This is a genomic window from Isoalcanivorax pacificus W11-5 (genome assembly GCF_000299335.2).
Taxonomy (GTDB): Bacteria; Pseudomonadota; Gammaproteobacteria; order Pseudomonadales; family Alcanivoracaceae; genus Isoalcanivorax; species Isoalcanivorax pacificus.
This window is the reverse complement of sequence record NZ_CP004387.1, coordinates 2063028-2293713: the sequence shown is the minus strand read 5'-3', so window position 1 is coordinate 2293713 and position 230686 is coordinate 2063028. Positions and strand designations below refer to the sequence as shown.

212 protein-coding genes, 7 tRNA genes and 1 pseudogene (1 of these 220 running past the window's edge) are annotated in these 230686 nt (G+C 62.0%); 131 read left to right on the top strand and 89 right to left on the bottom strand.

All coding sequences use genetic code 11. From position 1 onward, the window contains the following. The 7 genes from S7S_RS10390 to S7S_RS10360 all read right to left on the bottom strand — a co-directional run. Nucleotides 1–1429 carry the 5' portion of a long-chain-acyl-CoA synthetase gene (locus tag S7S_RS10390; protein WP_008735204.1) on the bottom strand. Its footprint begins 404 nt before the window's first position, so the window shows 1429 of its 1833 coding nt (coding positions 1–1429); the start codon lies at nucleotides 1427–1429; its stop codon lies off the left edge, out of view. A 278-nt stretch (nucleotides 1430–1707) separates the two neighbouring features. Beyond that, nucleotides 1708–3699, bottom strand: a complete 1992-nt coding sequence (locus S7S_RS10385) for an acetyl/propionyl/methylcrotonyl-CoA carboxylase subunit alpha (protein ID WP_008735206.1) — start codon at nucleotides 3697–3699, stop codon at nucleotides 1708–1710. Nucleotides 3700–3713: 14 nt separating this feature from the next. After that, the gene (locus S7S_RS10380) at nucleotides 3714–4517 is read right to left on the bottom strand and encodes an enoyl-CoA hydratase/isomerase family protein (protein ID WP_008735209.1); all 804 of its coding nucleotides are present in this window, start codon (nucleotides 4515–4517) and stop codon (nucleotides 3714–3716) included. Nucleotides 4518–4560: 43 nt separating this feature from the next. Further along, nucleotides 4561–5721 carry an acyl-CoA dehydrogenase family protein gene (locus tag S7S_RS10375; protein ID WP_008735211.1) on the bottom strand — a complete coding sequence of 387 codons (1161 nt, stop codon included), beginning with the start codon at nucleotides 5719–5721 and terminating at the stop codon, nucleotides 4561–4563. Between the two features lie 17 nt (nucleotides 5722–5738). Beyond that, nucleotides 5739–7355, bottom strand: coding sequence for an acyl-CoA carboxylase subunit beta (locus S7S_RS10370; protein ID WP_008735213.1), 1617 nt, complete (start codon nucleotides 7353–7355; stop codon nucleotides 5739–5741). Then, on the bottom strand, nucleotides 7342–8229 hold the full coding sequence (locus S7S_RS10365) for an SDR family oxidoreductase (protein ID WP_008735215.1): 888 nt from the start codon (nucleotides 8227–8229) through the stop codon (nucleotides 7342–7344). The genes S7S_RS10370 and S7S_RS10365 overlap by 14 nt, the downstream gene beginning before the upstream one ends. Nucleotides 8230–8247: 18 nt before the next feature. Beyond that, nucleotides 8248–10041, bottom strand: coding sequence for an acyclic terpene utilization AtuA family protein (locus tag S7S_RS10360; protein WP_008735217.1), 1794 nt, complete (start codon nucleotides 10039–10041; stop codon nucleotides 8248–8250). A 188-nt stretch (nucleotides 10042–10229) separates the two neighbouring features. Between S7S_RS10360 and S7S_RS10355 the strand changes: the two genes are divergently transcribed. From S7S_RS10355 to S7S_RS10290, 14 genes are all read left to right on the top strand, one after another. Continuing rightward, entirely contained in the window at nucleotides 10230–10898 is a 669-nt protein-coding gene (locus S7S_RS10355; RefSeq protein WP_008735219.1) for a TetR/AcrR family transcriptional regulator, read from the top strand. Next, nucleotides 10888–11091 (top strand): hypothetical protein, encoded by a 204-nt coding sequence (locus tag S7S_RS10350; RefSeq protein ID WP_008735221.1) that lies wholly within the window; start codon nucleotides 10888–10890, stop codon nucleotides 11089–11091. Before S7S_RS10355 ends, S7S_RS10350 begins: the two co-directional genes overlap by 11 nt. Nucleotides 11092–11272: 181 nt before the next feature. Next, a tRNA-Val gene (locus S7S_RS10345) sits at nucleotides 11273–11348 on the top strand. A 52-nt stretch (nucleotides 11349–11400) separates the two neighbouring features. Further along, nucleotides 11401–11477 (top strand) — tRNA-Asp (locus tag S7S_RS10340). A 600-nt stretch (nucleotides 11478–12077) separates the two neighbouring features. Further along, nucleotides 12078–13460 (top strand): hypothetical protein, encoded by a 1383-nt coding sequence (locus tag S7S_RS10335; RefSeq protein ID WP_238582888.1) that lies wholly within the window; start codon nucleotides 12078–12080, stop codon nucleotides 13458–13460. Between the two features lie 180 nt (nucleotides 13461–13640). Then, on the top strand, nucleotides 13641–14711 hold the full coding sequence (locus S7S_RS10330; protein ID WP_035204013.1) for a cyclic nucleotide-binding domain-containing protein: 1071 nt from the start codon (nucleotides 13641–13643) through the stop codon (nucleotides 14709–14711). 198 nt (nucleotides 14712–14909) lie between these two features. After that, the gene (locus S7S_RS10325) at nucleotides 14910–15785 is read left to right on the top strand and encodes an NAD(+) kinase (protein WP_035204015.1); all 876 of its coding nucleotides are present in this window, start codon (nucleotides 14910–14912) and stop codon (nucleotides 15783–15785) included. A 30-nt stretch (nucleotides 15786–15815) separates the two neighbouring features. Further along, complete coding sequence (locus tag S7S_RS10320; protein ID WP_008735233.1) at nucleotides 15816–16106, top strand: YeaC family protein; 291 nt, start codon at nucleotides 15816–15818, stop codon at nucleotides 16104–16106. Next, on the top strand, nucleotides 16099–18723 hold the full coding sequence (gene pepN / locus S7S_RS10315) for an aminopeptidase N (protein WP_008735234.1): 2625 nt from the start codon (nucleotides 16099–16101) through the stop codon (nucleotides 18721–18723). Before S7S_RS10320 ends, pepN begins: the two co-directional genes overlap by 8 nt. A 328-nt stretch (nucleotides 18724–19051) precedes the next feature. Then, complete coding sequence (locus S7S_RS10310) at nucleotides 19052–21058, top strand: DUF1302 domain-containing protein (protein WP_008735235.1); 2007 nt, start codon at nucleotides 19052–19054, stop codon at nucleotides 21056–21058. A 61-nt stretch (nucleotides 21059–21119) separates the two neighbouring features. Then, a complete protein-coding gene (locus S7S_RS10305; RefSeq protein ID WP_008735236.1) occupies nucleotides 21120–22523 on the top strand; it encodes a DUF1329 domain-containing protein in 1404 nt (467 codons plus the stop codon). A 160-nt stretch (nucleotides 22524–22683) separates the two neighbouring features. Further along, nucleotides 22684–23754, top strand: a complete 1071-nt coding sequence (locus S7S_RS10300; protein ID WP_008735237.1) for a WD40/YVTN/BNR-like repeat-containing protein — start codon at nucleotides 22684–22686, stop codon at nucleotides 23752–23754. A gap of 17 nt (nucleotides 23755–23771) precedes the next feature. Continuing rightward, on the top strand, nucleotides 23772–26144 hold the full coding sequence (locus S7S_RS10295; protein WP_008735239.1) for an efflux RND transporter permease subunit: 2373 nt from the start codon (nucleotides 23772–23774) through the stop codon (nucleotides 26142–26144). 140 nt (nucleotides 26145–26284) lie between these two features. Continuing rightward, nucleotides 26285–27295, top strand: a complete 1011-nt coding sequence (locus S7S_RS10290; RefSeq protein WP_008735246.1) for a quinone-dependent dihydroorotate dehydrogenase — start codon at nucleotides 26285–26287, stop codon at nucleotides 27293–27295. 115 nt (nucleotides 27296–27410) lie between these two features. Here the strand turns inward: S7S_RS10290 and rmf are convergent, their stop codons facing one another. Continuing rightward, the gene (gene rmf, locus S7S_RS10285) at nucleotides 27411–27617 is read right to left on the bottom strand and encodes a ribosome modulation factor (protein ID WP_035203893.1); all 207 of its coding nucleotides are present in this window, start codon (nucleotides 27615–27617) and stop codon (nucleotides 27411–27413) included. A 242-nt stretch (nucleotides 27618–27859) separates the two neighbouring features. Between rmf and rlmKL the strand changes: the two genes are divergently transcribed. Together rlmKL and S7S_RS10275 are read left to right on the top strand one after the other, a co-directional pair. After that, nucleotides 27860–29974: a bifunctional 23S rRNA (guanine(2069)-N(7))-methyltransferase RlmK/23S rRNA (guanine(2445)-N(2))-methyltransferase RlmL gene (gene rlmKL / locus S7S_RS10280; protein WP_008735250.1), complete on the top strand. Its 2115-nt coding sequence runs from the start codon at nucleotides 27860–27862 to the stop codon at nucleotides 29972–29974. Continuing rightward, entirely contained in the window at nucleotides 29964–30191 is a 228-nt protein-coding gene (locus S7S_RS10275) for a glutaredoxin family protein (RefSeq protein WP_008735251.1), read from the top strand. The genes rlmKL and S7S_RS10275 overlap by 11 nt, the downstream gene beginning before the upstream one ends. A 28-nt stretch (nucleotides 30192–30219) precedes the next feature. On the opposite strand, the gene S7S_RS10270 is transcribed toward S7S_RS10275, so the two are convergent. From S7S_RS10270 to lexA, 3 genes are read right to left on the bottom strand one after another with little or no spacing between them, the layout of a single operon-like run. Then, nucleotides 30220–31017, bottom strand: a complete 798-nt coding sequence (locus S7S_RS10270) for a TatD family hydrolase (protein ID WP_008735252.1) — start codon at nucleotides 31015–31017, stop codon at nucleotides 30220–30222. Further along, a complete protein-coding gene (locus tag S7S_RS10265; protein WP_052269322.1) occupies nucleotides 31014–31427 on the bottom strand; it encodes a DUF1499 domain-containing protein in 414 nt (137 codons plus the stop codon). The genes S7S_RS10270 and S7S_RS10265 overlap by 4 nt, the downstream gene beginning before the upstream one ends. Before the next feature lie 49 nt (nucleotides 31428–31476). Next, a complete protein-coding gene (gene lexA, locus S7S_RS10260) occupies nucleotides 31477–32085 on the bottom strand; it encodes a transcriptional repressor LexA (RefSeq protein WP_008735255.1) in 609 nt (202 codons plus the stop codon). A gap of 447 nt (nucleotides 32086–32532) precedes the next feature. On the opposite strand from lexA, the gene S7S_RS10255 reads away from it, so the two are divergent. Further along, on the top strand, nucleotides 32533–33195 hold the full coding sequence (locus S7S_RS10255) for a cyclic nucleotide-binding domain-containing protein (protein WP_008735257.1): 663 nt from the start codon (nucleotides 32533–32535) through the stop codon (nucleotides 33193–33195). 31 nt (nucleotides 33196–33226) lie between these two features. On the opposite strand, the gene S7S_RS10250 is transcribed toward S7S_RS10255, so the two are convergent. Beyond that, nucleotides 33227–33667, bottom strand: a complete 441-nt coding sequence (locus S7S_RS10250; protein ID WP_008735259.1) for a universal stress protein — start codon at nucleotides 33665–33667, stop codon at nucleotides 33227–33229. 342 nt (nucleotides 33668–34009) lie between these two features. Here S7S_RS10250 and topA point away from each other — a divergent pair, with 342 nt between their 5' ends. The 11 genes from topA (at nucleotide 34010) to S7S_RS10195 (ending at nucleotide 44367) form a co-directional block, all read left to right on the top strand. Next, nucleotides 34010–36760 carry a type I DNA topoisomerase gene (gene topA, locus S7S_RS10245; protein ID WP_008735261.1) on the top strand — a complete coding sequence of 917 codons (2751 nt, stop codon included), beginning with the start codon at nucleotides 34010–34012 and terminating at the stop codon, nucleotides 36758–36760. 3 nt (nucleotides 36761–36763) lie between these two features. Further along, entirely contained in the window at nucleotides 36764–37297 is a 534-nt protein-coding gene (locus tag S7S_RS10240) for a hypothetical protein (RefSeq protein ID WP_008735263.1), read from the top strand. Nucleotides 37298–37343: 46 nt separating this feature from the next. Beyond that, nucleotides 37344–38015: a TIGR00730 family Rossman fold protein gene (locus S7S_RS10235; RefSeq protein WP_052269238.1), complete on the top strand. Its 672-nt coding sequence runs from the start codon at nucleotides 37344–37346 to the stop codon at nucleotides 38013–38015. 97 nt (nucleotides 38016–38112) lie between these two features. Continuing rightward, nucleotides 38113–38757 (top strand): TetR/AcrR family transcriptional regulator, encoded by a 645-nt coding sequence (locus S7S_RS10230; RefSeq protein ID WP_008735267.1) that lies wholly within the window; start codon nucleotides 38113–38115, stop codon nucleotides 38755–38757. Nucleotides 38758–38789: 32 nt separating this feature from the next. Then, a complete protein-coding gene (locus S7S_RS10225) occupies nucleotides 38790–39263 on the top strand; it encodes a L,D-transpeptidase (protein WP_008735269.1) in 474 nt (157 codons plus the stop codon). Nucleotides 39264–39308: 45 nt separating this feature from the next. Further along, nucleotides 39309–40328, top strand: coding sequence for a beta-N-acetylhexosaminidase (nagZ, locus tag S7S_RS10220; RefSeq protein ID WP_008735271.1), 1020 nt, complete (start codon nucleotides 39309–39311; stop codon nucleotides 40326–40328). Further along, the gene (locus tag S7S_RS10215) at nucleotides 40328–41455 is read left to right on the top strand and encodes a mechanosensitive ion channel family protein (protein ID WP_008735273.1); all 1128 of its coding nucleotides are present in this window, start codon (nucleotides 40328–40330) and stop codon (nucleotides 41453–41455) included. The genes nagZ and S7S_RS10215 overlap by 1 nt, the downstream gene beginning before the upstream one ends. Next, on the top strand, nucleotides 41452–42009 hold the full coding sequence (locus tag S7S_RS10210; RefSeq protein WP_008735275.1) for a hypoxanthine-guanine phosphoribosyltransferase: 558 nt from the start codon (nucleotides 41452–41454) through the stop codon (nucleotides 42007–42009). The genes S7S_RS10215 and S7S_RS10210 overlap by 4 nt, the downstream gene beginning before the upstream one ends. Before the next feature lies 1 nt (nucleotide 42010). Further along, on the top strand, nucleotides 42011–42748 hold the full coding sequence (locus S7S_RS10205) for an S-methyl-5'-thioinosine phosphorylase (protein ID WP_008735277.1): 738 nt from the start codon (nucleotides 42011–42013) through the stop codon (nucleotides 42746–42748). Between the two features lie 9 nt (nucleotides 42749–42757). Continuing rightward, nucleotides 42758–43192 carry a hypothetical protein gene (locus tag S7S_RS10200; RefSeq protein WP_008735278.1) on the top strand — a complete coding sequence of 145 codons (435 nt, stop codon included), beginning with the start codon at nucleotides 42758–42760 and terminating at the stop codon, nucleotides 43190–43192. Beyond that, complete coding sequence (locus S7S_RS10195; RefSeq protein ID WP_041025981.1) at nucleotides 43189–44367, top strand: BaiN/RdsA family NAD(P)/FAD-dependent oxidoreductase; 1179 nt, start codon at nucleotides 43189–43191, stop codon at nucleotides 44365–44367. The genes S7S_RS10200 and S7S_RS10195 overlap by 4 nt, the downstream gene beginning before the upstream one ends. Nucleotides 44368–44401: 34 nt before the next feature. On the opposite strand, the gene S7S_RS10190 is transcribed toward S7S_RS10195, so the two are convergent. Then, nucleotides 44402–45073, bottom strand: a complete 672-nt coding sequence (locus tag S7S_RS10190) for a CsiV family protein (RefSeq protein ID WP_008735280.1) — start codon at nucleotides 45071–45073, stop codon at nucleotides 44402–44404. A 26-nt stretch (nucleotides 45074–45099) separates the two neighbouring features. Then, the gene (gene mfd / locus S7S_RS10185) at nucleotides 45100–48561 is read right to left on the bottom strand and encodes a transcription-repair coupling factor (RefSeq protein WP_008735281.1); all 3462 of its coding nucleotides are present in this window, start codon (nucleotides 48559–48561) and stop codon (nucleotides 45100–45102) included. 138 nt (nucleotides 48562–48699) lie between these two features. Here mfd and tesB point away from each other — a divergent pair, with 138 nt between their 5' ends. From tesB to S7S_RS10125, 12 genes are all read left to right on the top strand, one after another. Further along, on the top strand, nucleotides 48700–49575 hold the full coding sequence (tesB, locus tag S7S_RS10180; protein ID WP_008735282.1) for an acyl-CoA thioesterase II: 876 nt from the start codon (nucleotides 48700–48702) through the stop codon (nucleotides 49573–49575). A 4-nt stretch (nucleotides 49576–49579) separates the two neighbouring features. Next, nucleotides 49580–50188: a uracil-DNA glycosylase family protein gene (locus S7S_RS10175; protein WP_008735283.1), complete on the top strand. Its 609-nt coding sequence runs from the start codon at nucleotides 49580–49582 to the stop codon at nucleotides 50186–50188. Nucleotides 50189–50310: 122 nt separating this feature from the next. Continuing rightward, nucleotides 50311–51750 carry a glyceraldehyde-3-phosphate dehydrogenase gene (locus S7S_RS10170; RefSeq protein ID WP_082027686.1) on the top strand — a complete coding sequence of 480 codons (1440 nt, stop codon included), beginning with the start codon at nucleotides 50311–50313 and terminating at the stop codon, nucleotides 51748–51750. A 224-nt stretch (nucleotides 51751–51974) separates the two neighbouring features. Next, nucleotides 51975–53321 (top strand): Na(+)-translocating NADH-quinone reductase subunit A, encoded by a 1347-nt coding sequence (locus tag S7S_RS10165; RefSeq protein WP_008735291.1) that lies wholly within the window; start codon nucleotides 51975–51977, stop codon nucleotides 53319–53321. A gap of 2 nt (nucleotides 53322–53323) precedes the next feature. Further along, complete coding sequence (locus S7S_RS10160; protein ID WP_008735294.1) at nucleotides 53324–54574, top strand: NADH:ubiquinone reductase (Na(+)-transporting) subunit B; 1251 nt, start codon at nucleotides 53324–53326, stop codon at nucleotides 54572–54574. Beyond that, complete coding sequence (locus S7S_RS10155) at nucleotides 54574–55356, top strand: Na(+)-translocating NADH-quinone reductase subunit C (RefSeq protein WP_008735296.1); 783 nt, start codon at nucleotides 54574–54576, stop codon at nucleotides 55354–55356. The genes S7S_RS10160 and S7S_RS10155 overlap by 1 nt, the downstream gene beginning before the upstream one ends. A gap of 10 nt (nucleotides 55357–55366) precedes the next feature. Beyond that, nucleotides 55367–56038 carry an NADH:ubiquinone reductase (Na(+)-transporting) subunit D gene (locus tag S7S_RS10150; protein ID WP_008735303.1) on the top strand — a complete coding sequence of 224 codons (672 nt, stop codon included), beginning with the start codon at nucleotides 55367–55369 and terminating at the stop codon, nucleotides 56036–56038. Between the two features lie 15 nt (nucleotides 56039–56053). After that, nucleotides 56054–56674, top strand: a complete 621-nt coding sequence (nqrE, locus tag S7S_RS10145; RefSeq protein ID WP_008735305.1) for an NADH:ubiquinone reductase (Na(+)-transporting) subunit E — start codon at nucleotides 56054–56056, stop codon at nucleotides 56672–56674. A gap of 27 nt (nucleotides 56675–56701) precedes the next feature. Continuing rightward, nucleotides 56702–57931, top strand: a complete 1230-nt coding sequence (gene nqrF, locus S7S_RS10140; RefSeq protein WP_008735308.1) for an NADH:ubiquinone reductase (Na(+)-transporting) subunit F — start codon at nucleotides 56702–56704, stop codon at nucleotides 57929–57931. A 4-nt stretch (nucleotides 57932–57935) separates the two neighbouring features. Further along, nucleotides 57936–58982 (top strand): FAD:protein FMN transferase, encoded by a 1047-nt coding sequence (locus S7S_RS10135; protein ID WP_052269320.1) that lies wholly within the window; start codon nucleotides 57936–57938, stop codon nucleotides 58980–58982. Further along, the gene (gene nqrM / locus S7S_RS10130; protein WP_008735313.1) at nucleotides 58982–59221 is read left to right on the top strand and encodes a (Na+)-NQR maturation NqrM; all 240 of its coding nucleotides are present in this window, start codon (nucleotides 58982–58984) and stop codon (nucleotides 59219–59221) included. The genes S7S_RS10135 and nqrM overlap by 1 nt, the downstream gene beginning before the upstream one ends. Nucleotides 59222–59251: 30 nt before the next feature. Beyond that, nucleotides 59252–60430: a patatin-like phospholipase family protein gene (locus S7S_RS10125; RefSeq protein ID WP_008735314.1), complete on the top strand. Its 1179-nt coding sequence runs from the start codon at nucleotides 59252–59254 to the stop codon at nucleotides 60428–60430. Between the two features lie 9 nt (nucleotides 60431–60439). On the opposite strand, the gene S7S_RS10120 is transcribed toward S7S_RS10125, so the two are convergent. From S7S_RS10120 to S7S_RS10110, 3 genes are all read right to left on the bottom strand, one after another. After that, nucleotides 60440–61222, bottom strand: coding sequence for a glycerophosphodiester phosphodiesterase (locus S7S_RS10120; protein WP_052269237.1), 783 nt, complete (start codon nucleotides 61220–61222; stop codon nucleotides 60440–60442). 1130 nt (nucleotides 61223–62352) lie between these two features. Beyond that, nucleotides 62353–63243, bottom strand: a complete 891-nt coding sequence (locus S7S_RS10115) for a LysR family transcriptional regulator (RefSeq protein WP_082027685.1) — start codon at nucleotides 63241–63243, stop codon at nucleotides 62353–62355. Between the two features lie 682 nt (nucleotides 63244–63925). Continuing rightward, nucleotides 63926–64279, bottom strand: coding sequence for a helix-turn-helix domain-containing protein (locus S7S_RS10110; protein WP_008735334.1), 354 nt, complete (start codon nucleotides 64277–64279; stop codon nucleotides 63926–63928). Between the two features lie 233 nt (nucleotides 64280–64512). Here S7S_RS10110 and S7S_RS10105 point away from each other — a divergent pair, with 233 nt between their 5' ends. Beyond that, nucleotides 64513–65106: an exopolysaccharide biosynthesis protein gene (locus tag S7S_RS10105; protein WP_035203902.1), complete on the top strand. Its 594-nt coding sequence runs from the start codon at nucleotides 64513–64515 to the stop codon at nucleotides 65104–65106. 17 nt (nucleotides 65107–65123) lie between these two features. Here S7S_RS10105 and S7S_RS10100 read toward each other — a convergent pair whose 3' ends face one another. From S7S_RS10100 to S7S_RS19600, 3 genes are all read right to left on the bottom strand, one after another. Next, the gene (locus tag S7S_RS10100) at nucleotides 65124–66020 is read right to left on the bottom strand and encodes a carbon-nitrogen hydrolase (protein ID WP_008735342.1); all 897 of its coding nucleotides are present in this window, start codon (nucleotides 66018–66020) and stop codon (nucleotides 65124–65126) included. 20 nt (nucleotides 66021–66040) lie between these two features. Next, nucleotides 66041–67057 carry an agmatine deiminase family protein gene (locus S7S_RS10095; protein WP_008735344.1) on the bottom strand — a complete coding sequence of 339 codons (1017 nt, stop codon included), beginning with the start codon at nucleotides 67055–67057 and terminating at the stop codon, nucleotides 66041–66043. Between the two features lie 195 nt (nucleotides 67058–67252). Continuing rightward, on the bottom strand, nucleotides 67253–68068 hold the full coding sequence (locus S7S_RS19600) for a hypothetical protein (RefSeq protein WP_144401640.1): 816 nt from the start codon (nucleotides 68066–68068) through the stop codon (nucleotides 67253–67255). Nucleotides 68069–68315: 247 nt separating this feature from the next. Here S7S_RS19600 and S7S_RS10085 point away from each other — a divergent pair, with 247 nt between their 5' ends. Next, nucleotides 68316–69551: a lipoprotein-releasing ABC transporter permease subunit gene (locus S7S_RS10085; protein ID WP_008735348.1), complete on the top strand. Its 1236-nt coding sequence runs from the start codon at nucleotides 68316–68318 to the stop codon at nucleotides 69549–69551. After that, entirely contained in the window at nucleotides 69544–70260 is a 717-nt protein-coding gene (gene lolD / locus S7S_RS10080; protein ID WP_008735350.1) for a lipoprotein-releasing ABC transporter ATP-binding protein LolD, read from the top strand. Before S7S_RS10085 ends, lolD begins: the two co-directional genes overlap by 8 nt. On the opposite strand, the gene S7S_RS10075 is transcribed toward lolD, so the two are convergent. Then, on the bottom strand, nucleotides 70250–70777 hold the full coding sequence (locus S7S_RS10075; RefSeq protein ID WP_008735351.1) for a DUF2062 domain-containing protein: 528 nt from the start codon (nucleotides 70775–70777) through the stop codon (nucleotides 70250–70252). The two genes, lolD and S7S_RS10075, sit on opposite strands and share 11 nt — an antisense overlap. A 95-nt stretch (nucleotides 70778–70872) precedes the next feature. After that, complete coding sequence (locus S7S_RS10070) at nucleotides 70873–71382, bottom strand: DUF2062 domain-containing protein (protein WP_008735352.1); 510 nt, start codon at nucleotides 71380–71382, stop codon at nucleotides 70873–70875. A 134-nt stretch (nucleotides 71383–71516) separates the two neighbouring features. Between S7S_RS10070 and S7S_RS10065 the strand changes: the two genes are divergently transcribed. Genes S7S_RS10065 through murB form a run of 8 tightly spaced genes read left to right on the top strand, consistent with a single transcriptional unit; the run spans nucleotide 71517 to nucleotide 79965 of the window. Then, nucleotides 71517–73766, top strand: coding sequence for a DNA internalization-related competence protein ComEC/Rec2 (locus S7S_RS10065; RefSeq protein ID WP_082027684.1), 2250 nt, complete (start codon nucleotides 71517–71519; stop codon nucleotides 73764–73766). 39 nt (nucleotides 73767–73805) lie between these two features. Then, complete coding sequence (locus tag S7S_RS10060) at nucleotides 73806–74441, top strand: MotA/TolQ/ExbB proton channel family protein (protein ID WP_008735354.1); 636 nt, start codon at nucleotides 73806–73808, stop codon at nucleotides 74439–74441. Next, complete coding sequence (locus S7S_RS10055) at nucleotides 74438–74857, top strand: ExbD/TolR family protein (RefSeq protein ID WP_008735355.1); 420 nt, start codon at nucleotides 74438–74440, stop codon at nucleotides 74855–74857. Before S7S_RS10060 ends, S7S_RS10055 begins: the two co-directional genes overlap by 4 nt. A gap of 42 nt (nucleotides 74858–74899) precedes the next feature. Continuing rightward, on the top strand, nucleotides 74900–76639 hold the full coding sequence (gene msbA / locus S7S_RS10050) for a lipid A export permease/ATP-binding protein MsbA (RefSeq protein ID WP_008735357.1): 1740 nt from the start codon (nucleotides 74900–74902) through the stop codon (nucleotides 76637–76639). A gap of 4 nt (nucleotides 76640–76643) precedes the next feature. Next, complete coding sequence (gene lpxK / locus S7S_RS10045; RefSeq protein WP_008735359.1) at nucleotides 76644–77654, top strand: tetraacyldisaccharide 4'-kinase; 1011 nt, start codon at nucleotides 76644–76646, stop codon at nucleotides 77652–77654. A gap of 36 nt (nucleotides 77655–77690) precedes the next feature. Next, nucleotides 77691–78458: a 3-deoxy-manno-octulosonate cytidylyltransferase gene (gene kdsB, locus S7S_RS10040; RefSeq protein WP_008735361.1), complete on the top strand. Its 768-nt coding sequence runs from the start codon at nucleotides 77691–77693 to the stop codon at nucleotides 78456–78458. Then, nucleotides 78455–78937, top strand: a complete 483-nt coding sequence (locus tag S7S_RS10035; protein ID WP_008735363.1) for a low molecular weight protein-tyrosine-phosphatase — start codon at nucleotides 78455–78457, stop codon at nucleotides 78935–78937. Before kdsB ends, S7S_RS10035 begins: the two co-directional genes overlap by 4 nt. Next, complete coding sequence (gene murB, locus S7S_RS10030; RefSeq protein ID WP_008735365.1) at nucleotides 78937–79965, top strand: UDP-N-acetylmuramate dehydrogenase; 1029 nt, start codon at nucleotides 78937–78939, stop codon at nucleotides 79963–79965. Before S7S_RS10035 ends, murB begins: the two co-directional genes overlap by 1 nt. Here murB and S7S_RS10025 read toward each other — a convergent pair. The 3 genes from S7S_RS10025 to S7S_RS10015 all read right to left on the bottom strand — a co-directional run bounded on the left by S7S_RS10025 (nucleotide 79949) and on the right by S7S_RS10015 (nucleotide 81981). After that, on the bottom strand, nucleotides 79949–80890 hold the full coding sequence (locus S7S_RS10025) for a DMT family transporter (RefSeq protein ID WP_008735367.1): 942 nt from the start codon (nucleotides 80888–80890) through the stop codon (nucleotides 79949–79951). The genes murB and S7S_RS10025 overlap by 17 nt on opposite strands. Nucleotides 80891–80968: 78 nt before the next feature. Continuing rightward, a complete protein-coding gene (locus tag S7S_RS10020) occupies nucleotides 80969–81505 on the bottom strand; it encodes an isochorismatase family protein (RefSeq protein WP_008735369.1) in 537 nt (178 codons plus the stop codon). Nucleotides 81506–81513: 8 nt separating this feature from the next. Continuing rightward, a complete protein-coding gene (locus tag S7S_RS10015) occupies nucleotides 81514–81981 on the bottom strand; it encodes a YchJ family protein (RefSeq protein WP_035203909.1) in 468 nt (155 codons plus the stop codon). 237 nt (nucleotides 81982–82218) lie between these two features. On the opposite strand from S7S_RS10015, the gene S7S_RS10010 reads away from it, so the two are divergent. Then, on the top strand, nucleotides 82219–83358 hold the full coding sequence (locus tag S7S_RS10010; protein ID WP_008735384.1) for an aminotransferase class V-fold PLP-dependent enzyme: 1140 nt from the start codon (nucleotides 82219–82221) through the stop codon (nucleotides 83356–83358). Nucleotides 83359–83444: 86 nt separating this feature from the next. Here S7S_RS10010 and acnB read toward each other — a convergent pair whose 3' ends face one another. Together acnB and S7S_RS10000 are read right to left on the bottom strand one after the other, a co-directional pair. Then, nucleotides 83445–86051 carry a bifunctional aconitate hydratase 2/2-methylisocitrate dehydratase gene (gene acnB, locus S7S_RS10005; RefSeq protein WP_008735386.1) on the bottom strand — a complete coding sequence of 869 codons (2607 nt, stop codon included), beginning with the start codon at nucleotides 86049–86051 and terminating at the stop codon, nucleotides 83445–83447. A 136-nt stretch (nucleotides 86052–86187) separates the two neighbouring features. Next, nucleotides 86188–87099 (bottom strand): lysophospholipid acyltransferase family protein, encoded by a 912-nt coding sequence (locus S7S_RS10000; protein WP_008735388.1) that lies wholly within the window; start codon nucleotides 87097–87099, stop codon nucleotides 86188–86190. Between the two features lie 136 nt (nucleotides 87100–87235). On the opposite strand from S7S_RS10000, the gene S7S_RS09995 reads away from it, so the two are divergent. Together S7S_RS09995 and S7S_RS09990 are read left to right on the top strand one after the other, a co-directional pair. Continuing rightward, nucleotides 87236–87847 carry a MiaE family protein gene (locus tag S7S_RS09995; RefSeq protein WP_008735389.1) on the top strand — a complete coding sequence of 204 codons (612 nt, stop codon included), beginning with the start codon at nucleotides 87236–87238 and terminating at the stop codon, nucleotides 87845–87847. A gap of 180 nt (nucleotides 87848–88027) precedes the next feature. Beyond that, entirely contained in the window at nucleotides 88028–90394 is a 2367-nt protein-coding gene (locus tag S7S_RS09990) for a hypothetical protein (RefSeq protein WP_008735395.1), read from the top strand. A 96-nt stretch (nucleotides 90395–90490) separates the two neighbouring features. Here the strand turns inward: S7S_RS09990 and S7S_RS09985 are convergent, their stop codons facing one another. From S7S_RS09985 to S7S_RS09975, 3 genes are all read right to left on the bottom strand, one after another. Further along, nucleotides 90491–91219 carry a UDP-2,3-diacylglucosamine diphosphatase gene (locus S7S_RS09985; RefSeq protein ID WP_008735397.1) on the bottom strand — a complete coding sequence of 243 codons (729 nt, stop codon included), beginning with the start codon at nucleotides 91217–91219 and terminating at the stop codon, nucleotides 90491–90493. Beyond that, entirely contained in the window at nucleotides 91216–91833 is a 618-nt protein-coding gene (locus S7S_RS09980) for a peptidylprolyl isomerase (RefSeq protein WP_008735398.1), read from the bottom strand. Before S7S_RS09980 ends, S7S_RS09985 begins: the two co-directional genes overlap by 4 nt. A gap of 65 nt (nucleotides 91834–91898) precedes the next feature. Then, nucleotides 91899–92396 (bottom strand): peptidylprolyl isomerase, encoded by a 498-nt coding sequence (locus tag S7S_RS09975; RefSeq protein ID WP_008735399.1) that lies wholly within the window; start codon nucleotides 92394–92396, stop codon nucleotides 91899–91901. A gap of 131 nt (nucleotides 92397–92527) precedes the next feature. Between S7S_RS09975 and S7S_RS09970 the strand changes: the two genes are divergently transcribed. After that, complete coding sequence (locus S7S_RS09970) at nucleotides 92528–94207, top strand: glutamine--tRNA ligase/YqeY domain fusion protein (protein ID WP_008735400.1); 1680 nt, start codon at nucleotides 92528–92530, stop codon at nucleotides 94205–94207. Nucleotides 94208–94246: 39 nt separating this feature from the next. Here the strand turns inward: S7S_RS09970 and folD are convergent, their stop codons facing one another. After that, on the bottom strand, nucleotides 94247–95092 hold the full coding sequence (gene folD / locus S7S_RS09965) for a bifunctional methylenetetrahydrofolate dehydrogenase/methenyltetrahydrofolate cyclohydrolase FolD (protein WP_008735406.1): 846 nt from the start codon (nucleotides 95090–95092) through the stop codon (nucleotides 94247–94249). 204 nt (nucleotides 95093–95296) lie between these two features. On the opposite strand from folD, the gene S7S_RS09960 reads away from it, so the two are divergent. From S7S_RS09960 to S7S_RS09915, 10 genes are all read left to right on the top strand, one after another. Then, nucleotides 95297–95373, top strand: a tRNA-Pro gene (locus S7S_RS09960). Nucleotides 95374–95406: 33 nt separating this feature from the next. Beyond that, nucleotides 95407–95483: transfer RNA gene (locus tag S7S_RS09955), tRNA-Arg, on the top strand. Nucleotides 95484–95548: 65 nt separating this feature from the next. Further along, nucleotides 95549–95624, top strand: a tRNA-His gene (locus S7S_RS09950). Between the two features lie 173 nt (nucleotides 95625–95797). Next, entirely contained in the window at nucleotides 95798–97114 is a 1317-nt protein-coding gene (gene tig / locus S7S_RS09945) for a trigger factor (RefSeq protein WP_008735408.1), read from the top strand. A 174-nt stretch (nucleotides 97115–97288) separates the two neighbouring features. Then, nucleotides 97289–97936, top strand: a complete 648-nt coding sequence (clpP, locus tag S7S_RS09940) for an ATP-dependent Clp endopeptidase proteolytic subunit ClpP (protein WP_008735409.1) — start codon at nucleotides 97289–97291, stop codon at nucleotides 97934–97936. A 132-nt stretch (nucleotides 97937–98068) separates the two neighbouring features. Continuing rightward, the gene (gene clpX / locus S7S_RS09935) at nucleotides 98069–99376 is read left to right on the top strand and encodes an ATP-dependent Clp protease ATP-binding subunit ClpX (protein ID WP_008735410.1); all 1308 of its coding nucleotides are present in this window, start codon (nucleotides 98069–98071) and stop codon (nucleotides 99374–99376) included. 39 nt (nucleotides 99377–99415) lie between these two features. Further along, complete coding sequence (lon, locus tag S7S_RS09930; protein WP_008735411.1) at nucleotides 99416–101812, top strand: endopeptidase La; 2397 nt, start codon at nucleotides 99416–99418, stop codon at nucleotides 101810–101812. A gap of 197 nt (nucleotides 101813–102009) precedes the next feature. Continuing rightward, nucleotides 102010–102282, top strand: coding sequence for an HU family DNA-binding protein (locus tag S7S_RS09925; RefSeq protein ID WP_008735412.1), 273 nt, complete (start codon nucleotides 102010–102012; stop codon nucleotides 102280–102282). Between the two features lie 10 nt (nucleotides 102283–102292). Next, nucleotides 102293–102369, top strand: a tRNA-Asp gene (locus S7S_RS09920). Between the two features lie 305 nt (nucleotides 102370–102674). Then, nucleotides 102675–104606 (top strand): SurA N-terminal domain-containing protein, encoded by a 1932-nt coding sequence (locus tag S7S_RS09915; protein ID WP_008735413.1) that lies wholly within the window; start codon nucleotides 102675–102677, stop codon nucleotides 104604–104606. Between the two features lie 116 nt (nucleotides 104607–104722). Here the strand turns inward: S7S_RS09915 and S7S_RS09910 are convergent, their stop codons facing one another. From S7S_RS09910 to gloB, 8 genes are all read right to left on the bottom strand, one after another. Next, nucleotides 104723–105523 (bottom strand): enoyl-ACP reductase FabI, encoded by an 801-nt coding sequence (locus S7S_RS09910; protein ID WP_008735414.1) that lies wholly within the window; start codon nucleotides 105521–105523, stop codon nucleotides 104723–104725. Nucleotides 105524–105686: 163 nt separating this feature from the next. Next, complete coding sequence (locus tag S7S_RS09905; protein ID WP_008735415.1) at nucleotides 105687–107297, bottom strand: ABC transporter ATP-binding protein; 1611 nt, start codon at nucleotides 107295–107297, stop codon at nucleotides 105687–105689. Further along, nucleotides 107294–108322: an ABC transporter permease gene (locus S7S_RS09900; protein ID WP_008735416.1), complete on the bottom strand. Its 1029-nt coding sequence runs from the start codon at nucleotides 108320–108322 to the stop codon at nucleotides 107294–107296. The genes S7S_RS09905 and S7S_RS09900 overlap by 4 nt, the downstream gene beginning before the upstream one ends. After that, nucleotides 108322–109410 carry a microcin C ABC transporter permease YejB gene (locus S7S_RS09895; protein ID WP_008735417.1) on the bottom strand — a complete coding sequence of 363 codons (1089 nt, stop codon included), beginning with the start codon at nucleotides 109408–109410 and terminating at the stop codon, nucleotides 108322–108324. The genes S7S_RS09900 and S7S_RS09895 overlap by 1 nt, the downstream gene beginning before the upstream one ends. Next, a complete protein-coding gene (locus tag S7S_RS09890) occupies nucleotides 109407–111197 on the bottom strand; it encodes an extracellular solute-binding protein (RefSeq protein WP_008735422.1) in 1791 nt (596 codons plus the stop codon). Before S7S_RS09890 ends, S7S_RS09895 begins: the two co-directional genes overlap by 4 nt. A gap of 69 nt (nucleotides 111198–111266) precedes the next feature. Further along, nucleotides 111267–113192: an extracellular solute-binding protein gene (locus S7S_RS09885; protein ID WP_008735425.1), complete on the bottom strand. Its 1926-nt coding sequence runs from the start codon at nucleotides 113190–113192 to the stop codon at nucleotides 111267–111269. Continuing rightward, on the bottom strand, nucleotides 113167–114753 hold the full coding sequence (locus tag S7S_RS09880) for a LysM peptidoglycan-binding domain-containing protein (RefSeq protein ID WP_035203916.1): 1587 nt from the start codon (nucleotides 114751–114753) through the stop codon (nucleotides 113167–113169). The genes S7S_RS09885 and S7S_RS09880 overlap by 26 nt, the downstream gene beginning before the upstream one ends. Nucleotides 114754–114921: 168 nt before the next feature. Then, nucleotides 114922–115698 (bottom strand): hydroxyacylglutathione hydrolase, encoded by a 777-nt coding sequence (gene gloB / locus S7S_RS09875; RefSeq protein WP_008735428.1) that lies wholly within the window; start codon nucleotides 115696–115698, stop codon nucleotides 114922–114924. 162 nt (nucleotides 115699–115860) lie between these two features. Here gloB and S7S_RS09870 point away from each other — a divergent pair, with 162 nt between their 5' ends. From S7S_RS09870 to S7S_RS09830, 9 genes are all read left to right on the top strand, one after another. Beyond that, nucleotides 115861–116646: a class I SAM-dependent methyltransferase gene (locus S7S_RS09870; RefSeq protein ID WP_008735431.1), complete on the top strand. Its 786-nt coding sequence runs from the start codon at nucleotides 115861–115863 to the stop codon at nucleotides 116644–116646. Between the two features lie 16 nt (nucleotides 116647–116662). Then, nucleotides 116663–117121 (top strand): ribonuclease HI, encoded by a 459-nt coding sequence (rnhA, locus tag S7S_RS09865; protein ID WP_008735441.1) that lies wholly within the window; start codon nucleotides 116663–116665, stop codon nucleotides 117119–117121. Beyond that, the gene (gene dnaQ / locus S7S_RS09860) at nucleotides 117118–117858 is read left to right on the top strand and encodes a DNA polymerase III subunit epsilon (protein WP_008735442.1); all 741 of its coding nucleotides are present in this window, start codon (nucleotides 117118–117120) and stop codon (nucleotides 117856–117858) included. The genes rnhA and dnaQ overlap by 4 nt, the downstream gene beginning before the upstream one ends. A gap of 295 nt (nucleotides 117859–118153) precedes the next feature. Further along, the gene (locus S7S_RS09855) at nucleotides 118154–119845 is read left to right on the top strand and encodes a FimL-related protein (RefSeq protein WP_008735444.1); all 1692 of its coding nucleotides are present in this window, start codon (nucleotides 118154–118156) and stop codon (nucleotides 119843–119845) included. Nucleotides 119846–119872: 27 nt separating this feature from the next. Further along, the gene (gene nudC / locus S7S_RS09850) at nucleotides 119873–120718 is read left to right on the top strand and encodes an NAD(+) diphosphatase (protein WP_008735447.1); all 846 of its coding nucleotides are present in this window, start codon (nucleotides 119873–119875) and stop codon (nucleotides 120716–120718) included. After that, a complete protein-coding gene (locus S7S_RS09845; RefSeq protein WP_008735448.1) occupies nucleotides 120715–121347 on the top strand; it encodes a hypothetical protein in 633 nt (210 codons plus the stop codon). Before nudC ends, S7S_RS09845 begins: the two co-directional genes overlap by 4 nt. 48 nt (nucleotides 121348–121395) lie before the next feature. Further along, complete coding sequence (sohB, locus tag S7S_RS09840) at nucleotides 121396–122460, top strand: protease SohB (protein WP_052269236.1); 1065 nt, start codon at nucleotides 121396–121398, stop codon at nucleotides 122458–122460. A 64-nt stretch (nucleotides 122461–122524) separates the two neighbouring features. Further along, the gene (locus tag S7S_RS09835; protein WP_008735450.1) at nucleotides 122525–123520 is read left to right on the top strand and encodes a YhdH/YhfP family quinone oxidoreductase; all 996 of its coding nucleotides are present in this window, start codon (nucleotides 122525–122527) and stop codon (nucleotides 123518–123520) included. 26 nt (nucleotides 123521–123546) lie between these two features. Further along, nucleotides 123547–124509 (top strand): zinc transporter ZntB, encoded by a 963-nt coding sequence (locus tag S7S_RS09830; protein WP_008735451.1) that lies wholly within the window; start codon nucleotides 123547–123549, stop codon nucleotides 124507–124509. A 73-nt stretch (nucleotides 124510–124582) separates the two neighbouring features. On the opposite strand, the gene S7S_RS09825 is transcribed toward S7S_RS09830, so the two are convergent. The 4 genes from S7S_RS09825 to S7S_RS09810 form a co-directional block, all read right to left on the bottom strand. Beyond that, a complete protein-coding gene (locus S7S_RS09825; protein WP_008735452.1) occupies nucleotides 124583–125080 on the bottom strand; it encodes a DUF934 domain-containing protein in 498 nt (165 codons plus the stop codon). Then, nucleotides 125064–126725, bottom strand: coding sequence for a nitrite/sulfite reductase (locus tag S7S_RS09820; protein ID WP_008735453.1), 1662 nt, complete (start codon nucleotides 126723–126725; stop codon nucleotides 125064–125066). Before S7S_RS09820 ends, S7S_RS09825 begins: the two co-directional genes overlap by 17 nt. Before the next feature lie 127 nt (nucleotides 126726–126852). Then, nucleotides 126853–127095 (bottom strand): DUF2970 domain-containing protein, encoded by a 243-nt coding sequence (locus S7S_RS09815; protein WP_008735454.1) that lies wholly within the window; start codon nucleotides 127093–127095, stop codon nucleotides 126853–126855. Between the two features lie 34 nt (nucleotides 127096–127129). Then, nucleotides 127130–128455: an MATE family efflux transporter gene (locus S7S_RS09810; RefSeq protein WP_008735456.1), complete on the bottom strand. Its 1326-nt coding sequence runs from the start codon at nucleotides 128453–128455 to the stop codon at nucleotides 127130–127132. 124 nt (nucleotides 128456–128579) lie between these two features. Here S7S_RS09810 and nfuA point away from each other — a divergent pair, with 124 nt between their 5' ends. After that, a complete protein-coding gene (nfuA, locus tag S7S_RS09805) occupies nucleotides 128580–129173 on the top strand; it encodes a Fe-S biogenesis protein NfuA (RefSeq protein ID WP_008735458.1) in 594 nt (197 codons plus the stop codon). A gap of 61 nt (nucleotides 129174–129234) precedes the next feature. Here nfuA and S7S_RS09800 read toward each other — a convergent pair whose 3' ends face one another. Together S7S_RS09800 and S7S_RS09795 are read right to left on the bottom strand one after the other, a co-directional pair. Beyond that, on the bottom strand, nucleotides 129235–130038 hold the full coding sequence (locus S7S_RS09800) for a M48 family metallopeptidase (RefSeq protein WP_041025980.1): 804 nt from the start codon (nucleotides 130036–130038) through the stop codon (nucleotides 129235–129237). A gap of 65 nt (nucleotides 130039–130103) precedes the next feature. Further along, nucleotides 130104–131798, bottom strand: coding sequence for an ABC1 kinase family protein (locus S7S_RS09795; RefSeq protein ID WP_238582887.1), 1695 nt, complete (start codon nucleotides 131796–131798; stop codon nucleotides 130104–130106). Between the two features lie 162 nt (nucleotides 131799–131960). Here S7S_RS09795 and msrA point away from each other — a divergent pair, with 162 nt between their 5' ends. Continuing rightward, a complete protein-coding gene (gene msrA / locus S7S_RS09790; protein WP_008735464.1) occupies nucleotides 131961–132611 on the top strand; it encodes a peptide-methionine (S)-S-oxide reductase MsrA in 651 nt (216 codons plus the stop codon). A 19-nt stretch (nucleotides 132612–132630) separates the two neighbouring features. Beyond that, the gene (locus S7S_RS09785; protein ID WP_008735466.1) at nucleotides 132631–132951 is read left to right on the top strand and encodes an SET domain-containing protein; all 321 of its coding nucleotides are present in this window, start codon (nucleotides 132631–132633) and stop codon (nucleotides 132949–132951) included. A 2-nt stretch (nucleotides 132952–132953) separates the two neighbouring features. Here S7S_RS09785 and S7S_RS09780 read toward each other — a convergent pair whose 3' ends face one another. From S7S_RS09780 to S7S_RS09770, 3 genes are all read right to left on the bottom strand, one after another. Then, nucleotides 132954–133637: a pseudouridine synthase gene (locus S7S_RS09780; protein ID WP_008735469.1), complete on the bottom strand. Its 684-nt coding sequence runs from the start codon at nucleotides 133635–133637 to the stop codon at nucleotides 132954–132956. Nucleotides 133638–133650: 13 nt separating this feature from the next. Then, nucleotides 133651–136011 (bottom strand): endopeptidase La, encoded by a 2361-nt coding sequence (lon, locus tag S7S_RS09775; protein WP_008735472.1) that lies wholly within the window; start codon nucleotides 136009–136011, stop codon nucleotides 133651–133653. A 94-nt stretch (nucleotides 136012–136105) separates the two neighbouring features. Beyond that, nucleotides 136106–136747 (bottom strand): class I SAM-dependent methyltransferase, encoded by a 642-nt coding sequence (locus S7S_RS09770; protein WP_238582886.1) that lies wholly within the window; start codon nucleotides 136745–136747, stop codon nucleotides 136106–136108. Between the two features lie 240 nt (nucleotides 136748–136987). On the opposite strand from S7S_RS09770, the gene S7S_RS09765 reads away from it, so the two are divergent. Next, a complete protein-coding gene (locus S7S_RS09765) occupies nucleotides 136988–138253 on the top strand; it encodes an ABC1 kinase family protein (RefSeq protein ID WP_008735476.1) in 1266 nt (421 codons plus the stop codon). Here the strand turns inward: S7S_RS09765 and S7S_RS09760 are convergent. Together S7S_RS09760 and rimO are read right to left on the bottom strand one after the other, a co-directional pair. Next, a complete protein-coding gene (locus S7S_RS09760; RefSeq protein WP_008735478.1) occupies nucleotides 138177–139103 on the bottom strand; it encodes a DMT family transporter in 927 nt (308 codons plus the stop codon). The genes S7S_RS09765 and S7S_RS09760 overlap by 77 nt on opposite strands. Next, nucleotides 139104–140426: a 30S ribosomal protein S12 methylthiotransferase RimO gene (gene rimO / locus S7S_RS09755; protein WP_008735480.1), complete on the bottom strand. Its 1323-nt coding sequence runs from the start codon at nucleotides 140424–140426 to the stop codon at nucleotides 139104–139106. It lies immediately after the preceding gene. Nucleotides 140427–140509: 83 nt separating this feature from the next. Between rimO and thpR the strand changes: the two genes are divergently transcribed. Beyond that, nucleotides 140510–141046, top strand: coding sequence for an RNA 2',3'-cyclic phosphodiesterase (gene thpR / locus S7S_RS09750; protein WP_008735482.1), 537 nt, complete (start codon nucleotides 140510–140512; stop codon nucleotides 141044–141046). A 66-nt stretch (nucleotides 141047–141112) separates the two neighbouring features. Here thpR and S7S_RS09745 read toward each other — a convergent pair whose 3' ends face one another. After that, nucleotides 141113–144166 carry an efflux RND transporter permease subunit gene (locus S7S_RS09745; RefSeq protein WP_008735484.1) on the bottom strand — a complete coding sequence of 1018 codons (3054 nt, stop codon included), beginning with the start codon at nucleotides 144164–144166 and terminating at the stop codon, nucleotides 141113–141115. Beyond that, nucleotides 144166–145335, bottom strand: a complete 1170-nt coding sequence (locus S7S_RS09740) for an efflux RND transporter periplasmic adaptor subunit (protein ID WP_144401638.1) — start codon at nucleotides 145333–145335, stop codon at nucleotides 144166–144168. The genes S7S_RS09745 and S7S_RS09740 overlap by 1 nt, the downstream gene beginning before the upstream one ends. Nucleotides 145336–145546: 211 nt before the next feature. Between S7S_RS09740 and S7S_RS18860 the strand changes: the two genes are divergently transcribed. Further along, nucleotides 145547–146176: a TetR/AcrR family transcriptional regulator gene (locus tag S7S_RS18860; protein ID WP_008735488.1), complete on the top strand. Its 630-nt coding sequence runs from the start codon at nucleotides 145547–145549 to the stop codon at nucleotides 146174–146176. Between the two features lie 109 nt (nucleotides 146177–146285). Here the strand turns inward: S7S_RS18860 and S7S_RS09730 are convergent. Then, nucleotides 146286–146362 (bottom strand) — tRNA-Pro (locus S7S_RS09730). 116 nt (nucleotides 146363–146478) lie between these two features. Between S7S_RS09730 and S7S_RS09725 the strand changes: the two genes are divergently transcribed. Further along, nucleotides 146479–147615, top strand: a complete 1137-nt coding sequence (locus S7S_RS09725; protein WP_052269235.1) for a methyltransferase — start codon at nucleotides 146479–146481, stop codon at nucleotides 147613–147615. Between the two features lie 20 nt (nucleotides 147616–147635). On the opposite strand, the gene mtnC is transcribed toward S7S_RS09725, so the two are convergent. From mtnC to S7S_RS09700, 5 genes are all read right to left on the bottom strand, one after another. Then, a complete protein-coding gene (mtnC, locus tag S7S_RS09720) occupies nucleotides 147636–148103 on the bottom strand; it encodes an acireductone synthase (RefSeq protein WP_338010692.1) in 468 nt (155 codons plus the stop codon). A 219-nt stretch (nucleotides 148104–148322) separates the two neighbouring features. Then, nucleotides 148323–148868 (bottom strand): 1,2-dihydroxy-3-keto-5-methylthiopentene dioxygenase, encoded by a 546-nt coding sequence (locus S7S_RS09715; RefSeq protein WP_008735497.1) that lies wholly within the window; start codon nucleotides 148866–148868, stop codon nucleotides 148323–148325. Between the two features lie 4 nt (nucleotides 148869–148872). Beyond that, a complete protein-coding gene (locus tag S7S_RS09710; protein WP_008735500.1) occupies nucleotides 148873–149517 on the bottom strand; it encodes a methylthioribulose 1-phosphate dehydratase in 645 nt (214 codons plus the stop codon). Nucleotides 149518–149535: 18 nt separating this feature from the next. Further along, on the bottom strand, nucleotides 149536–150573 hold the full coding sequence (gene mtnA / locus S7S_RS09705; RefSeq protein WP_008735502.1) for an S-methyl-5-thioribose-1-phosphate isomerase: 1038 nt from the start codon (nucleotides 150571–150573) through the stop codon (nucleotides 149536–149538). Between the two features lie 33 nt (nucleotides 150574–150606). Continuing rightward, the gene (locus S7S_RS09700) at nucleotides 150607–151044 is read right to left on the bottom strand and encodes a PGPGW domain-containing protein (protein WP_008735504.1); all 438 of its coding nucleotides are present in this window, start codon (nucleotides 151042–151044) and stop codon (nucleotides 150607–150609) included. Nucleotides 151045–151246: 202 nt separating this feature from the next. Between S7S_RS09700 and S7S_RS19850 the strand changes: the two genes are divergently transcribed. After that, complete coding sequence (locus S7S_RS19850) at nucleotides 151247–151684, top strand: DUF2489 domain-containing protein (protein ID WP_008735507.1); 438 nt, start codon at nucleotides 151247–151249, stop codon at nucleotides 151682–151684. Nucleotides 151685–151793: 109 nt separating this feature from the next. Next, complete coding sequence (locus tag S7S_RS09690) at nucleotides 151794–152468, top strand: hypothetical protein (RefSeq protein WP_144401636.1); 675 nt, start codon at nucleotides 151794–151796, stop codon at nucleotides 152466–152468. Nucleotides 152469–152540: 72 nt separating this feature from the next. Here S7S_RS09690 and S7S_RS19845 read toward each other — a convergent pair whose 3' ends face one another. Next, nucleotides 152541–153218, bottom strand: coding sequence for a hypothetical protein (locus tag S7S_RS19845; protein WP_008735511.1), 678 nt, complete (start codon nucleotides 153216–153218; stop codon nucleotides 152541–152543). Nucleotides 153219–153493: 275 nt separating this feature from the next. Here S7S_RS19845 and S7S_RS09680 point away from each other — a divergent pair, with 275 nt between their 5' ends. Beyond that, nucleotides 153494–154414 (top strand): 5'-nucleotidase, encoded by a 921-nt coding sequence (locus S7S_RS09680; protein ID WP_008735513.1) that lies wholly within the window; start codon nucleotides 153494–153496, stop codon nucleotides 154412–154414. 64 nt (nucleotides 154415–154478) lie between these two features. Then, nucleotides 154479–155453, top strand: coding sequence for an HTH-type transcriptional regulator CysB (gene cysB / locus S7S_RS09675; RefSeq protein WP_008735516.1), 975 nt, complete (start codon nucleotides 154479–154481; stop codon nucleotides 155451–155453). 57 nt (nucleotides 155454–155510) lie between these two features. Here cysB and S7S_RS09670 read toward each other — a convergent pair whose 3' ends face one another. Next, on the bottom strand, nucleotides 155511–156236 hold the full coding sequence (locus S7S_RS09670; protein WP_008735517.1) for a phosphoadenylyl-sulfate reductase: 726 nt from the start codon (nucleotides 156234–156236) through the stop codon (nucleotides 155511–155513). Between the two features lie 181 nt (nucleotides 156237–156417). Here S7S_RS09670 and thrH point away from each other — a divergent pair, with 181 nt between their 5' ends. Beyond that, on the top strand, nucleotides 156418–157035 hold the full coding sequence (gene thrH / locus S7S_RS09665; RefSeq protein WP_008735519.1) for a bifunctional phosphoserine phosphatase/homoserine phosphotransferase ThrH: 618 nt from the start codon (nucleotides 156418–156420) through the stop codon (nucleotides 157033–157035). A gap of 35 nt (nucleotides 157036–157070) precedes the next feature. On the opposite strand, the gene S7S_RS09660 is transcribed toward thrH, so the two are convergent. Beyond that, on the bottom strand, nucleotides 157071–158219 hold the full coding sequence (locus tag S7S_RS09660) for an anthranilate synthase component I family protein (RefSeq protein ID WP_008735521.1): 1149 nt from the start codon (nucleotides 158217–158219) through the stop codon (nucleotides 157071–157073). Between the two features lie 354 nt (nucleotides 158220–158573). Between S7S_RS09660 and S7S_RS09655 the strand changes: the two genes are divergently transcribed. From S7S_RS09655 to S7S_RS09580, 17 genes are all read left to right on the top strand, one after another. Further along, on the top strand, nucleotides 158574–159404 hold the full coding sequence (locus tag S7S_RS09655; RefSeq protein WP_008735523.1) for a DUF6160 family protein: 831 nt from the start codon (nucleotides 158574–158576) through the stop codon (nucleotides 159402–159404). Between the two features lie 229 nt (nucleotides 159405–159633). Beyond that, nucleotides 159634–160446, top strand: coding sequence for a C39 family peptidase (locus S7S_RS09650; protein WP_008735525.1), 813 nt, complete (start codon nucleotides 159634–159636; stop codon nucleotides 160444–160446). A gap of 94 nt (nucleotides 160447–160540) precedes the next feature. Continuing rightward, complete coding sequence (locus S7S_RS09645; RefSeq protein WP_008735528.1) at nucleotides 160541–161545, top strand: hypothetical protein; 1005 nt, start codon at nucleotides 160541–160543, stop codon at nucleotides 161543–161545. A 30-nt stretch (nucleotides 161546–161575) separates the two neighbouring features. Then, the gene (locus tag S7S_RS09640) at nucleotides 161576–163243 is read left to right on the top strand and encodes an OmpP1/FadL family transporter (protein WP_035204061.1); all 1668 of its coding nucleotides are present in this window, start codon (nucleotides 161576–161578) and stop codon (nucleotides 163241–163243) included. Then, nucleotides 163243–164136, top strand: coding sequence for a hypothetical protein (locus S7S_RS09635; protein WP_008735532.1), 894 nt, complete (start codon nucleotides 163243–163245; stop codon nucleotides 164134–164136). The genes S7S_RS09640 and S7S_RS09635 overlap by 1 nt, the downstream gene beginning before the upstream one ends. A 147-nt stretch (nucleotides 164137–164283) precedes the next feature. Next, on the top strand, nucleotides 164284–166230 hold the full coding sequence (locus tag S7S_RS09630; RefSeq protein ID WP_008735534.1) for a hypothetical protein: 1947 nt from the start codon (nucleotides 164284–164286) through the stop codon (nucleotides 166228–166230). 96 nt (nucleotides 166231–166326) lie between these two features. Continuing rightward, a complete protein-coding gene (locus tag S7S_RS09625; RefSeq protein ID WP_008735537.1) occupies nucleotides 166327–167046 on the top strand; it encodes a GntR family transcriptional regulator in 720 nt (239 codons plus the stop codon). Between the two features lie 64 nt (nucleotides 167047–167110). Beyond that, a complete protein-coding gene (gene prpB / locus S7S_RS09620; protein WP_008735538.1) occupies nucleotides 167111–167998 on the top strand; it encodes a methylisocitrate lyase in 888 nt (295 codons plus the stop codon). A gap of 70 nt (nucleotides 167999–168068) precedes the next feature. After that, a complete protein-coding gene (gene prpC / locus S7S_RS09615) occupies nucleotides 168069–169196 on the top strand; it encodes a bifunctional 2-methylcitrate synthase/citrate synthase (protein ID WP_008735539.1) in 1128 nt (375 codons plus the stop codon). 87 nt (nucleotides 169197–169283) lie between these two features. Continuing rightward, nucleotides 169284–171875, top strand: a complete 2592-nt coding sequence (gene acnD, locus S7S_RS09610) for a Fe/S-dependent 2-methylisocitrate dehydratase AcnD (protein WP_008735540.1) — start codon at nucleotides 169284–169286, stop codon at nucleotides 171873–171875. 2 nt (nucleotides 171876–171877) lie between these two features. Then, a complete protein-coding gene (gene prpF / locus S7S_RS09605) occupies nucleotides 171878–173071 on the top strand; it encodes a 2-methylaconitate cis-trans isomerase PrpF (protein ID WP_008735541.1) in 1194 nt (397 codons plus the stop codon). Nucleotides 173072–173164: 93 nt separating this feature from the next. Then, on the top strand, nucleotides 173165–174670 hold the full coding sequence (locus S7S_RS09600; protein ID WP_008735542.1) for a bifunctional 2-methylcitrate dehydratase/aconitate hydratase: 1506 nt from the start codon (nucleotides 173165–173167) through the stop codon (nucleotides 174668–174670). A gap of 214 nt (nucleotides 174671–174884) precedes the next feature. Next, a complete protein-coding gene (locus S7S_RS09595) occupies nucleotides 174885–175211 on the top strand; it encodes a GIY-YIG nuclease family protein (RefSeq protein WP_008735543.1) in 327 nt (108 codons plus the stop codon). Nucleotides 175212–175575: 364 nt separating this feature from the next. Next, a complete protein-coding gene (locus S7S_RS09590) occupies nucleotides 175576–176880 on the top strand; it encodes a hypothetical protein (protein ID WP_144401635.1) in 1305 nt (434 codons plus the stop codon). Beyond that, on the top strand, nucleotides 176877–177605 hold the full coding sequence (locus tag S7S_RS19590) for a DUF6160 family protein (protein WP_338010691.1): 729 nt from the start codon (nucleotides 176877–176879) through the stop codon (nucleotides 177603–177605). The genes S7S_RS09590 and S7S_RS19590 overlap by 4 nt, the downstream gene beginning before the upstream one ends. Then, nucleotides 177589–178872, top strand: coding sequence for a hypothetical protein (locus S7S_RS19585; RefSeq protein ID WP_169745560.1), 1284 nt, complete (start codon nucleotides 177589–177591; stop codon nucleotides 178870–178872). The genes S7S_RS19590 and S7S_RS19585 overlap by 17 nt, the downstream gene beginning before the upstream one ends. A gap of 24 nt (nucleotides 178873–178896) precedes the next feature. Then, a complete protein-coding gene (locus S7S_RS09580; protein ID WP_144401632.1) occupies nucleotides 178897–181020 on the top strand; it encodes a hypothetical protein in 2124 nt (707 codons plus the stop codon). A gap of 115 nt (nucleotides 181021–181135) precedes the next feature. Here S7S_RS09580 and ppsR (S7S_RS09575) read toward each other — a convergent pair whose 3' ends face one another. Both ppsR (S7S_RS09575) and ppsR (S7S_RS09570) read right to left on the bottom strand, forming a co-directional pair. Further along, nucleotides 181136–181957, bottom strand: a complete 822-nt coding sequence (gene ppsR / locus S7S_RS09575; protein WP_008735546.1) for a posphoenolpyruvate synthetase regulatory kinase/phosphorylase PpsR — start codon at nucleotides 181955–181957, stop codon at nucleotides 181136–181138. 77 nt (nucleotides 181958–182034) lie between these two features. After that, complete coding sequence (gene ppsR, locus S7S_RS09570) at nucleotides 182035–182853, bottom strand: posphoenolpyruvate synthetase regulatory kinase/phosphorylase PpsR (RefSeq protein ID WP_008735547.1); 819 nt, start codon at nucleotides 182851–182853, stop codon at nucleotides 182035–182037. A 269-nt stretch (nucleotides 182854–183122) separates the two neighbouring features. Here ppsR (S7S_RS09570) and ppsA point away from each other — a divergent pair, with 269 nt between their 5' ends. Both ppsA and S7S_RS19840 read left to right on the top strand, forming a co-directional pair. Next, nucleotides 183123–185495: a phosphoenolpyruvate synthase gene (gene ppsA, locus S7S_RS09565; RefSeq protein ID WP_008735548.1), complete on the top strand. Its 2373-nt coding sequence runs from the start codon at nucleotides 183123–183125 to the stop codon at nucleotides 185493–185495. An 86-nt stretch (nucleotides 185496–185581) separates the two neighbouring features. Continuing rightward, nucleotides 185582–185869 carry a Rieske (2Fe-2S) protein gene (locus tag S7S_RS19840; protein WP_008735549.1) on the top strand — a complete coding sequence of 96 codons (288 nt, stop codon included), beginning with the start codon at nucleotides 185582–185584 and terminating at the stop codon, nucleotides 185867–185869. A 12-nt stretch (nucleotides 185870–185881) separates the two neighbouring features. On the opposite strand, the gene S7S_RS09555 is transcribed toward S7S_RS19840, so the two are convergent. Next, nucleotides 185882–186508, bottom strand: coding sequence for a lytic transglycosylase domain-containing protein (locus S7S_RS09555; protein WP_008735550.1), 627 nt, complete (start codon nucleotides 186506–186508; stop codon nucleotides 185882–185884). A gap of 395 nt (nucleotides 186509–186903) precedes the next feature. Between S7S_RS09555 and S7S_RS09550 the strand changes: the two genes are divergently transcribed. Together S7S_RS09550 and gorA are read left to right on the top strand one after the other, a co-directional pair. Beyond that, nucleotides 186904–188493 (top strand): FMN-binding glutamate synthase family protein, encoded by a 1590-nt coding sequence (locus tag S7S_RS09550; RefSeq protein ID WP_008735551.1) that lies wholly within the window; start codon nucleotides 186904–186906, stop codon nucleotides 188491–188493. Between the two features lie 107 nt (nucleotides 188494–188600). Continuing rightward, a complete protein-coding gene (gene gorA, locus S7S_RS09545) occupies nucleotides 188601–189950 on the top strand; it encodes a glutathione-disulfide reductase (protein ID WP_008735552.1) in 1350 nt (449 codons plus the stop codon). Nucleotides 189951–189971: 21 nt separating this feature from the next. Here the strand turns inward: gorA and S7S_RS09540 are convergent, their stop codons facing one another. Beyond that, nucleotides 189972–191324 carry a cytochrome P450 gene (locus S7S_RS09540; RefSeq protein WP_008735553.1) on the bottom strand — a complete coding sequence of 451 codons (1353 nt, stop codon included), beginning with the start codon at nucleotides 191322–191324 and terminating at the stop codon, nucleotides 189972–189974. A 382-nt stretch (nucleotides 191325–191706) separates the two neighbouring features. Between S7S_RS09540 and S7S_RS09535 the strand changes: the two genes are divergently transcribed. Beyond that, nucleotides 191707–192489 carry a ParA family protein gene (locus S7S_RS09535; protein ID WP_008735554.1) on the top strand — a complete coding sequence of 261 codons (783 nt, stop codon included), beginning with the start codon at nucleotides 191707–191709 and terminating at the stop codon, nucleotides 192487–192489. 99 nt (nucleotides 192490–192588) lie between these two features. After that, entirely contained in the window at nucleotides 192589–193401 is an 813-nt protein-coding gene (locus tag S7S_RS09530) for a hypothetical protein (RefSeq protein WP_008735555.1), read from the top strand. On the opposite strand, the gene S7S_RS09525 is transcribed toward S7S_RS09530, so the two are convergent. Then, nucleotides 193386–194543, bottom strand: coding sequence for an alpha/beta fold hydrolase (locus S7S_RS09525; protein WP_008735556.1), 1158 nt, complete (start codon nucleotides 194541–194543; stop codon nucleotides 193386–193388). The genes S7S_RS09530 and S7S_RS09525 overlap by 16 nt on opposite strands. Nucleotides 194544–194640: 97 nt before the next feature. On the opposite strand from S7S_RS09525, the gene S7S_RS09520 reads away from it, so the two are divergent. From S7S_RS09520 to S7S_RS09510, 3 genes are all read left to right on the top strand, one after another. Next, nucleotides 194641–195126: a PaaI family thioesterase gene (locus tag S7S_RS09520; protein ID WP_008735557.1), complete on the top strand. Its 486-nt coding sequence runs from the start codon at nucleotides 194641–194643 to the stop codon at nucleotides 195124–195126. Continuing rightward, nucleotides 195126–195581 (top strand): PaaI family thioesterase, encoded by a 456-nt coding sequence (locus tag S7S_RS09515; protein ID WP_008735558.1) that lies wholly within the window; start codon nucleotides 195126–195128, stop codon nucleotides 195579–195581. The genes S7S_RS09520 and S7S_RS09515 overlap by 1 nt, the downstream gene beginning before the upstream one ends. A gap of 194 nt (nucleotides 195582–195775) precedes the next feature. Continuing rightward, the gene (locus S7S_RS09510) at nucleotides 195776–196888 is read left to right on the top strand and encodes a ferritin-like domain-containing protein (RefSeq protein ID WP_008735559.1); all 1113 of its coding nucleotides are present in this window, start codon (nucleotides 195776–195778) and stop codon (nucleotides 196886–196888) included. 114 nt (nucleotides 196889–197002) lie between these two features. Here S7S_RS09510 and S7S_RS09505 read toward each other — a convergent pair whose 3' ends face one another. Beyond that, nucleotides 197003–197668: a YiaD family glycine zipper/OmpA-like lipoprotein gene (locus S7S_RS09505; protein WP_035203945.1), complete on the bottom strand. Its 666-nt coding sequence runs from the start codon at nucleotides 197666–197668 to the stop codon at nucleotides 197003–197005. A gap of 119 nt (nucleotides 197669–197787) precedes the next feature. Between S7S_RS09505 and S7S_RS09500 the strand changes: the two genes are divergently transcribed. After that, the gene (locus S7S_RS09500; protein ID WP_008735561.1) at nucleotides 197788–198636 is read left to right on the top strand and encodes a lysophospholipid acyltransferase family protein; all 849 of its coding nucleotides are present in this window, start codon (nucleotides 197788–197790) and stop codon (nucleotides 198634–198636) included. On the opposite strand, the gene S7S_RS09495 is transcribed toward S7S_RS09500, so the two are convergent. Further along, complete coding sequence (locus tag S7S_RS09495; RefSeq protein WP_008735562.1) at nucleotides 198630–199313, bottom strand: GNAT family N-acetyltransferase; 684 nt, start codon at nucleotides 199311–199313, stop codon at nucleotides 198630–198632. The genes S7S_RS09500 and S7S_RS09495 overlap by 7 nt on opposite strands. 120 nt (nucleotides 199314–199433) lie before the next feature. Between S7S_RS09495 and S7S_RS09490 the strand changes: the two genes are divergently transcribed. The 12 genes from S7S_RS09490 (at nucleotide 199434) to S7S_RS09440 (ending at nucleotide 213307) form a co-directional block, all read left to right on the top strand. Then, nucleotides 199434–201029, top strand: a complete 1596-nt coding sequence (locus tag S7S_RS09490; RefSeq protein WP_008735563.1) for an FAD-binding oxidoreductase — start codon at nucleotides 199434–199436, stop codon at nucleotides 201027–201029. A gap of 4 nt (nucleotides 201030–201033) precedes the next feature. Beyond that, nucleotides 201034–202533 (top strand): glycerol-3-phosphate dehydrogenase/oxidase, encoded by a 1500-nt coding sequence (locus S7S_RS09485; RefSeq protein ID WP_008735564.1) that lies wholly within the window; start codon nucleotides 201034–201036, stop codon nucleotides 202531–202533. Next, complete coding sequence (locus S7S_RS09480) at nucleotides 202530–204107, top strand: FGGY-family carbohydrate kinase (RefSeq protein WP_008735565.1); 1578 nt, start codon at nucleotides 202530–202532, stop codon at nucleotides 204105–204107. Before S7S_RS09485 ends, S7S_RS09480 begins: the two co-directional genes overlap by 4 nt. Before the next feature lie 233 nt (nucleotides 204108–204340). Next, on the top strand, nucleotides 204341–204478 hold the full coding sequence (locus S7S_RS19835; protein WP_169745559.1) for a hypothetical protein: 138 nt from the start codon (nucleotides 204341–204343) through the stop codon (nucleotides 204476–204478). Nucleotides 204479–204570: 92 nt separating this feature from the next. Next, nucleotides 204571–205401, top strand: coding sequence for a 23S rRNA (adenine(2030)-N(6))-methyltransferase RlmJ (locus S7S_RS09475; protein WP_008735566.1), 831 nt, complete (start codon nucleotides 204571–204573; stop codon nucleotides 205399–205401). 262 nt (nucleotides 205402–205663) lie between these two features. Next, nucleotides 205664–206299: a TetR family transcriptional regulator gene (locus tag S7S_RS09470; RefSeq protein WP_008735567.1), complete on the top strand. Its 636-nt coding sequence runs from the start codon at nucleotides 205664–205666 to the stop codon at nucleotides 206297–206299. Beyond that, entirely contained in the window at nucleotides 206266–207273 is a 1008-nt protein-coding gene (locus S7S_RS09465; RefSeq protein WP_144401631.1) for a hypothetical protein, read from the top strand. The genes S7S_RS09470 and S7S_RS09465 overlap by 34 nt, the downstream gene beginning before the upstream one ends. A 215-nt stretch (nucleotides 207274–207488) precedes the next feature. Then, nucleotides 207489–208937 carry a GMC family oxidoreductase N-terminal domain-containing protein gene (locus tag S7S_RS09460; RefSeq protein ID WP_008735569.1) on the top strand — a complete coding sequence of 483 codons (1449 nt, stop codon included), beginning with the start codon at nucleotides 207489–207491 and terminating at the stop codon, nucleotides 208935–208937. Beyond that, on the top strand, nucleotides 208934–209335 hold the full coding sequence (locus tag S7S_RS09455; RefSeq protein ID WP_035203948.1) for a hypothetical protein: 402 nt from the start codon (nucleotides 208934–208936) through the stop codon (nucleotides 209333–209335). Before S7S_RS09460 ends, S7S_RS09455 begins: the two co-directional genes overlap by 4 nt. Further along, on the top strand, nucleotides 209335–210828 hold the full coding sequence (locus S7S_RS09450) for an aldehyde dehydrogenase family protein (protein ID WP_008735572.1): 1494 nt from the start codon (nucleotides 209335–209337) through the stop codon (nucleotides 210826–210828). Before S7S_RS09455 ends, S7S_RS09450 begins: the two co-directional genes overlap by 1 nt. 12 nt (nucleotides 210829–210840) lie before the next feature. Then, on the top strand, nucleotides 210841–212025 hold the full coding sequence (locus tag S7S_RS09445; protein ID WP_008735573.1) for an amino acid deaminase/aldolase: 1185 nt from the start codon (nucleotides 210841–210843) through the stop codon (nucleotides 212023–212025). A gap of 91 nt (nucleotides 212026–212116) precedes the next feature. Next, nucleotides 212117–213307, top strand: coding sequence for a multidrug effflux MFS transporter (locus S7S_RS09440; protein WP_008735574.1), 1191 nt, complete (start codon nucleotides 212117–212119; stop codon nucleotides 213305–213307). 1 nt (nucleotide 213308) lies between these two features. Here S7S_RS09440 and S7S_RS09435 read toward each other — a convergent pair whose 3' ends face one another. Further along, a complete protein-coding gene (locus tag S7S_RS09435) occupies nucleotides 213309–213863 on the bottom strand; it encodes a hypothetical protein (RefSeq protein WP_008735578.1) in 555 nt (184 codons plus the stop codon). A gap of 339 nt (nucleotides 213864–214202) precedes the next feature. Here S7S_RS09435 and S7S_RS20010 point away from each other — a divergent pair. From S7S_RS20010 to S7S_RS09415, 5 genes and pseudogenes are all read left to right on the top strand, one after another. Next, nucleotides 214203–217241 (top strand): annotated as a pseudogene (locus tag S7S_RS20010) (DUF4132 domain-containing protein); the annotation flags it as partial. 73 nt (nucleotides 217242–217314) lie between these two features. Beyond that, the gene (locus S7S_RS20005) at nucleotides 217315–217608 is read left to right on the top strand and encodes a transposase (protein ID WP_041025832.1); all 294 of its coding nucleotides are present in this window, start codon (nucleotides 217315–217317) and stop codon (nucleotides 217606–217608) included. Next, nucleotides 217605–218471 (top strand): IS3 family transposase, encoded by an 867-nt coding sequence (locus S7S_RS09425; protein WP_041025831.1) that lies wholly within the window; start codon nucleotides 217605–217607, stop codon nucleotides 218469–218471. The genes S7S_RS20005 and S7S_RS09425 overlap by 4 nt, the downstream gene beginning before the upstream one ends. Nucleotides 218472–218570: 99 nt before the next feature. Then, on the top strand, nucleotides 218571–218948 hold the full coding sequence (locus S7S_RS09420; protein ID WP_008737809.1) for a hypothetical protein: 378 nt from the start codon (nucleotides 218571–218573) through the stop codon (nucleotides 218946–218948). A gap of 160 nt (nucleotides 218949–219108) precedes the next feature. Then, nucleotides 219109–219639 (top strand): hypothetical protein, encoded by a 531-nt coding sequence (locus tag S7S_RS09415; protein ID WP_144401630.1) that lies wholly within the window; start codon nucleotides 219109–219111, stop codon nucleotides 219637–219639. Nucleotides 219640–219649: 10 nt separating this feature from the next. On the opposite strand, the gene S7S_RS19825 is transcribed toward S7S_RS09415, so the two are convergent. The 19 genes from S7S_RS19825 to S7S_RS09325 all read right to left on the bottom strand — a co-directional run bounded on the left by S7S_RS19825 (nucleotide 219650) and on the right by S7S_RS09325 (nucleotide 229856). Beyond that, the gene (locus S7S_RS19825; protein ID WP_169745558.1) at nucleotides 219650–219814 is read right to left on the bottom strand and encodes a hypothetical protein; all 165 of its coding nucleotides are present in this window, start codon (nucleotides 219812–219814) and stop codon (nucleotides 219650–219652) included. Between the two features lie 105 nt (nucleotides 219815–219919). Further along, nucleotides 219920–220105, bottom strand: coding sequence for a hypothetical protein (locus tag S7S_RS09410; protein ID WP_008737805.1), 186 nt, complete (start codon nucleotides 220103–220105; stop codon nucleotides 219920–219922). Continuing rightward, entirely contained in the window at nucleotides 220102–220401 is a 300-nt protein-coding gene (locus tag S7S_RS09405) for a hypothetical protein (RefSeq protein WP_008737803.1), read from the bottom strand. Before S7S_RS09405 ends, S7S_RS09410 begins: the two co-directional genes overlap by 4 nt. Then, entirely contained in the window at nucleotides 220401–220949 is a 549-nt protein-coding gene (locus S7S_RS09400; RefSeq protein WP_008737802.1) for a hypothetical protein, read from the bottom strand. Before S7S_RS09400 ends, S7S_RS09405 begins: the two co-directional genes overlap by 1 nt. 14 nt (nucleotides 220950–220963) lie before the next feature. Continuing rightward, on the bottom strand, nucleotides 220964–221827 hold the full coding sequence (locus S7S_RS09395; RefSeq protein WP_008737800.1) for a hypothetical protein: 864 nt from the start codon (nucleotides 221825–221827) through the stop codon (nucleotides 220964–220966). Nucleotides 221828–221829: 2 nt separating this feature from the next. Then, nucleotides 221830–222012 (bottom strand): hypothetical protein, encoded by a 183-nt coding sequence (locus tag S7S_RS09390; protein WP_008737798.1) that lies wholly within the window; start codon nucleotides 222010–222012, stop codon nucleotides 221830–221832. Further along, nucleotides 222009–222668, bottom strand: coding sequence for a hypothetical protein (locus tag S7S_RS09385; RefSeq protein ID WP_008737795.1), 660 nt, complete (start codon nucleotides 222666–222668; stop codon nucleotides 222009–222011). The genes S7S_RS09390 and S7S_RS09385 overlap by 4 nt, the downstream gene beginning before the upstream one ends. Further along, the gene (locus S7S_RS09380) at nucleotides 222669–223160 is read right to left on the bottom strand and encodes a hypothetical protein (RefSeq protein ID WP_008737793.1); all 492 of its coding nucleotides are present in this window, start codon (nucleotides 223158–223160) and stop codon (nucleotides 222669–222671) included. Between the two features lie 217 nt (nucleotides 223161–223377). After that, nucleotides 223378–223701: a hypothetical protein gene (locus S7S_RS09375; protein ID WP_008737791.1), complete on the bottom strand. Its 324-nt coding sequence runs from the start codon at nucleotides 223699–223701 to the stop codon at nucleotides 223378–223380. A gap of 61 nt (nucleotides 223702–223762) precedes the next feature. Beyond that, complete coding sequence (locus S7S_RS09370) at nucleotides 223763–224581, bottom strand: major capsid protein P2 (protein ID WP_008737788.1); 819 nt, start codon at nucleotides 224579–224581, stop codon at nucleotides 223763–223765. Nucleotides 224582–224938: 357 nt separating this feature from the next. Continuing rightward, a complete protein-coding gene (locus tag S7S_RS09365; protein WP_008737786.1) occupies nucleotides 224939–225331 on the bottom strand; it encodes a type II toxin-antitoxin system VapC family toxin in 393 nt (130 codons plus the stop codon). Further along, nucleotides 225328–225606, bottom strand: coding sequence for an AbrB/MazE/SpoVT family DNA-binding domain-containing protein (locus S7S_RS09360; protein WP_008737785.1), 279 nt, complete (start codon nucleotides 225604–225606; stop codon nucleotides 225328–225330). Before S7S_RS09360 ends, S7S_RS09365 begins: the two co-directional genes overlap by 4 nt. A 77-nt stretch (nucleotides 225607–225683) precedes the next feature. Then, nucleotides 225684–226364 carry a hypothetical protein gene (locus S7S_RS09355; RefSeq protein WP_008737784.1) on the bottom strand — a complete coding sequence of 227 codons (681 nt, stop codon included), beginning with the start codon at nucleotides 226362–226364 and terminating at the stop codon, nucleotides 225684–225686. Between the two features lie 2 nt (nucleotides 226365–226366). Beyond that, nucleotides 226367–226939, bottom strand: coding sequence for a hypothetical protein (locus S7S_RS09350; RefSeq protein ID WP_008737783.1), 573 nt, complete (start codon nucleotides 226937–226939; stop codon nucleotides 226367–226369). Beyond that, complete coding sequence (locus tag S7S_RS09345) at nucleotides 226936–227343, bottom strand: hypothetical protein (RefSeq protein WP_144401628.1); 408 nt, start codon at nucleotides 227341–227343, stop codon at nucleotides 226936–226938. Before S7S_RS09345 ends, S7S_RS09350 begins: the two co-directional genes overlap by 4 nt. Nucleotides 227344–227376: 33 nt before the next feature. After that, complete coding sequence (locus tag S7S_RS20110) at nucleotides 227377–228186, bottom strand: replication endonuclease (protein ID WP_052269234.1); 810 nt, start codon at nucleotides 228184–228186, stop codon at nucleotides 227377–227379. Further along, nucleotides 228165–229274 carry a replication endonuclease gene (locus S7S_RS20105; RefSeq protein ID WP_035204876.1) on the bottom strand — a complete coding sequence of 370 codons (1110 nt, stop codon included), beginning with the start codon at nucleotides 229272–229274 and terminating at the stop codon, nucleotides 228165–228167. Before S7S_RS20105 ends, S7S_RS20110 begins: the two co-directional genes overlap by 22 nt. A 91-nt stretch (nucleotides 229275–229365) precedes the next feature. Continuing rightward, nucleotides 229366–229551 (bottom strand): hypothetical protein, encoded by a 186-nt coding sequence (locus S7S_RS09330; RefSeq protein WP_008737781.1) that lies wholly within the window; start codon nucleotides 229549–229551, stop codon nucleotides 229366–229368. After that, nucleotides 229548–229856 (bottom strand): hypothetical protein, encoded by a 309-nt coding sequence (locus S7S_RS09325; protein WP_008737780.1) that lies wholly within the window; start codon nucleotides 229854–229856, stop codon nucleotides 229548–229550. The genes S7S_RS09330 and S7S_RS09325 overlap by 4 nt, the downstream gene beginning before the upstream one ends. Nucleotides 229857–230056: 200 nt before the next feature. Here S7S_RS09325 and S7S_RS09320 point away from each other — a divergent pair, with 200 nt between their 5' ends. After that, complete coding sequence (locus S7S_RS09320) at nucleotides 230057–230371, top strand: hypothetical protein (protein ID WP_008737779.1); 315 nt, start codon at nucleotides 230057–230059, stop codon at nucleotides 230369–230371. Nucleotides 230372–230478: 107 nt separating this feature from the next. Here the strand turns inward: S7S_RS09320 and S7S_RS19820 are convergent, their stop codons facing one another. Beyond that, nucleotides 230479–230646 (bottom strand): hypothetical protein, encoded by a 168-nt coding sequence (locus S7S_RS19820; protein WP_169745557.1) that lies wholly within the window; start codon nucleotides 230644–230646, stop codon nucleotides 230479–230481. Nucleotides 230647–230686 lie beyond the last annotated feature (40 nt).

Genomic DNA, 230686 nt, shown 5'->3' with positions numbered 1-230686 from the left:
CTTTCCAGCGGAAGGTGTCGCCGAGACGATCAACGAACTGGGCGTGCTTGAAGCCGATGTCACGCATCATGTCGCCGGTGTCGAAATAGGCATCGCCCTTGACGAACACGTTGCGCAGGATCGATTTCTCTGTCTTTTCCTTGTCGGTGTAGCCGTCAAACGGCGTCTTGTCGGTGATTTCGCCGATCAGCAGGCCGGCTTCACCTTTGCCGACCTTGATCAGGAAGCCATCGTTGCCGCGAATGGGCTCTTCGCGTTCCTTGTCGTACTTCACGATGGCATAGCTGACCGGGGAGAAACCCACCGTGTTGTCGAAGTTGAACACGTTGGTGAAGGCGACGTTGCCTTCAGAGGAGGCGTACAGTTCGACGACACGCTCGATACCGAAGCGGTCCTTGAACTGTTTCCAGATGCTTGGCCGCAGGCCGTTGCCGACGATCACATGGACACGGTTGTCACGGTCATTCGGTTTGCCCGGCTGCTCGTTCAGGTAGCGGCACAGCTCGCCTACGTAGGCGAACGCGGTGCAGTCGTATTTGCGCACGTCTTCCCAGAAGCGGCTGGCCGAGAATTTGCGCGCCAGCACCAGGCCAGCGCCTGCGGCGATGGCCGAGGCCCAGCTGATCACCATGCCGGTAGCATGATAGAACGGCAGGGTGGAGTACATGCGGTCATGCTTGTTCAGGCGCACTGCGGCGAAGCCGAATGCACCGTAGGCTTTCTGCCAGCGGCCGTGGTTGAACACAACCGCTTTCGGCAGGCCGGTGGTGCCTGAGGTATAGATGTAGAACAACGGATCTTTCAGGAAGATATGGCTGGCCTGTTCCGGGTTTTCCGAAGAGCAGTCGCGGATCGCCTCGGCGATGTTGCGGTAGCCTTCCGGTACGCTGCCGGCATCTTCCAGGGTGTCCTGGTCGGCCCAGCAGTAGAAGCGGTCAGCGGCCAGTTCAAGCTGGTCGCGCACTTCATCAATAGCGTCGGTGAGTTCGGCACCGATCAGGGCTGCTTTCGGCTGTACCAGGTTGAAGCTGTGAACCAGCACCTTGCCGCGCTGGGAAGTATTGATCAGCGCCGAGCAGACACCGATCTTGGCAGCGCCGACGACCGTGGCCAGAAGCTCCGGGCGGTTCTCGATATCCACCGCGATGGAGTCGCCTTTTTTCAGGCCGATGGAGGACAGATAGTCTGCAATCCGGTTGGCCCAGGCATTGAACTGGCGGTAGGTCAGTTGGGTGTCCTGGTAGATCACGGCAACGCCGTTGGGGTTCATCTCGGTGGCCCGCTGGATGGCCAGGCCCAGGCCGATAGGTTTGTCCGGGTCGGAAAACTTGCCCATCTTGGACCCTTTGACGAGGCCGGGCAGGTTTGCAAACACCATGGGCAAGCGGGCAAGCAGCTTGGGCAACGTAATGACGTCGGCGTTGCTCATAGGATCTCCGTTATTCTAGGTACTGAAATCGTGCACGCCCGGAGAGGTGACTTCCATTTCTCCGGGCACCAGAAAAGAGACAAAACCGGGCAGTCACTGACTTGCCCGTGCCACGGCGCCGGAGTGCCGTGGCAGGCTCCACCGGTCTGCCGGTGGATGCCCTGGCCACCATTGCCAACGATTGCCGGCAAGGGTGGGAGAAGAATCCCGCCAGGAATTCTCCAGTGCCTGATTGTGTGGGCTGCTAACCTTAACTGCACGGCTCAGCCGGAGCAAGTTCAGGCCTGTGTTTCGGCTTCTTCTGTCGCTATCGAAAGCAGTATCTGTTTACTTTTTACCTGATCGCCAGCGCTGACACTGACCGTCGCGACAGTGCCGTCGGTATCGGCCTTGAGGCTGTGTTCGATTTTCATGGCCTCGAGCAACACCAGCACCTGGCCTTTGCGCACAAGGTCACCTTCCGCGCAGCGCACTTCCAGCACGGCGCCGTCCATGGGCGCACGGATCTTGCCGCTGCCGGCGCCGCCGGCGGATTCCGGCAATGCATGCGTGCGATCGGTGAAACACCAGAGCTGACCGTGACTGGCCAGCCACATTGTTTCACCGTCGTGATGTGCGACAAGCGGATAGCGCACACCGTCCACATCGATACGCCCGTCCCTGGCCGGGTAGATGATCTGATGGGTGTGCTCGCCGACCTGGACGGCCAGCTGGTGGCCATGGCGTGCGCCCAGCAGTACGTCCTGCTTTTGTTCGCCTTGCTGCAACAGCAGGCGCTGCTGCGCCGGACCGGCACTGCGCCAGCCGGGTGCGGTATGCGTGCCGCTATAGGCGTGACTGATCAGTGTTGCTGCGACTGCCCAGTCGCGACTTGTCGGATGGGCGGTTTGCAGGCTGTTGTCCGCCGCGAACTCGTCACCGATAAAGGCGGTGGTGGCGTCGCCAGCGGCAAAAGCCGGGTGGCGCAATATGGCGGCCAGAAAGCGGCGGTTGTCCTGTACACCAAGCAGGCAGGTGTCCTCCACCGCGCGGATCAGGCGGCGACGCGCGTCCTCGCGGGTGGGGCCCCAGGCGATGATCTTGGCCAGCATGGGGTCGTAGTGGCTGCCGACACGGTAGCCTTCGCGCAGGCCATGGTCGATCCGTACACCCTCGCCAGTGGCCGGTGCCCAGCGCAATACCGGACCGGTTTGCGGCAGAAAGCCGGCGGCCGGGTCTTCGGCGTACAGGCGCACCTCCATGGCATGGCCATCGAGCGTGACCTGCTCCTGTGTCAGCGGCAGGGTTTCACCGCGCGCGACGCGAAGCTGCCAGGCGACCAGATCCTGCCCGGTGATCAGTTCGGTGACCGGATGCTCTACCTGCAGGCGGGTATTCATTTCCAGGAAAAAGAAATCGCCGTTGTCGGCGAGCAGGAACTCCACCGTGCCGGCACCGACGTACCGGCAGGCTTTTGCTGCCTGTACGGCGGCCGCCCCCATGCGTTCGCGCAGGGCGGCATCGACGGCGGGCGAGGGTGCCTCCTCGACCACTTTCTGGTGGCGGCGCTGCACGGAACAGTCACGTTCGCCGAGGTGAATGACATTGCCGTGATGATCACCGAAGACCTGAATTTCAACATGGCGTGGACGCATCACCGCGCGCTCGAGAATCAGCTCGTCGCTGCCGAAGGCGTTGCGCGCCTCCGAGCGTGCACTGCGCAGTTGCTCGGGAAGGTCGGCCGCATCGGTGACCACGCGCATGCCGCGGCCGCCGCCGCCGGCGGAGGCTTTGACCATCAACGGCAGGCCGATGCGTTCCGCTTCGCGCAGCAGTGTGGCGTCATCCTGCTCAGCGCCTTCGTAACCCGGAATGCAGGGCACGCCAGCGTCCTGCATGGCGATTTTTGACAGGCGTTTGGAGCCCATCAGGTGAATGGCGTCCACCGGCGGGCCGATAAAGACAATGTCCGCCGCCGCGCAGGTGCGGGCGAAGTCGGCATTTTCGGACAGGAATCCGTAACCGGGATGCACGGCGTTGGCGCCGGTCTTGCGCGCGGCGTCGAGAATCGCGTCGATGTTCAGATACGACTGGCTGACGGTGGCGGGGCCGATACAAACCGCTTCGTCAGCCAGCTGTACATGCAGGGCGTCGCGGTCCGCGTCGGAAAAAACCGCCACGGTACGGTAACCCATGGCGCGCGCGGTACGGATCACGCGGCAGGCAATCTCGCCGCGATTGGCGATCAGGATCTTTTCAAAAGCAACGGTGACGGAAGTGCTGTCGGCCATGTGTGTGCCCACTGTTATTCAGCCCATTGGGGGAGTCGTTTCTGTACAAACGCCATGGTGCCTTCGGCACCTTCGGCGCTGGCCACGGCGCTGGCGAAGTCGTGTGCGGCCTGGTCCAGTACGTCACTCAGTGGTTGGCTCAGGGTGTTGAGCACCAGCTGTTTGGTGACGCGGTTGGCATGCGGTGCGCAGCGGCGGATCTGCTTGAGCGTGTCCGCCAGGCGGGTGTCGATGTCGGTGGCGGGTACGGCTTCATGGGCGATGCCGAGACGGGCGGCTTCGACGCCGTTGAAGCGCGCGCCGGTCAGCGCCAGCCGGCGCGCCTGGGTGAGCCCGATGCGCTGCACCACGAACGGCGCAATCTGCGCGGGAATCACGCCGAGGCCGGTTTCCGGCAGGCCGAACTGCGCATCGTCGGCGGCGATGGCTACATCCGATACACAGGCCAGGCCGAAGCCGCCACCGAGCACGGCACCTTCCAGCACAGCGACGATGACCTGTGGCTGCACGTTGGCGCGGGTAATCATCTCGCCGAAGCGGCGGTTCAATGCATAAAAGGCATCGGCATCGCCGCCGGCCGCGCGAGCGCGGGCGCCGGCCATGTCCTTGATGTCACCGCCGGCACAGAAATGCCCGCCGGTGCCGCGCAATACTATGGCGCGTACCGTGTCATCGTCCGCGACGGCATCGAACACTGCCATCAGTTCGTTGACCATGCCCAGGCTCATTGCGTTGCGGCTTTCCGGACGATTCAGCGTCACATGCAACACTGGCCCGTCCTGCTCCAGCAACAATGTTTCGGTCTCTGGCAATGCCATTTTTCTCTCCTCGTGTCCCGGAGCTTGCCGCTCGCCGCTGCCCTTATTTCTTTTTCTTGCCCGGCAGGATATCCATGGTCTTGCAGATAATGCCGAGCATGATTTCGTCGGCACCGCCGCCGATGGAACCCAGGCGGCAGTCACGGTAGCCACGGGCCACCATGGAATCCCACATGAAGCCCTGGCCGCCCCAGTATTGCAGGCAGCTATCGTAGACTTCGCGCGCCAGCCGGCCGGCCTTGAGTTTGGCAATGGAGGCTTTTTGCAGCACGTCCTTGCCGTTGACGTATTCTTCGCTGGCCTGGTAGATCAGTGCGCGCAGCAGTTCGACTTCGGATTTCAGCTCGGCCAGACGGAAGTGCACCACCTGGTTGTCGATCAGGGGCATGTCGAACACCTGGCGGGTGCGGCAGTAGTCGATCGTTTCGGCAATCGCCACGTCCATGCCGCGCAGGCTGTTGGCGGCAGCGAACAGGCGCTCTTCCTGGAACTGCATCATCTGCATCATGAAGCCCATGCCTTCCTGGCCAATGCAGTAGCGTTGCGGTACGCGCACGTCGTCAAAAAATACCTGTGCGGTATCCGAGGAGCGCATGCCCAGCTTGTTCAGCGGTTCGGAGACTGAAATGCCCGGCGTTTTCTTCGGTACGACGATCAGCGATTTGTTCATGTGTTTCGGACCGTCGCCGGTATTCGCCAGCAAACAGAAGAAATCGTTCTGGGTCGAGTTGGTGATCCACATCTTGGTGCCGTTGATGACGTAGTCATCGCCGTCCTTGCGGGCGGTGGTCTTGATGTTGGCCACGTCGGAGCCGGCGTGGGGTTCGCTCACGGCAATGGAGGCCACCATGTCGCCGGCGATGGCCGGGGCCAGGAACTCGCGGCGCAGTTCGTCTGAGCCGAAGCGTGCCAGCGCCGGGGTGGCCATGTCGGTCTGCACGCCGATGGCCATCGGCACACCGCCGCAGCGGATGCCACCGAATTCTTCCGAGGCCACGATGGAATAGGTGTAATCCAGGCCCATGCCGCCGTATTCCACCGGCTTGCTGATGCCGAGCAGGCCCAGGTTGCCGAGTTTCTTGAACAGCTCATGGGCAGGGAAGGGCGGGCTGTTTTCCCACTCGTCCACATACGGATTGATTTCTTTCTCGACGAAGTTGCGGACCGTACGGCGCAGTTCTTCATGTTCTTGTGTAAACAGCATGACGATTCTCCTGAGAGTCAGAGGCGGGCGACGCCGAAGGTATTGGTATTGAGCGGGCGGCGTTGCGCCTCGCGGCAGATATCGAGCACGAATGCCACGACCTTGCGCGTATCGCGCGGGTCGATGATGCCGTCGTCCCACATGTGGGCGGTGCCGTACAGTGCAGTGGACTGGCTGTCGAGCTTTTGCGCGGTGCTCTGCTGCAGCAGCTCAAGTACTTTTTCATCCGGCTCCATGCCCATGGCGCGCTGTTTCTGCTCGGCCACGATGCGCAGCACCATGCCGGCCTGCTGGCCGCCCATCACCGCCACCTTGCTGTTCGGCCAGGCAAAGATGAAGCGCGGGTCCAGGCCCCGGCCGCACATGGCGTAGTTGCCGGCGCCGTAGGAGCCGCCGATGACAATGCTGATCTTCGGTACGCGGGCATTGGCCACCGCCTGGATCATCTTGGAGCCATGCTTGATGATGCCGCCCTGTTCCGGCTCGGTGCCGACCAGGAAGCCGGTGGTGTTATGCAGGAACAGCAGCGGGCGATTGGTCTGGTCGCACAACTGGATGAACTGCGCAGCCTTGGCGGCGCCCTGGTGGGTGATGGGGCCGTTGTTGCCGATCACGCCCACCGGATAGCCTTCCATGTGAATCCAGCCACACACGGTGGCGCCGTCCCAGTCGTTCTTGAAGTCCAGGAAGTCGGAGTTGTCGGCGATGCGGGCAATGATCTCGCGTACATCGTAGGGCTTGCGCGGGTCCGCTGGCACCACGCCGGGCAGTTCTTCTGCATCGTACCGCGGGGGCAGGAAGTCCTTTTTCGGCGCCGGCGTGATCTGGTCCTGCCAGCCCAGGCTGGCCATGATTTCCCGGGCAATACGAATGCCGTCGGCGTCGTTTTCCGCCACATATTCCGCCGTGCCCGCGACCGTGGCGTGCATCTCTGCACCACCCAGCTCTTCATCGGTGGCGACCTCGCCGGTGGCGGCTTTCAGCAGCGGCGGGCCGGCCAGAAACATCTTCGCCTGGCCGCGCACCATGATGCAGTAATCGGACAGACCGGGCTGGTAGGCCCCCCCTGCGGTGGCATTGCCGTGCACCACGGTGATTTGTGGAATGCCCATGGCGGAAAGCCGTGCCTGGTTGGCGAAAGTACGTGCGCCCTCGACAAAAATCTCAGCGGCATAGTTCAGGTTGGCGCCGCCGGATTCTGACAGGGAAATGATCGGCAGTTTGTTCTCACGCGCGATCTCCTGCAGCCGCAGGCTTTTGCGCAGGCCGGCCGGGGTGATGGTGCCGCCCTTGATGGCCGAGTTGCTGGCCGCCAGCAGCACACGTGCACCGGATACATAGCCGATGCCGGCGATGCTGGCGCCGCCGGCCTCGGTGCCGTCGCGGTCGTCATGCATCATGTAGCCGGCCAGCGGTTGCAGGGCCAGGAAGGGGGAGCCGGGGTCCAGCAGGCGGGCCACGCGCTCATGGGGCAGCAGCTTGCCTCTTTTCTCGAATTTCTCCCGCTGGCTTTCGGATTTCTCCACTACTTTGTTTTCAATGGCACGGCATTCCGCGACGGCCTCCAGCACGGCCGCATGGTTCTGGCGGAATTCCTCGCTCTGGGTATCGAGCTGGGACTCAATGACTGGCATCGTCGCTGTCCTCGTTGAACAGGGCCGGCTTCACCGCGCGGTGGAAGCCGTCGAAGGGTTTGCTGTGCTGGTGATCCGGCAGCGGGAAGATGGCGATATTGCCCTGGGAGGCCGCGCCGTCGATACGCAGGGTGTCGCCGCTGATAAAGGCCGCTGCATCGGACAACAGAAAACAGATCGCGGCGGATACCTCGGCTTCCTCGCCCATGCGTTTCAGCGGGACGGCGGCGCGCAGGGTGCGGATGGTGGATTTGAAGCTTTCCGGGTAGGTGTCCATGCCGCTGGAGGCAATCCAGCCTGGCGCTACCGCGTTGACGCGTACGCCGGTGCAGCCCCACTCAAACGCAGCGGTCTTGGTGAAGTTGTCCATGCCGGCCCGTGCCGCGCCGGAGTGCCCCATGCCGGGCATGCCGCCCCACATGTCGGCAATGATATTGACGATGCTGCCGCCATTCCGGTTCATGCCCTGCATGAACACTTCGCGCGCCATCAGAAAGCCGCCCGTCAGGTTGGTGCGTACCACGGTTTCCCAGCCCTTCTGGCTGATCAGCGCGAGCGGGGAGGGGAACTGCCCGCCGGCATTATTGACCAGGCCGTGTACCACTTCGACCGCCTTGTAGACGTCCGCGACGGTATTTTTTACGGCTTCTTCTTCGCGGATATCACAGGTGAACCAGATGGCCTGGCCCCCGTCTTCGGTTATTTCTGCCGCGACGTTTTTCAGTTTGTCTTCCTTGCGGCCAATCAGCACGACGCGTGCACCGAGGCTGGCGAGTTCGTGCGCGGTGCAACGGCCGATGCCACTGCCGCCGCCGGTCACGATGATGTTGCGTCCGGCAAACAGGTCAGGACGAAATACGGAGCGATAACCCATCGGTAACTGGCCTCTTCTTTATTTGTTCAGAGTGTTGTACAGGGTGTCGGATACCGGCACCGGAAAATCCAGCAGCTGCTGGGCGAAGGCTTTGCCCTGTGGATCAATGCGCACGGAAGCGATGCCGCCACCGCCGAGGGCATTCTTCAGCAGGAAATTGAATGCGTTGAAGCCGGGCATGAACCAGCGCTGCACGCTGCCATGTTCCGGGTCCAGCGTGTGGCGCATATAGTCGGCCACAGCGTTTTCAGTCAATGCGGCGCTGAGATAAGGCAGGTAGGCCGGGTCGCGGGCGATCACGCCAATATTGGCGTGGTTGCCCTTGTCGCCGCTGCGGGCCCAGGCGAGACGGATCAGTGGCACTGTGTGGGTACCGGCATCCTGCGCCGGTGCAGGCGGGTGGTCCACCGGCAGGCGAGTGCTGTCGAACGGTTCGCCGGACGGGATCGGCACCTCTGTTTTTTCACCCCCCATATCCACCTGACAGGTGAGAGCCTGCTTGCTCACCAGCGTGGAGAACAGGCGGATACGCGGCATCGGCTTGGGCCGGCCGCCAACGATGCCGGTCAGACCGGGCGCCATGCCGGTCGCTGCCTGGGCAATTTCGCGGCCAAAAATGCCAAGTGCCTTTTTGTCGTTGTGGACGGCACCGATTTTGACCACCACTTCGCGAGTGTCGCCGCGCCGCGCCTGGGCGCCATAGGTGGCTTCGGTGCCGAGCAGTTCCACCGAGACTTCGCGGAAGTCCTCCATCTTTAATTGCTGGAAAATGCCGCGTACTTTCTTCAGGATGGCATCCGCCACAGCCTGGCCTTTGCGGGCCGCGTCGATACCACCGATCAAAAAACTGGCGGTGATGCGCTGGCCGTCTGGCCAGGTGGCGGAGACCTTGTACTGGTCGGTGGGTGGCAGGCCGCGAGCGCCGGTGACGCGGACACGGTTGTCGCCGACCTGCTCCAGTTGTACGCCGGTGAAATCACAGACGACATCCGGCAACAGATAGGCGCGCGGGTCACCGATTTCATAGACGATCTGTTCGCCGACCGTGGCGGTCGTCACCAGCCCGCCGGTGTGCTCGGGCTTGCTGATAACGAAACTGCCGTCGGGTTCGCACTCGGCAACCGGGAAGCCCATGTTGAAGTAATCGGGCACCTGTTCCCAGTCGGTGAAATTGCCACCGGTGCACTGCGCGCCGCATTCGATCACGTGGCCGGCCAGCGAGCCTTGTGCCAGTTTGTCGTAGTCGGTTTCCGACCAGTTGAATTCGTGCATCAGCGGGCCGAGCGCCAGCGCCGAGTCGGCAATGCGGCCGGTCAGCACGATGTCGGCACCGGCATCCAGCGCGGCCTTGATTGGCAGCGCGCCGAGGTAGGCATTCATGGTCACGGTAAAGGGCGGTAGCGGGGCGCCGGTTTCCATTTCACGGGCGTCCTGGAACTCACCGCGCCGGCTGTTGAGGTCGTCGCCTTCCACCAGCGCGATCTTCATGTCCACGCCTGCGGCGGCAAATGCCTCTTCCAGTGCCTTGCGGCATGCCTGCGGATTGACGCCGCCGGCATTGCTGATCACACGGATGCCCTGTTGCTTGATCTCTTTTGCCAGCGGGGCCATTACCTGGGTGACGAAATCGTGGGCGTAGCCCATGCCCGGGTCTTTCATGCGTGCGCCGGCCATGATGGACAGGGTGACTTCGGCGAGATAATCGAACACGAGGTAATCAAGGCGGGCCTGGCGCACCAGCTGGAAGGCGGCGGTATTGGTGTCGCCCCAGAACCCGGCGGCGCAGCCGATACGAATGGGTGCGGATGTCATAGCCTGCTCCTGTCGGCGGATCTGCGGAGCCTCGGCTTGTGCCGGCTCCTGATGCTTCGGTAAGCTACCAAGCAAGCGCTTGGTCTGTAAAGAGGTCGCCAGGGCGTCACACTGACCGGAAACACCGTGCTGAGCGAAACGGTCAGGTGCGCCAGACGATACTTGCAGCCAGCCAGGTGGCGCCGATAATGGCGCCTGCATTCGACGGCTTTACCAGGGTGGCGGGCATGACCCAGGCACAACGCATCAACGGGATGGACGATTCGCCACGCGGCAAGCTGCTCTCCGCGGCTGCACGTCTGTTTCGCGATAAGGGGTTTGACCGTACCACGGTGCGTGACATTGCCCGTGAGGTGGGCATTCAGAGTGGCAGCATCTTCCACCATTTCCCGACCAAGGAAGACATTCTGTTTGCCGTGATGGCAGAGGTGATCCGCTTCAATACAGAGCGCTTGCAGCGGGCGGTCGATGGGGTTGAGGCGCCGGTGGATCGCCTGCTGGCGCTGGTTCGGGGCGAGTTGCAGTCCATCATCGGTGATACCCGGGAAGCCATGAGCGTGCTGGTCTACGAGTGGCGCTGCCTGTCGCCGGCGAAGCAGGCCCAGGCGCTCGCGCTGCGTGACATTTACGAAGGGCTGTGGCTGGATGTGCTCAGGGACCTGCGTGCAGCGGGTTATTTCCACGACGACGAGTTCCTGATGCGGCGCCTGATCACCGGGATGGCGAGCTGGACCAATACCTGGTTTGACCAGCAGGGCAGCTTGCAACTGGAAGACCTGGCCCGGCTGATTGCACGCCGGGTAGTCGGTGAGGAAGCGGTGGCACTGGCCGGACAGGGAGCGCGCGGTGATCGGTAACGTATTCCCCTGGGGCAAGACCGGCTACACCATCCTGGAGGAGGGGGAGCTGGACCCGACCTCCCACAGCCTGCGCATACGGCACTATCTGGTGGCTGACAGACAGGGGGAGACGCTGCCGCAGCGGTTCCCCAGCCTGGACGTGGCCCGTGCCTATATAGAGGAACTGGAAGCCAGCGCAGCGCGCACCTGAAGGGCCTGATACAGGCCTTGATAGCGTGTCGTGGAAGCACAAAAAACAGGCAATTTGTTCATGTTTTGCGCGGACTTAGCGGCGTTGATGATTTAACAGGCAGTCCTCGCGGATTTTTTTTATTTTGGTCATAAAAAGCGTTGACAGCCCGGCCGAATTCCCTAGAATGGCGGCCTCTTTCGGGTGGTTAGCTCAGCTGGGAGAGCATCTGCCTTACAAGCAGAGGGTCGGCGGTTCGATCCCGTCACCACCCACCAGTTTTAACTGGCAGCCTGTTTCCCAACAGTCCGTCAGGAAAGGTTCAAGAGTGGAGCGGTAGTTCAGTTGGTTAGAATACCGGCCTGTCACGCCGGGGGTCGCGGGTTCGAGTCCCGTCCGCTCCGCCACTCTTGAAACTTTCATCCTCATCTTCCCGTGTTACCCCTGATACTTCCCGTTACACCCTTCCGCTTTACCTGTGCGGCGGAACTTCTGTATTCATTCTCCTGTCACAAAACGCAGTGCATGATGCAGGCGTACCGGTACCTGTGCCGGTCTGAACCCGAAACAACCTACAACAAGGAGAACACCAATGGACGAACTGATCGACGAGCGCCTCGAAGAGCGCCTGTGGCTGGAAAGCCTGGACGACCAGGACGACGACGGTGAAGACGACGGCTTCGAGCTGTAGTCTGCCCGTCTGCGTCCCGCAAGCCTCAGCTTCCTTCCGCATCACCCCGATTTCCCTTTCCGCAATACCGACTGTTCCCAACCGCTTTTCCGGCCAGGCCTGGTGCCTCCCGGGGCGGGTGAGGGCAGAGTGCCGTTACTCTCTGGTCTAACTTTTCTTTATCTGCAATCCAAGTCACACTCTTCAAAAAGTGGCCGACTATAATCGGCAGCCAGTGACAGGTCGTGTTGTGCCACCTGCCGTATGCGGTGGTGCAGGGTGCAGTGGGGAACGCAGTCGCCTCGCCTGGCCAATAATAAAGGACTCCATGATGAGCATGTCGTCAGTGACCTCCGAGGCCGTGTTGTTCTTTGATGAACGCGGCATCACCAAGAGTATGCTCTATTCCGATTTCGAGGCGATTCTCGACGGCATGGTCGGGGTGCCCGAATTCACCGATACGGAAGTGCGGGGTGCCTACGCGCTGGTGGACGCCCGCCTGCAGGTGATGGGCATCGTGCTGTTCCTGATCGATTTCGATGAAGACGGCATGGCCGATACCTCCTGGAACATTCCGCTGCGCCATCTGGTTGAGCACGCAGGCCCCGGGCCTGATATGGGCGCCGGGCCAATCCGCCTTGCCTGCCGCAGCCAGTGCCCGGTGGCCTGGCACCAGGAACAGCTCTGGGACCCGGGCATGAAGCCGGGTGCCAACGATTTCGTCTTTATCCGCGACACATTGCGCGAACGCGGCCGCAAGATGGGGCTGTTCGTGGACGAGTCTGCGCCGCCACCGGTGGTTGCGCCGGTACCCGCCGCCCCTGTGCCTGTCGTCGGTGAGCGCATTCCCACCGTCTCGGAAACCGCTGCTGCGGCATCCTCTGCACGTCATTCCGAGCAGGAGCGCATGCGCCTGGCGCGCGCCATCAAGGAACTGCGCCTGCGGGTGCAGACGATGGAAAGCAAGCACCGTGACGAAGTGGCGCAATTGCGTTATGCACACCAGCAGAAGGAAGAAATCCTCAGTACCCAGCTTGAAAAGGTGCTGATGCAGTTCAAGACGCTGAAATCACAGAACGCGGCGTTGAAAGAGCAGAATGTCTCGCTCAAGGAGCAGGTGGATTCACTGCACAGCAGCCTGGAAGACCAGGCTCGCCAGCATGCTTCCCAGGGCGGCGAAATCGAAATCCTCACCGAGCAGTACCGGCGCGCGCTGGCGCAACGCCTGGAAGAGGAGCGCGCCCGCCTGACCGAGCAGATGCACAGCAAGGAACTGGAAGTGCTGGACCGCGAGGAAAAGATCGCGACGCTGGAAGATGCACTGCAGGAAGCCCGGCGCGAGCAGATCAAGATGGCCAACAGTGGTGCGCAGAAACTGCTGGAGAAACTGCAGGCGCTGGGCCTGAACTTTATCGCTTTCCATCCGGGGGCGGGGCACGTCTCCATCAGTGCCCAGGAAATTTCCGATTACATGCAGAATCCCATCGCGTTCGCCGCGCGCAAGTGCCTGGTCACCGAAGAGCACTACCGCGCCTGGCTGCGTCACTACGAAAACCCGGTCTGCCAGGTGTCCACCGGCGAAGGTGCATCCTGCGGCAAGCGGGTCATCCGGGTCGATGTGCCGAACCAGTTCAAGCCCGGTGTCTCTGACCGCAACTCGAACCGGTGCCCGCACTGCCGTTCGGACGCCGCCATCGATAATGTGCTGAAGTTCAAATAATCGGACCAGGCCGGTGGCCAGGGCTGCCGGTTGGTACGTTTTCTGCTTTATACCTGTTCATAACGAGTTTGCTGGCCGGTAAATGCGGGGCGGGCGATGGCGCGCCTTGGGGAAAAGATGTGATGTATGGCCCGCCCCGCACCGGCCGAAGTAACGGACTGCAAGAAGGAGAACAACCGCATGTCCCAGGGCCAGTCGATAGATAAGCGCCTTTTACAGACGTTTGTGCCCGTGAATGCGCTCAGCAGCGAACACCTGGACCGCTTGCTCGATCTGCAGGAAGTGCGCAGTTATGCGCCGGGGGAACTGATTTTCGAGGCAGGGGAGCGTGACACTACCACCATTTACCTGCTCAGCGGCGAAGTGGCGCTGACCGGAAGTGACGGAGAATGTCAGTTGGTGGGTGCAGGAGGTGTCGAATCCTGGCACCCCCTGGACCATTTTCAACCCCGCCGCAGCCAGGCGCGGGCGGTGGGGGACGTGTCGGTAGTGTGTTTCGACAGCAGCCGGCTGGATGCCTTGCTGGCCTGGGACCAGTCCGTCAACTACGTCATGCTGGACATCAATGCCAACCCCGCCTACGAGAGTGATCGGGAATGGATGCTGCGGTTGCTGCGATCAAAGCTGTTCTATCGTGTGCCGCCGGGCAATATTTTCGAGATCTTCCGGCGCCTCAAGCAGCGCAAGCACAAGGCCGGGGATGTGATCATCCGCCAGGGGGATGACGCCGATTGCTGCTTCATCATCAAGGAAGGCATGTGCGAGGTGTCGGTCCAGGTGGCCGGTGCCTTTGAAAGCACGCCGGTGGCAATCCTGGAGACCGGCCAGTGGTTCGGCGAAGAGGCACTGTTGTCCGGGGCGCCGCGAAATGCCACCGTCAGCATGGCTACCGACGGTGTGCTGATGCGGCTGGACCGCCCGGATTTCGACCAGTTGCTGCGTGAGCCTTTGGTGGACCAGATCGACGTCAACGACGCGGTGCAGCGCGTCGCGTCCGGGGCCCGCTGGCTGGACGTGCGCACGCCGGACGAATATGAGCAGCAGCACCTGCCGGGGGCGCTGAACATGCCATTGAGTGTATTGCGCCTGAAAAGCCGGTTGCTGGACCCGTCGCGGCCCTATATTGCCTACTGTGATACCGGCCGCCGCAGTGTGTCGGCAGTGTTTCTGCTGCGCAATGCCGGCATTGAAGTGCAGGTCGTGGAGGGCGGCCTCCACGGCAACCCGGCATTGCTTGCCCACGCATCCTGAGCTTCATCCTGCCCGGGGCCGTCCTCGGCCCCCGGAGCATTGCTCCCCGAGGCATCGGCTCCCGGAGCATCGGCTCCCGGTACATTCACCCCTGTTCACTGGTATCATCTGGCGGCGAACGCCCGTTGCCCGGCCTGTGGCCGGCGTGGTGTCGTGTCTGCGCAAACCACATACAGAGGTACCCGGGTGGCACGCGAGATGTTTCGTAATATTGGTCTGGTGGCGCGTGCCGGCAGCGAGCAGGCCCTGTACTCCCTGCGGCAACTGGTGCATTTCCTGCAGCAGCGTGGTTGCCACATCATTGTCGAGAAGGCGCTGCTCAATGAGCTGGGCGATATGGGGCTGCAGGGCGGCACCCGCAAGCAGCTCGGCCAGTCCTGTGATCTGGTGATCGTGGTCGGCGGCGACGGGTCGCTGCTGGGTGCGGCGCGCACCTTTGCCGGATTCGACGTGCCACTGCTGGGCATCAACCGTGGCCGGCTCGGTTTTCTGACCGATATCCTGCCCTCCGAACTGGAAACCCGTGTCGGGCAGGTGCTCGACGGTGAATTCACCACCGAGTACCGCTTCCTGATGGATATGGAGGTACGGCGCGGTGGCGCGGCGATCGGGCATGGCAGCGCCCTCAATGACGTGGTGCTGCTGTCTGGTGACAGCGTGCACATGATCGAATTCGAGCTGTTCATCGACGGGCTGTTTGTCTACAAACAACGCTCCGATGGCCTGATCATTTCCACGCCGACCGGCTCCACCGCCTACGCGCTTTCCGGCGGCGGGCCGATCATGCACCCGCGTCTGGATGCCATTGTGCTGGTGCCGATGAATCCCCATACCCTGACCAGCCGTCCTCTGGTGGTGGATGGCAACAGCGATATCCGCATACGTGTCACCACCCACAAGCTGCATCCCCTGGTGAGTTGTGACGGCCAGGATGGCGTGCGTGTGCAGCTGGACGACGAAATACGCATCAGCAAGAAACCCCAGCGGCTGAAACTGCTGCACCCGCCGGGCCATGATTTCTACGAGGCCTGCCGTTCGAAACTGGGCTGGAGCAACCGCCTGGGTGACGGCTGACCGACGCATTCTGTCTGCGAGATGCCATTGATGACGCAAGAACATTCCCCGCAAAGTTTCGCTGCCATGATCGACGGCATGAGTATGGAGGTCTGGCACAACATGCGCCGGGCCGTGGAAACCGGCCGCTGGCCCGATGGCCGCCGGCTGACCCCGGAGCAGCGTGAACTGAGCCTTCAGGCGGTGCTGGCCTGGGAAATCCGCAACAATGTCCCCGAGCATGAGCGCACCGGCCATGTGCCGCAGCCGGATTGCGACAGCCATGACCACCCGGAACAGCCGGTCAGCCTGCGCCCGGCGAAAGGAGACGACCATGCGTGATGGACAACCGGGCACCCCGATCCGGCTGGTGGATTATCAGGTGCCGGCTTATCTGGTGGGCCAGGTGCACCTGGACGTGGACCTGTTTGATGAGCACACCCGGGTCAATGCCACGCTGGCGCTGCGCCGGCACCCGGATGCGCCGGCCGGTGCCGACTGCGTGCTCGACGGTGTCGGCCTGACGCTGGAAGCCCTGTCGGTGGACGGTGAGCCGCTGGCGGAAGAGGCCTGGCGCTATGACGGCGAGCAGCTGGTGCTGCGGGGCATGCCGGATACCTTCACGCTGGCCACGCAGGTCATCATCGAGCCGCAGCGCAACACAGCGCTGGAAGGGCTCTACGTGTCGCGTGGCATGTTCTGTACCCAGTGCGAAGCGGAAGGGTTTCGACGCATCACGTTCTTCCCGGATCGCCCGGACGTGCTGAGCCGCTTCAGTACCACCGTGCGTGCCGACAAGGTGCGTTTCCCGGTGCTGCTGTCGAATGGCAACCCGGTGGCGCGGGGCGAGGAGGGCGCCCGCCACTGGGTGACCTGGGAAGACCCGTTCCCGAAACCCTGTTACCTGTTTGCCCTGGTGGCCGGCGACCTGGCCTGCCTGGAAGAGCGTTACCGGACCGGCTCCGGCCGCGAGATTACCCTGCAGATCTATGCCGAAGAGCGCGATCTGGACAAGCTCGACCATGCCATGGCGTCGCTGAAGGCGGCGATGGCCTGGGATGAGCAGACCTACGGGCTGGAATACGACCTCGGCATCTACATGATCGTCGCCGTCAGCCACTTCAACATGGGCGCCATGGAAAACAAGGGCCTGAACATCTTCAACACCGCGTGCGTGCTGGCGCACCCGAAGACCACCACCGATGCCGGCTTCCAGCGCGTCGAGGCGGTGGTGGCACACGAATACTTCCACAACTGGTCCGGCAACCGGGTGACCTGCCGCGACTGGTTCCAGCTCAGCCTGAAAGAAGGCTTCACGGTGTTCCGCGACCAGAGTTTCTCTGCCGACATGAACTCCATCGCCGTGAAACGGGTGGAAGACGTGGACATGCTGCGCACGGTGCAGTTTCCTGAGGACCAGGGACCGATGGCGCACCCGGTGCGCCCGGCGGAATATCAGAAGATCGACAACTTCTACACCGTCACCATCTACGAGAAGGGCGCAGAACTGGTGCGCATGCAGCATGGCCTGCTGGGGCCGGAGCGCTTCCGTGCCGGGACCGACCTGTATTTCAGCCGCTTCGATGGCCAGGCGGTGACCACCGATGACTTTGTCGATTGCATGGCTGAAGCCGGCGGTATCGACCTGACGCAGTTCCGCCGCTGGTACAGCCAGGCCGGTACGCCCCGGCTGGAAGCCAGCGATACGTTTGCCGATGGCGAGTACCGGCTGACGCTGCGCCAGTCCACGCCACCGACGCCGGGCCAGCCGGACAAGCTGCCGCTGATGATTCCGGTCAAGCTGGCGCTGCTGGGCGCGGACGGCGCCGCCTTGCCGCTGGACGCCGACGGCAACACGGAAACCGTGCTGGTGCTGACCGAGGCCGAACAGACCTTCGCGTTCGCCGTGCCGGGCACGCAGGCGCCAGTGCCCTCCCTGCTGCGTGGATTCTCCGCGCCGGTGGAACTGCGCTACGACTTCTCGCCGGCACAGCTGCACTTCCTGCTGGCCCACGACAGCGACGGGTACTGCCGCTGGGATGCCGCGCAGCGGCTGTATCACGCTGCTGTGACGCGGCTGCTGGCCGATCCGTCCGCCGCAGAGGCGGAAGCGGCGGCGCTGCGGCCGGCGCTGGAGCAGGTGCTGGCGCGTGCCATGGATGACCCGGCCGAAGCGGCGCTGTTATTGACGCTGCCAGGCGAGGTTGCCATCGGTGACCGCCTGGATGTGCTGGAACCGGACCGGATACACGCTGCACGCGGTGCCTTGCAGGCTGAGCTGGGTCGGCAACTGGCAAGGCAGTGGTGGCAGGCAGGCCAGGCCTGCCTGACCCCCGGGCCATACCGGCCGAGCGCCGCCGATATTGGCAAGCGCAGCCTGCGACACCGGGCGCTGGCCTATCTGGCCGCTGCCGCCGATGAGCGGGTCGCCTCGCACCTGGAGGCGTTGTGCCGCGATGCGGACAACATGACCGATCAACTTGGCGCACTGCGGCTGCTGGTGCATTACCGCCTGCCGGGCGCCGCACAGGCGCTGGCTGACTTTGCTGCCCGGTGGCACGACGAGGCACTGGTGATGGACCAGTGGTTCGCGGTACAGGCCACTGTGCCCGGCGAACAGACCCTGGCACAGGTGCGTGCGCTGCTCGCGCACGCGGACTTTGACTGGCGTGTGCCGAACCGGGTGCGCGGGTTGCTGGGCAGTTTCGCCAACGGCAACCCGACGGCGTTCCATGCTGCCTCCGGCGAAGGTTACCGCCTGTATGCCGAGGCGCTGGCGCGCCTGGATGAGGTCAACCCGCAGATCGCCGCCCGCATGGCGGGGGCCTGCGCACGCCTGCCGCGCCTGCCGGATGCACGTCGCGAGGCCCTGGCCGCTGCGCTGCGGGATGTGCTGTCCCGTTCACGCTCGGCCAATCTGCGCGAGATGCTTGAGCGCATCCTCGCCAGCGCTGGCTGAAACGCTGCCTGCCCCGCATGGTCGCTGCCATGCGGGGCAGGGCGGTGCCGGCCATTCTCCTTGTTCCCCGGTGATGAACTCACCTGCCTGATCGGGGATCTCTTTTGCCCCCAGGCCGACCCGTCGACGCCATCCCTCAGCAAGCCAGACCCGAAGGTCACGTTTTACGGTGGCGTATCCGGCTGATTTGGTTTTGAATATACGAAAATACGCCTAGACAACCCCTGTGGTCAGTCTGGTACAAAGGGAGAGCTGCCTGGTGCCCACCGCCAGGTTGCAACAATAACAAAGCGCTAGCGCTACAAATTCGCAATCACGGAGTTGCGCAATGAAAAACAAGACCATGCTGAAGAAACGTCTGGCGGTGGCAGTCGCCAGTGCGTCGCTCGCCAGTGCACTGGGTTTACCGGCCCATGCCTTCGAACTGCAATTCGATAACCCCAATATCTCCGGTCGTCTCGATACCACGTTATCCGCAGGTGCGCTGTGGCGTACTGAAGGCCGTGATCGCATGCTGGCTGCGACCGACGACATCGTCTACATGTCCACGCGCGGCTACAGCACACAGATCAACAAGAACGACGCCAACAACAATTATGACACCGGTCTGGCGTCGCTGGTGGGCAAGGCGACGACGGAACTCGCGCTTGATTTCGGCAGCAGCTATGGCGTGTTCATGCGCGGCACGACCTTCTATGACCATGTCATCATGGACGAGGGCCATGATGGCGGTGCGCTGGTCAGCAGCGCGCCGTATCCGAGTGTCGGCGGCAGCAACCGTTACGCTTTGTATTCCGACTATGCCAACAATGGCACCGGCGACCGCTTCTCCCGTGCGGCACGACGCAACGCGGGGCAGCGCTCGCGGATGCTTGATGCTTATGTATGGGGCGAGTTCTTCGTCGCTGATCGCCCGCTGCTGGTACGCGCCGGCCGCCAGGTGATCAACTGGGGTGAAGCGCTGTTCATCCAGAACGGCATCAACTCTGCCAACTACATTGATCTGGCCGCGCTGCGTCAGCCGGGTGCGGAAATCAAGGAAGCACTGCTGCCGCTCGGCTCGGTGTATTTCTCCTACGGCCTGACCAATAACCTCACAACGGAAGCCTTCTACCAGTACGAGTGGAAGAACACCGAAGATGCGCCGGTGGGCACCTTTTACTCGACCCACGATGCGTTCCCGGGCAAAGGGGCCAACAACGTGATCGTGGATGGCCGCCTGATCGCCGCCTCCGCCGCTGTGCCGGCGATTGCCGATGGCTTCGCAGCCTACACCAATGCCACCTATGGCCCGGGCTATGAATACGAAGCCACCCAGGTAACGGTGAGCCGTGGCCGTGACATGGAAGCCGATGACCAGGGCCAGTTCGGTCTGGCGGCACGATACTTCGCGGATTCTCTCAACGGCACTGAGTTCGGTGTGTACTACACCCGCACGCATGCCAAGCTGCCGACCGTGGGTGCTCGCCTGAACATGCTGAGCGTGGGCGGCGGTGCAGTGGCTGCCGCAGCCATGATCGACAACACCGAGTACAACATGGTGTATGGCGAAGATATCGACATGTTCGGCCTGAGCTTCTCCTCGAACATCGGCACCATGGCGCTGTCCGGTGAAATTGCCTACCGGCCGAAGCAGCCGATCATCAACGAAGTGGGCGACAACCTGATCCAGAACCTGGCCGGCATTGCTGCGCAGGCGGGGCTCTCGGGTGTGGCGCCGACCGTCGGTGACTTCACCAATCACTGTGTACGAGCCAAGGTGGGAGGCAGCTGCCTGGACCCCAACAGTTCGGTGAATCCGGGCCAGTACTACTACTTCTATGACGAAGCGAAAATGACCAACGCCTCGCTGGTCAGCATTTTCAGCTTCGGCCCGATGTGGGGCACCGACGGCATGCTGTTCCTGCTGGAACTGGGTGCTGAACATGCCGGTGGCCTGAAAAGCCGCGACGCGAACGGCAACAAGCTGTACTACAACTCTACGGCGGCGATCCAGTATGGCGAGGCCGCTATCCAGAGCCCGGGTGATGTCTACAAAACCTATCTGGATGAATTCTCCTGGGGTTATCGTGCAGCCGTCCGTGCCAACTATAACGACATTTTTGCCGGGGTATCCTTTAACCCCAGCCTGACCATCGCCCACGATGTTGAAGGTAACTCCGTGATCGGTGGCAACTTCATGGAAGACCGCAAGGCGGCGACGCTGGGTCTGAACTTTGTCTACCAGAACAACCTGGAACTCGGCCTGCAGGCCACCAGTTTCTGGGGCGCGGGCTACAGCAACAAGCTGAACGACCGTGACAACGCTTCTGTATCCGTGAAGTACTCATTCTAAAAAGAATAAGCCGGGGGCAGCACTGCGCCCCGGCGACAGAATCCTGACGGAGAGTAAAAACATGCTGAAAAAACTCACTTTCATGGGAAGCGCTCTGGCTCTGACGCTGGCGGCGGCTTCGGTTTCCCATGCCTCTGTGTCGGCCCAGGAGGCCGCACAGCTGGGAAACAGCCTGACGCCTTTCGGGGCCGTCAAGCAGGGTAATGGCAAGGATCCGTCTTCGCCGGAAGGCATTCCCGCCTGGACCGGTTTCGACAAGAGCGACGTTCCTTCTTCCTACACCCGTCCCGGCCAGCATCACCCGGACCCGTTCGCCAGTGACAACGTGCTGCTGACCATCGATGCCAACAATGTCGGTCAGTACGCGGCCAAGCTGCCGACCGGTGTGAAGGCGATGATGGAAACCTATCCGGATACCTTCAAGGTCAATGTCTACCCGAGCCGCCGTACCACTTCTGCGCCGCAATGGGTGTATGACAACACCAAGAAGAACGCCACCAACGCCAACCTCGGCGCGACGGGCGTCACCGGTGCCTTCGGTGGCATTCCGTTCCCGATCCTCAGCGGCAACAACGAACAGAAGGCGATGCAGGCGATCTGGAACCACATCCTGCGCTGGCGCGGTATCTACGTGGTGCGTCGTGCTTCTGAAGTGGCGGTGCAGCGTAACGGCTCCTACTCGCTGGTGACGTCGCAGCAGGAAGTGTATTTCCGTTACTACGATCCGCAGCTGTCGGAAGAAAAGCTCGACAACATCATCTTCTACTATCTGTCCTTTACCATGGCGCCGGCACGTCTGGCCGGTGGCGCGGTGCTGGTCCACGAGACGCTTGACCAGCAGAAACTGCCGCGTCAGGCCTGGGGCTACAACGCCGGTACCCGTCGCGTACAGCGGTCGCCGAACCTGGCTTATGACACACCGATCGCCGCTTCGGACGGTCTGCGTACTGCCGATGATACCGACATGTACAACGGCTCGCCGGATCGCTACAACTGGCGCATGGTGAACGAGCAGCCGGTGGAAATGTACATTCCGTACAACAACTACCGTCTGGCCGACCCGAGCGTGAAATACAGCGACCTGCTGCTGCCGGGCCACCTCAACCCCGAGTACACCCGGTGGGAACTGCACCGCGTCTGGGTTGTGGAAGCCACATTGAAAGAAGGCCAGCGTCACATCTATGCGCGCCGTACCTTCTACATTGATGCGGACTCCTGGCAGATCGCGGCCATCGACCAGTACGACAGCCGTGGCGACCTGTGGCGTGTCAGCCTGGCGTACATCAAGAACTACTACGAGGTGCCGACTCAGTGGACCGCGCTGGATACATTCCACGACCTGCGCGCCCGTCGTTACCACGTGCAGTTGCTGTCTAACGAAGAGCCGTCCAGCCTCGATTTCACTCAGCCGGCACCGGGGGACCAGTATTTCCACCCCGCCGCGCTGCGACGTCGCGGCCGGTAATTGTCCCGACACGGATCGCGGGCACGTGTGAGCGTGCCCGTTTTGACAAGCCCCTGTTGTTTTCCTGTCCCGTTGCCGTAGCAGCTTCGGCTCAAGGAAGCAGCGGGGGTTTTCATTAAGGGTGAATTCAGGACTGGCAGCTTTAGCCGAGTAGGTTCCAATGAAAAAAACAGTTGCGCTTGGCCTGTTGGCCATCTCTGCAGTCGTGCAGGCAAACGGGGTGGTCCCCGCCACCGATCCGCTGCTGCGTGGCAGTATCTATGTGGATCTGGCCCGGGCAGGGGACAGGGTGGTTGCGGTCGGTGACCGTGGACACATTATTTATTCTGATGACGAAGGCCAGCACTGGCGGCAGGCGGAAACGCCCACCAGCGTGTTGCTGACCGCGGTCTGCTTCGCCGATGCGGAGCATGGCTGGGCAGTAGGGCATGATGCCGTTGTGCTGGGCACGCGCGATGGCGGCACCACCTGGACGCTCCAGTACAGCGACGCGCTGGATGACGGTGCCGAGGCGCTGGACGATGAAGCGCTCTCCGACGAAGAGCTGTACAACGACGATATCTACAGCGACGACCTCTACAGCGATGATCCGTACGCCGATGAAGGTGCTGCCATGGTCGATACCTCCGGTGCACCACTGCTCGATGTCTGGTGTGATTCCACCCGCCATGCCATCGCGGTCGGTGGTTACGGTTACATGGTCGAAACCCGTGATGGTGGCGATAGCTGGCAACAGGCGAACCGCGACATGGACAATGCCGACGGCTGGCATTTCTACTCCATCGCGCCGCTCAATGGCGAGCCGGACACGCTGTTCATTTCCGGAGAAAAAGGCACGCTGTATCGCTCCCGCGACCGGGGGGAGACCTGGACAAAACTGGATAGCCCTTACCACGGTACTTTCTTCGGTACGGTCAGTTCGGACGTGCGCACATTGCTGGCGCACGGCCTGCAGGGCAATGTCTGGCTCAGCCGTGACCGGGGTGAAACCTGGCAAAAAGTCAGCAGTGGCCTGCGCAGTGGTGTCAATGCCGGTACCGTCCTCAGCGATGGCACCCTGGTGATGGTGGGTAACGCTGGCGCGGTGCTGACCAGCCATGATCAGGGCAGCATGCTGTCGGTACAGTTCGTGCAGGGTCGGCAGACCATCTCGTCGGTATTGCCGCGCAAGGGCGGCGGTGTACTCACCGCAGGCGCCAGCGGCGTGCGTATTTTCGATAACATCCGATAACGGCGGGAGCGATCATCATGACAGGTAAATTTTCATCCGCCGTGGCCCGGGTCGTGTTTGGCGCGCGGCCAGTGCTGCTGCTGGTTTTCGTGGCGCTGACCGTGTTTCTGGGCATGCAGGCGCTCAATATCAAGCTCAATACCGATGTGCGCAAGATGGTGCCGATCAGCCATCCGTACATTCAGAACTTCCTGGAACACCGCAACGATGTCTCGCTTGGCAATGATGTGCGGGTGATCGTGGCCGATGTCACCCACGATGACATCTTCAACGAGACCTACATGCAGGCGCTCAGCGAGATCACGGATGAAGTGTTCTCCCTGGATGGCGTGGATCCGTCCAAGATCAGTTCGCTGTGGACGCCGAACGTCCGCTGGGCCGAGGTGACCGAGGACGGTTTCGAAGGTGGTGAGATCATTCCGCCGGCCTACGATGGTTCCGCCGAGAGCCTGGAAGACCTGCGCACCAACGTGCTGCGTTCCCGGCATGTTGGCAGCCTGGTGGCGGATGATTTCCGTTCTTCCATCGTGCACGCCAATCTGCTGGATGTGCTTTCGGAAGGGTCGACTGTCGATATCCCGCAGTTGTCCGCTGCGCTGGATGACATCCGTAGCCGCTACCAGGAAAAGTACCCGGACCTGCGTATCCATATTGTCGGCGCCGCCAAGATGGCCGGCGATGTGATGGCGGCGGCAGCCGAAGTCGCGATGTTCTTCTTCGTGACGCTGGGCCTGACAGCGCTGCTGCTGTTGATTGACACCCGCAGCCTGCGCAGTTCGCTGGTGGTGACGCTGTGTTCATTTGTCGCAGTGATCTGGCAACTGGGCGTTGTTTCCATGCTCGGTTTCACCATCGACCCTTATTCGATGCTGGTGCCGTTCCTGGTCTTCGCCATCGCGGTGAGCCATGGCGTCCAGATGGTCAATGCGCTGGCCAACAACGCCGCCGACGGGCTCGACAAGCTCAGCGCGGCAATGAAGACCTTCTCCGTGCTGGCAGTGCCCGGCGTCGTGGCGCTGGTCAGTGATGGGATTGGTTTCGTTACGCTGTACATCATCGATGTGGGCGTGATTCGTGAGCTGGCGATTGCTGCCAGTGTGGGCGTGGCGGTGATCATCCTCACCAACCTGGTGATCGTGCCGGTGCTGCTGTCATACACCGGCGTAGGCGAGTCTGCGATAGCGAAGATCCGCAAGAAGCGCGGCGGCTCGCATCCACTGGCGTCATTCTTCTCGCGCTTTGCCCGGCCGGGCTGGGCGGCTGCGTCGATCGTGGTGGCAGCGCTGGGCTACGCCGGCGGGCTGTGGGTCGCCAAGGATATCCAGGTCGGGGATCTGGACCGTGGTGCGCCTGAGCTGTGGCCAGACCCGTGTCAGGAGCAGGAGTGTCCGCGCGGTTATATTCCGGAGCGTCGTTATCAGTACAACCACGACATCAACATGCTGGTATCGAACTACAGCGTCAGTGCCGACGTGCTGGTGGTGATCGGCAAGACACCGCTGGAAGCCTGCAACAGCTATGACGCGATGCAGCAGATCGACAGCCTGTCGTGGGCACTGCTGAACGTGCCGGGCGTGCAGGACGTGGCATCCATCGCGTCCACTGCGAAACTGATCAGTGCCAATACCAACGAAGGCAACCTGAAGTGGGCGACCATATCCCGCGATCAGTACGCGCTGAACAACGCGATGATGTTCATGCCGGATTCGCTCTATAACCTGGACTGTTCAGTGACGCCGATCTATGTGTTCCTGGACGACCATCGCGCAGCGACGCTGAACAATGTCACAGACGCTGTGGCGAAGTACGCGCAAGCGCACAATAACCCGGACGTGATCGAATTCAAGCTGGCTTCCGGCAACGCCGGTATCGAAGCAGCGACCAACCAGACCATCAATGCCAGTCAGTACCCGATGCTGGCGCTGGTGTACGCCGTGGTGGCGGTGCTGTGTCTGATTGCCTTCCGCTCGATCCGGGCGGTGCTCTGTATCCTGATCCCGCTGGGCCTGACGTCAGTGCTGTGCCAGGCGCTGATGACCTGGATGGGCATCGGCGTGAAAGTCGCGACATTGCCGGTCATCGCGCTGGGTGTCGGCATTGGTGTGGATTACGGCATCTATATCTACAGCAAGCTGGAAGAGTATCTGAAGGCGGGTCTGCCGCTGGAAGAAGCCTATTCCGAAACGCTGAAAACCACCGGCAAGGCCGTTGCATTCACTGGCCTGGCATTGGCGGTGGGTGTGGTGTTCTGGGTGTTCTCGTCGATCAAGTTCCAGGCCGACATGGGCATTCTGCTCACCTTCATGTTCCTCTGGAACATGATCGGTGCGCTCTGGCTGCTGCCGGCACTGGCCCGCTTCCTGCTCAAACACGAGCAAAAGGCCAGCTAACCGCTCCGCACCCCACAGAAGGGCCGGCTCATGCCGGCCCTTCTGCTTTCTCCTGCCCGCAATGCCTCGCCACCCGCAGCTACGGCGCCCCGGCGCGCCGTTGTATATAATGCGCGCCATTCGCCACCACGGAGCCTCTCATGCTGTACCAGATCGCCCGCCCGTTGCTGTTTTCCCTGCCCGAAGAGACTGTGCACGAACTGACGCTGGCGATGCTGCGCAAGGGGCTGGGCCGATTATACCCGGTCAGCGTGCCGGCGATGCCGGTGGAGGTGATGGGGCTGCGGTTTCCGAATCCGGTGGGGCTTGCGGCGGGCCTGGACAAGAACGGTGACTGCGTGGACGGCCTGGCCAGCCTGGGCTTCGGGTTTGTCGAAGTGGGCACGGTGACGCCGCGTCCGCAACCGGGCAATCCCAAACCACGCATGTTCCGGCTGCCGGCGGCCTCGGCCCTGATCAACCGCATGGGGTTCAACAACCGGGGTGTGGACTATCTGGTCAAGGCCGTCGCCACGCGCCGCTTCGAGGGTGTCCTGGGTATCAATATCGGCAAGAACGCCAGCACGCCGGTAGAACAGGCGGTGGATGACTACCTGTACTGCCTGGACCGGGTGCATACCGAGGCCAGCTATGTGGTGGTGAACGTGTCCTCGCCGAACACGCCGGGCCTGCGTACGCTGCAGCACGGTGACGCGCTGGAGTCGTTGCTGGGCACCCTGCGTGAACGCCAGACCGCACTGGACCAGCGTGCCGGCCGCCGGGTGCCGCTGGTGATCAAGATCGCACCGGACAACGATGCCGAGGCGATGGGCGTGATGGCGGAAGCCCTGGTACGCCATGGCATTGATGGCGTCACGGTGGGCAATACCACGATCACGCGCCCGCACGTGGAAGCGCTGCCGCACGGCACCGAACAGGGCGGCCTCAGCGGGCAGCCGCTGAAGCCCCTGGCGGATCAGGCGCTGTCGAGCATGGTGAAGGCACTGGACGGGCGCATGCCGGTCATCGGGGTGGGTGGCATCCTGACCGGCGAGGACGCGGCAGACAAACAGCGTCTGGGTGCCCCGCTGGTACAGGTCTACACCGGCCTGATCTACCGTGGGCCGGCGCTGGTGGCGGAATCGGTCCGGGCGATGCAGAAGGTGGCTTGAAGAGGTTCGTTTTTCAGCATCGCATTAAAAAGGGCCCTGGAGGGGCCCTGGAGAGCGCTTGACGCGCGTCGTGGTGAACAGGTTGTGGAGCCAAAAAATCGTACCGGGCGGGGAATCAGCCCAGGTTCTTCAGATTCTGCACGCTGGCCACACCCACGTAGCCGTTGATATGGTCGGTACGGCCTTCGCGCCAGCCGTTGATCCAGCTTGAGCGGGACATGAGGGCATCGAATGGGCAGAGATCCTGGGATTTGCCATGTAAGCCGGCATGGTAGCCTCGAGAATAAGCGCGGTTGGTCCGATCGCGTTTCTGTCTTTTCATCTACTGTTCCCCTTTCCTGGTAGCAGTAATCCAAGTGAAAGCTGAGGCGCATGAAGGCTTGCCCGGAGAGGCCGGGCGGGAGGCCGTCATGGCGATGTGTGCGATTCCAGTATGGGAACGCAGCACGGGCAGGTCGAATATCGAGTTGTCATATGCCGGTGCGTGGTTAGGCATATGCTGAATAACCGGTGTTCACTCAAGATTGATTGAAGCGCTATTCAACTACTTGCAGCGGATTTGTTATGGAATTTGTCATTACCTGCATGCCTGGCCTGGCGCCATTGCTGCAACGCGAACTGACCGGCCTCGGCCTGGCGACGACGGAGCAGGGCGGCGCTGCGGTACGGCTGGAGGGCGGGGTACAGGCCGCGATGCGTGTATGCCTCTGGTCCCGCGTGGCCGAGCGTGTACTGCTGCCCGTGGCGCGGCACGAGGGGGCTCCGGAGCAGGCCGCTGATGTACTGGCGCAGGTGTTTGACTGGGCCACGCATACGCGGGATGTACGGCGTCTCCATGTACGGGTGGACCACGAACGTGGTGTGCGTGGGGATAACCGTGTCACCCGCAGCCGTTTTTTGCGTCAGGCACCGACCGCCATGGCGCCGTCGGACCAGGCTGCCGGTGCGCTCTGCCTGCGCATGAGCGTGGGCGAGACGCACAGCGAGCTGTTCGTGGATTTCAGTGGCGAATCCCTGCAGCGGCGCGGCTACCGTCTTGAGGGAGGCCTGGCGCCGCTGCGCGAGACGCTGGCAGCGGCGATGCTGATCGCTGCAGGCTGGCCCGGTGACGGTACCCCGGTACTGCTGGACCCTTTCTGTGGCAGCGGCACGCTGCTGGTGGAAGCGGCCGGCATGCTGTTACAGCATGCCCCCGGATTGCTGCGGGATGAATATGGCTTGCTGCACTGGCCGGGCACCGACCTCAGCGTGTGGCGAGAACTGCGCGATGAAGCACAGGCGGCCAGGCGTGAACCGCCGCCGGGCCTGTCGTTGAAGGGTTTTGATGCTGACGCATCCGTCCTGCATCAGGCGCGTGCCAATGCCGAGCGCGCTGGCGTCGGCGCGCTGATTCATCTGGAACGTCGAGAACTCGGTGCGCTGCGTGCACGGGATTTTGCCGGTGATAAAGGCCTGGTCGTGACCAATCCGCCCTGGGGCGAGCGGCTGGAGGAACAGCAGCGTGCCGGCTGGCTGTATTATGCGCTCGGCCAGGTGCTGGGACGTCTGGCGCCGCACTGGCACGCGCTGGTGGTGGCGAGCCAGGTCGAAGCGCTGGACCGCAGCGGGATGCAGATGCTGGAAAGCTGGCGCGTGCGCAACGGCCCGATGCAGGTCTACCTGCGGCGCATGACGCCGCAGCGCAAAGTGCCGCCACCGCCATTGCAGGTAGTTGGCGAAGCGGCCTTTGATGTGCCGGAACCGGCCCAGGCGCTGGTGAACCGGCTGCGCAAGAACAGCAGGCAGTTGCGGCGCTGGCTGGACCAGTCCGGCGTACAGGCCTATCGGCTGTATGACCGTGATCTGCCGGAGTTCAATTTCTCCATTGATATTTACGGCGACAAGGCACTGGTGCAGGAATACGCGCCGCCGAAGACCATCGACGAACAGGCCGCCGCACAGCGGCGCACGCTGGCGGTGAGCGCGGTACGCGCGGCGTTGGGGGTACACCGCGAACAGGTATTCCTGCGCACCCGCAGCCAGCAGAAAGGCAAGGGCCAGTACCAGAAGCTGGATCAGGGTAGTGACTATCATGTGGTCACGGAAGGCGAAGCACGGCTGCTGATCAACCTGCGCGATTACCTCGACAGCGGGTTGTTCCTGGACCATCGCCCGATGCGCCTGCGGCTGGGTGAGGAAGCGCGCGGCAAACGGTTTCTCAACCTGTTCGGCTACACCGGTGCGGCGTCTGTGCATGCGGCACTGGGAGGCGCCTCGCGCACAGTGACTGTGGATGCATCACGTCGCTACCTGGACTGGGCCGGCTGCAATCTGGCCGCGAACGGGTTTGGCATGCGGCAGCATGAACTGGTGCGTGCCGATGTCCGGCAGTGGGTGGAGGACACGCCGCAGCAATTTGACCTGATTTTTTGTGACCCGCCGACGTTCTCGAACAACAAGAGCCGGGATGATTTTGTCGTCCAGCGCGACCACGGTGATCTGATCCGTGCCTTGATGAAGCGGCTGGAGCCCGGCGGCACGCTCTATTTTTCCTGTAATTTCCGTCGCTTTGAGCTGGAGGAAAATATTCGCCGCTGGTATGTGGTGGAAGATATTACGCGCTGGAGCATTCCGCCGGATTTCAGTCGCAACGAGCGCATTCACCATTGCTACAGGATTACCCACGGCCATGAAGATTGAGCTGCTGACCACGCTCGGTTGCCATCTGTGCGAGCAGGCAGAAGCCCTGCTGCGGCAGGCACTGCCGATGGCGCAGATCGAGAAGATTGATATTGCCGAGGAGGATGCGCTGATCGAAGCGTACGGTGAACGCATCCCGGTGGTGCGCTATGCCGGGCGTGAACTGGACTGGCCGTTCGGATTGCTGGATGTGAGGGAGCGGTTGGTGCGCGAGTAATGCACCGGCGTGATGGAGCGGGATCCACCTACAATGCAACCCCGAACATCCGGCAGCTGTTCCGGTAAGTGGCGTCGGCCACCTGCTGCACGTCCTCTCCCCGGCATTCGGCGAGCCGCTTCACAATCCACGGTAGCAGCGACGGTTCATTGCGTCCTTTGACGGGCGGTTTTTCCGGCAGGTCACGGGGCAACAGATACGGGCCGTCGGTTTCCACCAGCAGGCGATCTGCGGGGATGTTATGCACCAGCGCCTGCAGCGTACCGCCGCGCCGTTCATCGCATAACCAGCCGGTGATGCCGATGTGGCAATCCATGTCCAGATAATCGAACAGTTCCCGTTGCGTGCCGGTAAAACAGTGCACCACGGCATCGGGGAGCTGATCGCGCTGTTCACGCAGAATAGGCAGAAAGCGCGCATGCGCATCGCGCTGGTGCAGAAAAACCGGCTTCTGTTGTGTGACGGCGAGTGCCAGTTGCGCGGCGAAGGCCTTTTCCTGCATGGCGCGGGGAGAAAAATCGCGATTGAAATCGAGCCCGGTTTCGCCAATGGCCCGTACCTGTTCAGCGCGGGTGAGGGCGTCGAGTTCACTGAGCAGGGCCGGCGTGAACGCGCTGGCCTGATGAGGGTGCAGGCCAGCGGTGCAGAACAGCGTGTCATGTTGCCGTGCCAGTTCCAGCGCCTGCCGGCTGCTGTCCGCGTCGGTCCCTGTGATCAGTTGCCAGCGCACACCCACCGCGCGGGCGCGTTCAAGCACGTCATCCAGATCAGGGCGAAAGCGTTTGTCGGTGAGGTTGATACCGATATCGGCGAGCGGGTGTGTCATGGGGCGTGTGTGGGTCCGGTCTGTGTGTGCAGGGCGTCGTGCAGGGCGTCACGCAGGGTATCACGCAGGGTGTCACGCAGAGTATCGACCCGGCGTCGATTGGTGCCGAAGTCGTAATATCCCACACGCGAGGCCGAGCGTACCTCAACCCGGCCATCGTCGTGCAGATAAAAGTCCACGTCATCGGTAAAGCGCAGCAGGCGGGTCGTGAATGTCGCGTGCAGCCTGCGTTCATCCGGCTGTGTCCAGGTGACGCGGGGCAGGTTGTCCAGCATGGTGACCAGTGCTGTTCTGGCGCTTTCCATGGTGTCGCCGGCCTGCAGGGCAGGCACAGCATGCCGCGCATTGTCGGCGAGGCTGGACACACAATTGGGGGACTCAGGGCAGGGTGGGAGCAGCGGCTCTGCCACGGCCTTCGCTAACGAGGCCGTGCAGAGCAGAAGGACAGCCAGCCGTGCCTTACACCGCATCGCGGATCAGGCCGACGAACACGCCCTCGATGACCAGTTGATCCGGTGACACACGAATCGGCGTGTAGTCCTCGTTGGCGGGCATCAGGGTGGCGCCCTGCGGGCTCAGCTTGAGGGTTTTCACGGTCACGTCGTCGTCCAGCCGGGCGACCACGATCTGGCCAGACCGGGCGACGCTGGTCTTGCGCACGGCAATCAGGTCACCGTCAAAAATGCCGGCATCCTTCATGCTGTCGCCCTGGACGCGCAGCAGATAGGTGGGGCGCTGCCGGAACAGGCCCTGCGGTACCGGCACGCTGCGTTCGACGTTTTCCACTGCCTCGATCGGCACCCCGGCGGCGACGCGGCCGATCACCGGCAGTTCATCATCCGGCCACAGGGCGGCGTTCAGCAGCTGGATGCCGCGCGAGCGATCATTGTGCAGCCGGACACAGCCCTTGCGCTCCAGTGCACGCAGGTGGTCCGATGCGGCGTTCTTGGACTGGAACCCCATCAGCTCGGCCAGCTCGGCCCGGGTCGGTGCCATGCCGGTGTCGTTCTGGAACTGACGGATGCAGTCGAGTACCTGTTGCTGACGAACTGTAAGCTTCTCGCTCATAAGCCTGTCCTCATGCGTTGACTGGATGCTAGCACAGCCACTGTCGAAATGAACAGTGCCTTTTGATCAGCCCCGAGGCGGAACGCACCGGTCATCAGGAGAGGATGGATGGCGTTGAACAGGCCTGCCGCAGGTCATAGGATTTGCCCCCGGATCAGTGGCAGACTTGTCGGGTGTGCACGCGTGTACGAATGTCTCGCTGTGATTCCGGCCGGCTCCGATATAAGTAATCCTAATCAACGGGTTAGCTTATAAAGATTGCGCCGGGCCACGCCACGTGGGGCGGGGCAGTGTGATCCGGTTCGCAGAGTGATCTGTGATGTACGCAGCATGCCGGCTGTGCGACGCATTGGGGTTGTGGCGGAACAGCGTGGTGTGCCAGCGGTGATTGCCGTCACTTGGTCAGGTGGCGGTCCTGAAAACCCGGGGGGGTTGAACACAGTGGTAATGAAAGCAGTGGAACGTGCCATCTACACGCCGGATCGCATCCGGCGTCTGGTGTCTGGCGTGCCGTTCTTCAATGAAATACTGCGGCAGGATGCGGCCCAGTTCGATGTGCTGCTGGAACGTTGCGAATTGCTCGAGGCGGGCAGCGGCGATGTGGTGATTCGCCAGGGGGGCAGCGACAGCGGCCTGTACTTTCTGTTGCGTGGCCAGCTTGCGGTGCTCGCCGACGCATCGCCCGGGCCGGGCACAGCGCCGAAAGTGCTCAATCATATTTCTCCCGGCGAAGTGTTCGGCACCTTGTCGATGCTGCGTGATACGCCGCGCACTGCAACGATCTGTGTCGATGCGGCGACACGCGAAGCGGTGCTGGCGCGGATCGATTTTGTCTTCTTCAGCAACATCACGGATTTTTCCGTGTTCACGCTGCCGACCAAGCTGGCCTTCTATCACATGGTGGTGCACAACATCCGCTGGACGCTGGAAGTGAACCGCATGCAGGAGCCTCACCACGAGGTGGTGTCGCTGCTGCGCAAGGTGCCGGTCTTCAGCGGCGAACGGGGATCGCAGGCGGAACTGGTGGCGCTGCATCAGCAGGCGCACATACTGGCCGATCTGCTGTGCCGCTGGAACGGTACGCCGGCATCGACCGGCGCGCTGGGGTAGGCCGGGCCGGACGCGCTGCAACAGGCTGGCCTCAGCTGCGCCGGATTTTCACCGCCAGGACATCACAGTGCGCACCGGGCACCACGCCTCGGGCGGTGGAGCCGAGCAGCAGGGCCAGGCCGCTGCGGGTGTGGCTGCCGATCACGATCAGGTCGGCGCACAGCACATCGGCCTTTTCCTGAATGGTCTTTTCGATGGACCCGAGTTCCACATGGACCCTGTCCGGGGGAATGGAGAATTCGGTCGCATAGCGGTTCACGTTCTCCCGTGCCTGGTCCATCAGGCTGCTTTGCAGTTCGGTGACGTCCATCGGCACGTCGGCGCCATACGCCAGCGCCAGCGGCTCGATCACGTGCAGCAGGTGCAGACGGCCGCCGCCGGTGCAGGCGATGGAGAGTGCGCGGGTCAGGATATGCCGCGATTCCTCGCTGCCATCGATGGCGACCAGTACATCCCGGTAACTCTCACTCATCTGATGTCTCCCGCCGGCCTTTGCCCGGCATCAGGCCTGTCTCCACGACGTTTTCATCGGCTCCGCCATCATCTCAGTGAACGATTCCGCCTGTCCACATCCACGGAAGCTTGCCGTCCGGGGTGGCTGCGGTGGTATAAAGCAGCCGCGAGAGCACGCGGCATCGGCCGTGGCGGGGCCGCAAAGGCTGCCCGGCAGGTGCTGGCGAGGTGGTGCCTGGACAGGCTCGCCTTGACCTCGGCGGTGGCCGCTTGCGTAAATAGGCGGCCGCCGGACAGGAGCCGGCGGGTCGCGCCAGGGCAAATACCGGGCGCATAACCGAGAGCTGAGTGCAGAAAACTGATGGCCAAATCGCTTGTGATTGTTGAGTCGCCGGCCAAGGCGAAGACCATTAACCGCTATCTGGGCGACGATTTCATCGTCAAGTCCAGCGTGGGCCACGTGCGTGACCTGCCGGTGAGTGGCGGCGCCAAGAGCAGCCCCAGTGAGCGGGCCAAAGAGGCGGCCTACACCCGCTCGCTGCCGCCAGAGGAGCGCGAGCGCTACAAGAAAAAGAAGGCCCGTGACCAGTTGATCAACCGTATGGGTGTCGACCCGGAGCGGCAATGGGCGGCGCAGTACGAGATCCTGCCTGGCAAGGAAAAGGTGATCGACGAGCTCAAGCGTCTGGCGGCAAAAGCCGACCGCATCTATCTCGCCACCGACTTGGATCGGGAGGGGGAAGCCATTGCCTGGCACCTGCGCGAGGTGATCGGTGGTGACGACACGCGGTTTGATCGCGTGGTGTTCAACGAAATTACCCGCAAGGCCATTCAGGAAGCCTTCAAGCAACCCGGCAAGCTGGACATGCCGCGCGTGGAAGCACAGCAGGCGCGCCGCTTCCTCGACCGGGTGGTGGGCTTCATGGTGTCACCGCTGCTGTGGGACAAGATTGCCCGGGGCCTGTCCGCCGGCCGGGTGCAGTCGGTGGCCGTGGAGCTGGTGGTCGAGCGCGAGCGTGAAATCCGCGCCTTCCAGCCGGAAGAATACTGGGAACTGCATACCGACACGAAAGCACCGAAAGGCGAGCAGGTGCGACTGGAGCTGGCGCGTTACGCCGGCGAGCATTTCCGCCCGAACAACGAAACCGATGCGCGGCGTCACGAAAAGGCACTGCGCGATGCCGGCAAGCTGGAAGTGGTGGCGCGCGAAGACCGCCCGACCCGTTCCAAACCGTCGGCGCCGTTTATTACCTCCACACTGCAACAGGCGGCCAGTACGCGCCTGGGCTTCAGTGTGAAGAAAACCATGACCATGGCGCAGCGTCTGTACGAAGCCGGTCATATCTCCTATATGCGGACCGATTCCACCAACCTCTCTGCCGATGCCGTGGCGGCGTGCCGTGACTGGATCAAGGCCGAGCTGGGTGAGCGCTACCTGCCGGAAGCGCCGATCAGCTACTCCAGCCGTGATGGCGCGCAGGAAGCGCACGAGGCGATCCGCCCGTCGGAAGTGGGCCGCACGCCGGATTCACTCAGCGACATGGAGCGCGATGCGCGGCGCCTGTACGAACTGATCCGCAACCAGTTCATCGCCTGCCAGATGCCGCCGGCGGAATACCTCAGCAGCACCATCACGGCCACGCACGGCGATTACGAGCTGAAAGCCAAGGGCCGTATCCTCAAGTTCGATGGCTGGACCCGCATGCTGCCGCCGATGGCGCGCAACAAGGGCCAGGAAGACGTGGTCCTGCCGGCGCTGGAACGTGGCGATCTGCTGAACATTACCCGCATCGACACCACCCAGCACTTCACCAAGCCGCCGGCACGCTATACCGAGGCCAGCCTGGTGAAAGAACTGGAGAAGCGCGGCATCGGCCGGCCGTCCACGTACGCGGCGATCATTTCGACCATTCAGGAACGCGGTTATGTGCGGCAGCAGAACCGCCGCTTCTACGCAGAAAAAATGGGCGATATCGTCACCGACCGTCTGGTGGAGAATTTCCCCAATCTGCTGGACTACGGCTTCACCGCACGCATGGAGGAAACGCTCGACCGCATCGCCTCCGGTGACCTGAAATGGCGCGACGTGCTGGATGAGTTCTATGCCGATTTCAGTGCCAAACTGGAAGCGGCCCAGGGCGACGGTGCCGGCAAGCAGGCGCAGGGTGGCATGCGTGCCAACCTGCCCACGGACACCGACATTGCCTGTCCGACCTGCGGCCGGCCGATGCAGATTCGCACCGGCTCCACCGGCGTGTTCCTCGGTTGCTCCGGCTACAGCCTGCCGCCGAAGGAGCGCTGCACCGCGACGCTGAATCTGCTGCCGGGCGAGGAAGCCGTCAGCGCCGATGACGACGAAGCCGAGGCGCTGGAGCAGCGGCGCAAGAAGCGTTGCCCGATCTGTGGCACGGCCATGGACAGTTATCTGCTGGACGAAAAACGCAAGCTGCACATCTGTGGCAACAATCCTGACTGCGCCGGTTACCTGGTGGAGCAGGGCGAGTTCCGCATCAAGGGCTACGACGGCCCGGTGCTGGAGTGCGAAAAGTGCGGCAGTGAAATGCAACTGCGCACGGGCCGCTTCGGAAAGTTCTTCAAGTGCACCAACGAGGCATGCGGTAACACCCGCAAACTGCTGCGTAACGGGGAGCCGGCGCCACCGCGTGCTGACCCGATCCCGATGAAGCACCTGAAGTGCGAAAAAGTGGACGACTATTACCTGCTGCGCGATGGGGCGTCCGGTTTGTTCCTGGCAGCCAGCCAGTTCCCGCGCAACCGCGAGACGCGTGCACCGCTGGTGGAGGAAGTCCAGTCGGTGAAAGAACAGCTTGATCCGAAGCATCGTTATCTCGCCGATGCGCCGGCCACCGACAGCCAGGGCAACAAGGCGGTGCTGCGTTTCAGCCGCAAGACCCGCGAGCAGTACGTGATGACCGAGGTGGATGGCAAGCCCACTGGCTGGTCGGCGTTCTATCGCGATGGCGCCTGGGTGATCGACGAAAAAGCCGCCGCGGCGAAAAAACCGGCGGCGAAGAAAAAGGCGGCAGCCAAAAAGTCGACGGTGAAGAAAAAGGCCCCGGCGAAAAAGAAAGCTGCGGCGAAGAAGGACTGACGCATGTCGCGCATGGTACGGGACAGTGAAACCAGCGGACTGCGCGAGCGGCTGTTCTTCGCGCAGGACATGCTGCGGCTGCTGCAACAGCAGCGCGAGCTGGGCGCCGCACGCGGCCGCCTGCTGGCGCTGCGCGGTGCGGTAGTCAGTCACGGTTACAGTGTCCTGGTGGGGCTGGTGCGCCAGGCCGCGAAAAGTTATCAGGTGCCCGATTACGCCAGCCGGGTGTCACTGGCGACGCTGGAGCAGGCCTTTGCCGACGCGGGTGTCGAGGCGCCGGAGATGGCGCTGGTGGCGCGCGCACGGCGTGATCGGGCGGACCTGATCTGCTGGCTGGACCAGGAAATGATGGCGTTGTTTGGTGCCGCTGGCCTGGCGCGCCGACCGTCGCCGCGTAACGAGACCAATCTGCTGGCCGTGGCGGCGGAAGACCCTTATGCAGTGCTGGAAGATGGCGATCTGCAGCGTCTCACGGCCATGCTCGATCGTGTCGGCACCCTGCTGGAAGACTGCGCCCCCTATGCGCAGGAGTGGTGACACGACAGCGGTATTCCGGCGAGGCCCGCCGTGTTGAGGACAGGACATGGATGCAGTACGGATAAGGGAAGCCTGGCGCATATTGCGTATCCAGGCGGAGCTGGTGGACGGCATCGACAAGCTGGCCACGATTGGCCCGTCGGTGACGATCTTCGGCAGCGCGCGGCTGGGTGAGCAATCGGACTACTACAAGAAAGCAGAAGAGCTGGCCGCGAAATTTTCCGAGGCCGGCCTGAATGTGCTGACCGGCGGTGGCCCCGGCATCATGGAGGGCGCCAACCGGGGTGCGCATGGCAAGGGTGCCTGTTCCATCGGTCTGAACATCAGCCTGCCGTTTGAGGAAAGCGCCAACCGCTACCAGGACCTGAGCATCAATTTCCGCTACTTCTTCGTGCGCAAGCTGATGTTCGTCAAGCATGCCGTGGGTTTCGTGGTATTCCCCGGCGGTTTCGGCACCATGGACGAGTTGTTCGAGGCGTTGACGCTGGTGCAGACTGGCAAGATTGCTTCGTTCCCCATTGTCCTGTTCGGTGAGTCCTACTGGTCCGGTCTGGTGGACTGGCTCGGCCAGCGGATGCTGGAGGAGGGCTGTATCGGCCCGGCTGACATGAAGCTGATCCAGGTCACTGATTCCGTCGATCAGGCGTTCCGCACTGTAGTGCGCTCCTACCGCAAGCAGCCGGACGACCGGCGCGACAACCTGCCCGACAACGACTGACCGGGCTGCCACGGCGGCACTCGCCTTGACAGTGTGGCCACGCAAACATATGTTTCAAACGTGTGTTTTGTTGGCAGGACCGGCGGAGATTTCCTTCATGGCAGTGCAGGCGGGTACGGTTGAACGCATCCTCGATACGGCCGAGGTGCTGTTCGCACAGAAAGGGTTTGCCGAAACCAGCCTGCGGGCCATTACCAGCAAGGCCGGCGTCAATCTGGCGGCGGTCAACTATCACTTCGGTTCCAAGGAAGCGCTGATACAGGCCGTGTTCGAACGTTTCCTGGCACCATTCTGCACCGCACTGGGCGCGGAGCTGGACCGGCTGGGTGATGCGGACGATACGCCGCTGACGCTGGATCAACTGCTGATGCTGGTGTCGGGCATCGCCCTCACGTCCCAGGCGCAAAACCCGCACCGGGTGGCGCTGTTCTTCCGCCTGTGCGGCCTCGCCTACACCCAGGCCCAGGGGCATCTGCGCAAATACCTGCGCGAACATTACGGCGCGGTCTTCAAACGCTTCCTGCGCCTGCTCAACGCGGCCGCGCCGGATGTGCCGCCGATGGAGCTGTTCTGGCGGGTACACTTCGGGCTGGGCGCCACCGTGTTTGCGATGTCGGGTATGGATTCGCTGCGCGCGATCTGCAAGAGCGATTTCGGCGAGGAGCTGTCCGTGGCAGATGTAAACCAGCGCCTGCTGCCGTTTATCGTGGGTGGCATTCGCGCTGACAATGCCGCATCCTGATCAGCGCCGCAGGCTGTCTACTTGATACCGGTATGCTGATCCACATTTCCTTTGCCGAGCAATTGCTGACGTTCCGGGACACCCGCGGGCGCGTGCACGAGTATCCGGTGTCGACGGCAGCCAACGGGCCGGGCGAACAGCAGGGTAGCGGATGCACTCCGCGTGGCCGACATATCGTGCGTGCCCGCATTGGCGACGGCGCGCCGCTGAACGCGGTGTTTATCGGCCGCCGGCCGACGGGCGAGATCTGGACGCCGGCACTTGCTGCGGAACATCCGCAACGCGACTGGATTCTCACCCGTATCCTGTGGCTGTCCGGCTGTGAGCCGGGCGTCAACCGGCTGGGCCGCGTGGATTCCATGCGGCGCTTCATTTATATTCACGGCACGCCGGATACCGAGCCGATGGGCTTGCCGCGTTCGCACGGCTGTGTGCGCATGCGTAACCAGGATGTGCTGGATCTGTTTGACCGGGTGCCTGCAGGCTGCCCGGTTGTACTTGAGTGACCGCGTGCCGGTCGTCCTTTCCCGTGTCAACGTTCAGGAAGCCCCATGACCGCTCCCGTTGTGATGCTTGATATTGCCGGTACCGCGCTGGATGCCTCGGATCGCGAGTGGCTGGCGCACCCGGCAGTGGGCGGGCTGATCCTGTTTGCACGCAATTTTGAAGACCGCGAGCAGTTGCGTGCGCTGACGGCGTCGATTCGCGCCGTGCGGCCGGACATACTGATCGCGGTGGATCAGGAGGGCGGCCGGGTGCAGCGCTTCCGGCGTGATTTTGTCCGCCTGCCGCCAATGGCGGCGCTGGGCCGTCGCTATGAAACAGCCCCGGACGCGGCGCTGGCCGAGGCACGCTTGCTGGGCCGGCTGATGGCGGATGAACTGGTGTGCTGCGACGTGGACATCAGTTTCGCGCCGGTGCTGGATCTGGATTACGGCGTCAGCAGCGTGATCGGTGACCGGAGTTTCCATTCGGATGCCGGCACCCTGACCACACTGGCCACCGCCTGGATCGACGGCATGGCCGAGGCGGGCATGGCGGCCACCGGCAAGCATTTTCCCGGCCATGGCTTTGTGACGGCCGATTCACACCTGGAACTGCCGCGCGATGAGCGTGACCTGGACACGATCCGCGCTGCCGACCTGAAACCGTTCGCCGCACTGGCACCCAGGCTGGCCGGTATCATGCCGGCGCATGTGGTGTATCCGGCGGTGGCGCCGGAGCCGGCCGGCTTTTCGCCGTTCTGGCTGCAACAGGTGCTGCGCGGGGAACTGGGCTTCCGTGGTGTGATTTTCAGTGACGACCTCACCATGCAGGGGGCTGCCGCCACCGGCGATTATGCTGCGCGGACCCATGCGGCACTCTCTGCCGGCTGCGATATGGTGCTGGTCTGCAACGACCGACATGCTGCCGCTCAGGTGGTGGAGGCGGTCACCGCCTACGCAGAAGACCGCGTGCGCGTGCCTGCCAGCGGGCTGCGTGCCCGGCCCACTGCCCCGATGCCGGCGGCACTCAAGGCACAGGCCGCGACGGTGGCGGCGTCCCTGTGCCGTGATGCAGAGGAGCTTTGATGAACGGCGATGAACTGGCGCTGCTGCTGGAACCCTCCACGGAAACACGTATCTGGCTGACGCAGGTCTTTCTGGTGGTGCTGGCCACCGTCACGGTGAATTTCATCCTGATGCGGATCATTGACCTGATCGAGCGTCTGGCAGGCAAGACGGAAAACCTCTGGGACGACGCGCTGCTGGAAGCCGCGCGCGTACCGATCAGGCTGGTGCTCTGGGTGGTGGGTGTTTCCATCGCCATCGAGATCATGGAAGCCGCTGCGCCATCGGCGATCTTCGAGTATCTGCCGGAGGCGCGGCGCGTGGCGTTTGTGTTTATCCTGGCGCTGTTGTGTACACGCATTATTCGCAACGTCGAACATAATGTGGTGGACCCGTCGCGCATGCGCAAGCCGATGGACCAGACCACCGCAAGGGCTATCGGCAAGCTGCTGCGGCTGTCGGTGATCATCACCGCCACGCTGGTACTGATGCAGACGCTGGGTTATTCCGTCTCCGGCGTGCTGGCGTTCGGCGGGGTGGGCGGTATCGCCATCGGTTTTGCTGCCAAGGACCTGCTGGCCAATTTCTTTGGCGGCATGATGATCTATCTCGACAAGCCGTTCGTCGTGGGAGACTGGGTCCGCTCGCCGGACCGCCAGATCGAAGGCACAGTAGAGGACATCGGCTGGCGCCTGACGCGCATCCGTACCTTCGACAAGCGGCCGCTGTATATTCCCAATTCGATGTTTGCCTCGATTGTGGTGGAGAACCCGTCGCGCATGCTCAATCGCCGTATCAACGAGACGCTCGGCATTCGCTATGACGACTGGGACAAGATGGAGGCCATCTGCCGTGACGTGCGCGAGATGCTCGAACAGCACGAGGAGATCGACACCCGGCAGACGCTGATGGTGAACTTCGACAGCTACGGCGATTCCGCGCTGCAATTCTTTATCTACACGTTCACCAAGACCACCGAGTGGGTGCGTTATCACCAGATCAAGCAGGATGTGCTGCTGAAGATCATGGCCATCGTGGATGGGCATGGGGCCGAGTTCGCATTCCCGACGCGGACGCTGCACCTGCAATCGGCGGTGGCACAGATGACCCCCGAACAGCATGCCGCACCGGAGGAACGCCCCGCATGAGCCTGGACCGAGAGCACCTGCTGCGGGTGCGTGACAGCGCCCGGCAACTGTACGACATGGCACAGATCGACGCTGCCGTGACCCGCGTCGCCGACGCCATGACAGCGCGCTACAACGACAGCAACCCGTTGCTGCTGACAGTGATGAACGGTGGCGTGGTGTTTGCCGGCCGGCTGCTGACCGAGCTGTCCTTTCCACTGGAAATCGATTACCTGCACGCCACACGCTATACCGGCGAGACATCGGGCAACGACGAGATCCAGTGGATTGTCACACCGGGCATCAATCTGGCCGGTCGCGACGTGGTGATCCTCGACGATATTCTCGACGTCGGCACCACGCTGCTGGCAATCGTTGAAGCCTGCAAGGCCCAGGGCGCGGCATCGGTTGCCACTGCCGTGCTGGTGGACAAGGTGCACGATCGCAAGGCACAGCCGGGCCTGAAGGCCGACTTTACCGGCGTCGAGGCAGAAGACGCCTACCTGTTCGGGTGTGGCATGGATTACAAGGGCTTCTGGCGCAACGCGCCGGGCATCTACGCGGTGGAAGGCTGACATGACCCTGGCGTTTATCGGTGGCACCGGCCTGACCCGGATGGACAATCTGGACATCACCGGACGGCAGGCGATCAGCACGCGCTGGGGCGAGCCGTCGGCGCCGGTGGTGAGCGGCCGCCTGGCCGGGCAACCGGTGCTGTTCCTCGCACGCCACGGCGACCCGCATGTGTTGCTGCCACACCAGGTGAACTACCGCGCCAATCTGGCCGCGCTGAAACAGGCAGGGGCCAGCGCGGTAATCGCGGTCAATGCCGTGGGTGGCATCACGTCCGCCGCGCAGAGTGGGGTGATCGTATGTCCCGACCAGATCATCGACTATACCCATGGCCGTGAAACCACCTATTTCGATGAGCGCGACGGGCCGGTAACACATGTGGATTTTTCCTGGCCGTTCGATGCTGTGCTGCGTGAAAGACTCTGCCGTGCACTGGCGGCCTGTGACGCCAGCCGGGTCGACAGTGGCTGCTACGGCGCCACCCAGGGACCCCGCCTGGAAACCGCTGCGGAGATCGCGCGCATGGAGCGTGATGGTTGCGACATCGTCGGCATGACCGGCATGCCGGAGGCGGTGCTCGCACGGGAGTTGCAATTGCCCTACGCGATGCTGTCACTGGTGGTGAACCCGGCGGCAGGCAAGAGCGACACGGAGATCACCATGGCCGAGATCGAGGCGGTCATCCACGCGGGCATGGGCAAGGTCTGTGAGGTGCTCTCGGCGCTGGTGGCTGACGGCTGAGGCCGCACCATGTTGCAGATGCTGGTCGCGGTGGTGCTGTTCACGCTGCTGGCGCTGGTGGTGGCGCCGCTGTGGTGGCGCAGTCGTCGTATCTCCGGCCTGCCCGGTGCGCATTATCTTGAACAAAAATGCCAGAGCCTCGCCGAAGAGGCCTGGCGTGACTTCCGCATCCGCGACGAACACTATGCCGCCCGCCGTACCGACCCGGATTACCTGGGGCGGCGGCTGGCGGAATTCACCCGGGTCTTCCGCCACATGATCGACAACGGCTACGACAACGAAGTGCGCCTGTGGCTCGCCGATCTGTGCGAGCGCGAAGGCCGCGAAGCGGCCGACCGTGCCATTCTCGCCCCGGTGCTGGCCTGTGAATGCGCGCCGGGACGGCGCCCGCCGCCCGGGCTGGCAGCGCAGGCGCTGCTCAATGCGCTGAGACAACTGGCATGATCGCTACCGTCGATGTGGTGGTGATCGGCGCGGGGGCCGCCGGGCTGATGTGTGCCGCGACGGCAGGTTACCGGGGGCGCAGCGTGCGGGTGATCGATCACGCCAATATGCCGGGCAAGAAAATTCTCATGTCCGGTGGCGGGCGCTGCAATTTCACCAATCTGAACACCACGCCACAGCATTTTCTGTCCGCCAACCCCGCGTTCTGCATTTCCGCACTGAAGCGTTATACCGCCCATGATTTTTTCGAGCTGGTGGAACGTCACGGCGTTGACTGGTGTGAAAAAGCGCCGGGGCAGTTGTTCTGCACCGACAGCAGCCGGCCGATACTGGACCTGCTGCTGACCGAGTGCGAGTGGGCCGGTGTTGATATCCATCTCAAGACCGCAGTGCAGCGCATCAGCCGGCGGGGCGATGGCTTTGAGCTGGAGACCAGCGGCGGGCGCGTCCAGTGTGCCTCGGTGGTGATCGCCTCGGGCGGCCTGTCAATTCCGACCCTGGGCGCGAGCGGTTTCGGTTATCGCATTGCCGAACAGTTCGGCCTGCCGGTGTTGCCGACGCGCGCGGGGCTGGTGCCCTTTACCTTGCAGCCGGATCTCAAGACCCGGCTGGCCCCCTTGTCGGGGATCAGTTGTCCGGTCAGTGTGCGTTGCGGTGATCAGCGTTTCAGTGAACCCATGCTGATCACCCATCGTGGCCTGAGCGGGCCGGCGATGTTGCAGATTTCCAGTTACTGGCAGCCTGGGGACACGCTGCATGTGGACCTGCTGCCGCAGCAGACCGCGTCGCCCTGGCGCCCATTGCGTGAGCGCAGGCCGTCCAGCACCGTGGAGCAGCACCTGAATGACCTGTTGCCACGCCGGTTGGCGCAAACCCTCAGCGAGTGGCACGGCTGGCAGCAGCCGCTGCAATCCTTCAGCAATGCGGCGCTGGACGAACTGGATGCGCAGCTGCGCGACTGGCAGGTGAAACCCGGCGGGACGGAAGGCTACCGTACGGCGGAAGTCACCCTGGGCGGGGTGGATACGCGGGCCATTTCCTCGCGGACTTTCGCCGCCAACGAAGTGCCGGGATTGTTCTTCATCGGAGAGGTGCTGGACATGACCGGGCAGCTTGGCGGGCACAATTTCCAGTGGGCCTGGTCATCGGGCTACTGCGCCGGTCAGGTTGTTTAAGCGCCGCTGTGAGCGGCGAGCTTCGGGCTGCGAGTCATGGGGTGACGCGGATCAGTACGCCGAGACGGGGGCTGTCCAGGTAATGCAGTTCCCCTTCACCCAGCCGCCGGCTCTCGCGCATCGGGCTGAAATAGCGCATGCCTTCGCTGTTGGTGCCGGCCAGCCACAGGTCGGTATCCACTTGCAGCGAGCGTGACAGGCTCAGTTGCAGCGTGCCCTGCAATTCCGGTTCGGTAGCGGGGTGTGGAGCGTCATCAGGCAGCAGGTCGCCGTTCAGCACCACAGGGACGGGCGTCGGCTCGCCGCCTTCCAGGTACACCGGGACGGCCATCGCGCCGTCATCCACCGGCTGCCGCCAGCGCTGGTGGAACAGCACGCGGTACTTGCTGCTCTCCGTCATGCGCCGGCCCATCTCGGTCAGTGTCAGGGCGTCCGTGCCGGCCTGCCAGCCGCCGTTGGCGACGGCGTCCTGCAGGGCGGTGCTGGCCTGCTCGGGCAGATGGGGTGCCTCGGCGATGCCCAGCAATACGGCGTCGGCGGGATAGTCAGGGTAGGGCAGCTCGCGGCTGGATTCGCCGGTGGCGGTGCTGTTGTGAGCGATGATCATCACTTCGACCTGGTACCAGCCGGCGAATGCCTGTGCACTGAGGCCCAGTGCAAGCACGGCCAGCGCCAGCCGCCGCAGCGGTGTAGCGCGGAAATTCATGGTATTCCCCCAAAAAAGTCTGCGGTTCAGGCCAGCTTGTCGAGCAGGGCTTCCACTTCTGCGAACCGTTCTTCGCCGGTTTCGGCATCCACGCTGAAGCGCAGGGCGCTGGCACCTTGTAATTTATAACGATTAGGCCCGGATTGGACCAGCTTGACCAGCCTCAGTGGATCAATGGCGGTGCGTTCTGAGAACTCGAGCCGGCCCTGCTCGGCCCCTGCATCGATGCGGCTGACACCCAGCGCCTGGGCGCGCTGGCGCAGGGCGGTGACGCGGAACAGGTTCTTCACCTGCGGTGGCAGCAGGCCGAAGCGGTCGATCATCTCCACTTTCAGCTCGTCCAGTTGCTCGCCGGTGTCGCAACTGGCAATGCGCTTGTACAGCGTCAGGCGGCTGAACACATCGGGCAGGTAATCATCAGGGATCAGTGCCGGTACGCGCAGATTGATCTCCGGACCACCGGACAGCGGCTTGCGGGTGTCCGGCTGTTCGCCACGCTTGAGGGCTTCTACCGCCTGTTCGAGCATTTCCATGTACAGCGAGAAGCCGATCGATTCGATATGGCCGTGCTGTTCTTCGCCGAGCAGTTCGCCGGCACCGCGAATTTCCAGATCGTGGCTGGCGAGCATGAAGCCGGCGCCGAGGTCAGAGGCCTGCTCGATGGCTTCCAGCCGTTTCACCGCATCCTTGGTCATGGCTTTCGGGGGAGGGGTGAGCAGGAACGCATAGGCCTGGTGGTGCGAACGGCCGACGCGGCCGCGCAACTGGTGCAACTGCGCCAGACCGAACTTGTCGGCGCGCTCGATGATGATGGTGTTGGCCGACGGCACGTCGATGCCGGTTTCAATAATGGTGGTGCACAGCAGCACGTTGAAACGGCGGTGGTAGAAATCCGACATCACCTGTTCCAGGTCACGCTCGCGCATCTGGCCATGGGCAATGCCGATGCGTGCATCCGGCACCAGCTCACGCAGGGTCTCGGCGGTGCGCGCCATGCTGTCGATGTCGTTGTGCAGGTAGTAGAGCTGGCCGCCGCGCAGCAGCTCGCGCAGGATCGCTTCCTTGATGGCCGTGTCGTTCTTCTGCTGCACGAAGGTTTTCACCGACAGCCGTTTTTCCGGCGGCGTGGCGATGATGGAGATATCGCGCATGCCGGACATGGCCATGTTCAGCGTGCGCGGGATCGGCGTGGCGGTGAGCGTGAGGATATCGGCTTCTGCCCGCATTTCTTTCAGGCGTTCCTTGTGGCGCACACCGAAGCGGTGTTCCTCGTCCACCACCACCAGACCCAGGTCACGAAACTGCACGCTTTCCTGCAGCAGCTGATGTGTGCCGACAACGATATCTACCTTGCCAGCCTTGAGGCGCGCCAGCACATCGGTTTTTTCCTTCTGGCTGCGGAAGCGGCTCAGCACTTCGATGGTCACGGGCCAGTCGGCGAAACGGTCGGAAAAGGATTCGAAATGCTGCTGGGCGAGCAGGGTGGTCGGCACCAGCACCGCCACCTGGGTATTGTTCTGCACTGCCACAAAGGTGGCGCGCATGGCCACCTCGGTCTTGCCAAAGCCGACATCACCGCAGACCAGCCGGTCCATGGGCCGGTTGGCCTGCAAGTCCCGCAACACCGCAGCGATGGCGGCCTGCTGGTCGGCCGTTTCCTCGAACGGAAATGCGCTGGCGAAGCGCGCATAGTCGTCTTCCGGCAACTGGAAGGCGCGGCCCTGCCGGGCTTCGCGGCGGGCATAGGTGTTGAGCAGTTCGGCGGCGACGTCGTGGATCTTTTCTGCGGCTTTTTGCCGCGCACGTTGCCACTGGTCCGAGCCCAGGCGGGTCAATGGCGCATGTTCCGGATCACCGCCGCCGTAACGGCTGATCAGGTGCAATGACGACACCGGCAGATAGATCTTGTCGCCGCCGGCATATTCCAGCAGCAGGAATTCATGCTGCTGGCCATCGACGGTCATGTGCGTCAGGCCCTGGTAGCGGCCGACGCCGTGATCGATATGCACCACCGGCGAGCCGGGCACCAGTTCGCCCAGCGAGCGGAACGCCTGGTCGGCGGAGGTTTCCTGGCCGGTCTTGCGGCGCCGGCGCTGCATGATGCGCTCGCCGTAGAGCTGGCTTTCGGCTACCACCAGCAAACCGTGCTGCGGCGCCCAGAACCCCTGTTCCAGTTCACCCACGGTAAGTTGCCAGTCGCCCTGGCCGGCCAGGAACGCCTGCCAGCCATCGACCAGCGTCGGCTGGATGCCCTGTTTCTGCATCAGTTCCAGCAAGGCTTCGCGGCGGCCGGCGGTCTCCGCGCACACCAGCACACGCAACGGCGCATGCTCCATCACCAGCGTCTGCAGGGGCGCGAACGGATTGCCGCTGCGTTGTGGCGCGGCAGGGGGCAGGGCGCGGAAATCGAACGGCACACCCTTGTCACTCTTTTCATTACTCTCCCGCATGCCGGGCTGCACGCGCGCGCGCGGGTGCTGGCGCAGATGACGGTTCAGTTCTTCCACCGGCAGGAATAATTCTGCCGGGGACAGGATCGGGCGGCGGATGTCGTGGCGGCGGTCCTCGAAACGTTCGCCGACGTCATGCCAGAAATGGCTGGCCGCGTCCTCGGTGCCGGCCAGTTGCACCAGATGCACGTCGTCGGGCAGATAGTCGAACAGGCTGGCGAGCTGGTCGAAGAACAGCGGCAGATAATATTCCAGCCCGGGGCTGGCCATGCCATCGGAGACATCGGTGTACAGGCTGCACTGGCGATGATCGACATCGAAGCGTTCGCGGAAACGGTTGCGGAAGCTGCTGATGCCGTCGCTGCTGAGGGAAAATTCTGCCGCCGGCAGCAGGGCGATTTCCTGGACCTGGCCGGTGGAGCGCTGTGTGTCCGGGTCGAACAGCCGCAGGGAGTCGATGTCTTCATCGAACAGCTCAATGCGGAAGGGCTGTTCGGCGCCCATCGGGAAGATATCCATGATGGCGCCCCGCACGGCGAATTCGCCGTGTTCATACACGTTGTCGCGCTGGCGGTAGCCGCTGGCCACCAGCTGCCGCCGGGTGGTTTCCATGTCGAAGCGTTCGCCGACGCGAAGCTGGAAACTGTTGCCGTTGATGTGCGACAGCGGCGCCAGCCGCTGCATCAGGGTGTTCACCGGCGCAATGAGAATGCCGCGCCGGGTGTGCGGCAGCCGGTGCAGGACTTCGATGCGCTCGCTGATGATGTCCTGATGCGGGGAGAACAGGTCGTAGGGCAGGGTCTCCCAGTCCGGGAACAGCAGCACCGGGGTGTCGTCCTGGCTGGCCAGGTAGAACGTCAGGCTGTCGGCCAGTTGCTGTGCCTGGCTGGAATTCGGCGTGACCACCAGCAACAGGTGCGGCGTGCGAGCCGCCACTTCGGCCAGCACCACGGCGAGGCTGCCGGCGTCCAGCCCGCTCCAGTCGCGGAAATGTTCCGCGCCGGTGGGAAACAGCGAGTTCGCGGGCAGTAACGTCATGGCGTGGTCGCCTTCGGCTTTTCGGGCGCAGCATTGTAGCGGTGCACTGGCTGGTCTGCGAGCAGCAAACCCTTGATTGGCGGCTGGCGCCGGGGCGCTGCTATCATCGCCGCATCCTACACCCCGGGACCTGACATGATGAAAGAAGTTGTCAACGATCTGCTTGAGGTGATTCGCCTTGAGCAACTGGAACAGAACCTGTTTCGTGGCGCCAGCCGCAACACCCGCCAGCGGGGCATCTTTGGTGGCCTGGTGGCCGGCCAGGCGCTGATGGCAGCGGGACGCACGGTGGATGCCGAGCGCCCCGCGCATTCCCTGCATGCCTACTTCCTGCGTCCTGGCGACTACAGTGTGCCGATCATCTACGACGTTGATCGCATCCGCGACGGCAACAGTTTCGCGACCCGCCGGGTCACCGCGATCCAGCACGGGCGGCCGATCTTCTGCCTGGAGGCCTCGTTCCAGGTCGAGGAGGAGGGGATCGAGCACCAGACCGATCTGCCCGACGTGCCGATGCCGGACGAACTGGAGGATGACGAGACGCTGCGCGAGCGTCTCGTTGGCAAGGTGCCCGAGAGCGTGCGTGAAGCCTTCATGCAGCCGCGTCCGGTGGAGTTCCGGCCAGTGAACCCGTCCAATCCCTTCGACACCTCGCCGCAAGCGCCGATCCGGCGCACCTGGTTCCGCATCCCCGGGGACTTCGACGTGGATGTGGCGACGCACCGGGCACTGCTGGCCTATTGTTCGGATTACGGCCTGCTCGGCACAGCGATGCTGCCGCACGGGGTCAGCTTCTTCCAGCCGAACGTGATGTCGGCCAGCATCGACCACGCCATGTGGTTCCACCGGCCATTCAAGGTCAATGAATGGCTGCTGTACGACATGGACAGCCCGTCCGCCTCTGGCGCCCGGGGCTTCAACCGGGGCTCGATCTACCGCGCCGACGGCGTGCTGGTGGCCAGTGTGGCGCAGGAAGGGCTGATCCGCGTCAACCCGCCTGCTGCGCCGATCTGAGACGATGGCCCGGCCGCGCCTGATCCGTCTGCTGGAGGAGGTCCGCGCCTGCCGGCTGTGCGAGGACGTGCTGCCGCTGGGCCCGCGTCCGGTGATCCGGGCGGCGCGCAGCGCGCGGATACTGATTATTGGCCAGGCACCCGGCACGCGGGTGCACGCCACCGGCATCCCCTGGAATGACCCCTCCGGCGACCGCCTGCGGGAGTGGCTGGCGATGGATGCGGAGACGTTCTATGACGAACGTCGTATTGCGATCATGCCGATGGGATTGTGTTATCCCGGCCGCGGCCGCAGCGGTGATCTGCCGCCCAGGCCGGAATGCGCGCCGACGTGGCATGAGCGGGTGAGGGCGGAACTGCCCGCGCTGCGCCTGACGTTGCTGATCGGGCAGTACGCCCAGCGTTACTATCTGGCGCCCTCCGGTGCCTGGCGTGGCTCGCTGACGGAGAACGTGCGGCACTATGCCGCAGTGCTGCCGGGCTACTTTCCGCTGCCGCATCCGAGCCCGCGTAACCGGCTCTGGCTGCGCCAGCGGCCCTGGTTCGAGGCCGAGGTGGTGCCGGCCCTGCGGGAGGCAGTGCGCGAGGCGTTGTCGGCGGCGCCAAGTGCCTGAGTCAAAAGCCGGAAAAGGGGCCGAAAGACCCTGGTCAGCCGGTGGATAAACGGGCATTTAAGCGCTAGAATGCGCGCCCGAAACACCTGCCATCACCAAGCCACCCCAGAGGGCCTTACCCCGTGAACAAACAGGAAGACCACTTCGGACGCTGGAAAAACCGCGAAGAGATTGCCGAGTCGATGATCCCGATGCTCGGCAAGCTGTACCGTGAGAAGAATGTCACTACCACGGTCTACAGCCGCTCGCTGGTCAACAAGTCTGTAATCCAGATTCTCAAGACCCACCGCTTCGTCAAGCAGGTGGAGGATGCTGAGCTGTCTGTGGTGGATACTTTCCCGATCCTGCAGGAAGTGGTGAAGCTGGATCTCGGCCCCTGCCGCGTGGATATCGGCAAGCTGGCGGTCAACTACAAGAAGGACAGCCGCGGCCAGTCCATTGAAGAATACGTCCGTGACGAGCTGGCCGGGGCCATCTCCGACAAGGACATCCAGCCGCAGCCCACCGATGTGGTGCTGTACGGCTTTGGCCGTATCGGCCGCATCCTGGCCCGCCTGCTGATCGAGAAGGCCGGCAGTGGCAACGGCCTGCGCCTGCGGGCCGTGGTGGTACGTGAATCGGGCAAGGGCGACCTGCAGAAGCGCGCCAGCCTGCTGCGCCGTGATTCGGTACACGGCCCGTTCTCCGGCACCATTGCGGTGGACGAGGAAGAAAGCGCCATCATCGCCAACGGCAACTATATCCGTGTGATCTACTCCGGCGATCCCGCGAGCGTGGATTACACCCAGTACGGCATCAAGGATGCGGTACTGATCGACAACACCGGCAAGTGGCGTGACCGTGAAGGTCTCGGCCAGCACCTCAAGTGCCCGGGTATCAAGCGGGTGATCCTGACTGCACCGGGCAAGGGTGACCTCAAGAATATCGTGCACGGGGTGAACAACGCCCTGATCGAAGACAGCGACACCATCATCTCTGCGGCCAGCTGCACCACCAATGCGATCGTGCCGCCGCTGAAGGCGCTGAACGACAAGTTCGGCATTGCCGTCGGTCACGTGGAAACAGTGCACTCCTACACCAACGACCAGAACCTGCTGGACAACTTCCACAAGGGCCCGCGCCGTGGCCGTGCCGCCCCGCTGAACATGGTGATTACCGAAACCGGCGCCGCCACCGCAGCCGCCAAGGCGCTGCCGGAACTGGCCGGCAAGCTGACCGGTAATTCCATTCGCGTGCCGACACCGAACGTGTCGCTGGCGATCCTGAATATCACGCTGGAAAAAGACACCACGCTGGATGAACTCAACAGCTACCTGCGTTGGGTTTCCCTGCATTCACCGCTGCAACGTCAGATCGACTTCATCAGCTCACCGGACGCGGTGTCCACCGACTTTGTCGGCTCGCGCCATGCCTCGGTGATTGATGCGGAAGCCACCATCGTCAACGGCAAGCATTGCGTGCTCTATGTCTGGTACGACAACGAGTTCGGCTATAGCTGCCAGGTGTTGCGCATCCTGCAGCAGATTTCCGGTGTGGAATTCCCGGCCTATCCGAAGGATTGATCATCAGGCCCGCTCTGCGGGCCTTTTGTTGCGTGAAGGGGCCGCAGGGGTGCGGCTGGTACGGGTTCCGGGTGGTCTTTATAATGGCGCGCGCCAGCAGACCGTCCGGCCTTTATTTGCGCAAGTGCCGGTTTTCAAGGTGTCGGCTGGAGCGATTCCAGTCTCCCGGACGCAGCGGTCGCCCGGGAGCACCTTCCAGAGTTTCTGAACGTGGGCGAGAGACTATGATCAAAATCAAACGGGGACTCGACCTGCCGATCACCGGCGCACCGCGCCAGTCGATCGAGGATGGGCCGCGCGTACGCACCGTCGCCATACTCGGCGGTGACTATGTGGGCATGAAGCCCACCATGGAAATCAAAGAAGGGGATCAGGTCCGCAAGGGCCAGTTGATATTCTCCGACAAGAAGACCGAAGGGGTGAAATACACCGCACCGGCTTCCGGGGTGATCAAGGCGATCAACCGGGGTAACAAGCGGGTGCTGCAATCAGTGGTCATCGAGCTCAGTGGCGATGATGACCAACTGACCTTCGCTGCCCACAACGAAGGCAGCCTCGGCGGCCTGTCCCGCGCAGCGGTACAGGAGCAGCTGGTGGAATCCGGCGTCTGGACGGTGCTGCGCACGCGCCCGTTCGGCAAGGTGCCGGCGCCGGGCTCGACACCGAACTCGATCTTCGTCACCGCGATCGACACCAACCCGCTGGCGGCCAACCCTGACCTGATCATCAAGGAGCAGGAGCAGGCGTTCCGCAACGGCCTGACCGTGCTGACCCGTCTCACCGACGGCCCGGTCTGGGTGTGCAGGGCGGCCGACGCCGGGCAGCCGTCCTTCGCGGGTGGCCAGGTGCGCGAGGAGCAGTTCGCCGGCCCGCATCCGGCCGGTAACGCCGGGACCCACATTCATCATCTGGACCCGGTCAGCATGAACAAGACCGTCTGGAGTGTGAATTACCAGGACGTGATCGCCATCGGCCATCTGTTCACCAGCGGCAAGATCTACACGGACCGCGTGATCGCTCTGTCCGGCCCGCAAGTGGAAAACCCGCGCCTGCTGCGTACCCGTGTGGGTGCCTGCACCGATGACCTGGTGGAAGGCCAGCTCAAGGCGGGCGACAACCGCGTCATTTCCGGTTCCGTGTTCAATGGCCACATCGCCCGTGGTCCGCTGGGCTATCTGGGCCGTACAACGAACCAGATCACGGTGCTGCTTGAAGGCCGTGAACGCCAGCTGCTGGGGTATATCTCGCCGGGCATCAACAAGCACTCGGTGATGAACATCTATCTGTCGAAGCTGATGCCGGGCAAGAAATTCAGTTTCACCACCACCACCAACGGCAGTGAGCGCGCCATGGTGCCGATCGGCAATTACGAGACCGTGATGCCGCTCGACATTCTGCCGACGCAACTGCTGCGTGCGCTGGTCGTCGGCGACACCGACACGGCCCAGGCGCTGGGTGCGCTGGAACTGGTGGAAGAGGACCTGGCGCTGTGCTCCTACGTCTGCGTAGGCAAGTACGAGTACGGCCCCATCCTGCGTGACAACCTCACCCGCATTGAGCTGGAGGGCTGACCATGGGCCTGAGACATTATCTGGACAGCAAGGTCGCCCCGCATTTTCACGAGGGTGGCAAACTCGAAAAGTACTACGTCTTCTACGAGATGTTCGACACCATGCTGTACTCGCCGCCGGATACCACCCGGACGGCCTCGCACGTGCGTGACGGCATCGACCTGAAGCGGGTGATGATGACGGTCTGGTTCGCGACGTTCCCGGCGATCCTGTTCGGTCTGTACAACACCGGCTACCAGGCCAACCTGCAGATCACCGAATTCGGCTACAGCCCGATCGAAGGCTGGCGTACCGACCTGGTGGCACTGTTGGCCGGCTTCGACTACACCAGCCTGTGGGCGAACATGCTGCACGGTGCGGTGTACTACATTCCGATCATGATCACCGTGTATGTCGGCGGTTTTATCTGGGAAGGGTTGTTCGCCTGGAAACGCGGCCATGAAGTGAACGAAGGTTTCTTCGTCACCGGTATCCTGTTCACCCTGATCCTGCCGCCGGCGATTCCGCTGTGGCAGGTGTTCCTGGGTATTTCCTTCGGTGTCGTGATCGGCAAGGAAGTGTTCGGTGGCACCGGCAAGAACTTCCTCAACCCGGCGCTGGTCGGCCGTGCCTTCCTGTTCTTTGCCTACCCGGCACAGATGTCCGGTGATGCGGTCTGGACGGCGGTAGACAACTTCAGTGGCGCCACGCCGCTGTCACTGGCGGCCTCCGGTGACCTGGACTTTGCCGCTGGCCTGACCGGCAATGCGCTGGCAGGGCAGGGCATGGACCTGAGCTGGATGCAGACTTTCCTGGGCGGCATCCAGGGCTCCATTGGCGAGACCTCAACCCTGGCGATCCTGTTCGGTGCCGCACTGCTGCTGATTACCCGCATTGCGTCCTGGCGCATCATGGCCGGTGTGGTGGTCGGCGTGGTCGCACTGGCGAGCCTGCTGAACAGCGTTGGCAGCGACACCAACCCGATGTTCGCCATGCCGTGGTACTGGCACCTGACCCTGGGTGGCCTGGCGTTCGGTCTGGTATTCATGGCCACTGACCCGGTGTCTGCCGCCATGACCGACACGGGTAAATGGATCTTCGGCATCGTCATCGGCCTGATGGTGGTGATGATCCGGGTGCTGAACCCGGCCTTCCCGGAAGGCGTGATGCTGGCGATCCTGTTCGGCAACCTGTGCGCACCGTTGATTGATTTCTTTGTAGTCCAGGCGAACATTCGCCGGCGCCAGCGGCGCACGGCAGGAGGGGCGGCATAATGGCAGCGAACAAAGACAGTGTAACCAGAACCCTGCTCGTCGCGCTGATCCTGTGTCTGGTGTGCGCCGTGGTGGTGTCCACTGCGGCGGTGCAACTGCGTCCCAAGCAGCAGGCCAACCAGGTGCTCGACCGCCAGGTGAATATCCTGCGCGCCGCCGGCATGTACGAACCGGGCATGGACGTGCAGGCCGAGTTCGAGAAGATGGAGCGTCGCTTTGTCGAGCTGTCCACCGGCGAATACGTGGACATGCCGGCCAGCTATGACCAGCGTGCCGCATCGCGTGATCCGGAGCAGAGCATTCGCCTTGACGGCGAGACCGACATCGCCAGCATTCGCCGTCAGGCGAAAGTGGCCGAGGTGTACCTGTCGCGGGATGACAGCGGCGACCTGACCAGCATCATCCTGCCGGTGCACGGTTACGGCCTGTGGTCGACCCTGTACGGCTTCCTGTCGCTGGAGCCGGACGCCGAAACCGTGAAAGGGCTGGTGTTCTACGAGCACGCCGAGACCCCGGGCCTGGGCGGCGAAGTGGATAACCCGCGCTGGCGCGGCATCTGGGAAGGCAAGCAACTGTTCGATGAGCAGGGCAATGTCACCATCCAGGTCATCAAGGGCAGTGTTGACGGCAGTACGCCGGATGCCGAACACAAGGTGGATGGCCTGTCCGGCGCTACACTGACCAGCAAAGGGGTCAGCAATCTGGTGCGTTTCTGGGTCGGCGAGAACGGTTTCGGCCCGTACCTGGAACGTGTGCGTCGCGGCGACGCAGCGCAGAACTGAGGAGACAGTCATGGCCGAATTGAAGAAAAAGGACATCCTGTTCCAGCCGATCTTCGACAACAACCCGATCGCGCTGCAGATTCTGGGCATCTGTTCCGCCCTGGCGGTGACCACCCAGCTCTCCACCACGTTGACCATGTGCGTGGCGCTGACGCTGGTGACCGCCTTCTCGAGCTTCTTCGTGAGCGCGATCCGGAACCAGATTCCCTCCAGCATCCGCATCATCGTGCAGATGACCATCATCGCCTCCCTGGTGATTGTGGTAGACCAGTTCCTGCGTGCCTACGCCTATGACATCAGCCGTCAGATGTCCGTGTTTGTCGGCCTGATCATCACCAACTGTATCGTGATGGGGCGCGCCGAAGCGTTCGCCATGAAGAACCCGCCGGTGGTGTCCTGGGTGGACGGCTTCGCCAATGGCCTGGGCTACAGCGTCGTGCTGCTGAGTGTGGGTGTGGTGCGTGAGCTGCTGGGCTCCGGCAGCCTGTTCGGTTTTGAAATCCTGCCGCTGGTCACCAACGGTGGCTGGTACGTCAGCAACGGCCTGTTGCTGCTGCCGCCGAGTGCTTTCTTCCTGATCGGTTTGTTCATCTGGGCGCTGCGCAGCTGGAAACCGGAACAGGTGGAAGAAGACCAGTTCAAGATCGCACCTAACTCGCGCCGCGTCAGCGACGCGTTCTAAAGGGGAGAGATAGCCGTGTTTGAACATTATCTGAGCCTCTTTGTCCGGGCTGTATTCGTCGAGAATATGGCGCTGGCGTTCTTCCTGGGCATGTGCACCTTCATCGCCGTATCGAAGAAGGTGCAGACCGCCATTGGTCTTGGTGTGGCCGTGGTCGTGGTGCTGGCCATCACGGTGCCGGTGAACAACCTGCTGCTGAACTACCTGCTCGCCGAAGGCGCGCTGGAGTGGACCGGCATCCCTGAACTGGCGGCGCTGGACCTGCGCTTCCTCGGCCTGCTGAGCTACATCGGTGTAATCGCGGCACTGGTGCAGGTGCTGGAGATGCTGCTGGATAAATACGTGCCGGCGCTCTACAACGCACTGGGCATTTTCCTGCCACTGATCACCGTAAACTGTGCCATTCTCGGCGCCAGCCTGTTCATGGTGGAGCGTGACTACGCCTTTGGTGAAAGCGCGGTCTATGGTCTGGGTGCAGGGGTGGGCTGGGCACTGGCCATCACGCTGCTCGCGGCGATCCGTGAAAAGCTGAAGTACAGCGACGTGCCGAACGGCCTCAAGGGCCTGGGCATCACCTTTATCACCGTAGGGCTGATGTCGCTTGGCTTCATGTCCTTCTCCGGCGTTCAGCTGTAACCGACACAGGGCGAGAGAGGCGTACTGATGAATATCGAAATCCTGTTCGGGGTCACCATGTTCACCGCCATCGTGCTGGTGCTGGTGGCATTCATTCTGGCGGCACGCTCACGGCTGGTGTCCAGTGGTGACGTGCACATCAATATCAATGGCGATGAGTCAAAGAGCATCGACGTGCCGGCGGGCGGCAAGCTGCTGAATACGCTGGCTGACAAGGGCATTTTCCTGTCGTCCGCCTGTGGCGGCGGCGGTACCTGCGCGCAGTGCAAGTGCGTGGTGCTGGAAGGTGGTGGTGACATCCTGCCGACCGAGGAAGGCCACTTCACCAAGTCGCAGATTCGCGAAGGCTATCGTCTGTCCTGCCAGGTCAACGTCAAGCAGGACATGAAGATTGAAGTGCCGGAAGAATTCTTCGGTGTGAAGAAGTGGGAGTGCGAAGTCATCTCCAATGACAACGTGGCCACCTTCATCAAGGAACTGGTGCTGAAGCTGCCGGAAGGCGAGGAAGTGGATTTCCGCGCTGGTGGTTATGTGCAGCTCGAATGCCCGCCTTACGAGATCAAGTTCTCCGACTTTGATATCGCTGACGAATATCGCGGTGACTGGGAGCGCTTCAAATTCTTCGACCTGACGGCGAAGAATGATGAAGACGTGATCCGTGCCTATTCGATGGCGAACTATCCGGACGAGCGTGGCATTCTGAAATTCAACATCCGCATTGCCACACCGCCGCCGGGCAGCAAGGACATCCAGCCGGGCAAGATGTCCAGCTTCGTGTTCAATCTCAAGCCGGGTGACAAGATCACGGTGTTCGGTCCGTTCGGGGAATTCTTTGCCAAGGACACCGATGCCGAGATGGTGTTCATCGGCGGTGGTGCCGGCATGGCGCCGATGCGGTCGCACATCTTTGACCAGCTCAAGCGCCTGGGCTCCAAGCGCAAGATCAGCTTCTGGTACGGTGCGCGCTCCATGCGCGAGGCGTTCTATACCGAGGAATATGATCAGCTTGCCGAAGAGAACGACAACTTCAAATGGCATCTGGCGCTGTCTGATCCGCAACCGGAAGACAACTGGACCGGCCTGACCGGCTTCATTCACCAGGTGCTGTTTGACAACTACCTGAAAGACCACCCGGCGCCGGAGGACTGCGAGTTCTACATGTGCGGCCCGCCGATGATGAACGCTGCGGTGATCAAGATGCTGGAAGACCTGGGCGTAGAGCGGGACAACATCCTGCTGGACGACTTCGGTGGCTGAGGCCATGCACCTTCCGCATACCGGTAAACCAGGACAGGGCCTCAGGGCCCTGTTCCTGTTGGTGCTGAGCCTGTGGCTGGCGAGCTGCTCACAGAGTGCGCAAGTGTATTCCTTTGGTGGTCCGACCATGGGCACCACCTGGGAAGTGACACTCGCGGAATTGCCCGCCGGCGTACGTGTGAAACAGCTGCGCACCGATATCGAGGTGCTGCTGACGACCATCAATCAGCAGATGAGCACCTACATCGAAGACTCCGACATCTCCCGTTTCAATCAGGCCGATGCCGGCACCTGGCATGAGGTGCCACCGGATTTTGCCCGCGTACTGGAGGCGGCCCTGGCATTGTCGCAGCGCAGCGATGGCGCGTTCGACCCGACCATCGGTCCGCTGGTCAATCTGTGGGGGTTCGGCCCCACTGGGCATCGTGATCAGGCGCCAGCCACAGAAGAGCGTGACGCGGCCCGGAGCCGGGTAGGCTGGCAGCGATTGCAGTGGGACGCGGCGAACCGGCGTCTGTGGCAGCCAGGCGGCATCTACCTGGACTTTTCCGCGATCGCCAAAGGCTACGCCGTGGACCGGGTCGGGGAATATCTGAGCGGGCAGGGCATTGAGGCCTGGCTGGTGGACATCGGCGGTGAAGTCCGGACCCGCGGCAACAAAGCGGATGGCCAGCCGTGGCGCATCGCCGTGGAACGGCCCGTGGCCGGTACGCGTGAAATCAACACCGTGGTGCGGCCTGGCGACATGGCGATGGCTACATCCGGTGATTACCGCAATTTCTTTGAAGACAACGGCCACAGCTTTTCCCACACCATCGACCCGCGCACTGCCGAGCCGGTGAACCATCGCCTGGCGTCGGTCACCGTGCTGCACCCGAGCTGCATGCAGGCCGACGGGCTGGCTACGCTGCTTACGGTACTCGGGCCGGAGGAAGGGATGGCATTTGCGAGCCGCCACGACCTGGCGGTACTCTTGATCGTGCGTGAGGAAGACGGTTTCCGTGAACTGATGACGGACAGCTTCCGCCGCTATATGGAGGAGACAGACTGATGCTGATGACCCTGATTGCCGCCATCGTACTGATCGGCCTGCTGTTCACCGGCATGGCGATTGGCGTGATCGTGGCCAACAAGCCGGTAAAAGGCTCCTGTGGCGGCCTCAGTGCAGTGGGCCTGGACGGTGAATGCGAGATCTGCGGGCGCAATCCGTCCGACTGCGACAATCCTGATACGCGTGTTCAGGCAGAACGTGCTGCCGCACTGGCCGTCGACGCCAATCGTCGCGATTGATCTGAGCCATTCTTGAACCTGGGGGCGGGTATGATCGGCGCGTTACGGCGCAAGGAAGAACCCGTGGCCCGTACCGGCCTGATCCTCTCCGGTGGTGGCGCCCGCGCCGCCTACCAGGTGGGTGTGCTGATGGCGCTGGCCGAACTGGTGCCACGTGGCAGCCCCAACCCTTTCCCGATCATCTGTGGGACTTCTGCCGGCGCCATCAATGCTGCGGCGCTGGCGGTGCATGCCAGCAACTTCCGCATGGCGGTGCGTGGCCTGGAGCGGGTCTGGAGCAATCTGACCGCCGAGCAGGTCTACCGCACGGAAGTCTGGTCCTTCGTCAAATCATTATTGCGCTGGGCGTTGCCGGCTTATCTGACTGGCGCCACACCGGTGAACAGCGCGTTGCTGGACAGCCGGCCGCTGGAGCGGCTGTTGTCGCTGGTGATCAATTTCCAGCGCATTGAGCAATCCATCCGGCGCGGTGAACTGGACGCGCTGTCGATCACTGCGTCGTCCTACGCCAACGGTGAGTCGGTCGCTTTCTTCCAGGGGCGGGATGACCTGGAGGAATGGACGCGCGCACGTCGCAAAGGCAAGCGTACCCGGATTGCCTTACCGCACCTGCTGGCGTCCTCGGCGATCCCGATCCTGTTTCCCGCACAAAAAGTCGAGGACCACTATTACGGTGACGGCGCCGTGCGGCAACTGGCGCCGATCAGCCCGGCGCTGCACCTCGGGGCAACCCGGGTGCTGGTGATCGGTGTATCCGGCAATACCTCGGCCGGGCACCAGCGCCAGTTACAGGCCTATCCTTCGATGGCGCAGGTGCTGGGCCATGTACTCAACAGTGTGTTCGTGGACACGCTGGAAGGGGATGTGGAGCGGCTTGAGCGCATCAACGGTACTGTGGCGGCGATTCCGGAAGCCGTGCGCCAGCGCGAAGGCATCGGGCTGAAGCAGGTGGAGGTGCTGAAAATCTATCCGTCGGAGCCGATTGACGAGATCGCCGCTGCGCACCTGCACGAACTGCCGCGCGCGCTGCGCTTCATGCTGCGTGGGTCCGGCGGCACCCGGTCGCCGGGCGCAGCGGCGGTCAGTTACCTGCTGTTCCAGCCAGGATTCTGCCGGCGGCTGATCGAGCTGGGTTACCGCGATGCCACGGCCCGCGAGGCCGAGATTCGTGCCTTTCTGGCGCTGTCAAAGCAGGAACAACAGGCCTGATCCGGCGGTTCATTGCCGGGCGCGCCGGGCTTCGCGGCTGCTGAAATGGGCCATGAAACTGGTCGGGAAATCCGTGATGATGCTGTCCACGCCCAGTGAGGCCAGGCGTTCCGCTTCGTTCAGATCGTTCACCGTCCACACCGAGACATGCAGGCCGCGCCGGCGCGCACGCTCCATCAGCCGGGGGGTGACCAGGCTGTAGTGGGCGATCAGCCAGCGGCAACCCAGCGCCGCAGTGCGCCGGGTCGGTTGCAGGTAGCGGTACTCGCACACGTAGCCGCGCATCACGTCTGGCGCCTGGGTGCCCATCATGCGCAAAAAGCCGGTGTCACTGGACGTGACCACGACCCGGTCATGCATGCCCCGCTCGTGGATCAGCCGCCGCAGATTGTGGGCCAGGCGATTCTGATAGCGTCGGTCATCCCCACCTTTTACTTCGAACTGGAAACCCATCCAGTCCGGGCAATGGTCCACCACCTCGGCCAGCGTCGGGATGCCCACAGGGCTATGCCAGCCCGGCGTGTTGCGGCGCGCGTCCAGCAGGCCCAGCTCCGACTGGGTAAACTGCCGTGCCTTGCCGGAGTGCCAGGTGGTGCGGTCCACATGGGAATCATGCAGCACGATCAACTGACCGTCAGCAGACATGCGTACATCAAGTTCGATGGCCTTGACGCCGGCCTCGACGGCCAGCAGGAAGCCGGCCAGGGTGTTTTCAGGGGCCTCACCGCGAGCGCCGCGGTGGCCGACCATGGCCGGGACAGCAGAGGTAACAGAGGGCATAGGGATCGTCATCAGGGACAGTGTCAGGCGCTACTATGACGAGGGTGTGACATTCCGTCCAGAGGGCGCGTGGCGGCGTTACAAGCTACAAGCTACGAGAAGAAGAGAGTTGGGGCGGGTGTTTCAGGGAGAGGAGGTGGCCTTTTCGCCAGACGGCGCATTTTCCTGCTCCCAAAAAAAAGCCCGCCGGGGGGCGGGTCTGATGCAATGTAACATCAAATATCAGGAAAAGAGCAGCTTAGGCAGAAGTTGCAAAGCTATTCGGTGAAAACAGCCACCGGATGCCAGCCTTTAGGTCGCTTTGTATTGGACCGGTCGACAATGGCCATTTTGTAAATGCTATTTATTCTCAAATAATTCATCGTGTTCTTGTGCGTTGCTGCTGAATGCTTCTGTTATGTTGCCATTGTTCGCCATGTACCAGCGATGTTATCGGTAACGCATCAGGGCATTCACATTCATATTCAGAGCGCACTTTCATGAAGACATCATGGGGATGAATTTGCCGGAACAGGGTTCCGCATCCTGGATGTGCTTCTAATATGGCGCACCATTTTATCTGGCTATTTATCTCGCCATTTATCGCGCTATCCGGCTTTTTCCCGCTTTTTTGCCTTCACAGGCAAGTCGGGCGGGCTGCCTCTTGATCATCTCCGGGCCATTCTTCAGGCATGGTTTCCGATGTTGTGTGCTAGCGTCACCGGACGTTCCGCGATTGTTGTAGCGCAGTAAACCATACCGCAAATTTGTTTTGGCTTGTCATGTCCCGTGAACAAGTGCGCGCTAGATTAGCCAATCAGTGAACACATGAAAACAGAAATTCAAGAAAAGCTGTCTTTCGTCTCATGCCAAAAGATTAGCGTTTCATTGAATAAAAGCAATGGGCAACCGATGAAATAAAACGGGAGAAATTGTTTCATTTTGCCAGGTTGAGAACGAGGTCCCTGTTGCCGGATGAAAACAGATGCGCCGTTTTTGTTTTCCATTAATGTGTCATTCGCCGATGGCACATTAGCCAATAACAGCTCATGATGCGATGGGTGAGCCTGCAGGGAGGCCGGCGAAGGGTGGCAGATACACAGAAGGTCGGGCGGGGCCCGGAGGAAAGAGCGGCCTGTGTTGCGTGGCAGCGGCCACGCCACTCAGGCCTGATGAATACGTTCTTCGATGAACTTGACGAAGTTGCGGGTCTTGGCCGGGAGATTTTTGCGGCTGCCGTAGATGATGTAGAAATCCATGTTGGGTACGGTATAGCCCTCGAGCAACGTCACCAGCTTGCCGGTGCGCAGTTCGTTCTTGACGTCCCATTCGCTCTTGATGGCAATGCCGTAGCCGGACAGGACCCAGTTGCGCAGCGTCTCGCTGTTGTCCGTGATCAGGCTGCCCGTGACGCGCACCATTTCCCGGTGGTTCGGGCCGCACAGTGGCCAGAGATCACGAAACGAGCCATAGGAATCCAGGATCAGACACTCGTGCTTTTTCAGGTCGGACGGCTTGCGGATCGGCGAGCGGCCTTCCAGGTACTCTGGGGACGCGCAGACAAAGCAACGATTCTTCAGCAGCCGCTTGGCGATCATGGTGGAATCCGAGGGCTGGCCAATGGCGATGGCCACATCAAAGCCTTCACGGATGAAATCGATCTGCTTGTCGCCGAGATAGAGCTGCACCACCAGCTCAGGATTGTTGCGCGAAAATTCGGCGATCAGGGAAGCGATACGGCTTTTGCCCAGGCCAACGGTGGAGGCGACCTTCAATGTGCCTTTGGCGTTGTCACCGGCGCGCGAGACGGAGGAGGTGGCTTCTTCAAGATCGTCCAGAATCACCAGCAGCTTGTGATAGAGGATCTTGCCTTCTTCGGTCAGGCTCATCGCACGCGAACTGCGATTGAGCAGCCGTACCCCGATCTCTTCTTCGAGGCGGGCCAGGCGCTTGCTGATCGATGCCGGCGACAGTCCCAGGCGACGTCCCGCGCCGGAGATCGTGCCCGCTTTGACCACGCCCACAAATATGCTCAGGTCTGTAATTGAGTTCATGCGACCATGACCCTTATTTTGAAATGTAGCTTTTATTTATTCTGTGTTTTCAATTGTTCACTGACTCACCTGTTTTTACGCTGAACCGGACTGCACGTCCGTTATTCTGTTTTGACATCAGGTTCAGGGATGCGAGGTGAACACGCTGTTACCTTGAGTAATTATATAAACAGGCATTCATCAACTGTATAGCGGTACAGGTACTGCCGTCACGGACCGGCTGTCAGTAATACCCGTCCGTGGCAGTCTTGCCAAGGCAGGCAGACTGCCATCGGACCATGGCATATTGCCATTACATCTTGTTTTTGCACAGATATTTTTGGCGTATCTGGAACGTAAAAGGGGCCGCTGAGTATGTGTGAAACCGTTTTCAAAATAAAGGAAAAGCTACTTTTCCCATAATTTGCATAAACAACTCAGCCTGATTTCTGTTGCCTGATTGCGAGATGTTATTTGCGTCATGCGCCATCAGAAGTAAATGGGTTAAAACGGTCTTTTTGTGAAAAGCTGCTTTTCATATAACGAATGAATATGCCCTGGCTCGGCAAGCTGCAGTAATTTTACGCATGTTATTGCTATCGGCCAGCGGAGTCAGCTGTCAGCAAGCGATAAAATGATATCAATATGATATTTGGCGGAGAGGCACCCGGCATGCCAGGAAGGGTGGCATGCCGGTGGGGTTTTACTGGGAGGTCTGCTGCTTCGAGCGCCGCTTGATCATCTGGGTGAACTCAAGCACCAGCACACGGTCAGCCGGTTTGAGGTGTCGGAAGTGGCGTTGCATCTTGGCCAGATCGGCGGCCAGCGGTTCGTCGAGTTCCAGGATCCGGCTGCCGGCTTCCAGTTCTCGATAGATTTCGGACACGGAGGTGCCGAGTGCCTTGGCCAGGTTCTGCAGCAGCAGAACGGAGGGTTGTTGCATGCCCCGTTCGATACGGGAGAGATTGCTGGCGTCTGTATCCGCGCGATAGGCGACTTCTTCCAGTGTGTCACCGCGTGCTTCGCGTCGGCGCTTCAGGGCTTGACCGATATTCATGGAGATCCGTCTGTGTTATGTGCTGTGGCATTTGCGAATTGTCGCCATGCGTTATTGCTGCATTGGCGGATATAAAATGGCGCATGGCTCATGTGGATGCAAGTACGCCGGGATGGACGGTCGCTCCTTCGGGGTGTCGTCATGCGTTTTTCTGATGGCGTCTGTCCCGACGTTATACCAGTGTCGTAACAGCATTTCGCCAGTTGGCAAAAAACATCAAAAAGGAAGAAAAAATGACAAGTGCGGATGACGCCCTCAGCACACTGCATCAGGTGATGGAGCGCGTCCGGTCCGCAGGCGAGGGGGACAAGGTATCCGTGCAGGATATGCTGGATGCAGTCGGCACGCGTTCGTTCGGGCCGGTATTGCTGGTGCCGGCGATGATTATTCTTTCACCGGTCAGCGGTATTCCGACGGTGCCGACCATTGGCGCGATCATCATTTGCCTGATCGCGCTGCAATTGTTGTGCGGGCGTCGCAGCATCTGGTTGCCGCGCTGGCTGTTGAGGCTGAATCTGCGGCGTACAACGCTGGACCGTGCGGTACGATTTATCAGCCCGCTGGCGCGTGCCGTTGACCGGTTGCTCAAGCCACGCTGGTCGCTTTTTGTTCGCCGGCCCTTTTCCCAGGTGATTGCATTGCTCTGTATCCTGGTGGCGGCCACCATGCCGCTGCTGGAGCCGCTGCCCTTTATGGCGACGACCGCAGCGGCGGTGATCTGTGTCTACGCGCTGGCGCTGGTTGCGCATGATGGATTGCTGGCGCTGATTGCGTTGTTGCTGACCGGCGTTCTGGCCGGGCTGGGGGTGACATCAGTGGGCGGCTGAACGCCGCCCATGTTCCGTCAGTCGCGATAACGCTTGGTGAGATCGCCATAGGCGTCGATGCGGCGGTCACGCAGGTAGGGCCAGATGCGGCGTACCGTTTCGCTGCGCTGCAGGTCCACGTCGGCGATCAGGACAGTGTCATTGTCGGCGTCCGCCCGGGCGAGGAATTCACCCTGGGGGCCGGCGACGAAGCTGTTGCCCCAGAAGCGGATACCCTGGCCAGTGTTGTCGGGTGCCGCCTCGAAGCCGGTGCGGTTGGCGACCAGCACAGGCAGGCCGTTGGCGATGGCGTGCGCGCGCTGCACCGTGATCCAGGCATCGCATTGCCGTTGTTTCTCGGCGTCGTCATCAGCGGGGTCCCAGCCGATGGCTGTCGGGTAAAGCAGCAGGTCGGCACCGGCCAGCGCCATCAGACGCGCCGCTTCCGGATACCACTGATCCCAGCACACCAGCAGGCCGAGATTTCCCACCGAGGTGCGGATCGGTGAAAAGCCGCTGCGGCCGTCATTGAACTGTGCGTCACCCGGGGTAAAGAAAAATTTCTCGTAGAAGCCGGGGTCATCAGGAATGTGCATCTTGCGGTACACACCAGCCAGGCTGCCGTCCCGCTCGAGAACAACGGCCGTGTTGTGGTACAGGCCGGTGGCGCGTTTTTCAAACAGGCTGCCGACCAGCACGATGCCAAGTTCCTTGGCCAGTGCACCGAGCCGCTCTGTAGACGGGCCGGGAATGCTCTCGGCCAGATCGAAACACCGGGTGTCTTCGGTCTGGCAGAAATACAGGCTGCGATGCAACTCCTGCAACAGCACCAGTTCGGCTCCCTGGCGGGCGGCATCGCGTACCAGTGCCACGGAGTGTTCCAGGTTGGCTTGCAGATCGTCACTGTTGGTTTGCTGAATCACGGCAACGCGCATGGTCAGTCTCCGGTGAGCAGTCAGCGGACGCCTTCGGGCAACTGCATGGTGACACAATGCAGGCTGCCATGCTGGGCGATCAGGGGGCGGCAGTCGATGCCGATGATGTCGCGATCGGGGAAGGCGTCGGCCAATTGGTCCAGCGCCGAAGCGTCGGTGTCGCAGTCGTACACCGGCACCAGTACGGCACCGTTGATAATCAGAAAATTGGCATAGGTGGCCGGCAGGCGTTCGCCTGCTTCATCAAACTGTGCCGGCGGCATCGGCAGTGGCACCAGATCAATCTGCTCACGGCCGGCCAGGGCAAACAGTTCCTGCTCCATCGCATGCAGCGCCTCATAGTGGCTGTCACTGGCGTCGGTGCACTGTACATAGGCGATGGTGCGCGCGTTGCAGAAGCGTGCCAGGGTGTCGACGTGGGCGTCGGTGTCGTCACCTTCCAGGTGGCCGTTCTCCAGCCACCAGATATGCTTGACGCCGAGCAGTTCACGCAGCCGTGTTTCGATGGCGGCCTGGTCCAGCGACGGATTACGGTTCGGGTTCAGCAGGCAATGCCGTGTCGTCAGCAGATTGCCGTGACCATCCGTGTCAATGGAGCCGCCTTCCAGGACCAGGTCCACGGGCACTCGCGGTACCTGCCAGTCGAGCCGGCCATTGGCGGCGTTGTCGTCGTCTGCGGCGAACTTGCCCCCCCAGCCATTGAAGGTGAAGTCCAGCAGGTGGGTCGTGCCGGCACGGCTGATGGCGATGGGGCCGAAATCACGAGCCCAGGTGTCGTTGTAGGGCAGGGCACGCAGGTGCAGGCGCGCGACATTGGCGCCCTGTTCCACAAGGTGCTGCTTTATAGAGTCGCCATGCGCGGCATCCTTGCACAGCACCAGCAGGTGTTCACGGTCCAGTACCGCTTCGGCGATAGCGGTGTAGGTCGCCTCGGCTGCCGGCAGAATCCCTGCCCAGTCGGTATCGGCATGGGGCCAGGCGATCATCACGCCCCATTGCGGATGCCATTCGGGAAGCAGGTGCGGCTGTGCGGACATGATCAAACCTCAGTGTGACAGGGAGTTCGGGGCGAAAGGATAAGGCAAGCAGCCTGCTTGGCAAGCACGATTTTGACTCGTGCGTGGATTGCCTGCCGGCGTGTAAGCCGGGGCGGAGAATGGTGTAGGAAAAGGCTTAAAATCCGGTGCGTGAATGCGCACAGGGAAAAGGCCCGCCGACGGCGGGCCCGGTGATTACCACTGCATGCGGAAGCCGCCTGCGCTGTTGTCGTCAGCGGGTGCCTCCTGCGGTGCCGACGGGGTGTTCTCCTGCCCGTCCGTGGGTTCCACGGCTGTTTCGGCGGGCGGCGCTGCCGTGTCCGGGGTGGCAGCCGGCTCCGATTGTGCAGGCTCGGACGCTGCCGCTGGCGCGCCACCGGGGTTGGCGGTGGCTGGTGGCTGGCCGTCGTCCATGATGATGCGGCCGGAGGCCGGATCAAAACGGAAGCGGGCCGGGCGTTTGCCTTCGTCCTGCTCTGCCGGCCTGTCCGCATGCTCTTCCGGCGCCTCGGGTGCAGCCGGCGCAGGTTCTGCGGGGGCTGTCTGCGCGGGTGCGACGTCGGCGGGTTCGCTGACTGGTGCAGCCTGGGGCGCCGGCGGTGCTGCATCATCGCCCAGCGGGATGATCTGGCCGGTGGCCGGATCAAAGCGATATTCGGACCGGCTTTCGGCTGGCGATGCCTGTTCGGCTGGCGTGTCGGCTGAAGGGCCGCTGACGACCTCCGGTACGGCGGCCGGTGTTGGTGGCGGCTGGTGCGATACAGCGTGCAGCGTGTAGTCGCCTTCAAAATAGACAGTGAAATCGGGGTAGACCCAGCGGCTGATGGGGGGCTGGCCCACCGGTGCGCGTTTCTCTCCGGGAGCACCGAAAGCGCGCTCGACGGCGGACTTTGTCATGCCGCGTTCGGGCAGGTCGCCGCCATGGGCAGTGGTGGTGCAGGCAATCAAAACGAGGCCGGCTAGGCGGCGCAACACAGACAGCGCCGTGGCACGGCTTGTTCTTATAGGCATCCCGGTTCCCCCATGGGAGCTGTAAACTTTCGTGATATTAGAAAGTTAGATGTTGTTATTCAATCACTTTGGCAGTTCGGGAATAAGGACTTTCATCACAAAGCGACAGCCGGAACCCACGACGGCCATTCCGGTCACAGTGCCTGTTGTGGTGGTGCGGCCCGTGCGGCGGGTGGCTGTACCAATGTGGGTGGCAATCGACCGACCTGATTGCCGGGGCAGGATCAATAGTGATTAAATGCGCGCCATGTTCAGACCTTTCTCTCTTTTTGTTGGCGTGCGGTACACCGGTGCCCGGACGCGCAACAGCTTTATTTCCGTGATCACGCTGATTTCCGCGCTGGGGCTGATGCTCGGCGTGGCGGTGCTGATTACCGTCCTGTCGGTAATGAACGGCTTCGAGCGTGAATTGCAGACCCGCATTCTCGGTATGGTCACGCACCTGTCGGTGCACGGCCGCGAGCCGGTCGAGGACTGGCGTGCGCTGGCCGACCGTGTACTGCGCGAGCCAGGCGTCAAGGGCGCCGCGCCGTTCGTGGAATTGCAGGGCATGCTCACACACCGCGGCACGGTGGCCGGCCTGATGGTGAACGGGATCGAACCGGAGGCCGAGCGCAATGTCTCGATCGTTGGCGATTTCATGTGGGAAGGCGAACTCGACAGCCTCGTGCCCGGTGAATACAACATGGTGCTGGGCTATGGCCTGGCACGAAAACTCGGCGTGGAACTGGGCGACAAGGTCGTGCTGGTGCTGCCGGAGGCGAGCCTGTCGCCGGCCGGCGTGACACCGCGCTTTCGACGTTTCACCGTGACCGGTATTTTCCGCGTGCGGGCCGAGGTGGATTCCCTGCTGGCCTACGTGAGTGTCAGCGACGCTGCACGCATGGCCCGGCAGACCGACACCGTGGAAGGCGTACGGCTGCGGCTGGATGACCTGTTCCAGGCACCGCGTGTCGGCTGGACGCTGCAGCAAACGCTTGGCAACGGCTACTACACCACCGACTGGACACGCAGCCACGGCAATCTGTTTCAGGCCATCCGCATGGAAAAGACCATGATGACGCTGCTGCTGTCGTTCATTGTCGCCGTGGCGGCATTCAACATCATTTCCAGCCAGGTCATGCTGGTGACCGAGAAGCGCGCGAATATTGCCGTGTTGCGCACACTGGGGGCCACCCCGGGCATGATCATGCGGATTTTCATGGTGCAGGGGACGCTGATCGGCCTGGCCGGCACCGGGTTCGGTGTGCTGCTGGGCATATTGCTCGCGACCAATGTTTCCGATATCGGCCAATGGATTGAAAGCACCTTCAATGCGCACATGTTTGACGCTTATTTCGTCAATTATCTGCCTTCGGAGCTGCAATGGGGGGATGTCGGTGTGATCGCTGCCATCGCCATGCTGATCAGTTTCTCGGCCACGCTGTATCCGTCCTGGCGGGCCAGCCGCGTGCAACCGGCGGAGGCGCTGCGTTATGAATGATGTATCGGCGCCGGTGATCCAGGCGAGTGCTCTGGTCAAACGCTATGACGAGGGCGGCGGCAATGTGGAAGTGTTGCGCGGGCTTGATCTGCGCATGGAAGCGGGCGAGACCCTTTCGATTGTCGGCACTTCCGGTTCCGGCAAGTCCACGCTGTTGAATCTGCTGGGCGGCCTGGACCGGCCCACGGAAGGTGTGGTGTCCGTCTGTGGCCAGGACCTGGCCGGGATGACGGAAGCCCAGCGCGGTGTGCTGCGTAATCGCCGCATGGGGTTCATCTACCAGTTCCATCATCTGTTGCCGGAATTTACGGCGCTGGAAAACGTTGCCATGCCGTTGCTGATCCGTCAGGCAAGCCCGTCGGATGCGACGACCGCCGCGACGGACATGCTCAAGGCAGTGGGGCTGTCGCATCGGCTGCAGCACAAGCCGGCCGCGCTCAGTGGTGGCGAACGCCAGCGGGTGGCGATCGCGCGGGCGCTGGTGACCCGGCCTGCCATCGTGCTGGCCGATGAGCCCACCGGTAATCTGGACGAACGCACGGCGGTACAGGTGCAGGATCTGATGCTGGCGCTGAACCGCCAGTTCCAGACGGCACTGTTGATCGTCACGCATGACACCGGCTTTGCGACGCGCTGCGCACACCAGCTTGAACTGCATGACGGGCGCCTGCAGCCTTTCAGTGGTGCGCCGGTATCGGCTATTTCCTGACGTTCTGTTTTCTGATTTTCAGGCGGAGCTGGCGACGCTGTTTCCAGCTCCGTACCACCGCCAGCCGCCACAGCAGCCGTGTGATCACCATGCCGGCCAGTCCGAACAGTACACCACACAGCAACGACCCCACCCACAGCGGAATCATCTGCTCGGCCAGCCAGGCAAAGCTGACCGGGTGTGGTGGCGTGACCGGCATGTCCAGCAGACGCGCGCCGACACGGTAGGTGAAATAGAACACCGGCACATAGGTAAAGGGATTGGTCAGCCACACGATCGCCAGTGACAGCGGCAGATTGCACTTGAAATAGATCGCCAGCAGGGTCGCCGGCAGCATCTGGAAAGGCATCGGCAACAGCGCAGCCACCGTGCCGATGAAGACTGCACCGGACAACGAACGCCGGTTCAGATGCCAGAGCCCGGGATCGCCCAGTATCTCCCCGAACAGCCCCAGCGATTTGCTTTGCCGTATCCGGTCTGCAGAGGGCAGGTGTTTTCGGAACAGGTGCTTGGGCATGCCGGCGGGAGGGCTGTGAGTGTGGCGCGCATTATGCCCTGATCGGCGGCCAATGACATGCTCAAAGGGATTAGACGTTGGCCTGACGCATGCGTTTAGCCGTCACGGGCGCGTCGCCGGCGGCGTGCCTGCCAGCTGCGCACGATGGCCAGCCGCCACAGCAGCCGGATCGATATGAAGCCGGCCAGTCCGAACGCCAGTCCACACAGCAGTGATCCGAGCCAGAGCGGCAGTAATTGCTCGACGAACCAGGCCACCGTGACCTGCTCCGGCATGTGCCGGGGCATGTCCAGCAGCCAGGCACCGACCCGGTAGCTGAAATAGAACACCGGGACATAGGTGACCGGGTTGCTGATCCACACCAGCACCATCGACAACGGCAGGTTGCACTTGAAGCGCAGCGCCAGCAGGGCGGCCAGCACCATCTGCATGGGAATCGGCAGGAATGCACAGAATATGCCGACAAAGGCGGCGCCGGACAGCGAGCGCCGGTTCAGGTGCCACAGGTTCGGGTCGGCCAGTAATCCACTGCGACGTCCGAGTGCGCTGAAGCGGGTCAGGCGCTCAGGGCTGGGCAGGTATTTTCTGAACAGGCGTCTGGGCATGCATCCGGGGTACTGGCTGGGGGCGGCGGGCGCCATTATGCCTGTCGACCCGGGCTGATTGCACGCCGATACCGTACAACGCGACGCAAGCCTGTGATCCTGTGCTGCCTGGAGTGGCTGTGCGGGAGGGAAGCATGTCAGGGATGACGGCACTGGCAATCGGTATCGTGCTGGGCGTGTTTGTGGCACCTGGGCTGTGGTGGTGCGGCGGGGCTGTTCTGTTGATGAGGGCGCTCCTGTGGCGCTGGCCGTCGTGGCGGCTGCTGGCCCTGTGCCTGCTGGCCGGCGTGGCCTGGGGCAGTGTCGCTGTACAACAGGGCCTGGCCGGCTGGCTGCCTCCGGAACTGGCCGGCGCGGATATCACTGTCACGGGGACCATTCGTGACCTGCCCGAGCGCCAGGTGCTGGGGCCGGGGCGGGAGCGATGGCGGTTCGTGCTGAGGGTCGAGGCTTCGCCACACTGGCCCGGGCGGCATCTGGTGCGGCTCAACTGGTATGACGCACCACAGCCCCTGGCTGCCGGGGACCATTTGCAGCTGCGCGTGCGGTTGCAGGCACCGCGCGGGCGTGTGAATGAAGGATCGGCGGATGGCGCCCGGCTGGATATGGCGCGCGGGATAGATGCCTCCGGTACGGTCCGGGCACTGATCGCGCATCAGCCTGCCCGCGCCGGCGTGGCGCCCCTGCGCGAAGCGATCGGACAGGTGGTGGCCGGGACGCTGGGGCAGGCGCGACCGGCCGGCCGTGTGCTGCCCGCCTTGATCGCCGCTGACCGACGTGCGCTGACCGACGCCGACTGGCAGCTTTTGCAGCAGACAGGCACGGCGCACCTGATGGCCATTTCCGGGCTGCACATCACGCTGGTGGCGGGCATGATCTGGTGGCTGGTGCGGGCAGCGCTGACGCCGTGGGCGCGCGGCTGGCGGCTCACCCCGGCGCAATGGGCTGTCTGGCCGGCACTGCTGTCTGCCCTGGGTTATGCCGCGCTGGCCGGTTTTGCGCTGCCGACCCAGCGGGCCTGCCTGATGTCGCTGGTCGCACTGCTGGCGATCCGGTGGCGGCTGCGCTGGCGCACGGGAACGGCCCTGTTGTGTGCCGCGCTGGCGGTCCTGCTGCCGGACCCGCTGGCGGCGCTGGATAACGGCTTCTGGCTGTCGTTTGGTGCCGTTGCACTGTTGGTCTGGCTGGCGCGTGGTGGCGATACCTCACTGTGGCGGGTGCAGTGGCTGCTGTCCTTCGGGCTCGGTGCCTTTTCCGCCTGGCTGTTCAGTGCCTGGGGGCTGGCTGCGCCGCTGGCCAACCTGGTCGCCGTGCCGGTGTTCACGCTGGTCATCGTGCCGCTGGCGCTGGTTGGCGCGCTGCTCCCCGGCGCGCAGGGGGTGTGGTGGCTCGCGGCGCTGCTGGTGGATCTCTGCTGGCAGGGGTTGGAGCATCTGGCCGCCTGGCAGCCGCTGTTGCCGCCACCCGCGTCGCTGGCAGCCGCGCTGGCAGTATTGCTGGCCTGCCTGCTGGTGTGTCGCCCGCCGGGGCCGTGGCCACGCTGGTGGGTGCCGCTGCTGTTGCTGCCCTGGTGCTGGCCAGCCGGAGCGCCGCTGGCGGAAGGTGATTTCGACCTGGTGGTGTTTGATGTGGGGCAGGGGCAGGCGCTGGCGATCCGTACCCGCCGGCACCTGGTGCTGTACGATCTGGGGCCGGGCTGGGCCGGCGGTAACGCTGGCGAGCAGGTGCTGCGCCCCTGGCTGCTGAAACAGCGACGGCCGGTGACGCTGGCGTTCATCAGCCACGGCGACAGCGATCACGCGGGCGGGTTGCCCGGCCTTGACGGGCTGTTGCCGGCGCAGGGCCTTTACAGCAGCGATGAGCGTCCACCGTCCGGGACCCGCCGCTGCCTGCGCGGGCAGTACTGGTCGCTGGATGGTGTCAGCCTGGAGGTGCTCTGGCCGACGCCAGCGCTGCCGCTGGTGCAGCGCAACAACCGCAGCTGCGTCGTGCGTGTCCGGGGGCGAGGCGGGACAGTGCTGCTGACCGGCGACATTACCCGGCCCGTGGAATACAGGCTGGCGGCCTGGGGGGACCTGTCGCCCGTGACGGTGCTGCAGGTGCCGCATCATGGCAGTGCGACCAGTTCGTCCTATGCACTGTTGCGCGCGACGCAGCCGCGCTGGGCATTCGCCAGTGCAGGCCATGCGAACCGCTTCGGTCATCCGGCGCAGAACGTGCGCGCACGTTACGCCGCCCTGGGTGTCCCGCTGCTGGTCAGTTCTGAGACCGGCATGATTGTATTCAGCCTGCATGGCTCCCATAATCCGGCGCCATTGTTGTGGCGCGCGCGGTATCCGCGCCCGTGGCGGCCGCAGGCCGCGGCCACACAGCACACGCCGTGAGGCAAGCTGAATGAGCGTGACCGCAGAAGGGGAAAAGGCATGCTGGAGATAGTGCTGGCGGGGGGCTGGATGATGGTCCCGATTCTGTTGTGTTCTGCGGTGGCGCTGGCCATCGTGGTGGAGCGTTTCTGGAGCCTGCGCCCGTCGCGGCTGGCGCCGGCGGAGTTGCTCGGCCAGGTACGCGGCAGCTGGCAGAAGAACAAGGTCGACCGCAATTACCTGCAGGCGCTGCGCGGTAATTCTCCCCTGGGCCGCATCCTGGCTGCGGGGCTGGCCAGCGGGGCAGCCAGCCGTGATGTCAGCAAGGAGCGGATTGAAGAAGCCGCCAGCCAGGAAGTGCACGACATGGAGCGCTTCCTGAACACCCTGGGCACCATCGCGGCCATTGCGCCGTTGCTGGGCCTGCTGGGCACCGTGATCGGTATGATCGATGTGTTCTCGGTGATCATGGTGCAGGGCAGTGGTGATGCCGGCCGGCTGGCCGGAGGTATTTCCACGGCACTTATTACCACCGCTGCCGGTCTGAGCGTGGCGATCCCGGCATTGTTCTTCCATCGCTTCTTTGTTCGTCGGGTGGATGAAATCACCGTCGGTATGGAGCAGGCAGCGGTGCAGCTGCTCGACTGGATGCACGGCGCCGAGCAGGCACCGCGTGAAGGGAAGGCCGCATCGTGAAGTTCCGTCGCCAACGCCTGGATGAGGTGTCGGTGAACCTGACGCCGCTGATTGATGTGGTGTTTCTGCTGCTGATCTTCTTTATGGTGTCCACCACCTTCACCCGCGAAACGCGGCTGGGTGTGGTGCTGCCGGAAGCCAGCGGCCTGCCGCAGGCGGAGATGACGGATCAGGTCGAGGTCGTGATCAGCGCTGCCGGCGAGTATCGTATCAACGGCGAGCAACTGGTGCGTGCCGATGCAGACACACTGCGTTCGGCGCTGCTGGCGCTGTCCCGCGAGGGCACGGACCGGCCGCTGATGATTACCGCCGACGCCGACAGCTCCCACCAGTCGGTGGTGCGGGTGATGGACGTGGCCGGGCAGCTTGGTTTCGTCAATATCACCATCACGACGCAGGAACCCGCCGCCGACTGAACACGATGGGCGATATCTGAGTATGAGGAGTAACCCCCACCCATGAGCCAACCGCCGGATACCACCTGGCAAACCTACAAGCGGCTGTTGCAATACACCCGCCGTCACTGGTGGGTGCTCTCCGGGAGTGTGCTCGGATACCTGATCTATTCCGGCATGCAGCCGCTGATCGCGGAGATGATGCGCGTTATCACCGAAACGATCGAGAACCCGACACCGCACATGGTGCTGGTTATCTGCGTGGCACCCTTTGTGATCAATCTGGTCCAGGGCATTGGCCAGTTTCTCGGCGCCTATTGCATTACCTGGGTGGGCCAGCGCATCGTCTACGAACTGCGCAATGAAACCTTTACCCATGTGTTGCGCCTGCCTACGCGGGAATACCAGCAGAGCTCCTCCGGGCACCTGATGTCCAAGATCATCTACGACGCGCAACAGGTCACGGCGGCGGGCACCGATGCCGTGACGGTAATCCTGCGCGAGGGCCTTACTGTCGTCGGCCTGCTCGGGTACCTGCTGTACAGCAACTGGAAACTGACCATGATCCTGTTCACTGTCGGGCCGATCATTGCCCTGATGGTGAACTACATGAGCAAGCGCTTTCGCGTCATTAGCCGCCGTATCCAGGGCAGCATGGGCAGCATCACGCAATTCCTCGGTGAGGCCATCGAAGGCAACCAGCCGGTGAAGATTTTCTCCGGGCAGCAACTGGAAGAAGAACGCTTTGAAAAGGCCAGCCGCCGTTTCCAGAAACAGCATGTGAAAATGGAAGTGAGCAAGGTCACCAGCACGGTGACGGTGCAACTGGTGGTCGCCATCGGCGTCGGCGTCATTACCTATCTGTATATCCAGATCATGGGCGAGGCGATCACCGTGGGTGAATTCCTGGCCTTCATCGCCGCCGTGGGCCTGATCCAGAAGCCGATCAAGCAACTCACTGATGTGAACGTAAAAGTGCAGCGCGGTGTCACCGGTGCGGCGTCATTGTTTGAACTGATGGACCGTCCGCCGGAGCCCGACCACGGCACCGTGCCGCTGACCCGTGCCCGGGGCGAGCTGGAATTCCGTGATGTCAGCTTCGGCTATGTGCCGGATGCGCCGGTCGTGAAGCAGTTGTCGTTCCGCGTGAGTCCGGGCGAAACCGTGGCGCTGGTCGGTCGTTCCGGGGCAGGCAAGAGCACCATCGCCGCACTGGTGCCACGCTTCTACGAACCGGACCAGGGCAGCATCCTGCTTGATGGCAGGGTGATCACCGACTACCCGATGCTGGACCTGCGGCGCCAGATTGCCATGGTGACGCAGAAAGTCGTGCTGTTTAACGATTCCATACGCAACAACATTGCCTACGGCGAACTGCGTGACTGCACCGACGACGAGATCATCCGCGCGGCGAAGGACGCCTATGCCTGGGATTTCATCAGCAAACTGGAACGTGGCCTGGACACCGAAGTGGGCCAGGACGGTGTGCAGCTTTCCGGCGGGCAGCGACAGCGGCTGGCGATTGCCCGGGCACTGCTCAAGGACGCGCCGATCCTGATCCTCGACGAGGCGACGTCGGCACTGGACAACGAGTCTGAACATTTTATCCAGCAGGCACTGGAGCGTGTGATGAAGGGACGCACCACCATCGTGATTGCCCACCGGCTCTCTACCATCGAAAAAGCCGACCGTATTCTGGTGCTTGACCAGGGCCGGCTGATGGAAAGCGGCAGCCATGCGGAACTGATTGCGCAGAATGGCCTGTACAGCCAGCTGCACCAGATGAACTTCGCGGACAGCTGATCGCGTGAAGCGCTATCTGAGTGCGCTGGTCAATGCCGCCTGGTACGACAATGCACCGTGGCTGGCACCGCTGTGGCCGCTGGGGCGCCTGACAGGCTGGGTGTCCTCGCGCCGGCTGCGGCGTTTCCGGGAACGTCCCCCGGTTGCGCCAGTGCCGGTACTGGTCGTGGGCAACGTCACCGTTGGCGGCACCGGCAAGACACCGCTGGTGGCGGCGCTGTGCCAGGCGGCGGCGGACCTGGAGCTGTCAGTGGTGGTAATTTCACGCGGTTACGGCGCGCGGCCGCCTGCTTTCCCCTGGCGGGTGACGGCTGACCAGAGCGCCTCCTTGTGTGGCGACGAGCCGCTGCTGCTGGCGCGCCTGACGGGGGTGCCGGTCATCATTGATCCCCGCCGCCGCCGGGCGCTGGAGGCAGCGTTGGCACTGAAGCCTGACCTGGTGATCAGCGATGACGGCCTGCAACATTACGCGTTGCCGCGTACCGCTGAACTGGCGGTGCTGGATGGTGCACGCGGCCTCGGCAATGGCCGCTGCCTGCCGGCGGGCCCGATGCGCGAACCGGCCACGCGCTTGCGGCAGGTGGATTATGTGGTCATCAATGGCGAGCCGGCCCAGGCAGAAAACTGGCCTGGTGCGGTCAGCATGCAACTGGCGCCCGGGGCACTGGTCAATGCGGCGACAGGCCGGCAGTTGTCGCTGGAATCCTTCACCCGGCAATATGTGGCTGCGCACGCGGTGGCCGGCATCGGTCATCCCGAACGGTTCTTCAACACACTCACCCAGGCCGGCTTGCAGGTATCACCGCATGCCTTTCCCGATCACCACCAGTATCGTGCCGGCGACCTGGATTTCCCCGGGGACCTGCCGGTGGTCATGACGGAAAAGGACCTGGTGAAATGCAACGACCTGCTCAGCGAACGCCTGTGGGTGTTGCCGGTACGCGCGATACTGCCGCCGGGGTTTGCCGGCGAGGTGCTGCGCACTGCGATCGAGCGTCATACGACGCCGGACTGACTGTTTTTCGACGATCATTTCTCGACGAGTGCTGACATGAGTTTTCGCATCGTGATTCCCGCCCGCTTCGGCGCCAGCCGGTTGCCGGGCAAGCCACTGGCAGACATCGGCGGCAAGCCGATGGTGCTGCATGTGCGCGAGCGCTGCCTGGACAGCGGCGCGGATGAAGTCTGGGTGGCGACCGACGACGAGCGTGTCGCTGAAGCCGTGCGCGCGCAGGGTGGCGATGTGCTGATGACGCGGGCAGATCATCCCTCCGGCACAGACCGGCTGCAGGAAGTGGCGGCGCAATTGCGCCTGACCGATGATGACATCCTGGTCAATGTGCAGGGCGACGAGCCGCTGATTCCGCCGGCGGTGATTGACCAGGTGGCGGCGAATCTTGCCGCACATCCCGGTTTCGGTATTGCCACATTGTGCGAGCCGATCACCACCAGCGAAGACCTGTTCAATCCGAATATCGTCAAGACGGTGTTCGACGTACATGGCCGCGCGCTGTATTTCAGCCGGGCGCCAATGCCCTGGCACCGCGACGGTTTCGCTGGCGGTGACCAGCCCGACCCGCTGCCGGCCGGGCAGTGGTGGCGGCATATCGGTATCTACGCCTACCGTGTCAGTCTGCTGAACCGTTACGTGGGCTGGGAGCCGGCACCACTGGAACGTATCGAGTCGCTGGAACAGCTGCGCGCGATGTATCACGGTGTGCCGGTTCACGTGCAGCCCGCCTGCGAAGACGTGCCGGGAGGGGTCGATACACAGGCCGACCTGGAGCGGATGCGTGCGCTGCTGGGCGGTGCGGCATGACGGTATCGATCCTGTTTGTCTGCCTCGGCAATATCTGCCGTTCGCCCACGGCGGAAGCGGTGTTCCGGCAGCGCGCCGCAGCCGCCGGATTGCTCGAGCAGTTGCGCATCGACAGCGCCGGCACCGGTGACTGGCATATCGGCAAGGCGCCGGACCCGCGTTCAGGCGAGGCGGCTGGCCAGCGTGGTTATGACCTGTCCGCGCTGCGCGCGCGCCAGGTGGCGACGACGGACTTCCACCATTTCGACTACGTGCTGGCGATGGACCATGCCAACCTGCACGACCTGCAGGCCATGCGCCCGGACGGTTTCAGTGGTCACCTCGGCCTGTTCATGGCGTTTCATCCCGGCCCGGCCCCGACCGAAGTGCCGGATCCATACTATGGTGGCCGCGACGGGTTCAATACCGTGCTGGACCTGATCGAAGGTGCCTGCGATGGCCTGCTGGCGCACCTGCGTCGCGAACACGGGCTGGGCTGATGCAGGTCCGCCCCGGTTGCTCCCTCGATACCTTCAATACGCTACGGCTGCCGGCGCGCGCCGAATGGCTGGCGGAGCCGGCATCAGACGCGGCGCTGGTCGCCTTGCTGTGTGACACGCGGTGGGCCGGGTTGCCGCGCACTGTCATCGGGGGGGGCAGCAATCTGGTGCTGCGCGGCGATATCGATGGCCTGGTCATCCGGCCATGCCTGCGTGGCCTGGCGACGCTGTCCGATGACGGCCTGGTGGAAGTGGGTGCTGGTGAAGAGTGGGACAGTGTGGTGGCGCGCACGCTGGCCGCGGGCTGGCAGGGGCTGGAAAACCTGTCACTGATTCCCGGCAGCTGTGGCGCCGCGCCGGTGCAGAATATCGGCGCCTATGGCGTTGAACTGGGCGACGTGCTGGTGTCGCTGGATGCGGTGTCGCTGCGTGATGGCGAGGCCCGTCGTTTTACTGCGGCAGAGTGTGGCTTCGCTTATCGCGACAGTCGCTTCAAGAGTGCCGAAGCCGGGCAATGGCTGATCACCCGGCTACGTCTGCAGTTGCGGCGCGAGCCTGAACTGACGCTGGGCTATGCCGACCTCGCCGAACGCTTCGCCGCGTTGCCCGAAGCCGCGCGCAACGCGCAGGGGCTGCGCGAGATCGTCTGTGCATTGCGCCGCAGCAAGCTGCCTGATCCGGCCGAACTGCCAAACGCCGGCAGCTTTTTCAAGAACCCGGTGGTGGATGCCGCTACGTTGGCACGTTTGCGTTCCACTTGGCCTGACATCGTTGCCTACCCGCAACCGGATGGTCGCGCCAAGCTTGCAGCTGGCTGGCTGATTGAGCGGGCGGGCTGGAAAGGGCGCCGCGAGGGCGCCCTGGGCATGCACGCACAACAGGCGCTGGTGCTAGTGAATTACGGCGGGGCCACTGGTGCAGATGTGCTGGCTTTTGCGCAAGCTGTGCGGGACAGCGTGCAGGCGCTGTTCGGGGTTACGCTGGAACAGGAGCCGGTCATCCTCGGCCGGGCTACAGCCACTGCTTGAGCAGCTTGCTGATCGCGCTCCAGCGATTGATCAGCAGCGACAGAAAAATCATCCCGCAGCCGGCCAGCTGTGTGCCGGACATACTCTCGTCAAACCACAGCGCGGCAAACAGCGCTACCCAGATCGGTTCCAGCACCAGGATCACCACGCCGTGGCTGTGGCTGGACAGGCTCTGGGCATAGGTCTGCACGAAGAACCGCGCCGCCGTGGCAACCAGGGCGCTGGCCAGCAGCCAGCCGGCCAGGGCGCCGTGCAGATGCGTCAGGGTGGGGCGCCAGGGTTCGCGGACCAGCAGCGACAACAGCCCGGTCACCAGGCCGACGGTGATCAGCGCCAGGGCGGTGAGGCCGAGCACCGGGATTTTTTCCCGTTGCAGCACCCCGCGTGCGGTGGTGACGGTGTGCGAATTGGCGGCTCGCGTATTGAGTGTGAAATACAGCGCGAAGATCATCGCGGCTGCCAGGAAGAACAACTGCCCGGCTTCCGGCTGGAACTGCCCGCCATTGAGCGACAGCAACGCCAGCCCGCCGACCGCCACCGGCAGTGCCAGCCAGGTGGTCGGCGGCGGCACCTCGCCGAACACAACGCGGGCAATGATCGGCACCATCACCACGGCCAGGCTGGCCAGGAATGCGCCTTCGCCCAGATGCTTGCCGAAGTGCAGGCCCATCACCCAGCAACTCATGCCGAGCCCGAACACCAGCCCCACTCGCAGACTGCGCACTACCTGCTCGCCACTCATGCGGCGCAACTGGCGATGGCCGGCCAGCGCCAGCAGGCTGCCGGCCACCAGAAAACGCAGGCTCATAAACAGTAGCGGCGGCATCAGGCGCACCGCTTCCTGGGAGAACACCCAGCCGGCTGCCGCCAGCAGTGTCACCAGGACCAGCAGCAGATCGGATTTCGTGGCGTTGGACAGCGGCAAGACGCGTCTCGGTCTGGTCAGTGCGGACCGGGTGGTCCAGGGGATTCGGCATGGTAGCACAGAGGCCGGGGGGACGCGCTAAAGTGGCCGGATCAGTGACAGCGCATCGCGAAACGCGGGGTGTTCGCCGTGGCGTAGCCATTCGAAGCCGGCCATCTCGGTGCTGATCACGCGTGCGCCGTTGTCACGCAGGCGGGCCAGGGCCAGCTGATGGTCGCTGTCGCGGCGTGAGGCGCAGGCGTCGGCCACCACCCAGACCCCGTAGCCACGGGCGAGCAGGCCGCAGGCTGTCTGCAACAGGCAGACATGGGTTTCACACCCGGCCAGCACGATCTCGCTGCGGTGCGCGGGGAGGGTATCGACCAGACCGTCGGCACAGGCATCGAAATGCTGTTTGCTGAGCGTCCGTCCCGTCAATGCGGTGAGCGCGGCGGGATTGTCGCCCAGCTTGTGCGGGTATTGCGCGGTGGCAACGGCTGGCACGCCTGCCAGGCGCGCCAGCTGCGCCAGCCGCAGCGCCTGGTCGAGTGCCCGCTGGCCATGGTGCAGGGCCGGCAACAGCCGGGCCTGATAATCCACCAGCACCAGTGATGAGGTTTCGGCGTGCAGCAGCATGAGCCCCCCTATCCACAGCAGTGTTTGAATTTGCGCCCGCGGCCGCAGGGGCAGGGGCTATTGCGGCCGGGATCGAGCCGGCGCATTCCGGCATCGCCGTCACGATACAGCCAGTGCTGTCCGATGCGGGTGAAGCGTGACAGTTCGGTGAGCTGGTGCCATTGATTGCCCTGTTGCTGTGTGGCGACGAAACGCACCGTCCCTTCTGTCGCGGCCGCGCCAGCGGCAGGGGCGCCGAGAATCTCCAGCCGGCGCCAGCGTACCCCCGCGTCCAGCGTGAGCGTCTCCGGGCGGGTGTCGGGATGCCAGCTTTGCAGCAGATAGGCATTGTCGCCCAGCACAAAGGCACTGTAGCGCGAACGCATCAGTGCTTCCGGCGACGAGGCAGGCTGGCCGGCATGCAGTGGCGCGCAGCAGTTGCCGTACGACGTGCCGGAACAGCAGGGGCAGGGTGCAGCGTGAAGTGGGTCAGTCATGCGTCGCATTGTAACGGCAAGCTGTGATGGGCCGGCAACTGTTCGCGGCCTGCCATCAATTCGCCACGAGGTTTCCTGTGTTGCGTGAATGCTCTATAACAGGTCGTTGAACAACAGCCTGGGCAGACGGCTCACTGTTTGGGCCTGCGTCGCAAAGAGGGTTTGAAAAGGCCTCTTTGGGGCTTTTTCAACACCTGTAAAGGGTGTTCCCTGATGAACTGGAAACGGAGACAAGCTGTGTCGACCCTGTTACCCGCCGTCGATCCCGATGGCCTGCTGGAATACTCGGTGGTGTTCACCGACCGTGCGCTGAACCATATGTCGCAGTTGTTTCAACAGGTGATGCGGGACATTTCCTCGACACTGAAACAGGTCTACCAGGCGGAGGCTGTGGTAGTCGTGCCCGGTGGCGGCACCTTTGCCATGGAAGCGGTGGCGCGGCAATTCGCCACGGATCGCAAGTGCCTGGTGATACGCAACGGCTGGTTCAGTTTCCGCTGGAGCCAGATTTTCGAAATGGGTGATATCCCCGCCGAGGAAGTGGTGCTCAAGGCACGCCGTCTTGGCGACGCCGACGATGCTCCGTACGCGCCTGCACCCATTGATGAAGTGGTGGCCGCGATCCATGCCGGCAAGCCGGACCTGGTGTTTGCGCCGCATGTGGAAACGGCGTCAGGCATTCTGCTACCAGACGATTACCTGCAGCAGATGGCCGAGGCCGTGCACGCGCATGGTGGCATGCTGGTGCTGGATTGTGTCGCATCCGGCGCCTTGTGGGTGGACATGCGCAGGCTTGGTGTCGATGTGCTGATCAGTGCGCCGCAAAAAGGCTGGAGTGCGTCGCCCTGCAGTGGCCTGGTGATGCTGGGTGAGCGTGCGCTGGCGCGTATCGGTGAGACACAAAGCACCAGCTTTGCCTGCGACCTGCACAAGTGGCTGCAGATCATGCAGGCCTATGAAAACGGCGGCCATGCCTACCACGCAACGTTGCCGACCGACGCGCTGATGCGTTTTCGCGATGCCATGCGTGACACCGAAGCGTTTGGTTTTGAACGTGCGCGCGAGGCGCAGCTGGAACTGGGGCGGCGCGTGCGCGCCATGCTGGCCGGCCATGGCATGAAAAGCGTGGCGGCGGAAGGGTTCGAAGCACCGGGTGTGGTGGTCAGTTATACACAGGACGGCGGCATCCAGAACGGCAGCCGGTTTGTGGCGCAGGGTTTGCAGACGGCGGCCGGGGTGCCGTTGCAGTGTGACGAGCCGCCGTCGTTCAAGACGTTTCGTGTCGGGCTGTTCGGGCTGGACAAGCTGGAGGATATTGACCGCACGGTGGCACAGCTGGAGCAGGGACTGGAGCGTGTGCTGGCTGAGCTGGCGTGAACGTCGCTTGCCACCCTGTGGCATTCTGACGAAATAAAAAAACCCGGCGCGAAGCCGGGTTTTTTTATTGGCGTGACGGGTAAGACTCAGCTGGCTTGCGCCACCGGAATCTTCACACCGTCGGCCACTTTCTGGTACTCGGCGATCTGATCGAAATTCAGGTAGCGGTAGATTTCCGCTGACATGGAATCGATGTCCGCCGCGTAGACCATGTACTCCTCGACCGTCGGCAGTTTGCCGATCACAGCCGCCACGGCTGCCAGTTCGGCAGACGCCAGATACACATTGGCGCCCTGGCCCAGACGGTTCGGGAAGTTACGGGTGGAGGTGGATACAACCGTCGTGTTCGGCGCCACACGTGCCTGGTTGCCCATGCACAGCGAACAGCCCGGCATCTCGGTGCGCGCACCGGCGCGGCCGTAGATGTTGTAGTAGCCTTCGTCGGACAGCTGGTGCTGGTCCATCTTGGTCGGCGGGGCGATCCAGAGACGGGTGGTCAGCGAGCCGCTGGGGATTTTCTCCAGCAGTTTGCCGGCCGCACGGAAGTGGCCGATGTTGGTCATGCAGGAACCAATGAACACTTCGTCGATCTTGTCGCCGGCGACGTCGGACAGGGTCTTGGCATCGTCCGGGTCGTTCGGGCAGCACAGGATCGGCTCTTTGATCTGGTCCATGTCGATCTCGATCACCTGAGCATACTCGGCGTCTTTATCCGCACGCATCAGGCTCGGGTTGGCCAGCCATTCTTCCATCTTGGTGATGCGGCGCTCGATGGTGCGCGCATCGCCGTAGCCGTTGGCGATCATCCACTTCAGCAGGGTGATGTTCGACTTCAGGTACTCGGCCACGCTGTCTTCCGACAGCGTAATGGTGCAGCCGGCGGCAGACCGTTCAGCGGACGCATCGGACAGTTCAAATGCCTGCTCGACAGTCAGGTCTTCCAGGCCTTCGATTTCGAGAATGCGGCCGTTGAAGACGTTCTTCTTGCCTTTCTTCTCGACGGTCAGCAGGCCTTCTTTAATGGCCTGCAGCGGAATCGCATGCACCAGATCACGCAGGGTGATGCCGGGCTGGCGGTTGCCCTTGAAGCGCACCAGCACCGATTCCGGCATGTCCAGCGGCATGACGCCGGTGGCGGCGGCAAACGCCACCAGACCGGAGCCGGCCGGGAACGAAATACCCAGCGGGAAGCGGGTGTGGGAGTCACCGCCGGTGCCGACGGTGTCCGGCAGCAGCATGCGGTTCAGCCAGCTGTGGATGATGCCGTCGCCCGGGCGCAGCGAGACGCCGCCACGGTTCATGATGAAGTCGGGCAGGGTGTGGTGGGTTTCCACGTCGACCGGCTTCGGATAGGCCGCAGTGTGACAGAACGACTGCATCGTCAGGTCAGCGGAGAAGCCCAGACAGGCCAGGTCTTTCAGTTCGTCACGGGTCATCGGGCCGGTGGTGTCCTGGGAACCGACGGTGGTCATCTTCGGTTCGCAGTACATGCCCGGGCGCACGCCGTCGAGGCCACAGGCCTTGCCGACCATTTTCTGCGCCAGCGTGTAACCCTTGCCGGTATCAGCCGGTTGCTGCGGTGCACGGAACAGTTGCGTGGCGCCCAGGCCCAGTGCTTCGCGTGCCTTGGTGGTCAGGCCACGGCCGATGATCAGGTTGATCCGGCCGCCCGCGCGGACTTCGTCCAGCAGCACCTGGGATTTCAGTTCAAACGTGCTCAGTACCTTGTCGGTGCCGTGCGCGGTGATCTTGCCTTCGTACGGGTAGATGTCGATCACATCGCCCATGTTCAGGCCGGACACGTCGGCCTCGAACGGCAGCGCGCCGGAATCTTCCATGGTGTTGAAGAAGATCGGGGCAATCTTGCTGCCGATGCAGACGCCGCCCTGGCGCTTGTTCGGGACGAACGGAATGTCTTCGCCGGTGAACCACAGCACCGAGTTGGTGGCGGATTTACGGCTGGAACCGGTACCGACCACGTCACCCACATAGGCGACGGTGTGGCCTTTGGCTTTCAGGTCGTTGAGCTGGCCGATCGGGCCCAGCTCGCCGGGTTTTTCCGGCTTGATGCCGTCACGCTCGTTCTTGAGCATGGCGTTGGCGTGCAGCGGGATGTCCGGGCGGCTCCAGGCATCCTGGGCCGGGGACAGGTCGTCGGTGTTGGTTTCGCCGGTCACCTTGAACACGGTGACGGTCAGCTTGGCCGGGACTTCCGGCTTGCTGGTGAACCACTCGCCCTCGGCCCAGGAATTGAGCACGGCTTTAGCGTAGTCGTTGCCGGCCTTGGCTTTCTCTTCCACATCGTGGAAGGCATCGAATACCAGCAGGGTGTGCTTGAGGGCCTCGGCGGCAATCTCGGCCGTTTCGGCATCGTCGAGCTGGTCGATCAGCGGCTGCACGTTGTAACCGCCCTGCATGGTGCCAAGCAGTTTGGTGGCCAGTTTGCGGTCGATCAGCGGGGACTGGGCTGCGCCCTTGGCCAGGGCGGCCAGGAAGGCGGCCTTCACGTACGCGGCCTGGTCAACGCCCGGCGGTACGCGGTTGCTGAACAGGTCCAGCAGGAATTCTTCTTCGCCCTTGGGCGGGTTTTTCAGCAGTTCCACCAGTTCGGCGACCTGCTGTTCGTTCAGTGGTTTCGGCGGTACGCCTTCGGCGGCGCGTTCTTCCACGTGTTGGCGGTAGGCTTCAAGCACAGCGCATCCCTCGTTTCGTGATTGCCCGATTTCTTTTGGAAATCAAACGCTTGGGGTGTGTTTCGGGGTTGGTACGGCGCGCGGATTATATACTTTTGCGGGTCTGACCGGAAGAGGGGTGCCGACGCGCTCGTTTTCAGTACAGCTCCGGAGTGCCCTCCGGACGCCGGCGGAAGCGTTTGTAGCTCCACAGATACTGCTCCGGCATTTCAAGTATCAGCGATTCGATACTGCGGTTCAGTGCGGGCAGGGAAGCATCGAGATCGCTGTCATACAGCGCCGGGTCCGGTTCGCGCAGCACGATGCGATAGCCTTCGCTGTCGGGCAGCCGGCGCGCGCAGGCGACAAATACCCTGGCGCCGGTCTGCTGGATCAGTTTCGGGCTCAGCGTGGCGGTGTAGGCCGGCTCGCCGAAGAAGGGCGCAAAGCGGCCGCTGCGACGGTCCGGTACCTGGTCGGGCAGGATCGCGGTCAGCACGGCTTCCTTCTTCAGTGTCCGTACCAGGCTGGCGACACCGCGCGCGGTGGCGGGATACATCACGGTGCCGAAATGCTCGCGGCTGTCGCGCACCAGTTGATCCACCGCAGGCAGCCCGGATGGGTTGTACATGGCATGCAGGGAAAAGTGGTGGCTGAGCCAGAAGTTCAGCACTTCCCAGCAGCCCAGGTGCGGTACCAGCAGCAGCACTGGCCGGCCGCCGGCCAGCGTCTCGCGGAGCAGCGCGTCGCCCTCGGCACCCCGGATCAGGCTCAGGGCATAGTCCGGACGATGCCAGACCAGACCGATCTCGGTGCTGCCCTTGGCCGTCTCGATGAGTGAGGCGCGGACCAGTTGCCGTTGCTGGGCGGCCGGCATGGCCGGAAAGCAGCGGGCGATATTGACCTCACTGATGCGCCGCGCGTCGCTGCGCAACCACCAGAGCAGGCGGCCGATCAGGCTGCCCAGGGCGCGGTTCAGCGGCAACGGCAACCAGCTCATAAGGCGCAGGGCGCCAGTGGCCAGCCGGCCCTTGCGGGCCTGTGTTCGGGGACTGCTTTTTCTGCCCATTGAGACGGGATCACTTCTGCCGGGTCACGGGGAGCGCATTATGGCCACAAAGCATGACGGAAGTCAGGCGGCTGGCTGGCAGGGTGGGGTGTGGCTGCTATACTGCCGGCCCGTTCACCCCACAGACTGCCGCGCCATGCACGATATCACTGCCATCCGGGAATTCCTGGGCTGCCCGACTCCCGAGGCCTGGATCGGCTGGGCCCTGGAACACCCGGACGTCCTGCTGCTGGACCATGCCCACTGCGAGAAAAAGGCCGCTGCCACGGCGCTGAACCTGATGTTCCGCTACGTGGACCGGCCGGAACTGCTGGATGCCCTGAGCCGGCTGGCCCGTGAGGAATTACTGCATTTCGAGCAGGTGCTGGGCATGCTGCGCCAGCGCGGCCTGACCTACGGCCATCTGACCCCGTCCCGCTACGCCAGCGGCCTGCGCAGCCATGTGCGCACCAGCGAGCCGGGCCGGCTGGTGGACATTCTGGTGGTCGGTGCCTATATAGAAGCCCGCTCGTGCGAGCGTTTCGCCGCGCTGGCACCGCATGTGGACCAGGAACTGGGGCGCTACTACCGCTTTCTGCTGAAAAGCGAATCACGGCATTTCGAGGACTATCTGCGGCTGGCCCGGTTGTATGCCGGTGAGGATATCCAGGCCCGGATCGACACCTTCCGTACGCTCGAAGCCGGGCTGATCACCACTGAAGACGACTGCTTCCGCTTTCACTCCGGGGTTCCGGCGCAGGCCGCCTGAGAGATCGTTTCCCCGGCCGGCAAACCGGCATATTCCGTGACCTGACGGTCGGGCTGCATGGCTTGTTCGCCCGTACTGGCTGGGCTATTCTGCGGCAAATGGATGCGACTACAACTTTCTTACGATAACAATCCATTAAAAACCACGACAACAAAATCGATGCTCCCGGGAGAGTACATAATGAGAAAGGTAACCAAGGCTCTGGCAGTGCTGCCTTTGCTGCCGTTGGCGCTGGCCCTGCAGGGTTGTGGCAGCGACTCCAAGGTCCGCGTGACCCCACCCTCGAACGATCATTTGTTTTACGAGCCGGGCACTTACCCGCGCTTCGATCCCGGCGCCTCCGACCTGCCGTTCAACAACGACCTGATTTTCCTGACAGCGGCCAGCACGCTGGGCAGTGCCTTTGATGGCACCGCCAATATCGGTGCCGCCACAGATCCGGTGCGCGCGGCGCTGAATTCGCTGGACGGCTTCTCCACCAATGCACCGTTTGACATCCTGATCCAGGGCAGCCTTGATCCGGCCACCGTCATGGCCAACGTGAACGTGTTTCTGGTGCGCCTGCAGACCGCGCCAGGCGGTGAGCAACTGGATCCCGGCGATCTGGATCCTGCCAACCCTATTGCTGGCGCATTGGATCAGCCCTCTTTTAGCGCGCGGGTGATTTCTCTGGATGGCGGCACCAATAACGCCATTCGCATTACACCGCTGGCGCCGTTGGCGCCAAAGACCAAATACCTGGTGTTCCTGAACAACGCGATCAGCCCGATTCTCGATTCAGCTGGTGAGCCAGTCACGCGGTCCTGGGCCTACAATGCCCTGACGGGTACTTCCTTTAATGCAACAGGTTCCCTGGCTACCGTGCGCCAGCTGATCAATGGCTGGGAGCAACTGGCTGCCGGCTTCCTGCAAGTGGCCTCCATGGGGGCGGTGACGCCGGAAGCGGCGGACCAGAACATGACCGTCTCGTATTCGTTCACTACCACGGACCCGACGGCGCCACTGTTGGCGATGGCGGCGCCGCGCGCGGCACTGGTGCAGGCCATGGTGGGATTTGGTATCTCTCCGGGTGATGCAGTGGGCAACGTCACATTCCTGCAGTCGCAGGGCTATCTGAGCACGCCGATAGCACGTGACCTTGGCATTTCCGCTGCGACTGCCGCGGACCTGGGCGCGTTGACCGGCGGGCAACTGCCGGCGGGCGTGGGCAATCTCTATACGGGCTATATCAAACTCCCGTATTACCTGCGGGCCCCCCAGCAACCGGGCGACAATTCTTACACGCAAAGCGCCTGGCAGGCTGACCCGACGTTGGGTTCACTGCTGAGTGCCCAGCTGCCGGAGGGAACGGTATTGCCGCCCGTGGATGTGGATGGCATGACCTACAACGTGACTTACCGTTATCCGTTTGCGGGCAAACAGGGTGTTGAGTCCGTGCCGCTGCAGGTGACGCTGCCCGAGGCGGACCATGTGCCGGGCTACGCTGGCGCAGCTGACTGCGGGCAGATTTATGCGGCATCAGGTTATCCTGTCGCCGTGTACGTGCACGGTATTACCAGTGATCGCAGTTCAGTGATTGCCCTCGGTCACACGTTGGCCAGCAACTGCGTGGCCACCGTGGCAATCGATCTGCCGTTGCACGGTGTTGACGCGGACAGCGTGTTTTACAGCGGGCTGAACGTAGAGGCCAACCCGGCCTTCGCCGCACTCTATGGCGTTGATGCGCCGCGTGAGCGTTTCTTCAATGACGCCGGTGGTTCCGGTGCGCAGTTCATTAACCTGGCTGTGCTGACGAATACGCGGGACAACCTGCGGCAAGGCGTGATGGATCTGCTGAACCTGAATGCCAGCCTGCCCTCCCTCAGTGCGGAACTGAGTGGCCAGGGTCTGGGGGAGCTGGATACCTCACGCGTTTATATGGTGGGTGCTTCACTTGGCAGTATGGTGGGTTCGGTGGCTGCGACGGTGGGCAATTTGGCCATCGGTGCTGAGACGGCTATCGGCCAGGTCTCCAATATCACCCCTTACAGTGGCGTGGTGTTGTCGGTGGGCGGCACCCAGCTGACCCAGATATTGCTGAACTCGAACACGTTCGGCCCGGTTATTATCGGTGGTCTGGCGGCAGCAGGGGTGGAGCAGGGTACGACCAACTTTGAGCGCTTTATTTATGCCGCGCAAAGCACTGTGGATTCCGGTGACCCGGTTAGCTTCGCTGCGCAACTGGGCGAAATGGGCGTGCCGGTATTACTCCAGCAGGTGAACGGTGATGCCGTAGTACCCAATGCTGCCACCGATCTGCCGCTGGCAGGCACTGCGGGCCTGGCGACACTGACAGGGGCTGCCCAGATTGGAGCAGGTTCGAATGACCTGACCGCACAGCCGGGTATCGTGAAGCTGGAAGCGGGCTCCCACAGTTCGCTGCTGACACCGGATGCCAGTGCGCCACAGGTGACAGCGGAAATGCAGGCTCAAGTGGTGACCTTTATCCTGAACAACGGCACAGTGGCTGTCGGCTCTCAGGCTCCGGGGGACATTGAAGCGCCCTGACTTTCCGATCGTTACTGACAAAACAATAACCCCGCCATTTGGCGGGGTTATTGTTTTAGCGCTGAAAGAAGTTTTTTGTGAGAGATGAATTGGAACTCAGAGAGTAAAACTCTCAAGCCTCAGGCCTTTTTCCTGATCCGCAACAATCTGCCAGCCCAGCGCACCCCAGTCGCCCAATACCCAGCGTTTCCCCGAACCACCTTGCAACGACACATCATGCACGGCAGGGCGATGCGTATGACCGTGAATCAGATCCTTCACGCCCGCTTCGTCCATGACACGAATGACTTCATCCGGCGTCACATCCATGATGTTCTGCGCCTTGTTCTCATTGTTCTGTTTGCTTTGCAGGCGCAGCATCTGCGCGATCATGCGCCGCTGTGCCAGCGGCTTGGCGAGCATGTCCGCCTGCCAGGCCGGGTTGCGGACCTGGGCACGGAACGCCATGTATTTCTCGTCGCGGGTGCACAGGCTGTCGCCATGCATCAGCAGGGCGGGGGTGCCATACAGGTCGACGACCGTGCCTTCGTCCAGCAGGGTGCCGCCAGTGGCGGTGGTAAAGGCGTGACCGAGCAGGAAGTCGCGGTTGCCGTGCATAAAGAACAGGGCGCTGCCGGCGTCGCTGAATGAGCGAAATGCAGCGATGGCGTCCAGGTTGAACGGGCTGTCGTCGTCATCGCCAATCCAGGTTTCGAACAGATCGCCGAGCACGTACAGCGCATCACACTGGCCCGCATGGCGGGCCAGCAGTTGTTTCAGGGCATCGAGATGTTGCGGACGTTCGGCGTCCAGATGCAGGTCGGAAATGAACAGCGTATAGCTCATTGCGTGGTGTCTTTTTCCCTGGCCGTTTCGGGTGCGGCCTGCTCAGTGACGCGCCGTGCGCTGCGCATTTCCACCGGGCGGTTTGGCACATCGCCAGCCGGCATGCCGTTCAGGGTGCCACGGCCTGTGGGCAGGGCGCTGATGCGGTCGACCACATCCATGCCTTCGACGACTTTGCCGAACACGGCATAACCCCATCCGGCCGGATTCTTGCCGCGATGGTTCAGGTTGGTGTTGTTGACGGTGTTGATAAAGAACTGTGCGGTGGCGGAATGCGGATCGCTGGTGCGTGCCATGGCGAGGGTGCCGCGCTCATTGCGCAGGCCGTTGTCGGCTTCATTGGCTACCGGCGTGCGGGTTTCCTTCTGCCGGTACTCGCGGGTGAAGCCGCCGCCCTGGATCATGAAGCGCGGGATCACGCGATGAAAGACGGTGCCGTCATAGAAGCCGTCGTCGACATATTGCAGGAAGTTGGCCACCGTGGCCGGCGCCTTGTCCGGGTACAGTTCGATGACGATGGTGCCTTCCGTGGTGTCCAGTGCCACGCGCGGAGCGGTGTCGGCACTGGCGGCCAGCGGCAGCATCAGGGCCAGGGTCAGTAACAGGCGACGCATGCGGTGTTCTCCCTTGCAGAATTGTAAGCCGCGCGGGTCGCTGCGGGCGCCCGCGCGGCGGCGTGTTATTCTTCGATCAGCTCGGCACTTTCGATCAGCACCGTCTCGGTGGGCACGTCCTGGTGGAAACCCCGGTTGCCGGTGGTGACCGCCTTGATGCGGTTGATCACTTCCATGCCTTCCTCAACCTTGCCGAATACGCAGTAACCCCAGCCGTCCTGGGAACGTGACTTGTCCAGGAAATGGTTGTCTACCACGTTGATGAAGAACTGGGCTGTGGCAGAATGGGGGTCGGAGGTACGGGCCATGGCAACGGTGCCGGTCTCGTTGGAGAGGCCATTGGCGGATTCGTTGCGGATCGTTTCACGTGTGGGCTTCTGCTGCATGTCTTCGGTGAAGCCACCGCCCTGGATCATGAAATTGCCGATCACACGGTGAAAGATGGTCCCGTTGTAGAAGCCGTCCCTGACATACTGGGCGAAATTGGCCGCGGTTTCGGGGGCACGCTCGGTGTCGAGACTGATCACAATGGTGCCGTAGGTGGTGTTCAGTGCGGCTTTCATCAAACCGTCCTCCATGCTTTGACTGACAGGGGGCGCACTGTACACTAGCGCCCCCGTTGACCGGAACTGTCCGGGCCGCTGGCGGACCCGTTTTCCGTATGTGCATCCTGCCACAGGACTCCTGAGATCGCATGACAGATCGTGCCGAAATCCCGACCAATTTCATCCGTCAGATCATCGACCGCGACCTGGCCGAGGGCAAGAACGGCGGCAAGGTGGTGACCCGTTTCCCGCCGGAGCCGAACGGCTACCTGCACATCGGCCATGCAAAATCGATCTGCCTCAACTTCGGTATCGCCGAAAGCTATGGCGGGGCCTGCAACCTGCGTTTCGATGACACCAACCCGGAGAAAGAATCCGACGAGTACGTCGAGTCCATCAAGCGGGACCTGGAATGGCTGGGCTGGGCCTGGGATGGCGAGGTGCGTTTTGCCTCGGATTACTTCGAGCTGATCCACGATTGCGCCGTCGCCCTGATCAAGGCCGGCGTGGCCTACGTGGACACCCAGTCCCCGGAGGATATTGCCCGCCAGCGTGGCGATTTTACCCATCCGGGGCAGAACAGCCCGCACCGTGACCGTGCCGTGGATGAAAACCTGGCGCTGTTCGCGCGCATGCGTGCCGGCGATTTCAATGAAGGTGAGGCGGTGCTGCGCGCCCGTATCGACATGGCCTCTCCGAACATGAACCTGCGCGACCCGGTGCTCTACCGCATCCGCAAGGTCAGCCACCATCAGACCGGCGATACCTGGTGTATCTACCCGATGTACGACTTCACGCATCCGATTTCCGATGCCATCGAGGGGGTGACCCACAGCCTGTGCACGCTGGAATTCGAGGCACACCGGCCGCTGTACGACTGGACGCTGGACAACCTGGAAGGCTTCCTGGCAAGTCGTGACAGTCTGCCGGCACGCCCGCGCCAGTACGAGTTTGCCCGCCTGAACCTCAACTACACGGTGATGAGCAAGCGCAAGCTCAAGCAACTGGTCGACGAAGGCCACGTGAACGGCTGGCATGACCCGCGCATGCCGACCCTGTCCGGCCTGCGCCGGCGCGGCTACACGCCGGCAGCCATTCGCCGCTTCAGCGATATGGTCGGCGTGGCCCGGGCGGATTCCACGGTTGATACAGGCATGCTCGAAGCGGCCATCCGCGATGACCTGAACGTGAATGCGCCCCGTGCCATGTGTGTGCTGCGGCCATTGAAGCTGGTGATCGAGAACTGGCCGGCGGGGCAGGTGGAGCAACTCACGGCACCGCTGCATCCGCAGGACGAGGGCATGGGGACGCGCGAAGTGCCGATGACCCGCGAAGTGCTGATCGACCGGGAAGACTTCCTGGAAGAGGCCAACAAGAAGTTCAAGCGGCTGGTGCTGGGTGATGAAGTGCGTCTGCGTTACGGCTACGTGATCCGCGCCAACGAAGTGATCCGCGACGCCGCCGGCGACATCACTGAAATCCGCTGCACCTATGACCCGGACACCCTGGGCAAGAACCCGGAAGGCCGCAAGGTGCGGGGCGTGATCCACTGGGTTTCCGCAGAGCAGAGCGTGCCGTGCCAGGTGCGCCTGTACGACCGCCTGTTCACCGAAGCCAACCCGGATCGTGCCGAACAGGGTTTCCTGTCCGTGCTGAACCCGGCCTCGCTGACGGTGCTGGAAGGGTGCCGTGTGGAACCTGCTCTGGCTGGCGCGGCACCGGAAACCCGCTTCCAGTTCGAGCGTGAAGGCTACTTCTGCGTTGATGAGGACAGCAGGGCAGGGGAGCTGGTCTTTAACCTGACGGTGGGGCTGCGGGAATCTTTCTGAGATGCGCCGGGCGCGGCCTGCGGGCCGCGCCCGGTCTGATCAGGCGAGCGCTTTTTCGCCAGCTTCAAGTGTCTGAAAAATAAGCGTATTGATGGTCATCGGGCCCACGCCACCGGGCACCGGGGTCCAGGCGCTGACGCGCTCCTTCAGCGGTTCCAGCTCGATATCGCCGACACCACCCGGGTGATACCCGGCATCCACCACCACCGCGCCGTCCTTGATCCAGTCCGCCTTGATGAACTCCGGCCTGCCCACGGCGCCGACCACCAGGTCCGCGCGGCGGATATGCCCTTCAAGGTCCTGCGTGCGGGAGTGGCAGATGGTCACGGTGGCGTTGGCGCCCAGCAGCATCATCGCCATCGGCTTGCCCAGGATCGGGCTGCGGCCAACGACCACCGCGTGCTTGCCGGCCAGGGCAATACCATAGTGCTCCAGCAGGCGCATGATGCCCTTCGGGGTGGCGCAGCCGTAGGCGTGCTCGCCCATGCTCATGCGGCCGAAGCCCAGGCAGGTGACACCATCCACATCCTTCTCCAGGGCGATGGCATCAAAGCAGGCGCGTTCATCAATCTGGGGAGGGACGGGATGCTGCAGCAGGATGCCATGCACATCCGGGTTTTCATTCAGGGCCTGGATCTGTGCCAGCAGTTCGTCAGTGGTGGTGCTTTCCGGCAGCTCCACCTTCAGGGATTCCATGCCGACGCGCTCGCAGGCGTTGCCCTTCATCTTTACGTAAGTCGCCGAAGCAGGGTCGGCACCGACCAGGATGGTGGCGAGAATCGGCGTGCTGCCCTGCGCGCGTTCGCGCAGCCGTGCAACGCGCTCGCGCATTTCCGCTTCGAATTTCTGGGCCAGGGCCTTGCCATCGAGAACCAGGGCGCTCATCGGGTATCTATCTCCGGACAGGTCTGCGTAGGTCGCATGAATAAAGGTGGCAGGGTGCCAGTGTTGGGGCGCTTGCGCGGCGTGATTCTCGCATGTCCGGGCGATTGTGTGCAAAATGCGTTCAGGAGCGAGGCGCTTCGGGCATTTCGCGTTGACGCTCCCGGAGGCCGCGAGTATTATGCCGCCTCGCTCGAGCTGTACGTTCGGGGTGTAGCGCAGCCTGGTAGCGCGCCTGCTTTGGGAGCAGGATGTCGGGGGTTCAAATCCCTCCTCCCCGACCACTCTTTCCTTGGGGAAGTGGTGGCTCGCATGATGCGCCTGTAGCTCAATTGGATAGAGCAACGGCCTTCTAAGCCGTCGGTTGCAGGTTCGAGCCCTGCCAGGCGTACCACCTTCAGCGCCGGGCAGTGACAGATTCCGGTTCCGGGCCATGCCCGCAACTGAACAAGGTAAATGGTGGCTGTAGCTCAGTTGGTAGAGCCCTGGATTGTGACTCCAGTGGTCGCGGGTTCAAGTCCCGTCAGCCACCCCATCATCCCGACGAACCCGCCTCCAGGCGGGTTTTGTTTTTTGCGGCGGCCCCATGCCGGGTTCATCTGGCCCCTGCGCACCCCATCCGCTATAATCCGGCCCCTTTCCGGGGGCGCAGGCCGGTTATGGCGCGCTGTCCGTCACTGAATTGCCATACTTGTACAAGAGGAAGTTATGCAGGTTTCTGTTGAAGCGACGTCTGGTCTGGAACGACGCCTGACCACCGGTGTACCCGCCGAAAAACTGGAATCCGCCGTGGCGGCGCGCCTCCAGGATGCCAGCAAGAACCTGCGTCTGGACGGTTTCCGTCCCGGCAAGGTACCAATGGCCGAGATCAAGCGCCGTTTCGGCAAGGCCGTGCGCGCCGAGGTGCTGGATGAGCTGATGCGCGACAGCTTCATCAAGGCTGTCCAGGAGGAAAACATCGAGCCGGCGGGCATGCCCACCTTCGAGCCCACCGTCAACGAAAAGGGCAAGGACCTGGAGTTCGTCGCCACGTTTGAAGTGTACCCGGAAGTCAGCCTGGCGGCGTTCGACGCCATCGAAGTGGACAAGCCGGAAGCAGACATCACCGATGCCGACGTCGACAAGATGATCGAGAGCCTGCGCGAGCAGCGCTCCACCTGGGAAGACAGCGATGCCGCAGCAACCGAAGGCGACCGCGTGAACATCGATTTCGCTGGCACCCTTGACGGCGAAGCCTTCGACGGCGGTACCGCGCAGGGCCAGAATCTGGTGCTGGGCTCAGGCCAGATGATTCCGGGTTTTGAAGACGGTATTGCGGGCATGAAAGCCGGTGAAGCAAAAACCATCGACGTGACGTTCCCGGAAGACTATCAGGCCGAAAACCTGAAAGGGAAAGCCGCACAGTTTGCCATTACCGTAAACAAGGTAGAGCGCCGCAAACTGCCGGAAGTGAATGATGAATTCATGGCGTTGTTCGGTGTGAAAGACGGTGGTGTTGATGCGTTCCGCGCAGAAGTACGCAAGAACATGGAACGCGAACTGAAAAATGCAGTGAAAGGCAAAGTCAAAGAACAGGTCATGAGTGGCCTGGTCAAGCTGCACGAGTTTGACGTGCCGAAAGCGCTGGTGAACGGTGAAGTACAACGCATGCGTCAGCAGATGATGCAGCAGTTTGGTGGTGGCCAGCAGTTCGACGCCAGCATGTTGCCGGCGGAGCTGTTCAGCGAGCAGGCCGAGCGCAGCGTGCGCCTGGGGCTGGTGGTGCGCCAGATTCTCGAACAGCATGAACTGAAGGCCGATGCCGACCGTGTGCGCGCCCAGGTGGAAGAGATTGCCTCCCAGTACGAGCAACCGGAAGAAGTGATCAACTGGGTCTACGGCAACAAACAGCAGCTGCAGCAGATCGAAGGCGCAGTGCTGGAAGAGCAAGTGGTCGAACTGGTGCTTGGCAGCGCCAAGGTCAGCAGCAAGAAAGTGGGCTATGAGGAAGCGGTACGTCCGGCCCAGCAAGGTCAGGAAGACTGAGCGCAGTGCGCTGACAGGCCAAAAGACCTTACGAAAAACGGGGCCATTGGCCCCGTTTTTCGTTCTCTGTGCAAGTTTTGTGCAACCAGGCGGCGATTCACGTCCGGTTTATGGACGCGCTTCAGGTGCCGTCATAAGATGCAGAGAAGCATCTTTTTATGCAGGAACCCGCGAATGATCGATATGAGCGCTATTACATCCATGACCGGCACCCCCGCGCAGAACACCTCGGCGCTGGGTCTGGTCCCGATGGTGATCGAGCAGACCGCCCGTGGCGAGCGGTCTTTTGACATCTATTCCCGTCTGCTCAAGGAACGGGTGATTTTCCTGGTCGGCCAGGTGGAAGACCACATGGCCAACCTGATCGTGGCGCAGATGCTGTTCCTGGAATCGGAAAACCCGGACAAGGACATCCACCTGTATATCAATAGCCCGGGCGGTTCCGTGACTGCCGGGATGTCGATTTATGACACCATGCAGTTCATCAAGCCGGCAGTCTCGACCATGTGCATCGGCCAGGCGGCCAGCATGGGGGCCTTTTTGCTGGCAGCAGGCGAGCAGGGCAAGCGCTTTGCGCTGCCGAACTCGCGCATCATGATTCACCAGCCGCTGGGCGGTTTCCAGGGTCAGGCCTCGGATATCGAGATTCACGCCCGGGAGATCCTCAAGATCAAATCGCGGCTGAACGAGCTGTTGTCCCACCACACCGGCATGGATCTGGAGCGCGTGGAGCGTGATACGGACCGTGACAACTTCATGGACGCCGAGGCTGCCAAGGCCTATGGGCTTGTAGATCAGGTACTTACCAAACGGGCAGCCTGAACAGGGCCGGGATGTTCACTCAAAATGGTTGAAATTTAACCATTTGTCGTCCCGGTCGCAGGGGCAGCGGGCCTTGAAAATGCCCGCTGTTGCCTGCATCTTCAGTAACAAGCGCAGTGAGAGGCTATCCTGATGACCGACCATACCGGCGGAAAGAGCGAAGACGGCAAGCTGCTGTACTGCTCATTTTGCGGCAAAAGCCAGCATGAAGTGCGCAAGTTGATTGCCGGTCCTTCGGTGTTTATTTGTGATGAGTGTGTGGACCTGTGCAACGACATCATCCGTGAGGAAGTCAGCGAAGACACCGCGGAGGATGACGCGCAGCGTCTGCCGAAACCCCACGAGATCAAAGATACCCTCGACGATTACGTCATCGGTCAGGAACGGGCCAAGAAAGTGCTTTCCGTTGCGGTGTACAACCACTACAAGCGGTTGCGCAGCGGTGACAGCAAGACCGTCAAGGGCGGTGGCAAGAAAGGCGAGGAAATCGAGCTTGGCAAGAGCAACATCCTGCTGATCGGCCCGACCGGCAGTGGCAAGACGTTGCTGGCTGAAACGCTGGCGCGGCTGCTGAACGTGCCGTTCACCATTGCCGATGCCACCACGCTGACCGAAGCCGGTTATGTGGGCGAGGATGTCGAGAACATCATCCAGAAACTGCTGCAGAAGTGCGACTACGATGTCGAACGCGCGCAGATGGGCATCGTCTACATTGACGAGATCGACAAGATCTCGCGCAAGTCCGACAACCCGTCGATTACCCGTGACGTGTCCGGCGAAGGCGTCCAGCAGGCATTGCTGAAGCTGATCGAAGGCACGGTTGCTTCCGTGCCGCCGCAGGGCGGGCGCAAGCATCCGCAGCAGGAATTCCTGCAGGTGGACACCTCCAACATCCTGTTCATCTGTGGCGGCGCTTTTGCCGGCCTGGAGAAAATCATCCGTGACCGTTCCGAAAAGGGCGGTATCGGTTTCTCCGCAGAAGTGAAGAGCAAGGACAAAACCGTCAACGTTGGCCAGACCCTGGCCGATGTGGAGCCGGAGGACCTGATCAAGTTTGGTCTGATCCCCGAGTTCATTGGCCGTTTGCCGGTGATCGCGACGCTGGAAGAGCTCTCGGAAGAGGCGCTGATCCAGATCCTGACCGAGCCGCGCAATGCGCTGACCAAACAGTACGGACGCCTGTTTGACATGGAAGGGGTGGAACTGGACTTCCGCGAGGACGCACTGCGCGCCGTGGCCCACAAGGCCATGGAACGCAAGACCGGTGCGCGCGGGCTGCGTTCGATCCTTGAGAATGTGTTGCTGGACACCATGTACCAGGTGCCGTCCCAGGAAGGGGTGGCCAAGGTGGTGATCGATGCCGCAACCATCAAGGGCGAATCGGAGCCGCTGCTGATCTACGAGCGCAGCGAGCAGCCCTCCAAGGTGGCCCCGGATTAATCCCCGGGGCATTTCCGACACTTGGCTACGAGGCCTGTCGTGCTGAAAGATATTCCCCTGTTACCGCTGCGTGATGTAGTGGTGTATCCGCATATGGTGATCCCGCTGTTCGTGGGCCGCGCCAAATCCATTCGTGCGCTGGAAGTGGCCATGGCCGGCGACAAGCAGGTCCTGCTGGTCGCCCAGCGCAATGCGTCCGATGACGATCCGAACGAAACCGATCTGCATCGCGTCGGCACCGTATCCACCATTCTGCAAATGCTCCGTCTGCCCGACGGTACCGTGAAGGTGCTGGTGGAGGGCAGTGGCCGTGCGCATGTGGTGCGCGTCGAGTTCAACGAAGAGTGTGCGCTGGCCGACGCCCGCGAGCTGGGCGAGCGCCTGCCGCCGGAAAATGAATCCGAAGCGCTGGGCAAGAGCCTGATGGCGCAGTTCGAACAGTACGTCAAGCTGTCGAAAAAGGTGGCCCCGGAAATCGTCAGTTCGGTGTCGTCCATTGACGAGTTGAGCCGCCTGGCCGACACCATTGCCGCACACCTGCAACTGAAGCTGGAAGAAAAGCAGGAAGTGCTGGAAATGGCGGACACCCGCGAGCGGGTGGAACATCTGATTGCGCTGATGGAATCCGAAATCGACATCTTCAATGTCGAGAAGCGGATTCGCGGTCGTGTGAAGAAACAGATGGAAAAAAGCCAGCGCGAGTACTACCTGAATGAGCAGATGAAAGCCATTCAGAAAGAACTCGACGAGATGGATGAAGGCGGCAACGAGCTGGAAGAGCTGGAGAAGAAGATCCACGCAGCCGGCATGCCGAAGGATGCCCGTGACAAGGCTCTGGCGGAGCTGAGCAAGCTGCGCATGATGTCGCCGATGTCTGCAGAAGCCACTGTGGTACGCAGCTATCTGGACTGGATGGTCAGCGTGCCGTGGAAAAAACGCAGCAAGGTGCGCAATGATCTGAAGGCAGCGCAGGAAATTCTCGACCAGGATCATTACGGTCTGGAAGAAGTGAAAGACCGCATCCTTGAATTTCTCGCAGTGCAGAGTCGCGTCGGCAAGGTAAAAGGGCCTGTGCTGTGTCTGGTCGGCCCGCCGGGTGTCGGCAAGACCTCGCTGGGGCAGTCGATCGCCAAGGCCACCAACCGCAAGTTCGTGCGCATGGCGCTGGGCGGTGTGCGTGACGAGGCGGAAATTCGTGGTCACCGCCGTACCTACATCGGCTCACTGCCGGGCAAGGTGATGCAGAAGCTGTCCAAGGTCGGTGTACGCAATCCGCTGTTCCTGCTCGATGAAGTGGACAAGATGGGCATGGACATGCGTGGCGACCCGTCGTCCGCACTGCTGGAGGTGCTCGATCCGGAGCAGAACAATTCCTTCAATGATCATTATCTTGAAGTGGACTACGACCTGTCCGAGACCCTGTTCATCTGTACCTCGAACTCGATGAACATCCCGGCGCCGCTGCTGGACCGGATGGAAGTGATCCGCATCCCGGGCTACACCGAGGATGAGAAAATCAATATCGCGCGCCAGTATCTGGTGCCGAAACAGGCTGAAGCGAACGGCCTGAAGAAAGGCGAGCTCACTCTCGATGAAGACGCGTTGCAGCATATCGTGCGGCATTACACCCGCGAAGCGGGCGTGCGGGGGCTGGAGCGCGAGATCAGCAAGGTCTGCCGGAAGGTCGTGAAGGAGCATCTGCTGGCCTCCAGCACCGAGCCGGTGAAAGTCGGTGTGGATGATGTCGAGCATTACCTGGGTGTACGCAAGTACAGCTTCGGCCGTGCTGAAGAACAGGACCAGATCGGCCAGGTGACCGGGCTGGCCTGGACCTCGGTGGGCGGGGAGCTGCTGACCATCGAAGGCGTCTCCACGCCAGGCAAGGGCGTGGTCACCATGACCGGCTCGCTGGGTGATGTGATGCAGGAATCGATTCGCGCTGCCTATACGGTGGTGAAGAGCCGCGCCCGCACTCTCGGTATCCGTCGCAAGCAGCTTGAGCGCAATGACTTCCACATCCACGTACCGGAAGGGGCAACGCCGAAGGATGGTCCGAGCGCGGGTGTCGCCATGTGTACTTCGCTGGTGTCCGTCCTGACCGGTATTCCGGTGCGTGCGGAAGTGGCGATGACCGGCGAAATCACGTTGCGTGGCCAGGTGCTGCCGATTGGTGGTCTGAAGGAAAAACTGCTGGCCGCACACCGTGGCGGTATCAAGACCGTGCTGATTCCACAGGAAAACGAGCGGGATCTGAAAGAGATTCCGGAGAATATCAAGGCCGCGCTGGAGATCAGGCCGGTCAAGTGGATCGACCAGGTACTCGAGGTTGCGTTGCAGCATATGCCCACGCCGCTGAGTGAGGCGGAAGTGGAAGAGGAACTCGCCACCGCAGAGGATGGTAAAAAGTCGGATGCGGATCGGGTCAGTACCCATTGATAAACGCACATTTGTGCAGAAAGTCAGTGGGATGTGTTGCTGATTTGAAAAAGCTTGATCAGCAAATGTAAACGCTCGGCGGCGCTGCAGGTCGCTTCCTTGACGGGTTTCAGGCTCGTTGGTATAAAGGCGGCTTCCGTTGCAGGGACGCACCGAGCGCTCCAGTGGAAAACCGGAAATCAAAAAAGGGGATTTTTGTGAACAAATCAGAACTGATTGATGCTATTGCAGCTACAGCTGATATTTCCAAGGCTGATGCCGGTCGTGCACTGGATGCCACCATTGAAGCCGTTACCAAGGCTCTCAAGAGCGGTGACAGTGTCTCTCTGGTGGGTTTTGGCACCTTTACTGTGAAACAGCGCGCTGAGCGCGAAGGTCGCAACCCGCAAACCGGCCAGACCATCAAGATCGCTGCTGCCAATGTCCCGGGCTTCAAAGCCGGCAAGGCACTGAAAGACGCAGTGAACTGAGGCGTGTACCGGAGCGGTAGTTCAGTCGGTTAGAATACCGGCCTGTCACGCCGGGGGTCGCGGGTTCGAGTCCCGTCCGCTCCGCCATCAGGAAAGCGTATCCATCCGGATGCGCTTTTTTGTTTTGGGGCGTCAGGTATCGGGGGAACCTGCCGGATCAGCGTGGTCAGAGTGGGCAAAGGTGGTTTTCGACCGTCTTTTCCGGGGTCGGCTGTTGTCAGTCAGCCTCAGGTAGCCTATATATACGGACTTGCTTAAAACCCCGGCCCTTGCCGGGACAGTCAATCGAGAGGGGACTCCCACCAGACAGCCGCTGTGCGGCGCCTCGGGCAACCAGGGCGGGCCGTCGTGGTCGCATGAGCCGGTCGGGTGTTCCGTATACGGAGATAATAATGCAGGGGTTCAGAAACTTCTTGCGCGGGCCAGGGGGCAAGATTCTTCTGGCATTGATCATTCTGCCTTTCGTGATTTCCGCGTTCTACGGCTATTTCACCGGCGGTAGCGGCGGTGATGTGGTGGCTGAGGTCGAGGGCACCAGCATTTATCGCAATGTGGTGGAGCAACGGGTCCAGCAGACGCGGATGAACCTGCGCCAGCAATCACCGGATATCGATCCGCAATTGCTGGACAACTTCATCAACCCTGGCATGGTCCTGCAGGGGCTGGTCAATAACGCGCTGATCCTTCATGCCGCCAATGACGCCGGCATGAAAGTGTCCGAGGAACAGGCCGCTCGCTCGCTGATGCGCTTTGAGGAATTCCAGGACCAGAACGGTCGTTTTTCCCAGCAGATCTTTGACCGTCAGGTGCGCAACATGGGGTATACCCCGACCTCGTTCCTGGGGGTGCTGCGCGATGACATGCTCATGAACCAGATGCGCTCCGGTTTCGAGGACACCGACTTCGGCTTGCCCTATGAGCTGGCCGATCTGCGTCGCCTGGGCGAGCAGCGTCGCGACATCAGCTACATCCGTGTCAGCGCCGAGAGCCTGCTGAGTGATTTCGATATCAGCGATGAACAGGTGCAGGCGTTCTACGAAGACAACCAGCGTGAGTTCATGCGTCCGCAGGAGTTCCGCCTGCAGTACATCGAACTCGACCGTGGCGCGTACCTGGACGATATCCAGGTGACCGAGGCGCAGGTGCGCGAGGAATACCAGGCGCGTGAGGAAATGTTCAAGACGGTGGCCGCGCAACAGGAGCGCCGTCGTGTGTCGCACATCCTGGTCGCCGAGAAAGAGGGTGTCTCCGAAGCGGACGCGCTGGCCCGTGCTGCGGAACTGCGTGAACAGATCGAGGCCGGTGCCGATTTCGCTGACGTGGCGCAGGCAAGCTCCGATGACTCTGCCAGCGCCAGTGCCGGCGGTGCGCTGGGTGTGATTGGCCGTGGTGACCTGCCGGAAGCCATGGAAGCTGCCGTGTTTGCACTGGCCGAGGGCGAGGTGTCTGCGCCGGTGGTCAGTGATGCCGGGGTGCATCTGCTGACCGTCACGCAGATCAACCAGCGTTCGCTGCCATCCTTTGACGAACTGCGCGAGAGCATTGTCGATGAGCTGAAAACGGCCCAGGCAGAAAACCGCCTGGCCGATGACGTGGCCCGGCTGGAAGAGATGGCGTTTGAACATCCGGACCTGCAGGTGCCGGCCGAAACGCTCGGCGTGAGCTTGCAGCAGACCGGGTTTTTCCCGCTGAGCGCACCGGAAGGTATCGCGCAGGAGCAGGTTGTCATGCGGGAGCTGAACAATCAGGCCGTACGCGAGCAGGGCCAGAACAGCCCGCTGGTGGAACTGGCCGAAGGCCGCTATGTGGTGTTCCGCGTAGCGGAAACGCAGCCGGAAGAGCAGATTTCACTGGCCGAGGTGCGCGACACCATCGTTCGCCGTCTGCAATTGGCAGCTGCCCAGGAGCGTCTGGAAAGCATGGCCGCAGAAGGCGAGGCTGCCCTGGCTGACGGCCAGGATCTGGCGGCGCTGTCGGGGCTCTGGAGCCGCGATGTCAGCACGGCGGATGATCTGGAGCGTGGTGCCACACAACCGGATGCGGAACTGATCGAGCGGGCATTCCGCCTGCCGCGCCCTGCAGAAGGTGAGGCCGGCGCCGCACAAGTGATGCGTCTGGGCAATGGCGATCTGGTTGCCGTGATGCTGGACGCTGTCCGCGACGGCGACCCGGAAGGCCTCACCGAGACGCAGCAGCGCGCGGCCCTGGCACAGTTGGGTGAGCTTGAGGGTGCTGGCAGCTTCCGCAAGGTGGTGAGCTGGCTGCGTGAGAACGGCAAGGTGAAAATCTACAACGATCGTCTGGCGGGCACCGTGGAAGAATGATCTGTGCCGGCGCACTGCGAAAGCAGGGCGCCGGGCCCGACAGGCGCGCAACAGCGCCAACAAAAAACACCGCTGATCAGGCGGTGTTTTTTGTTGGGCTGGAGAAACCGGGGTGGTTATTCGCCGGCGCTGTCCATGGACATCGCGGATGTATTGGCGCCGGCGTCCACATACATGATTTCTGCGGTGATGCCGGAGGCCAGATCGGAACACAGGAACGCAGCGGCGTTGCCCACTTCCTCGATGGTCACGTTGCGACGCAGGGGCGCCTTGGACGCGTTCTGGTCCAGCATGCTGCGGAATTTCTTGATACCGGAAGCTGCCAGGGTACGGATCGGGCCAGCGGAGATTGCATTCACGCGAATGCCTTCCGGCCCCATGCTGGCCGCCAGGTAACGCACGCTGGCTTCCAGGCTGGCCTTGGCCATGCCCATGACGTTGTAGTTCGGCACGGTCTGTTGCGAGGCGTGGTACGTCAGCGTCAGCAGTGAACCGTTGCGGCCCTTCATCATGGCGTGCCCGGCCTTGGCCAGGGCAACGAAACTGTAGCTGGAGATTTCGTGCGCGATGCGGAAACCCTCACGGGTAGCGACGTCGACGAAGTTGCCATCCAGCTCATGGGCGGGCGCAAAACCGACCGCGTGGACAATACCATCCAGCCCGTCCCAGTGTTTGCCCAGGCTGCTGAAGACGGCGTCGATCTCGGTGTCGTTGGCCACATCGCAGGGGAAGCACAGTTCCTTGCGGCTGCCGAATTCCTCGGCGGCGCCTTCGACGCGGGATTTCAGTTTGTCGTTCTGATAAGTGAAGGCGAGTTCGGCGCCTTCGCGATGCATGGCTTCGGCAATACCCCAGGCGATGGAGCGTTGACTGGCGATACCCACGATCAGATAGCGTTTGCCGGCAAGAAAGCCCATGTGTAGTCCTCTCGATGCGAATCCGTAGTGTCCGGGATGTCAGGCGTGGTGCGTGACATCGGGTGGCGGCAAGTATAGCAGGCCGCCGGGAAAGCGCTTGCGAACTGACCGGGCAGTCGCGTGCTGCCTGCACGGTAGCGGAAAACCGCCCCGTGCCACACCGCTAAAATGCAACCTGGTATTTCCGTTCGGTGCTGAACGCAGCGTCGATCAGGCTGCGGGTGTAGTCGTGCTGCGGGGCGCGGAAGATGGCCTCGGTGGGGCCGCTTTCCAGCGCCTTGCCGTGACGCATCACGATCAGTTCGTGGCTGATGGCGCGTACCAGTTTCAGATCATGGCTGATAAACACATAGGACAGCGCATGGCGCGCCTGCAGGTCACGCAGCAGCTCCAGCACCTGATGCTGTACGCTGCGGTCCAGAGCCGAGGTGGGTTCATCCAGCACCAGCAGCGCCGGACGCAGGATCAGGGCCCGGGCAATGGCGATGCGCTGGCGCTGGCCGCCGGAAAATTCATGCGGGTAGCGATGCCGACATTCTGCCGGCAGGCCCACTTCGGTGAGCATGGTGGCCACGTTCTGTTCGCGTTGCGCCTGCGGCATCTGGCGCTGGTGTACCTTGAGGCCTTCCTCGATGATCTGGCCCACGGTCATGCGTGGGTTGAGGGTGCTCCAGGGGTCCTGGAAGACCACCTGCATGCGTGCCCGCCAGGGGCGCAACTGGCGGTTGCCACGCAGCGCGTCGAGCCGGGTGTCTTCCAGCCATATCTCGCCCCGGCTTTCCAGCAGCCGCAGGATCGCCAGCGCCAGCGTTGATTTGCCGCTGCCGCTTTCGCCGACCACGCCGAGCGTTTCGCCGCGCCGCAGTGTCAGGTCGACGCCGTCCACCGCGTGGAAATACTGTTTGCGCGCCAGCAGGCCGCTGCTGTTCTGCACGAAACGCACTTGCAGATCGCGGGTCTGCAGGTGCACGGGACGCCCCGGGTCCGGCACCGGCGGCTCGCCGCCGGGTTCGGCCGCCAGCAGGTGCCGCGTGTAGTCGTCCTGCGGTGCGGCCAGTACCTGTTCGGTGGCGCCGGTTTCCACGATGCGGCCATGGTGCATGACCGCGATATCCTCGGCGTAGCGGGCGACCACGCCGAGATCGTGGGTAATCAGCAGTACCGCCAGTCCCAGCTCCGCCTGCAATTGCTTGAGCAGGTCCAGAATGCCGGCCTGTACCGTCACATCCAGAGCAGTGGTGGGCTCGTCGGCGATCAGCACGCTGGGATTGTTGGCCAGTGCCAGGGCAATCATGACCCGCTGGCGCTGGCCGCCGGACAACTGATGCGGATAGCGCCCGAGCATGGTGTCCGGCTCCGGCAGGTGCACCTGCTCCAGCAATTCCAGCGTGCGCTGACGGGCGGCGTTGCGGGACAGCCCCTGGTGAATGGCCAGGCTTTCGTTGATCTGTTTTTCCACGGTGTGCAGTGGATTGAGTGCGCTCAGTGGTTCCTGGAACACCATGCCGATACGGCCGCCGCGCAGACCGCGCAGCGCGTTTTCCGGCAGATGCAGGATGTCTTCGTCGTTGAGGGTCATGGCCATGGCCTGGACGCTGGCCTGCGGGGGCAGCAGCCGCAAAATCGACAGCGCGGTGACGGATTTGCCGGAACCGGATTCACCGACCAGGGCCAGCATGCGGCCGGCCGTGAGACTCAGTGACACATCATCCACCACCGGTGGCTGGTCGGTGCCGAATCGGACACTCAGGTTGCGGATTTCCAGCCGGCTCATTGCAGGTACTTCCTCGGGTCGAAGGCATCGCGTACCGCTTCGCCAATGAAGATCAGCAGCGACAGGATCAGCGCCAGCGAGACAAAGGCGCTGATGCCGAGCCAGGGTGCATGCAGGTTGGCCTTGCCCTGGCCGAGCAGTTCGCCCAGCGAGGGGGAGCCCGGCGGCAGGCCAAAGCCGATGAAATCCAGCGTGGTCAGGGTGACGATGGCGCCGTTGAGGATGAAGGGCAGGAACGTCAGGGTGGCGACCATGGCATTGGGCAGCATGTGCCGGAACATGATCACCGGCGCCGAGACACCGAGCGCCCGTGCGGCCCGCACGTAATCCAGGTTCCGGCAGCGCAGGAATTCCGCCCGCACCAGATCCACCAGGGTCATCCAGGAAAACAGCAGCATGATCAACAGCAGCCACCAGAAATTCGGCACCACGAAGCTGGACAGGATGATGATCAGGTAGAGGATCGGCATGCTCGACCAGATTTCGATAAAGCGCTGCCCGGCCAGATCGGTCCAGCCGCCGTAGTAACCCTGCATGGCGCCGACGGCGATGCCGATGACACTGCTCGCCAGTGCCAGGATCAGGCCAAACAGTACCGAAATGCGAAAACCATAGAGAATGCGTGCCAGTACATCGCGGCCCTGATCGTCGGTACCCAGCCAGTTGTCAGAGGAGGGCGGGGCGGGCGAGGGGACGGTCAGATCGTAGTTGATGGTGTCATGGCTGAACGGAATGACCGGCCAGACGATCCAGCCGTCTTGCTCGATCAGTTCCTTCACGAACGGGTCGCGGTAATTGGCTTCGGTTTCGAACATGCCGCCAAAGGTGGTTTCCGGATAGACCTTGAGCACCGGGAAGTACAGTTCGCTCTGGTAGCTGAGCACCAGCGGCCTGTCGTTGGCAATCAGCTCGGCGCCCAGGCAGAGCACGAACAGGATGCTGAACAGCCACAGCGACCAGTAGCCGCGGCGGTTGCTGCGAAAGGTGTTCCACTGGCGCTGGAAGACGGGATTGCTGAACCGCATTACAGGTCTCTCCGGCCGAAATCGATGCGCGGATCGACCAGCATGTAGGTCAGGTCGCTGACCAGTTTCAGCAGCAGTCCGATCAGGGTGAAGATAAACAGCGTGCCGAACACCACCGGGTAGTCGCGGTTGATCACCGATTCAAAACCGAGCAGGCCCAGGCCATCCAACGAGAAAATGTACTCGATCAGCAGCACGCCGCTGAAGAACATGCTGATAAACGCCGCCGGAAAACCGGCAATGATGATCAGCATGGCATTGCGGAATACGTGCCGGTAGAGCACCTGATTTTCAGTCAGGCCCTTGGCGCGGGCGGTCTGCACATAGAGCTTGCTGATTTCATCGAGAAATGAGTTTTTGGTGAGCATGGTCAGGGTGGCGAAGTTGCCGATCACGATGGCGATGGTTGGCAGGGCGATATGCCAGAAATAGTCGACGACTTTGCCGGGCAGGCTGAGTTGGGCCCAGTTGTCGGAGGTCAGCCCGCGCAGCGGAAACCAGTCCAGGTAACTGCCGCCGGCAAACAGGACGATCAGCAGGATGGCGAACAGGAAGCTGGGTATGGCATAGCCGACAATCACCAGGCTGCTGCTCCAGACATCGAACGGTGTGCCGTGGCGCACTGCCTTGCGGATACCGAGGGGGATCGACACCAGATAGGTGATCAGCGTGCTCCACAGTCCGAGGGAAATGGACACCGGCAAGCGCTCGACGATCAGTTCGGTGACACTGCGGTCGCGGTAATAGGATTCACCGAAATCAAAGCTGAGGTAGTTACGTACCATCAGCCAGAAACGCTCATGGGCCGGTTTGTCGAAGCCGTACAGCTTTTCGATGCGTTCCAGCAGTTCCGGCGGCAGGCCCTGGGAGCCGCGATAGCTGCTGCCACCTCCGGTGTCGGTGGCGACAAAATCCGCCCGGCTCCCCGCGAACTGGCCACCGGCGCCTGCATCCATGCCACGCAACTGCGCGATCATGCGTTCGACCGGGCCACCGGGTGCGGCCTGCACGATGACAAAGTTCAACAGCAGGATGCCGAACAGCGTGGGAATGATCAGCAGCAGGCGCCGGAGAAAATAACCGCTCATTCAGCGTCCCGGGTTGAGCGCTTGTCCCACCAGGCATCCAGTGGCAGGCCGTAAGGCGCGTTCCGTGCCGGGTGTGCCAGATGCTTGCTGTAGGCGACGCGGAAATAATCCAGGTTCCAGTTCGGGATCACGTAGTAACCCCATTGCAGCGCACGGTCCAGTGCCCGCGTGCTGGTGATCAATGCCTCGCGGCTGCGGGCGCTGATTACTGCGTCCACCAGTGTGTCGATGGCCGGGTCCTGCAGGCCGATGATATTGCGCGAATCGGGGCGCCCGGCGGCGCTGGAATGCCAGAAATCGCGCTGCTCGTTGCCCGGTGAGTTGGATTGCGGGAACACGTTGACGACCATGTCGAAATCAAAATTGCGCATGCGCTCGACATATTGTGGCTGGTCAACGCGGCGTACTTCCGTGTGTACACCGATGGCGCGCAGATTGCGCGCAAACGGCATCGCGATACGCTCCCAGGTCGGGTTGTCGATCAGGATTTCAAAGCGCACGGGCTGGTTGTCCGGGGTGTAGAGCTGGTTGTCGCGGACGGTATAGCCAGCCTCCTGGAGCAGCTTCTGCGCGGTCAGCAGGTTCTGCCGGGGACGGCCGGAGCCATCGCTGCTGGGGGGCGCATAGGCTTGCGTGAACACTTCCGGCGGCAGCTTGTCACGCAGTGGTGTCAGCAGCTTCAGTTCGTCCTCGGATGGCAGGCCGGTGGCGGCCAGTTCGGAGTTCTGGAAGTAGCTGCGGGTGCGGCGGTACTGGCCGTGGAAGATGTTCTGGTTGGTCCACTCGAAATCCAGTGCGTAGGCCAGTGCCTTGCGCAGGGTGCGGTCCTGGAACAACGGCCGGCGCAGGTTATAGACAAAGCCCTGCATGCCGGTGGGCAGGCTGTGCTGAAACGTTTCCAGCACGTAGTCGCCGCGGTTGAGCGCCGGGCCCTGGTAGCCGGTGGCCCAGTTGGCGGCGATGTTTTCCAGCCGCATGTCATAGCGACCGGCCTTGAAGGCTTCCAGCGCCACGGTGTCATCGAGGAAATATTCCAGCGTGATGCGATCAAAATTGTACTGGCCGCGGTTCACCGGCAGGTTCTTGCCCCAGTAGTCGGCGCGGCGCTCATAGACCACGCGCTTGCCGGGTTCGGCGCTGCTGATGCGATAGGGGCCGCTGCCCAGCGGCGCTTCCAGGGAGCCACGGGAGAAGTCGCGGTCTTTCCAGTAATGTGCCGGCAGCACCTGCAACTGGCCGACGATCAGTGCCAGTTCGCGGTTGTCGCCCGGCTTGAAGGTGAATTTCACACGCTGCCTGTCCAGGGCTTCCACCTTCTCGACGTCGCCGTAATAAAAGCTGTAGAAAGGCGAGCCTTTCTCGACCAGCGTATTGAAGGAAAACACCACGTCGTCGGCGGTCACCGGCTCACCATCAGCGAAACGGGCCTCTTTGCGCAGGTGATAGATGACCCAGCTGCGGTCCTCCGGCATCTCGATGAATTCTGCCAGCAGGCCGTACTGGGTAAAGGGTTCGTCCTGGCTGGCCGTGGTGAGCGTGTCGTACAGGTACGCAATGCCGCCGGCCGGGGTGCCGCGTGGAATAAAAGGGTTGAGGCTGTCGAAGGTGCCGATGACGTGGCGGCGCAGGGTGCCGCCTTTGGGCGCGTCGGCGTTGACGTAATCGAAATGCGGGAACTCCGCCGGGTATTTGGGCGTGCCGTACATGGCAATGGCGTGGTATTTGGGGGCGGCCTGGGCGCTCACCGCAAACAGGCACAGCGCAATGCTGTAAAGCAGGGTTCTCATATCGTTCCTCGATATTGTTGTGTTGTCGCCGCCGGCGAGGGCTTCCTGTTCAGAGACAGCGTCTGTCGCTCAGGGTTTCCCTTTTGCCCACCAGGTCTCGGTGCCGAGGATATACGGCATCGGCGCGTCCGGCCGACCGAATTTATCCCACCAGGCCAGACGGTGATGGTCAATATACCAGTGCGGGACGCTGTAGTGTTGCCACAAGAGCACCCGGTCCAGCGCCTTGATGGCGGCATGATAGTCTGCTTCGGTGCTGGCGTTCATGCTGGCATCGACCAGCGCGTCGACCACCGGATCGCTGACGCGGGAATAATTGCGGCTGCCGGGTACGTCGGCGCTGCGGGAATGCAGGTAATCGACCAGCTCGGCGCCAGGGTAGGCGCGCTGCGGCAGCACGAAAATGGTGATGTCGTAGTCAAAGCGGTCGAGCCGCTCTTTGTAGGTGGCCAGGTCCACGGCACGGTAGCTGGCCTGGATGCCGATGCGCTCCAGGTTGCGCAGCCAGGGCTCCACCACGCGGGTCATGCCGGGAGTCTGGTAGTTGAGAATTTCCAGTTTCAGCGGTGCATCGGTGTCCTTGTGCCGCAAATACCGGCCGCGGGGTGCCCAGCCGGCCTCGTCCAGCAGCGCCAGCGCCTGCCGCATGCGGGCGCGGATATTGCCGCTGCCGTCGCTGACCGGGTGACGAAAGGGCTGGGTAAACAGCGCCGGTGGCAATTGTTCACGCCAGGGTTCGAGCAAGGCCAGTTCGCGCTCTGTGGGCAGCCCCTCGGCATGGTTGAGACTGTTCGGAAACCAGCTCTCGCTGCGCACATAGGCACCATTGAAAATGGTCTGGTTGGTCCACTCGAAATCGAACAGCAGATTCAGTGCCTCCCGGACGCGGCGGTCATCCAGGGGCGCACGGCGCTGGTTGATGAAGAAAGCCTGTGTCGGTTTCGGAATGCGGTGTGGAATTTCGGCCCGCAGGATGCGGCCATCACGTACAGCAGGCACGTCGTAGGCCGTGGCCCAGTGCTTGGCAACATAGTCCAGGTGCAGATCATAGCCGCCGCTCTTGAACGCCTCGAAGCCGACCTGCGCATCGCGGTAATAATCGATCACCACCCGATCGAAGTTGTAGCGCCCCCGGTTCACCGGCAGGTCACGGGCCCAGTAGTTATCGACACGCTCGAACACAATCTGGCGGCCGGGCCGCACCCGGCTGATGCGGTACGGGCTGCTGATCACGGGGGGCTCCAGGGTGCCGGCGAAGGCACGTTCGCGCCAGTAGTGGGCAGGTAGCACGGGCAGGTCGCCGATCACCAGTGGCAGGTCGCGCCGGCTGTCGCCGGTGAGGTGATAGCGCACGCTGTGCGCATCCAGCATCTCTGCGCTTTCCACATCTCGCAGCATCAGCTGATAGCGTGGATGGCCCTGTTCTCGCAGCAGGTTGAAGGAGAACACGGCATCCTCGGCAGTAATCGGGGTGCCGTCGCTGAAGCGGGCTTCGGGGCGTAGCCGGAAGATCACCCAGTCGAGGCTGGCCGGATATTCCACTGTCTTGGCGATCAGGCCGTAGGCGCTGCCGGGCTCGTCCCCGACGCGGTTGTGACTGCCGCTGCCCATGAGCAGCGTGTCGGTGGTTTCCAGAAAACCGAACACTGATGCGCCAGGCGTGCCCGCCGGGCTGGTGCCGCTGATGACATACGGGTTCAGGCTGTCGAAGCTGCCGAAGCCGAACAGGCGCAGGGTGCCGCCTTTGGGCGCGTCCGGGTTGACGTAATCGAAGTGGTGAAAATCCGCCGGGTATTTCAGCTCGCCGAACGGGCTGTAGCCATGGCTGATGATGATCTGTTCGGCGGCGGGTTGCGGCGTCGTGGTGTCGTCACCGCTGCCGGCGTCACCGGCGCGGACCAGTCCGGTGACGAGGCAGAGAAAGCTGGCCAGCAGCCAGCCGGGGCGGCGTCCTGCCGGGTTCGGGCGCTCAGGGTGCGTCGCGAATGTCCACATAGAGGGTCAGTTGCTGCCCGGGCTGGAGATAGCGCTGGCCATTGATCTTGTTCCAGGCACTGATCTGGTTGACTGACACATTGAAGCGGTTGGCAATGGCATACAGCGAATCCCCTCGTCGCACGGAATAATGGACCCGGCGCACCATGTCCGGCCTGCTGGCCGGGGCGGCAGTGGCCGATTGCTCGGTCCAGACCGCCAGTTGCTGGCCGACGCGCAACGTGTCGCCCGGCGCCATCTGGTTCCATGCTGCCAGTTCACGCACCCCGACGCGATAGCGGCGTGCGATTTCCCACAGGGTTTCGCCGCTGGCCACCTGATGGGCAAGCTGCCGGCGGCCGGAGATGGCGCGATTCTGGCGTGCGTCCAGGCGGGCGTCCGCGCTCAGGCTGTAGCTGCCGGGATCACGCGACGGCTGCGGGATCAGCAGCGTGCGGCCGGCGACAATGGTGTTGCCGCGCAGATGGTTGATCTCGCGCAGCACGGCCGGTGTGGTGTCGTGTGCACGGGCGATGGCAATCAGGTTGTCGCCGGGGCGGATGCTGTAGCGCTGCCAGCGCATGCGCTGCTCTGGTGGCAGTGCGCTGATGCGCTCGGCGAACCTGTCCGCATGGCTGACCGGGATCAGCAGGCGGTGTGGTCCGTTGGGCGAGGTGGCCCAGCGATTGAACGCGGGGTTGAGCAGGTACAGCTCTTCCAGAGAGATATCCGCCATCTCGGCCGCCTGGGCCAGGTCAATCTGGCCGCCGACGTCAATACTGGTGAAATACGGTTCGTCGGCAATGGCCGGGATGTCCAGGCCAAACTGCTCCGGGTCGCGCACGATCTGCGCCAGCGCCAGCAGTTTCGGCACGTAGGCCATGGTTTCCCGGGGCAGTTGCAGGCTCCAGTAATCGGTCGGCTTGCCGGCGTTGCGGTTGCGGGTGATCGCGCGCGACACATTGCCCGCGCCCGCATTGTACGAGGCCAGCGCCAGCAGCCAGTCGCCATCGAAGCGATTGGCCAGTTGCTGCAGATAGGTCAGGGCGGCTTCGGTGGAGGCGACGATGTCGCGGCGCTGATCCGCCCACCAGTCCTGTTCCAGGCCGAAATGCTTGCCGGTGGAGGGGATGAACTGCCAGGGGCCCGAGGCCCGGCCATGGGAGTAGGCGAACGGGTCGAAGGCGCTTTCCACGACCGGCAGCAGCACCAGCTCCAGTGGCATGCCGCGCGCTTCGGCCTGCTCGACGATATGGTGCAGATAGCGCTCGGCGCGCGAGGAAATACGAGTGAGGTAAGCCGGATGGCGGCTGTACCAGTTGCGCTGGGCAACGATGCGCGCGTTCTCCACCTCCAGGTCCAGCGCGAAGCCGTTGCGGACCCGGCCCCAGAGGTCCACATCGCTGACCGGGGGGGCTTCGGGTACCGATTCCGGATAACCGCTGATGATGATGGGGTCCGGTGTCAGCTCCGTCGCCGCCGGCATGGGGTCGAGGTCGTCGACCGCCGGTTTCAGTGCACAACCGCCCAATATTCCCGCTGTGAGAAGCCCCAGCAGGCCAACCCGAAAAATAGTGCTCATTGTTTCAACCAACTCCGTTGATCCCGTGCGGCCGCCTTGCCCGGCAATGGCGGCTCTTGTCTTGGGTATTGAGATGTATCTTCCCGGGCACACGGGATTGCCCCGGAAGAGTGCAATGACAACCGCTGCCGGGCTGTCATGGTGCCCGGCAGCGGCCGGGCAGTGTGTTCAGAACTGGTCTTTCCAGCGCCGGAGCGCGGCAAAAATCTCGGTGCGGTCTGTCAGTGCGGCCTGCTCGTGGGCGTTGACGGCCTCACGCAGGTTCTGGTCATCGACCCGCAGGAATGGATTGCTCTGACGTTCCTCGGCAAGGACCACCGGCACGGTGGGCTGCCCTGATGCGCGAGTATGCATCATTTGCGCCAGACGTTGATTCACCGAAGTGTCATCCGGTGTGACGGCTTGCGCAAAACGCAGATTATTCAGCGTGTATTCATGGGCGCAGCAGACCAGAGTCTGGTCCGGCAGCGCGCTGAGGCGGTCCAGCGACGTCAGCATCTGCGCGGGTGTGCCCTCGAACAGCCGGCCACAGCCGGCGGCGAACAGGGTGTCGCCGCAGAACAGCAGTGGCGGTGTGTGGTCACGGGTGAAAAAGGCGATATGACCGAGTGTGTGGCCGGGCACATGCAGCACCTCGAAACGCAGCGCGGGGGCCTCGATCTGCACGCTGTCACCGTCCGCCAGTGCATGGGTGCGGCCGGGAATCTGCTCACCGGCCGGGCCGTACACCGGCACATCATGCTCAGCCAGCAGGCGGGTCACGCCGCCCACATGGTCGGGATGATGATGGGTGATCAGGATGGCACGCAGCGTCAGCCGGCGTTCGGCCAGACAGGCGCTGACCGGTGCTGCGTCACCGGGGTCGACCACCAGCGCATTGCCGTTGTCGTCGGCCAGCAGCCAGATATAGTTGTCGCTGAAGGCCGGTATCGGGTGCAGAAGCATGGGAGCACCTTCGCTGTCTCGGGAATGAAAAAATGACCACCGTCATCCGGGCAGGTTCCGCGCCGGTGGCGATGACAGGCGTGTTGCCAGGCCCTAGACTCATCCAGAGCAGCAAGGCCCGTACCGTGTGCGGGCAGAACCTTACCACAGGGGGCGTTTGCCATGGCAATTCCGAGACTGATCCGGGCCCCGTTCCGCCGCCAGCCGCCGGATACCGGAGCGGCCTTTGCCGCCTGGCTGAAGACCCCGGCCGGCGAGCAGTTGCTGGCCGAAGAGCGCCGCGTGCTGGCGGAGGCCCTTCCGCGCCTGCCGGGCCTGCGTGCGTTGCAATGCTGCGCCGGGACACCGGAGTCCCTGCTTGAGTCCAGCGTGATGCCGTTGAAATGGACGCTGGGGACCCAGCCCGGTGTCGATATCATTGCCCGGCCGTCTCAATTGCCATTGCCACGGCAGTGTCTGGATCTGGTGCTGCTGCACCACAGCCTGGATTTCGAGGATGATCCGCACCTGGTGCTGGGGCAACTGGCACGTGCGCTGCAGCCGGGCGGCGCGCTGGTGGTGGTCGGCTTCCAGCCGCTGGGCCTGTGGGGGCTTTGGCGGCTGTTCCGGCTGCATTCCTCGAAAGTCCCCTGGATTGGCCGGTTTATCCGGCCGCATCGCGTCAGCGACTGGCTGCAGGTGCTGGCCTGTGAAGTGGAAGGCTTTGACTCCGGCTTGTACAACCTGCCGCTGGCAGGCAGCATGCGCCGGCGTTTTCGCTGGCTGGATACCCTGGGTGCCAGGTTCTGGTCCCAGCATGGCGCTTTCTATGTGCTGGTGGCGCGCAAGCGCGCCGCCGTAATGCGCCCGAGCAGGCCGCGTTTCTCGCTGCCGCAGGCCGCGCCGAATGTGGTGCCGGTCTCGATGGCCCGCTGGCGGCAGCGGCATGAACCGGACGCGACAGAATGACACGGGGAATCAGTGTTTGAAGCAGGTTGAGATGTATACCGACGGCGCCTGCCGGGGTAATCCGGGACCCGGCGGCTGGGGAGTGCTGCTGCGGTATGGCACGGTGCAGAAAACCCTGCACGGCGGCGAGCCACAGACCACCAATAACCAGATGGAACTGACGGCGGTGATCAAGGGGCTGGAAGCCCTGAAGCAACCCTGCCAGGTGGTGCTGTACACGGATTCGAAGTACGTGCTCGAAGGCATTACCAAATGGATTCACGGCTGGAAGCGCAACGGCTGGCGTACCGCCAGCAAGAGCCCGGTCAAGAACGGCGAATTGTGGCAGCGGCTGGATCAGGCGGCAGCCCGGCACAGCATTGAATGGCGCTGGGTCAAGGGCCACAGCGGCGATGCCGGCAATGAACGCGCCGACCAGCTCGCCAATCAGGGCATTGATGAATTGCAGCGCAGCACAGGAGCCACGACGTCATGAGCAGGCAGATCGTACTGGATACCGAGACCACCGGCCTGGAGCCGTCGGAAGGGCACCGGGTGATCGAGATCGGTTGCGTCGAGATGGTCGGCCGCCGGCTTACCGGCAACAACCTGCACCTGTACCTGAATCCGGAGCGGGATATTGACGAGGGCGCCTTGCAGGTGCACGGCATTACCCGTGAATTCCTGGCCGACAAGCCGGTGTTCAGTGCCGTGGCGGAGGATTTCCTGCGGTTTATCGATGGCGCGGAACTGGTCATTCACAACGCCGCCTTCGACGTCGGCTTCCTGAACCACGAACTGCGGCGGCTGGGGCAGGACAAGCCGATCGAACAGCGCTGCAAGATCCTGGACACCCTGCAACTGGCCCGCGCCAAGCATCCGGGGCAGAAGAACAACCTGGATGCGCTGTGTCGTCGCTATGGCATCGACAACTTCAACCGCGAATTGCACGGCGCGCTGCTGGATGCCCAGATTCTGGCCGAGGTCTATCTGATCATGACCGGCGGCCAGGCGCGCCTGTCGCTGGGTGGCCAGGACAGCAATAACAGCAGCGGGGAGGCCAGCGCCGAGCCGATCCGGCGGCTGGCACCGGATCGCCCGGCATTGAAGGTAATTCGCGCCAGCGGTGACGAACTGGCGGCACACGAGGCGAAGCTCGGCGGCATTGCCAGGGCGTCGGAACAGGGCGCACTGTGGCTCCAGCTGGAGCAGGACAGCGCAGCTGAACACTGATCCGGCGCTGTGTCATGGTTAACAAAATATCGTTAATTCAGTTGTTTAGGGTATAAAGTTGACGCATTGTTGAGGCGCGCGTGCGGCCGGGGACGGCCTTACAACGATTCTGCTACGGTTGTCGTGTGTCATGGCAGGTAAGGTTCCCGTTGCAGTGTTCTGAGCGCAGCCGGCAGGCTGCGGGGTAGACGGGACGGCCCGCCAGGGCCGGCCGCCGGTTGGGGGATGTGGTCCGGCGCGACAGGCGCCGGCGCAGCATGACCGGCCATAACAAACAAAGGTGTGTGGAGAGTCCATGGTCGCCATTACCAATACCACCTCTCTGACGTTCCTCAAGGACGAACTCGACGCCACGCTCAGCCAGGCCGAGAGCGCGCTGGAAGTGTTCTCCGAGGATACGTCTCGCAGCGGCGAGCTGAAGGTGTGCGCCGAGGCGTTTCACCAGGTGCGCGGCATCTGCCAGATACTGGAATTGCCGGCAGCGGCGCTGATGGCGGAGGAAATGGAACTGGTGGCCGAGGCCATTGGTCGCAGCGTCACGCCCGAGCGGATGGTGGGCACGCTGGGCAACGCCATCGTGCTGCTGGGCCGCTATCTCGAATATGTGCAGCTCAAGAACGCCGCCATGCCGGAACTGCTGGTGGGCGGGATCAATGAACTGCGACGCTCGGCGGGCAAACCGCTGATCGCCGAAAGTCACTTCTTCCGTGTCGATGTCACCCGTGAACGCCAGCCACCGGCCGCGCCTGCCAGTACTCCGCGCACCGACGTGACGCGTCTGTGCCGGCGCATGCGGCACATGTACCAGGTCGGGCTGCTGGGGGTGCTGCGCGGTGAGAGCCGTACCAGCCTGAAGCTGGTCAGCCGCGCGCTGGCGCGTATCGACCGGCTGTGTGGCGATGCGCCGATGGGACGCCTCTGGTGGGTGGCCCGTGCGGCGGTAGAGGCCCTGCTGGCGGATGAGATGCGCCTGACGCCGGCGCGCAAGCAACTGTTGTCGCAGTTCGACCGGCAGATCAAGCGGCTGGTCTACGAAGGTGAGCGGGCGCTGGAAAGCGACGCGCCCCTGTTGCTGGTAAAAGAGAGCGTCTATCTGGTGTCGCTGGCCACCCAGGACCAGGGGCTGATCGGGGAGGTGAAACGTGCCTTCTCGGTACGGCCGCGCTTCACCGACGGCGCCTTGCAGGAAGAGCTGTCGCTGATGAGCGGTGCCGGCGGCTCGGTGATCCGGACCGTGGCGACCGCGCTGAAAGAAGAACTGAACGACATCAAGTCCACGCTGGACATGGCGGCGCAGGGGGCGGCCGATACCGACTACGGCGATCTGGCGGATACGCTGGTGCGGCTTGCCGGCACGCTGGTGATGATCGGGCAGAGTCGCGAAGCCGCGCAGATTCGCGGCCGGGCGGACCAGGTGCGGCAGTGGCGCAATGGTGAAGTGGACCCCGAGGGCATGGACTTCCATGCGCTGGTGGATGACCTGCTGATGGTCGAGAATGCTGTCGCCACGCTGGAGCGCCGCTTTGCACCGGCGGACGATATCAACCGCGAGGTGCGCAACACCCGCATTTCCCTGTACCAGCTCGATGAAGCACGGATGACGGTGGTGGGGGAGTGCCGCGCAGGTATTTCCCTGACCAAACGCTCGCTGACGTCCTTTATCGACAGCCAGGGCGACCGCATGCACCTGAGCAACGTGCCGTCTGTGCTGGTGGGTGTGTCCGGCGGCCTGATGTTCCTGGAACTGGACCGCGCGCGGGCCATTCTTGAAGGCTGTCGCCAGTACATCGAACAATCGATGCTGACCGGCAGTGGTGCGCCGGTACGTGAGCAGATGGAAACCCTTGCCGACGCCATCACGAGCATTGATTACTATCTGGAAAGTATGGAAGAACATAAGCCCATTGGTGACGCAGTACTGGAAGTGGCGGAGGAAAGCCTGGCCGAACTGGGCTATCCGGTGATGCGCGCGCCGCAGCCTGCCTGAGGGCCGATGGGGAAGCGAGGTTGATGCGTGCATAGTGATCTGGAATTCCTGGCCAGCATGCCGGCGGCCCTGAATGGCCGCGCCCTGTGGTTCGTCTTCCACGACGGCCGGCTGATGGTCAGTGAGGACCCGTCGTTGCCGTTGCTGCCGGAAGGCGAAACGGTGGAAGAGATCGGCCTGCCGGGCGCCGAGCCGCTGTATCTGGGCCGGCTGCGCCAGCAGGACTGTTTTGCGGTGCCCCTGGACGACCCGGCGCAGGTGCCGCCCGGTTTCTATCTGTCGGAACTGCGCCGGTTGCTGGGTGAGCTGGACGAGCTGACCTTCGCCATGGCCGGCCGCGCCTCCCAGGTGGCCACCTGGTACTGCAATCACCAGTTCTGTTCCCGCTGCGGCACCCGTGCGGAAAGCCACCGCCATGACCGTGCCATGGCCTGCCCGAATTGCGGTTACACCCAGTACCCGCGCATTTCGCCCTGCGTGATCGCGCTGGTGACGCGCGGGGACGAGGTGTTGCTGGCGCGTGCGGCGCGGTTTCCGGCGCGGTTTTTCAGCTGCCTGGCCGGCTTTATCGAGGCGGGCGAGAGCGCCGAGCAGGCGGTGCACCGTGAAGTGTTCGAAGAGACCGGACTCAAGCTCGGCACATTGCACTACTACGCCAGCCAGTCCTGGCCGTTCCCCCACGCGCTGATGCTTGGTTTCCATGCCGACTACGCGGAAGGGGACATTAACGTGGACGGAGAGGAAATCGTCGAGGCGCACTGGTGGCACTACAGTGACCTGCCGCCGATTCCGCCCACCGGCAGCATTGCGCGGGCATTGATCGAGGACTGGGTCCAGCGCCGCAAGGCACTGGCGGAAGGGGGTAATGAATGAATTTCAGTGGCGTGCCGATCGTGCTGATCGGCCTGAGTCTGGTGCTGGTCGGTCTGGGCGCCTGGGTGCTGCTGCGTCAGCAATGGCTGCTGCAATGGCTCAAGGGCAGCGCCGGCCTGTTGCTGGTCGGGCTGGCGGTGTACAGCGCGTTGTATGCGATGAACCTGTACAGCTACAGCGAACTGAAGCCGGAAACACCGGTGGCGACGGTCAGCTTTCGCGAGTTGGGGCCCCAGAATTTTGTTGCCACGGTGGCGTTGCCGGACGGGCAAAGCCATGATTACGCCCTGCGCGGCGATCTCTGGCAGCTGGATGTGCGGGTGGTGTCCTGGAAAGGGCTGTTTGCCCTGTTCGGCGCCCGCCCGGGCTATCAGCTGGACAGTATCCAGGGGCGTTATCTGGCGCTGGAACACGAGCGTTCCCGCGAGCGTACCCGGCACAGCATCCATCGGGCGCCGGTAGTATTTGATATCCATGACGGCGAGGGCGGTCTGTTGCTGAATACCTCGGTCATGGGTGTGGCCTATCTGCCGATGGCAGATGGTGCTATTTTCCAGGTCGTTCCGTCGGCGGGCCAACTGGAAGGCCGGCCGCTGAACGGGGTCGCCGAAGCGGCGATGCTGGAGTGAATTCCCCGCGTGGCGCGGGGCAGGCGTGAAACGAGTCAGGAGCAGTGAGTGATAGCGTTTTTGAGTGAATACGGGTTGTTTCTCGCCAAGGTCGCTACCCTCGTGGTAGCGATTCTGTTTGTGGTGGGCGGTATCGTGTCCACCGCTGCGCGGCAGCGTGGGCAGGGCGGTGACCAGCACGGGGATATCCGGGTGCGGCACCTGAACGAAGAGTTCAATGAACTGCGCGACGGCATCCGCGAGGCGGTGCTGCCGGAGGGCGAGCGCAAGCAGGCCCGCAAACAGCAGCGTAAAGAGGAGAAGGCCAGGGCCAAGGCCGACAAGAAGGCCAATGCCGTACCCGGTGGCGCGCCCAGCAAGCCACGGGTCTTCGTGCTCGATTTTGACGGTGATGTGCAGGCCAGTGGAGTCGATGCATTGTCCAGAGAAATCAGTGCCTTGCTACAGGTTGCTGATAAACAGGATGAAGTCATGGTGCGGCTGGAAAGCCCGGGTGGCCTGGTGCATTCCTACGGCCTGGCGGCCTCTCAGCTCAAGCGCATCCGTAGCCAGGGCGTGCGGCTCACCGTGTGTGTGGACCGCGTTGCGGCCAGCGGTGGTTACATGATGGCCTGCATCGCCGATCGCATTGTCGCAGCGCCGTTTGCGGTGCTGGGCTCCATCGGTGTGGTGGCACAGATCCCCAATTTCCATCGCTTGCTGCGCAAGAACGAGATCGACGTCGAGCTGATGACTGCCGGCGAATACAAGCGCACCCTGACCATGTTTGGCGAGAACACCGAGCATGGCCGGCAGAAATTCCAGGAAGAACTGGAAGACACCCATGTGCTATTCAAGGACTTCGTGCGCGAACACCGCCGAGGCCTGGATATCGACAAGGTGGCGACCGGTGAGCACTGGTTTGGCAGTCGGGCGAAGGAGCTGGGGCTGGTGGACGAGATCCAGACCAGTGACGAATACCTGCTGGGACGCTGCCGCGACGCGGAAGTGTATGAGGTGACCTGGCACACTCGCCAGAAGCTGGCGGAGCGCCTGGGCCTGTCGTTCGAGGCAGCGGTGATGCGCGTTACCGAGCGCTGGTTCCATCGCGGCGCGCAGCGCTGGTGGCAGTGAACCGAAGAGAACACGGAAGAGAGCACCGAAGAGAGCACCGAAGAGAGCATCGAGGAGAGCACCGATGACGGACACCTTCAATGCGTTGCAGACGGCCGAGGAAGGCGATGGCTTCGCCACCCGTCTGGTGCAGCGCTCTCTGGATGACCTGCCACCCGGTGATGTGCTGATCCGGGTGCAGTGGTCTTCGCTGAACTACAAGGATGCGCTGTCGGCCAGCGGCAACCGGGGCGTGACGCGCAATTACCCGCATACACCGGGCATTGATGCCGCCGGGGTCGTGGTCACCGACAGCACTGATACCTTCGCCGAAGGCACGCCGGTACTGGTGACCGGCTATGACCTGGGCATGAATACCGCCGGAGGCTATGGCGAATACATCCGTGTCCCGGCGGGCTGGGTGCTGAAACTGCCCGGCGGGCTGGATGCGCGTGTCGCCATGCTGCACGGCACTGCCGGCCTGACGGCCGGGCTGTGCGTGCAGGCGCTGCTGGATGCCGGTGTCACGCCGGCCGATGGTGAAGTGCTGGTCACTGGTGCCACCGGCGGTGTGGGCTCTTTTGCCGTGGCATTGCTGGCGCACCTGGGTTTCCAGGTGGTGGCAGGCAGCGGCAAGGCCGAGGCAGCGGACTGGCTGACACAACTTGGCGCCACGGCGCTGATTGACCGTGAGGCAATGCTGGCCGGGGCCAGCAAGCCGGTTCTGAAACCGCGCTGGGCCGGGGTAGTGGATACCCTGGGCGGCGAGCCACTGGCGAACGCCGTGAAAAGCACCAGCTATGGCGGCGCGGTGGCCTGCTGTGGCCTGGCTGCGTCCACTGACCTGCCGCTGACCGTGTTCCCCTTTATCCTGCGCAACGTGCGTCTGCTTGGTGTGGACAGTGTGGAGCAACCGCTGGCGACCAAGGCGGCGGTGTGGGAGCGGCTGGCGACGGACTGGCGCATTCCCGTGCTGGAATCACTGTGCGCTGCGGAAACCGACCTGGCCGGCCTGGTGCCCTGGTTTGATACGATCCTTCAGGGCGGTGTGCGGGGCCGTGTGCTGGTGAACCTCGCCTGACGTCGATAAAAGCCAAGGAGAGCGCCATGGAAGGACTCGTGCATGCCGTGCTGCTGGATGGCCGGGGCGGCGCCCGTACGCTCGACTGGGAGGGTGTCTGCCAGTGGGAGCCATCACAGGGGCTGCTGTGGGTGCATCTGGACTACACCGCAGACGCCTCGTCTGTCTGGTTGTATGAGCAGAAAGATGTGCCGGCACTGGTTTCCGATGCCCTGCTGGCGCAGGAAACCCGGCCGCGTGTGACCATGATGCAGGAGGGCCTGCTGGTCTACCTGCGTGGCGTCAATCTCAATCCCGGTGCCGAGCCGGAAGACATGATCGCGATTCGCCTGTGGGTGACACCGGGCCGCGTAATCAGCACCCAGCGGCGGCAACTGCGTGCGGTCAGCAGCCTGCTGGCCCGGGCTGACCAGGGCGATGCGCCTGGCACCAGCTATGGCCTGCTGGTGGAACTGGTCGATGACCTCACCTGGAACATGGAAGACGTGGTCGATCAGGTGGAAGAGCAGGTCGGTGAGTACGAGGAAGCCGCGATGCAGCGCCAGAGCCGTGCCATGCTCGGCGAGATGTCGCTGGTGCGGCGCCGGGTGACGGTGTTGCGCCGTTTTCTGGCGCCGCAGCGTGATGCGCTGGCCCGGTTGGTGGACCCCGCCAGCCCGCTGTCGGACCGTGAGCGCGGCCAGTTGCGCGAAGTGGCGGACCGGCTGCAACGTCTGCTGGAAGATCTTGATGCCGCGCGGGAGCATGCCCTGATTGCCCAGGAAGACCTCAGCAATCGTCTTGCGGATGCGCTCAACCAGCGCATGTATGTGCTGGCGATTGTCTCGATCATCTTCCTGCCGATGGGGTTTCTTACCGGCCTGATGGGCGTCAACCTTGGGGGCATGCCGGGGGCTGAATCACACAACGGTTTCATGGTCTTCGCGACAGGGCTGCTGATCATCGGGCTGGTGATGGCGGTGGTCCTCAAGCGCTGGAAGTGGCTTTAGCTGTAGACCCGGGCCTGCTTTCCCCGGGCAATAAAAAACCGCGCATTTGCGCGGTTTTTTATTGCCGTCGGCCTCAGCGGCGACGGTAGATCGGACGCGGATCGTTCACATCGCCCTGATAGGTGACGGAGAAATCCTTCAGGCCGTTGAGCGCATCTTCAATGTCGCGGTCCGCACGAATCTGGAAGGCATTGAAGCCGACGCGGTGCATGTAGAACAGCTGATCGCGCAGCACATCGCCCACTGCGCGGACTTCACCTGTGTACTGGTAGCGGGTGCGCAGCTCGCGTGCGTAGGAATAGCCGCGACCATCCTTGAAAGCCGGGAAATCGATGGCCACCAGCGGCAGGCGATCCAGGTCGGCTGCGATTTCGGAGGGCTCCTCGCCTGGCTCCAGGCACACGGCGGTGCGACCCGCCCGTGCGGCGATGGCATCGCGCTGCGCCTGCCACACCGGCAGCGGCACGATCAGGTCGCCTTCGGCCGGCAGGCCTTGCTGTTCAATCTGTTCGGCAGTCAGGCGCTGCCAGGAATCATCGACGATGGTACCGTCTTTAATGATGGCTGGCATAAGCGCGCTCCTTGAAGGGGTCGATACCCAGGCGTTCGTAGGTGTCGATGAACAGCTCGTCCGGCTGGCGCTGTTCCACGTACAGGTCGACCAGCCTGGCGATTACCGGCACCACTTCGTCGGCCTCGAACGAGGGGCCGAGTTTTTCGCCGATACGCGAGGTCTTGTCACCACGACCTCCCAGGGTGATCTGGTAGTACTCCCGGCCTTTCTTGTCCACGCCAAGAATGCCGATGTGGCCAATGTGGTGATGGCCACAGGCGTTCATGCAGCCGGAAATGTTCAGGTCGATCGGGCCGAGATCGTGCAGGTAGTCCATGTCTTCGAAATGACGCTGGATGGCTTCCGCAATCGGGATCGACTTGGCATTGGCCAGCGAACAGAAATCACCGCCGGGGCAGGCGATGATATCGGTCAGCAGTTTCAGGTTCGGTGTCGCAAAGCCGAGCACTTCCAGTGCTTCCCACAGGGCAAACAGCTGGTCCTGGCGCACATCGCCGAGCACGATGTTCTGCTGGTGGGTGGTGCGCAATTCGCCAAAGCTGTATTGATCGGCAAGGTCAGCGACGGCATCGAATTCGGTATCGGTGATGTCGCCGGGCGCGCGGCCGGTCTTTTTCAGTGTCAGCGTCACCGCCGCGTAGCCCGGCTGGCGATGGGCGTGCACGTTGGTGTGGTACCAGCGATTGAACGCCTTGCTTGATGCCAGCGCCTCGGTCAGCGCGGCCGGCTGGTCAGTGGCACTGCCGTCATAGGCCGGTTCGCTGAAATGACCGCGCATGCGATCGACTTCGTCGGCGGTCAGGGTGATCGGGCCGTCTTTCAGCTCGGCGAATTCGGCTTCGGTCAGCTCGCGGAATTTTTCTGCGCCGAGCGCCTTTACCAGGATCTTGATGCGCGCCTTGTACTTGTTGTCGCGATTGCCGTACTTGTTGTATACGCGCAGGATCGCTTCCAGGTACGACAGCAGGTGCTGCCACGGCACGAACTCACCGATCACTTCGCCGGTCATCGGTGTGCGGCCCAGGCCGCCACCCGCCAGCACGGTAAAGCCGGTTTCGCCATCACGGTGAACGATCTGCACACCGATGTCATGCACGCCGATCAATGCCGGGTCTTCGTTCGGCACCGCGTTCACGGCAATCTTGAATTTGCGTGGCAGGTAGGCGAATTCGGGGTTGAAGGTGGCCCACTGGCGGATGATTTCGCACCAGGGACGGGGGTCCTCGACTTCTGCGGCATTGATGCCGGCGAATTCGTCAGTGGTGACGTTGCGGATGCAGTTGCCGCTGGTCTGGATGGCGTGCATCTCCACCTTGGCCAGTTCGGCGAGGATGTCCGGTACGTTTTCCAGCTCCGGCCAGTTGTACTGAATGTTCTGGCGGGTCGAGACGTGGGCATAGCCCTTGTCCCAGGTGCGGGCAATATGGCCCAGCGTGCGCAACTGGGTGCTGTTGAGCATGCCGTAGGGCACCGAAACACGCAGCATCGGTGCATAGCGCTGGATATACAGGCCGTTCTGCAGACGCAGCGGCAGAAACTCGTCATCGCTGAGCTGCCCGTCCAGATAGCGGCGGGTCTGGTCGCGGAACTGTGCCACGCGCTCGTTCAGCAGCTGGCGGTCATAATCCTGGTATACGTACATGGCGTCGGGACATCACCCTAAGTCATTCATTAATCAGGCCCTCACGCCTTTACGTGAGGGCCGCGCACTCTAGCAAATCGGTTCTGGAGCGAAAAGGACTATATCGCTATATGGTTATGGACGGCGGTTATTTACTGGCCGCGTCGAGCACCATGTTCACGGTGACCACCATGCCCAGCACCATCGCCACCACCAGCACCACATAGACCAGAATATAGTCGCCGGCCTTGCCTTGCTTGAAGTCCCGCTCGCGGTTCTTGCCGCTTTGTACACCGAACAGCGCGGCGATCACGCTCCAGATCACCTGAAACAGATTCGGTTTGCCTGGTTCGGGATTGTCCTGGATGGGAACAGGCTGGTTATCTTGCATGGGGTTTCTCCCGGGCAGCGGCCATGAAGGCCGCTCAAAGTTCAATACTGGCCCAGCGTCGACGGACCCAGAGCCAGCCCAGCAGGGTGGAGGTCAATAATCGTTGCCCGGCCTGGAGTATCCAGACGCCCAGCAGACCTGCGCCCAGCACGGGGCCGATGATATAGGCAAGCGGCAGAAAGAAAAACCACTGTACACACAGTGTCACCAGCATCACCGAGCGGGCGGCGCCGGCCCCCAGCAGGGCCTGTGTAAACACAATGGCGATGCCGTCCAGGCAGATGGCGACGCCGGTGATCATCAGTGGCAGCCGGCCCAGCTCGATCAGCGCCGGGTCGTGCAGGAACACGCCCAGGATGAGGTCCGGCACGAGCCACATGGGCATCGCCATCAGCCCCAGCAGCAGCGTGGCGATGCGCGTCACGTCCCAGCCCCAGCGGTAGGCGTCCTCGGCGTCGCGCCGCCCCAGTGCCTGGCCGACCAGCGAGGTGGCGGACAGGCCCAGGCCGATGGCCGGCAGGATCAGGAACAGCACCAGCGTGATCAGGACATGCGACACCGCGACTTCAGCGGTGCCGATACGGCCGATGATCCAGAACAGCACCGTCAACCCGGCCGAGAACAGCAATTGCTGCAACGAGTTCGGCGCCGAAATGCGCAGGATGCTGGCCAGCGTCGCCCGTGTCGGCAACGCGCGCATGAAGCCGTGCACACGGCCTTCGCGCCAGGTCTGGAGCAGGTACAGCAGGCTGCCGGCGTACAGCGCCACGGTGGTGCCAATGCCGGCGCCGGTGCTGCCCAGTTCCGGCAGGCCGAAAGCGCCGTAGATCAGCCCGTAGCTGAGGATCACGTTGACGACATGCACCGTGACCAGGGTGCGCAGGTAGACGCCGGAGCGATTGATGCCGTTCCAGTAGCCGCGATAGCTGAAATTCATTGCCACCGCAAAGACACCGCCGATGCGCGCCAGCAGATAGGGTTCCGCCAGCTCGCGCACGGCCTGATCAGTGTTGAGAAAGTTGACGAGATCACCGGCAAACAGCAGGAAAAACAGCAGGATCGGTATCGAAATGCCCAGGCCCAGCAGCAGGCCGGCGTTCAGCGGGACGGCATACACGTCGCTGGCGTCTTCGCCCTTGCGCCGCGCCACCACGGCCTGTACCCCGGCACCGAGGCCAAGCACCAGGCTGATGGCCATGAAGTTGGCATAGCCACCGATGCCCACGGCGGCCAGGGCGGCGTCACCGAGGCTGCCGACCATGGCTGCATCGACCAGGTTCAACAGGCTCTGGCTGGCCATGGCAGCCATGATTGGCAGGGCGAGGGCAAGGATGCGGCGGCTGCGGTCCCGGTCAAGCACAGTGTGGTCCTGGCGGAAAAGGGGGCAAGCATAGCAGAGCCGTTGCAGGCACGCCCGTGAGCGATGCTGGCATGCTGCTGCATACTTGACTAAAATAGTCGGAAATTCTCAGCCCGAGAGACTCATGGCAGAAACGCTGATTACGGTAACCCCGACCGCTCAGGACTACTTGCGCGACCTGCTCGCCAAACAGAGCTCGCCGGGGATTGGTGTACGTATTTTTGTAGAACGCCCCGGTACGCCGCATGCAGAGTGCTGCATGGCCTACTGCCCCGAAGGTGAGCAGGAAGGCAATGATGTGCGCATCGATTATGAAGGCTTTCACGCCTGGATCGACGGCAGCAGCGTGCGCTACCTGGAAGATGCCGTCATTGATTACAAGAAGGACAGCATGGGCGGCCAGCTCACCTTCCGCGCGCCCAAGTCCCGGGTACCGGAACTGAGTGACGATGCCTCGCTGGAAGAGCGTATCAACTACGTGCTGTACTCCGAGATCAACCCCGGCCTGGCGGCGCACGGAGGCAATGTGCAGTTGCTGGAACTGACCGATGACAATGTTGCCATCCTGGAATTTGGCGGTGGCTGCCAGGGCTGCTCGGCGGTGGACATGACACTGAAGAGCGGGGTGGAGAAAACCCTCAAGGAGCGCTTGCCGGAGCTGACCGCAGTCCGCGACAAGACGGACCACTCCATGACCGAAAACGCATACTACAAGTAAGCGGTATCACGATACGAAAGGGGCGCCTTGCAGCGCCCCTTTCTGTTTCCGGCACACGCGCTCAGGGCGTGCAGTTCGGCCGGCGGCCCGCCGCCTGGGCCTGCTGATACAACGGCATCACCTCCGGCAAGCGCGCCTGCAGGTCGCGGATACGGGTGGCATGGGACGGGTGCGTGGACAGGAACTGTGGCGGGCTGCCGCCGCTGGCGGCGGCCATGTTCTCCCACAGTGACACGCTTTCCCGCGGGTCGAAGCCGGCCTGGGCCATCAGCTGCAGGCCGATCACATCGGCCTCGCTTTCATGTTTGCGGCTGAACGGCAGGGCAATACCGTATTCCGCGCCCAGCCCCAGCAGGCCAAACAGCATCTGTTTTTCCTGGGTGGCTTCGCCGGCCATGGCGGCAAGAATCTGCATGCCGCTTTGCGTGGCGTATTGCAGCGACACCCGTTCATTGGAGTGCTGGGCCAGCACATGGCCCACTTCATGGCCCATCACGGCGGCCACCTGGTGCTGGTTGGTGGCCACCTTGAGCAGCCCGGTATTGACGCCGATCTTGCCGCCGGGCAGGGCGAAGGCGTTGGCGCTGTCGTCCTGAAACAGGTTCACCTCCCATTGCTGGTCGCTGTCCAGGCTGGTGGTGATGTTGTCCGCGATGCAGCGGACATAGGCGACCTTGCGGCTGTCCTTGCTGACCGGGGTTTCGCTTTTCATCTGGTTGTAGGCGGCGACGCCCATTTCGTCCATTTCCGCTGCCGGCATCAGCAGGAACTGGTTGCGGCCCAGCGGCGATGTGCTGCAGGCAGCGATCAGTGCGGCGGTGGTGACCAGCACGGTTTTCGTCAGTGACAGGTGGCGGCGACTCATTCAGGCACTCCTTGGCGTCCGGTCGGCACAGTATTCAGGATGTTATGACCGCCGGATGCGCCGGTTCATTCCCATTCGCGCAGGTAACGGCGCGACACCAGCATCAGCCAGGCGCCCCAGGTGGTACTGCCGAGAAACACCAGCAGACCGAACAGCGATATGTCCCACAGGGTCGGCGGGGTGCGCCCACCGAGCATCACGGCTCCGGCGATTATACCGCCTGTGACGAGCATCGCCTGCACCTGTCGATACTGAGAGCGCTCGATATGCCGCACCAGCCGTTCCAGATGGCGGGGATCGATGCCGTTGCCTTCGCTGACGGGGTTGCCGGCGGGCGCTGGCGGTGCATACAGGCGGTCTACCGCGTCGAGGGCCTTCAGGCTCAGGTTCTTTGCCAGCCGCGTCGGGCTGTAGCGTTGGCGCAGCATGCGGCGTATCAGCGGCTCGGCCTCGCTCATCACGTCAAAGCCGGGGTGGATCAGGCGCCCGAAGCCTTCCAGCGTGATGATCGCCTTGATCAGCAAGGCGATATCCGGCGGCAAGACCAGATTATGGTTGCGCAGCAGGCCGGTGATGTCGTTGAGCAGGGCGCCGACATCCAGGTCTTCCAGCGGGATGCCATAGTAAAGCGAGATCACATCCTCGACGTCGGCCACCAGCGCTTCATACTTCACCGGCTGGCCATCGGACCAGGAGGCCAGCACCGCCGCACAGCCTTCCGGCTCCTGCAGCACCACCGATTTCATGATCTGCACCATCTGCTCGCGGCGTGAGTGGGACAGTTTGCCGACCATGCCGTAGTCGAGCATGCCGATGCGGTTGCCGGGCATGATCAGGAAATTGCCTGGATGCGGATCGGCGTGGAAGAAGCCGTCCTCCAGTGCCATTTTCCAGGCGATGGCGGCGCCACGGCGGGCAATCAGCGGGCGGTCCATGCCGGCGGCTTCCAGGCGTTCGAGCTGCCGTGCGGGGATGCCTTCGATCAGTTCCTGCACGCTCAGGGTGGGGCTGGTCCAGGACCAGTACACCCGCGGTACCTTGACCCATTCCAGCTTGCGCAGGTTCTTGCGAATGCGGTCGGCGTTGCGCGCCTCGATGGTGAAATCCAGTTCACGGCTGAGTGAGCGTTCGAATTCGCGCACCAGTTCCACGGGCCGGTAACGGCGCAACTCGGCGGAGTTGTCCACGGCCAGCCGAGCCACATGGCGCAACAGACGCAGGTCGGAATCGATCTTGGCGCGGATGTCGGGCTTCTGGATTTTCAGTACCACCTGTTCACCACGCAGGGTGGTGGCGCGGTGCACCTGGCCAATGGAAGCCACGCCCAGCGGTACCGGATCAATGTTGCGGAAGACCTTGGTGACCGGTTTGCCGAGCGCCTGCTCCACCATCGGCAAGAGCTGTTCGAAGGGCAATGCCGGGGTGTTGTCCTGCAGGCGCTCGAACTCATCGATCCATTCACGCGGGAACATGTCCACACGGGTGGCCAGGATCTGGCCGAGCTTGACGAACGTCGGCCCCATTTCCTCCAGTGCACAGCGCAGCCGCTGCGGTGGTGGCATGGTCAGCAAATCGCGATCAATGCTGGTGCGCACCAGCTTGCCGGCCTGTTCCAGCGGCGCGGCCAGCCCGAGGCGGCGGATCACATCACCAAAACCGTACTTGAGCAGGATGGTCGCCAGTGTGTTGGCGCGACGCAGATCCTTGCCGGTATCAAGCAGCCCCAATGGAAACACTCCCTTGTCATCGTCGTGTGGCACGATTGTACGTGCCTTGAAAGCGGCAACGTGGACCACCATTCTCCACGTCATGACCATGGTAAAGCGTCAGTGTGCCGCATTTGGTGTTTACTGATATGTAATGATCTTGTTGACCGGCTGCAAGCACGATGGGGCGAGTGGTCGGTAATACGGAGGCCGTTTATGTGGCGAAGCAACGCTGACAAACAACAGATGCCCACGGCGGAGCAGGCCCTGCCGGGGCGCGAGCAGGCCATGCCGGTGACTGAACCACATCGCGTCACCGGTTTGGCACTGACACCGCCCTGGCCCGGGCAGTACCAGCAGGCCCTGTTCGGGCTGGGCTGCTTCTGGGGCGCGGAACGGCGTTTCTGGCAGCAGCCGGGCGTGCGCGTGACGGCGGTCGGCTATGCCGGTGGCCTGACACCGAACCCGACCTACGAGGAAGTCTGCAGTGGCCTCACCGGGCACAATGAAGTGGTGCTGGTGGTATTTTATCCCGCGCAGACCACCTATGAGACGTTGCTGAAAGTGTTCTGGGAAAGCCACGATCCGACGCAGGGCATGCGCCAGGGCAATGATGTGGGGACACAGTATCGCTCCGGCATCTACTGCTTTGATGCATCCCAGCAGCAGCTGGCCACGCAAAGCCGGGCGGCCTATCAGCACGCGCTGGACCAGGCCGGGCTCGGACAGATTTCTACGGAAATCCTGCCGGCGCCGATATTTTATTATGCTGAAACCTATCACCAGCAATATCTGGATCGTCACCCGAACGGATACTGCGGGCTGGGGGGCACCGGAGTGAGTTGCCCGGTGTCCGCATTTGGCTGAATGAAATGAAAGGGTTTGCATGAGCAGCGCTTATCTCCGACAGGAACTGGTGTATGTCGGTGCATCACCGGTACATGGCAGGGGCCTGTTTGCCCGTGTCGATATTCCCGCCGAGACGGAGCTCGGTATCTGCGCAACACAGCCGGCGGCCGGGGCCGGCCCGCACGTGTTGTGGCTGGATGAGGCGACGCGGCCGGTCCAGGTGACCTGCGATCTGCGTTACATCAACCACGCCGCGCAACCGAATGTGGCCTACTACGAAGACCTGAGCGTCATGACACTGCGGGACATCCAGGCGGGTGAAGAGCTACTGCATCACTACGGTGATGACTGGGCCTGACATCAGAAAGGCACGGCAGAACTGAACTGGTGCCACAGGCCGGTGGCAGGGTGGTTGAAACCCAGTTCGGTGGCATGCAGCAGCAGCCGTTCGCTGCGTGCCAGGGCAGCTGGCGGTGCGTACAGGTCGCAGCCGAGGATGGCGTGGCCAATCTCCCGGAGATGGATGCGCAGCTGGTGCGAGCGGCCGGTAACGGGCGTTAGCCGCAGGCGGGTCCTGTCATCGTTGCGGTCTCTGTCCAGCACCCGGTACCGGGTGAGGGAGGGCTTGCCGCGCTCGAAGCAGATTTTCTGCCGAGGCCGGTTGGCCCAGTCGGCGATGATCGGCAAGGTGATCTCGCCGGCGTCGTCTTCCACCAGCCCGTCCACCACGGCTTCGTATGTCTTGCTGACTTCCCGTTCAGCAAAGGCCCGGTTCAGGCGACGTTGTGCTTCGATGCCGATGGCGAACACCATCAGCCCGGAGGTGTCCAGGTCAAGCCGGTGTACCACCCGTACTTCCGGCTCGTCCTGTTGCAGGCGCCAGGTCACCGAGTCGCGGTTCTCCGGGCCACGGCCTGGCACCGACAACAGCAACGATGGCTTTTCCACCACCCAGCAGTGGGCATCCCGGTACAGGGTGCGCACGGGCTCATCGCAGCGGGGCACGATGTAATAAGGGCGTTCCTGCAACGGGGCCTGGGTCAATGTGTCGTCTGCCTCAACCGAATACCGTCTTGAACACGTCGTCATAATGGCTGGCGAAGTGTACCGTCATTTTCTCGCGCAGGTAGTCCGGCAGTTCGTCATAGTCGCGCCGGTTGGCTTCCGGCAGCACCAGCTCGCGCAGGCCGACACGCCGTGCGGCGATCACCTTTTCGCGGATGCCGCCGACCGGCAGTACCTGCCCGGTCAGGGTCAGTTCGCCGGTCATGGCGAGTTTGCGTGGCAGGCGCTGGTTGCGCGCGAGCGAAATCAGCGCAGTCGCCATCGTGACGCCGGCACTGGGGCCGTCCTTCGGTGTTGCGCCTTCCGGCACGTGCAGATGGATAAAGGCTTCACGAAACCAGTCCTTGTCGGCGCCATACTCTTCGATGTGGCTGGACACAAAGCTGTAGGCGATTTCACTGGATTCCCGCATCACGTCACCGAGCTGGCCGGTCTGGCGGAAGCCGCGACCATGGTTGTGCACGCGGGCGGCCTCGACCGCCAGCGTGGCGCCGCCCAGGGACGTCCAGGCCAGGCCAGTGACCACTCCCACACCGCGTTGCAGTTTTTCCGGGCGAAAGTACGGCTTGCCGAGAAATTCCTGCAGAGTGTTGCCTGTGACGGACAGGCTGCGCCGACCGTCCAGCAGTTGCACCACTGCCTTGCGGACGATGCGGTTCAACTGCTTCTCCAGGTTGCGGACGCCGGCCTCGCGGGCATAGCCCTCGATCACCTCGCGCAGGGCACTGTCGGAAATTTTCAGCCGCGACGGTTTCACCCCGGCACGTTCCAGGGCCCGTGGCCACAGATGCTTGCGTGCAATCTCGACTTTCTCGGCGGTGATGTAACCGCCGAGCCGGATCACTTCCATCCTGTCCAGCAGCGGGCCGGGGATCGAATCCAGGGTGTTGGCCGTGCAGATGAACAGCGTGTGTGACAGGTCCACGCGCAGATCAAGGTAGTGATCCAGGAATTGCTGGTTCTGCTCGGGGTCCAGCACTTCCAGCAGGGCAGACGCGGGGTCGCCCTGGAATGACTGGCCAAGCTTGTCGATCTCGTCGAGCATGATCACCGGGTTGCTGGTGCCGGTTTCTTTCAGTGCCTGTACCAGCTTGCCCGGCATGGCCCCGATATAGGTGCGGCGATGTCCCTTGATTTCGGCTTCGTCGCGCATGCCCCCCAGGCTCAGCCGATAGAAACGCCGGTTGAGCGATTCGGCAATGGCGCGGCCGATGCTGGTCTTGCCGACACCGGGCGGGCCGACCAGGAGGATGATGGCGCCGCGCATTTCACCGCGCATGGCACCGATGGCGAGAAACTCGATGATGCGGTCCTTGATGTCCGCCAGGCCGGCATGATGTTCCTCCAGCACCTTGCGGGCATGACCCAGGTCCAGGTTGTCGGTGGACAGCTTGCCCCACGGCACCTGTGTCAGCCAGTCGAGATAGTTGCGGGTGACAGCGTATTCCGGTGAGCCGGTTTCCAGGACTGAGAGTTTCTTCAGCTCTTCCTCGAACCGTTTCGCCACGGCACCGGGCAGCGCCAGGTCAGCCACGCGGGCCTCGAATTCCTCCACATCTGCGGTGCGGTCGTCCTTGGCCAGCCCCAGTTCTTTCTGGATGATCTTGAGCTGTTCGCGCAGGAAGAACTGCCGTTGCTGGGCAGAGACCTTTTCGTTGACCTGGTCATTGATGCTGTTCTGCAGCCGTGCGACTTCCAGCTCTTTCTTCAGCAGCACCAGCACTTTTTCCATGCGCTTGAGCAGTGGCACGGTTTCCAGTACGCCCTGCAGCTCGGCGCCGGAGGCCGTGGTCAGTGCCGCCGCAAAATCGGTCAGTGGAGACGGCTCGCGCGGGCTGAAGTTCTGCAGGTAGAGTTTCAGCCCTTCGTTGTAGAGCGGGTTAAGCGGCAGCAACTCCTTGATGGTGTTGATGATGGCCAGGGCATAGGCCTTCACTGAATCGGAGTCTTCTTCTTCCGCTTCCGGGTATTCCACTTCCACCAGGTAGGGGGGCTTGCGGCTGAGCCAGCCGGTAATGCGGAAACGGGCCAGCCCCTGGGCGACCAGTTGCAGCATACCGGACTCGCTGGCGGCGTTATGCACGCGCACCAGGCAGCCGTACTCGGGGAAATCATCGGGGCCGACCTCTTCGGGGGCACGGTCCCCGGTATAGACCAGCCCGAGGGTGTGGTGGGGTGTCTGGCTGACCCGCTCCACCGTCTGTTGCCAGATATCCGGCTTGAACAATACGGGCTGCACCAGGCCGGGCATAAAAGGGCGCTGGTTGACGGGCAGCAGATAAATCCGCTGCGGACGCTGCTCCGGCAGTACCAGGGAGAGGCCGGGCTGCTGGGTTGCCTGCTCATCACTCATCGGTCGCATTCCATTGTTTGGGGCGTGAATGCCTGAATGATGGCGACAGTGGCGGGAAATTCAATGGGGGCGCTTTGCGCCCCCGGGCAGGGTGTCAGCGGGGCGGTTCAATAATCAGCAGATCGGCGCTGGCCGGGCGGGGTTTGCTGGTGCGCCGTTCTTCCAGGCGCGCATCGAAACGCTCGATGCATTGCTCCGCCAGCGCATAAAAGGGTGCACGACCGGGGTCAGCGATGATGATCTGCTGCACGCCAGCGGACAGTGCCCGGCGGATCAGCTTGAACAGCACCGGGGTCAATTCGTCCCAGAAGCACACATCGGCGCCAGTGATCGTATGCACGCCTTGCATCTGCTTGCGTGTCAGGCGTTCAAAGCGGGCCCGCCGGGTGGTGATCGTCACACCGTTGCGTTCTGCGTGCAGGTCAAGGTAGGGGAACACATCCGGGTCGGCGTCCACCGCCGTCACATCCAGCCCCAGGCGCTTGGCGCTGTACACCGCCAGCACGCCCCAGCCACAGCCGATATCCATGTGGCGGCTGCCTTCCGGCGGCCGGTGGCGCTTGAGGTAGTCCATGACGACAAAGCTGGAGTTCCAGACCTTGTTGCCGTGGATCGAGGGGATGTGGGCTTCGCGCCGCAGCCGGCGGATATCGGGGTGGCTCTTCTGCAGGATGGTGATGCCCCGGGTACGGATCTCATTGGCCTTGCTGGCGGGCATTCGGATTCCTCGGGTCATGGCCTCTCCGTGCCGGGAGACGCTTTACTGGGGTGCGGTGATAGCAACACACACATTCTGGCGGCAGAATGTGTGATGCACACCTTACGAAGCTGTCGCCGATTGTTCAACTTGCCCGGCATTCCCGCTAAGGTGTGTGCATAACATATATGCATAACAACAGCGGCCTGCACAGGCCGTCACAGGCAGGACCCGCCCGGCAGCATCGGGCAGATTATGAGTTGAACCGGGGAGGCCCCATTGGTCGGGCTGCGAGAGAATATAGGTATCGGTGCGCGTGCACTGGGTTCGCTGGTGACCGGCCGTGGACGTTATCTGCGTGCGCTGGCGACCATGGCCGAAGTGCTGGCGGTATACGGCCGGCAGCGTGCACGCAGCCAGCGTACGCTGGAGGAAGTGCACGCCGATGCCGCCCTGCGCATCACCCGGCTGTGCCGCCGCAATGGCGCGAGCTGGGTCAAGGCGGCGCAGTTTTTCAGTTGTCGTCCGGATGTGCTGCCGTCCCAGTACATCGATTCCCTGCAAACACTTCAGAACGCCGCCCAGCCGGTGCATTTCGATCTGCTGAAGCCGGTGCTGGCCGAAGCGCTGGGGGCCGACTGGACCAGCCGTTTCAGCGAATTCGACCTGGTGCCGGTGGCCACCGCCTCGATTGCGCAGGTGCATCGCGCACGCCTGGTCAGCGGGGAAGAAGTGGCGGTGAAGATACGCCTGCCGGAAGTGGCGCGCCTGTTCGAGCAGGACAGCCGCATTTTCCGGCTGTTGTCCCGCCTGCTCGCACCGCTGGTCCATGAACTGGACGTGGTACAGGTGACAGAACAGTTGCTGGCCATGACGGCGGCAGAACTCGATCTGCGGAACGAAGCTGAAAACCTGCGCCGGTTTGCGCGTCTGCCGCATCCGGCCGGTATCAGCGTGCCGGTGCTGCACGACGACCTGAGCAGTGAGTCGGTGATGATCACCGGTTGGGTGCATGGCCACCGCCTGCGCGAATACCTTGATGTGCACCCCGACGAGGCATCGCGTCTGCTTGGCGCGCTGTTCGCGAGTTACCTGCAACAGGTGACACGGTTTGGTATCTACCAGGCTGACCCGCATCCCGGCAACTTCATCGTCAACGATGCGGGTGAGATCACCATCCTCGACTTCGGCGCCATCGGCCGCCTGACTCCGGAGGAGGTCCGGCATTACTCGCACCTGCTGTACGGGCTGATGGGGTTTGCCGGTGATGTGGATGTGGGTGACCTGTTCGCCCGCGCGGGATTTGTCGGTGGCAACCCGGAGACACTGCGCGACCTGTCCATGTATGTGCTCAGCGATCGCCTGAGTGGCCAGCACCCGCTGGAAGCAATGCAGGAACTGATGGAAAAATTCCGTGAGCAGAAAGTCAGGATCCCCGATTCCTATATCGGGATATCCCGGGTATTGATCACGATAGGCGGGTTCCTGATGACTTATCAGGTGCCGTTTGACTGGACACCACCGGAACGTCGTGTGCAGCACTGACACGGCCTTTGCGTTCCAGGTTCCAGACGCCGGCGGCGAAGATCAGCGCAGTACCCACCAGCGTGCTCCAGTGCAGCGCCTCGGCCCAGAACACCAGCCCGAGCAACGCCGCCCACACCACGGAGGTGTAGTTGTAAATCCCGATCCGGCCGGGGCTGGCCAGCTTGTAGGCGGTGGTCATGGTGATCTGCGCTGCTGTGGCCACCACGCCGATGGCGACCAGCCAGGGCCAGTGTTCCGGGCCGGGCAGGGGACGTACCCAGAGCAGTGGCACGGCGGAAATGAGCGAACTGAACACGCCGAACCAGAACACCGTGCGGCGCGGCGGTTCGGTGTCGGAAATACTGCGGATACCGACCATGGCCACGCTCATCAGCGCCGCGCCGGCCAGCGCCACCAGGTGCACCGGGTCGAAGTGGCCGGGCACCGGCCGCAACACAAAGCTGACACCGACAAAGCCGAGCATGATGGCGAGCAGGGTGCGCGCGCCGATACGGTCACCGAGCCATAGCCAGGCAATCAGCGGCATCAGAAACGGCGTGGTCATTTTCACCAGCACGGCTTCTGCCAGCGGAATATGCGCGATGGTGTAAAAGTAGCAGTACATCGCGGCCAGGCCTGCCACGGCGCGGATCAGGTGGCCGCCAAGACGACGGGTGGCCATGGCGTGCAGGCCGCCGCGCTGCAGCAGGAACGGCAACAGCACGGCCAGCCCGAGCAGGTTGCGAAAAAAAGTCACGACTTCCGGTGGCAGATCCTGGCTGACGTGCTTGACCATTGCCGCCATGACCGCCAGCAGCAGTTCGCTGAATATCAGCAGTAGTGCACCACGCCCTACCTGGTTTTGCATTCAGTTTTTGTCGACGAGGCTTGCCCAGAGATCGTGCTCGTCACTGTGCTCCACCCGGGCCCATACGCGCTGGCCCGGTTTGAGATCCGTCTCGCCGTTGAGGTACACCAGCCCGTCGATTTCCGGGGCGTCGGCCTGGGATCGGCCGATGGCGCCCTCGTCATCGACTTCGTCGATCAATACCTCGATATCACGGCCGACCTTGCGTGCCAGCCGGCGCGCGCTGATCCGCGCCTGAACATTCATGAACCGCTCAAGGCGTTCGGCGGCAACCTCTTCCGGCACCGGGTCCGGCAGCTCATTGGCGGGGGCGCCCTCCACCGCAGAGTAGGTGAAGCAGCCGACGCGATCGAGTTCCGCCTCTTCCAGCCAGTCCAGCAGCAATTCGAAATCCTCGTCGGTTTCACCGGGAAAACCGACAATAAAGGTGCTGCGAATGGTCAGGTCCGGGCAGATTTCGCGCCAGCGGCGGATACGCTCCAGCGTGTTTTCCGCATGCGCCGGCCGCTTCATCAGCGACAGGATGCGCGGGCTGGCATGCTGGAAGGGAATATCCAGATAGGGCAGGATTTTGCCGGCGGCCATCAGTGGAATAACCTCGTCCACGTGCGGATACGGGTACACATAGTGCAGCCGCACCCAGACGCCCATGCTGCCCAGCGCCTGGCACATTTCCAGCATGCGGGTCTTCACCGGCATGCCGTCCCAGAAGCCGGTCTGGTATTTCAGGTCCACGCCGTAGGCGCTGGTATCCTGTGAAATGACCAGCAGTTCCTGCACGCCGGCGCGCACCAGCCGCTGCGCTTCGTCGAGCACCTCGCCGACCGGCCGGCTGGCCAGTTTGCCGCGCATGCTGGGAATGATGCAGAAGCTGCACTTGTGGTTGCAGCCTTCGGAAATCTTCAGGTAAGCGTAATGACGCGGGGTGAGCTTGATGCCCTGCGGTGGCACCAGATCCACGAACGGATTGTGCTCGGCTTTCGGCGGCACAACCTCGTGTACTGCATTGACTACCTGTTCGTATTGCTGAGGCCCGGTGACGGCCAGCACCTGTGGGTGCACCTGACGGATATCGTCTTCCTGCACGCCCAGGCAGCCGGTGACGATCACTTTGCCGTTTTCGTTCAGCGCTTCGCCGATGGCTTCCAGTGATTCGGCCTTGGCCGCGTCGATAAAACCACAGGTATTGACCACCACGACGTCGGCGTCCTGAAAGGTCGGGACCACGTCATAGCCCTCGGTGCGCAACTGGGTGAGAATGCGTTCTGAATCGACCAATGCCTTCGGGCAACCGAGGCTTACAAAACCGACCTTACCAGGCATGCGAGGACGTCTCCTTTGCGGGGGCGCAATTCTACCTTGGCGCGGGCGCTGACGGCTATGCCTGGCTACAACGGAGCAAGAGCATGCGCTGTTTCCTGGGATTGCCGGTTACCGGCACACTGCGTCGCCAGTTGCAGGGCTGGTGTGGCGCTGGTGCGACGGCCTCAATGCGCTGGGAAATGGCGGATGACTGGCACCTGACGCTGGTGTTTCTCGGGCACACCGACAGCGCCACACTGGACCTGCTGGCGCCCGCTGTGGGTGGTATCTGCGTGCAGTCGGCTGCTATTCATCAGCCACTGGCCGGCCCGGCGCCATTTCCGCACAGCAACAGCCCGATTCTGGCACTGGAAGGCGAGGCCGTGGCTGCGTTGCTCACTTTGCATGAACGGCTGCAACAGGCCTGCACCGAGGCGGGATTGACGCTGGCAAGACAAGAACAGCGTTTTCGCCCCCATGTGACTCTGACCCGGGCGCGTACCCGTGGTACGCCGCTGCCGCCGCCAGCACCGCTACAACTCGACGCTAACGAGGTGGTGCTGTATTCCAGCGAAAGGCCGGATGGTGAGGGGCGGCGTTATCGGCCAGTGGCGCGCTGGCCACTGGCCGGCCAGCGGTAGTCGTTACCGCAACGGCCACGGGTTGAGTTGTGCGGCTTGACCGTTGGATAGCGATCATGAATGGCGCTATTGCGGCGGCGACGGCCTGGGCAGGCGGAACAGCAGCGCATACAACGCCGGCACAAACAGCAGCGTAATCAACGTGCCTACCAACACGCCGCCAATCAGCACATAAGCCAGCGGCCCCCAAAAGGGATCAGTGGCCAGCGGAATGAACGCCAGCGCAGCGGCAAGCGCAGTGAGCACCACCGGGCGCGCGCGCCGTACCGCCGCTTCGATCACCGCATCCAGCATGGTCATGCCATGATTGACGTTGTCGGTCACTTGCTGGGTGAGGATCAGTGTGTTGCGCATCAGGATACCGGCCAGACCAATCAGGCCCAGCAAGGCCACAAAGCCGAACGGCTGATTGAACAACAGCAGCGCCAGCACCGCGCCAATTACGCCCAGCGGTGCCGTGGCCATGACGACGAAAGTGCCGGAGAAAGACCGCATTTGCAGCATGATGAAGATCAGCATCAGCGCCACCATGATCGGCTGCATCTTCTGGATTGACGCATCGGCTTCGCTGGAGGACTCCACCGAGCCGCCGATCTCGATCTGATACCCCTCCGGCAAATCTGCCCGCACCTGGTGCAGGGCATCCCACACCGCATGGGTAACATTGATTGCCTGCGCGCCGTCAATCTCTGCGTTCACCGCGATAAAGGGTTCCCGGTTGTAGCCTTTGAGCACCGGATCCTCGTACTCGATAACGACTTCCCCAAGCTGCGCCACTGGGATTTTGCGGCCATCCATAGTCTTGATTTCCATATCACGCAGCGACGGCGGCTGTGCGCTGGGCAGGCCGCGTGCGCGCACTTCGACGCTGCGGATGTCCTCGCGCACATGGGTGACCGGCAGCCCGTCCAGCTCGAACTGGAATTGCTGGGCGACGTCGCGCGGCGTGAGGTTCAGCAGGCGCAGGCGATCCGGGTCCATTTGCAAGCGAATCACCGGGGCGCGCTCTCCCCACTCCAGGTGTGCTTGCGACACATGCGGTGTATCCGCCGCGACCGCGCGTACCCGTTCGGCAATATGGCGCAGCGTGACAAGGTCGGGGCCGCTGATGCGGAACGACACCGGCCACACCACAGGTGGGCCGAACAGCAAATGGTGAACGCGCACGCGGGCTTCGGGAAACTCGCCGGCATCCACGCGCGCTTGAAGCGCCGCTTCGATGGCACGGCGCTGCTCGCTGTCATGGGCCACGGCAATGATCTTGGCGAACGCAGGATTAGGTTGCTCTGGATTCAGCGCAAGAAAGAAGCGTGGCGCACCGGCGCCGACATAGGCCGACAGGGTTTTCACGCCGGGCATATCGCGCAGCAGCGCCTCAATGCGCCGGGTCACCTCGTCAGTGCGTTCCATGGCGGTGCCTTCGGGCATATAGATGTCTACCAGCACCTCCGGGCGGTCAGAGCTTGGGAAGAATTGCTGCTGCACCGTCGCGGCCATCAACAGCGCAGCCAGCACCAGCAGCCCGAGGGTGCCGAATACCACCGTCTTGCGCCGCCGCACGCACAGGCCTATCCAGCGGCGCAGGCGCACGTAACGCGGTGAATCATACGGATCATGCTGGGCGTGCGGCCGGGCAATGTCCGGCAGCAGTTTCACGCCCAGGTAGGGGGTAAAGATCACCGCCACCAGCCACGATACCAGCAGGGCATAGGCCAGCACCCAGAAAATATTGCCGGCAAACTCGCCGACTGCCGATTCGGCGAAACCGATCGGCACGAACCCGGCCACGGTGACGAGAGTGCCAAACAGCATCGGTGCGGCAGCCACTTTCCAGGCATGGGCGGCAGCCTCGATGCGCTCCCAGCCTTGCTCCATTTTGACCAGCATCATTTCGATGGCGATGATCGCGTCATCTACCAGCAGCCCCAGCGCGATGATCAGCGCGCCGAGTGTGATCCGGTCAAGGTTGATGTCGGTGGCCCGCATCAGCAGAAACGTCAGCGCCAGCGTCAGCGGAATGGTGATCGCCACGATAATGCCGGCGCGCCAGCCGATGGCGAGGAAACACACCAGCGTCACCACGGCCACGGCAACAAAGAATTTCACCTGAAACAGGTTCACCGCCTCACTGATGGCGTCGGCCTGATTGGTGAGCTGGTGTAATGTCAGGCCCAGCGGCAGGCGGGCTTTTTCCGCTTCGGTGAAGTCGTCAAGGCGGGCGCCCAGATCAAGGCCGTTCTCGCCGCGTCCCATGACGACGCCCAGCAACACCGCATCCTCGCCACTGGCGCGGACCAGGTAGGAGGGTGGGTCTTCGTAGCCGCGGCGGATCTCGGCAATATCACCCAGGTGCAGCAGCCGGCCCTCGACGCGAATCGGCAGCTCTCGCAGGGTGTCGGGATTGGTCGGGCCATTGGTAAGGCGGAGATAGCTGCGCGGCCCCTGGGTCTCAATATAGCCTGCCGCCGCCAGCTGGTTCTGGGCGTCCACGGCATCCAGCACAGCGGGCATGGAAATGCCAAGGTTTACGATGCGCGTATTGTCGAACTCGATGAAGATGCGTTCCGCCCGCTCGCCAAGCAGATCGACCTTGCGCACGCCCTCAACACGCGCCAGCCTGTCGCGTATCACCTCCGCCTCCCGCGCCAGCAGTCGTGGTGGCAGTTCGGGTGCAGTCAGCGCATAAAGGCTGAAATAGACATCGGAAAAATCGTCATTGACGATCGGCCCGGTGACCCCCGGCGGCATGTGCGGCGCCTCGTCCTGCATGCGTTTGCGGGTCTCGTAAAACAGCTGTGGCACCATGTCGCCGGGCGCGTAATCTTCAAACTCGATCTGCATGTCGACCCGGCCGGGCCGCGCCGTGGTGATGACGCGTTTGAAGTATTCGACTTCTTGAATGCGTTTTTCCAAACGCGCTGCGACCTGCTCCTGCATCTCTTTGGCGGTGGCGCCGGGCCAGGTGGCGGACACCATCATCACCCGGATGGTGAATGCCGGGTCTTCGGCACGGCCGAGCGACATAAAGGCACTCAGCCCTGCCAGGCCGATCAGAATGATGAAGAACAGCGTTACCGCACGTTCGCGAACCGCCAGGGCGGAGAGGTTGGGGATCGCCATCAGCGGACTACCCGCACGTGCTGGCCGTCATGCAGCAAATGGGTGCCCAGCGCTACGATTTGTGTTTCCGGTGGCAGCGTGGTGAGGACAAAGGCGTCCTCGGTATCCAGCCCCAGCACCTGAGCCGGGTGCGGCCGCACCTGGCCATCCTCCGTGATCACCCACAGCCGCGCCCCTTCGCCGCGTTCGGAGAGGGCGCCAAGTGGCACTTTGTAAATCGGCCCGGGGGAGGCGACTTTCGTCGAGAAGCGTATGCGGGCAATACTGCCCAGATCTGCGCCGGGCGGGGCAGGGTCGTCGAGACGATAGCGGGCACGCCAGGTGCGGGTCATCGCGTCAGCCGCGCCAGCCACTTCCTGCAAGGTGGCGGTGACCTCTGAGTCGCTGCCGGCAAGTAATACCTGCGCCTGTTCTGGCAACGTCTGGCGCCGTTCCTGCGGCACGAATATCTCAACTTCACGCGGCCCGTCATGGGCCAGCAGCGCCACCTGCTGGCCGGCTGTTACCACCTGGCCGGGTTGCGCCTGCAAGTCGAGGATGACGCCATCGGCGGGCGCCGTCAGCGTGCCATAAGCGCTGGCGTTGCGGGCCTGCTGCCACTGTGCTTCGGCGGCTGCGGCGCGCTGCAAGGCCGCTTCGGCAATGGTCCTGGTGTTGTCCGCGACTTGGGCAGACACCAGCCGCTGCCCGGCGAGATCCTGCATGCGCTTGCTTTCGGATGCGGCGTTGTCAGCCTCCACGCGAGCACTGTTGAGCTGCGCCTGGGCAGACGCCAATTGCTCACGCAGATCTTTTTCATCCAGAGTCAGTAGCGGCTGGCCTTTTGTCACCGCCTCCCCGGCGGTGACATGCCGGGCAATGATTTGGCCGCCGACCCGAAACGCCAGTGGCGATTTAATATGGGCATGGACAGTACCGCTAAGTGTCCAGGCATCCAACACGGCCAGTTGCAGGACGACGGCTTTAACTGGCGCTGCGGCGGGCTTATCAACAGTAGCTTCTGTCGGCCCACAGCCTGTCACGAACAAGGCAGGCAGCAACATCAGGGCGGCATGGCTCGCCGTGCGCAAGAGGGAGGATCGCATGAGGTCTCCTAGCAGGGTGTTGAAAAAGCCTCTTCGACGCTTTTTGAAGCCACCTTTGCGGCGCAGGTCCGCAAAGGTGGACACGAAAAATCAATCGCTTACCGCGTTTGATTTTGCTGACGGCCAGATGGTCGTCTTCCATGTTTATCAGCAAGCGAAAACGCCAGTATATAATTAGTGTACGGATGAGTTCAATAATTGAAATCAAGTGTGTCGGTGACTGGTCCGAGCCCGCGCCGGCTGCGAGAATAGCCACCTATGCTGCCTGAAGGAGGTGGTATCACAGGAGTGTCTGATGACAGTCAAAGTGGCGCGGGGGCGCCCTAGCGATCCAGCAAAGCAGGCCGCAATCTTCGAGGCGGCACGCGCGTTGTTTTTTCGTGCCGGGCCACAGGGCATGACGATGGAGGCGGTAGCGCGTGACGCGGAGGTTTCGAAAGTCACGGTCTATGCCTATTACGCCAATCGCGATGCGTTGATTCAGGCCATTATTGACGACGTGCAGCAATCGCTGTTCTCGTCCCTGCACTTGCCGCTGGACGACACGCCAGGTGTGCGGCGCTCATTGGCAGCGTTCGGCATGGGCCTGCTGGAGTTTCTGTGCAGTGAAGATTGCTTGCTGCTTTATCGTATTCTCTCCTCCACCGTCGGCGTTCCCGACGAGGTGCGGCAAATGCTGTACCGGCAGGGGCCGCTGGCCACTATCGAGCGGCTTGCTGCGTTGCTGCAACGGCTCGATCAACGGCGGCTGTTAAGCGTCCCGGACAGCGTCGTCGCCGCAGAACAACTCATCGGTATGTGGCGCGGTGCCTTGCACGAGGCGCTTGTCTTCCAGCAGAGCGGACCGCCATCGCGGGCGGAGCTGGAGAAACGCGTGCATGAGGGTCTGGATACGTTTATCCGAGCGTTTGGCAAACCGGCTTGAATTGCTGGCGGCACTACCCACTGCCCAAAGAAAAGCCGCAGCCCGGTTAATGGGTTGCGGCTTCTTGATACTGCCCCTTGCGGATGCAATCGGGAAGGGCGGTGGTATCTGGTCGGAGTAGCAGGATTTGAACCTGCGACCCCTACGTCCCGAACGTAGTGCTCTACCAGGCTGAGCTATACTCCGAAAGTGGGGCGCATTCTAACAAAAAAAACCGGGATTACCAGAGGCAATTGCCCGACCGCTGCTTTTTTCGCCATGCCGGGGAGGCAGGGCGTGCGAGTGCAGGCATAATGCGCGCCATGAGCCGATTGCACACATTTCCCGAGACAATGCTTGCGCATGCGCGTGGTGCCGTGACGGTGCGTCGCTGGCCGCGCCAGCGCAGCGAAACACTGCGCGCCTGGGACGGCGCGGACCTGTATCTGCTGGACCTGCCGGATACGGCTGCCGCTGGCCCGGCACTGGTGCTCAACGATACCTGCGGGGCACTGGCGTTGCTGCTGCCGGGTTGCGTGGTGTCCGGGGATTCCTGGCTGGCGCGTGCGGCATTGCTGGCCAATGCCGCAGACAACGGCCTGACGTTCGATGAGCAACGCTGGTGCTGGCCGGACCAGCCCTGGCCGGCGCAGCCTGCGCGGGTGCTGGTGCGGGTACCAAAGCAACTGGCGCTGCTGGAGTACCAGCTCTGGCGCCTGGCGACGGAACTGCCGGCCGGCACCCCGGTGGCGCTGGCCTGGATGGACAAGCACCTGCCAGGCAATCTGCTGGCGCTGGTAAGGCGCTACCTCGGCGATATTGATCTGTTGCGCGGCCAGTACAAGGCGCATGGCCTGACCGGGCGGATCACCGGGGCGGCCGTCCCGGCACCGCCTTATCCCGGCAGCGTTGCGGTGCCCGGTTTTGACTGGGAGCTGACGGTACGTGCCGGCGTGTTCGCGCAGGACCAGCTGGACGTCGGCGCCCGCTTTTTCATGCAGCATGTGCCGTCCGGTGTCAGCGGGCGCATCGCCGACCTGGGGTGTGGCAATGGCGTGATCGGGCTGGTGGCGGCGGCGCGCAATCCGGCAGCGCAGGTGGTGTTCTGCGACGAGTCCTGGCAGGCGCTGGAAAGCGCACGTGAAAACGCCGCGCGTTACGCTGGCTCCGCCGATACGGCGTTTCATCTTGGCAACGGGCTGGCCGGATGCGATGGGCAGTTTGATCTGGTGTTGCTGAACCCGCCGTTCCACCGTGGCCATGCCGTGGACGACAGTATGGCAAGGATGCTGTTCAGGCAGGTGGCGCGCCGTCTTGCGCCGCAGGGGGAATTGCGGGTGATCGGCAATCGGCATCTTGGTTATGGCGGGTTGCTGAAGCGTTATTTCCGGCAGGTGTCGCGGGTGGCGGACTCGGACAAGTTCAGCATTGTCAGCGCTGGCGGGGCGGTGGAGCGGTAGGCTCCCCGCCATGCCCAGCACTATGCCGGCAACACAATCTCATCGAAACGCGTCACACGGGGATGATCACTTTCCGGCGCCAGGCCATCGCGATCCAGCAGCGTGGTGTGCAGCCCGGCGGTGCGGGCGGCGTCCAGTTCAGCGACGATATCGGAGAGAAACAGAATGTCGTGCGCCGGCAAACCGATGGCATCGGTAATGCGACGATAGCTTGTCGTGTCCTGCTTGTGGCCAGAGGTGGTGTCGAAGTAATTCTCGAACAGCGGTGTCAGGTCGCCAGCGTCACTGTAGCCGAAAAACAGCTTCTGGGCGGCAATCGATCCCGAAGAATAGACAAACAGGCGCAGACCCTGGTCACGCCAGGCGCGTAACCGGGCAGCCACCTCCGGGTACATGTGCGCCTGATAGTCCCCGCGCTCATAGCCCGCGCGCCAGATAATCCCCTGTGTGCCTTCAGCGGCGTGTCCTTGCGGTCCTGCTGTATCCATTCCTGCAGCAGTGCGTTGACGGCCTCGGCATCGGGCAGGGCGTCGCCGGTCTGCGCGCGCAGGGCGTGCACCTGTTCCTGCACCGCAGCGCTGGCCCAGTGCTCGTGGAGAAAACCGGGCAGCGCGCGTGCGGCATACGGGAACAGCACGTCCTTGACGAAGGAAATGCTGCTGGTGGTGCCTTCGATATCAGTGAGAATCGCCTTGATCATTTGCGCGTCAGTTTTCCAGACGGTTGAAGCGGCCGGCGATGTCGCTGCCGGTGAAGTGGGCGACCCAGCCATCCGGATTATTGAACAGGCGGATGGCGACGAAGTGCGGATTGGGGCCCATGTCGAACCAGTGCGGCGTGTTGGCCGGCACGGAAATCAGGTCACCCTGTTCGCACAGCACTTCATACACCTTGTCACCGATATGCAGACTGAACAGCCCGGCGCCGGCGACAAAGAAGCGTACTTCGTCTTCGCCGTGGCGGTGTTCGTCGAGGAACTTCTGCCGCAGCGCGGCCTTGTCCGGGTGATCCGAATTGAGGCTGACCACGTCCACGGTCTGGTAGCCCTCTTCGTTGATCAGGCGATCGATGTCGGCACGGTAAGCGCTGATCACCTCGTCCTGGCTGGCACCAGGTGCGACCGGCTGGCTGGCTGCCCAGCGCTCGAAGCGCACGCCGGCCTGGTCAAGAATGCCGGCGATGGTGGCGTGGTCATTGCTCTGCTGCAGGGCTTCCTGCGGTGCCTGGTCGGCGTAGACTCGGATGCTGCTCATGGTTTCAGTTCCTCAACTGACGTCGCTGTACTTCGACAGCGAACAGAAATTCCAGGGCTTCAAGCTGCCGGTAGCAGGCGGCCATGGATTCCGCCCAGGTGTAGACGCCGTGGCCGCGAATCAGGTAGGCGTGGGTGATCTGCCCGTCGGCCATGGCCTGGTCCACATCGCGCGCCAGCGCGTCGATGTCCTGGGTATTGTCGAACACCGGGATATCGAGCCGGCTTTCATGGGTGGTGATGCCGGAAAAGGCTTTGAGCAGTTCATAGCCTTCCAGCCGCAGGATGTTTTCATGGGGGTAGTGCATGGTCAATACGGTGCTGGCCGGCGAGTGCGTATGCAGCACGGCCTGCGCCTGCGGCAGCCGGCGATAGAGCTGGGTATGCAAGCCCGTCTCGGCGGAGGGCTTGCCGACAGACGCCGGCTGGTTGGCCATGTCCACCACCATCACATCGGTTTCGGTGAGCTGGCCCTTGTCGCGGCCGGACACCGTCACCGCGCAGTAGTCGGCGTTCAGGCGCAGGGAATAATTGCTGCTGGTCGCGGGTGACCAGCCGTTGCCATAGATGCGTTGCCCGGTTGCGGCGATTTCGCGTGCCGCTTCGCGGAAGCGCGCCGGGGACCAGGGACGGGCGGATGAAATCGTCATGAGTCTCGCCTGGGCAGGTCAGTGGTCGTCGTTCACGGTGGCCAGATGCGCCGCCATGGTGTCTGTGCCGGGATGCCGGATCACGCCGTGCTCGGTGATGATGGCGGTGATCAGCTCGCCGGGGGTGACGTCGAACGCCGGATTGAAGACAGGCACCTCTGCCGGGGCAATCGGCTTGCCCTGGATGCAGCGTATTTCATTGCCGTCGCGCTCTTCGATCACGATGCTGTCGCCGCTTGCCAGTGCCGGGTCGATGGTGGAGAGCGGCGCGGCAACGTAGAACGGAATGCCGTGGTGCCTGGCCAGCACGGCAAGGGCGTAGGTGCCGATCTTGTTGGCGGTGTCACCGTTTGCCGTGATGCGATCCGCGCCGACGATCACCGCCTGTACTTCACCGCGCTGCATCAGATGCCCGGCGCTGGAATCGGCCACCAGTGTCACCGGCACGCCATCCTGCATCAGCTCCCAGCTGGTCAGGCGGCTGCCCTGCATCCAGGGGCGCGTTTCGCCGGCAATCACGCCACGGATACGACCGGCGGCCCAGGCAGAGCGAAGCACGCCGAGGGCCGTGCCATGGCCGCCCGTGGCCAGTGCGCCGGTATTGCAATGGGTGTAAATACGGCCGTTTTCCGGCAGCAACGGCACGCCGAAGCTGGCCAGGCGGTGGTTCATGGCACGGTCATCCTCGTGGATGCGCAGCGCCTCGCGGGTCAGCGCCTCGATCAGCGCCGCGCCGTGCAGGCCCGCCATGGTGCGTTGCATGCGCTCCAGCGCCCAGAACAGGTTGACGGCGGTGGGACGGCTTGCGGCGAGTGTGCTGACGGCGGGGGCCAGTTGATCAGCCGACGCGGTGTTGCCAAGCTCCTGCGCAGCAAGCACCACGCCGTAGGCGGCGCTGATACCGATCGCCGGCGCGCCCCGCACGACCATGTCGTGAATCGCGGCCGCGACCTCGGCGGCGGTCTGCAGCGTCAGCCAGCGGGTTTCCGCAGGCAGCAGGCGTTGGTCAAGCAGTTCCAGGCGGTCGTCCCGCCAGCGCAGGGCTGTGAGCTCCACGGCGTCTCCGTCAGTGTGTTGTCAGTGTGCTGTTCAGTGATTGTCTGCGGCCGGATAGTCCAGCGGTGCCCGGTTCGCCCGGCGGCGGATCCAGTTGGCGCTGCGGAACACCGCAGAGCGGCGCATGATAGCGCGTTCCAGACGGTATTTCCCCGGGAAGGTGCTGATGCCGACGCCGATCAGGATCGTCAGCAGGCCCTGGCCGGGCAGCACCAGCATCACCATGCCTGCCAGCACCAGCAATATGGCGAGTGCATTGCGCAGCAACCACACCAGTGTCGCGATCAGGCCCCGGTCGATGTCCGGTTTGCGCCGGGTGGTGAAATAGTCGGCGGGCATGCGCACGATCAGCCAGGGAATGGCGAAGGTGGAGGCAATCGCCATGACAATGCCCAGGCCCACCAGCGCCGGCATCCATGGCTCGACGATCTCCCACAGCGGTGTCAGCGTCTGTTCCAGTGCAGCAAGCACACCCTTCTCCTTAAAGCCGTTACAATGGCGGCGCGTCAGGCGAAAATCAACGCGCGGCACGACGGTCAGTCTGCGCCGTCTGCGTGGCGCTGGCGTGACGTTGTTACACTCGGACCACGCCGGGGCGGCGGATGTTTGGACTGCTCCCGTTTTTTTACACCCTTCAACGTCCTGTGACACAACCCCTGGGAGAAGCGCGCGGATGATCTGGTGGATAGTGGCGCTGTTGGTGGTGCTGGGCCTGGCGCTTTATGCCGCCTGGTTGTGGCGCCGTGTCTGGCACCGGCAGCAGCGACGGCTGGCGCAGACACAGGCGCGGCAGGGCATGCTGGTCGATCAACTTGAGGTATTGGCGCGTGCGGTGGTGCAGCAACAGGTGAATGTCACCGAGGGCGCGCTGCGTCTGTCGGCATTGCTGGACCTGCTGGTGGTGTCGCCGGCGCAGCCGGTGGACCTGGCAGCTATTCACCGTCTGGCGGAGGCCGCGTCATCCCTGGCGATCGGCGCGCGGCGGCAGGCGCTGCCCCGGCCGGAACGGCGTGCGCAGGACCGGCAGCGCGAGGCGCTTGAGGCAGAGCAGGGCGAGGCCGTGACGAACGCGGCCCGCCGTCTTCTGGAGGCCTTGCCGCGCTGGCGGTGAGCCTGTCATCGGCTTTATCGCCGTGACGCAGTTTCTTCCCGGTCAACGGCTCCGACGAACGGCTGGTTACAATGCCGGGCCTGCCTAATTCAGTCTTTCGGAGTATCCCATGAGTAGCCAGCCCGTGCGTGTGGCGTTTCCCGCGTCTGATGCGTTGCATGAGCGTCTTGACCAGTTCCTGCGTGAGGCGGCGGCGTCGCCGGTCGCCGATCAGAGTGCGTTGCTGAACGTGTTGCTGGACGATTTCCTGAACGATCTGCTGGCCGCATTCTTTGACGGGCCGATCGAGGCTGTCGGGGTGCAGGGCGGTGTCGCGACGATGGTGCAGGGTGGCGTGAAGATCATCAACAAGGCGGCCCGGGCCCTGGTGCGCAATCTGGTCGGCAAGGCTGGCCCGGCGGAGCAGCAGGCGCTGGCCGCGCATTTCCGTAGCCTGACCATCGAGCGTGAGGGCCGCCTGTACCTGGCGTTCCCGCTGGACGGTGACGGCGGTGCCGAGCTGCAACGGGTGTTCGAGGGATATCTGTCGGGCGAGAGCGGTTATTCCCGTGATCTGGTCACGGTCATGTGCCGTCTGTGTGACGACGCACTGCGCCATTACTTCGATGGCCTGGTGGGCTGTGTGAAGCTCAACGCATTCAACCGGGGCGTGGTGGCCACGGCCCGCAAGACCATCCAGAAAGCGGCCTATATGGCGGTGGAAAAAGGCTTGCCTGCGCTGGGGCGCCCGCACAAGGAGCCGGTGGTGCGTCATTTCAGTGGCATGCTGCTGACGCCAGCCTGACCAGACAGGGCGGGCGGGAAAAACAAAGGGGCCTTGCGGCCCCTTTGTTCGTCGACGAATCGCGTGGAGCGATCAGCCGTTGTCTTGCGGTGTGCTGGTCGGGGCCGCGGCTTTCTTCGCTGGCGCCTTTTTCGCCGGGGCTTTTTTGGCTGGTGCTTTCTTTGTCGGTGCTTTCTTTGCCGGCTTTGCCGGAGCTTTTTTGGCCGCCGGTTTGCTGGCAGCCGCCTTCTTCGCCGCGGGTTTCTTCACGGCGGCCTTGGCTTTTCTGGCCGGGGCCTTTTTCGCAGGGGCTTTGCTGGCGGCTGCCTTCTTCACCGCGGGTTTGACCTTCTTCTCGATTTCGCGCGCGCGCTTTTCCAGGTCTTTCTCGTACTGGCTGATTACCTTGGCCAGGCTGTTGGCCTGCTTGGCAGTTGCCTTCAGCACCTTGACTTCGGCTTCCAGCAGCATGCGGCGGGTTTCGGAATCATTGACCCGCTGGCGGGTCTCTTCCACGGTCTTGCGGGCACGCTCAACCTGTTTCTTCAGGTTGGCGTTGGCCTTGTCACGGTATTCCGTCTGCAGTTTCTCGAAGTTGCCCAGGTTTTCACGCTGGCGCTTGATTTCGACAGAGACGCGCTCGCGTGCTTTCTCGAGCTGCTGCTCCAGGGCTGCGATCTGTTTTTCGCGCTCCTGATCGAAGCGCTCAGCCAGCTTGCGGATCTGCTCTTGCAACTCTTCTACCCGGTCTTTTACCTTCTTTGCGGCCATGGATGACTCCCTTTCCCCTGGGTTGCAGGTGACTTCGCGTCACGTATCGGCGAAGCTGGTTGACGGAAACCGGGGCAGGGCCTCTGCACCCGATAACATGTTCGCAACTTTATGCCAGAAATTCCGGGCCTACAACATATCCGCCCGGCGGCAAATGCCGACGGGCCGCCCCTGGTGCACGGGCCGGTGGCGCCGGGCAAAAAGGCGGCCCCATTGCACTTGTCTGGTGCGTGTCGTGGCCAGTCGCGAAACTCTTTCTGCCAGGAACACTGACGATGCCGGTAAGTTTTGCAGGAAAGCTGGTGGTGGCGATCAGCTCGCGAGCGCTGTTCAACCTGTCTGACAGCCATCGTGTCTATGAAAATGAGGGCCTGGAAGCCTATCAGGCCTATCAGATTACCCATGAAGACGAAGTGCTGGAGCCGGGGGATGCCTTTCCGCTGGTGCGCAAGCTCCTCAAGATCAACGAAAGGGCCGGCGGTGAGCCGCGCGTGGAAGTGATACTGCTGTCACGCAATAGCTCGGACACCGGCCTGCGGGTGTTCAACTCCATTGAGTACTATCAGCTCCCCATTACCCGCGCGGCCTTCGCCGGTGGGCACAGCCCGCACCGTTACGTGTCGGCCTTTGGTGCGCACTTGTTCCTGTCCACCGACCAGGATGATGTGCGTGAGGCGCTCAACGCCGGCTACGCGGCCGCAACCATTCTGTCCGGCGGCACCAGCAGCCGTGATGACGGCCAGTTGCGCATCGCCTTTGACGGCGACGCGGTGCTGTTCTCGGATGATTCCGAACGCATCTTTCAGGAATCCGGTCTTGAGGCTTTCACCGAGAACGAGCGGCGCGCGGCGCGGGAGCCGCTGTCGGGCGGTCCCTTCAAGGGCTTTCTGGCGGCGTTGCACAAGCTGCAAAGCGAGTTCGACCCTGACAACAGCCCGATCCGCACCGCCCTGGTGACGGCCCGTTCGGCGCCGGCCCACGAGCGGGTGGTGCGCACGTTGCGGGCCTGGGATATCCGGATCGACGAGAGCCTGTTCCTGGGCGGGCTGGACAAGGGCGCGTTCCTGGATGCCTTTGCTGCGGATGTGTTCTTTGACGACCAGCAGGGCCACTGTGAATCCGCCGCCCGCCATGTGGCGGCCGGGCATGTGCCACATGGGATCAGTAATGAGCCCAAGGTGCCGGCCAAGCGCTAGCCCCCATGGCATCTTTTATGCGCAGGTAGCATACTTGGGCCAGTTCTTATAACTGGTGTGCGACATGAAACTTCAGCAACTGCGATATGCCTGGGAAGTGGCCCGGCACGACCTGAATGTTTCCGCCACGGCGCAGGCGCTCTATACCTCCCAGCCCGGCATCAGCAAGCAGATTCGGATGCTTGAGGACGAGCTGGGGGTGGATATCTTCGCCCGTTCCGGGAAGCACCTCACCCATGTCACGCCTGCCGGACAGGCGATCCTGCGTCTGGCCGGCGAGATTCTGCAGCAGGTGGAATCCATCAAGCGTGTCGCGCATGAATTCCGGGACGAGACACGGGGTGAGCTGAGTATAGCCACCACCCATACACAGGCGCGCTATGCGCTGCCGCCAGTGATTCGCGCATTCACCGAGCGTTTTCCGGACGTGTCCCTGCACATGCATCAGGGCACGCCGATGCAGATTTCGGAGATGGCGGCCAACGGGACGGTGGATTTCGCCATTGCCACCGAGGCGCTGGACCTGTTCTCTGACCTGATCATGATGCCCTGCTATCGCTGGAACCGGACCGTGGTGGTGCCCCAGGGGCATCCGCTGACGAAGGTGAAGACGCTGACGCTGGATACCCTGGCCGAGCATCCGCTGGTCACCTATACCTTCGGCTTCACCGGGCGCAGCAAACTGGACGAGGCATTCCGCAGCCGGGGCCTGACACCGAGAGTGGTCTTCACCGCCGCCGATGCCGACGTCATCAAGACCTATGTGCGCCTCGGCATGGGCGTCGGGATTATCGCGCACATGGCGCTGGACCCGGAGCAGGACAAAGGGCTGGTCAAGCTGGATGCCAGCCACCTGTTCGAGCCGAGCACCACCCGTATCGGTTTCCGCAAGGGGACGTTTTTACGGGGCTTCATGTACGAGTTCATCCGGCAATTTGCGCCGCATCTGACCCGTGAGCTGGTGGACAGCGCGCTGTCCTGCCATAGCCGCGACGAAGTGGAAGCGCTGTTTGCAGATATCGAGTTGCCGGTGCTGTAAGAAGAGCGGGGCACTGTCGTGCCCCGTTTCCCCTGCTGTCTGTGCCGTTATCGCGGATCAGTCGTGTATGTTCACCGCGTGCAGGCCACACTCTTTCTGGGTTGCCTCTTCCCACCACCAGCGCCCCTCGCGCTCATGCTGGTTGGGCAGCACGGGGCGGGTGCAGGGTTCGCAACCGATGGAGACGAAACCGCGTTCGTGCAGGCTGTTGTAGGGCAGCTCATTGCCGCGGATATAGTCCCACACGCGCCCGGATGACCAGTTTGCCAGCGGATTGAACTTCACCAGTTGCCGGCCCGGTGCGGCCAGCCCGGTATCCAGTTGTACCAGGGGAATGTCGGTGCGGGTCGGGGACTGGTCCTTGCGCTGTCCGGTGATCCAGGCGTCCAGGGTGGCCAGCTTGCGTTTCAGTGGCTCCACTTTGCGGATCCCGCAGCACTCGTGATGGGTATCCCGGTAGAAGCTGAACAGGCCCTTTTCGGTGACCAGTTTCTGGACTGCCTCGGCCTGCGGGAACATCACCTCAATGTCGACCTTGTAGCGCTCACGGACCTGATCCAGGAAGCGGTAAGTCTCTGCGTGCAGGCGACCGGTATCCAGGGTGAAGACGCGTACATCGGGCCGCAGGCGGACGGCGAGGTCAATCAGCACCACGTCCTCGGCGCCGCTGAAGGAGATGGCGATATTGTCGAAGCGGCTGAACGCCTCCTCCAGCAGCTTGCGTGGCGTGGCCTGTTGCAGTGCCTGGTCCCATTGCCGGATGTCCTGTTCGGTCAGGGTCATGGTGGTCCTTGCGGGTCTTGATCGGGGCTGGCCAGTCTATCAGCGTGGCTGGCCAGGCTGAACTACGGTCTGGTTCTAAGGTTATGCCGGCCGGACCACACCGGGCCGGGCCGTTGCATTGGCCGGGGCGGGCGGCTACATTGGCGCCGCCCAATCAATTACTGCCACCCTGGGGGATATCGTGGAAATCGTCTGTCTTGATCTGGAAGGTGTACTGGTACCGGAAATCTGGATCAATTTCGCCGAGCGCACCGGCATCGAGGCCCTGCGTGCCACAACCCGTGATATCCCGGATTACGATGTGCTGATGAAGCAGCGCCTGCGCATTCTCGACGAGCACGGTTATGGCCTGCCGGATATCCAGGCGGTGATTAACGAGATGGGCCCCATGGAGGGCGCGCGCGAGTTCGTGGACTGGCTGCGCGAGCGTTTCCAGGTGGTGATCCTCTCCGATACCTTCTACGAGTTTGCCCAGCCGCTGATGCGGCAACTGGGCTGGCCGACGCTGCTGTGCCACCGCCTGGAAGTGAATGAGGCAGGGCGCATCACCGATTACAGACTGCGCCAGAAAGATCCGAAGCGCATGTCGGTACAGGCGTTTCACGGCTTGCAGTATCGCGTCATTGCCGCCGGGGATTCCTACAATGACACCACCATGCTGGCCGAAGCGGATGCAGGTATCCTGTTCCATGCGCCGCAGAATGTGATAGATGAATTCCCGCAGTTCCCCGCTGTACACACCTACGAAGATCTGAAGCAGGAAATCCTCAAGGCCAGCGTGCGCGACCTGTCGCTGTAAGGTCCGGGCACTGGGCCGGCTGTGCCACAGCCGGTTCAGCGCTCCAGCGCCGCCATCAGCTTTTCCACCTTGAACAGGCTCTCCGCGTATTCCTGAGCGGGATCAGAATCGTGCACGATGCCGCCGCCGCCATGGCACACCAGTTGACCGTTCCGCGCCTGCAAGGTGCGGATGAGGATGCTGGAATCAAACGCCCCGTTGCTGCGTTGCCAGAACAGACTGCCGCAATAGAAGCCGCGCGGGCCGGGCTCCAGTTCACGGATGATCTCCATCGCGCGTCGCTTCGGTGCCCCCGTGATGGAGCCGCCGGGAAAGCAGGCCAGCAGGGCCTCCAGCGGGCTGATCCCGGTGCGCAGTGTGCCCCGCACGGTGGAAACCAGATGCTGTACGTTGGAAAAGCGCCTGAGCTGGAATAACGGTTCGGCTTCGATGCTGCCTGGCTCGCATAACTGCCCGAGGTCATTGCGCAGCAGGTCGACGATCATCAGGTTTTCAGCTCGGTCCTTGTCGCTGCGCAACAGCAGGTCACCCAGAAAGTCATCTTCCTCGGGCGTTCGTCCCCGGGGCTGGCTGCCCTTGATGGGTTCCGTCACGACAGTGCGGCCACGCACGGAGAGAAAGCGCTCTGGTGAAACGCCGAAAACAGCCCCCTCGCCGTAGTCGAAGTAGCAGGCGTGCGGGGCTGGATGGGCCGCTACCAGTGCCCGCCAGGCATTCCAGGGATGGCCGGTAAAGCGACTGCTGAATCGCTGGGCCAGATTCACCTGATAGCAGTCTCCAGCGCGCAGGTAGGCCTGGATGCGCTCCAGCGCGGCAAGATATCCCGCTCGGGACCAGTCCGGCGCAAAGGGCGTGGTCAGCCTGAAAGAGTCGTCGTGAGCAGCCGGGGGGAGGGGAGCGCTGGCTGGTGTGTCCGTATAAAGATGAACGACCGCAGCAGGCAGGGGCGATGCGTGGGTGCAGTCCGGATGGTGCAGCAGGGCGGCCGCTTCGTAGCTGATCAAGCCCACAGCCAGGCGGTCCGGGCCTGCCGCAAGCCATTGGTTTACCTGCGCCGGCAATGCCTGCAAATCATCCCGATCGGTTATCGCGACCGTCAGCGTCCTGGCGGGCTGATGGCACAGTCGCCAGCTCTGGCCATCGTGAAAGGCTGCCAGTGGGAAGGGGGCGGAGGTGTGGGTCATGCAGCTCTCGGTAACACCGGTGGCGGGCGCAGAGTGTAACGTCCCGGCACGTCCGTCGCGACAATGGCCGAATTGTGATGCAGGCACGCTCGTGCGTTACATTGTGTAACGTGACATCCGGCGAAGCGACGAACGGCGCCTGTCGGGGCGCTGGGGCGATTTTCGTAGGCCGATAAAAACCCTTTATCTTTCATTGCTTTGTGAGCATATGAACGCTCAGTGAACGTTCGTAACGGTTATTGATGGTTTTGTATATGGAATGTTAAGGTGAGGCCTGACTGATACCAGCCACCAAAAAGGTCGGGTCAGCACTACAAGAAAATAATAAGCGTGTGCACGCGTAGGAGATAATAAATGAAAGTTTTCAGGAAACTCGCTCTCGTCTCCGCTATCGCCACTCTGCCTGCTACTGGTTTTGCCATGCAGGCTATGGACGATGCGGCGCTCTCCGGGGTGACGGGTCAGGACGGTATCAGCATTACTCTTGGTTTGAACCAGACCATGAATGTGTTGATCGATGATACGACTGGCCTGACAAACGCTACTCCAGTCGGCTTGGCTACTTTCGATCAGACTGGTGGTATTTTGATCCGGGGCATGGCTCTTGCCGGTACTGTCGGTCTGGAGATTGATGCAGCTGGTGACTCTACGAATGGTGTGCTGGTAGTCGATGTGAACGTAGCTGGCTTGTCTCTGGATACCGGTGACATTTATGTGATTGACACCGGCAAGGCAGCTTCTGCAACTCACCAAGCGGCTGACTCCACTACTGCTGCTTTGGCGGGTGTTGCTCCCTCCCAGACGGCTATCCTGGATTCCATGAACATCAGTATTGCTAGCTTGGAGTTGCAGGTTCAGCTTGGTGATGGGGCGGAAAACTTCATCAACATCACGAATGGTAATATTGGCGATGTAACAATCACCAACTTCTCTCTGAACGATGCTGCGGGTGGTGGCTCCATTGCTGCCAGTTCGATCCTTATCGACGATTTGGATATTAGTGATACCACCGTATCTCTTGAGGATGGTACGAATAACCCGGCGGGTCTGCGTATCGCACTTGATGGTTCCATCGCAGGTGTGACAGTGGATAGCTTGGTACTTGGCGGCGGAAACGCTCTTGGTAATGTGTACATCAATGGCTTGAGCCTGTCGGGCACTACTATTACAGTGGCTGGCAAGTAACGAGTCTTCATCCAGGTGATGGCAGCAAGGCCCGGCGAGCGCCGGGCTTTGTTTTGCTGCATCCGTTACAAAAAGCCAACAATAGGCGCCCATTCCTGGGCTACCATGCAACAACCTGTAACGCTTCATCAGAGTGCGTATCAGGTCACTGAATTTTTCAACCGGGTGGGATTCGGCCAGGGCCGGATCATAGCGATAACAAGACACTATAATAAAAAGGGCATCTCCGATGCTGGTAACCGTGCTGGGCGTGGCACTGATTTTCTTTGCCGTCAATCAGGCAACTGTGGTGGAAGACTATCCCCGCGGTTACGTCTACTATGAGCATCCTACCCATGAAGGCCCCGTCATTGAGCGCGGCATCATCCCCAAACCGGTTTCCGAATTCCGTTACCGCAATGTGGTGCGCCAGGCCTATGACTATTCCTGTGGGTCTGCTGCGCTGACGACGGTACTGAACCAGTACCTGGGACGACAGTTCGAAGAACGGCAGATCATGGAAGGGTTGCTGCGTTTCGGCGAGACGGAAAAGATCGTCGAGCGGCGTGGTTTTTCCCTGCTCGACATGCGCCGGCTTGCCACGGCGCTGGGGCATCCCAGCGGTGGTTTCCGCGCCGAAATGAAAGACCTCCGCACCCTCGATCACCCGGCCATCGTGCCGATCTCCTATGGCGGCTTCAAACATTTCGTGGTGTTGCGTGAATGGCGCGACGGTCACCTGTATGTGGCCGATCCTGCGCTGGGGAACATCAGTTTCACCGAGAGCAAGTTCGAGGAAATCTGGGACCAGAACGTATTGTTCATCGTGTTTCCGAACGGTTTCGAACCGCAGGACGGCCTCGAACTGACCGACTACGATCTGCGCCACATCGATGAGCAGACCATCAATCGGATGGCTTTTCAGGAGTTTCCGGTGTTCACCCGGCCGATGGAGCAATGGGCCGACAAGGCCAGCACGCTGGTGCCCGTGCTGACGACCGATGAAGATGGCGTCGAACGCGTGATCAACGTGCCAACGCGGACCTATTTCCGCAGGAAGTAATCGTCAGGATTTCCTTCATGTTCTTTGATGAGAATAACAAATGATGCTGTGTACACTTGATGTTCGGGGATGGGTAGGGCGGACGCTGCTGTGCATGGTCTGCCTGGTGCCAGGGGCCGCCGCAATTGCCCAGGAACCGGAAGAAGACAGTGCCGAGGCGGCGCGCGAAGCGCTGCAGAAGCGTGATACCGATGTGACCGAGGAAAGCAACCTGGAGGAAGTGTTTCAGGCGGCGGAAAAGCAGTACTCGCTGCTGCCCTCGGGACAGTTGTCGGTGGTGTTTGCGGGGGACTACAGCTATTTCCGCAACGACACGATCGATATCGGTATTGATGAGTCTTCGGGCAATATCAACCGTTTCCGGATTGAAAACGATGCCGAGCACGCCTTTGGTGCCGCATTGTCCGTGGACTACGGTATCTGGAATAACCTGACGTTCAATACCCGGCTGCCCGTGCAGTACAAATACGATACGCAGAAGGATGCCTCTTCCGCTGCGCTGGGCGATGTGACCTTCGGTCTGCGCTATCAGCCGTTCCCGGTACGCCCTGGCGGTATCAACACCACATTGTTCGGTACGCTGTCCACTGCGACCGGTGACAGTCCGTACGACATCAACGTCAATTCCGAACTTTCCAGCGGCAAAGGCTATTACTCCATCGGCGGCGGCGTCAGCATGAGCAAGATTGTCGACCCGGTCGTGCTGTTTGGGTCCATCGGCTACACCATGGCGTTCGATGCCACCGGCCTGAACCAGCGCCGGGGTACAGACCTGCTCAAGCGTGTCGAGCCGGGCGACTCGATCAGTTTTTCCATGGGCCTGGCCTATGCGCTGTCCTATGAAGTGTCGGTGTCTGCGAGCTATCAGCAGTCCTACAACTTCGTCTCCAACTTTGTGTTTGACCGGGGTGGCGAGAAGATTGTGGCCAATTCCGAGGATTCCACCTCGAGCGTGCTGAATACCTCGCTGGGCCTGCGTACCTCCAGCAACCGCATTATCAATATCAGCTTTGGCTTCGGCCTGACCGAAGACTCACCGGATGTGCTGCTGGGCATTTCCCTGCCGATCGATGTAACGGGCCTGAAACCGGGGGCCTGATGACGCTGTGGAACTGGCGGATGTATGCAGATGAATAACAATAATCTACGGCTTCTGCGTCGATGGTGCCTGGGGCTGGCCCTGGCGCTGTGCGGCCCGGCGCAGGCGCAGCTGGCCACCAACATCGGTATTGATGTGCGCGCCATGAGCATGGCGCATGCCGTGACCGCTGATCCTCCGGGCATCATGGCGATCCATTTCAACCCGGCGGGCCTGGCCAAGCTTGAAGGCCGGCGCATGGATCTGCAGTTTCTGGCCGTGGACATGTCGGTGGAGTCCCGCTTCAGTGCGCCGCCGGGCTACAACGTGTTCGGCTTTTCCGACGACCCGGTAGTGTGTGCCGACGCGCCCAACGACGGCTCCGATGTGTGCCGTAACTTCCGCACCAGCACCAGCACCATCGAAGGCGTGTCGCTGTATGTGCCGATCGTGAATGACGTGGTGGACCTGCCGCCTGGCCCGCTGATGGCCGGGCCCATTCCCTCATTCTCGATCAAGCCGGCGGGGTCCAAGTTCACCTTCGCCACTGCGACCTATCTGCCCATGGCGGCCGGCTTTTATCGCCAGGAAGGGGACCCGGGTAATTTCATGGGGCGCCGTGTGGCGTTGAACCGTATTACCTATCTGTCGCCTTCAGTGGGCTATCAGATCAACGACGAGCTTTCCATTGGGGCCTCGATCGGTTTCTCGTACCAGGCAGTGGCGCTCGAGACAGATTTCCGTTCGCCCAACGAACTGCTTGGTTTTGCCCGTATCGTGGACGAGAGCCTGTGCGCGCCGTTCAAGGGCGAGTCGAATTTCGCACTGGATATCATTCTGTTCGGTATCTGCCGGCCCAATGAAGGCCTGGGGCCGTTCAAGAGCCTGGCGGCCATGGACGTGGCCATGGATCAGCGGTTCAGCCCGTCCTATAACCTCGGCATCCTGTGGGAACCGAGCGACCGCTTTGCCTGGGGCGCGGTGTGGCATGCACCCACCAAAGTGCACATGCGCGGGCGCTACAAGATCAGCTATTCCAATGCAGCGCAGGAGACCATCAACGGTGTCGGCAGCAGTCCCACCGGCGCCATCGCGCTGGCCGTACTCGGGCTGCCGAGCCGGATTGGTGCCACGGATGCGGGGCTGATCAACATGGACCTGACCATGCCGGCGCATTTCCAGACCGGCATCAAGTTCAAGCCGACGGAGCGCCTGCAACTCAATATTGATGCCGTGTGGGTGGACTACGCCGAGTGGGACGCGTTTAACTTCCAGTTTGACTCGACCAATGCGGCGCTGGCCCTGGCGCGTCTTTTCTCGCCGGGGTCAACCAGCACCAGCCTTTACTTTCCGCTGCAGTATCAATCCACCTGGAATCTGGCCTTCGGTGCCGAATATGCATTGACGGATCGTCTGTCGCTGCGCGCAGGCTATGAGCCAAGGGCCTCGGCCATTCCCGATGACCGGCGTGCACCGCTGGTGCCGATCAATGAGGCGCGCTACTACAGTCTCGGGCTGGGATATCGCTGGGACAAGGACACCGAGATCGATCTGGCGGTGGCGACGCTGCGCAGCCGCGATGATATTCCCGCCAACAGCAGTTGTGCGGCAAACTGTACCGGGATCAACAACCTGGTTTACAACCCCTATGCCGGTCTGGATATCGAAACACAAGCGTCCATCACCATGTTCGGCATGGCATTCCGTACGCGCTTCTGATGCGTAGCCTGGCCGTGTTCCTGCTGTTATCCCTGCTTGCCGCGGCGGGTTGCACGGCGTCCGGTTCGCGTGGCGGTTTCTATACCTATGTCGACGATCAGGGCAATCTGATTACCGGACAACTGCCGGTATCGGCGCCAGCACCTGAGGCCGACACCCCGCGTGCCGATACACTGCCGGCGAGTGTCGACGAAGGGCTCCTGGCGCAGGTCTCCGGCGATGCGCCGGTACCTGATTCGGGGTCGGCCAGCCCCCAGGCAGATGAAACGCCGGCAGACGAAACGGAAGAACGTTTTGTCACTTATGTGGACGGTGATGGCCAGATCACCCGGCAAGTGATTGATCTGGGTGCCGCACGCCGCGCGGAGGCGGCGCGCGGACCGGGATATGACCTGATTGGCGAGGGCGGCGAGGCTCAGGAAGGCTATATCGAGACGGTGACGCCGGTCGCGGCAGATTGTTGCCGGGAACTGCTGGCTGACGCAGAGACATTGCGGCCGGGGCAGGAGGTCATGCTCACGTTCAACACCGGGCAGACGCAGCAAATCCGGGTCGGGCAGCGTCAGGTGCCGGCACGGGTGCTGACGTTGCGGCGTGAAGTGGCGGAGATCAGAGTGCTGAGTTTCAAACAGCATGGCCGTTATCTGCATCCGCAACTGCTATTGCTGGATGAGCAGGGAGTGCCGGTATTGCAGGTGGACAACGTTTTCACACGCCGTTTTCCGGAAACCTGGGCCCGATATGCCTATATAGACGGAACTCTGCCCAGAGAGGCCGGTCATCGTTACCTGGTGGTCTACCTGGGTTACGCGGACGGCGGCCTGCCAGGGCTGGTCACGGAAGCGGACAGCGAGCTGGCCATTGACGGCGGCGTGGTGGTCAGAGGGTATTGATCCACCGGGCATCGCAGCCCGGACGCCCACCGGCACAGGGCTTTACCGCACAGGGCAGGGCAGGTAGTGTGCCCGCTCACAAGCGAAACAGAACAATTGAGACTCTCCATCATGACAAACATGAAGCGCTTTCTCCCAGGGACCGGCATGCTGATGCTGCTGGCCGTCCTGGCGGGGTGTAACGGCAAGGAAGATTTCTCCGATGTGGATCTGCCTGGCTGCCCGGCCGGTGGCTTGTGTGAGGAACAGCCCTCCGGTGATGTGCTGGTGGAGTTCGTTGGCCCGCGGTTCATCAACCTCGGTTATCGCTGCGGCACCTCCGTAAGCCGTATCTCCGGTGAGCCCCAGGAGATTGGCGGTCGTATCGTGCCGGCTGGCGCTGCGCTGTGTCCTGAAGGCGTGAATACGGTGGATTTCTTCCTGGGTGACGGTCTGTATCTGGGTAACTCATTGCTGATCGGGCGTGCCGCGCTGCCGCAGACCGCGATTCTGACGCAGGTGGGTGAAGATGGCACCAACTGGGGCATTGTCCGCCTGACGGTTGCGGATATCGTGAATACCGCGCGCCGCCTGCCGGCGTCTGATGACAGAGTGCGCAACCGCGCGGCGCTGCTGCTGGCACTCGACAGTGATCCCGCCACGGATGATGTAGAAATCCATCCGGCGCTGCAGGGACGTGATGGCCTGATCAATATGCGCTATACCGAGCTGGTACAGGGCAACTCACTGGAGACGGAAGACTACACAGACTTCACTGATGACTGGACGCCGCTGCTGACAGCACTGGCTGAGGAAGATGATCTGCCGGTGACCTATATATTCCCGGATGAAGCGACGGTGACGCAGCGGACGGCTTATGGCATGGACCTGACCCGCTCCGGCCTCTTCACCATGGCTTTTCAGGAAAGCGAGCTGGCGATTCTGGAGCTGATCGGCACCGACAAACAACGGGCGGACGAATACATTGGCGCTCTGGAAGGGTCGCTTTTGATATTGCCGACCGGTGAGGCGCTGGGGCTTGTCAATGTGCTGCTGTCCTATTTCCCTGGCGGTACCGAAGAAGCAGAAACCGAGCAGGACACGATCACCTTCCAGCGTGGTGCAGGGCTGAACAGCGAACTGGCGTTGCAGAATATGGCCATGCAAGGGTTGATGAACACTGATGTGAACACCAACCTGACGATGACTGGCCGTATGCTCGGCGACTTTCTGTATAACGGGGTGCAGGGCCAGAACGGCACTGATGTCGGCCTGAATATGCCAGGCATGACCTATACGCTGGAAACTACAGATTTTGGTCGTATCAACGGTAGCTTTCTGGGCACATCGAGTGCAGACATGCTGTTGAAAGATCCGGACCCTGCACCGGTGGGACTGCCGATGCGAATGGCCCGTTCCGGAGTGGGGGCATCTTCCATTGATCAGGATGCACTCGATGCAGCAACCGGTTTCTACAGCCTGGTGTTGCGCCGTGGCTGCACCGCTGCCGAGCAATCGAATGACACGTTGTGCACCGACATCGTTGAGAAAAACAAGGTCAACTATCCGCAGGAGTACGAAGTAGACGAGGATGAAGTCGACCCGATCACTTTCACGTTCGTGCGCGATACGCCACGCGGTAACGCTGGCACGGGACTTGATGAGATGCTGATCGAAATCCGCCGCGTAGGCGAGCATGCCATTATCTTCGCGGGTCAGAACGGTGCTTGCCCGAGCGGTAACAGCGCAACGGACTTTCCGATTGGCTATGTGAGCCGTACTTTCGCCGACGCTGGCGTGCCGACCAGTGTCAACGTGGCGATCATGATGACCAGCGATGCTGCTGAAATGAGTAATCTGTATCAGTTTGGCACCGAGATCCAGGGGCGGATAGCGCTGACGCCAATGGATCGGCCAATGTATCGGCTTTCCGATGACAGCTTTGACAATGAAGTGGCCGCGCAATGGATAGACCGCTTCCTGCCGGTGAAGTACTACCGCGATCTGGACCTTGGCGAAGATGAAACCATGACCAACGACCAGAGCCAAACACTGCTCTCCTACGTCCAGGGCTCGGTCGACCTGACCTATCTGGGGTCGACCTGCCCGCCCTGACAGGGTGTATTGTCAACAATCCTCTTGAAACCCCGTCCCTGAGACGGTAGAGTCACGGCCCGAATGCAGAGATTGTCTACAATCGGGCCGTGACACATGTCTGAACCCCTGGAAAAAGCCCCGCAGCACGAGCTCTCCCCGGATATCGCCGGGACGGATGGCCGTACCCTGGCGGACAGGGTGTTTGCCCGCCTCCAGGACGACATCGTGCGCGGCGAGCTGCTGCCTGGTACCAAACTGGGCGAAACCGAGCTTGCCACCCGCTACGGCGTCAGTCGTGGCCCGCTGCGCGAAGCCATCCGCCGCCTTGAATCCCGCAAACTGCTTGAGCGCGTGCCGCATGTGGGCACCCGCGTCGCGTCCCTGACCCTGCCGGATCTGGTCGAGATTTACCATGTGCGCGAAGCGCTGGAAGGCATGGCCGCCCGCCTGGCTGCACAACACATGACCGACGAAGAGATCCGTGGCCTGGTGGCACTGCTGTCACAGCATGAGCAACAGCAGGACCTGAAAGAAGACACGGCTTATTTCCAGCGCGAAGGCGACCTGGATTTTCATTACCGCATCATCCAGGGCAGCCATAACGAGACACTGATCCAGATGCTGATCGGTGGGCTGTATCACCTGGTGCGCATGTACCGCTACCAGTTTTCCACCGTGGCCAACCGGCCTCAGCGGGCGTTGCAGGAGCATCGTCGCATCATCGAAGCCCTGGAAGCACGTGACGGCGAGATGGCCGAACTGCTGATGCGCCGGCATATCAGCCGCGCGCGAGAGAACATCGAACGCTCCACGCCGCCGGGCGAGAACCCCTGACGGACCGGAGTGATGAACCGGGCACCACAAGTGCCCACCGCTTAACCAGCGTACCGGAGAGAGCATGACGACACTGACCGCAGGCGGGCGTTTCCGCAAGGCACTGGCGGAAGAGCAGCCGCTGCAGATCATGGGCACCATCAATGCCTATTGCGCAATGATGGCCGAGCAGGTGGGATACCGTGCCATCTACCTGTCTGGTGGTGGCGTGGCCAATGCCTCCTATGGCCTGCCGGATCTGGGCATGACCAGCCTGAACGACGTGCTGGAAGATGTGCGTCGCATCAGTGCCGCCACCGACGTGCCGCTGCTGGTGGATATCGATACCGGGTGGGGCGGGGCGTTCAACATCGGCCGCACCGTGAAGGAAATGATCCGCGCCGGCGCCGGCGCCGTGCACCTGGAAGATCAGGTGGCACAGAAGCGTTGCGGCCATCGCCCTAACAAGGAAATTGTCAGCAAGGACGAAATGGTGGATCGCATCAAGGCGGCGGCGGATGCCCGTTTTGACCCGGATTTCTTCATCATTGCCCGGACCGACGCGTTCCAGAAGGAAGGGCTGGAGGCGGCCATCGAGCGCGCCCGTGCGTGCCTGGAGGCAGGTGCAGACGGCATCTTCGCGGAAGCCGTGCACACCCTGGACGACTACCGGGCCTTTTCCGATGGCATCGGTGGCGCGCCACTGCTGGCTAACATCACCGAATTCGGCGCCACACCGCTGTTCACCCGTGACGAACTGGCGGCGGCCGGCGCCAACATGATCCTGTACCCGCTGTCGGCCTTCCGCGCCATGAACAAGGCCGCGCTGACCGTATACGAGGCGATCCGCAAGGACGGTCACCAGAAAGACGTGGTGGACATCATGCAGACACGCATGGAGCTGTACGATTTTCTCGGTTACCACGACTACGAGCAGAAACTTGACGCGCTGTTCAGCAAAGGCAAGGCCTGAGCTTTTTCAACGACGCGACCTTCATCGCCCGGTGCCTGCACCGGGCAGAAACACAGAGAGAGGAAACACCATGGCAGAAGCAAAGCAACTCAGTGGCGCCGGCCTGCGTGGCCAGGTGGCAGGCAAGACCGCGCTGTCCACCGTGGGCAAATCCGGCTCCGGCCTGACCTACCGTGGCTATGACGTGCAGGATCTGGCAGAACACTGCCAGTTCGAAGAAGTCGCCTACCTGATTCTCAAGGGCAAACTGCCGAACCAGGCCGAACTGGACGGCTACAAGGCCCGCCTGAAAAGCCTGCGTGGCCTGCCCCAGGCACTGAAAGAAGTGCTGGAACGCATCCCGAAAGAGGCACATCCGATGGATGTGATGCGTACCGGCTGTTCCATGCTGGGCAACCTGGAAACTGAGGTGGATTTCAGCCAGCAGGGAGATGCTGCCGACCGCCTGCTGGCCGTGTTCCCGTCGATCATCTGCTACTGGTATCGCTACAGCCACGACGGTGTGCAGATCGACGTCGAAACCGATGACGACTCCATCGGCGCGCATTTCCTGCACATGCTGCGCGGCGAGAAACCCAATGCCCTGCACGAGCAGGTCATGAACGTGTCACTGATCCTGTATGCAGAGCACGAGTTCAACGCATCCACCTTCACTGCCCGGGTATGTGCTTCCACGCTGTCCGATATCCATAGCTGCATCACCGGCGCCATCGGTTCGCTGCGTGGTCCGCTGCACGGTGGTGCCAACGAAGCCGCCATGGACATGATCGAGAAGTTCCGCGATGCAGACCATGCCGAACAGGAAATGATGGGCATGCTGGAGCGAAAAGAAAAGATCATGGGCTTTGGCCACGCCATCTACAGCGTGTCTGATCCGCGCAACGCCATCATCAAACAGTGGTCCGAAAAACTGGCTGCCGATGTCGGCGATACCGTGCTGTACCCGGTCTCCGTACGCTGCGAAGAAGTCATGTGGCGGGAAAAGAAACTGTTCTGCAACGCGGACTTTTTCCACGCCTCGGCCTATCACTTCATGGGTATTCCGACCAAGCTGTTCACGCCGATCTTCGTCATGAGCCGCCTGACCGGCTGGGCGGCCCATGTGTTCGAGCAACGTGCGGACAACCGCATCATTCGCCCGAGCGCGGAATACACCGGCGAAGCGCCGCGCAAGGTCGAACCGATCTCCGCACGCTGATGCCGCAGGGGCGCCGGACGTGTTATCCCGCACGTCCGGCGCACCGAACGATCTCTTTCACACATGACCCGAGTGACTCCCGACGCCATGAACACTGATTATCGCAAACCCCTGCCAGGCACCTCGCTGGACTATTTCGATACCCGCGCGGCGGTCGACGCGATCCAGCCCGGTGCCTACGACACGCTGCCCTACACCTCGCGCATTCTGGCGGAACAACTGGTGCGCCGCTGTGCGCCGGGCGAACTCACCGATGCGCTGAAGCAGTTGATTGAACGCCGTCGTGACCTGGATTTCCCCTGGTATCCGGCGCGGGTCGTGTGTCATGACATTCTGGGCCAGACCGCACTGGTGGACCTGGCGGGCCTGCGGGAAGCGATTGCCGATGAGGGCGGTGACCCCTCCAAGGTGAACCCCGTTGTGCCTGTGCAGTTGATTGTGGATCACTCGCTGGCCGTGGAGCATCCGGGTTTCGAAAAGAATGCTTTTGAAAAGAACCGTGAAGTGGAAGAGCGACGCAATGCGGACCGCTTCCATTTCATCAACTGGTGCAAGACGGCCTTCGACAATGTCGATGTGATCCCGCCGGGTAACGGCATCATGCACCAGATCAACCTGGAAAAAATGTCGCCGGTAGTGCAGGTGCGCGACGGCGTGGCGTTCCCCGATACCTGCGTTGGCACAGACAGCCATACACCGATGGTGGACGCGCTGGGCGTGATCTCTGTTGGTGTGGGTGGCCTGGAAGCCGAGAACGTGATGCTGGGCAACCCTTCCATGATGCGCCTGCCGGACATCGTCGGTGTTGAACTGGTGGGCCGTCTCAAGCCCGGCATCACCGGCACCGATCTGGTACTGGCCCTGACCGAATTTCTGCGCCGTGAGCGTGTCGTAGGCGCCTATCTGGAGTTCTATGGTGAAGGCGCCGATGCCCTCAGCGTGGGCGACCGCGCCACCATCGCCAACATGACGCCTGAGTACGGCGCCACCGCCGCCATGTTCTTTATCGATGGCCAGACCATCGACTACCTGAAGCTGACCGGCCGTGATGATGAACAGGTGACACTGGTAGAACAGTACGCGAAACACACCGGCCTGTGGGCAGACAGCCTGAAAAACGCCGAGTACGAGCGCGTGCTTAAATTCGACATGTCCACCGTCGGCCGCAACCTGGCCGGCCCGTCGAACCCGCACGCATTGCTGCCCGTCTCCGAATTGCAGAACCGGGGTATCGCCAGGGCCTGGGAACAGCAGGACGGGCTGATGCCTGATGGCGCGGTCATTATCGCCGCCATCACCAGCTGCACCAACACCAGCAACCCGCGCAACATGATCGCCGCCGGCCTGATCGCGCGTAACGCGAACAAGCTGGGCCTGCTGCGCAAGCCCTGGGTAAAAAGCTCCCTGGCACCGGGTTCCAAGACGGTGAAGATGTACCTGGAAGAGGCTGATCTGCTGTCGGAGCTGCAACAACTCGGCTTCGATGTGGTGGCGTTCGCCTGCACCACCTGTAACGGCATGAGCGGCGCGCTGGACCCGGCCATTCAGCAGGAAATTATCGACCGTGACCTGTATGCCACCGCGGTGTTGTCCGGCAACCGGAACTTTGATGGCCGGATCCATCCGTACGCCAAACAGGCGTTCCTGGCATCGCCGCCACTGGTGGTGGCGTACGCCATCGCCGGTACCATCCGTTTCGATATCGAGAAGGATGTGCTGGGGCATGATCAGGACGGCAATCCAGTTACGCTGAAAGACATCTGGCCGAGCGATGAAGAAATCGACGCCATCGTCAAGGCGGCGGTGAAGCCTGAGCAGTTCCGCCAGACCTATATTCCGATGTTCGAGAAAAAAGGCGATGGCGCGCGCGCGTCCAGCCCATTGTATGAATGGCGCCCGATGTCCACCTACATCCGTCGCCCGCCATACTGGGAAGGCAATATGGCCAGCCAGCGCGCGCTCAAGGGCATGCTGCCGCTGGCAGTGCTGCCGGACAACATCACCACCGACCACCTGTCGCCCTCGAATGCGATCATGATGGACAGTGCCGCCGGGGAATACCTGCACAAGATGGGCCTGCCGGAGGAGGACTTCAACTCCTACGCCACCCACCGGGGTGATCACCTGACCGCCCAGCGCGCCACGCTGGCGAACCCGAAACTGTTTAATGAAATGGTGACGGATGAAGATGGCAAAGTGGTGCAGGGCTCCCTTGCACGCGTTGAGCCGGAAGGCAAGGTCATGCGCATGTGGGAAGCGATCGAAACCTATATGGAGCGCAAGCAGCCGCTGATCATCATTGCCGGTGCCGACTACGGCCAGGGGTCGTCGCGCGACTGGGCGGCCAAGGGCGTGGCGCTGGCCGGAGTGGAAGCGATCGTTGCCGAAGGCTTTGAGCGCATTCACCGCACCAACCTGATTGGCATGGGTGTGATGCCGTTGCAGTTCGAGGAAGGCACGACCCGTAAAACGCTGAGCATCGATGGCACCGAAAGCTTCGATGTGGAAGGTGAGCCGGCGCCACGCGCGACGCTGACCCTGGTCATTCATCGCCGCAACGGCGAGGTGCAACGGGTGCCGGTAATGTGCCGTCTGGATACCGCAGAAGAAGTGTCTGTCTACGCCGCCGGCGGCATCCTGCAGAAATTCGCGAAAGAATTCATGGCGGAGGCCGGTTGACCATGGCGCACGTACCTCAAATACGCATTCCCGCCACCTATATGCGCGGTGGTACCAGCAAGGGCGTGTTCTTCAAGCTGACGGACCTGCCAGAGGCAGCGCAGGTGCCGGGCGAAGCACGTGACAAGCTGCTGCTGAGGGTAATCGGCAGCCCGGACCCCTATGGCAAACAGATCGACGGCATGGGCGGGGCGACATCGAGCACCAGCAAGACGGTGATCCTGTCGAAAAGCACCCGCGCAGATCATGACGTGGACTATCTGTTCGGACAGGTTTCCATCGACAAGCCGTTCGTGGACTGGAGCGGTAACTGTGGCAATCTCACGGCGGCGGTCGGTTCGTTCGCCATCAGCAACGGCCTGGTCCCGGCGGAGCAGATACCGGAAAACGGCGTGGTGACGGTGCGTATCTGGCAGGTCAACATTGCCAAGACCATCATTGCACACGTGCCGATCACCAACGGCGCAGTGCAGGAAACGGGTGACTTCGAGCTCGACGGCGTCACCTTCCCGGCGGCGGAAGTGCAGATCGAATTCCTCGATCCGGCGGCTGACGACGACGGGGAGGGCGGTGGTGCAATGTTCCCGACCGGCAATCTGGTGGATGACCTCGAAGTGCCCGGTGTCGGCACCTTGAAGGCGACGCTGATCAATGCCGGTATCCCGACGGTATTCATCAACGCGGAAGACATCGGCTATACCGGCACTGAATTGCAGGAAGCGATCAACAGCGACGACAAGGCGCTGACGATGTTCGAGACGATTCGCGCACACGGCGCAGTGCGGATGGGCCTGATCAAGCATGTGGACGAGGCCGCAGGTCGCCAGCACACGCCGAAAGTCGCGTTCGTTGCCGGCCCGGCGAGCTACGTTTCTTCCAGTGGCAAACAGGTCGCGGCAGGCGATATTGATCTGCTGGTGCGGGCACTGTCCATGGGCAAGCTGCACCACGCGATGATGGGCACCGCTGCGGTGGCTATCGGCACGGCCGCCGCGATCCCCGGTACGCTGGTGAACCTTGCCGCCGGTGGCAGCGAACGCAGCGCGGTACGCTTCGGCCACCCCTCTGGCACCTTGCGTGTCGGTGCGGAAGCGAAGCAGCTCAACGGCGAATGGACAGTGACCAAGGCCATCATGAGCCGCAGCGCGCGGGTGCTGATGGAAGGTCAGGTGCGGATACCGGGTGATGCGTTCTGACGTTGTGGTAGGGTGGATGTTGGTCGTGCGCCTGCATCCACCTTATATCGCGGGGCACAGGCCGGTTCTCATTCAATGGAAGGAGGACGCCCCATGACAGGCAATGCTGATCTGAATACTCGCCCTGATTATGATCAGGTCATCCAGGATATCGCTGACTACGTCCTGAATTATCAGGTTACTTCAACCGAAGCCCTCGAAACTGCTCGCTACTGCCTGATGGATTCACTGGGTTGTGGATTGCTCGCATTGCGGTTTCCCGAATGCACTAGGCATCTCGGCCCCCTGGTCGACGGCACGCGAGTGCCACACGGCGCACGCGTGCCCGGCACGGCGTACCGGCTGGATCCGATGAAGGCGGCCTGGGATATCGGCTGTACCATCCGCTGGCTGGACTATAACGACACCTGGCTGGCTGCAGAGTGGGGACATCCTTCGGACAATCTCGGTGCGATTCTCGCCGTGGCGGATCATCTTTCTCAGAAGCATCTCAGTCAGGGCTTGCCCGCATTGACCATGCGGCAGGTGCTGGACGCCATGATCATGGCACATGAGATACAGGGCATTCTGGCGCTGGAGAACAGCTTCAATCGGGTCGGTCTATGTCATGTCCTGCTGGTAAGAGTGGCGTCCACTGCCGTGGCAGCAAAATTGATGGGAGCAAGCCGTGAGCAGATCATGTCGGCTGTCTCGCATGCCTGGGTCGACGGTGCTGCTCTGCGCACCTACCGCCATGCCCCCAACGCGGGCTCACGCAAATCCTGGGCCGCCGGAGATGCAGCCAGTCGCGGTGTGCGCCTGGCGGATATGGCCCTGCGCGGCGAAATGGGTATCCCCGGTGCACTGACCGCGCCGCAATGGGGGTTCTATGATGTCTCGTTCAGCCATACCTGCAAGGATCTGGCCCTGAAACCGGAAGTGGAACGTGTATTCCGGTTTCAGCGCGGCTACAGCAGCTATGTCATGGAGAACATTCTGTTCAAGATTTCCTATCCGGCTGAATTTCACGGGCAGACAGCCATTGAGGCCGCCGTCTGCCTGCACCCCCAGGTGCGGCACCGTCTTGATGAGATAGAACGGATTGTCATCACCACGCATGAATCTGCGATTCGCATCATTTCCAAGATCGGGCCACTGGCCAATCCGGCAGACCGGGATCACTGTTTGCAGTACATGGTTGCGGTCGCACTGATGTGTGGCACGCTGACGGCAGAGCAGTACGAGGATTCATTTCACGCTGCCCATCCTCTGATTGATTGGCTGCGTGAGCGCATGGAAATACGGGAGGATGCCCGCTATTCCCGGGATTATCATGATCCCGCCAAACGTTCGATTGCCAACGCGGTACAGGTCTGGTTTGCCGATGGCAGCGATACGGGCGAAGTGGCAGTGGAGTACCCACTCGGACATCGGCGGCGGCGTGAGGAGGGCCTGCCGGCACTCGTGAGCAAGTTCAGGGACAATCTGGCAACCTGTTTTGACGAACAGAGGCGGCAGCAAATACTGACAGCTTGCGGTGATTCGCAGATGTTGCACGCCATGCCGGTGACCGATTTCATGGCGCTGTTTGTGACAGAGCAAGCGACGGTAACAGATTGATATTGTTGTGGGATGCGGATGATATTGTTCTTATGGTGTGCCCGGCAAGTCAAGGGCGTAGAACCTGAATGAGGTGTGTGCCAGTTCAAGCATTGCATTAGTCGAGCAGATCTCTCCGGTCGATAATCGGCATTCGCTTACATGCTTTGTCGGTTCCAGCCGTCAGTGTTTCGTCATTTTGCTGACACAATCTTTCGTCGAATTGTGCTCAGGGATGCTGGAGGACGAAATGCCGGGGAGCCGACGCTATTACGTGTATATTTTGACCAATCGTTTTCATTCCACGCTGTATACCGGTATGACGCCGGACCTGCGGCGGCGGGTAATTATCCACAAGCTGCGTTCGACCACGTGCTTCTACAATCCACGCAGCAATAACAAGCTGGTGTATTTTGAGGCACAGCAGTATGCGTATCTGGCGGTGCGCCGGGAGCGCATGATCAAGGCGATGCATCGGCCGGACCTGCTGGCGTTGATATCCAGGCACAATCCGCTGTGGCGCGATCTGGCGATGGACCTAGACATCATTGGTACCTCTTGATGAGCCTGCCAGAGCTCGCCTGAGGAGGGTGGGGGCGTCAAGGAGGGGCGAGAATGACGATATGCTGAGGGGGGCTGGCAAAGTGTTACGCTTGGTAACAATCGGCCTCGCCAGCATGCCGCCAGGTCCAGCTGCACCGGGCTTCTGGTCCGCAAGAAAGCTAAAGCAATGAATTAAAAGGCGGTTTTATTGTATAGCTATTGTAACGGGTGACCGGGTGTGGTTGCTCATTTGTGTGAGCAAATGTAGCCTGAGCCTGTCAGGAAACCGGTCCAAAGCAGTGCAGTGACCGGCACGCGATGCGGAAGTAGCCACCAGGCCCGTTAGAGGCCGCCCGCATTGATAATAAAAAACGAGGCATAACGTGCGTATTTATTTGGTTCCGGGGAGATTTTTGTCCTGTCTTGGCCCGCTGCTCCTGCTCGGAGCGGCGAGTGTGGCCAGTGCGTCGCTCTCCTCAGGTAATATGACCCCACTTGCCGAAGACGAGATGGCCGGCGTGACTGGCGCCGGCCTTGCAATCGCCGCGCACAATTTTCGCTTCCAGGCAGCTCCAACCAGCTATATCTGGGTTACTGGCCGACAGCCTGGCCCGGCCGCCGCCGCCGCCGGTTGGCAAAGAGGTGACCTGTTCTACTACGGGACGGCGTGGACCGGTGGGCAGACTGGGGCGGGGACAGGTACCACGTTCCATCAGCCGGGCATGGCGGGAGGAAGTTGCGACCAGAGTGAAGCCTTGCGTTGTCCCATTGGTGTCCAGGGGGTGCCCAGCTTTGCCTCGGTGATGAATCCCTATGTCTTTCGTGTGTACGAGTACCCTGGTGTGGATTATCAGGGGACCTTCCGTGAAGGCAGCGATATGCCCTCAGTGATGGAGCTGATAGGCCCTAGCAAAACGGATAACTGGCGATGGAGTTTCTGGGGAGAGATCGAGGTGGGACGTACAGGCAATGACCTGACGAACCGCTCGCATGATGGGGCTGGCTTGCTGAAGAGTCAGACTCTGATCCATGGTAGCCCCACTACCAAAGACGGCAAGCCGGCGGTGATCCGCTACCTGCGCACGCAGCAGGGCACTATGGCTGATCCCTCCCAGAATGGCTCTTTCGGCATCATTTATGAGAGCGCCCTTTCAGGCGACTTCAGATTTTCTGTAGGTCAAAATACGGATGACCGGGATGGGAAGGGAATCGTCCCATTCTTTAATGATTCTGAAGGTTTCTATTTTCATGATGTAGACGCTTATATCCCGATTGGCCGTATGCATTATCAGACCTTGCAGATTGAACCTTCCGGCACAACCGGTGACTTTATTCTCCGGCTCACTCCCATCGCACCGCAGTCGGGGCAGTCCCAGGACATGCTCGCTTTTCGCATGATCTATAACGAATTTTACTGTGGAAGCGCGAATGGTGCGGATTGTGCAACCCAAACAATAACAACTGCGGATGGGAATAGTGTTTCCAAGATAAGTAATCCTAACCTCGAAACGCAGGGCTATATCCGATGGGGTGACTTTTCTGATCCTAATCGTTTCACTGCGCGCGATAATGGCATTTCCTTCCGTAATAATGCAGATGTTGTGACACAACATCTGGGTGTTTCTCGTATTGAGGGGCTCCGTATCCAGTCAATGACCCTGACGACTTTGGGGGCGGGTGGCTTATGAGACCTGTTCTCTCACTATGGCTAGGTTTGGCAGTTTGGGCGGTAATAAAGCCGGTGTATGCGATGCAACCGCTTGGTGATGCCGATATGGCAGCCGTCACTGGTCAGGAAGGGGTTGCTCTGGCGCTGGAGTTACGGGTGAACATGACTGAGGATGGCAGGCCGCTGGGTGTGGACGGTGCGCCGTCGGAGTATGGAGTGTCTTGTAGCGGTGTTAATAATCCATGCCGTTGGGCGTTATCCTTTGCAAATCGCGACAACGTGTGGCTTGTTTTCAACGGCTGGTCAGTGGCGGTAAAAGTAAACGACATATTGCTCGATGTTATACCAGAGATGACTCCCGCTAATGTGCCTGGGTTTGATCTCTCCATGGCAGATGGCCGCCCTGCAACACATAATCGTTTTTTTGATATTAATGATGAATGTATGCTCTCCAATTGCACTTCGGTGAACGATGTTCCCGCGGCCATACAGGCTATGCCAGCTATGAGATTGACCACACCGTCTTTGGCGCTGTCGTATGATCCAGGCACTAATGTCAGCAGTGGTTTCACCAATACCGAGATTGCGCTCAATCTTGATGGGTTGGCAGCGATTACTGCTGTGGATGGCTACGCTGCACCAGTGCCAGGTACTTTCCTGGGGGCACAAATCGGAGATGTCGAGGTTGGCAATAATTTCATGGGATGGGCTTTTCAGGGAGAGGTCTATGTCTTCGGGTACTGATATGGCAGGCCGCGTCTTCTTGGTTCCGCTATTGTTCTTGCTGGCCAGTCTCTTGCCTGCGTGGGGCCACGCTGCCATTCCTCAAGGGCAGCTTCCTTCGGGGCTCCAGCCCATGGAAGACAGCGAAATGGCAGGGGTTGTTGGGCAGGCTCTGATTGTTACCAATAAAGTCCAGGGGGATGGCGAGGGCAATGGTACCTCAGGGCTGACGTTTTACAGTGCAGGCCTTGATGCGGAGTTGCGCCTTAACCTGAATATAGAGCGACTCGAGCTTGGGAGAACAGGTCCGGGCGCTCTTGATGTTGATATCTTGGCCGAGCATGTGATGTTCGGCTGTACCGCGAACGCTGGCGGGGAATGTGTGGACTCGAGTGTGGCTACACAATTGCGCGATTTCATTTTTAATAGACCTTTCTTTCAGTTTGCGATTGAGAATGACGATCAGCCTGCTCACAGGCGAGTGGTTGGGGTGCGCCTCGGGGCTGAGAATGCTGAGGGCCCTCTTAGTATCGGAGAGTTTAAAGTATTTAGTGGATACTTAAGCGCAGTGGCGGAGATTGAGTTGTTAGGTCAGGATAATGTCGCGCTGACCACAAACACAGGATACTCGCCGACAGGAACCCGTACGCCTGCTTATAGCGCAAATATCGGACTATCTGACTGGTGTCTTGTTTCTTTTATTGGGTGTCTCGCGTGGGCGAGCCAGTATCAAGTGTATTATCCTGGTCAGTCGGCTACTTATCCTGTTCTTGCCAATGGTTCGAGGATCCAGCAGGCGCAGGTGCATGCTGGTGGTGCTAATAGTCTCTACAATATCGTTGATTCATTGACGCAGGAGGTTGGTTGTAGAAGAACCTACAATGCTTTTGGTTGTGGTTTGGGCGATATTGTGCTGGGACTTATTGCCACCAATATTCGAGACAGGGTTGTGGGGCAGTTAGGTCAGGGATTGGGTGTGGGGCGTCAGGGATGCCCTAATCTAAATGACTGTAATATTCCATTCAATATTTCCAATCTCCATCGTGTTGAAGTTGACTCTCCACTGTTTGGGCTCTCGTTTCAAGAGCGCAGTATTAGGTATCCTGGTTACGCTGCGGATGTGCCTAAGGGGTGGGCCATGTATCTGCCAGATGCTTTCACCTTGCAGGTGTCTGAACCCATGACGGTATTTACCCAATCAATTCTGAGTGGGAATGCGTTGGCGGGAAATCTCGTTCCACTGGATCCGGTTTTTGATAATTGCTGGGGTTCGGCAACGTTCTGCTGAGATCAAAGGCGAGTGATGATGTCTATGCGATTTACAACCGCTCTGCGAGCCGGATTGCTGGCCGGAAGCCTGGTCTTTTCAGTGTCTGCCGCCACATTGGAGCCATTGACAGATATGGAGCTCTCGCAATCTACAGGCCAGGCAGGACTTGCTGTTTCACTGGAAACTGACTCTCCCATTACCGCGCAGCAGGTTACTTGGGCAATGGACGCCGAGAACGCGGCCACAACCGCGTCTCTGATCCTCAAAAACCTCTCTGTGGAATGGGCCGATAGTGCTGACTTTACGCTGGATGTCGGTGCTGATGCTGTGATGCTGACTGGCAGTTGGTCTGAGCTTCAGGCCCGCATCGGGGGAATCGCTCACAGCGGAGAGCCGAATAACACCATGGGGTCACTGGCCATCAACACCAGCGGCTCGTTTTTGCTAATCAATGAAGGTGGGCCCTTCAATACCAACAGTGACAATGCCGTGCTGAATTATACCAGCGAAGGGGATATCTTCTGGCGGCAGCGTGATATCGGTGGTGCACCCGAACTGGGATTGCTCGATTTTGTCATTGGCATTGATATCCCTAAGGGCACAGTAGGACTGGACGCTAATGGGGTGTTGATTGCTGCGCCAGAAGCAGATTTTGACCTCACTTTCGATTTGAGTTTCGCTGCTGCAACCACGAACCCTTATGACAAAGCTGATCATGACGGGCTGGTCCATACTGGTTGGCGGGGCAATTTGCGCAATGTGGATTTGCGTTTGATGGGCGGTGGAGCATGGGAAGGTACGACCGGTAGCTTTTATGACTTGAGTGCCCGTACTGAAGGGCTGAATACCGACTTGAAACTGGATTTTGGTGAAGAATTTGTTTGGATTATCGGTCAGCCCCACCAGGCGCGTGCCCGAGCCGAGTTTTCAGGTTGGCAACGTTTGGGGGCTCAGCCAGGGTTTTCTTCCGGGGCACGCGTGGCGCGTCCTGGTGTGGCCATGGCGGATTACGACTTCCGTTTACCATTGACGTTGGACGCTCTTCGCGCGGGCAGTGATCCAGGCGGGATCTGCTTTGGGGGAGCTACCACGGGGGGCAGTCTTACATCTTCCGCGTGTGGCGCTGCCGGCGGCGAGTACGTGTACCTCTCTCCTGACGACAATACCTTGGCCATGCTGATTCGCGGCGCAGGTCTGCATGCCTACAATACGAAGGTCGAGATATGGGAACGGGAATACAGTGGTGGGGCCTGGGGTGAGCACATCAAGACCGATGAGTTCAATTGGAGTCTTTTGTACACCTTCGGAGAATTCGATGGCAATGTATTCATCCGGCCGGAGGCGTCAGGATCTGATGTCGGTTTCCGGGCAGACATGGTGCTGGGGTTCCAATCTCCGGGATACTGGCACGCGGCACAGAATAAGTTTGCTGGCGTAGTGGCGGGAGATCCGGCCAGTGATCCCCGCGCCCGGTGGGCGACCAATACCCACTTCATGATTGGGGATACGGAGGCGGGCGAAGCGGGCTTCGGTATTGGTCTGGTGAACGCTGATGTCTTGTGGCGAGTGGAGGACATGGCCGTCCGTCTGGTTAACCCTGCGACAGCCAGCAGTTATCGTTTGAATGGTGACGTGTTGCGCCATACCTTGTCGCCAGGGGTATGGCTGGAGACCGATCGCAAAGGGCAGGGTGTGGCTGCCCAGTATAACTTCAGGGGCATGTTTGGCGGTGGCGACCTGAGCAACCTGGAGGATTTGGTACAGGGCTTGTTGCTTGACGTGAATCTGGAAACAGACCGCTTCGTATTTGTACTGGGGGCGAATGGCGGTGAGAACTACGTACCGTTCGAAGGGTTGTTCGATTTCAATGGCAATGCGTATATATCGATCGCTGAGCCTTCTGTGCCAACGGCCGCCTGGCGAATTCACAATGTGTCGGGAGCCCTACTCTGGAAGGATGGGCGCATACAGCTGAGCTCTGGTGTGGAGACAGTGCATGGACGGCCAGAGTTAACTATTGCGAACTATATTCTTCTGGCGGATACAGCGATTCAGGGAAGTGTCCTTAAAGGCGATATCAGCCTAGGTGAAAATGATAACTTCGGGAGTATTGTCATTCCCTCTGGCGTTGTTTACAGCTCGGTTTCCATTCGACCACAGAACTAGAGTGGGTCATATTCACGATAGAGATGGCTCCGGCTTGCTTCAGAAGCCGGCGGGGCAAGCAAGCCTTGATTTGACGAATGTGGAGAGCTCCAGTGCGGACCTCTTTGCTAAGGGATTACCGAATCCGCCGCTGCAACCCCGTCTGCGCCAGAATCCGCGTCGAAATCTCTTCGATCGAACGCTCTGTCACGTTGATCGAAGGCACATTATAACGCCCGATGATCGCGGCAAAGGTGCGAGTCTCTTGTTCACATTGTTGTAGTGAAGCATAGCGGCTGCCGGCCATGCGCTCCTGGCGAATGACGGTCAGGCGCTCGGGATCGATGACCAGGGCAAACAGCTTGTCCCGATAGGGTTGCAGCGCTTCCGGCAGCCGCAAATCGTCAAAGTCCTCTTCCGTCAGCGGGTAGTTGGCCGCGTACAGGCCAAACTGCAATGCCAGGTACAGGCTGGTGGGGGTCTTGCCGCTACGGGAAACGCCGATCAGGATGATGTCTGCCTTGTCGTAGTGATGCGTGCGGCCGCCATCATCGTTATCCAGCGCGAAATGCACTGCATCAATACGGACCCGGTACGCGGACGGATCGCGTACGGCGTGACTGTAGCCGACTTTCTGGCTGGAACGGACACCGAGCTCTGCTTCCAGTGGTTGCAGGAAGGTGCCGAACAGATCCAGCACCAGTGCGCCGGACTGGTTCAGCAGTTCGCGGTGGGTCGGGTTCACCAGCGTTGAAAAGACCACTGGCCGGGTCCCGTCCTGCTCGGCTGCGGCCTGGATACGCGCCACTGCCTGACGGCAGTCGTCTTCGGTACGGATGTAGGTCAACGAATGCTGGGTGAACGCCACGTCACCGAACTGGCTGAGCATGGAATTGCCGATCGCCTCGGCGGTAATGCCGGTGCCACCAGAGACCACGAACACGGAGCGATGAGTCATGACAGGCTATCCAGAAAAAAGTATTACGCAGACGGCAGCATGACAGAGGCAGAGGACACCTGTATAGCCGCCGCGCTTTACTGCAGCCGCCGTTGCAGGCCGGTCTTGGCCAGGATGCGGGTGGAGATTTCCTCGATCGACAGTTCGGTGGCATTCAGGTTGGGGATGTTATAGCGGTTGAACAGCGCTTCCAGCGCCCGGGTTTCGATGTCGCACTGACGCGCGGATGCGTAGCGGCTGCCTGCCTTGCGTTCACTGCGGATAGCGGCCAGGCGCTCGGCGTCGATGGTCAGGCCGAACAACTTGTCCTTGTGAGGCATCAGTGCCTCGGGCAGGCGCAGGTCGTCGAAATCGTCTTCGGTGAGTGGGTAGTTGGCCGCGTACAGGCCGAATTGCAACGCCAGGTACAGGCTGGTGGGCGTCTTGCCGCTGCGTGAGACGCCTACCAGGATGACGTCGGCCAGGTCGTAGTGGCGGGTGCGGGCGCCGTCGTCATTGTCTAGCGCGAAGTGCACGGCGTCGATGCGGATGCGGTAGGCCTCGTGGTCGCGGATCGAGTGGCTCTGGCCAACCTTGTGGCTGGAGCGCATACCCAGTTCCTGTTCCAGCGGGCCGACGAATACGGCGAACATGTCCAGCAGCAGTGCTTCGCAGCCGGCAAGAATTTCCCGGTGCTCCTCGTTGACCAGGGTCGAGAAGACGATCGGCTTGGCATTATCCGCCCGGGCGCTGTCATTGATACGTGCCACGGCTTGCTCGGTCGCTTCACGGGAGTTCACGTAGGGGAGGGTGATCTGCTCGAACTGGATGTCGCCGAACTGGCTGAGCATCGAATGCCCGAGGGTTTCCGCAGTGATCCCGGTGCCGTCCGAGACAAAAAAAGCCGTACGTTTCATGGGTCTTCTGGGCTCCCGCTGGCAGAGGTCGACGCCGGCCGGATCGGGGAAAACGCCACGGGCCGGCGGATTGCGCAGGTTAGCCGTGCCGGCTCCGGCGGGCAAGACCGCCCGGGCGGGGCGGGCGCCAACCCCTGAAAGCCGGCGGCATAGGGGGCGATCAGGGGGACCCCGAAAGTCGCATGACGAGAGGCGAGAAACTGCCCGGGTTTTTGAGTAGAATACCCCGCGACACATCCATCCATTCCGGTAATTGAGGGAGCAGGACCTTGGCGGAGTACGTAGTCTGGTTTGAACGCCTGGGCAAAGGCGACGTGGAAACGGTCGGGGGCAAAAATGCGTCCCTGGGCGAAATGATCAGCAATCTGGCGGCCGCAGGGGTGTCTGTCCCGGGCGGATTCGCCACCACGGCGCAGGCCTATCGCGATTTCCTTGAGCACAACGACCTGACCCGCAAGATCAACGATGCGCTCGACAAGCTCGACGTCAATGACGTGGTGGCTCTGGCCGAGACTGGCGCCGAGATCCGTCGCTGGGTCGCCGAAGCACCGTTCCAGCCGGAACTGGAGCAGCAGATTCGTGACGCCTTCGCGCAGATCAGTGACGGCAATGCCGAGCTGGCTGTGGCGGTGCGTTCCTCCGCCACCGCAGAGGACCTGCCGGATGCCTCGTTCGCGGGCCAGCAGGAAACCTTCCTCAACATTCGAGGCGTCGAGAACGTGCTGGTAGCGGTCAAGGAAGTGTTTGCTTCCCTGTTCAACGACCGTGCCATTTCCTATCGTGTCCACCAGGGCTTCGACCATGCCGGTGTGGCGCTGTCCGCCGGCATCCAGCGGATGGTGCGCTCCGAAACCGGCGCCGCCGGCGTGATGTTCACCCTGGATACCGAGTCGGGTTTCCGTGATGTGGTGTTCATCACTGCCTCCTATGGCCTCGGCGAAATGGTCGTGCAGGGCGCGGTGAACCCGGACGAGTTCTACGTCCACAAAAAGACCCTGCTGAACAAGCGGCCGTCTATCCTGCGCCGCAATCTGGGCTCCAAGCTGCAGAAGATGATCTACGGCAGCGAAGCCAGTGCCGGCAAGTCGGTGCAGATCGTCGACGTCAGCCGCGAAGACCGCATGCGCTTTGCGCTGACGGATGCCCAGGTGGAAGACCTGTCCCGCCAGGCCATCGAGATCGAGAAACACTACGGCCACCCGATGGACATCGAGTGGGCGCTGGACGGTGACGACAACAAGATGTACATCGTGCAGGCGCGTCCGGAGACGGTAAAGAGCCGCTCTGACGTGTCGGTCATGGAGCGTTACCTGCTCAAGCAGAAAGGCAAGGTGCTGGTCGAAGGCCGCGCCATTGGCCAGCGCATTGGCGCAGGTCCGGTTCGTATTGTGAACAATATCAAGGAGATGGAGCGGGTTCAGGACGGCGATGTGCTGGTCACCGACATGACCGACCCGGATTGGGAGCCGGTCATGAAGCGCGCCTCTGCGATCATCACCAACCGCGGCGGCCGTACCTGCCACGCGGCCATTATCGCCCGCGAGCTGGGTGTGCCGGCCATCGTCGGCTGTGGCGATGCCACGGAACTGCTGAGCGACGGTCAGATGGTCACCGCTTCCTGTGCCGAGGGTGATACCGGCAAGATCTACGAAGGTCGGCTGGAATTCGAGATCCAGCGCAACTCCATCGAGTCGATGCCGAAACTGCCGTTCAAGATCATGATGAACGTCGGCAACCCGGACCGCGCGTTTGACTTCGCCACACTGCCGAACCAGGGCGTCGGCCTGGCACGCCTGGAATTCATCATCAATCGCATGATCGGCGTGCACCCGAAAGCACTGCTCAACTACGACAGCCTGCCGCGCGAACTGCAGCAGACCGTCGACAAGCGTATTGCCGGCTACACCAGCCCGGTGGACTTCTATGTCGAGAAACTGGTCGAGGGCATCAGCACCCTGGCGGCGGCGTTCCACCCGGAGAAGGTGATCGTGCGGCTGTCGGACTTCAAGTCCAACGAGTACGCGAACCTGATCGGCGGCAAGCTGTACGAGCCGGAAGAAGAAAACCCGATGCTGGGCTTCCGTGGTGCGTCCCGTTACATCAGCGAAAACTTCCGCGACTGCTTCGAGCTGGAATGCCGCGCGCTGAAGAAAGTGCGCGAGCAAATGGGCTTCACCAATGTGGAAGTGATGGTGCCGTTCGTACGCACTGTGGGCGAGGCCGAGCACGCGATCGAGCTGCTGGCCAAAAATGGCCTCAAGCGTGGCGAAGACGGCCTGCGCATCATCATGATGTGCGAGTTGCCGACCAATGCGCTGCTGGCTGATGACTTCCTGAAGCACTTCGACGGCTATTCGATTGGCTCCAATGATCTGACCCAGCTTACCCTGGGCCTGGACCGTGACTCGGGCATCGTCAGCCATTTGTTCGATGAACGTGACCCGGCGGTGAAGAAGCTGCTGAGCATGGCCATCGAAGCCTGCAACAAGGCCGGCAAATACATTGGCATCTGCGGTCAGGGGCCGTCTGACCATCCGGACCTGGCCAAATGGCTGATGGAGCAGGGCATTTCCAGCGTGTCCCTGAACCCGGATTCGGTGTTGGGCACCTGGTTCTATCTGGCCGAGAAACACGGCAAGTAAGCGACATACCTGGCCAGCACTGGCCTTTAAACGCCCTCCGTGACATGCTCCGGGCAACTGCCTGGTACATGACACGGGGGGCGTTTTTGTTTCAGCGCTTGCTGCGGCTTGATCAACTCCACGACGGCCTCAAGGCCCGCTTTCGGCTGGGACGGCATGAGCTGCTGCTGGTCTGCGTGGGCACGGAGGTGTTCATCCTGGATGCGCGTTGCCCCCATGCGGGTGCCGATCTCGGGCGTGGTTCATTAAGCGGCTATCAGTTGCGCTGTCCCGGGCACGGGCAAACATTTGATGTGCGCGCGGGTGGCCGGGCCGGGCAACCGGCGCGCTACCCGGTGGTTTATGACGGGCAATGGCTGGGGGTTGAGCTGTGAGCCTGTCGCGCGTCAGCGCACGGCCAGGGTCTGTTCGACACCGGAGAAATGCTCGCGGTAGCGCGGCAGCAGCTCCAGCACCTTTTTCACATAGCGACGGGTTTCATCGAACGGCGGTATCCCGCCATAACGGCGTACGTTGCCTTCACCGGCGTTGTAGGCTGCCAGCACGTGCTCGATGTTGTCGAAGCGTTCCATCAGGTAGCTGAGGAAACGGGTGCCGCCGGCGATGTTCTGGCGTGGGTCAAAGGAATTGGAGACTTCCAGAAAAGAGGCGGTCTGCGGCATCAGCTGCATCAGGCCCTGGGCACCGACACGGGAGGTGGCGTTGCGGTCGAACAGGGACTCTGCATGGATCACCGCCTTGATCAGGCCAGGTTCCACACCGTAGCTGTGCGAGGCCAGGCGGATTTCCGGGTCGTACAGGTCGCGCAGGTCGGCGGACAGCGCACGTGGTGTGTAGCTCCAGCCCTTGCGGACGCTGAGCAACTCATAGCCGGACGGCATTTCCTGGCGGTCGGTGAACAGCATGGTGCCGTCGGGGCTGCGGAACTTGTAGATGGTGTCGGCCTCGGCATAGCCGGGCAGCGAGACTGCAAGCAGTCCGGTGATCAGCGCGGTCAGTCTGAAGTGTGCCATCCCCATTTTTCCCCCACCTGGCGGCGCTTCGTAGTGGGCGCCGTTAAGGTCTGTTCTGGTGCTTTATTCTGAGTGCCGGCCGGTCAGTATGCCGCAAGTCCCTGTCCCCGCCCAGCCTTTGCGACGGGTTGCAGGGGGCGGCGGCGGCCGGCAGTGTGTCGCTTTGCGGACAAGATCACAGTTCCTGATGCCATTACCTTGCCTGGCACAGCGCCGTGCTTTCACGACGCTGACCGACCCGGATGCCAGAATAGCCATCGCAGAATGCCGCGGGGCATCCGATACCTGAATATGCATGGCAAGATGACAGGAGGGGCTTCGCGTCTGTGAGACGGCCGTTCAGCCTCGAACGGGAGCACACCGTTGCATCAATGGCCTACGTGACAGGAGGAAATATGTTGTCACCGGAGCTGCAGGGGATCGTCGAAAGTCTGGCCTCGCTGGCCATGCTGCTGTTCTTTGCCACGCTGCTTATTCTCACGCTGATTGCGGTCGGCATGTGGTTACAGGACCGCTTTTTCCAGACCCAGCACACCCTGCGCCGCAACTATCCGCTGATCGGACGCTTTCGCTATGTCCTGGAGCACCTGGGCGAGTTCTTCCGCCAGTATTTCTTCGCGATGGACCGCGAGGAACTGCCGTTCAACAGAGCACAGCGCGCCTGGGTGTACCGGGCGGCCAAGAACCTCTCGACCATGGTGCCGTTCGGGTCCACCAAACACATCCTGGTGCCTGGCCGCGTGGTGTTCCTGAATGCGCCGTACCCCACGCTGGACAAGGACGTGGCGGAAACCCTGCCGCTGATGATCGGGCCTTATTGCGATAAACCCTATGTAGCGCGTTCGCTGCACAATATTTCCGGCATGAGCTTTGGCGCGCTGTCCAAACCCGCCGTGCGTGCGCTGTCGCGTGGTGCAAGCCAGGCGGGTTGCTGGCTCAACACCGGCGAGGGTGGCCTCTCGCCCTGGCATCTGGAAGGCGGTGCCGACCTGGTATTCCAGATCGGCACGGCACGCTACGGTGTGCGCGATGCGGAAGGCGAACTCAGCGACCAGCGCCTGCGCGACATCGCCGGCCACCAGCAGGTGAAGATGTTCGAGATCAAGCTCAGTCAGGGCGCCAAACCGGGCAAGGGGGGGATTTTGCCCGGCGCGAAAGTGACGCCGGAGATCGCCGCCATTCGGGGTATCCCGGTGGGGAAGGCGTCGATCAGCCCGAACCGCCATCCGGACGTGGCCAACGGGGAACAGTTGCTGGATCTGATTGAGCGTGTGCGTCGTGTGACGGGCAAGCCGGTGGGTATCAAGACAGTGGTCGGCACCTGGGACTGGCTTGAGGACCTGTTCCTGATGATCAGCCAGCGTGGCCCCCAGTCGGCACCGGATTTCATTACGGTGGACAGTGGCGACGGGGGAACAGGCGCCGCGCCGATGGCGCTGATGGACGACGTCGGGCTGCATCTGGCGGAGGCGCTGCCGCTGCTGGTCGATCTCCGGGATGGCTACGGCCTGCATGACCGTATCCGCATTATTGCCTCGGGCAAACTGATCACGCCAAACATGGTCGCCTGGGCGATTGCCCTGGGCGCAGATATTTGCACCTCGGCGCGCGGCTATATGTTTGCACTGGGTTGCATCCAGGCGATGCAGTGCCATCGCAATACCTGTCCCACTGGCGTCACCACCCATGACCCGGCATTGCAGCGGGGGCTGGTGCCGGCGGACAAGGCGCGCCGTGTCGCGCAGTACCACAATAATCTGGTCAAGGAAGTGGAAGTGATCGCCCATGCCTGTGGTGTCAGCGAGCCGCGCCAGCTGCGCCGGCACCATGCGCGGGTCGTGATGGGGGCCGGGACCGTGGCGCTGGATCAGGTCTGGCCGAATGTCCCGTCCGGGCACTACCTTGCCCACGGCCGGCGCGCGGAACTGGAAAAGCGTCACCGTATTCCGCTGGTGGAAGAAGCGTCCCTGCCGCCGCCGGAGTGAAGTAGGGGTGAAATAGCCTGCCGCTATGTGTTTGATACATTGCCAGCCCTGACCGGGCGCGGCACGATGTGCCCCTGGTCCGGGCCATCCCCTGTTAAGGAGCACAGATGTCTCAGCAACCCCCCTATGATCTGGTCGTGATTGGCGCCGGTTCCGGCGGCGTGCGCGCAGCGCGGATGGCCGCCGGCTTCGGTGCCCGCGTGGCGATCCTGGAGTCACGCTTCCTGGGCGGAACCTGCGTTAACGTGGGCTGCGTGCCGAAGAAGATGTTTGCCTATGCCAGTGAATTCGGCGAGCTGTTCGCGCTGGCAAAGGATTATGGCTTCAGCGTGGCCAGCCCGTCGTTCGACTGGGCGACTCTGCGTGACAACAAGACGCGCGAAATTACGCGTCTGAACGATATCTACCGTCGCCTGCTGGTCAATGCGGGCGTGGAAATTATTGAAGCCCATGGCCAGATCATTGCACCGGACCAGGTGCGCGCCGGCGAGCGGGTGCTGTATGCGCGCCATATCCTGATTGCCACGGGCGGGCGGCCATTTGTGCCGGACGTGCCGGGGCGTGAACTGGCGCTGGTCTCCGACGACCTGTTCTCGTTGCCCGCGCTGCCGCGCACGGTGGCGGTGGTGGGTGGCGGTTATATCGCGACCGAGTTTGCCTCGATCCTGCATGGCCTGGGTGTGACGGTGCACCAGTTCTATCGTGGCGAGCTGTTCCTGCGTGGCTTCGATGACGATATTCGCCAGTTTGTCGCCCGGCAGATGCAGGCACAGGGTGTGGCACTGCACTTCAATACCGGTGTCCGCCGCATTGAAGCGATGGGCGATAGCCGCAGGCTGCATCTGGACAACGGCGAGACACTCGATGTCGACGCCGTATTCTACGCCACCGGCCGGGTGCCAAATACCGAAGGGCTGTTTGCAGAAGGTGTGTCTGTGCGGCAGCGCGATAACGGGGCCATTGAGGTGGATAATGGTTACCGTACCTCGGTACCGGGCCTGTATGCGCTGGGAGACGTGACCGACCGCGTGCAACTGACGCCCGTGGCGCTGGCCGAGGGCATGTGGCTGGCGCGAACACTGTTTGCCGACGACAAACCGGCGGCGTATCTCAACTATGAGAATATTGCCACGGCGGTGTTCTGCCACCCGAACATCGGTACCATCGGCCTGACCGAGCAACAGGCCAGTGAACGCTACGGGAAGTTGCGCATCTACCGCAGCGATTTTCGGCCACTGCGCTACACGCTGGGTGACAGCGGCGCGCGGACCCTGATGAAACTGATCGTGGATGACGCCAGCGATAAAGTGGTGGGCCTGCACATGGCCGGCGACGAAGCCGGCGAGATCGTGCAGGGCTTTGCTGTGGCGATCACCCTGGGCGCCACCAAGGCAGACTTCGACCGCACGCTGGGCATTCACCCGACGGCGGCGGAAGAGTTTGTGACCATGCGGTGAGGCGCGGCCTCACCGGGGCGGTCAGGCACGGCGTTTCAGGACGACAGGCAAACCGTCACTCGGCACCGGCAGGCTGGTCATGTCCAGTGGCATCTCATAATCCGGTGCCACCGACCACTCAAATTGCTGCAGCAACTGGTGCAACACCGCCTTCACCTGCAACTCGGCGAAATGCAGCCCGATGCACTTGTGCGCACCACCGCCGAATGGCACCCAGGCGTAGGGATGTACTTTGTCTTCCCGGCGGTCCGGCGCGAACCGTTCCGGGTCGAACCGTTCTGGCTCCGGCCAGTACTCGTGCATGTGGTGGGTGAAGAACGGGCTGATCGACACCAGTGTGCCGGCCGGGAGGTGGTAGCCCCGGAATTCTGCGTCGCGCACGGTCTTGCGCGGAATGCTCGGCACCGGTGCGCACAGCCGCAGCGCTTCCTTCATCACCAGCGACGCCCCTTCCAGTTGCGCCAGATCGTCGTATTCCAGGGCCTGCTTGCCCAGCGCCAGGCTTTCTGCGCGCAGGCGTTGCTGCCACTCGGGATGGCGCGCCAGCCAGTAGACCATGTTGCACAGGGTGATGGTGGTCGTGTCGTGGGCTGCCATCATCAGGAAGATCATGTGGTTGACCACGTCTTCATCACTGAAACGTTCGCCATCCTCAGTTTCTGCCCGGCACAGGGCACTGAACAGGTCGTGGCCCTGACTGCGGCGCTTGGCCGGCAACTCACGGCGAAAGAACGCCTCCAGCACACGACGGCCTCTCAGGCCGCGCCACCAGCGGCCGCCGGGCACATTGAAGCGCAGTATCGCCGTGCCAGCCCGCACGGTGTCGACGAAGGCCTGGTTTACCTGATCAGCTTCGTCGCCAAGGCTGTGCCCCATGAAGACATCCGTGGCCAGGTCCAGCGTCAGTTGCTTGATCGCTGGCAGCATCAGGAAGCCGGATGCCGGTTGCCAGGCGTCAAGGCCTTTATGAATGCCTGGCCCCATGCGGGTGATGTACTCGCGCAGCACGTCGGTCTTGAACGCCTGCTGCATGATCTTCCGGTGCCAGCGATGCTCTTCGAAATCCAGCAGCATGATGCCGCGATGGAAAAAGCGGCCAATGAAGTAATCCCAGCCCTGGTGATTGGAGAACAGGTCGCCTTTGTTCAACAGCACGAATTCGTTTGCGTCCGGGCCGATCAGGCTGACCATGCGCAGGCCGAACGCGTTGGTCCAGGATGCCGCACCGTAACGGTCGTAACGCTCGCGGGCGATGCCGAGCGGATTGCGCATCAGGTGCAGCGTGAGACCCACCAGTGGCCAGCCGGGGTCGCCGGGAATGGGTTTGAGGTCACTGCCGACGGGAATCGGCGAGAACGGCACACTGCTGCTCATGAAAGTTCTCCTGATAGTCGGGCGTGGCGCCGCTCAGAGGTCTGCGAGCAGGGTATACGCCGTGTATTCTTTTCCTCATGATAGGCCGCGCTGGCCACTTGGCAAGCGATTCCGGTTGCAGGTAAACAGCTTTTTCCAGGCTGGCTACGACGGGTGCTCAGTTCTTGTACGCGACCGCTGCGGGGCCCGTACCGTGGGCGCAACGGCGGGTTGTGCCAGGTTTATTCACAGGGTGATCCACCGGATCTGTGCATAACCTGATGTTTGTCTGACAGCGCCTGTTATGGCACGCCTGTTTCTCGCGGCGCGCGGCGCGGCTCTGTATCATGGCGCCGGCGCGGCGGTGAACGAAACATCAACAGACCCTTAAGGAGTGCATGGGATGCGTCGAGTGGTGTTCAACCAGAAGGGCGGGGTGGGGAAGTCCAGCATTACGGTCAATCTGGCCGCGATCAGTGCCAGCCAGGGGCTGCGTACCCTGGTGCTTGATCTGGACCCGCAATGCAACGCCAGCCAGTACCTGCTTGGCATGGCGGCCTACCATGACGGCGACGGGCCGACCCCGAATGTGGGCACTTTCTTTGCGCAAACGCTTTCCTTCCGCCTGAAGGAAAAGGATCCGCAGGAATATGTGCACGCCACGGCCTTCGAGAACCTGTTCGTGCTGCCCTCGAATCCCGAGTTGGGCGAGATCGAGCACATGCTGGAAAGCAAGCACAAGATCTACAAGCTGCGTTCATTGGTCAAGGCGCTGGAGCGCGAGTTCGATGTCATCTATATCGACACACCGCCAGCCTATAACTTCTACACGCTGTCAGCCCTGATTGCCGCCGAACGGGTGCTGATTCCGTTCGACTGCGATGCCTTCTCGCGGAAGGCGCTGTATACGCTGCTGGATAACATCCGCGAAGCCCGTGACGACCACAACGACAGCCTGGAAGTAGAAGGCATTGTGGTGAACCAGTTCCAGCCGCGCGCGCGGTTGCCGCAGCAGCTGGTCGACAGCCTGACCGAAGAAGGCCTGCCGATCATCGGCAGCTATCTGTCCGCCAGCGTGGTGATGCGTGAATCCCATGACCAGTGCAAGCCGCTGGTACACCTCGCTCCCCGGCACAAGCTGACGGAAGAATTCACTGCGTTGCACAACGCCCTGGCGCGCGTCTGACGGGTCATCCCCACGCCGCCCGGGCGGCGGCGTGACATATTTTTGTACAAGGTTTAATCTCCCGGCAAAGGCAGAACAATAATATTTCGGGAGAACACCATGACAGATCATTCCACCCGTCACCGGGGGGCTTTGCCGTTGCGTGCTGTGTACCGCCTTGTCCTCGCTCTGATACTGCTGATTCCCTCACTGGCCAGTGCCGCGATTGATCGCGTTGCGGTGGAGCAGTTGCAGCTGGATATCTGGCGCATCCGTGCCGATTTCCATATGTACACCGTGATGGGGGGTGACAGTGCCTACCATGACCAGCTTGAAAGCAGCATGCAGCAGGGCCGCACCACCTTCCAGGCGCTGGCCCGGGAGGCAGAAAGCGAGCAGGAAGAAGCATTGCTGAACAACCTGACGCCCTCGTGGGAGGAGTTTCTGAAGGCGGCCAACAGGAACACCGTTGCCGAACTGGGCTACACCGATACCTACGCGGCCCAGGATGTGAACCGCCTGGCGGCGGTAATGAGTTCCCGGCTGGACAATTTCGGCGCGGCCGAGGCGGAGCACGCCGATCTCTGGCAGATGGCAGCCTACATGCAGCGCATGGCCTCGGAATACCTGGCACTGGCTGCCGATCCCGCCGGGGGCATGGCGGTAGATACCGGGGAAGGGCGGCTGGAATTCCGCGACGCCGTGCCGGCGTTTGATACCCTGCTGCAGGACACCCGGCGCAAGTATCGCGACGATGAAGCCGTCAACCGCGCGCTTGAACAGGTGGCAAGCAAATGGTCATTCATCCGCGAGTCACTGGTGAAGTTCTACGAGGACTCGGTACCCTTCCTGGTGCACCGCTACACCGAACAGATCATCAACACGCTGGACCAGGCCACCAGTATGCCGGCACCGGCTCAGGCTGCCGGCTGAGGCCTGCGCTGCCGCATCCGCCCGGAGCGCGGCAGCAACCAGTCAGCGATCAGGCGCCAGGTATGATCCGGCGCCTTGCTGCCGGCAAACACGCCGGCATGCCCGCCGGGCACCACCTCAAAGCGCTTGTCCTGTGCACCCACCAGGCCCATTACCGCCCGCGCTGCCCGGATGGTGACGATGCTGTCAGTACTGCCGGCCAGTGCCAGCAGGTTGCAGCGCACATCGGCGAGCCGGGCGGTGCGCTGGCCGATCCGGATGTGGCCGCCGGCAATATCGTTGCCGATGATCATCTTCTCGATCACCTCGCGCACGATGGCGCCGGGGTAATCCACCATATCGTTGAACCACTGGCCCATGGTCATGTACTCAGTGACGTAATCGCGATCACTGATATTGCGCACCAGGTCCAGGTACGAGGCCACCACACCGGGCGGGTTGGTCAGCTTGAAGCCGAGGGAGAGCAGGTTGGCAGGAATGTGGAACAGGCTGTCGTCCAGCGGTTCCAGACGCAGCCTGAACCAGGCGTGCGCTTTCAGCGCCGGCACACTGACCAGGCTGAACAGACGGCCGTAGGCACCGCTCTTGTGGAAATCCACCGGGCTGGCGATGGTGACCAGATTGGCTACCGGTGCGTCCTTGTGGCCGCCCAGGTACATCATGCACAGCAGGCCACCCATGCAGTAACCGAGCAGGCTGATCTCGCTGGCACCGCTGTCCTGCACGACCGCGCGCACGGCGGCCGGCATCCAGTCATTGACGTAGGTATCCAGGTGCAGGTCGCGCTGCGAGGCGGACGGGCGGCCCCAGTCGAGCAGATAGACGTCAAAGCCGCGTGCCATCAGGTAACGCACCATGCTGCGATTGGGCATGATGTCGAAGGTCCAGGCATGGATACCCAGTGCCGGTACCAGCAGCAGGGGCGTGCGTGCCGAGGCGCCGGCCACCGGGACCGGCTCACCGTCCACAGTGATCTGGTCCATGGCCGGCAGGCGGTAGCGGCGCACCGACATGATGTCGTCGCGGAAGATCTCTTCCCACGGCGTCTGGTCCACCAGGATAAAACGCTGTGGATGACGCCGCCGCTCGACCGCGTGCCGGAGGGCACGCAAACCGGATTTCAGCAAGCCTGGCTGTGACATGGAGGGCCCTCGGCAACACGCCGTTGATGTCTGACGTTTCCATGGTACGTTGCGGCGCGCATAATGCCCGCATGACGCCACACAGGAATTGACCGCCGTGACTTCACCGGACGCCCCCGGGTACACCCGCCTGGATATCTGCAAGCGCTTTGTCGCCTCCGTCAAACACTCCACGCTGCTTGGCCTCGATGTGCTCGAGGCGGGCGAGGACAACGTGCGCGTGCGCATGCCATACCAGGACAAGCTGGTTGGCAACCCGGACACCGGCGTCACCCATGGTGGCGCCATCTTCGCCCTGATGGACCAGGCCGGTGGCCTGGCCAATGCCTGTCTGATCTTCCCCGACTTTGAGATCACCCCGACCATCGACATGCGCGTGGACCACCTGCGGGCACCGCGCCCGGGCCACGCGGTGGTGTGCGAAGCGCAGTGCTACCGGCTCAGCCAGCATGTGGCCTTCGTGCGCATGTCAGTGTTCGAGGAGAGTACCGACCAGGAGCCGGCCAGCGACGACCTGCTGGCCACGGGCCTGGCCACCTACATGCGCATGAAACTTCCCGGTGCCAGCAAGGTGGTGAATTGATGGATGCCCTGAAAACCCTGGTGGAAAGCTGCCGCCGCGGCGAAACCCCGTACCAGATGCTGATCGAGCGCGTACCCTATGCCCGCTTTCTCGGTATTGAGGCCGTGGCGCGCGGCGAAGAGCTGTTGTTCATCCTGCCGAAATCAGACACCAATCTGGGCAACCCGACCCTGCCGGCCCTGCATGGCGGCGCCGTGGCCGGCTTTCTGGAGCAGGCGGCGATCATCTTTCTGCTGCTGGAGATGGGCGAGCCGCGCGTGCCGAAGACCATCGACTTCACCATGGACTATCTGCGCGCCGGGCATTTTCGTGACACCTTTGCCGAGTGTCGGGTGACGCGCCTTGGCCGGCGAGTGGCCAATGTCCATATCAGTGCCTGGCAGGTGCGCCGAGCAGAGCCTATCGCCATTGCCCGGGCTCACTTTCTATTGTCTGAAGAAACAGCCTCAGATTAGTTGTATATCTCTTTGTTTCACATCGGGTATATCAGTTTGACATTCCGCTGGTGTGATTGTGATTTCGCGCCAGACAGGGTGTTTATTGTCATTGCGCGACATTGTTGTCGGCCACCTGGAGGGCTAGCTTTGAGGACACTGCCCCTGGCCCCGAGGGCCTGAAACGCCAACAACAAGACAGAGGTGCGCTACCCATGGACATCAAGCGGATTGAATCGCCGCCGGACACCATCACCTACTACGACAACTGGGACGGTCCCGGCGCGGACGATATCGAACAGCGCCTGCAACCCGGCCATGTGCAGGATGTGGTGGAGATCTTCCAGACGCCACTGACCGGCCACTACAACTGGGACTACAGCTCCGCCGACGGTCGTATCCGTAAGCTCTACCGACTGGGCAAAGAGCTGAACTGGAACGCGGACATGGACCTGGACTGGAGCCAGACTTACCCGAAATCCGAAATCCCGCTCGACCAGAACTTCAATCCGTTCAGTGGCTGGGAACCGTTCGAAACGCTTTCCGACGAGGAAAAACTGCGCTTCGGCTGGCACAACCTCGCCTGGATGCTGGCGCAGTTCATGCACGGCGAGCAGGGTGCGTTGCTGGTGGCGTCACAGCTGGCCTCCTGCGCACCGACCTACGATGCCAAGCTCTATGCCGCGTCGCAGACCTTCGACGAAGCACGCCACGTCGAGGCCTTTACCCGTTACCTGCAGGAAAAGATCGGCATCCTGTACCCGATCAACCCGAACCTGAAAGTGCTGCTGGACAAGATCCTGTCCGATCCGCGCTGGGACCTGAAGTTCATCGGCATGCAGATCATCATCGAGGGGCTGGCCCTGGCCGCCTTCAACACCCTCAAGCTGACGGCCAAGGACCCGTTGCTGACGCAACTGATCACCCTGGTGATTCGCGACGAGGCGCGGCATGTGACCTTCGGGGTCAACTATCTGGAGGATTTCGTCAGCACCCTGACGGATGAAGAGCGAGAGGATCGGGCGCAGTTTGCCTTTGAGGCCTGCGTGGTGATGCGCGAGCGGCTGATTGCCACCGAAGTGTTTGCCGAATTCGGCTGGGATGGCGAGAAAGCGCGGAAGCAGGTACTGGAGTCGCACATCATGGCGCAGTTCCGCAATTTGCTGTTCACCCGCATCATTCCGAATCTCAAGCGGATCGGCCTGCTGACCGACAAGGTGCGGCCGAAGTTCGAGGAGCTGGGCATCCTGCAATTCGAAAACCTGCTGGACGATGGCCAGATCGACTGGGCCGAACTGTCGCGGCCACTGTACGAAAAGGTGTCCTGATACGGCCTTGTGTTGCCAGGCCCTTCGTAAAGGGCCTGGTCTTTTCCACCCTGGCCACAACGTAAAAACCCCGGCTGAGCCGGGGCTTTACATAACAGCAGTCCTGCGTTGCCGTTACTTCGTGTAAGGCAACAGGGTCAGTTCCACACGGCGGTTCTGTGAACGCCCGCTGGCGGAATCGTTGCTGGCCACCGGCTGGTGCGGACCAAAGCCGACGATATCCATGCGCACCTGCTCGACACCGGCGCGGCCAAGGGCATTGGCCACTGACTGGGCGCGTTGCTGCGACAGCAGCATGTTGTACTGCACGCTGCCCGTGCTGTCAGTGTGGCCGCCGACCTGAATCATGGTGGATTTATACTCTTTCAGCACTTCGGCAACGGATTCCAGCACTGGCGAAAACTGTGACTTGAGCTGGTAGGAATCGGTATCGAAGGTAATGCTGCCGGGCATATTGAGGATGATGTTCTCGCCATCACGGGTCACGGAAACGCCGGTGCCCTGGAGCTTTTCACGCAGCTTGGCTTCCTGCACATCCATGTAGTAGCCCACGCCACCACCAGCGACCGCACCGATGCCGGCTCCGGCCAGCGCACGCTCCTTGCGTTCCTTGGCACTGTCGGAGGTGGCGATGCCGACCAGTGCGCCAACAGCCGCGCCGATGGCTGCACCGCTGGTCGCCTTGCTGGTCTGTTGCTCGCCGGTATAGGGATTGATTGTCTGGCAACCCTGCAGGGCCAGCATCCCTACCAGAAAAGCGCTTCCCGCAATTATTCTCATAGTTGCTCCTGAGTGGGTGGTTTGACTTTACGGTGACATTACGGGAAATGACAGGTTGGCGAAAGCGCGTCTGTCATGTGGTAAGCTCCGCGACCGCAAAATTGACAGGAATTTACTGCATGAGCCGACAGGCTGCGTCACTGACCGACTTCCGGCCACCATCATTGCGCCTGTTGCAGTCAGTACTGGCGTTCCAGCGTTGGTACTTTGCGCCGACGCTGAGTGGTGAAGAGCACGTCAATCCCGCGCGCCCGGCATTGTTTGTCGGCAATCACGCCATGTACGGCATTGTCGATTCGCCGCTGTTCGTCAGCGAACTATACCGTCGCACCGGTGTTTTTCCGCGCAGCCTTGGTGATCATTTCCATTTCGTCACGCCCGGCTGGGGGCGCCTGCTGGAACATTTCGGCGCCGTGCCCGGCACGCCGGAAAACTGCCGCGCGCTGATGGACCAGGGGCAGCACATTCTGGTGTTCCCCGGTGGTGCGCGCGAGGTGGCCAAACGCCGCGACGAGATCAACCGGCTGGTGTGGAAAAAGCGTACCGGCTTTGCCCGCATGGCCATTGCCCATGGCTACGACATTATTCCGTTTGCCTCGGTGGGCTGCGATGAAAGCTGGCGCATTCTGTATGACGGCCATGATTTCCGTGCGTCACGGCTTGGCCGCTGGCTGCTGTCGCGTGATGCCGTGGCAAAAAAGCTGCGTGACGGGGATCTGTTCATGCCGTTGGCGAAGGGGATCGGCCCCACGCTGATGCCGCGTCCGGAACCGTTTCATTTTCGCATTGGTGCGCCGATCAGCACGTCCGCACTGCAAGGGCAGGAACAGGACCCGGCCGTGCAGTGGCAGGTGCGTGAGCAGGTGGCGGACAGCATCAACGGCATGATCGCGGCACTGGAACAGGCGCGCGCGGCAGAGCGGCCGTCCCTGAGCCGGTGGCGTCGCTGGCTGCTGCGGGATCAGTAACCGGGTTGCCAGCGTTGCCCGGATGTCCCGCTGCGCCACAGGCACCAGGCGGTGGGGCCGCCGGCGGGTAGTCGCAGCTGCTGGCAGACGCGAAAACCAAAATGCTGATACACGCCGATATTGTCCGGGTTGCAGGTTTCCAGATAGGCCGGCAGCTGCGCCTGGTCGCAGTGTGTGAGCACAGGTTCGAGTAATTGCCTCGACAATCCCTTCCCCTGACTGGCCGGGTCCACGGCCAGCACCTGCAGGTAAAAATGCGGCGCGGACGGATGAAAGTGCTGTACCTGCTGGATGCCGTACAGACGCTGCGGTAAACGGTGCGCGCCGCACAGGCGCACCAGATCGGGCATGTAGCGCAGGTGGCCAAGCAGGCTGGTATTCCAGGTGCCCGGCGGCGACCAGAGTGCCGCGCCCTGATGATCCGGCAGGCAGTGCACCAGCCCGCCAGGCATCGCCAGATGCTTCAGTTGCGCGTTGAAGGCCCGCTCCAGCCGCGTGCTGTAGCCTGGCCCCGATGGTGCCATCCAGCGCCAGAACGGATCATCCGAGAACGCCCGCGCCAGCATCGCCGACAACGCCGGGATATCTGCTGCCACCGCCCGTCGCAGCCCGTGGTGCTGGTCCGGCAACTGGTCAATACTGCCGGCAGGTTCGGAGGAATCCGGCGGTGTGCGCATAAAAATCCCTGTCCTGAAATGTCCATGTGCTGGCCGGTCGCGCCAGTGAAAGGGGGGCGGGCTGTCGTTAGCATACTGCACCCTGATAGCGGTCTGTGCCATGAAGGAGACTATTCACCGATGCGACGCTGGAACGGCTGGGGCGATGACGCCAACGATTTTCCGCTGAAAGCCTCCGGGCTGGCGTTTCTCAGGGACACCCTCGGACCTGGCCGGCCGCTGCCCGATGCCACCTGGGAGCAGGTGCTGGCACGTGTGCCGGCGTCCCGGTTGCCGGCTCACCCACTGGTCAACACGGCTGCCGATATCCGTGTCCGCCATGCCCGTGGCCAGAGCCTGCCAGACTGGCTGGCGATGCGCTCCGGGGAGTTTGGCGTCTTTCCCGACGGCGTGGCCGAGCCGGAAAGTGCCGACGATATCCGCGCGCTGCTGGCCTGGGCTGCCGAGCAGGATGTGTTGCTGGTGCCCTACGGGGGCGGCACCTCCGTGGCCGGCCACATCAATCCGCCAGCGCAGGAAAAGCCTGTGCTGACGCTGAGCCTGGCGCGCATGAATCGCCTGTTGTCGCTGGACCGTGAAAGCCAGATCGCCCGCTTCGGGCCAGGCACCAATGGTCCGGCCGTCGAACAGCAGTTGCGCGAGCACGGTTACGTGTTAGGTCACTTCCCGCAATCCTGGGAACTGTCCACCGTGGGCGGCTGGGTGGCCAGCCGCTCCAGCGGCCAGCAGTCACTGCGCTATGGCCGCATCGAGCAACTGTTTGCCGGCGGCAGCATGGAAACCCTGGACGGCACACTGGATATACCGACTCTGCCGGCGTCGTCTGCCGGACCGGACCTGCGCGAAGTCGTGCTCGGCAGCGAAGGGCGGTTCGGCATCATCAGTGAAGTCGCCCTGCGCGTAACACCGCTGCCGGAGCACGAATCCTTCCATGTCGCCTTTATGCCGGACTGGCCGGGCGCCGTGGCACTGGTGCGCAGCCTGGTGCAGGCGCGGGTGCCACTGTCGATGCTGCGCCTGTCCAACGCTGAGGAAACACGGACCCAACTGACACTGGCCGGCCATGAACAACTGGTGGCCTGGCTGGAGCGCTATCTGTCCCTGCGTGGCTGTGGCGAGGGCAAGTGCATGGTCACCTTCGGCGTCACTGGCGAACGGGCGCCGTCGCGCCGCCTGCTGGCCGATGTGCTGCGGCGCATCCGCCGCGCCGGCGGCGTCAACACCGGCCGCCTGCTGGGACGCAAATGGGAGGACGCGCGGTTCCGCTCCCCGTACCTGCGGCACGGTCTGTGGGAGCATGGCTACGTGGTGGACACGCTGGAAACCAGTGTCGACTGGGCACGCGTCCCGACCATGGTCGACGCCATCGAAACCGCCTTGCACGGCGCGTCAGGTGAGGGTGAGAAAACGCATGTTTTCACCCATCTGTCACACCTTTATCCGCAAGGCTCGAGTATCTATACCACCTACGTGTTCCGGTGCGCGGACGACTACGCCACCACGCTGGCCCAGTGGCGCAAGATGAAAACCGCCGCCTCGGAGGCAATCGTCGCCCACGGCGGGACCATCAGTCACCAGCACGGAGTAGGGCGAGACCATGCCCCTTGGCTGGCCGCCGAAAAAGGCGCACGGGGGATGTCAGCGTTGCAGGCGCTGGCGACGCATTTTGATCCGCAAGCCCGGTTGAACCCGGGCTGCCTGTTACAGGAGAAGTGACGTGATGCCTGGCAAGCGACCCGACCCGGCGTCGCTGGCGGACAGCCAGTGGGATCTGGTGGTGATTGGCGGAGGGATTACCGGCGCCGGGGTGCTGCTGCAAGCAGCGCAACTCGGACTGAAGGTTCTTTTGCTTGAAAAACATGATTTTGCATGGGGAACTTCAAGCCGTTCCTCGAAGATGGTCCACGGTGGTTTGCGCTATATCGCCCAGGGCGATATCCGCCTGACCCGTGAAGCACTACGCGAGCGCGAACGGCTGCTGTGCGAGTTGCCGGGGCTGGTGGTGCGCCAGACCTACCTGTTTCCGATCCGCCGTGGCCAGTTCCCCGGTCGCTGGGCCATGACCCTGGTGTTGTGGCTGTATGATCGTCTGGCGCGCATCCGCGACCATCGCTGGGTGTCGGCGAAAGAACTGGCCGAGCGGGTGCCGGCGCTGCGCCACGATCAGGTGGAAGGTGCCATGAGCTACACTGACGCGCTGACCGATGACAGCCGCCTGGTATTGCGCGTGTTGCATGAGGCCGCCGCCGAGGGCGGGGCAATGATCAATTATGCCGGTGCAGAGTCCGTCAGTGGTACACCAGGCGACATGCAACTGGTGCTGAAGGACAGCGTGACCGGCGCACGCCATACCCTGCGCAGCCGCCATGTGATCAATGCCACCGGCGCCTGGGCCGACAGGCTGTCCGGCGCCAGCGCACGGGTCAGGCCACTGCGTGGCAGTCATCTGTTCGTGGCCTCCGCACGCCTGCCCGTGAAGGACTGCCTGACCGTGATGCACCCGGACGACGGCCGGCCGGTGTTCGTCTTCCCCTGGGAAGGACTGACCTGCATCGGCACCACCGATCTGGATCATGGCGACGACCTGGACCTGGAGCCGCGTGTCAGCCAGCGCGAGATCGATTACCTGCTGCGGCTGGTCAACACCCAGTTTCCGGATATCCATCTCACTGAAGAGGACATCGTCTCGACCATGGCCGGGGTGCGCCCGGTGATTTCCTCCGGCAAAGGGCTGGATCCGTCGAAAGAACGCCGTGACCATGCCGTCTGGACCCAGGATGGCGTGATTACCGTCAGCGGCGGCAAGCTGACAACGTTCCGTGTCATTGCCCTGGATGCGTTGCTGGCCGCCACATTGATTGACCGCCAGACCCATCGCCGCCTGCTCAATACACCGCGACTGTTCCGCCAGGCGCCGTCCCTGCCGGCCGGGCTGGGACATCCGCTGCATGCCTGGCCACAGGGCGAAGCACTGAGCGAGCAGGTGCGCTGGGTGCTGGACAACGAAATGGTGCAGCACCTGGACGACCTGATGTTGCGCCGGACCCGTCTCGGCAACCTGCTGCCCGATGGCGGCGCCACCACACTGGCGGGCCTGCGTGCGCAGATTTGCGCGCAGCTCGGCTGGGACGAGGCGCGCTGGGCGACCGAACTGACGCGCTACCAGCGCATTGTGCAGCGCTTCTACAGCCTGCCGGCCCCGGCAATCGAAGCCGCATGAACGAGCCGCTCGACAAGGGGCCGCTGCTGCTGGCCATTGATCAGGGGACGCAGAGCGTGCGCGCCATGCTGTTCGACCTGAACGGCACACTGGTGGCGCGTTCGCAGGTGCACATCGACGCGTATTTTTCCGCGCGGCCTGGCTACGCCGAACAGCACTGCGCGTATTTCTGGGACAGCCTGTGCCGCGCCTGCCAGCAACTCTGGGACACGCACAGCGCACTGCGCGAGCGGATACGCGGTGCCGCCCTGACCACACAACGGGCCTCGGTGGTGTGTCTTGATGAGCACTACCAACCATTGCGGCCAGCGGTTATCTGGCTGGATCAGCGCCGCACCTCCGACTTCCCCCGGTTACCCTGGTGGCTGGCCGCGCCCGTGGCGCTGCTCGGCCAGCGGCAGACCCTGCGTCAGTTTCAGTCCAAGGCCGAATGCAACTGGCTGGCCGCCGATGAACCGGATATCTGGGCCCGCACCCGGCACTTCCTGCTGCTGTCCGGTTATCTGACACATCGGCTGACCGGCCGGCTATGTGATGCACGGGCTTCCCAGGTGGGGTACTTGCCGTTCGATTTCCGGCGGGGGGACTGGGCCGGGCGGCATGACCTGAAATGGCGGGCACTGCGCGTGAAGCGAGAGCAACTGCCGCCATTGCTGGAGGCCGGTGAACTGATCGGGCCGATCAGTGACGAGGCTGCCGCCGCCACCGGCATCCCGGCCGGAACCCTGTTCTACGCCGCCGGTGCCGACAAAGCCTGCGAAGTGCTCGGCGCCGGTGCATTGACGCCGGACACCGGCAGCCTCAGCTACGGCACCACCGCCACCTACAACACCTGCAATACCCGTTACGTCGAGCCGCAGCCGTTTGTGCCGCCGTATCAGGCTGCCGTGCCCGGACACTACAACTCGGAGATCATCGTCCAGCGCGGCTACTGGATGGTGAACTGGTTCAAGCGCGAATTTGCCCAGGCTGAAGTGCTGGAGGCCGCGCGGCAGGGCATTGAGCCGGAAATTCTGTTCGACAGCCTGCTGGCGCAATCACCACCGGGCGCCATGGGGCTGATGCTGCAACCCTTCTGGAACCCGGGAGTGCGTTTCCCCGGCCCGGAAGCGAAGGGCGCCATCATCGGCTTCGGTGATGTACACACCCGCGCGCACCTGTACCGCGCCATTATCGAAGGTATCGGCTACGCGCTGCGCGACGGCAAGGAGCGGCTGGCACGACGCAACCGCGTGCCGGTGAAAAGGCTCCGCGTATCCGGCGGCGGCTCGCAGAGCGACCTGATCATGCAGATCACCGCCGATATCTTTGGCCTGCCGGCCGAACGCCCGCACACCAGTGAAACCTCCGGTCTGGGGGCAGCGATCAACGCTGCGGTGGGGGCAGGCCTGTATCCGGACCATGTCGCCGCCGTGGCGGCCATGACGCGGGTCGGGCAGGTGTTCCAGCCTGATCCTCAGCAACACGCCCTGTATGAGCGGCTTTACCGGGAGGTTTACCGCGCCCTCTATGGACGGCTGTCGCCGCTCTATCGCCGTATCCGCACCATTACAGGTTATCCCCGCACCCCCTGAACCGGGATGGCAAACGTGGACCCGGCGTCCGAAAGTTTTAACCCGGCGTGCACCCCTATTGTGCAAGAGTTGTGAGGCGTGTCACATTCGGCGCGTGAAGATGTACGGGGACATGCGTGTGTCCTGCGGCCCGTCGTCTTCTCTGCGAGCAGTCGGGTTGTCGCCCGCAGGGATGAATCGCAGCCGGCATAACGGCTGTCTATTCAGGGAATTAGGTCTGGGGGGACCTGAAAATGAATAATTGGCAACGCAAGCTGGATCACTGGCTGCTGCTGGTGGACGGCCCTACGCTACGAGAATGGTTATTGCGCATCACACTGACCGGTATCGGTTGCGGCCTGCTGGCGATCAGCATTGCCGACCGGCTCTGAACGATCACCGCACCGGCCATTCGCTGGCCGGTGCGGGGCTTTGCCCCTAGAATAGCCCGCCTTTCTCCTCGCTCTCCCGCAGGCAGGTCTTCATGCTCAGTTACCAGCACGGCTATCACGCCGGCAATTTCGCCGATGTGCACAAGCACGCGGTCCTGTCGCTGGTGCTCAACTACCTGCGCCGCAAACCGAAACCCTTCACCGTGTTTGATCTTTACGCCGGCCGGGGACGCTATGACCTGCAGGCGGTTGAAGCGCAAAAGACCGGCGAAGCGACACTGGGCATTCTGCGCCAGTGGCAACAACCCTGGCCGGAGCTGCTGGGCGATTATCGCCACGCCCTGCGCGCACTGAATCCGCAGAGCGAGACCCTGCGCTGGTATCCGGGCTCGCCACTGATCACGGAACTCCTGACCCGCGACGGTACAGACCTGGTGTTGTGCGAACTGCATCCGCAGGAATTCGCCGCGCTGCAACAGACCTTTGCCAATCATGCCCGCGTCCACCTGCACCGGCGCGACGCGCTGGAAGCCGCCCATGCCTTGCTGCCCCCGGCGAGCCGCCGTGGCCTGGTGTTGATCGATCCAAGCTACGAGCGCGCCGGTGACTACGATGCCGTCACCAGTGCGGTGCTGCGCGGGACGCAACGCTGGCCCACGGGGGTCTACCTGCTCTGGTATCCGCTGCTGGCCGACGGCCGTCACCAGAAAATGCTGCGCCGGCTGTGCGATGCCGGGCTGCCCTGGCTGCGCAGTGAATTGCGTGTGCGCCCGGCCGGCATGGGCATGAATGGCTCGGGCCTGCTGCTGCTGAACCCTCCCTATCTGCTCCCGGAGCAGCTGCGCAACCTGGCCGGCTGGTTCGCACCGCTGGGGCAGGGCGCAGCGGCCAGCCTCGAAATTTTCGTGTCAGAACATTTCTGAGGTAGCACTTTGGCAGCATGCGCATTGACGTTATCCGCGAGTCAGCGTATTCAGTGAACACCCCGGTTGTCTTTGAGGCCGGTGGGGGGCTGTCAGAAAAGCTTGTACTGGCGTCCTGAGAAACCCTGTGCATGAGCTTTTATCCAGGAGCTGGGCGCTACAACCCCCGGCCAACGGCAGGACGCCTCCCTCTGCACGCCATAAAAACACCCGCACACCCGCCCGGTGGGCAGGGTAAATAACAACCGGGAGAGAGAGTCCAATGGGCATACGAGCGGAACAGAAACAACGTACACGCGCGGCGCTGATTGCCGCCGCGCTGGAAATGGTCGCCGACGGGCGCGCCTTCAGCAGCCTCAGCCTGCGTGAAGTGACCCGCGCCGCCGGCGTCGTGCCAACCGCCTTTTACCGGCATTTCCCGACCATGGATGCCCTCGGCATGGCGATCGTCGAGGAAGCCCTGCCGGACCTGCGCACGCGCATGCGCGAACTGCGCCAGGATGCGTCGAACATGGAAGAACTGCTGGTCGCCTCGATCAACGTGTTCTTCGAGTTCGTTCTCCAGCATGCCCAGGAATTCCTGTTCTTCGGCCGAGAAATCACCGGCGGCAGCTCCGTGCTGCGCAACACGCTGCGCCTGCATGTGGTGCGATTCAGTTACGACCTGGCGGATGACCTGGCGCGGATTGGCTACGCCAACCACCTGAACGACCAGGAACGCTTCATGGTGGCCGACCTGCTGGTACGGGCCGTGCTGACCACTTCCCAGGATCTGCTTGCGGTGCGTAACAACAAGGTTGCGCTGGACACCCTGCGCCATCGCACCGCCCAGCAGATGCGGCTGGTCGTGATCGGGGTGCTGAATTGGTCATCGAAACCGCTTGCCGCGGCCTCCTGAGGCTGGTGCTGGCGGCGCTGTTGCTCGCCAGCCTGCCTCAGGCCAGGGCGGAACCGGCACCTTACGCCGCACTGGAGCATGCCCTCGACGGCACCACGTTGGGCCCCTTGATGGGCCTGCTGGATACGGCGGCCCTGGCACGTGATGCGGGGCTGGCAGAGCGGCCGGTGCCCGAGGCGCTGCTGCGCCGGTTCGGCAGCCAGCGCCTGCAGGGGCATCGGCTCTACGAGCAGCCTGACAGCGGCCAGTTGCTGTTGCGGCTCGACCTGGCACCGCAGGGCCTGAACTGGCTGACGCTGGCCTACCACGGACAAAGCCCGAAACCGGTGCGTGACTGGTACGACCATGCCCTGGGGGCTTCGCTGTCAGATCTGGCCCGTAGCATGGTGGCCCTGGCAGACGACCGGGCAGGGCGTGCATTCCTTGCTGCACTGGGCGATCCCGGCACAGCCCTGGCGTCATTTCGTGCCTTGCCGGCCGCCTTGCGCAGCGCCGACAGCGCACGTCTGCTGCTGAGTGCCTGCGCCGGCAATGCCTGCCATGCCGATGCGCTGATCCTGCTGGATCAGCTTGCCGCCGAGTCGACGGAAGGCCTCTGGCAACTGGATATTGCCGTGCTCGGGCGCGACTGGCGCCGTTTCGACCGCGTCATGGCGCACCTGAACAACACGCTGGGCCCTGACCCGGGCCTGGTCTGGCTCAGCGGCAACGCCCGTCTGCAGCGCGGCGACTGTGCCGGCGCGCTGGCACAAGCGCTGCCAGCCGCCGAGCGCTGGCCGGGCTATCTGCCGCTGTACCCGCTGATTACCCAATGCCTGGTCATGAGTGAGCGTTTTGAAGACGCCACCGTCTGGTTTGGCCACATGGAAACCCGCTTTGGCCTGCAACTGGACTGGCAGGCGCTGGCCAGCGACCCCGTCTACATGCCGTTCGTCAATTCCCCGGCTTTCCGCCACTGGCGTGCCACGCGCTGACACCCTTCTTTCATGCCTAACGGCCAGAGTGCTTCTGTATACTGACCGGGACCTGTCGTTACCTGAATTGCGTTCAGTATCAACGTAACATTGGCGCGCGCATTATCTTGTACTATAGTGCAACTTATCGGCGCATCAGCATGGCCGATCAAGGCGCCTGTGCGCCGCAGCCGTCACAGGAGTGGCGGTCCGACCGCTAACAGAAGGATGTCGCTTTGCAACCAAGCCGTATTCCCCGTTATGACTATCTGATCGTCGGCAGTGGGGCCGGAGGCAGTCCGCTGGCCTGCTATCTGGCCGCTGCAGGCAAACGGGTTCTGCTGATCGAGGCCGGCCGTGCCTGGCAGAGTGAGCAATACCCGGACAACGAATTCGATGCCAGCCTGCAATTGATGTGGAACGGCGGCGTGGAGCCGAGCAGTGACGGGGCACTGGCGCTGTTGCGCGGGCGCGCCCTCGGCGGCGGCACCGTGGTGAATCAGTGCCTGCTCGACCGTTTCGATGAGGTGGCGCTGCAAAGCTGGGCGCAACGCAGCGGCATCGACGCGTTTTCCCTGTCCGGTATGCAACGCCATTACGACATCACCGAACAGCATCTTTCACTGGAAATGATCCGCGAACAGGACTGGAACGGAAACGCGCGCCTGTATGTGGACGGTTTTGAAAAACTGGGTTACGGCTGGGCGCCGCTGCGCCGTGGCCAGCGTGCCTGCGATGTGCATCGTGGCAACGACTGCATCCGTTGCCTGGGCGGCTGCCCCCGTGACGCCAAGCAGAGCATGCCGGTGACGTTTCTGCCGCTCGCGCGCCAGCATGGTGTCGAGATCATCACCGAATGCGAAATTGATGGCCTCGTCCACGGGGCGCAGGGCGTCACGCTGTATGGCCGGCGCCAGGGCGAGCGCGTGCAATACCACGGCGCGCATGCCGTGCTGGCCGCCGGCAGCCTCGGCAGCACGCGCATCCTGCTCAATTCCGGTCTGGGCGATGCGTTGCCGGCACTGGGGCAGGGGTTTTACTGCCATCCGCAGTTCGTCACTTTTGGTGTCTATGACCGCATTATTGATGCGCACCGTGGCAGTTTTCAGGCTGTGAAATCTGACGATCCGCGTTTCCGCGCCGCCGGGTTCAAACTGGAGAACGTATTTGTCGGCCCGATGGGGGCCGCGTACCTGGTGCCCGGGTTTGGCCGTCAGCATCTTGCTGCGATGGCGGAGTACCGTCATCTGGCCTGTATCGAGGTGGCAGTGCGTGATGTGACACCGGGGCGTATCAGTGTGCAGAAAAACGGCCGCCTGAAGGTGGACAAGCGACTCAGCGCCGAAGAACGCCGTCGCGCCCGCGCCGGCCTGAATGTGATACAGGATATCTACCGGGCGACCGGTGCACGTCGCGTGATCGAATCACCAGTGCACATTGGCCTGCATCTGATGGGCGGCTGTGCGCTGGGCACGCAGCGCGCGCAGTCTGTCGTCAATCCGGAGTTTGCCGTCCATGGCATGCCGCGCCTGCACGTCGTGGACGGCAGCCTGTTCCCGGATGCGCCGGGCATTAATCCGTCACTGACCATCATGGCGCTGGCGCACCGCGCAGCGGAAGCCCTGCTGGGAGGCGACGTGGCCCCCGTGGTGGCCACAGCGCCGCGCATGCAGGAGACAGCATGATGAATGCGAGACAACAACGCGCCTGGTGTCACATCGGAGACGTGCTGGTGCCGGGTCACGCCAACCTGCCGCGATATTCCGACACGCGCGCCGTCGAACTGATCCCGCGCCTGCTCGCCGCCGGCCACCCGGACGATGCCTCGGCCATTATCCTGGTGGTGCAGGGGCTGCGCTTTGTACCGAAACCGCTGCTTGCCGCGCTGCTGCACCTGGTGGCCGCCGCCGGCCGGTTGCGTGGTGCCCCCGGCGGCCCGTTCCGGCTGCTGGAGCTGGGGCTGCGCGGTGTCATCCTCAGCAGTTACTACGCCGGCCTGGACGGCGACAACGGCGAATCCCGCATACATGGCCATATCGGCTATCACATCTCCTGCCACACCGGAACGGACACGAGCGCCTGATGAATATGCCACTGGAAATGGACCCTGCACTGATCCGTGCCCGCGCCGCCGCCGACGCATTGCGCGGCGCGCCACTGCAGGAACGACTGAACGAACTGCACGTGCTGATGACCCGTATTCGCGACCGCCAGGAAGACATCGTCACGCGCATCATGGCCGATACCTGCAAGAGCCGCACCGATGCTCTGGTGTCGGAAATCATGGGCGTGCTGGATTACCTGCACTGGCTGGTCAAGGCGGCGCCCGGCGCGCTCGGTGAGGAAAAAGCCGCCACCCCGTTGGCCCTGATGGGCAAGAAATCACGTATCTGGTATGAGCCCCTGGGTGTGGTGCTGGTCATTACGCCGTGGAACTATCCGTTTCATATCGCGATGACGGCGATTGCGCCAGCATTTGCCGCCGGTAATGCAGTCATATTGAAACCGTCCGAACACACGCCGCTGACAGGGTTGTTCGAAGAACTGGTCGACGGATTGCCATGGCTGTCGCGCGCGTTGCTGGTAGAGCAGGGCGATGGCGCACGCGCAGAATCGCTGATTGCCGCGCGACCGGACAAGATCTGTTTTACCGGCAGCACACGCACCGGCCAGCGCATCCTGGCCCAGGCAGCCCCGTTGCTGGTGCCGGTGGAACTGGAGCTGGGCGGCAAGGATGCCATGCTGGTGTTCGATGACGTCAACCTGGCACGCACCTGTGCCGGTGCGCTCTGGGGCGCGTTCACCAACGCCGGACAATCCTGTACGGCGGTGGAAAGACTGTATGTGCAGGACTCGATTTACGATGAAGTGGTGGCACGGCTGCGCGCCGGCATCGATGCCCTGGTGGTCAACGATGGCGACGACGGTGATGCCGATCTCGGCGCCATGACCACGGATTTCCAGTGCGACATCGTCGAGCGTCAGCTGGCCGATGCCCGTGCGAAAGGGGCCATCGTGCACGGCGGTGGCCGGGTTGCAGGCACGCGCCTGCTGCGTCCGGCCCTGGTCACCGGTGTGACAGCGGACATGCTGCTGATGCAGGAAGAAACGTTCGGCCCGGTGTTGCCAGTGCTGCCTTTCCGCGACGAACAGGACGCCATTGCCCAGGCGAATGACAGCGTGTTCGGTTTGAGTGCGAGTGTCTGGAGCAAGGACATCGAGCGTGCCCGTCGTGTCGCTGCGGCGCTGCGTGTCGGTGCTGTCTCCATCAACAACGTCATGCTGACCGAAGGCAACCCGGCATTGCCATTCGGGGGGACTGGCCAGTCCGGCTATGGTCGCGTCAAGGGCATCGAGGGCCTGCGTGCCATGACCCGCTCGAAAGCTGTGCTGATCGACAGCCAGAGCAAGAAAATCGAGGCCAACTGGTATCCCTATACCCGTGCCAAATATCGTCTGTTCGGCGAATTGATTGGCGGCCTGTTCGGACGTGGCCTGGGTGCGCTGCTGCGTTTTGCCCGCGCCGGCCTGAAGCTGGAAAACCTGGCGCAGAAACCGCGTCACCCGGACGCCTGACAGGACCTGCCCATGTCACATTCCTATGCCGTGTACGCCGAGGCCCTGCGCCGCCAGACACTGCCCGCCGTACTGGTAGACATGCGCCGCTTTGACGATAACCTCGCCGCATTGCTGCGTCGCGCCGGCCAGTTGCCGCTGCGTGTGGCCAGCAAGTCCGTGCGGTGTGTATCGCTGCTGCGGCATGTGCTCGACTTCGATACGCGCTGCCAGGGGCTGATGTGTTTTCATGCAGGGGAAGCCAGCCGTCTGGCGGCACTCGGTTTTGATGATCTGCTGGTGGCCTATCCGACCGTACAGCCAGCGTTGATCCGTGAAGTGTGCGAACAGCTGCGCGCGGGGCGGCGCATTACGCTGATGATTGACAGCCCGGCACAGATTGAACGCATTGACGAAGTGGCCCGTCGCGAAGGGGTTTGTGTGCCGTTGTGCCTGGACGTGGACATGTCCTGGCATTTGCCGGGGCTGAATTTCGGCGTGTACCGCTCGCCGGTGCGGGGTGTCGACGCCGCGCTGGCATGCCATGCGCTGATCCGCCGCAGTGAAGGTGTGCGCCTGGAAGGCGTCATGGGTTATGAAGCGCAGATCGCCGGGCTGGGCGATGCGCAACCGGGGCAGGCACTGCGCAATGCGGTGGTCCGCCGGCTCAAGGCAGGCGCCATCCCACGGCTGCAACACCTGCGCGGTGAGGTAGTGCGCGCGTTGCGTGACGATGGCGCAGAGCTGCGGTTTGTCAACGGTGGCGGCACGGGCAGCCTCGAGAGTACCCGCCATGATCCGAGCGTCACGGAAGTCACCGCCGGCAGCGGTCTCTACGCGCCATTGCTGTTTGATCACTACCGGCAATTTCGCCATGCCCCCGCGATGCTGTTCGCGCTGGAAGTCGTGCGCCATCCGCAATCGGCTATCGCCACCTGTCTGGGGGGCGGTTATATCGCCTCCGGCGCGCCAGGCCCGGACCGGCTGCCGCAACCGGTTTGGCCACCGGGGCTGTCGCTGATCGCGAATGAAGGGGCAGGGGAGGTGCAGACGCCCGTCACCGGCGATGTGCTGCCCGCGATCGGTGAACCGGTACTGTTTCGTCACGCGAAGGCCGGTGAACTGTGCGAGCGATTCAATGAGCTGCTGCTGTGGCGTGACGGCGCCATTGTCGAGCGCGTGCCGACCTACCGTGGCGAGGGCTGGCAATACGTCTGAGCAACGGGCGTTTTTGCATTCCTTTTCATCCACGCATGCCTGAAGTGTGCCAAAGCAGGGTATCCTTGGGTCCTCACAGGGGACCCATTCTATGCAGGCAGTTTCACCCGGCCGTCTGGCCGTTATTCTGGGCACGCTGGTGGCCATCGGCCCGCTGGCGATCGATACCTACCTTCCCGCCTTGCCGGCCATGGCCGAGACCCTCTCCGTGTCAGTCGAACGCGTGGAAACCTCCGTTGCGCTGTACCTGATCGGCGCCGCGCTCGGCCAGTTGTTCGGTGGCCAGTTATCTGACCGTTTTGGTCGCCATCGCGTCGCCTACGCCGGCCTGGCACTGTTTGCGGCGGCCAGCTTCGGCATCTGCTTTGTCACAGAGCTGTCGCAGCTGTTTGCACTGCGGCTGCTGCAGGCATTCGGGGGTGGGGCGACCGTCGTGATCGCTGCGGCCTCTGTGCGGGATTTTTATACCGGCCGCGAGGCCGCCCGTGTCCTGACCACCATTGGTCTGGTGATGCTGGTGGCCCCGCTGCTGGCGCCGGCACTGGGGGCACTGATCCTGCACAGTGCCAGTTGGTATGGCATCTTCGTCATGCTGGGGCTGTACGCGCTACTGATGATTCTGGTGCTCTGGCACGCGCTGCCGCACGCAGAGCGCCGGCACGCCAAACCTCGGGGCGGCATCCTGTCGGCCTATGGGCGCGTGCTGCGTCATCGTGCGGCGATGGGATATATCCTCGCCAATGCGTTTGCGTTCGCGACCATGTTCGTATTCATTACCGATTCAGCCTTCTTGTACATGGAGCACTTCGGCGCTTCCAGCAAACTGTTCCCGTTGCTGTTCGGCGCCAACGTGGTGGTGATGATCACCCTGAACCGGCTCAATATCGTGCTGCTGCGCCACTTCGACAGCCCACGCATGCTGCGTGCCGGGTTATTGCTGCAATGCGCCAGCACACTGGTCTTGGTGACACTGGTGTTGCTGGATCAACTGACCCTGGGCCTGACGATTCCGCTGATCATGCTCAGTGTCGGTGCCGTGGCATTGGTCGTGCCGAATGCACTGGCCAGTTTCCTGTCCTTTTTCGATGCGGATGCAGGGGCTGCCACCGGCCTGAACGGCGCACTGCAATTCCTGCTGGCCGGTACCGTTGGCGCGCTGGTAACGGTCTTCCATACCGGCTCGGTATTGCCGATGGCGGCGATGATGTTTGCCTGCAGCCTTATTGCCACGCTGGCCTTTATCGGGCTGGCACGCGGCCAACTCCCCGCACGCACGGCCTGATTCAGAATGTGAAGCCGACGCCGACCTGGACGATGATATTGTTTAGGTCGGCCACACACTTTGCATCGCCGACTTCCACGAGCTGATATTGCGGCAATCTCGGCGCACGGATGAAGATGCCTTCCATGACGGTGCAATACCACTGCCTTCCAAAAGCCAGCGGGTCTTCCTGATTGATGGCGATGACCCTCGGCGCCTGATCCGCCTGCCGCGTTCGGAAAGAGAACAGGGGAGCCGTCTCGGGCAAATTCACCGCCCCCGGCGCAGCGCTCGCCCGCAACCGCCGTTGATCACCTCCGTATCCGGCGCAGTAGCCATCAACCCGTCGGGGTCTGTAACAGAACGCCCCAACTGGCGCTTCCGGCGCACCGGTGCAATCCTGCGTCAGCGCCCCAGCGTCTACCTGATGCGAAAACACAAACAGTGCCTTGCTGCCCAGCGGCAGATCTACCGTGCCATCAAGCGGGGGAGTGTAAATAAGGCCATCCTCGATCAGCGGTGGCTGGATCACCCGGTTCTTTTCGTCACAGTCCGTCTGATTGGCGGTCAGAAACACCAGCAGCAGGGACCATGCCAGGGGCGGTTGTGTACATCTTGCGGGCTCCCGTAGCGTCTTATTATTGTTGCCCACATGGCTGCGCGGGCGGGCAGGGTGCTTCCATAGTGACTCTTCGGTCAACGGGTAAAGCTGCGTGCGGGAGAGGTAGTGGAATACGTGTCAGGAGACGAGTGCATTCCTGATAACATATGGATAGCAGGGCTGATCATGAAGTACAGGATTTGTAGAAAATTGAGCTCAGCGGGGCTTGCCTTGCTCTGAAATCACATCTAGGCTGAAATCACTAAAAAAGAATGGATTGTTTCTGACTCTAAAGGCTGCTGGGGGCCAGGGAAGATGGGTATTAATCACGACGTTCGGAAATTTTTCTTTAGCAATCCCTCCTGTGATGATTTGACAGATCTGCTGGACAATGATCCTGAAATAATTGATCAGAAGAGCAATCCCTTGGCCAGTGAGAGTATATTTGAACTGGCTGTAATCTTCTGCAGACCCGATTTGCTTGCCCTGCTTTTCAGCAGGGGGTTAAGGCTGACCGAAGACAGCCGTTCATATCGCAGCATTATTAGTCTGGCCGCAGGCGGCTACCGTAAAGCTCCCGACTTGTCCTTGCAAATGATCAGGATACTTTTGGACAACGGTATTGCTTTTCCTGAAGAAGACTCCCGAGCCGTAAAGGGGCTGATGCAATCAGGGCTGAAAGAGGCTCTGGTCTCAGGTGACACTCAGTATATTGAAAATTTATGCATTATGGGTCTTGACCTGTTGAAGGTAGAGCACGCCGCGCAGTATTCCATCATCAGTTTCACAATATCGGCCACTGATGAAAGATATTCCCGAATGATGGCTTTCCCCGCGCCGGAAGAGCAGGCCAGTCGGACACGGTCTCTCGACAGCATGGTGGAATTTCTTCTTCAAAAAGGGTGTAGTATCAATTCGATATCCCCCAATGGAATGGGGTCGCCACTCGCAGAATCATTGAAGGCGGGATATTGCCCGCTGGCTCTTCAATTATTCAGGAAAGGGGCCACTGTCGGGCATGGAGAGCAGCTGCTCGATCAGTTAGCGGGATGCTCGACAGCTCCCAAAGAGCTCCTGGATGAGCTACTGGCGAAGGAAGACTTTGCTGCTTTGCCGGGCAAAGACTATGTGGCGTCCATGCTTATCGCATTGCGCCGCAGAAACCTGGCATTTATTGAATATCTGGTCAAGGAAAAGGGGGCGAGTGTCAATCACTCATCATCCGAAGAAACGCCGCTGTCGTATGCAGTAAGCCGGAAGTTTCGCGAGGCGATATCGCTGCTTATCGAGCTTGGAGCAGACGTCAACCTGTCTGACAACAACGGCAAGATGCCACTTGAGCTGGCACTTTCCCTGGCGGGTGCAAAGAAGATTGCCACACAATTAAAGAAGCTCGGCGCACGAACCAAGCTTCAAATGCTGAATCCGGTGGAGGGCGAGCACCTATATCGTGAAGAAATTCGCCGATCCATGGACGTAGGCGAGCCATGGGTCAGGCAGGCCTTTTCTGATATGGATAATCTGCTTGCCGATCAGTTGGACGGATGGCGAAAACTGATTCGGCACTGCCTTGACAACAATGGCTCCAAGCCGTCGTCAAAATGGCTGAAAGAAGCGAACGGTTTAATTGACATTATTGGGCCGTCAGTGCATCGGAAGCTGCTTCTGGAATGGCTTCCCTTGCTCAAGCAGGATCGACTCACCGATGACAAGTTTCGAGAAATACATCCTCACAACAACCTGCCATCGTATCAAATAAGCGAAAATAACACCAGGCTTCTCAGGGGGATCATATGGAGCACCCTTCGTCATAACGACGATGAGATGGCTGTTGTTCTGCGCGAACTCGCCGAGCAGATGTACAAAAAGATCCGATGGGTGGGGATGCGCAACGTAAAGATTGCCAATGCGGCAGCGCACACCCTGGCCAGCATGCCCGGAATGACAGGCATTAAGGAAGTGGTCACCCTAAGGTCAAAAATCAAGTACAACGCGGCACGGATAAACATAAACCGCATTCTGGAGCAAGCGGCAAAGAATCGAGGCGCAACTCTTGAGAGCCTCGAAGACTCCATGATTCCTGATTATGGTCTGTCTGATGTCGGAGAACTGACGACCTCCATCGATGCATGTGTGGCCAGGGTTCGCATGACATCGATCGGCCAATGCGAAGTTTCATGGGAGTATAAAGGAAAGAAAAGAAAGTCGCCGCCTGCGGAAATTGCCAAGGATAACGCGGAAAGAATCAAAGAAATAAAGACAATGATTAAAGAATTGAAGAGCGCGAGCATTGCTCACGCAGCCCGACTCGAAGGATTGTACTTTCGGCCTTCAGCAATTGATTTCGAGGATTGGGAGAGTCGATACCTCAACCACAAGCTTATTGGCTTTATGGCAAGACATCTTGTCTGGCGCATTGTGCAGCAGGGAGTCGCATATGATGTTATATATCGCGATGCCAGCCTTGTGACCCACGACGGACAAATTTTTTCTCCGAAGAAGGGGGCCACGGTTTGTTTGTGGCATCCCGCAATGGCTGATGGCGGAGAGATACTGGCCTGGCGAGCGTATATTTCCCATGCCGGGTTTTCCCAGCCATTCAAGCAGGCACATCGCGAGGTCTACCTGCTTACTGACGCCGAACGTAAAGAGCGGTATAACAGCTTTCGGTTTGCCCATCACATACTCAAGCAGAGCCAATTTCATGCGCTGGCAGAGCAACGGGGCTGGAGCCAGACCCGGGGAGGGATGTGGTGCGGTGGCGCTGAAAACTCAGCGACAAGAAAGTTGAAGGAGCACGGCCTGATTGCAGAACTTGAGGCTTTTGGTGCCGACGCGTATGGCCAGAGCGATAGCGGTATGTACGCCTGCGTGGCGATAAACGCGCTGAAATTCTTTACAGAAGATGACGATGATCAAGTCAGCGTAGACTTGAAGGATGTTGATCCTCTCGTTTTGTCAGAGATTATGCGCGATGCCGATCTGTTTGTGGGCGTAGCGGGAATAGGTAATGATCCAAACTGGTATAACCGGGACGCTGAATGGCAAAAAGTCAGCTTCGGAAAGCTATCCGAGTTCGGCAGAACACGCCGGGACGTGCTTCAGGCTCTTGTGCCGCGGCTGGCCTTTAAAGACCGCCTCAAAATGGACGACAGATTCTTGCGGGTTCAAGGCAACCTGGGAGCATACAAGATCCATCTCGGCTCAGCCAACGTGCTTATGGAGCCTGGGGACCAGTATCTTTGCATTGTTCAAGGCTCTCCCCAGGACAACGTCATGCTACCTTTCGAAGGTGACCATATATTGTCCTTGATTCTTTCCAAGGCAGCTCTGTTGGCAAGCGACGACAAGATTACAGACCATAGTGAACCTGCCCCGCTGAAACGGACGCCAGGAAGCGATATTCTCATCGCACCTGGAGGTTCTCATGCAACGTATACCCCGTCGTCGCTACACAGACGATTTCAAGGCTCAGGCGGTCACGCTGGCCGGCTCAATCGGTCGTGCTCAAGCGGCACGACAGCTGGATATATCCGTCAAAACACTGGCCAACTGGCTGGATGCATCACGGGCCGAGCGGCCCGTGAGCTCACCCTCGCGTGCACCGGTTAGCGACCTGGAAAGTGAGCTGGAGCGGCTCCGAGCCGAGAATGCCACGCTCAAGATCGAGCGTGAAATCTTAAAAAAAGCGACGGCGTTCTTCGCCAAGGAGTCCAAGTGAAATACGCCTTCGTCGCTCGTGAACGGGCTCTGTTTCCGGTCAGGTTGCTATGCCGAGTGCTGGCAGTCTCGGTGTCCGGTTTCTATGACTACCTGCGTCGGCAGTCAGCACCGCGCCGGGATTCAGACGCGATGCTTCGGGCGGACCTTCATGCCATCCATGCGGTCAGCCGCCGGACCTACGGCCGTCCACGTCTGGTCAGGGCGTTGCGAGCCCGTGCTCATGTTGTCGGCCACAAGCGTGTTGCCCGCCTGATGCGCGAGGAGGCGCTTCAGGGCAAGGTGAAGGGCGGCTTCAAGCCCCGCACTACCGATAGCCAGCACAGGCGGCAGGTGGCTCAGAACCTGCTGGATCGCCAGTTCGCCGTAGACAGTCCTGTGCCGGCCTGGGTGGGAGATATTACCTACATTCCCACCAGGGAGGGTTGGCTGTATCTGGCTGTGGTACTCAGCCTGCAAACCCGGCAGGTGCTCGGCTACAGCCTGTCCGAGCGCATGCCTGACGACTTGGTGCAGCAGGCATTCCTCAATGCCTGGACCGCTTCGCCGGTCGGTGAGGGCGTGCTGTTCCACTCCGATCGTGGCAGCCAATATGCGAGCGGTGACTTCCGTGCGATGATCGCTGCGCTGGGCTTCGTGCCGAGCATGAGTCGCAAAGGTAATTGCTGGGATAACGCCGTGGCTGAGAGCTTCTTCGCGACGCTCAAAAACGAGGAAGTCACGGGCGCGTATGCCAGCAAAGCGGAGGCACATAACGCTATTGCCAGCTACATCCACGGCTTTTACAACCCCACAAGGTTGCACTCAGCCCTCGGATACGTGTCACCCAATGACTATGCAAGCAGACTGAAACACGCAGCTTGATTCACGGCTTCTTGGCGTACGTTTTCGCGGGACAGGTTCATAGCATCCTCTCGCAGATGGGGATGGTGCCTGAGCAGGCTTGAGCGCCAAGGGAGCAATATGTCCGTCAAGGTAAAGGTAGTGGATGAATCTTCCTCTGGCGCAGTCGTTGCCGAGAGCGTCTTCATTTTTCCATCTCAGGCAATCAGCGTCAGGGAGCTTATAAGGACTCGCGTTATCCAGGAAGTCCAGAAGCTGAACGAAGATGCTGACAGCACCGAGGCGCGGACAGGCCTGGTAAGACAGGGGGGTGGCAATGCGCAACAGCGGCCGGTGGATCCCGAGATTCAATGCAGCATTGCCCTTGAGGCCTTCTCAAGTAGTGGTTTTTTCCTTTTCGTGAATCAGGAACAGATGACCAGTCTGGATCAGACCGTTCTGGTAACACCCAACACGAAAGTGAGCTTTGTCAGGCTGGTGGCTTTAGTAGGAGGCTAACGGCATCCAGAGGCGGCCTCCAGCTTTATTTAACATAATATACATTATGCGCAGTTGATATAATGGCAAGGCGCCGGATGCACACACACGGGCGCACGTCAAATAGAAATGGTGGATTCCTGCCATTTCAGAATATTTAGCCATTAAAGATATTGTTCATATGAAAATTGAGTATAAAAGAATAAGGCTCGAATGCCAGAAAACTGGACTTTACGGGTCTATCAGCATCAGGAAAGCAGCAGAAGTAACCGGCAGATCGGTGCGCACCGCGCACCGCTGGGCCGATACCGGGAACATTGAACCGCCATCTTTGCGCCTGCTGGAAATGCATGTTTTTGGCTGGCTGCCGTTTCCAGAATGGGACGGCTGGCGAATTAATGGCGATACCCTTTTTGAACACCGGGCACACCACAGCTACTGGTGGGACCGCTCACGGCTGGAAGGCTGGTGGTTCCTGCGCCAGTTCGCCGATGACTGGCGCCGAGAACTACAGCGGATCACAGGGCGCCATATTGACTACTGGTCACCGAATGGAAGCATAGACCAGCAGCACCGGCTGGAACGACAGAACACCGTGATACAGGAACGCCTGCTTGACCGGCTTTCTATAGATGCGGACTTCCTGCATGTTGACAACACCATGCCCCTGAATCCGCAACCATCCGCCATCCAGAAAAAAGCCCGCAGATAGCGGGCCACTGTCATTCCGATTTGGAGAAAACACTCGGCCACATGTGGCGCCGGATTCTCTCAATCCAGCGCCACATATCGACCTGCTTGCCGGCCAACTCGCGGATATCGCGGCTCATCCCGTACAGAAAAAGCACCGCCGCGCCATTCAGGCCCAGATTGCCCCATTCTGTCATGCCCGCTTCCATCAGCGTTTTGCCTTCGCACGCACCGGGCGGCCACCCTTGGCGTATTTCCAGCCCTTTTTAAGCGTGCCGTCTGCCCGTTTGGCCGCCGTGGCATTACTCCGCTTTTTCTTCGCCATGCTCTCGCACTCCCCCTTTCATTGTGTCCACGATATCGCCGGCTGCATTGCCCGCCGTCACCGCCTGATGTACCGGCACGCCCGCGCCCATCAGCACGCAGGTCAGCAGCACGCCTACCATCTTGCCGTTCAGCCCTTTCAGTTTTTCCAGAAACTTTTTCACAATACCCCCTCATCGTTCGGCGCCGGATTCAGCACATCAGCAAGCCAGATGCCGATGCCGCCCTCTTTCTGGCCAGTCACCCGGCCTACCGTGTTCTGCCACCACCATTCATGTACCCGGTTGACCAGATTGCCCGAGTCAGCCGGGTTCACTGCCTCTGCTACAGCCCCGACCCCTGCCTGCACCGCATCGGCCACAGCGGCCATTTTCCGGCGGGCATACCAGATGCCGCCCACCACCAGCACCGTGCCGCCCACGGCCACGCCCAGCGCCTGACGATCCGTCAGAATAGCCATCAGGCAAGCACTCCCTGCTGAATTCCCACATACACCTGCTTGCCCTGATCATTACGCACACCGGCCCACGTCGCCGGGTTATCCGGCGTGCGATCCGTGCGAACGTCCAGATGCAGGCCCGGACGTGGCCGCCAGTGCGGATACACACCAATGCCGGTGAAGCCCACTTGTCGCGCCACGTCCACCCAGCGCTGCCGTTCTGCCGGTGTGGCACCGCCCGGCGGCACCGGCATCACATCAATGGCCATAATCTCGCCGTGCAGCAGGTAGTTGTGCCACGATTTTTCCGCGCTTGACTCCGCCTCACCGAGTTGACCGTCGCTGCCAATAATCGGGCGGCCTATCGCGCCGGCTGCCGGCGATATCGCCACCGGGTAGCCGAGCGCAGCGCGGAATGCATCCAGCTTTTTCAGCAGGCCAATATTCATCATCGGCCAATATGCGCCGAACTCTGCCTGTGAAAAATATTTCAGATTCAGGTCATCACGGCGCTTGCCGCGATGTGCGTACAACAGAAGCAGTACGCCAGTAATAGCCACAACGCTCATTATTGCCCTCTTCCTCATATCGTATTGCCGCAGAAATCGAGCGCACCGGGAAGCACGTTAGCGGCATCTATATGTGCCGCATCTGTATTCAATGTGATGCGATAAATTTGTCCGGCGTGCTCGCTAGATACCCCTGAAAATTCATTAATTATCATAATGGGCTGGGCGCTATTTCCTCCGCCCCAAGAAACTACTGCAATCTGTTGACCGTCAATTTTTACCGTCGCAGTCTTGGCTGCATTGTCGAGAGAAATCCCCATCGCAAAGGGCCTACCAGAAAGCTCTATTTGCTGCGGTGGTTCACTATCCATACCGCCCACAATCAACTGATATCCGCTCTCGTATTCCGCCGAGATACTAACTTGAACAGCAAGCACTTCCCCGCCCCCACCAAGCAATGCAATCCCAGTTAAAACACCGGCATTGCTGGATACTTGCGGCAGTTCATCAAAGCTAATTTGCATTGCCACCACGCCATCGGAAAGGTCTGCGAATGGCGCTTCTCCCGTAGCCATACCTGCTGACATTGCGTAATACTGCTCCCATTCAACCAACTGAGATTTCAGTGTATGCACAATCGTCATATCATTATTTTCTAAGGTCGGACGAATCGCTCCCGGTGCCACAACTGATATTTCGTTCTGGTCTGCCGACAGTGGCCACGCGCAAACGATATTTTTCTCGCCAAGAAGCCTGGCTAGAACTTCTATTGCATTCCTGTCGCTGCCTGAATAGTTCAGGGAGACGCCCCCAGCAGCGGCCACCGCTTCAATGGCGTTGCGTACGCTGCCGTTATACTCGACAGGCAGCCCCGCCTGACCTGCCACCGCGTTCAGCGCCACCAGATCAGCCGCAGCCGGCACCACAATAGCCGGCACTGTTATGCGGCCTCTGCCAACTCAGCTTCCAAGAAGTCCAGCGCGTTATCATCGCTGCCGGCATAATCCAGTTCGATTTCCAGTGCCTCGGCCAGCGCTGCAATATCGTTTGCATCATTGCCGCGTGCCTCAAACTCCACATCGTTCTGCTCGGCCAGCGTTGAAATGCGATTCGCTACATTCATGCGATCAACTCCATCACAAAGATTTTATCGGTGGCATTGGTGGCCAACAGATCAACCGCTGCCGTGGTTTCCAGTTTCAACAGGCCGTCAGTGGCCGCCAGTGGCAGCCCCACACCTGCGGCGCCGGATAGCCAGATCAGACCTGTATTGTCCGGCGCAGCACGCAGCAGCAGCGCCCGACGCCCGGCGCTGGCCGGCACCACCGCGCCGGTCACGTCCGGCACAATTTCCGGCAGCGCGTTGACCTGGCCTGCCGGCGGCTGGTGCTTCACATCCAGCGGCTGCGCCGGGTCAGTGACGACCGTTTGTTCATACTCATTGATGACATGCAGCGGGTGCTGATCATCGTTACCAACTGTCAGCGGATCGGACTGGCCGACGATGGTCATTTCCTGCCCGTCCTGACGCGGGTGGAAACGGCCATATCCTGTACCGATCACCACCGTGTTCACGGCAGCATGCAGGTTCTGGATTTTCAGCTCGCGGATCTCACCAACAAGCTCCACCTGTTGCCCGTGGTACAGCTCATGCCCGGACTGCCGGCCATCCTGCATCAGCGCCGTGATATACACCGGCCCGTCAGCCTGCCGGATGAACACATAGACGCCCTGCGCAGCGCGGGTGACGTGTTCGCCTACTTGCAGCACTTCACGCATTTACTTTTTCCCCTTCCACGTCACCGCGATAATGGCCACCGCACTGAACACCAGCAGGCCGCCACCCAGATACAGCATGTTGCGCTGCGTGGTGCTCGCGCCGTCAGAGCGGAACGTCTCGGCCAACCGGCCAATTTCGCTCACCTGATCACGGCTTGCTGCCTGTTGTTGCTGCGCCAGCATCTGCATGCTGAACAACGCCTCGCTGCCAAAATCGCTCATTTCTGTGAGCGCCTGACTTCCCAGCGCCAAGCCGCCGGCCACCGCACCATGATCCGTTTGTGTCAGATTCACATTCGTGGTGCTGTTGCGCTGCGCAGTGATATTGCCCACCACAAAGCCTTGATTGCCGGAATTGTCCGTGGCGTTGACGCTGCTGTTCCGGCGCACATCCATACCGGCGAGGTTCAGCCCTTGGTTTCCAGCCTGTTGGTAATTTTTATCGCCCGTGTCCAGCGTGGTGTTACTGCTACTGCTCCCCCCGAACATCATCGCCCCCTGCCGCGCACAGCGACCGTTACCAGCGTGCCGGCGGCCAGGATCGCCAAGCCGATGCCGACCGGTGTCACCCAGCCCGGCACTTTGCCGCTGGGGTTATAGGACAGGTCGACACTGGAACTTCCACGAGTACCGCCGGAGGCTTGCGCACCCGACTGCGCCATGCCCCCGGAGATGCCCCCGCCCCCCGTTGAAATACCCGGCACGCCAATCACTTCTTACGCCCCCCAATGACCAGCCCCACCACCACAGTGGCCACCGTCAGCCCGGCCACCGTCAACGACACCGGCACCGCCCATGACGGCAGCCCGGCGGTCATCCCGCCCACAACGCCGGTCGGCGTCGGCTGCACCACGGTGCCCCCGGTCCCGTTGTCGCCCACGTCCACCTGCGTTTTGCCGTTGTCGGTAGTGGTTTTCGGTGGAATAGATACGGCCCCCACCAGCGCGCCGGCCACGTCTTCGCCGATGCCTTCCAGCGTTTCGCTGGCAGCGTCACGCACCTGCTTTGCGGTTTTTTCAAGCCAACCGAGCACGTTCTCCCCCTTGCAGAAATAACTGGCCGGACTTAGCCGGCCAGTGTCCCCCGTTCCGATATCAGGCTGCCGCCTGCACGCCTACCGGATTTTTCAGCGGTTCCAGCACTTCGCTAAAAATCGCAATGTTCCCCGGCGTGCTCACGTCCATCTCAAATTCCAGCGACTCGACTACCCGCGTATCGAATTGCTCCGCCCGGATGAAGTGCGACTGCACAGGATCGAAATGGTAATAACCCGCCTGCGGCGCCAGCTTGCGGCGTTTCAGGTGGTAGACGTTCTTGCCGGCGTCCTGCTCGTACACCACGTTTTTATCCTTGCGGATACGCAGGTTCGCGATATCGCCCAGCAGGTGCATACGGCGGATCAGTTGCCCGTTGTTCGGCAGGGTGTCCAGAATGTTCCGGCCATTGGCGCCCGCGTTGAACGTGGTGGTAGTGATCCGGCTGATATGCGACCGCACGCCCACATGGCGAGACACCCACGCATCAGCTTTCAGAGCAACACTGCCCTGCGTGTTCGGCGCCGGCTCCTGTGCGACCTGGACTTGCAAAATCAGGTTATCCGCCGGGAAGGTCGGCAGCGCTGACAGGCTTTGACCTTCGAGGCTCGCGCCCGAGATATCAGCCAGCGGCATAACGAACCGGCCCGGTTCTTCCCAGTGTTTTTTGTAGCGTTCGAGCATGACCATCTGCTGGCCAGTCATCTGCACAATCGGATCACCGTTCAGCCACAGCGTGGCCATCACGATCTGCTCCGGAAGCAGATTGGTTTCGAACACGATTTCATGATAGGTGGGGCCACCGGCCAGCTTGACCTGCGGTTTCTGGCCCCAGCCCACACCATCAAACGATTTCACTTCACGCGGTACACGCAGCATCTTTTTCCCTTCCCCTTTGCCCCGTTATCCCGCGATCAGCGCAGGATTTTGCCGACCGGCTGAACATGCTTTGCCAGCAGCATCAGACCCGCAGCGCCCAGCGCGCCCAGACCAATATTCTTGAGAATGCCCATTTGTTGCCCCTTTTCCTGATAGCCGAAAACACGGCCCGCCGGAGCGGGCGCCGTGTCGTGTGTGCCGGGCGGGTGGCCCGGTTCTTCCGGGTGTGCATCCCGGTGTGCCTATTCAGGAAAGCGCGGCGGGTGGTCAGGATGGAAGCGAAAAGATGTACCGTACCTATAGGTACAACAGGCATAAAAAAACCCGCCGGAGCGGGTTGTCATGTCTGTTTTGAGGTCATGGCTGACGCACAGCGCATGAGGTTTTACCCTTGGCCTTTTTGATAAACGCCTTGTCGAAGGTGACCAGCGTGTCCGCGCCGTGACGGTTCGCGCCGGCCAATATCACTGCATCCCCGAAATCCATTCCAGCGCCATACCACTGTATCGCCTTGACCATGTAAGGTGACTCCGCTTCGACCTCTGCCGAGGTCAACAGCGCCACCAGCCCCGCCGCGATCTTCTCACGCGACATACCATAGAAGCCCTCCATTACCCACCGGGCTTCCAGCAGCACAGAATCAAGGACCAGCACACCCTCACGCGCTATCACGTCCAGCACCTGCGCCTCTTGTTTTTCGTCATCTCGCACCAGCACGCGCAAAACAACATTGGTGTCCGCCACGATCATTTCATGCTTTTCCTGTATTCGTCAGCGATGCCCCGCCCTATGGCCTCGCTCATTTCCGACTCTGTTGGTGGCCTGCCCTTCGCGTACTCGCTCAACATGCCAGCCACCTCACGGATGCTATGCTTTTTGGCTGTCGGCTTTTCCCGGATGACCACCCGGCTACCGACCTGCTCAATCACCAGCTTTTGCCCGGCCTTCCAATGCATGGCATCCCGCAGCGCCTTGGGGATCACTACCTGCCCTTTCGTGGAAATGCTGACCTCTGTTTCTGCCATTGGGCGGCCCTCCTGTAAGTCTGGTAAGACAGCTTACCACAGCCCTATAGGTACAACACCCGTTAGGTACGGGGCGGTCAGGCCGCCCACCTCACCCCTATAGGTTTCCGGTACTTCAACTTGACCAGCTCAGGCCGCCGGGCGCTGCCGTCATCCACGAAAAACTGCAACTCCTCCAGCCCGGCAATGTCCTGTTGCGTGACACCGATTTCCGCCGCCATCCGGCGCTGCATTGCCACCCCTTTCTGCTGGCCGATCCACTTGAATGCCGCCTGATCATAGAAGGTCTTGGCCACCTCCTGCGGCTTCTGGCTGACACCGTGGAAAATGCCACCGTACTTCCGCGACTGGTTCAGCAGCACCGCCGCATTCGGCGTTGCCTTGCCTGCGCCCGCGCAAACCGCTGACAGCTCTTCCGCGATCATGTGCGTGTCATAGCGGCCATCCAGCACCGACCAGCACACTTCACACCACCATTCCCAATTTTCCACCGTGGCAACGCCCGCAAAGGCAACCTGCACGCCGCCGCCGCTGGCCAGCCCCTTTTTCAGCGCTCGCACGAAGCCCTGCCGGGTGTCGCAATGCAGGCCGGGGTAATCCCCAGCCTGATCCCACATGATGATCCGGCTTGACTTGTCCGCCCACGGGATCACCGGGTTCTGCCTCACGGCCTGAGACTTGCCGCCGCCCGTGGTGGCGAGGTACAGCGTGTGCCGCGCTCGCTTCGACGGGTCCGGGTTGACGGGTTGATATCGCATGGTCACTCCTGCGCGCTGGGGTCCAGCGGATCAGCCACCACAGCCGGCGCGCTGATCACCATTGCCGGCGGCTGCTCAACCACCCGGCGCAGTGGCTCCCGGCTCTCCTGCCGCGCACGCTCTATCGCTTGCTGCGCGACGTGCGCCTGATGTTGCAACCACAATCCGAAGCCAACGCCGGCCAGTTTCATGCCGAAGCGTATTTCATCCAGATAGGGCACCAGCCACGCCGGCACCTCACCACCCCCGCCGTGCTTGGCCAGCACCGGCGCCAACGACTCGGCCAGCTCGCGCTTGTCGCCCTCACTGATCCGCAGGTAGGGCAGCCGCATTTCCAGCATCTTCGCGGTAAAACCTACTGCCATATGCGCGCCCAACTGCGCCGCCTGTTCGTTCTGTTGCCGCTGTTCCTCATACTCCGCACTGGCCTCCGGCGTTGCCGCCGCCTGCTCGGCAGCGTCCAGCGCGTCCAGATTGTCCAGCGACTGCTGCGCAGGCCCCTGCCCCGGCTCCTGCACCAACTCGGCACCGTCGATCTGTTCAGCGTCCATACCTTCCACCTTGCCCTTGCTCATACCTGACTCCCCGCACCTGCGGCGCTGGCCACCGTGGCCACGCCGACACCCAACAGGCCCAGCGCCAACCAGACCAGACCACCACCCCGCTTTTCACTCTGCACCGTAGGTACTGTACCTATAGGTTCCGCCGGCACGGGCGGCGCGGACTGCGGCGGCTGCCCCGGCTCCCCGTACCCGTCCGGCAAATTCGGCGGGCGCACAATTTCCACGCCCGCCACCGGCTCCATATGGCGCCAGATGTATGCCTGATGCCCGGCGCCCTTGCGCTGGTCACAGGCGCACTCCGGGCACCGGGTGTACAGATACCCCAGCGCGTTCTGAAACACCGCCACACGCTCGCCACAGTCCGGTGACATGCAGTCCATTCGCGCCACGGTCACGGCGCCGTTCTTTCTTGCCATCTCGATATCCCCCGGTGAATCTCACCCGTACAGTTACTGACAGAACTCCAAGGCGCCGCCTGCCGGCGCCGCATTACGGTCCCGGTGCTGCGCACCGGCACCGAAAATCCCATCAACCAGCGCCATCAGGCGCTGCCCTGACATTTCTGACATCAGACCAGCGCCCAACAGGGCATCCACGCCCGGCCCGTCCGGCAGCGCCTGACGCGCAGGCGGGCGGTGCTCGATTTCCCAGCGGTAGAACCGTGTCAGCACCGGACCATAAAACTCACCGTCCACGACCTCGCAACGCCTGACCCACACACCGAATACGGCCCCCTTCGCATCGTCACCGTACCTAGTGACATCGCGGCCCGGTGTACCTATAGGGGTATTCTCGATCCAGTACGCCGGCAACGCTGGCCGCTCACAGCGCGGCAGGCACGGCCCACCCATGTACTCAACGAAGGCGGCCCAATCACCGCAATCTGCCGCATCGCCCGCTGCTTCAACGGCAACATTCCCGAACAGGTCATCAGTGCCCGGCTCGCACTCACTCATCAGGCGCCGTAATTCGCGCCACACCGTGACACTCGGCCCGCCGATCTGCTGGAACTGCCGGATGCCCCACGCACTCGCCCAGGCGCGCACACGCTCCGCCCCGGCCTCCATCGCCAGCCCGCTGTCGTCATCCTGCAACTGCAGCGCACCACGCACGCCACGGCCATCAATGTTTTTCGCTATGTACTTGGCGATATAGCCCGACGCGGTGCCTTTGGCCGGGTCCATCGCCTTTGCAACGAAGCGTGCACGCCACGCACCCCGTTCCGCGCCGTCATCACTCAGCAGATGCTTGCGGCACACCTTGCTGCCCGGCGGTCTGCCTCGCGCATGAAAACCAAAAGGTGCCAGTGTGGTGTGCCGTCATGGTGCGGCTCGACCACCCGGAAGCCGTAAACACGGATACCCAGCCGGTCCAGATCAGCGCGGATACGTGCCCAGAGGATGCACAGCCAGTCCTGCACCTGACGCGGCGTGCTGCCGTTCCAGCGGCTCACGGGCACGGCCCGGCGCGCCTTGCTCAACCAGCGCATGCGGTGCCAGCGGCTGGCCGTGGTGAACGTCCAGAATTCACCAACGTGACCCCGTTGCTCAGCCACTTTTTCAAAACCGGAGATGCGCGTCATCAGTTCAGCGCGGCGGTTTTCAAGGTTGCTGACACCCAGCTCGGACAGTTCGGCGAGTGTGTATTCTTGACCGGCGTCATTCACCGCGACGGTCTGCGACAGTGTTTCCAGATTGCGGCGCTGCGCCGCCCGGCGGTTCTGCACGACAAAATCCGAGCAATAACACTCCCGGTACTTCGCCACCCGCTCGCGCTGCCGCGCCAACTGGTCCACCTCACGCGCTTGCAACCGGCGCACCTGCCGGCGCCACCAGATATGGCAGCACAAACGGCGCACCAACGGCATCAGGTCCGCGCCCGGCCCGGTGATGCGGCTACTCGGTGCCGGCCAGTCCAAGCCGTAGCGATCCAGCACAGGCATGCACTCGCGCAGCCCCTCTATCACCGGATCAATCAGCGGCGCCCGCAGGTTTGCACTGTTGCCCATGGCCACAGCCAGCACCCGGCCACACTCTTTTGCCCGGCGGTCGCAGAATGAACGGATATCGGCATCATCGGCGGCCAGATACAGGTCGCCGCGCACCAGTGGCTGGTGCTCGCGCAGTTTGACGTTTGCCTTGTAATAGCCGACGCGCATTGCCGTGCGGATGTATTCCCCGCCCACGTCGCCCCATGCCGGGCCAGCGGCCTTCGCCGCCCAGCGCAGGTTTTCGTGCTGCTCAATGCGACCACCCGGCAGCGTGTCGCCAACGTAGCCGGCGAGCGCGGCCAGTTTCACCAATTCGCTGCCTGCAATCGGTGTCTGGTTGCCAACCACACCATTCATCAGATAGTCCCCTGCCATGTCAGCGCCGCAATGATCAGCAGCACAACAAAACCCTCAACTACGCCGCGCACGTCATCCCGTGAAAATCGCTTCATGCAGCACCCCCAGAGCGCAGGGCATCAAGCCGGAGCCGCAACAGCACTTCCACCAGCATGGCAACCCGCTCGGCATCTTCGCCTTTGAAGCGCATTTCCCCATAGGAAGTTTCAATGCTGAAACCCTGATACATCGCCGGTACATCCATCGCCAGCGCGTAAATCAGCTCATCTTCCGTCATGCGGCCACCACTGATTGATGCCGCCGCAGTTGCTCCGCGTTGGCGCTGGCGATAATGCCATTAAGGCGCGCCGCACTTTGCGCCCAGCCTTCCACGGCCTGCCGGAATGCCTGCCGCTGGCGCAGTGTCAGCGTGCGATATGTGAGTGTGTGAGGATCAAGGCCAAGGCCACGCAGCACGAAGGCGCGCTGCTGTTTTGTCAGCGCATCCCATGCGGCCTGTTCTGGGGTTAGCTCCGGCGGCGTGACGCCGAGAGCGCGACGGATGCCGTCAAGGTGCTGCTGTGCGATTAGATCGGGGTTCATACGCCACCCCCAAAGATGAATTTTCCGAGGTATTTCTCCATCGACTTCCGACCTACGGCCAAATCCTGGCCGTCCATGGTCAGCGCCTTATCCAGTTCTACGCGCAGTATGTCGGCCAACGCATCAACCCGGTGCCATTGGAGGCGCCGACGATGTTCTAATAGCTCATCCACAACACCCGGTAAGGAGCCAATACCACCATGGATTTCTTCACTACCCGCTACATCGGCGGCAGCGTCCACCGGCAGCCGCTCATCGACAGGCAGATCACTGGATGGCTGACCAGCCGACGCTGGATCAATGGCATGCACACTCAAACCTTCGGCATCGCCAACAAGCGGGGGAAGGTGTACAGGGGTGTCACCCTGATGAACGCCAGTTCCCGCGACCTGTACGAATTCGGCCTGTTCGTCACCAGCCTTGCCGGCATGCGCGATGTCTCCGCATCCATTACCGACCTGCCGCCCGGCGTTGACACCGTTTTCGGTCCGGCATCCCTCATCAGCGCTGCTTGACTGATCTTCCAGAGGGATCGGCCAAACCCCGGTCCCTCTGCACTCTCTGCACGTCATAGCCCCGTTCAGCGGTTCGCGGCCTTTGCCGCGACAGTTGAAGCACACAGTCATGCTGCACCCCCTTGCAGGCACGGCAACGCCGGAGCCATCACCGTCAGCGGCCCGTCTGCCTCGACTACGGCGAGCAGGCGCAGCAACACCTGCATGTCAGTACCGGCCATGCCCCACCGGCCAGCCTCGCGCCATGCGCGCACCGTGTCGGCGGTAATTTTCATCGGAAGGATTTCAGATTGCGGGAGCGCGACCGCCCCCGCT

Coding starts and splice junctions, on each gene's coding strand:
- S7S_RS10060 (WP_008735354.1), top strand. CDS start 73,806: ATGCTGGAGATAGTGCTGGCGGGGGGCTGGATGATGGTCCCGATTCTG.
- S7S_RS09670 (WP_008735517.1), bottom strand. CDS start 156,236: ATGACCCTGACCGAACAGGACATCCGGCAATGGGACCAGGCACTGCAA.
- S7S_RS09475 (WP_008735566.1), top strand. CDS start 204,571: ATGCTCAGTTACCAGCACGGCTATCACGCCGGCAATTTCGCCGATGTG.
- S7S_RS09595 (WP_008735543.1), top strand. CDS start 174,885: ATGCTGGAGGACGAAATGCCGGGGAGCCGACGCTATTACGTGTATATT.
- lon (WP_008735472.1), bottom strand. CDS start 136,011: ATGAGTGATGAGCAGGCAACCCAGCAGCCCGGCCTCTCCCTGGTACTG.
- S7S_RS10115 (WP_082027685.1), bottom strand. CDS start 63,243: ATGAACTCAATTACAGACCTGAGCATATTTGTGGGCGTGGTCAAAGCG.
- S7S_RS10020 (WP_008735369.1), bottom strand. CDS start 81,505: ATGCTGCTGCACGCCGAAACCTCATCACTGGTGCTGGTGGATTATCAG.
- S7S_RS09480 (WP_008735565.1), top strand. CDS start 202,530: ATGAACGAGCCGCTCGACAAGGGGCCGCTGCTGCTGGCCATTGATCAG.
- lolD (WP_008735350.1), top strand. CDS start 69,544: ATGAATGATGTATCGGCGCCGGTGATCCAGGCGAGTGCTCTGGTCAAA.
- S7S_RS09365 (WP_008737786.1), bottom strand. CDS start 225,331: ATGATCGTGGCGGACACCAATGTTGTTTTGCGCGTGCTGGTGCGAGAT.
- S7S_RS09495 (WP_008735562.1), bottom strand. CDS start 199,313: ATGCGCACACCGCCGGATTCCTCCGAACCTGCCGGCAGTATTGACCAG.
- S7S_RS09415 (WP_144401630.1), top strand. CDS start 219,109: ATGAAAATTGAGTATAAAAGAATAAGGCTCGAATGCCAGAAAACTGGA.
- lexA (WP_008735255.1), bottom strand. CDS start 32,085: ATGAGCGAGAAGCTTACAGTTCGTCAGCAACAGGTACTCGACTGCATC.
- S7S_RS10300 (WP_008735237.1), top strand. CDS start 22,684: ATGAAAAAAACAGTTGCGCTTGGCCTGTTGGCCATCTCTGCAGTCGTG.
- S7S_RS09625 (WP_008735537.1), top strand. CDS start 166,327: ATGTCTGAACCCCTGGAAAAAGCCCCGCAGCACGAGCTCTCCCCGGAT.
- nqrF (WP_008735308.1), top strand. CDS start 56,702: ATGAATATCGAAATCCTGTTCGGGGTCACCATGTTCACCGCCATCGTG.
- S7S_RS19590 (WP_338010691.1), top strand. CDS start 176,877: ATGAGACCTGTTCTCTCACTATGGCTAGGTTTGGCAGTTTGGGCGGTA.
- S7S_RS10230 (WP_008735267.1), top strand. CDS start 38,113: ATGGCAGTGCAGGCGGGTACGGTTGAACGCATCCTCGATACGGCCGAG.
- ppsR (WP_008735547.1), bottom strand. CDS start 182,853: ATGAAACGTACGGCTTTTTTTGTCTCGGACGGCACCGGGATCACTGCG.
- prpC (WP_008735539.1), top strand. CDS start 168,069: ATGGCAGAAGCAAAGCAACTCAGTGGCGCCGGCCTGCGTGGCCAGGTG.
- S7S_RS10325 (WP_035204015.1), top strand. CDS start 14,910: ATGTTTCGTAATATTGGTCTGGTGGCGCGTGCCGGCAGCGAGCAGGCC.
- S7S_RS10330 (WP_035204013.1), top strand. CDS start 13,641: ATGTCCCAGGGCCAGTCGATAGATAAGCGCCTTTTACAGACGTTTGTG.
- S7S_RS10165 (WP_008735291.1), top strand. CDS start 51,975: ATGATCAAAATCAAACGGGGACTCGACCTGCCGATCACCGGCGCACCG.
- S7S_RS10075 (WP_008735351.1), bottom strand. CDS start 70,777: ATGCCCAAGCACCTGTTCCGAAAACACCTGCCCTCTGCAGACCGGATA.
- S7S_RS10085 (WP_008735348.1), top strand. CDS start 68,316: ATGTTCAGACCTTTCTCTCTTTTTGTTGGCGTGCGGTACACCGGTGCC.
- S7S_RS09445 (WP_008735573.1), top strand. CDS start 210,841: ATGTCACATTCCTATGCCGTGTACGCCGAGGCCCTGCGCCGCCAGACA.
- S7S_RS10200 (WP_008735278.1), top strand. CDS start 42,758: ATGTTGCAGATGCTGGTCGCGGTGGTGCTGTTCACGCTGCTGGCGCTG.
- S7S_RS10275 (WP_008735251.1), top strand. CDS start 29,964: ATGAAGATTGAGCTGCTGACCACGCTCGGTTGCCATCTGTGCGAGCAG.
- S7S_RS20005 (WP_041025832.1), top strand. CDS start 217,315: ATGCAACGTATACCCCGTCGTCGCTACACAGACGATTTCAAGGCTCAG.
- S7S_RS10160 (WP_008735294.1), top strand. CDS start 53,324: ATGGGCCTGAGACATTATCTGGACAGCAAGGTCGCCCCGCATTTTCAC.
- murB (WP_008735365.1), top strand. CDS start 78,937: ATGCAGGTCCGCCCCGGTTGCTCCCTCGATACCTTCAATACGCTACGG.
- S7S_RS19825 (WP_169745558.1), bottom strand. CDS start 219,814: ATGACAGAATGGGGCAATCTGGGCCTGAATGGCGCGGCGGTGCTTTTT.
- S7S_RS10110 (WP_008735334.1), bottom strand. CDS start 64,279: ATGAATATCGGTCAAGCCCTGAAGCGCCGACGCGAAGCACGCGGTGAC.
- S7S_RS09800 (WP_041025980.1), bottom strand. CDS start 130,038: ATGAGTCGCCGCCACCTGTCACTGACGAAAACCGTGCTGGTCACCACC.
- S7S_RS10015 (WP_035203909.1), bottom strand. CDS start 81,981: ATGACTGACCCACTTCACGCTGCACCCTGCCCCTGCTGTTCCGGCACG.
- S7S_RS10215 (WP_008735273.1), top strand. CDS start 40,328: ATGAACGGCGATGAACTGGCGCTGCTGCTGGAACCCTCCACGGAAACA.
- S7S_RS09870 (WP_008735431.1), top strand. CDS start 115,861: ATGGCAATTCCGAGACTGATCCGGGCCCCGTTCCGCCGCCAGCCGCCG.
- S7S_RS10360 (WP_008735217.1), bottom strand. CDS start 10,041: ATGACATCCGCACCCATTCGTATCGGCTGCGCCGCCGGGTTCTGGGGC.
- S7S_RS09815 (WP_008735454.1), bottom strand. CDS start 127,095: ATGCAAGATAACCAGCCTGTTCCCATCCAGGACAATCCCGAACCAGGC.
- nagZ (WP_008735271.1), top strand. CDS start 39,309: ATGACCGCTCCCGTTGTGATGCTTGATATTGCCGGTACCGCGCTGGAT.
- ppsR (WP_008735546.1), bottom strand. CDS start 181,957: ATGACTCATCGCTCCGTGTTCGTGGTCTCTGGTGGCACCGGCATTACC.
- S7S_RS09370 (WP_008737788.1), bottom strand. CDS start 224,581: ATGCTGCGTGTACCGCGTGAAGTGAAATCGTTTGATGGTGTGGGCTGG.
- S7S_RS09655 (WP_008735523.1), top strand. CDS start 158,574: ATGAAAGTTTTCAGGAAACTCGCTCTCGTCTCCGCTATCGCCACTCTG.
- gorA (WP_008735552.1), top strand. CDS start 188,601: ATGTCTCAGCAACCCCCCTATGATCTGGTCGTGATTGGCGCCGGTTCC.
- S7S_RS09845 (WP_008735448.1), top strand. CDS start 120,715: ATGAATTTCAGTGGCGTGCCGATCGTGCTGATCGGCCTGAGTCTGGTG.
- S7S_RS09420 (WP_008737809.1), top strand. CDS start 218,571: ATGTCCGTCAAGGTAAAGGTAGTGGATGAATCTTCCTCTGGCGCAGTC.
- S7S_RS10305 (WP_008735236.1), top strand. CDS start 21,120: ATGCTGAAAAAACTCACTTTCATGGGAAGCGCTCTGGCTCTGACGCTG.
- S7S_RS09645 (WP_008735528.1), top strand. CDS start 160,541: ATGGTCTGCCTGGTGCCAGGGGCCGCCGCAATTGCCCAGGAACCGGAA.
- S7S_RS10255 (WP_008735257.1), top strand. CDS start 32,533: ATGAAAGCAGTGGAACGTGCCATCTACACGCCGGATCGCATCCGGCGT.
- dnaQ (WP_008735442.1), top strand. CDS start 117,118: ATGAGCAGGCAGATCGTACTGGATACCGAGACCACCGGCCTGGAGCCG.
- prpB (WP_008735538.1), top strand. CDS start 167,111: ATGACGACACTGACCGCAGGCGGGCGTTTCCGCAAGGCACTGGCGGAA.
- S7S_RS10235 (WP_052269238.1), top strand. CDS start 37,344: ATGGATGCAGTACGGATAAGGGAAGCCTGGCGCATATTGCGTATCCAG.
- mfd (WP_008735281.1), bottom strand. CDS start 48,561: ATGACGTTACTGCCCGCGAACTCGCTGTTTCCCACCGGCGCGGAACAT.
- S7S_RS09975 (WP_008735399.1), bottom strand. CDS start 92,396: ATGAAAGCCGCACTGAACACCACCTACGGCACCATTGTGATCAGTCTC.
- S7S_RS09635 (WP_008735532.1), top strand. CDS start 163,243: ATGCGTAGCCTGGCCGTGTTCCTGCTGTTATCCCTGCTTGCCGCGGCG.
- S7S_RS19845 (WP_008735511.1), bottom strand. CDS start 153,218: ATGGCCGCAAAGAAGGTAAAAGACCGGGTAGAAGAGTTGCAAGAGCAG.
- S7S_RS19600 (WP_144401640.1), bottom strand. CDS start 68,068: ATGCCTATAAGAACAAGCCGTGCCACGGCGCTGTCTGTGTTGCGCCGC.
- msbA (WP_008735357.1), top strand. CDS start 74,900: ATGAGCCAACCGCCGGATACCACCTGGCAAACCTACAAGCGGCTGTTG.
- nfuA (WP_008735458.1), top strand. CDS start 128,580: ATGGCAGAAACGCTGATTACGGTAACCCCGACCGCTCAGGACTACTTG.
- S7S_RS09825 (WP_008735452.1), bottom strand. CDS start 125,080: ATGCCAGCCATCATTAAAGACGGTACCATCGTCGATGATTCCTGGCAG.
- S7S_RS10270 (WP_008735252.1), bottom strand. CDS start 31,017: ATGACACACCCGCTCGCCGATATCGGTATCAACCTCACCGACAAACGC.
- nqrM (WP_008735313.1), top strand. CDS start 58,982: ATGCTGATGACCCTGATTGCCGCCATCGTACTGATCGGCCTGCTGTTC.
- S7S_RS09835 (WP_008735450.1), top strand. CDS start 122,525: ATGACGGACACCTTCAATGCGTTGCAGACGGCCGAGGAAGGCGATGGC.
- S7S_RS09450 (WP_008735572.1), top strand. CDS start 209,335: ATGAATATGCCACTGGAAATGGACCCTGCACTGATCCGTGCCCGCGCC.
- rlmKL (WP_008735250.1), top strand. CDS start 27,860: ATGGAATTTGTCATTACCTGCATGCCTGGCCTGGCGCCATTGCTGCAA.
- S7S_RS19585 (WP_169745560.1), top strand. CDS start 177,589: ATGTCTTCGGGTACTGATATGGCAGGCCGCGTCTTCTTGGTTCCGCTA.
- S7S_RS09485 (WP_008735564.1), top strand. CDS start 201,034: ATGCCTGGCAAGCGACCCGACCCGGCGTCGCTGGCGGACAGCCAGTGG.
- S7S_RS09535 (WP_008735554.1), top strand. CDS start 191,707: ATGCGTCGAGTGGTGTTCAACCAGAAGGGCGGGGTGGGGAAGTCCAGC.
- S7S_RS09990 (WP_008735395.1), top strand. CDS start 88,028: ATGAGAAAGGTAACCAAGGCTCTGGCAGTGCTGCCTTTGCTGCCGTTG.
- S7S_RS10385 (WP_008735206.1), bottom strand. CDS start 3,699: ATGGCCGACAGCACTTCCGTCACCGTTGCTTTTGAAAAGATCCTGATC.
- S7S_RS09405 (WP_008737803.1), bottom strand. CDS start 220,401: ATGGCTATTCTGACGGATCGTCAGGCGCTGGGCGTGGCCGTGGGCGGC.
- S7S_RS09830 (WP_008735451.1), top strand. CDS start 123,547: ATGGAAGGACTCGTGCATGCCGTGCTGCTGGATGGCCGGGGCGGCGCC.
- S7S_RS09980 (WP_008735398.1), bottom strand. CDS start 91,833: ATGCGTCGCCTGTTACTGACCCTGGCCCTGATGCTGCCGCTGGCCGCC.
- S7S_RS09510 (WP_008735559.1), top strand. CDS start 195,776: ATGGACATCAAGCGGATTGAATCGCCGCCGGACACCATCACCTACTAC.
- S7S_RS10125 (WP_008735314.1), top strand. CDS start 59,252: ATGATCGGCGCGTTACGGCGCAAGGAAGAACCCGTGGCCCGTACCGGC.
- S7S_RS09550 (WP_008735551.1), top strand. CDS start 186,904: ATGTTGTCACCGGAGCTGCAGGGGATCGTCGAAAGTCTGGCCTCGCTG.
- folD (WP_008735406.1), bottom strand. CDS start 95,092: ATGAGCGCCCTGGTTCTCGATGGCAAGGCCCTGGCCCAGAAATTCGAA.
- S7S_RS09355 (WP_008737784.1), bottom strand. CDS start 226,364: ATGCGATATCAACCCGTCAACCCGGACCCGTCGAAGCGAGCGCGGCAC.
- rimO (WP_008735480.1), bottom strand. CDS start 140,426: ATGCCTGGTAAGGTCGGTTTTGTAAGCCTCGGTTGCCCGAAGGCATTG.
- S7S_RS19850 (WP_008735507.1), top strand. CDS start 151,247: ATGATCTGGTGGATAGTGGCGCTGTTGGTGGTGCTGGGCCTGGCGCTT.
- S7S_RS09745 (WP_008735484.1), bottom strand. CDS start 144,166: ATGGCGATCCCCAACCTCTCCGCCCTGGCGGTTCGCGAACGTGCGGTA.
- S7S_RS09640 (WP_035204061.1), top strand. CDS start 161,576: ATGAATAACAATAATCTACGGCTTCTGCGTCGATGGTGCCTGGGGCTG.
- S7S_RS09345 (WP_144401628.1), bottom strand. CDS start 227,343: ATGGCAAGAAAGAACGGCGCCGTGACCGTGGCGCGAATGGACTGCATG.
- S7S_RS09390 (WP_008737798.1), bottom strand. CDS start 222,012: ATGAATGTAGCGAATCGCATTTCAACGCTGGCCGAGCAGAACGATGTG.
- S7S_RS10250 (WP_008735259.1), bottom strand. CDS start 33,667: ATGAGTGAGAGTTACCGGGATGTACTGGTCGCCATCGATGGCAGCGAG.
- S7S_RS10175 (WP_008735283.1), top strand. CDS start 49,580: ATGGCCCGGCCGCGCCTGATCCGTCTGCTGGAGGAGGTCCGCGCCTGC.
- tig (WP_008735408.1), top strand. CDS start 95,798: ATGCAGGTTTCTGTTGAAGCGACGTCTGGTCTGGAACGACGCCTGACC.
- S7S_RS09895 (WP_008735417.1), bottom strand. CDS start 109,410: ATGAGCGGTTATTTTCTCCGGCGCCTGCTGCTGATCATTCCCACGCTG.
- S7S_RS09470 (WP_008735567.1), top strand. CDS start 205,664: ATGGGCATACGAGCGGAACAGAAACAACGTACACGCGCGGCGCTGATT.
- S7S_RS09915 (WP_008735413.1), top strand. CDS start 102,675: ATGCAGGGGTTCAGAAACTTCTTGCGCGGGCCAGGGGGCAAGATTCTT.
- S7S_RS10195 (WP_041025981.1), top strand. CDS start 43,189: ATGATCGCTACCGTCGATGTGGTGGTGATCGGCGCGGGGGCCGCCGGG.
- cysB (WP_008735516.1), top strand. CDS start 154,479: ATGAAACTTCAGCAACTGCGATATGCCTGGGAAGTGGCCCGGCACGAC.
- S7S_RS10225 (WP_008735269.1), top strand. CDS start 38,790: ATGCTGATCCACATTTCCTTTGCCGAGCAATTGCTGACGTTCCGGGAC.
- S7S_RS10240 (WP_008735263.1), top strand. CDS start 36,764: ATGTCGCGCATGGTACGGGACAGTGAAACCAGCGGACTGCGCGAGCGG.
- S7S_RS10105 (WP_035203902.1), top strand. CDS start 64,513: ATGACAAGTGCGGATGACGCCCTCAGCACACTGCATCAGGTGATGGAG.
- S7S_RS09890 (WP_008735422.1), bottom strand. CDS start 111,197: ATGAGAACCCTGCTTTACAGCATTGCGCTGTGCCTGTTTGCGGTGAGC.
- S7S_RS09970 (WP_008735400.1), top strand. CDS start 92,528: ATGACAGATCGTGCCGAAATCCCGACCAATTTCATCCGTCAGATCATC.
- S7S_RS10365 (WP_008735215.1), bottom strand. CDS start 8,229: ATGGGTTATCGCTCCGTATTTCGTCCTGACCTGTTTGCCGGACGCAAC.
- S7S_RS09630 (WP_008735534.1), top strand. CDS start 164,284: ATGCTGATGCTGCTGGCCGTCCTGGCGGGGTGTAACGGCAAGGAAGAT.
- S7S_RS09530 (WP_008735555.1), top strand. CDS start 192,589: ATGACAGATCATTCCACCCGTCACCGGGGGGCTTTGCCGTTGCGTGCT.
- S7S_RS09490 (WP_008735563.1), top strand. CDS start 199,434: ATGCGACGCTGGAACGGCTGGGGCGATGACGCCAACGATTTTCCGCTG.
- S7S_RS09600 (WP_008735542.1), top strand. CDS start 173,165: ATGACAGGCAATGCTGATCTGAATACTCGCCCTGATTATGATCAGGTC.
- S7S_RS09855 (WP_008735444.1), top strand. CDS start 118,154: ATGGTCGCCATTACCAATACCACCTCTCTGACGTTCCTCAAGGACGAA.
- S7S_RS10290 (WP_008735246.1), top strand. CDS start 26,285: ATGCTGTACCAGATCGCCCGCCCGTTGCTGTTTTCCCTGCCCGAAGAG.
- msrA (WP_008735464.1), top strand. CDS start 131,961: ATGTGGCGAAGCAACGCTGACAAACAACAGATGCCCACGGCGGAGCAG.
- S7S_RS10155 (WP_008735296.1), top strand. CDS start 54,574: ATGGCAGCGAACAAAGACAGTGTAACCAGAACCCTGCTCGTCGCGCTG.
- S7S_RS09910 (WP_008735414.1), bottom strand. CDS start 105,523: ATGGGCTTTCTTGCCGGCAAACGCTATCTGATCGTGGGTATCGCCAGT.
- S7S_RS10035 (WP_008735363.1), top strand. CDS start 78,455: ATGACGGTATCGATCCTGTTTGTCTGCCTCGGCAATATCTGCCGTTCG.
- S7S_RS09455 (WP_035203948.1), top strand. CDS start 208,934: ATGATGAATGCGAGACAACAACGCGCCTGGTGTCACATCGGAGACGTG.
- mtnC (WP_338010692.1), bottom strand. CDS start 148,103: ATGGATACAGCAGGACCGCAAGGACACGCCGCTGAAGGCACACAGGGG.
- S7S_RS09880 (WP_035203916.1), bottom strand. CDS start 114,753: ATGAGCACTATTTTTCGGGTTGGCCTGCTGGGGCTTCTCACAGCGGGA.
- S7S_RS10310 (WP_008735235.1), top strand. CDS start 19,052: ATGAAAAACAAGACCATGCTGAAGAAACGTCTGGCGGTGGCAGTCGCC.
- S7S_RS09350 (WP_008737783.1), bottom strand. CDS start 226,939: ATGAGCAAGGGCAAGGTGGAAGGTATGGACGCTGAACAGATCGACGGT.
- S7S_RS09555 (WP_008735550.1), bottom strand. CDS start 186,508: ATGGCACACTTCAGACTGACCGCGCTGATCACCGGACTGCTTGCAGTC.
- S7S_RS09770 (WP_238582886.1), bottom strand. CDS start 136,747: ATGACCCGAGGAATCCGAATGCCCGCCAGCAAGGCCAATGAGATCCGT.
- tesB (WP_008735282.1), top strand. CDS start 48,700: ATGAAAGAAGTTGTCAACGATCTGCTTGAGGTGATTCGCCTTGAGCAA.
- S7S_RS09885 (WP_008735425.1), bottom strand. CDS start 113,192: ATGTGGACATTCGCGACGCACCCTGAGCGCCCGAACCCGGCAGGACGC.
- S7S_RS09440 (WP_008735574.1), top strand. CDS start 212,117: ATGCAGGCAGTTTCACCCGGCCGTCTGGCCGTTATTCTGGGCACGCTG.
- S7S_RS09330 (WP_008737781.1), bottom strand. CDS start 229,551: ATGACGGAAGATGAGCTGATTTACGCGCTGGCGATGGATGTACCGGCG.
- S7S_RS09715 (WP_008735497.1), bottom strand. CDS start 148,868: ATGAGCAGCATCCGAGTCTACGCCGACCAGGCACCGCAGGAAGCCCTG.
- S7S_RS09710 (WP_008735500.1), bottom strand. CDS start 149,517: ATGACGATTTCATCCGCCCGTCCCTGGTCCCCGGCGCGCTTCCGCGAA.
- S7S_RS09905 (WP_008735415.1), bottom strand. CDS start 107,297: ATGAGCCGGCTGGAAATCCGCAACCTGAGTGTCCGATTCGGCACCGAC.
- S7S_RS09385 (WP_008737795.1), bottom strand. CDS start 222,668: ATGCGTGAAGTGCTGCAAGTAGGCGAACACGTCACCCGCGCTGCGCAG.
- gloB (WP_008735428.1), bottom strand. CDS start 115,698: ATGCTTCTGCACCCGATACCGGCCTTCAGCGACAACTATATCTGGCTG.
- S7S_RS09660 (WP_008735521.1), bottom strand. CDS start 158,219: ATGACCCACACCTCCGCCCCCTTCCCACTGGCAGCCTTTCACGATGGC.
- S7S_RS09325 (WP_008737780.1), bottom strand. CDS start 229,856: ATGAACCCCGATCTAATCGCACAGCAGCACCTTGACGGCATCCGTCGC.
- S7S_RS10065 (WP_082027684.1), top strand. CDS start 71,517: ATGTCAGGGATGACGGCACTGGCAATCGGTATCGTGCTGGGCGTGTTT.
- S7S_RS09995 (WP_008735389.1), top strand. CDS start 87,236: ATGCACGATATCACTGCCATCCGGGAATTCCTGGGCTGCCCGACTCCC.
- S7S_RS10375 (WP_008735211.1), bottom strand. CDS start 5,721: ATGCTGTTTACACAAGAACATGAAGAACTGCGCCGTACGGTCCGCAAC.
- clpP (WP_008735409.1), top strand. CDS start 97,289: ATGATCGATATGAGCGCTATTACATCCATGACCGGCACCCCCGCGCAG.
- S7S_RS09760 (WP_008735478.1), bottom strand. CDS start 139,103: ATGCAAAACCAGGTAGGGCGTGGTGCACTACTGCTGATATTCAGCGAA.
- pepN (WP_008735234.1), top strand. CDS start 16,099: ATGCGTGATGGACAACCGGGCACCCCGATCCGGCTGGTGGATTATCAG.
- kdsB (WP_008735361.1), top strand. CDS start 77,691: ATGAGTTTTCGCATCGTGATTCCCGCCCGCTTCGGCGCCAGCCGGTTG.
- S7S_RS09400 (WP_008737802.1), bottom strand. CDS start 220,949: ATGAGCGTTGTGGCTATTACTGGCGTACTGCTTCTGTTGTACGCACAT.
- S7S_RS10000 (WP_008735388.1), bottom strand. CDS start 87,099: ATGGGCAGAAAAAGCAGTCCCCGAACACAGGCCCGCAAGGGCCGGCTG.
- S7S_RS10095 (WP_008735344.1), bottom strand. CDS start 67,057: ATGTCCGCACAGCCGCACCTGCTTCCCGAATGGCATCCGCAATGGGGC.
- S7S_RS09540 (WP_008735553.1), bottom strand. CDS start 191,324: ATGAGCAGCAGTGTGCCGTTCTCGCCGATTCCCGTCGGCAGTGACCTC.
- prpF (WP_008735541.1), top strand. CDS start 171,878: ATGGCGCACGTACCTCAAATACGCATTCCCGCCACCTATATGCGCGGT.
- S7S_RS10100 (WP_008735342.1), bottom strand. CDS start 66,020: ATGCGCGTTGCCGTGATTCAGCAAACCAACAGTGACGATCTGCAAGCC.
- S7S_RS10070 (WP_008735352.1), bottom strand. CDS start 71,382: ATGCCCAGACGCCTGTTCAGAAAATACCTGCCCAGCCCTGAGCGCCTG.
- S7S_RS19820 (WP_169745557.1), bottom strand. CDS start 230,646: ATGAAAATTACCGCCGACACGGTGCGCGCATGGCGCGAGGCTGGCCGG.
- S7S_RS09680 (WP_008735513.1), top strand. CDS start 153,494: ATGCCGGTAAGTTTTGCAGGAAAGCTGGTGGTGGCGATCAGCTCGCGA.
- S7S_RS09380 (WP_008737793.1), bottom strand. CDS start 223,160: ATGATGTTCGGGGGGAGCAGTAGCAGTAACACCACGCTGGACACGGGC.
- S7S_RS09360 (WP_008737785.1), bottom strand. CDS start 225,606: ATGGCAGAAACAGAGGTCAGCATTTCCACGAAAGGGCAGGTAGTGATC.
- S7S_RS09515 (WP_008735558.1), top strand. CDS start 195,126: ATGGATGCCCTGAAAACCCTGGTGGAAAGCTGCCGCCGCGGCGAAACC.
- S7S_RS09785 (WP_008735466.1), top strand. CDS start 132,631: ATGAGCAGCGCTTATCTCCGACAGGAACTGGTGTATGTCGGTGCATCA.
- S7S_RS09500 (WP_008735561.1), top strand. CDS start 197,788: ATGAGCCGACAGGCTGCGTCACTGACCGACTTCCGGCCACCATCATTG.
- S7S_RS10205 (WP_008735277.1), top strand. CDS start 42,011: ATGACCCTGGCGTTTATCGGTGGCACCGGCCTGACCCGGATGGACAAT.
- S7S_RS09525 (WP_008735556.1), bottom strand. CDS start 194,543: ATGTCACAGCCAGGCTTGCTGAAATCCGGTTTGCGTGCCCTCCGGCAC.
- S7S_RS09985 (WP_008735397.1), bottom strand. CDS start 91,219: ATGAGCTATACGCTGTTCATTTCCGACCTGCATCTGGACGCCGAACGT.
- S7S_RS20105 (WP_035204876.1), bottom strand. CDS start 229,274: ATGAATGGTGTGGTTGGCAACCAGACACCGATTGCAGGCAGCGAATTG.
- S7S_RS09580 (WP_144401632.1), top strand. CDS start 178,897: ATGCGATTTACAACCGCTCTGCGAGCCGGATTGCTGGCCGGAAGCCTG.
- acnD (WP_008735540.1), top strand. CDS start 169,284: ATGAACACTGATTATCGCAAACCCCTGCCAGGCACCTCGCTGGACTAT.
- S7S_RS10370 (WP_008735213.1), bottom strand. CDS start 7,355: ATGCCAGTCATTGAGTCCCAGCTCGATACCCAGAGCGAGGAATTCCGC.
- S7S_RS09820 (WP_008735453.1), bottom strand. CDS start 126,725: ATGTACGTATACCAGGATTATGACCGCCAGCTGCTGAACGAGCGCGTG.
- rmf (WP_035203893.1), bottom strand. CDS start 27,617: ATGAAAAGACAGAAACGCGATCGGACCAACCGCGCTTATTCTCGAGGC.
- S7S_RS09320 (WP_008737779.1), top strand. CDS start 230,057: ATGGATTTCTTCACTACCCGCTACATCGGCGGCAGCGTCCACCGGCAG.
- S7S_RS10335 (WP_238582888.1), top strand. CDS start 12,078: ATGTCGTCAGTGACCTCCGAGGCCGTGTTGTTCTTTGATGAACGCGGC.
- S7S_RS10295 (WP_008735239.1), top strand. CDS start 23,772: ATGACAGGTAAATTTTCATCCGCCGTGGCCCGGGTCGTGTTTGGCGCG.
- S7S_RS10380 (WP_008735209.1), bottom strand. CDS start 4,517: ATGGCATTGCCAGAGACCGAAACATTGTTGCTGGAGCAGGACGGGCCA.
- S7S_RS10150 (WP_008735303.1), top strand. CDS start 55,367: ATGGCCGAATTGAAGAAAAAGGACATCCTGTTCCAGCCGATCTTCGAC.
- S7S_RS09690 (WP_144401636.1), top strand. CDS start 151,794: ATGAGTAGCCAGCCCGTGCGTGTGGCGTTTCCCGCGTCTGATGCGTTG.
- S7S_RS10120 (WP_052269237.1), bottom strand. CDS start 61,222: ATGACGATCCCTATGCCCTCTGTTACCTCTGCTGTCCCGGCCATGGTC.
- S7S_RS09650 (WP_008735525.1), top strand. CDS start 159,634: ATGCTGGTAACCGTGCTGGGCGTGGCACTGATTTTCTTTGCCGTCAAT.
- S7S_RS09725 (WP_052269235.1), top strand. CDS start 146,479: ATGAGCCGATTGCACACATTTCCCGAGACAATGCTTGCGCATGCGCGT.
- clpX (WP_008735410.1), top strand. CDS start 98,069: ATGACCGACCATACCGGCGGAAAGAGCGAAGACGGCAAGCTGCTGTAC.
- S7S_RS10135 (WP_052269320.1), top strand. CDS start 57,936: ATGCACCTTCCGCATACCGGTAAACCAGGACAGGGCCTCAGGGCCCTG.
- S7S_RS09505 (WP_035203945.1), bottom strand. CDS start 197,668: ATGAGAATAATTGCGGGAAGCGCTTTTCTGGTAGGGATGCTGGCCCTG.
- topA (WP_008735261.1), top strand. CDS start 34,010: ATGGCCAAATCGCTTGTGATTGTTGAGTCGCCGGCCAAGGCGAAGACC.
- S7S_RS10190 (WP_008735280.1), bottom strand. CDS start 45,073: ATGAATTTCCGCGCTACACCGCTGCGGCGGCTGGCGCTGGCCGTGCTT.
- S7S_RS18860 (WP_008735488.1), top strand. CDS start 145,547: ATGACAGTCAAAGTGGCGCGGGGGCGCCCTAGCGATCCAGCAAAGCAG.
- S7S_RS10210 (WP_008735275.1), top strand. CDS start 41,452: ATGAGCCTGGACCGAGAGCACCTGCTGCGGGTGCGTGACAGCGCCCGG.
- S7S_RS10320 (WP_008735233.1), top strand. CDS start 15,816: ATGACGCAAGAACATTCCCCGCAAAGTTTCGCTGCCATGATCGACGGC.
- thpR (WP_008735482.1), top strand. CDS start 140,510: ATGCGCTGTTTCCTGGGATTGCCGGTTACCGGCACACTGCGTCGCCAG.
- S7S_RS09900 (WP_008735416.1), bottom strand. CDS start 108,322: ATGCGGTTCAGCAATCCCGTCTTCCAGCGCCAGTGGAACACCTTTCGC.
- S7S_RS10355 (WP_008735219.1), top strand. CDS start 10,230: ATGGCGCCTGCATTCGACGGCTTTACCAGGGTGGCGGGCATGACCCAG.
- S7S_RS19835 (WP_169745559.1), top strand. CDS start 204,341: ATGAATAATTGGCAACGCAAGCTGGATCACTGGCTGCTGCTGGTGGAC.